General features: G+C 40.2%; 208 protein-coding genes, 7 tRNA genes and 2 riboswitches (2 of these 217 cut by a window edge). Of the genes, 36 read left to right on the top strand and 179 right to left on the bottom strand.

The features are described 5' to 3' along the window. The 15 genes from F0Q01_RS02190 to F0Q01_RS02120 all read right to left on the bottom strand — a co-directional run. A protein-coding gene (locus F0Q01_RS02190; RefSeq protein ID WP_090485765.1) for a thioesterase II family protein crosses the window boundary here: on the bottom strand, positions 1-549 show its 5' portion. It extends 186 nt beyond the left edge of the window; the window shows 549 of its 735 coding nt (coding positions 1-549); the start codon lies at positions 547-549; its stop codon lies beyond the left edge, outside the window. A 3-nt stretch (positions 550-552) separates the two neighbouring features. Beyond that, positions 553-2,271 (bottom strand): ABC transporter ATP-binding protein, encoded by a 1,719-nt coding sequence (locus F0Q01_RS02185; protein WP_090485762.1) that lies wholly within the window; start codon positions 2,269-2,271, stop codon positions 553-555. Beyond that, complete coding sequence (locus F0Q01_RS02180) at positions 2,265-4,076, bottom strand: ABC transporter ATP-binding protein (protein WP_090485760.1); 1,812 nt, start codon at positions 4,074-4,076, stop codon at positions 2,265-2,267. Before F0Q01_RS02180 ends, F0Q01_RS02185 begins: the two co-directional genes overlap by 7 nt. Before the next feature lie 16 nt (positions 4,077-4,092). Beyond that, entirely contained in the window at positions 4,093-4,695 is a 603-nt protein-coding gene (locus F0Q01_RS02175) for a TetR/AcrR family transcriptional regulator (protein WP_090485757.1), read from the bottom strand. 81 nt (positions 4,696-4,776) lie between these two features. Next, complete coding sequence (locus F0Q01_RS02170; protein WP_090151714.1) at positions 4,777-5,553, bottom strand: alpha/beta fold hydrolase; 777 nt, start codon at positions 5,551-5,553, stop codon at positions 4,777-4,779. Beyond that, positions 5,525-6,625 (bottom strand): NAD-dependent epimerase/dehydratase family protein, encoded by a 1,101-nt coding sequence (locus tag F0Q01_RS02165; protein ID WP_090485755.1) that lies wholly within the window; start codon positions 6,623-6,625, stop codon positions 5,525-5,527. Before F0Q01_RS02165 ends, F0Q01_RS02170 begins: the two co-directional genes overlap by 29 nt. A 13-nt stretch (positions 6,626-6,638) precedes the next feature. Then, positions 6,639-12,197 carry a non-ribosomal peptide synthetase gene (locus tag F0Q01_RS02160; RefSeq protein WP_090485753.1) on the bottom strand — a complete coding sequence of 1,853 codons (5,559 nt, stop codon included), beginning with the start codon at positions 12,195-12,197 and terminating at the stop codon, positions 6,639-6,641. Positions 12,198-12,239: 42 nt separating this feature from the next. After that, entirely contained in the window at positions 12,240-15,626 is a 3,387-nt protein-coding gene (locus F0Q01_RS02155; RefSeq protein WP_090485749.1) for a non-ribosomal peptide synthetase, read from the bottom strand. Next, positions 15,623-17,200: a (2,3-dihydroxybenzoyl)adenylate synthase gene (locus F0Q01_RS02150; protein WP_090485745.1), complete on the bottom strand. Its 1,578-nt coding sequence runs from the start codon at positions 17,198-17,200 to the stop codon at positions 15,623-15,625. Before F0Q01_RS02150 ends, F0Q01_RS02155 begins: the two co-directional genes overlap by 4 nt. An 88-nt stretch (positions 17,201-17,288) precedes the next feature. Then, positions 17,289-17,888 (bottom strand): MptD family putative ECF transporter S component, encoded by a 600-nt coding sequence (locus F0Q01_RS02145; protein WP_090485742.1) that lies wholly within the window; start codon positions 17,886-17,888, stop codon positions 17,289-17,291. A 1-nt stretch (position 17,889) separates the two neighbouring features. Continuing rightward, positions 17,890-19,302, bottom strand: a complete 1,413-nt coding sequence (locus F0Q01_RS02140; RefSeq protein WP_090485739.1) for an ABC transporter ATP-binding protein — start codon at positions 19,300-19,302, stop codon at positions 17,890-17,892. Further along, on the bottom strand, positions 19,284-19,964 hold the full coding sequence (locus tag F0Q01_RS02135) for an energy-coupling factor transporter transmembrane component T (protein WP_090485736.1): 681 nt from the start codon (positions 19,962-19,964) through the stop codon (positions 19,284-19,286). Before F0Q01_RS02135 ends, F0Q01_RS02140 begins: the two co-directional genes overlap by 19 nt. 208 nt (positions 19,965-20,172) lie before the next feature. After that, complete coding sequence (locus F0Q01_RS02130) at positions 20,173-21,903, bottom strand: ABC transporter ATP-binding protein (protein ID WP_090485733.1); 1,731 nt, start codon at positions 21,901-21,903, stop codon at positions 20,173-20,175. Continuing rightward, positions 21,897-23,639 (bottom strand): ABC transporter ATP-binding protein, encoded by a 1,743-nt coding sequence (locus F0Q01_RS02125; RefSeq protein WP_090485730.1) that lies wholly within the window; start codon positions 23,637-23,639, stop codon positions 21,897-21,899. The genes F0Q01_RS02130 and F0Q01_RS02125 overlap by 7 nt, the downstream gene beginning before the upstream one ends. A gap of 76 nt (positions 23,640-23,715) precedes the next feature. Further along, a complete protein-coding gene (locus tag F0Q01_RS02120; protein WP_090151744.1) occupies positions 23,716-24,330 on the bottom strand; it encodes a TetR/AcrR family transcriptional regulator in 615 nt (204 codons plus the stop codon). Positions 24,331-24,530: 200 nt separating this feature from the next. Between F0Q01_RS02120 and F0Q01_RS02115 the strand changes: the two genes are divergently transcribed. Then, on the top strand, positions 24,531-25,133 hold the full coding sequence (locus F0Q01_RS02115) for a 4'-phosphopantetheinyl transferase family protein (RefSeq protein WP_090485727.1): 603 nt from the start codon (positions 24,531-24,533) through the stop codon (positions 25,131-25,133). Positions 25,134-25,137: 4 nt separating this feature from the next. Here F0Q01_RS02115 and F0Q01_RS02110 read toward each other — a convergent pair whose 3' ends face one another. From F0Q01_RS02110 to nrdR, 22 genes are all read right to left on the bottom strand, one after another. Further along, positions 25,138-25,902, bottom strand: a complete 765-nt coding sequence (locus tag F0Q01_RS02110) for a class I SAM-dependent methyltransferase (protein ID WP_090485724.1) — start codon at positions 25,900-25,902, stop codon at positions 25,138-25,140. Positions 25,903-25,950: 48 nt separating this feature from the next. Continuing rightward, entirely contained in the window at positions 25,951-26,142 is a 192-nt protein-coding gene (locus F0Q01_RS02105; RefSeq protein WP_090485721.1) for a hypothetical protein, read from the bottom strand. Between the two features lie 157 nt (positions 26,143-26,299). Next, the gene (locus tag F0Q01_RS02100) at positions 26,300-28,870 is read right to left on the bottom strand and encodes a translation factor GTPase family protein (protein WP_090485719.1); all 2,571 of its coding nucleotides are present in this window, start codon (positions 28,868-28,870) and stop codon (positions 26,300-26,302) included. A 108-nt stretch (positions 28,871-28,978) separates the two neighbouring features. After that, the gene (locus F0Q01_RS02095; protein WP_090485716.1) at positions 28,979-29,437 is read right to left on the bottom strand and encodes a GNAT family N-acetyltransferase; all 459 of its coding nucleotides are present in this window, start codon (positions 29,435-29,437) and stop codon (positions 28,979-28,981) included. A gap of 138 nt (positions 29,438-29,575) precedes the next feature. Beyond that, positions 29,576-30,352, bottom strand: coding sequence for a DeoR/GlpR family DNA-binding transcription regulator (locus tag F0Q01_RS02090; RefSeq protein WP_090485713.1), 777 nt, complete (start codon positions 30,350-30,352; stop codon positions 29,576-29,578). Between the two features lie 53 nt (positions 30,353-30,405). Beyond that, positions 30,406-31,146, bottom strand: a complete 741-nt coding sequence (locus F0Q01_RS02085; RefSeq protein ID WP_090485710.1) for a class II aldolase/adducin family protein — start codon at positions 31,144-31,146, stop codon at positions 30,406-30,408. 255 nt (positions 31,147-31,401) lie between these two features. Then, a complete protein-coding gene (gene tsaA / locus F0Q01_RS02080; protein WP_177209267.1) occupies positions 31,402-32,082 on the bottom strand; it encodes a tRNA (N6-threonylcarbamoyladenosine(37)-N6)-methyltransferase TrmO in 681 nt (226 codons plus the stop codon). Positions 32,083-32,194: 112 nt separating this feature from the next. Further along, complete coding sequence (locus F0Q01_RS02075) at positions 32,195-32,719, bottom strand: adenine phosphoribosyltransferase (RefSeq protein ID WP_090151774.1); 525 nt, start codon at positions 32,717-32,719, stop codon at positions 32,195-32,197. A 243-nt stretch (positions 32,720-32,962) separates the two neighbouring features. Continuing rightward, positions 32,963-34,384 carry a flagellin gene (locus tag F0Q01_RS02070; RefSeq protein ID WP_090485699.1) on the bottom strand — a complete coding sequence of 474 codons (1,422 nt, stop codon included), beginning with the start codon at positions 34,382-34,384 and terminating at the stop codon, positions 32,963-32,965. 403 nt (positions 34,385-34,787) lie between these two features. Then, positions 34,788-36,137, bottom strand: coding sequence for an MATE family efflux transporter (locus tag F0Q01_RS02065; RefSeq protein ID WP_090485696.1), 1,350 nt, complete (start codon positions 36,135-36,137; stop codon positions 34,788-34,790). Between the two features lie 253 nt (positions 36,138-36,390). After that, positions 36,391-37,848, bottom strand: coding sequence for a flagellin (locus tag F0Q01_RS02060; protein WP_090485693.1), 1,458 nt, complete (start codon positions 37,846-37,848; stop codon positions 36,391-36,393). A 735-nt stretch (positions 37,849-38,583) separates the two neighbouring features. Beyond that, complete coding sequence (locus tag F0Q01_RS02055; RefSeq protein ID WP_090485690.1) at positions 38,584-39,387, bottom strand: metal ABC transporter permease; 804 nt, start codon at positions 39,385-39,387, stop codon at positions 38,584-38,586. Next, entirely contained in the window at positions 39,377-40,141 is a 765-nt protein-coding gene (locus F0Q01_RS02050) for a metal ABC transporter ATP-binding protein (RefSeq protein ID WP_090151788.1), read from the bottom strand. Before F0Q01_RS02050 ends, F0Q01_RS02055 begins: the two co-directional genes overlap by 11 nt. Before the next feature lie 187 nt (positions 40,142-40,328). Beyond that, positions 40,329-41,354: a metal ABC transporter substrate-binding protein gene (locus F0Q01_RS02045; RefSeq protein WP_090485687.1), complete on the bottom strand. Its 1,026-nt coding sequence runs from the start codon at positions 41,352-41,354 to the stop codon at positions 40,329-40,331. After that, entirely contained in the window at positions 41,354-41,974 is a 621-nt protein-coding gene (yihA, locus tag F0Q01_RS02040) for a ribosome biogenesis GTP-binding protein YihA/YsxC (RefSeq protein ID WP_090151795.1), read from the bottom strand. Before yihA ends, F0Q01_RS02045 begins: the two co-directional genes overlap by 1 nt. Then, the gene (clpX, locus tag F0Q01_RS02035) at positions 41,974-43,257 is read right to left on the bottom strand and encodes an ATP-dependent Clp protease ATP-binding subunit ClpX (protein WP_090485684.1); all 1,284 of its coding nucleotides are present in this window, start codon (positions 43,255-43,257) and stop codon (positions 41,974-41,976) included. Before clpX ends, yihA begins: the two co-directional genes overlap by 1 nt. Before the next feature lie 48 nt (positions 43,258-43,305). After that, positions 43,306-43,893, bottom strand: a complete 588-nt coding sequence (clpP, locus tag F0Q01_RS02030; protein ID WP_090151801.1) for an ATP-dependent Clp endopeptidase proteolytic subunit ClpP — start codon at positions 43,891-43,893, stop codon at positions 43,306-43,308. A 339-nt stretch (positions 43,894-44,232) separates the two neighbouring features. Continuing rightward, positions 44,233-45,648 carry a trigger factor gene (gene tig, locus F0Q01_RS02025; RefSeq protein ID WP_330388675.1) on the bottom strand — a complete coding sequence of 472 codons (1,416 nt, stop codon included), beginning with the start codon at positions 45,646-45,648 and terminating at the stop codon, positions 44,233-44,235. A gap of 97 nt (positions 45,649-45,745) precedes the next feature. Further along, positions 45,746-46,189, bottom strand: coding sequence for a ribose 5-phosphate isomerase B (rpiB, locus tag F0Q01_RS02020; protein WP_090485681.1), 444 nt, complete (start codon positions 46,187-46,189; stop codon positions 45,746-45,748). Between the two features lie 42 nt (positions 46,190-46,231). Further along, on the bottom strand, positions 46,232-46,771 hold the full coding sequence (locus F0Q01_RS02015; RefSeq protein ID WP_090487587.1) for a YqeG family HAD IIIA-type phosphatase: 540 nt from the start codon (positions 46,769-46,771) through the stop codon (positions 46,232-46,234). Between the two features lie 63 nt (positions 46,772-46,834). After that, the gene (locus F0Q01_RS02010; RefSeq protein ID WP_090151806.1) at positions 46,835-47,218 is read right to left on the bottom strand and encodes a hypothetical protein; all 384 of its coding nucleotides are present in this window, start codon (positions 47,216-47,218) and stop codon (positions 46,835-46,837) included. Positions 47,219-47,333: 115 nt separating this feature from the next. Beyond that, on the bottom strand, positions 47,334-47,786 hold the full coding sequence (nrdR, locus tag F0Q01_RS02005) for a transcriptional regulator NrdR (RefSeq protein ID WP_090151810.1): 453 nt from the start codon (positions 47,784-47,786) through the stop codon (positions 47,334-47,336). A 302-nt stretch (positions 47,787-48,088) separates the two neighbouring features. On the opposite strand from nrdR, the gene F0Q01_RS02000 reads away from it, so the two are divergent. Continuing rightward, positions 48,089-49,075, top strand: a complete 987-nt coding sequence (locus tag F0Q01_RS02000; protein WP_090485677.1) for a hypothetical protein — start codon at positions 48,089-48,091, stop codon at positions 49,073-49,075. A 98-nt stretch (positions 49,076-49,173) separates the two neighbouring features. On the opposite strand, the gene nifJ is transcribed toward F0Q01_RS02000, so the two are convergent. Then, positions 49,174-52,707, bottom strand: a complete 3,534-nt coding sequence (gene nifJ, locus F0Q01_RS01995; protein WP_090485674.1) for a pyruvate:ferredoxin (flavodoxin) oxidoreductase — start codon at positions 52,705-52,707, stop codon at positions 49,174-49,176. 415 nt (positions 52,708-53,122) lie between these two features. On the opposite strand from nifJ, the gene guaB reads away from it, so the two are divergent. Further along, positions 53,123-54,580 (top strand): IMP dehydrogenase, encoded by a 1,458-nt coding sequence (gene guaB / locus F0Q01_RS01990; protein WP_090485672.1) that lies wholly within the window; start codon positions 53,123-53,125, stop codon positions 54,578-54,580. 197 nt (positions 54,581-54,777) lie between these two features. Here the strand turns inward: guaB and F0Q01_RS01985 are convergent, their stop codons facing one another. The 4 genes from F0Q01_RS01985 to hypB all read right to left on the bottom strand — a co-directional run bounded on the left by F0Q01_RS01985 (position 54,778) and on the right by hypB (position 61,330). Then, positions 54,778-56,568, bottom strand: a complete 1,791-nt coding sequence (locus F0Q01_RS01985) for a methyl-accepting chemotaxis protein (protein WP_163927110.1) — start codon at positions 56,566-56,568, stop codon at positions 54,778-54,780. Between the two features lie 158 nt (positions 56,569-56,726). Continuing rightward, on the bottom strand, positions 56,727-57,716 hold the full coding sequence (locus tag F0Q01_RS01980) for an alpha/beta hydrolase (RefSeq protein ID WP_090151826.1): 990 nt from the start codon (positions 57,714-57,716) through the stop codon (positions 56,727-56,729). A 98-nt stretch (positions 57,717-57,814) separates the two neighbouring features. Beyond that, the gene (locus F0Q01_RS01975; RefSeq protein ID WP_177209266.1) at positions 57,815-60,601 is read right to left on the bottom strand and encodes an FAD-dependent oxidoreductase; all 2,787 of its coding nucleotides are present in this window, start codon (positions 60,599-60,601) and stop codon (positions 57,815-57,817) included. Between the two features lie 60 nt (positions 60,602-60,661). Further along, entirely contained in the window at positions 60,662-61,330 is a 669-nt protein-coding gene (gene hypB / locus F0Q01_RS01970) for a hydrogenase nickel incorporation protein HypB (RefSeq protein WP_090485668.1), read from the bottom strand. A gap of 519 nt (positions 61,331-61,849) precedes the next feature. Here hypB and F0Q01_RS01965 point away from each other — a divergent pair. Beyond that, positions 61,850-62,467: a transglutaminase domain-containing protein gene (locus F0Q01_RS01965; protein WP_163927109.1), complete on the top strand. Its 618-nt coding sequence runs from the start codon at positions 61,850-61,852 to the stop codon at positions 62,465-62,467. Positions 62,468-62,673: 206 nt separating this feature from the next. Here F0Q01_RS01965 and F0Q01_RS01960 read toward each other — a convergent pair whose 3' ends face one another. From F0Q01_RS01960 to F0Q01_RS01905, 12 genes are all read right to left on the bottom strand, one after another. After that, the gene (locus F0Q01_RS01960; RefSeq protein ID WP_090485663.1) at positions 62,674-63,255 is read right to left on the bottom strand and encodes a sortase; all 582 of its coding nucleotides are present in this window, start codon (positions 63,253-63,255) and stop codon (positions 62,674-62,676) included. After that, the gene (locus F0Q01_RS01955; protein ID WP_090485659.1) at positions 63,255-68,111 is read right to left on the bottom strand and encodes a SpaA isopeptide-forming pilin-related protein; all 4,857 of its coding nucleotides are present in this window, start codon (positions 68,109-68,111) and stop codon (positions 63,255-63,257) included. Before F0Q01_RS01955 ends, F0Q01_RS01960 begins: the two co-directional genes overlap by 1 nt. A gap of 107 nt (positions 68,112-68,218) precedes the next feature. Beyond that, positions 68,219-69,526, bottom strand: coding sequence for a phosphomethylpyrimidine synthase ThiC (gene thiC / locus F0Q01_RS01950; protein ID WP_090485655.1), 1,308 nt, complete (start codon positions 69,524-69,526; stop codon positions 68,219-68,221). 15 nt (positions 69,527-69,541) lie between these two features. Beyond that, complete coding sequence (gene thiH / locus F0Q01_RS01945) at positions 69,542-70,792, bottom strand: 2-iminoacetate synthase ThiH (protein ID WP_090151843.1); 1,251 nt, start codon at positions 70,790-70,792, stop codon at positions 69,542-69,544. A gap of 9 nt (positions 70,793-70,801) precedes the next feature. Beyond that, complete coding sequence (locus F0Q01_RS01940) at positions 70,802-71,569, bottom strand: thiazole synthase (protein ID WP_090151846.1); 768 nt, start codon at positions 71,567-71,569, stop codon at positions 70,802-70,804. A 47-nt stretch (positions 71,570-71,616) separates the two neighbouring features. Next, the gene (gene thiF / locus F0Q01_RS01935; RefSeq protein ID WP_090485652.1) at positions 71,617-72,252 is read right to left on the bottom strand and encodes a thiamine biosynthesis protein ThiF; all 636 of its coding nucleotides are present in this window, start codon (positions 72,250-72,252) and stop codon (positions 71,617-71,619) included. Continuing rightward, complete coding sequence (gene thiS / locus F0Q01_RS01930; RefSeq protein ID WP_090151851.1) at positions 72,252-72,446, bottom strand: sulfur carrier protein ThiS; 195 nt, start codon at positions 72,444-72,446, stop codon at positions 72,252-72,254. The genes thiF and thiS overlap by 1 nt, the downstream gene beginning before the upstream one ends. Next, entirely contained in the window at positions 72,406-73,245 is an 840-nt protein-coding gene (gene thiD, locus F0Q01_RS01925) for a bifunctional hydroxymethylpyrimidine kinase/phosphomethylpyrimidine kinase (protein WP_090485649.1), read from the bottom strand. The genes thiS and thiD overlap by 41 nt, the downstream gene beginning before the upstream one ends. Before the next feature lie 12 nt (positions 73,246-73,257). Continuing rightward, positions 73,258-73,890 (bottom strand): thiamine phosphate synthase, encoded by a 633-nt coding sequence (gene thiE / locus F0Q01_RS01920; RefSeq protein ID WP_090485646.1) that lies wholly within the window; start codon positions 73,888-73,890, stop codon positions 73,258-73,260. A 113-nt stretch (positions 73,891-74,003) separates the two neighbouring features. Beyond that, positions 74,004-74,107: riboswitch (TPP riboswitch) on the bottom strand. Positions 74,108-74,127: 20 nt separating this feature from the next. Then, positions 74,128-75,384, bottom strand: coding sequence for a serine hydroxymethyltransferase (glyA, locus tag F0Q01_RS01915; RefSeq protein ID WP_090151860.1), 1,257 nt, complete (start codon positions 75,382-75,384; stop codon positions 74,128-74,130). A gap of 67 nt (positions 75,385-75,451) precedes the next feature. After that, positions 75,452-78,088 carry a bifunctional diguanylate cyclase/phosphodiesterase gene (locus F0Q01_RS01910; RefSeq protein WP_090485643.1) on the bottom strand — a complete coding sequence of 879 codons (2,637 nt, stop codon included), beginning with the start codon at positions 78,086-78,088 and terminating at the stop codon, positions 75,452-75,454. Further along, positions 78,067-79,131 carry a branched-chain amino acid aminotransferase gene (locus F0Q01_RS01905; RefSeq protein ID WP_090151866.1) on the bottom strand — a complete coding sequence of 355 codons (1,065 nt, stop codon included), beginning with the start codon at positions 79,129-79,131 and terminating at the stop codon, positions 78,067-78,069. Before F0Q01_RS01905 ends, F0Q01_RS01910 begins: the two co-directional genes overlap by 22 nt. Positions 79,132-79,547: 416 nt before the next feature. Between F0Q01_RS01905 and F0Q01_RS13960 the strand changes: the two genes are divergently transcribed. Further along, complete coding sequence (locus F0Q01_RS13960) at positions 79,548-81,260, top strand: EAL domain-containing protein (protein ID WP_163927107.1); 1,713 nt, start codon at positions 79,548-79,550, stop codon at positions 81,258-81,260. Between the two features lie 15 nt (positions 81,261-81,275). Further along, complete coding sequence (locus F0Q01_RS01895; protein WP_090485637.1) at positions 81,276-81,800, top strand: flavin reductase; 525 nt, start codon at positions 81,276-81,278, stop codon at positions 81,798-81,800. Positions 81,801-81,898: 98 nt separating this feature from the next. Here the strand turns inward: F0Q01_RS01895 and F0Q01_RS01890 are convergent, their stop codons facing one another. The 5 genes from F0Q01_RS01890 to F0Q01_RS01870 form a co-directional block, all read right to left on the bottom strand. Beyond that, a complete protein-coding gene (locus F0Q01_RS01890) occupies positions 81,899-83,584 on the bottom strand; it encodes a methyl-accepting chemotaxis protein (RefSeq protein WP_163927105.1) in 1,686 nt (561 codons plus the stop codon). Positions 83,585-83,756: 172 nt separating this feature from the next. Beyond that, on the bottom strand, positions 83,757-85,016 hold the full coding sequence (gene hisS / locus F0Q01_RS01885) for a histidine--tRNA ligase (RefSeq protein ID WP_090485631.1): 1,260 nt from the start codon (positions 85,014-85,016) through the stop codon (positions 83,757-83,759). Further along, positions 85,007-86,446 carry a coproporphyrinogen dehydrogenase HemZ gene (gene hemZ, locus F0Q01_RS01880; RefSeq protein ID WP_090487581.1) on the bottom strand — a complete coding sequence of 480 codons (1,440 nt, stop codon included), beginning with the start codon at positions 86,444-86,446 and terminating at the stop codon, positions 85,007-85,009. The genes hisS and hemZ overlap by 10 nt, the downstream gene beginning before the upstream one ends. A gap of 133 nt (positions 86,447-86,579) precedes the next feature. Then, the gene (locus F0Q01_RS01875) at positions 86,580-87,203 is read right to left on the bottom strand and encodes an MBL fold metallo-hydrolase (RefSeq protein ID WP_090151880.1); all 624 of its coding nucleotides are present in this window, start codon (positions 87,201-87,203) and stop codon (positions 86,580-86,582) included. Between the two features lies 1 nt (position 87,204). Next, the gene (locus tag F0Q01_RS01870; RefSeq protein WP_090151883.1) at positions 87,205-89,508 is read right to left on the bottom strand and encodes a RelA/SpoT family protein; all 2,304 of its coding nucleotides are present in this window, start codon (positions 89,506-89,508) and stop codon (positions 87,205-87,207) included. 210 nt (positions 89,509-89,718) lie between these two features. Here F0Q01_RS01870 and F0Q01_RS01865 point away from each other — a divergent pair, with 210 nt between their 5' ends. After that, positions 89,719-91,359, top strand: a complete 1,641-nt coding sequence (locus F0Q01_RS01865; protein WP_090151886.1) for an ABC-F family ATP-binding cassette domain-containing protein — start codon at positions 89,719-89,721, stop codon at positions 91,357-91,359. Between the two features lie 99 nt (positions 91,360-91,458). Here the strand turns inward: F0Q01_RS01865 and F0Q01_RS01860 are convergent, their stop codons facing one another. The 20 genes from F0Q01_RS01860 to F0Q01_RS01760 all read right to left on the bottom strand — a co-directional run bounded on the left by F0Q01_RS01860 (position 91,459) and on the right by F0Q01_RS01760 (position 109,555). Next, positions 91,459-92,388, bottom strand: a complete 930-nt coding sequence (locus tag F0Q01_RS01860; RefSeq protein WP_090485628.1) for a hypothetical protein — start codon at positions 92,386-92,388, stop codon at positions 91,459-91,461. A gap of 181 nt (positions 92,389-92,569) precedes the next feature. Further along, on the bottom strand, positions 92,570-94,225 hold the full coding sequence (locus F0Q01_RS01855; RefSeq protein ID WP_090485624.1) for a GH25 family lysozyme: 1,656 nt from the start codon (positions 94,223-94,225) through the stop codon (positions 92,570-92,572). A 41-nt stretch (positions 94,226-94,266) separates the two neighbouring features. Further along, positions 94,267-94,467: a DUF6472 family protein gene (locus tag F0Q01_RS01850; protein ID WP_090151896.1), complete on the bottom strand. Its 201-nt coding sequence runs from the start codon at positions 94,465-94,467 to the stop codon at positions 94,267-94,269. Then, on the bottom strand, positions 94,446-94,631 hold the full coding sequence (locus F0Q01_RS01845) for a hypothetical protein (RefSeq protein WP_090151898.1): 186 nt from the start codon (positions 94,629-94,631) through the stop codon (positions 94,446-94,448). The genes F0Q01_RS01850 and F0Q01_RS01845 overlap by 22 nt, the downstream gene beginning before the upstream one ends. 16 nt (positions 94,632-94,647) lie before the next feature. Continuing rightward, on the bottom strand, positions 94,648-95,121 hold the full coding sequence (locus F0Q01_RS01840) for a COG2426 family protein (RefSeq protein ID WP_090485621.1): 474 nt from the start codon (positions 95,119-95,121) through the stop codon (positions 94,648-94,650). 38 nt (positions 95,122-95,159) lie between these two features. Beyond that, the gene (hisC, locus tag F0Q01_RS01835) at positions 95,160-96,215 is read right to left on the bottom strand and encodes a histidinol-phosphate transaminase (protein ID WP_090485618.1); all 1,056 of its coding nucleotides are present in this window, start codon (positions 96,213-96,215) and stop codon (positions 95,160-95,162) included. Positions 96,216-96,260: 45 nt separating this feature from the next. Next, positions 96,261-97,991, bottom strand: coding sequence for a L,D-transpeptidase family protein (locus F0Q01_RS01830; protein WP_090485615.1), 1,731 nt, complete (start codon positions 97,989-97,991; stop codon positions 96,261-96,263). A 107-nt stretch (positions 97,992-98,098) separates the two neighbouring features. Continuing rightward, positions 98,099-98,968 (bottom strand): Hsp33 family molecular chaperone HslO, encoded by an 870-nt coding sequence (hslO, locus tag F0Q01_RS01825; protein ID WP_090485612.1) that lies wholly within the window; start codon positions 98,966-98,968, stop codon positions 98,099-98,101. Positions 98,969-99,016: 48 nt separating this feature from the next. After that, on the bottom strand, positions 99,017-99,760 hold the full coding sequence (locus F0Q01_RS01820) for a class I SAM-dependent DNA methyltransferase (protein WP_090485609.1): 744 nt from the start codon (positions 99,758-99,760) through the stop codon (positions 99,017-99,019). A 2-nt stretch (positions 99,761-99,762) separates the two neighbouring features. Further along, positions 99,763-100,806, bottom strand: coding sequence for a DUF6709 family protein (locus tag F0Q01_RS01815; protein WP_090485607.1), 1,044 nt, complete (start codon positions 100,804-100,806; stop codon positions 99,763-99,765). A gap of 15 nt (positions 100,807-100,821) precedes the next feature. Further along, positions 100,822-101,766 carry an alpha/beta fold hydrolase gene (locus tag F0Q01_RS01810; RefSeq protein ID WP_090485604.1) on the bottom strand — a complete coding sequence of 315 codons (945 nt, stop codon included), beginning with the start codon at positions 101,764-101,766 and terminating at the stop codon, positions 100,822-100,824. A gap of 96 nt (positions 101,767-101,862) precedes the next feature. Next, a complete protein-coding gene (recJ, locus tag F0Q01_RS01805; protein ID WP_090485601.1) occupies positions 101,863-103,626 on the bottom strand; it encodes a single-stranded-DNA-specific exonuclease RecJ in 1,764 nt (587 codons plus the stop codon). Between the two features lie 265 nt (positions 103,627-103,891). Then, entirely contained in the window at positions 103,892-104,875 is a 984-nt protein-coding gene (pta, locus tag F0Q01_RS01800; protein ID WP_090151927.1) for a phosphate acetyltransferase, read from the bottom strand. A gap of 280 nt (positions 104,876-105,155) precedes the next feature. Then, on the bottom strand, positions 105,156-106,322 hold the full coding sequence (locus F0Q01_RS01795; RefSeq protein ID WP_090485598.1) for a CapA family protein: 1,167 nt from the start codon (positions 106,320-106,322) through the stop codon (positions 105,156-105,158). Positions 106,323-106,324: 2 nt separating this feature from the next. Next, positions 106,325-106,501, bottom strand: a complete 177-nt coding sequence (locus tag F0Q01_RS01790; protein WP_090485595.1) for a DUF4250 domain-containing protein — start codon at positions 106,499-106,501, stop codon at positions 106,325-106,327. A gap of 84 nt (positions 106,502-106,585) precedes the next feature. Then, a complete protein-coding gene (locus F0Q01_RS13955; protein WP_330388672.1) occupies positions 106,586-107,338 on the bottom strand; it encodes an anti-sigma factor antagonist in 753 nt (250 codons plus the stop codon). Positions 107,339-107,410: 72 nt separating this feature from the next. After that, positions 107,411-107,779: a hypothetical protein gene (locus F0Q01_RS01775; RefSeq protein ID WP_163927103.1), complete on the bottom strand. Its 369-nt coding sequence runs from the start codon at positions 107,777-107,779 to the stop codon at positions 107,411-107,413. Positions 107,780-107,852: 73 nt separating this feature from the next. After that, positions 107,853-108,482 (bottom strand): histidine phosphatase family protein, encoded by a 630-nt coding sequence (locus tag F0Q01_RS01770; protein WP_090485592.1) that lies wholly within the window; start codon positions 108,480-108,482, stop codon positions 107,853-107,855. Positions 108,483-108,506: 24 nt separating this feature from the next. Continuing rightward, positions 108,507-109,199, bottom strand: coding sequence for an LrgB family protein (locus F0Q01_RS01765; RefSeq protein ID WP_090485589.1), 693 nt, complete (start codon positions 109,197-109,199; stop codon positions 108,507-108,509). Then, entirely contained in the window at positions 109,199-109,555 is a 357-nt protein-coding gene (locus F0Q01_RS01760) for a CidA/LrgA family protein (RefSeq protein WP_090485586.1), read from the bottom strand. Before F0Q01_RS01760 ends, F0Q01_RS01765 begins: the two co-directional genes overlap by 1 nt. A 192-nt stretch (positions 109,556-109,747) precedes the next feature. Between F0Q01_RS01760 and F0Q01_RS01755 the strand changes: the two genes are divergently transcribed. Further along, positions 109,748-109,819 (top strand) — tRNA-Glu (locus tag F0Q01_RS01755). 96 nt (positions 109,820-109,915) lie between these two features. On the opposite strand, the gene F0Q01_RS01750 is transcribed toward F0Q01_RS01755, so the two are convergent. The 13 genes from F0Q01_RS01750 to F0Q01_RS01690 form a co-directional block, all read right to left on the bottom strand. After that, a complete protein-coding gene (locus F0Q01_RS01750) occupies positions 109,916-110,680 on the bottom strand; it encodes a hypothetical protein (RefSeq protein WP_090485583.1) in 765 nt (254 codons plus the stop codon). A 1-nt stretch (position 110,681) separates the two neighbouring features. After that, on the bottom strand, positions 110,682-111,386 hold the full coding sequence (locus F0Q01_RS01745; RefSeq protein WP_090485580.1) for an ABC transporter ATP-binding protein: 705 nt from the start codon (positions 111,384-111,386) through the stop codon (positions 110,682-110,684). Between the two features lie 13 nt (positions 111,387-111,399). Then, on the bottom strand, positions 111,400-111,765 hold the full coding sequence (locus F0Q01_RS01740) for a GntR family transcriptional regulator (RefSeq protein WP_090151957.1): 366 nt from the start codon (positions 111,763-111,765) through the stop codon (positions 111,400-111,402). 267 nt (positions 111,766-112,032) lie between these two features. Continuing rightward, on the bottom strand, positions 112,033-113,490 hold the full coding sequence (xylB, locus tag F0Q01_RS01735) for a xylulokinase (RefSeq protein WP_090485577.1): 1,458 nt from the start codon (positions 113,488-113,490) through the stop codon (positions 112,033-112,035). Between the two features lie 327 nt (positions 113,491-113,817). Next, on the bottom strand, positions 113,818-115,302 hold the full coding sequence (locus F0Q01_RS01730) for an L-fucose/L-arabinose isomerase family protein (protein WP_090485574.1): 1,485 nt from the start codon (positions 115,300-115,302) through the stop codon (positions 113,818-113,820). A gap of 233 nt (positions 115,303-115,535) precedes the next feature. Then, positions 115,536-116,000 (bottom strand): 6,7-dimethyl-8-ribityllumazine synthase, encoded by a 465-nt coding sequence (gene ribE / locus F0Q01_RS01725; protein ID WP_090485571.1) that lies wholly within the window; start codon positions 115,998-116,000, stop codon positions 115,536-115,538. Between the two features lie 17 nt (positions 116,001-116,017). Further along, complete coding sequence (locus F0Q01_RS01720; RefSeq protein ID WP_090487576.1) at positions 116,018-117,238, bottom strand: bifunctional 3,4-dihydroxy-2-butanone-4-phosphate synthase/GTP cyclohydrolase II; 1,221 nt, start codon at positions 117,236-117,238, stop codon at positions 116,018-116,020. Positions 117,239-117,260: 22 nt separating this feature from the next. After that, on the bottom strand, positions 117,261-117,926 hold the full coding sequence (ribE, locus tag F0Q01_RS01715) for a riboflavin synthase (RefSeq protein WP_090485567.1): 666 nt from the start codon (positions 117,924-117,926) through the stop codon (positions 117,261-117,263). Beyond that, positions 117,926-119,023 carry a bifunctional diaminohydroxyphosphoribosylaminopyrimidine deaminase/5-amino-6-(5-phosphoribosylamino)uracil reductase RibD gene (gene ribD, locus F0Q01_RS01710; RefSeq protein WP_090485564.1) on the bottom strand — a complete coding sequence of 366 codons (1,098 nt, stop codon included), beginning with the start codon at positions 119,021-119,023 and terminating at the stop codon, positions 117,926-117,928. The genes ribE (F0Q01_RS01715) and ribD overlap by 1 nt, the downstream gene beginning before the upstream one ends. Before the next feature lie 222 nt (positions 119,024-119,245). Further along, positions 119,246-119,360: riboswitch (FMN riboswitch) on the bottom strand. Between the two features lie 52 nt (positions 119,361-119,412). After that, entirely contained in the window at positions 119,413-120,240 is an 828-nt protein-coding gene (locus F0Q01_RS01705) for an AraC family transcriptional regulator (RefSeq protein ID WP_090151974.1), read from the bottom strand. 1 nt (position 120,241) lies between these two features. After that, the gene (locus tag F0Q01_RS01700) at positions 120,242-120,991 is read right to left on the bottom strand and encodes a GNAT family N-acetyltransferase (RefSeq protein WP_090151978.1); all 750 of its coding nucleotides are present in this window, start codon (positions 120,989-120,991) and stop codon (positions 120,242-120,244) included. 20 nt (positions 120,992-121,011) lie between these two features. After that, the gene (locus F0Q01_RS01695) at positions 121,012-121,728 is read right to left on the bottom strand and encodes a zinc metallopeptidase (protein ID WP_090485561.1); all 717 of its coding nucleotides are present in this window, start codon (positions 121,726-121,728) and stop codon (positions 121,012-121,014) included. 129 nt (positions 121,729-121,857) lie between these two features. Further along, entirely contained in the window at positions 121,858-123,204 is a 1,347-nt protein-coding gene (locus F0Q01_RS01690) for an Ig-like domain-containing protein (protein ID WP_090485559.1), read from the bottom strand. Positions 123,205-123,390: 186 nt separating this feature from the next. Between F0Q01_RS01690 and F0Q01_RS01685 the strand changes: the two genes are divergently transcribed. Next, complete coding sequence (locus F0Q01_RS01685; RefSeq protein WP_242941818.1) at positions 123,391-124,095, top strand: hypothetical protein; 705 nt, start codon at positions 123,391-123,393, stop codon at positions 124,093-124,095. 84 nt (positions 124,096-124,179) lie between these two features. Here F0Q01_RS01685 and F0Q01_RS01680 read toward each other — a convergent pair whose 3' ends face one another. The 4 genes from F0Q01_RS01680 to F0Q01_RS01665 all read right to left on the bottom strand — a co-directional run bounded on the left by F0Q01_RS01680 (position 124,180) and on the right by F0Q01_RS01665 (position 129,875). Beyond that, positions 124,180-124,674, bottom strand: coding sequence for a shikimate kinase (locus F0Q01_RS01680; RefSeq protein ID WP_090151987.1), 495 nt, complete (start codon positions 124,672-124,674; stop codon positions 124,180-124,182). Positions 124,675-124,815: 141 nt separating this feature from the next. Then, entirely contained in the window at positions 124,816-126,783 is a 1,968-nt protein-coding gene (locus tag F0Q01_RS01675; RefSeq protein WP_163927102.1) for a beta-galactosidase, read from the bottom strand. A 142-nt stretch (positions 126,784-126,925) separates the two neighbouring features. Next, the gene (nudC, locus tag F0Q01_RS01670; protein WP_090485553.1) at positions 126,926-127,771 is read right to left on the bottom strand and encodes an NAD(+) diphosphatase; all 846 of its coding nucleotides are present in this window, start codon (positions 127,769-127,771) and stop codon (positions 126,926-126,928) included. A gap of 133 nt (positions 127,772-127,904) precedes the next feature. Further along, positions 127,905-129,875, bottom strand: a complete 1,971-nt coding sequence (locus F0Q01_RS01665; RefSeq protein WP_090485550.1) for an FAD-dependent oxidoreductase — start codon at positions 129,873-129,875, stop codon at positions 127,905-127,907. A gap of 239 nt (positions 129,876-130,114) precedes the next feature. On the opposite strand from F0Q01_RS01665, the gene F0Q01_RS01660 reads away from it, so the two are divergent. Continuing rightward, positions 130,115-131,365 (top strand): PucR family transcriptional regulator, encoded by a 1,251-nt coding sequence (locus F0Q01_RS01660; protein ID WP_090485548.1) that lies wholly within the window; start codon positions 130,115-130,117, stop codon positions 131,363-131,365. 37 nt (positions 131,366-131,402) lie between these two features. Here F0Q01_RS01660 and F0Q01_RS01655 read toward each other — a convergent pair whose 3' ends face one another. The 19 genes from F0Q01_RS01655 to F0Q01_RS01565 form a co-directional block, all read right to left on the bottom strand. Next, on the bottom strand, positions 131,403-132,584 hold the full coding sequence (locus F0Q01_RS01655; protein WP_090485545.1) for an aldo/keto reductase: 1,182 nt from the start codon (positions 132,582-132,584) through the stop codon (positions 131,403-131,405). A gap of 333 nt (positions 132,585-132,917) precedes the next feature. After that, the gene (locus F0Q01_RS01650) at positions 132,918-133,220 is read right to left on the bottom strand and encodes a type II toxin-antitoxin system RelE/ParE family toxin (protein WP_090485542.1); all 303 of its coding nucleotides are present in this window, start codon (positions 133,218-133,220) and stop codon (positions 132,918-132,920) included. Then, the gene (locus F0Q01_RS01645; protein WP_028248491.1) at positions 133,213-133,476 is read right to left on the bottom strand and encodes a type II toxin-antitoxin system prevent-host-death family antitoxin; all 264 of its coding nucleotides are present in this window, start codon (positions 133,474-133,476) and stop codon (positions 133,213-133,215) included. The genes F0Q01_RS01650 and F0Q01_RS01645 overlap by 8 nt, the downstream gene beginning before the upstream one ends. Positions 133,477-133,781: 305 nt before the next feature. Beyond that, the gene (locus F0Q01_RS01640) at positions 133,782-134,072 is read right to left on the bottom strand and encodes a helix-turn-helix domain-containing protein (protein WP_090485539.1); all 291 of its coding nucleotides are present in this window, start codon (positions 134,070-134,072) and stop codon (positions 133,782-133,784) included. Next, positions 134,069-134,416, bottom strand: a complete 348-nt coding sequence (locus F0Q01_RS01635) for a type II toxin-antitoxin system RelE/ParE family toxin (RefSeq protein ID WP_090152012.1) — start codon at positions 134,414-134,416, stop codon at positions 134,069-134,071. Before F0Q01_RS01635 ends, F0Q01_RS01640 begins: the two co-directional genes overlap by 4 nt. A 165-nt stretch (positions 134,417-134,581) precedes the next feature. After that, a tRNA-Lys gene (locus F0Q01_RS01630) sits at positions 134,582-134,654 on the bottom strand. A gap of 53 nt (positions 134,655-134,707) precedes the next feature. Continuing rightward, positions 134,708-134,779: transfer RNA gene (locus tag F0Q01_RS01625), tRNA-Gln, on the bottom strand. 25 nt (positions 134,780-134,804) lie between these two features. Further along, positions 134,805-134,878 (bottom strand) — tRNA-His (locus F0Q01_RS01620). A 27-nt stretch (positions 134,879-134,905) separates the two neighbouring features. Then, positions 134,906-134,979 (bottom strand) — tRNA-Arg (locus F0Q01_RS01615). Between the two features lie 26 nt (positions 134,980-135,005). Continuing rightward, positions 135,006-135,076: transfer RNA gene (locus tag F0Q01_RS01610), tRNA-Gly, on the bottom strand. A gap of 21 nt (positions 135,077-135,097) precedes the next feature. Further along, positions 135,098-135,172, bottom strand: a tRNA-Pro gene (locus F0Q01_RS01605). Positions 135,173-135,318: 146 nt separating this feature from the next. Next, positions 135,319-135,675: an ArsR/SmtB family transcription factor gene (locus tag F0Q01_RS01600; RefSeq protein WP_090152015.1), complete on the bottom strand. Its 357-nt coding sequence runs from the start codon at positions 135,673-135,675 to the stop codon at positions 135,319-135,321. A 140-nt stretch (positions 135,676-135,815) separates the two neighbouring features. Beyond that, positions 135,816-137,690, bottom strand: coding sequence for a heavy metal translocating P-type ATPase (locus tag F0Q01_RS01595; protein WP_090485536.1), 1,875 nt, complete (start codon positions 137,688-137,690; stop codon positions 135,816-135,818). 25 nt (positions 137,691-137,715) lie between these two features. After that, positions 137,716-137,934, bottom strand: a complete 219-nt coding sequence (locus tag F0Q01_RS01590) for a cation transporter (RefSeq protein ID WP_090152021.1) — start codon at positions 137,932-137,934, stop codon at positions 137,716-137,718. A 121-nt stretch (positions 137,935-138,055) separates the two neighbouring features. Continuing rightward, entirely contained in the window at positions 138,056-138,769 is a 714-nt protein-coding gene (locus tag F0Q01_RS01585) for a GDSL-type esterase/lipase family protein (RefSeq protein ID WP_090485533.1), read from the bottom strand. Between the two features lie 21 nt (positions 138,770-138,790). Beyond that, the gene (locus F0Q01_RS01580) at positions 138,791-140,005 is read right to left on the bottom strand and encodes an LL-diaminopimelate aminotransferase (RefSeq protein ID WP_090485530.1); all 1,215 of its coding nucleotides are present in this window, start codon (positions 140,003-140,005) and stop codon (positions 138,791-138,793) included. A gap of 36 nt (positions 140,006-140,041) precedes the next feature. Then, positions 140,042-140,833, bottom strand: a complete 792-nt coding sequence (gene hisA, locus F0Q01_RS01575) for a phosphoribosylformimino-5-aminoimidazole carboxamide ribotide isomerase (protein ID WP_090485527.1) — start codon at positions 140,831-140,833, stop codon at positions 140,042-140,044. 45 nt (positions 140,834-140,878) lie between these two features. After that, positions 140,879-142,183, bottom strand: a complete 1,305-nt coding sequence (locus F0Q01_RS01570) for a M18 family aminopeptidase (RefSeq protein ID WP_090485524.1) — start codon at positions 142,181-142,183, stop codon at positions 140,879-140,881. Then, a complete protein-coding gene (locus F0Q01_RS01565; RefSeq protein WP_090152034.1) occupies positions 142,180-142,755 on the bottom strand; it encodes a flavin reductase family protein in 576 nt (191 codons plus the stop codon). The genes F0Q01_RS01570 and F0Q01_RS01565 overlap by 4 nt, the downstream gene beginning before the upstream one ends. A 135-nt stretch (positions 142,756-142,890) precedes the next feature. Between F0Q01_RS01565 and F0Q01_RS01560 the strand changes: the two genes are divergently transcribed. Next, on the top strand, positions 142,891-143,793 hold the full coding sequence (locus F0Q01_RS01560; RefSeq protein ID WP_090485522.1) for an exonuclease domain-containing protein: 903 nt from the start codon (positions 142,891-142,893) through the stop codon (positions 143,791-143,793). A 101-nt stretch (positions 143,794-143,894) separates the two neighbouring features. Here the strand turns inward: F0Q01_RS01560 and F0Q01_RS01555 are convergent, their stop codons facing one another. Continuing rightward, positions 143,895-144,536: a hypothetical protein gene (locus F0Q01_RS01555; protein WP_090485519.1), complete on the bottom strand. Its 642-nt coding sequence runs from the start codon at positions 144,534-144,536 to the stop codon at positions 143,895-143,897. Between the two features lie 385 nt (positions 144,537-144,921). On the opposite strand from F0Q01_RS01555, the gene pflB reads away from it, so the two are divergent. Both pflB and pflA read left to right on the top strand, forming a co-directional pair. After that, positions 144,922-147,180, top strand: a complete 2,259-nt coding sequence (gene pflB / locus F0Q01_RS01550) for a formate C-acetyltransferase (RefSeq protein ID WP_090485516.1) — start codon at positions 144,922-144,924, stop codon at positions 147,178-147,180. 364 nt (positions 147,181-147,544) lie between these two features. After that, positions 147,545-148,279: a pyruvate formate-lyase-activating protein gene (gene pflA / locus F0Q01_RS01545; protein WP_090152044.1), complete on the top strand. Its 735-nt coding sequence runs from the start codon at positions 147,545-147,547 to the stop codon at positions 148,277-148,279. A 68-nt stretch (positions 148,280-148,347) separates the two neighbouring features. Here pflA and queF read toward each other — a convergent pair whose 3' ends face one another. The 12 genes from queF to proC form a co-directional block, all read right to left on the bottom strand. Further along, a complete protein-coding gene (queF, locus tag F0Q01_RS01540; protein ID WP_090485513.1) occupies positions 148,348-148,839 on the bottom strand; it encodes a preQ(1) synthase in 492 nt (163 codons plus the stop codon). Between the two features lie 27 nt (positions 148,840-148,866). Then, positions 148,867-149,553 (bottom strand): 7-cyano-7-deazaguanine synthase QueC, encoded by a 687-nt coding sequence (gene queC, locus F0Q01_RS01535; RefSeq protein WP_090485510.1) that lies wholly within the window; start codon positions 149,551-149,553, stop codon positions 148,867-148,869. 29 nt (positions 149,554-149,582) lie between these two features. After that, positions 149,583-150,155, bottom strand: coding sequence for a GTP cyclohydrolase I FolE (gene folE / locus F0Q01_RS01530; RefSeq protein WP_090485507.1), 573 nt, complete (start codon positions 150,153-150,155; stop codon positions 149,583-149,585). Positions 150,156-150,166: 11 nt separating this feature from the next. After that, complete coding sequence (gene queE, locus F0Q01_RS01525; RefSeq protein ID WP_090485504.1) at positions 150,167-150,835, bottom strand: putative 7-carboxy-7-deazaguanine synthase QueE; 669 nt, start codon at positions 150,833-150,835, stop codon at positions 150,167-150,169. A gap of 2 nt (positions 150,836-150,837) precedes the next feature. Then, complete coding sequence (locus F0Q01_RS01520) at positions 150,838-151,260, bottom strand: 6-pyruvoyl trahydropterin synthase family protein (protein WP_090485500.1); 423 nt, start codon at positions 151,258-151,260, stop codon at positions 150,838-150,840. Positions 151,261-151,592: 332 nt separating this feature from the next. Continuing rightward, positions 151,593-152,708 (bottom strand): SLC13 family permease, encoded by a 1,116-nt coding sequence (locus F0Q01_RS01515; RefSeq protein ID WP_090485497.1) that lies wholly within the window; start codon positions 152,706-152,708, stop codon positions 151,593-151,595. Positions 152,709-152,789: 81 nt separating this feature from the next. Further along, the gene (locus tag F0Q01_RS01510) at positions 152,790-153,755 is read right to left on the bottom strand and encodes an alpha/beta fold hydrolase (RefSeq protein ID WP_090485495.1); all 966 of its coding nucleotides are present in this window, start codon (positions 153,753-153,755) and stop codon (positions 152,790-152,792) included. Positions 153,756-153,757: 2 nt separating this feature from the next. Then, a complete protein-coding gene (locus tag F0Q01_RS01505) occupies positions 153,758-154,573 on the bottom strand; it encodes a CPBP family intramembrane glutamic endopeptidase (protein ID WP_090485492.1) in 816 nt (271 codons plus the stop codon). Then, entirely contained in the window at positions 154,548-155,147 is a 600-nt protein-coding gene (locus tag F0Q01_RS01500; RefSeq protein ID WP_090485489.1) for a phosphatase PAP2 family protein, read from the bottom strand. The genes F0Q01_RS01505 and F0Q01_RS01500 overlap by 26 nt, the downstream gene beginning before the upstream one ends. Before the next feature lie 40 nt (positions 155,148-155,187). Further along, positions 155,188-155,952, bottom strand: a complete 765-nt coding sequence (locus F0Q01_RS01495) for a CPBP family intramembrane glutamic endopeptidase (RefSeq protein WP_163927100.1) — start codon at positions 155,950-155,952, stop codon at positions 155,188-155,190. A 62-nt stretch (positions 155,953-156,014) separates the two neighbouring features. Further along, a complete protein-coding gene (locus F0Q01_RS01490) occupies positions 156,015-156,935 on the bottom strand; it encodes a CPBP family intramembrane glutamic endopeptidase (protein ID WP_090485485.1) in 921 nt (306 codons plus the stop codon). A gap of 561 nt (positions 156,936-157,496) precedes the next feature. Continuing rightward, positions 157,497-158,291: a pyrroline-5-carboxylate reductase gene (proC, locus tag F0Q01_RS01485; RefSeq protein ID WP_090152075.1), complete on the bottom strand. Its 795-nt coding sequence runs from the start codon at positions 158,289-158,291 to the stop codon at positions 157,497-157,499. A 252-nt stretch (positions 158,292-158,543) separates the two neighbouring features. Here proC and F0Q01_RS01480 point away from each other — a divergent pair, with 252 nt between their 5' ends. Genes F0Q01_RS01480 through F0Q01_RS01460 form a run of 5 tightly spaced genes read left to right on the top strand, consistent with a single transcriptional unit; the run spans position 158,544 to position 164,120 of the window. Further along, positions 158,544-158,951, top strand: coding sequence for a Mov34/MPN/PAD-1 family protein (locus F0Q01_RS01480; RefSeq protein WP_090485482.1), 408 nt, complete (start codon positions 158,544-158,546; stop codon positions 158,949-158,951). A gap of 11 nt (positions 158,952-158,962) precedes the next feature. After that, on the top strand, positions 158,963-160,420 hold the full coding sequence (moeB, locus tag F0Q01_RS01475; protein WP_090485479.1) for a molybdopterin-synthase adenylyltransferase MoeB: 1,458 nt from the start codon (positions 158,963-158,965) through the stop codon (positions 160,418-160,420). Between the two features lie 58 nt (positions 160,421-160,478). Continuing rightward, complete coding sequence (locus F0Q01_RS01470) at positions 160,479-161,438, top strand: family 2A encapsulin nanocompartment shell protein (RefSeq protein ID WP_090152082.1); 960 nt, start codon at positions 160,479-160,481, stop codon at positions 161,436-161,438. Next, positions 161,425-163,146: a cysteine desulfurase gene (locus tag F0Q01_RS01465; protein ID WP_090485476.1), complete on the top strand. Its 1,722-nt coding sequence runs from the start codon at positions 161,425-161,427 to the stop codon at positions 163,144-163,146. The genes F0Q01_RS01470 and F0Q01_RS01465 overlap by 14 nt, the downstream gene beginning before the upstream one ends. A gap of 14 nt (positions 163,147-163,160) precedes the next feature. After that, positions 163,161-164,120 carry a serine O-acetyltransferase gene (locus F0Q01_RS01460; protein WP_090485473.1) on the top strand — a complete coding sequence of 320 codons (960 nt, stop codon included), beginning with the start codon at positions 163,161-163,163 and terminating at the stop codon, positions 164,118-164,120. 107 nt (positions 164,121-164,227) lie between these two features. On the opposite strand, the gene F0Q01_RS01455 is transcribed toward F0Q01_RS01460, so the two are convergent. The 6 genes from F0Q01_RS01455 to F0Q01_RS01430 form a co-directional block, all read right to left on the bottom strand. Further along, on the bottom strand, positions 164,228-165,097 hold the full coding sequence (locus F0Q01_RS01455) for a hypothetical protein (RefSeq protein WP_090485469.1): 870 nt from the start codon (positions 165,095-165,097) through the stop codon (positions 164,228-164,230). Between the two features lie 280 nt (positions 165,098-165,377). Next, complete coding sequence (locus F0Q01_RS01450; RefSeq protein ID WP_090485467.1) at positions 165,378-166,667, bottom strand: aminotransferase class I/II-fold pyridoxal phosphate-dependent enzyme; 1,290 nt, start codon at positions 166,665-166,667, stop codon at positions 165,378-165,380. A 23-nt stretch (positions 166,668-166,690) separates the two neighbouring features. Beyond that, the gene (locus F0Q01_RS01445; RefSeq protein ID WP_090152093.1) at positions 166,691-168,016 is read right to left on the bottom strand and encodes a replication-associated recombination protein A; all 1,326 of its coding nucleotides are present in this window, start codon (positions 168,014-168,016) and stop codon (positions 166,691-166,693) included. Between the two features lie 213 nt (positions 168,017-168,229). Next, the gene (clpB, locus tag F0Q01_RS01440) at positions 168,230-170,812 is read right to left on the bottom strand and encodes an ATP-dependent chaperone ClpB (protein ID WP_090152096.1); all 2,583 of its coding nucleotides are present in this window, start codon (positions 170,810-170,812) and stop codon (positions 168,230-168,232) included. Between the two features lie 143 nt (positions 170,813-170,955). After that, complete coding sequence (locus tag F0Q01_RS01435; protein ID WP_090485464.1) at positions 170,956-171,897, bottom strand: DUF1848 domain-containing protein; 942 nt, start codon at positions 171,895-171,897, stop codon at positions 170,956-170,958. After that, complete coding sequence (locus tag F0Q01_RS01430; protein ID WP_090485461.1) at positions 171,897-172,484, bottom strand: NUDIX hydrolase; 588 nt, start codon at positions 172,482-172,484, stop codon at positions 171,897-171,899. The genes F0Q01_RS01435 and F0Q01_RS01430 overlap by 1 nt, the downstream gene beginning before the upstream one ends. Positions 172,485-172,692: 208 nt before the next feature. Here F0Q01_RS01430 and F0Q01_RS01425 point away from each other — a divergent pair, with 208 nt between their 5' ends. The 3 genes from F0Q01_RS01425 to F0Q01_RS01415 all read left to right on the top strand — a co-directional run bounded on the left by F0Q01_RS01425 (position 172,693) and on the right by F0Q01_RS01415 (position 175,147). Continuing rightward, positions 172,693-173,463, top strand: a complete 771-nt coding sequence (locus F0Q01_RS01425; protein ID WP_090485458.1) for a YlmH/Sll1252 family protein — start codon at positions 172,693-172,695, stop codon at positions 173,461-173,463. 154 nt (positions 173,464-173,617) lie between these two features. Further along, positions 173,618-174,415 (top strand): hypothetical protein, encoded by a 798-nt coding sequence (locus F0Q01_RS01420; protein WP_143001124.1) that lies wholly within the window; start codon positions 173,618-173,620, stop codon positions 174,413-174,415. Positions 174,416-174,706: 291 nt separating this feature from the next. Then, positions 174,707-175,147: an Hsp20/alpha crystallin family protein gene (locus F0Q01_RS01415; protein WP_090485455.1), complete on the top strand. Its 441-nt coding sequence runs from the start codon at positions 174,707-174,709 to the stop codon at positions 175,145-175,147. A gap of 85 nt (positions 175,148-175,232) precedes the next feature. Here the strand turns inward: F0Q01_RS01415 and F0Q01_RS01410 are convergent, their stop codons facing one another. From F0Q01_RS01410 to F0Q01_RS01385, 6 genes are all read right to left on the bottom strand, one after another. Further along, positions 175,233-175,919 carry a DNA alkylation repair protein gene (locus F0Q01_RS01410; protein ID WP_090485452.1) on the bottom strand — a complete coding sequence of 229 codons (687 nt, stop codon included), beginning with the start codon at positions 175,917-175,919 and terminating at the stop codon, positions 175,233-175,235. An 8-nt stretch (positions 175,920-175,927) separates the two neighbouring features. Further along, positions 175,928-176,410 (bottom strand): GNAT family N-acetyltransferase, encoded by a 483-nt coding sequence (locus F0Q01_RS01405; protein ID WP_090152112.1) that lies wholly within the window; start codon positions 176,408-176,410, stop codon positions 175,928-175,930. An 80-nt stretch (positions 176,411-176,490) separates the two neighbouring features. Further along, positions 176,491-177,366 carry an aldose 1-epimerase family protein gene (locus tag F0Q01_RS01400; RefSeq protein ID WP_090485449.1) on the bottom strand — a complete coding sequence of 292 codons (876 nt, stop codon included), beginning with the start codon at positions 177,364-177,366 and terminating at the stop codon, positions 176,491-176,493. 94 nt (positions 177,367-177,460) lie between these two features. Continuing rightward, positions 177,461-178,339, bottom strand: a complete 879-nt coding sequence (locus F0Q01_RS01395; protein ID WP_330584255.1) for a GGDEF domain-containing protein — start codon at positions 178,337-178,339, stop codon at positions 177,461-177,463. Positions 178,340-178,764: 425 nt separating this feature from the next. After that, positions 178,765-179,598, bottom strand: a complete 834-nt coding sequence (locus tag F0Q01_RS01390; RefSeq protein ID WP_090485444.1) for a deoxyribonuclease IV — start codon at positions 179,596-179,598, stop codon at positions 178,765-178,767. Between the two features lie 70 nt (positions 179,599-179,668). Further along, positions 179,669-180,466, bottom strand: a complete 798-nt coding sequence (locus tag F0Q01_RS01385) for a hypothetical protein (protein WP_090485441.1) — start codon at positions 180,464-180,466, stop codon at positions 179,669-179,671. A gap of 672 nt (positions 180,467-181,138) precedes the next feature. On the opposite strand from F0Q01_RS01385, the gene F0Q01_RS13910 reads away from it, so the two are divergent. After that, a complete protein-coding gene (locus F0Q01_RS13910) occupies positions 181,139-181,267 on the top strand; it encodes a hypothetical protein (RefSeq protein WP_279279442.1) in 129 nt (42 codons plus the stop codon). On the opposite strand, the gene F0Q01_RS01380 is transcribed toward F0Q01_RS13910, so the two are convergent. Further along, positions 181,257-182,264: an HD domain-containing phosphohydrolase gene (locus F0Q01_RS01380; RefSeq protein ID WP_090485439.1), complete on the bottom strand. Its 1,008-nt coding sequence runs from the start codon at positions 182,262-182,264 to the stop codon at positions 181,257-181,259. The two genes, F0Q01_RS13910 and F0Q01_RS01380, sit on opposite strands and share 11 nt — an antisense overlap. A gap of 97 nt (positions 182,265-182,361) precedes the next feature. Between F0Q01_RS01380 and F0Q01_RS01375 the strand changes: the two genes are divergently transcribed. Further along, positions 182,362-182,943, top strand: coding sequence for an Hpt domain-containing protein (locus F0Q01_RS01375; RefSeq protein WP_090485436.1), 582 nt, complete (start codon positions 182,362-182,364; stop codon positions 182,941-182,943). 6 nt (positions 182,944-182,949) lie between these two features. On the opposite strand, the gene F0Q01_RS01370 is transcribed toward F0Q01_RS01375, so the two are convergent. The 3 genes from F0Q01_RS01370 to F0Q01_RS01360 form a co-directional block, all read right to left on the bottom strand. Next, complete coding sequence (locus F0Q01_RS01370; protein WP_090485433.1) at positions 182,950-184,305, bottom strand: ABC transporter substrate-binding protein; 1,356 nt, start codon at positions 184,303-184,305, stop codon at positions 182,950-182,952. Continuing rightward, positions 184,302-186,794, bottom strand: a complete 2,493-nt coding sequence (locus tag F0Q01_RS01365) for a response regulator (protein WP_090485429.1) — start codon at positions 186,792-186,794, stop codon at positions 184,302-184,304. Before F0Q01_RS01365 ends, F0Q01_RS01370 begins: the two co-directional genes overlap by 4 nt. 141 nt (positions 186,795-186,935) lie before the next feature. Further along, positions 186,936-187,487 (bottom strand): TetR/AcrR family transcriptional regulator, encoded by a 552-nt coding sequence (locus F0Q01_RS01360; RefSeq protein WP_090485426.1) that lies wholly within the window; start codon positions 187,485-187,487, stop codon positions 186,936-186,938. Between the two features lie 148 nt (positions 187,488-187,635). Here F0Q01_RS01360 and F0Q01_RS01355 point away from each other — a divergent pair, with 148 nt between their 5' ends. Beyond that, the gene (locus F0Q01_RS01355; RefSeq protein ID WP_090485423.1) at positions 187,636-188,172 is read left to right on the top strand and encodes a VanZ family protein; all 537 of its coding nucleotides are present in this window, start codon (positions 187,636-187,638) and stop codon (positions 188,170-188,172) included. A gap of 75 nt (positions 188,173-188,247) precedes the next feature. On the opposite strand, the gene F0Q01_RS01350 is transcribed toward F0Q01_RS01355, so the two are convergent. From F0Q01_RS01350 to guaA, 5 genes are all read right to left on the bottom strand, one after another. Then, positions 188,248-189,006 carry an aminoglycoside adenylyltransferase domain-containing protein gene (locus F0Q01_RS01350; protein WP_090485420.1) on the bottom strand — a complete coding sequence of 253 codons (759 nt, stop codon included), beginning with the start codon at positions 189,004-189,006 and terminating at the stop codon, positions 188,248-188,250. Between the two features lie 451 nt (positions 189,007-189,457). Next, positions 189,458-190,093 carry a GyrI-like domain-containing protein gene (locus F0Q01_RS01345; RefSeq protein WP_090485417.1) on the bottom strand — a complete coding sequence of 212 codons (636 nt, stop codon included), beginning with the start codon at positions 190,091-190,093 and terminating at the stop codon, positions 189,458-189,460. Positions 190,094-190,282: 189 nt separating this feature from the next. After that, positions 190,283-191,422 carry a PDDEXK nuclease domain-containing protein gene (locus F0Q01_RS01340; RefSeq protein WP_090485414.1) on the bottom strand — a complete coding sequence of 380 codons (1,140 nt, stop codon included), beginning with the start codon at positions 191,420-191,422 and terminating at the stop codon, positions 190,283-190,285. A gap of 55 nt (positions 191,423-191,477) precedes the next feature. Then, positions 191,478-191,699, bottom strand: a complete 222-nt coding sequence (locus F0Q01_RS01335; protein WP_090485411.1) for a helix-turn-helix domain-containing protein — start codon at positions 191,697-191,699, stop codon at positions 191,478-191,480. Positions 191,700-191,906: 207 nt separating this feature from the next. Beyond that, entirely contained in the window at positions 191,907-193,454 is a 1,548-nt protein-coding gene (gene guaA, locus F0Q01_RS01330; protein WP_090485408.1) for a glutamine-hydrolyzing GMP synthase, read from the bottom strand. Between the two features lie 126 nt (positions 193,455-193,580). Between guaA and F0Q01_RS01325 the strand changes: the two genes are divergently transcribed. The 6 genes from F0Q01_RS01325 to F0Q01_RS01300 all read left to right on the top strand — a co-directional run bounded on the left by F0Q01_RS01325 (position 193,581) and on the right by F0Q01_RS01300 (position 199,069). Continuing rightward, entirely contained in the window at positions 193,581-194,081 is a 501-nt protein-coding gene (locus tag F0Q01_RS01325) for a hypothetical protein (protein WP_090485404.1), read from the top strand. 95 nt (positions 194,082-194,176) lie between these two features. Then, positions 194,177-195,565 (top strand): Trk system potassium transporter TrkA, encoded by a 1,389-nt coding sequence (gene trkA / locus F0Q01_RS01320; protein ID WP_090485401.1) that lies wholly within the window; start codon positions 194,177-194,179, stop codon positions 195,563-195,565. Positions 195,566-195,571: 6 nt separating this feature from the next. Next, a complete protein-coding gene (locus tag F0Q01_RS01315) occupies positions 195,572-197,074 on the top strand; it encodes a TrkH family potassium uptake protein (protein WP_090485398.1) in 1,503 nt (500 codons plus the stop codon). Beyond that, positions 197,071-197,724: a hypothetical protein gene (locus F0Q01_RS01310; protein ID WP_090485395.1), complete on the top strand. Its 654-nt coding sequence runs from the start codon at positions 197,071-197,073 to the stop codon at positions 197,722-197,724. The genes F0Q01_RS01315 and F0Q01_RS01310 overlap by 4 nt, the downstream gene beginning before the upstream one ends. Before the next feature lie 36 nt (positions 197,725-197,760). Continuing rightward, positions 197,761-198,363 (top strand): AAA family ATPase, encoded by a 603-nt coding sequence (locus F0Q01_RS01305; RefSeq protein WP_090152159.1) that lies wholly within the window; start codon positions 197,761-197,763, stop codon positions 198,361-198,363. Between the two features lie 61 nt (positions 198,364-198,424). Continuing rightward, positions 198,425-199,069 (top strand): phosphoribosyltransferase, encoded by a 645-nt coding sequence (locus F0Q01_RS01300; protein WP_090485393.1) that lies wholly within the window; start codon positions 198,425-198,427, stop codon positions 199,067-199,069. Positions 199,070-199,119: 50 nt separating this feature from the next. Here the strand turns inward: F0Q01_RS01300 and F0Q01_RS01295 are convergent, their stop codons facing one another. The 9 genes from F0Q01_RS01295 to F0Q01_RS01255 form a co-directional block, all read right to left on the bottom strand. Next, complete coding sequence (locus F0Q01_RS01295; RefSeq protein ID WP_090485390.1) at positions 199,120-200,091, bottom strand: CPBP family intramembrane glutamic endopeptidase; 972 nt, start codon at positions 200,089-200,091, stop codon at positions 199,120-199,122. A 62-nt stretch (positions 200,092-200,153) separates the two neighbouring features. Further along, positions 200,154-201,419, bottom strand: a complete 1,266-nt coding sequence (gene purD, locus F0Q01_RS01290; RefSeq protein ID WP_090485387.1) for a phosphoribosylamine--glycine ligase — start codon at positions 201,417-201,419, stop codon at positions 200,154-200,156. 189 nt (positions 201,420-201,608) lie between these two features. Continuing rightward, entirely contained in the window at positions 201,609-202,232 is a 624-nt protein-coding gene (gene purN, locus F0Q01_RS01285) for a phosphoribosylglycinamide formyltransferase (protein WP_090485384.1), read from the bottom strand. 104 nt (positions 202,233-202,336) lie between these two features. Further along, positions 202,337-203,362 (bottom strand): phosphoribosylformylglycinamidine cyclo-ligase, encoded by a 1,026-nt coding sequence (gene purM / locus F0Q01_RS01280; protein WP_090485382.1) that lies wholly within the window; start codon positions 203,360-203,362, stop codon positions 202,337-202,339. Between the two features lie 218 nt (positions 203,363-203,580). Beyond that, positions 203,581-204,084 (bottom strand): 5-(carboxyamino)imidazole ribonucleotide mutase, encoded by a 504-nt coding sequence (gene purE, locus F0Q01_RS01275; RefSeq protein WP_090485379.1) that lies wholly within the window; start codon positions 204,082-204,084, stop codon positions 203,581-203,583. Positions 204,085-204,301: 217 nt separating this feature from the next. Continuing rightward, the gene (locus tag F0Q01_RS01270) at positions 204,302-206,362 is read right to left on the bottom strand and encodes an aminopeptidase (protein ID WP_090485377.1); all 2,061 of its coding nucleotides are present in this window, start codon (positions 206,360-206,362) and stop codon (positions 204,302-204,304) included. Positions 206,363-206,376: 14 nt separating this feature from the next. Beyond that, positions 206,377-206,709, bottom strand: coding sequence for a hypothetical protein (locus F0Q01_RS01265; RefSeq protein ID WP_090152183.1), 333 nt, complete (start codon positions 206,707-206,709; stop codon positions 206,377-206,379). After that, positions 206,709-207,395: an orotate phosphoribosyltransferase gene (pyrE, locus tag F0Q01_RS01260; protein WP_090152186.1), complete on the bottom strand. Its 687-nt coding sequence runs from the start codon at positions 207,393-207,395 to the stop codon at positions 206,709-206,711. Before pyrE ends, F0Q01_RS01265 begins: the two co-directional genes overlap by 1 nt. A gap of 121 nt (positions 207,396-207,516) precedes the next feature. Beyond that, positions 207,517-208,359, bottom strand: a complete 843-nt coding sequence (locus F0Q01_RS01255; RefSeq protein WP_090485374.1) for a formate/nitrite transporter family protein — start codon at positions 208,357-208,359, stop codon at positions 207,517-207,519. A 192-nt stretch (positions 208,360-208,551) separates the two neighbouring features. Between F0Q01_RS01255 and F0Q01_RS01250 the strand changes: the two genes are divergently transcribed. Beyond that, complete coding sequence (locus F0Q01_RS01250) at positions 208,552-209,184, top strand: endonuclease III domain-containing protein (protein ID WP_090485371.1); 633 nt, start codon at positions 208,552-208,554, stop codon at positions 209,182-209,184. A gap of 2 nt (positions 209,185-209,186) precedes the next feature. Here the strand turns inward: F0Q01_RS01250 and F0Q01_RS01245 are convergent, their stop codons facing one another. From F0Q01_RS01245 to F0Q01_RS01210, 8 genes are all read right to left on the bottom strand, one after another. Then, a complete protein-coding gene (locus tag F0Q01_RS01245; protein ID WP_242941817.1) occupies positions 209,187-209,861 on the bottom strand; it encodes a methyltransferase family protein in 675 nt (224 codons plus the stop codon). Between the two features lie 516 nt (positions 209,862-210,377). After that, positions 210,378-210,605, bottom strand: a complete 228-nt coding sequence (locus F0Q01_RS01240) for a purine biosynthesis protein PurH (protein ID WP_090152198.1) — start codon at positions 210,603-210,605, stop codon at positions 210,378-210,380. A 26-nt stretch (positions 210,606-210,631) separates the two neighbouring features. Next, on the bottom strand, positions 210,632-211,519 hold the full coding sequence (locus tag F0Q01_RS01235) for a DUF362 domain-containing protein (RefSeq protein ID WP_090485365.1): 888 nt from the start codon (positions 211,517-211,519) through the stop codon (positions 210,632-210,634). Between the two features lie 16 nt (positions 211,520-211,535). After that, positions 211,536-211,748, bottom strand: coding sequence for a hypothetical protein (locus F0Q01_RS01230; protein ID WP_090152204.1), 213 nt, complete (start codon positions 211,746-211,748; stop codon positions 211,536-211,538). Positions 211,749-211,772: 24 nt separating this feature from the next. Further along, positions 211,773-212,906 (bottom strand): AI-2E family transporter, encoded by a 1,134-nt coding sequence (locus F0Q01_RS01225; RefSeq protein WP_090485360.1) that lies wholly within the window; start codon positions 212,904-212,906, stop codon positions 211,773-211,775. A 210-nt stretch (positions 212,907-213,116) separates the two neighbouring features. Then, on the bottom strand, positions 213,117-214,880 hold the full coding sequence (aspS, locus tag F0Q01_RS01220) for an aspartate--tRNA ligase (RefSeq protein ID WP_090152210.1): 1,764 nt from the start codon (positions 214,878-214,880) through the stop codon (positions 213,117-213,119). Between the two features lie 202 nt (positions 214,881-215,082). Next, positions 215,083-215,553: a Fur family transcriptional regulator gene (locus F0Q01_RS01215; RefSeq protein ID WP_090485357.1), complete on the bottom strand. Its 471-nt coding sequence runs from the start codon at positions 215,551-215,553 to the stop codon at positions 215,083-215,085. Between the two features lie 57 nt (positions 215,554-215,610). Beyond that, positions 215,611-215,991, bottom strand: coding sequence for a metal-dependent transcriptional regulator (locus tag F0Q01_RS01210; RefSeq protein ID WP_090152216.1), 381 nt, complete (start codon positions 215,989-215,991; stop codon positions 215,611-215,613). Positions 215,992-216,270: 279 nt separating this feature from the next. Here F0Q01_RS01210 and F0Q01_RS01205 point away from each other — a divergent pair, with 279 nt between their 5' ends. The 3 genes from F0Q01_RS01205 to F0Q01_RS01195 are packed head-to-tail and all read left to right on the top strand — an operon-like array spanning position 216,271 to position 218,205. Next, the gene (locus F0Q01_RS01205) at positions 216,271-216,702 is read left to right on the top strand and encodes a zf-TFIIB domain-containing protein (RefSeq protein WP_090152217.1); all 432 of its coding nucleotides are present in this window, start codon (positions 216,271-216,273) and stop codon (positions 216,700-216,702) included. Between the two features lie 10 nt (positions 216,703-216,712). Beyond that, entirely contained in the window at positions 216,713-217,570 is an 858-nt protein-coding gene (locus tag F0Q01_RS01200) for a DUF5685 family protein (protein ID WP_090485354.1), read from the top strand. 2 nt (positions 217,571-217,572) lie between these two features. Next, entirely contained in the window at positions 217,573-218,205 is a 633-nt protein-coding gene (locus F0Q01_RS01195; RefSeq protein ID WP_090485351.1) for a J domain-containing protein, read from the top strand. Positions 218,206-218,337: 132 nt separating this feature from the next. Here F0Q01_RS01195 and F0Q01_RS01190 read toward each other — a convergent pair whose 3' ends face one another. The 12 genes from F0Q01_RS01190 to F0Q01_RS01135 form a co-directional block, all read right to left on the bottom strand. After that, positions 218,338-219,405 carry an acyltransferase family protein gene (locus F0Q01_RS01190; RefSeq protein WP_090485348.1) on the bottom strand — a complete coding sequence of 356 codons (1,068 nt, stop codon included), beginning with the start codon at positions 219,403-219,405 and terminating at the stop codon, positions 218,338-218,340. Positions 219,406-219,433: 28 nt separating this feature from the next. Further along, positions 219,434-219,778 carry a hydrogenase maturation nickel metallochaperone HypA gene (locus F0Q01_RS01185; RefSeq protein WP_090485345.1) on the bottom strand — a complete coding sequence of 115 codons (345 nt, stop codon included), beginning with the start codon at positions 219,776-219,778 and terminating at the stop codon, positions 219,434-219,436. Positions 219,779-219,815: 37 nt separating this feature from the next. Continuing rightward, positions 219,816-221,045, bottom strand: coding sequence for an acyltransferase (locus F0Q01_RS01180; RefSeq protein WP_143096630.1), 1,230 nt, complete (start codon positions 221,043-221,045; stop codon positions 219,816-219,818). A 65-nt stretch (positions 221,046-221,110) separates the two neighbouring features. Next, entirely contained in the window at positions 221,111-221,737 is a 627-nt protein-coding gene (udk, locus tag F0Q01_RS01175; RefSeq protein WP_090152232.1) for a uridine kinase, read from the bottom strand. Between the two features lie 22 nt (positions 221,738-221,759). After that, positions 221,760-222,626 carry a YitT family protein gene (locus F0Q01_RS01170; protein WP_090152234.1) on the bottom strand — a complete coding sequence of 289 codons (867 nt, stop codon included), beginning with the start codon at positions 222,624-222,626 and terminating at the stop codon, positions 221,760-221,762. Between the two features lie 173 nt (positions 222,627-222,799). Then, the gene (gene pepT, locus F0Q01_RS01165; protein ID WP_090485339.1) at positions 222,800-224,017 is read right to left on the bottom strand and encodes a peptidase T; all 1,218 of its coding nucleotides are present in this window, start codon (positions 224,015-224,017) and stop codon (positions 222,800-222,802) included. A gap of 81 nt (positions 224,018-224,098) precedes the next feature. Continuing rightward, positions 224,099-225,037 carry an AEC family transporter gene (locus F0Q01_RS01160; RefSeq protein ID WP_090485336.1) on the bottom strand — a complete coding sequence of 313 codons (939 nt, stop codon included), beginning with the start codon at positions 225,035-225,037 and terminating at the stop codon, positions 224,099-224,101. Positions 225,038-225,126: 89 nt separating this feature from the next. Then, positions 225,127-225,366, bottom strand: coding sequence for a polya polymerase (locus tag F0Q01_RS01155; protein ID WP_090152242.1), 240 nt, complete (start codon positions 225,364-225,366; stop codon positions 225,127-225,129). A 77-nt stretch (positions 225,367-225,443) separates the two neighbouring features. After that, positions 225,444-226,544 carry a redox-regulated ATPase YchF gene (gene ychF / locus F0Q01_RS01150; protein WP_090485333.1) on the bottom strand — a complete coding sequence of 367 codons (1,101 nt, stop codon included), beginning with the start codon at positions 226,542-226,544 and terminating at the stop codon, positions 225,444-225,446. Between the two features lie 251 nt (positions 226,545-226,795). Next, on the bottom strand, positions 226,796-227,359 hold the full coding sequence (locus F0Q01_RS01145; protein ID WP_090485330.1) for an HD domain-containing protein: 564 nt from the start codon (positions 227,357-227,359) through the stop codon (positions 226,796-226,798). A 45-nt stretch (positions 227,360-227,404) separates the two neighbouring features. Next, positions 227,405-228,334, bottom strand: coding sequence for a RhuM family protein (gene rhuM / locus F0Q01_RS01140; RefSeq protein ID WP_090485327.1), 930 nt, complete (start codon positions 228,332-228,334; stop codon positions 227,405-227,407). A 55-nt stretch (positions 228,335-228,389) separates the two neighbouring features. Continuing rightward, positions 228,390-228,581: a DUF7695 domain-containing protein gene (locus F0Q01_RS01135; protein WP_090485324.1), complete on the bottom strand. Its 192-nt coding sequence runs from the start codon at positions 228,579-228,581 to the stop codon at positions 228,390-228,392. A 208-nt stretch (positions 228,582-228,789) separates the two neighbouring features. Between F0Q01_RS01135 and F0Q01_RS01130 the strand changes: the two genes are divergently transcribed. After that, entirely contained in the window at positions 228,790-229,104 is a 315-nt protein-coding gene (locus F0Q01_RS01130) for a helix-turn-helix domain-containing protein (protein ID WP_090485321.1), read from the top strand. A gap of 79 nt (positions 229,105-229,183) precedes the next feature. Here the strand turns inward: F0Q01_RS01130 and F0Q01_RS01125 are convergent, their stop codons facing one another. After that, on the bottom strand, positions 229,184-230,080 hold the full coding sequence (locus F0Q01_RS01125; RefSeq protein WP_163927097.1) for a ketopantoate reductase family protein: 897 nt from the start codon (positions 230,078-230,080) through the stop codon (positions 229,184-229,186). 152 nt (positions 230,081-230,232) lie between these two features. Here F0Q01_RS01125 and F0Q01_RS01120 point away from each other — a divergent pair, with 152 nt between their 5' ends. Next, on the top strand, positions 230,233-230,686 hold the 5' portion of the coding sequence (locus F0Q01_RS01120; RefSeq protein WP_090485314.1) for a TetR/AcrR family transcriptional regulator. 83 nt of this gene lie beyond the right edge of the window; the window shows 454 of its 537 coding nt (coding positions 1-454); the start codon lies at positions 230,233-230,235; its stop codon lies off the right edge, out of view.

The raw sequence follows: 230,686 nt of genomic DNA, 5'->3' as shown, positions 1-230,686 counted from the left end.
TTTTATTGGGGTGTTGTCCTCACATACATAGTCTTCGCTAAGTCTAAAATCAGCTTTCAACATAGGAAGAAACATATCAAGCAGCTGCCTGTTCTCAAGTAGTACCTGAGGAATCCCATCGTAATTTAAAAGTGCCTCTATAAATCTGTCATCCGGAAGATGTGCGATTTTTTCTGACTCTAATCTATCTGGCGGCGGGCAGGCAGACACTACGGCAAGCTTTGCCATACGGCCCTTCTTTTCAAGTAATTTTTCTACCTCAAAAAGCATCTTTGTCCCCATGCTATGGCCAAACAAAATAAAATCATTTTCTAGAGTCATGAGAATATCCACTATTTCACTAGCAATTTCTGTCATTGACTCCATTGGCTTTTCAACGATTCTCTCCTCACGTCCTGGCAGCTGCACTGGGCAAATAACATATGGCTTTTTAAAATATTTGCTCCAGGAATTAAAGAATGATGCTCCGCCCCCCGCATGTGGGAGGCAGATAACAATAATGTCATTCTTTTCTATTTTCTCAAGCCCTTTTATTAATTTTGTTTCCATTAGTTACGCTTCTTTCTGAAGGGCTACCATGTGTGAATATAAGCCACCGCTTGTGATAAGCTGCTCTGGCTTGCCTGACTCTACGACCTTACCATCATCAAGAACTATAATCTGATCCGCATTTGCGATAGTTCTCATTCTGTGGGCAATTACAATTACAGTCTTATTCTTAAGAAGTACTGAAAGCGCATCCTGAACAAGGTTCTCACTCTCTGCATCCATTGATGCTGTAGCCTCGTCAAGGAGAATAATTGGAGCATTTTTAAGAAGTGCTCTAGCAATAGAAATTCTCTGGCGCTCACCACCTGAAAGTGTGCTTCCGTTTTCACCAATCACTGTGTTGTAACCTTCTGGAAGCTTATCTATAAATTCCTCGCAGCATGCAGCCTTAGCAGCAGCAATAACCTCTTCATCAGTAGCATCTTTTCTACCAAGTCTGATGTTTTCCATGACAGTGTCGTCGAAAAGAAGTACATCCTGGAAAACAACTGAGAAATTCTTAAGAAGTACTTCCTGGTCGATAGTAGAAACGTCTACGCCGCCAAGAGTAATCTTTCCCTTGTTGGCATCCCAGAATCTTGATGCAAGTCTTGATACAGTAGATTTTCCTGAACCAGATGGTCCAACAAGTGCTGTAACCTGACCCTGTTTAGCAACAAATGAAACGCCCTTTAAAACTTTCTCATCATTGTAAGCAAACTCAACATCCTTAAACTCGATGTCATAACCATTGTTCTGGCAATTACGGCTTCCTGACTGCTCTGGAATAGCTTCAATCTCTTTTGTGCGCTTGATACTAACCATTGCAGAAAAAATCTCTGCCATAAGCATGAAGCATGAGTTAAATGGATCGTAAATACGGCCTGCCATAATCAAGTACATAATGAAATATGGAATGCTAAGTGTGCCGTCTGACACAAGCTTTGCTCCTACTAAAAGCACAAGTACAAGACCAAATCTAAGAACAAACTGAGCTGTTGTTGTAGCAGCGCCAGGAGCTAATTCGTTTTTGAAAGATGCCTTAACTACATTTTCAAGCTTTGTATCAATCTTTCCTAAGTACTCATTTTCTCTAGAAGATGACTTGATTTCCTGAATAGTATCTAAGAATTCCTGAACTCCATCATAGGCTGTTCTCTTTGCATCCATATTTGCAGCCTCTGCCTTCTGCTGAGCCTTTCTTGCGTAAATAACAATAAGTGCTGCAACAGGAACAGGTGCTAAAATACAAAGTCCCATTCTCCAATCAATCACAATCAAGCAAACAGCTGATATTGCAAACATAGTAAGTGTTCCAAGCATAAGTGGAATAGCATTTGAAAATGTTCGCTCAAGAGCTGTACAATCTCCCATCATTGTGGTTGTTAAATCAGCAAGATTCTTCTCACCGAAAAATGAAAGTGGTAGCTTTCTAATTTTCTCAGCAAGAGTGAGACGTCTATTTGCGCTCTCCTCGTATGCAACTGTGTATGTCTTGTCATACTGAATCCACTGAGAGATAAAAATAATCACATACATTATCAGTGTAAGAGCAATAAATCCGCCTACACCAAAATCAGTTTTAAACACTCCTGTATCAATGCCTGTAAGCATTTCAAGTACAAGCATCATCATAATTCCAACTGGAACCATCAATAAAATATTATATATAGCTGTAGCTGCAATTCCCTTCTTTAAATCCTTTGCGCCACCATCACTAAGAGCAAATATTCTTTTTAACATGCCTGACCCTCACTTTCTGCATCTGATGTATTCTTAATATGCCAATTTGTAGTCTTCTGATAGTTAGACCACATCTTTGCATATTCACCATCTGCTGCCACCAGATTCTGGTGTGTACCCTGCTCTACTAAATGACCTTCATTCATAACTAAAATCTGGTCAGCATCAACAATAGTAGAAAGTCTGTGAGCAATCATAATAACTGTCTTGTTCTTTACAAGTTCCTTAAATGCAGCCTGAATCTGGCTTTCATTTTCTGGATCCGCATATGCGGTAGCCTCATCTAAAATTACAATTGGAGCATTCTTAAGGATAGCTCTTGCAATAGCAATTCGCTGAGTCTCACCACCTGAGAGATACACGCCCTGTGTACCCACAACAGTGTCAATTCCCTGTGGGAATTTTGCTAAAATGTCATCGCACTGTGCAAGATGTGCTGCCTCAAGCGCCTCTTCTCTTGTGGCACCAGGACGACCTGCGCAGATATTAGCAAGCAATGACTCCTTGAAAAGCTTTGGATTCTGGAAAACGAAAGAAACCTTCTCCATCAAATCCTTCTGGCTCATGTTTCTGATGTCCACTCCACCGATTAGGATGGCGCCATCATTAACATCATAGAATCTAGGAATAAGGCTTGCTGTTGTAGTCTTACCAGAACCAGAATGTCCTACAATAGCTGTGCTCTCTCCTGCATTTACCTTAAAGCTAAGATTCTCAACTGCATTCTTATTTGCTCCATCGTATGCAAATGTAACGTTCTTAAACTCAATATCAAATCCTTCTGATTTCTGAATTTCTCTAGTATCTTCCATAGGTGTAGCTGTAAGGATTGTATCGATACGACGCATTGCCTCCTCGGCCTGCATCTTGTAGCTAGTCATGTACATAATCTTGTTAAGCATTACTGAACAAGCTGGTGTGAAAATCAAGTAGAATAAGAACTTCTGAGTAAAGCCAAGCAAATCATTTGTATTAAGAGCTACCAATACACCTGCTGGAATTAACACCAAAAAGCTTGAATTAATAAGTGAAGAAAAAGCTACCATACCCTTTCTGCAGGAAAGTGTATATGCAAGAGCATTTTCCTTGTAGTCATTAATTGCCTTTGTAAACTTAGTAAATGACTCAACTGTCTGGCCAAATACCTTAACTACTGAAATACCGCGGACATACTCAACTGCCTCATGGTTCATAGTCTCCATGGCATCCTGATATGTCTTCATGAATTCCATGCTCTCCTTGCCCATAAGAGCTCCCTGAAGCACAAAACTAATTGCAAATAATACGAAAAGTGGAATACCGATTCTAAAGTCGAAAGCCACCATAACAACTAAACTTACAATCATTGTTACGTATGCTCCGACTAAATCAGGCAACTGATGTGCGATAAATGTCTCTGTCTGGAAACTGTTATCGTCAATGATTTTTCTGAGCATACCACTTGGATTTGCCTCGAAATAACCAAGTGGCATTTTTGAAAGATGACGAAGTGTTGCCATCTTAAGATTTTTTTCTGTTCTAAAGGCTACTACGTGTGAACAAAGCAAAGCAATGAAATAAAGTAATAACCCAATAAACTCAGCGACTACAGCTTTGATTCCCCAACCTACAAGTGCTGCACTGTTAAGTGTCTCACCTGCAAAAACTACAACCAACTCTTTTGCCGCAAAAAATACGCAAAGGAAAGGTGCCATAATAAATACTGCACTGATTCCTGATAAAACTTGCGCTACAGTAAGTAAACCTCTGCTATTGCCAGTAAAAGATAATAAACGCTTTAAACCATTATTCTTATCTTTTTTCATATTATCCTCCTAATTATTAGAGGAATTGGCTCCAACCTGCTTCATTAAATTTAATCAACTTATCAATATATTCCATGGCCTTATTCTTGTCATATCTATGCCTTACTATCTCAAAGTATCCATCGAAAAATGCCCTACTCATAAAATGAATAAAATCATAATCAATTTCCTTTGATTTAGGGGAAATAGTATTAATAAACTTGATGGTATGTTTTGCTTCAATAGAAGCCAATTCTTCTATAAAATTTTCAAATTCTGTTCCTTCTGAGCAACAGATTAAAAGGTAAAACTCATCAAAGTTTGCATATAAATAATCTGTCAGCTGGTATAAACAGTGTCTCGACTCGCCCTGTCTATTAGCTATCTGCACAGCAACAGGCCTTCCCGACATGCCATTTAAATATTCCTTAAATGTCATATAAAAATAGTCCATATGCTTACTGACAAAGAAGGCAAAAAGCTCTTCCTTGTTAGAAAATCTTGTATATATAGATCTAGGGCTAGTCTTTGCATTTGCTGCAATTGTTCTAAGAGATGCGTTTAAAAAACCACATTCCATAAACTCAGCTTTTGCAGCTTTTAAAATATTTTCAGTTGCCTCTTCTACCCAAAGTGCCATAATGTCCCTCCATTAAAACAGCGTTTTATTCACGACATAGTATATCGTTGTTCCACTTGCTTTTTCAAGGGGCCTTACTTTTTATAGGCAGTTTTTAATTACACCCATAATCTCCTCAGGTTTTTCTGATAAAGCCTGGGCGTGTCCACAATCTTCAATAGTTACTTCAAGTGGTGCGTTAATACAAATCGATGAAACAACTGGTGTAGATTGAGGTGCGTAAATTTCATTAGTGCCGTACATAATTACGACTGAACTATCTAACTTTTCAGTAGCATTTCTCACATCGTACTCATATACAGCCTTAAATGTGTTGTAAAGTGTCTCTCTTGAAATTCCTTCACCTAAAAGTGGCTGAAGCGCCTTTACATCCTCATTGTTCTCGTATCCCATACTTTCTTTTACAGGAGAGTTAAAATGTACTCCCTGCTCCAAAGCGATAAACGCATCAGCCATAAAGTTAGAATACTGATCTGTCATTTCTCCCATGGAAATGTACTGGCCACTGTCCAGAATCATCTTGTCAATCTTGACCTTTTTCTGCAGCCCAATTTCGCATACAATTGATGCTCCAAGGGAAATTCCATAAGCCACATCAATCTGATTGATGCCCACCTCTAATAGTTCATTAGAAATCAACTGAGCTGTGCCAGAAATTGATTTCATGTAGGATGGGTCCTCCTTGCTATGGCCCTCAAGTTCAGGAATTATCAAACAATAATTATCCTTGAACTCATCGATAAATGGTTTGAAACATGTTTCCCAGTAAAATCCTGCCCCATGCACAAGCAGGATTTTGGGAGCATTTTTGTCTCCCAAAATATGGACGTTATATAACGCCCTCTTCGTATTCTTCAAAGCTATCCTCCTTCCCTACTTCAAAAATCTGCTCTAAAGATTCTCTATGTTTATATTCAACATTTAAGTCTTCAAGCCTTGCGATAACATCTTCTGGCTTAAGTAAATCCATTGCATAATGAATTCCCGGGTCGACTTTATTCTTTAAAACAAACTCGGCAGTGCTTGCTGCAATAAGAGCGCTAAGCTCACTGCTGCAGCTACATTTCACACTAGACTTGCTTGAATATAACATACCGTTTTTTGTTCCCTGGCCTTCTACATAGATGTATGTATAGCCCTCTATATCTTTAAGCTTTTCTTCAAAAAGCTTTGGAACCTCTTTTATAGTTTCCTTGTATCTATCACTTCCCTGGCGGAATTCAATAATTGCCTGCTGCAATTTACCTATTATCTCCTCCCCAAAGGATGCGTTATACCAATTAGCCTTTTTAAGGTTAAATTCTCTTGCAATATGCTCAGCCTCCACAGATAGATAATTTGTAAGCTGATATGGCATATTTTGAATTATCTCCACAACTGGAGTGTCATCTCTTTTAATCTGGCCATCCTCGTAGTAGCTTCCTGTAACACCAAATCCAGAAAGGTTTGTGAGAATGAAATCCTCTATCGCTGATTGAGATGGAATCTCCTCACTTACGCTATAGCCACTGATTGATAATGGTTCATCAAAGCCCTCACAAGTATTTCGCATAAGCACTCCTGTAAGGCCTGGAAAATATCCACTAGATAAAACAAAAATATTGTCTTTCTTAAGTTCCTCCAGCTTGTCCTCCAAAAAGGTTTCCCCAGATGGATCTATATATGGAATCTTAAGTTCTCCAGCTATTTTTGATACCCTTTCGCCATTTAAGTAGGACGCCCCAGCGCAGTTAATAACTGCGCTAAGACCATCCATAAACTTTCTTAGGTCCTCTTCCTTAGAGACATCTACTCGCATGTATTCACAATCCTCTGTGGACTGTCTTTCATTACGTAAATACGAAGTTCTAAGTTTGTATTTTCCCTGCAAAAGTTTAAGAGTTCTACTTCCAATAGCTCCAGTGGCACCAAGAATTCCTATAGTATTCAAAGTGCACCTCCATTTAGTCCTCTAATTTAAAATCTAAAATTCTATCAATGTTTTTATTTAGATTTTCTCCTACGATACAATCAAAGTGCTGACCCTTGATAAGCTCAAATGTATGCTCGCCCTTGATGTACTGCTTCCAGGTCTCATAGTCTTCTCCGAAGAATTCCTGGTAGAAGCTTGCCCCTTGTATCTCGCAGGAGAAAATTCTAACGAATCCTGTGTACTCTCTTGGAACATGGAAAGCTACACAGCCAAAGTTTTGCGAGAAAATGTTAAAGAGGGTATTCAGTAACTTTCTCTCATGTTCCATAAGCTCAGAGTCAGAGCGTTCAATAGCAGAGTACAAATTATTTAATCTCTCAGAAAGAGGCTTACTTGCAAGTCGTCTAAACTCATCTCCAACTTCCTTGTATTCTCCATCTAATGCACAAAGTGTATCAGCAGAAACATTGGCATCTAATTCCTTAACGATGTACTGAATAACTTCCTGCATCTTTTCCTCAGAAATTGTATATCCAGCCTTTAGTTCATTTGCATTGATAAGCTTTGCAAATGTTCTCTCTAAAAGAAGCTCATTATCAAGACTTGTGCGAAGAGCCTTGTAGTAGATTTCATCGTTAAGTCCACCAAAGGCTGTCTGTGCCTTGTTCTTCTGAATTGTTGCACTGATAAGTGTTACATCAGAAACGCTAAGTCCGTTATCCTTAAGATACTGAGCTGACTCAAGTGCGATAAGTCCACCTACACAGTGGCCAATAAGCACGTAATTTTTATATCCTAGCTTTCTAAGAATCTCGCCATACTTCTTTCCAAGTACCTTAAATGTATCTGGAGTGTTGATTGAAACGTACTCTGCCTCATTACCAAATGAGAAACCAAGTACAGCTTCATCATCCTTGCTATCCTGCTCAAGTAAAGTCATGAATTCCGTATATGCGGATAATGTACCAGTACCAGCATGGAAAAGTACCTTTGCAACAGACTGGGCATTTTCCTTCTTGCTTTCCTTGATCTTGATAAGGGATGGATCTACGAATTCATCTCTTGAGCTTAAGAACTTCTCAATCTGAATAGAGATTTCTTTTACTGTTGGATGCTGCATCATCTCAGTAAGAAGTGAACTCCACTCCCAGTCCTTTGCCTCTTCGATTTCCTCTACCATCTTTCCTACAACCTGAGCAATTAAAAGTGAGTCACCACCAATGTCATAGAAATTATCATTTCTTCCCACATCAGATATTTTTAATTCTCTTGCCCAAACTGCAGCTACCTTTTTCTCAAGGTCTGTCTCTGGCATTTCCTTTGTAGCAAATGCATCATCTCCTGTGGCATCTACCACTTCAAGAAGACTCTTAATCTTCTTTGTATCCACCTTTTTGTTTGCAGTAAGTGGAAGCTCAGAAAGTACCAACAAGTTGCTTGGCATCATATAAGGAGACACCTTCTCAGAAAGTTCCTTAAGGACCTTTTTCTTATCAAGCTGCTCATACTCACTTTGATATCTGACTACATATACTGTCTGTCCTGTGATATCAAGCTTTGACTGTTTGCTTGGGAATTCAAATACAATATTTCCACCAGCACCAGCGAAATTGTTCTCCCACTGTGTTCTTGTAAAGAATGTCTGGTCTTCAATCGCACGCTCATCCTCAAATCCAGTAAGACCATCCTTGAACTCCATAGAAGTAAGAAGAATGTAGCTTACTCTAGTCTCCTCAAGGACTGTCATGATACCGCCATCAACAAGCATATTTTTAAGGTTATCAAGTACCCAGTGAATATTTTTTGCATTGTGAAGCACATTTGCACAAAGTATTACGTCAAATGAAAATGCATCGTATCCCTGCTCTGAGAAATCCTGATTAATATCAAAAATGCCATACTTAAGGAAGTCATAATCCTTAAAGTTGATCTTGGCGTTGTTTAAGAAGAATGTAGACAAATCAGTAAAGTGGTACTCTACATTGAGACCGTCTAACTCCGGAATCAAATCAAGTGTTGTTCCACCTACACCTGCTCCAACCTCTAAAATTCTAAATGTCTTTTCTGGATTCTCAGCATATGAACGCTTTGCCAGATTAATAATCTCAGTCTTTGCAATACCGTTTTGAACTCTATTAATTTTGTTGTCATGGTAAGATGCCATTGCAGGTCCCACATCTCCCTTAGGGAAGAGAATGTTAAGAGGATTCTCATCTCCTCTAATCATCTCTGGGAGCACATCACTAGACATCTTTAAGTACTTGAAGAACTCCTTGCTGTATTCAAAGTCTGCCTCTGCCTGAGCAAATTCTTCCCAAAGCTTTTTGCTGTCAAGCTCCACATTGTTTTCAATGAGATAGTACTGACCGTCCTCCTCAGCTAAAACGCCCTTTTCTACAAGTACGTTTAACCAACGCTTTGTAAGCTTATAAAGCTTTTCTGGTACTCCGATTGTATTTACTACATCATCAAAAGATGCCTTCTTTCCCAGCTCATCAAAAAGCTTGTAATATACAAATGTGTTATAGATATCACCTACAACCACTTCCTCAGACTTCTTTGTCCAAGCCTCAAGCAAGTCGCCATCGATAAACTCCTCACACTTTTTAGCGCATTCATTTGACCAGTTCTGCTCTGTCTCATCTACTTTGTACTCTGTAGCGGCTGCTTTTCTTCTAGGTGTGACTGCTGCTGCAATTTTCAGCTCCTCAGCCTTCTCACCTGTTGTGAATGTAACAGCGCTATCAACACCAGTACACTCTGTAAGTGCTGAACGAATCTCTGCAAGCTCAATTCTGTGTCCGTGAATCTTAACCTGCTCATCGCCTACCTCACGACCCATGAAAATAATATTTCCATCAGGTCTGTAGTAGCCTCTATCGCCTGTTCTATAGATTCTCTCACCAGTCTCTGGAAGTGACACAAATTTTGCATCGTTCATCTCTTTGTCATTTAAATATCCAGCTGAAAGACCAATACCTCCGATATAGAGATTTCCTGTTACATAGTCAGGACATGGCACTAAGCTTTCATTTAAAACAAAGAACTTTTGATTTGCCATCGGCTTGCCGTAAGGAACACTCTTTTCAAATGTCTCCCCTGGCTTGATGTCATAGTAGATAGACCAGATAGATGCCTCTGTGGCTCCACCCTTGCTCACTACTCTTACATTCTCAAAGAATTCGTATATACGTTTTGGAAGATTTACTGGAATCCAATCTCCCGACATAATTACAGTTCTAAGCCAGCTTGACTTCTTGATAGATTTAGCTGATTCAACATAGTTTACAATCATCTGAATCTGAGCTGGAACTGCATTTATGAAACTTACTCGTCTAAGAAGCATCAGGTCATATAAATATCCTGGGTCAGCAATCTTTGATGATGTAGGAAGCACAAGCATTCCTCCCACCTTGAAGCTGCTGAAAATATCAAACACTGATAAGTCAAATGAAAGATTTGCAAGTCCAAGATATACATCTTCCTCTCCAAGTTCGTATCTATCATTTACATCACAGATAGTATTCATAGCTGCTCTATGTGTGATACAAACGCCCTTTGGCTCACCTGTTGTACCAGATGTAAATATGATGTATGCCAAGCGGTCATAATCTGTAACCTGTCCGCTTACATCCAAATCATTCATTGAAAGTGTAAGATTCTTTACATTTACACTCTTACAATTCTCATATGTATCTGAATCAGAATCTGTAAGAACAACCTTGATATTTGCTGAATTGGTAATCTTATTTTTTCTAGCCTTTGGCTGTCTTACATCGATAGGCACGTACGTACCGTTGCAAATAAGTGTCGCAAGAACTGCAGCAACTTGATAATGGCTTTTGTCAATATCAATACCAATCTTATCGCCAGGTTGAATGCCATTTTCCTTTAACACCTCCGCTACAGTCTGTACATATCTAGAAAGCTCCTTGTATGAAAGGTGCGTCTCATCTGTACTGAGAGCTATCTTGTCAGGATGATTCTTAAGAGAATTTAAAAATCCATCTTGCATCATCTCTGGTGCATATTCCTTTACAAATGAGTTGGCCTCATTTCTTGCCTTAAGACTTTCTGCACTTAGTTCAATTGGCTCCTTCTTCTCAAGAAGGGCATCTGTGTTATCTACAAAATCAATCAAAATCTGCTTGAAGCTTTCAAACATCTGATCAATTAAGGCCTCGTCAAATACACCGTCTCTTACATCCCAGTTTACCTTTGCGCCGCCATTTTCATCACAGGCCTGGCAATCAATGTAAACCTGTGGAGTCTGACTAATCTTGTAAATGACATTTCGCTTTACAGTCGCGTCATCAGAGCTAGCAAGTCCAAGTGTACTTGTGAATACCACTGGGATAATGACATTTTTCTTTTTGTATTTTGTAAGTCGACGAAGAACCTCAACACCAGAAATCTGGTTGTGCTCCAAATCATCCCACAAATCATTTTGAATCTTCTGAACACGCTCTAAAAATGTCTTGCTGTGGTCAATGTCGATTGAAGTGATATTTACATCTGTAAAATCACCAACAACATCATTTACACCTTCCACCTCAAGTGGACGGGTAAACATAGTAGAGTTGATACAGAATTTATCATTTCCTGACCATCTAGCTACCACCTCAGAAAGGGCTGAAAGTACAAGCACAGATGCTGTAACCTGATTATCCTTTGCCACCTTGCAAAGCTTTTCCCATTTTTCTTTTTCAAAGAAAACTTTTTTCTGTGTAAAGCTGCTTGTTTCGATTCCAATCTTTTTAATAACTGGAATATCCGCTGCCTCTCCCATAGTAGGAAGCTTTGCTTCCCAATAATTTTCTGCTTCGCGCTTTGCAGGACTAGTTATCTTCTTTAATCTATCCTGATATAAAATCACATCTCGATATCTAATAGTCTTATCCATAGGAGCATCGATATCGCGATAGTATTTCTCTAGGTCATTAAGGATTAAGTTCATGCTTAAGAAATCAGCAATCAACATATCCAGTGAAAAGTAAACAATACTCTTCTTTCCCTCAAGGGATACTGCCAAATCACACATTGGCCATTTTCCAAGCTCGTACTGCTTGTCACAAAGCTCAGCTCTTAAGTCTTCAACTTCTGATTTATCTGCTCCATTATTTAAATCAATGCATTTAACATCCACATAAGGAACAGATTCCTGAATAATCTGATAACCTACATCAAATACAATTGCTCTTAGCATGTCGTGCTTTGCAATTACTTTGTTCCATGCACGCTCTAAAAGCTTTGGATCAATTTCTTCATCGAACTCTACTTCTAGGTATCCATGGCAGGCAACTCCACCTAACTCGTAGGTATTGCTACGTCCCATTACATATGAATTTTGAATATCATTAAGTGGGAACTTTTCATATCTTGCTCCCTCATCCTCTGAAAAAGTAAGAAGCTTATTATTGTTATTTAAAAATACAATGAAATCTTCTTTTCGATTAATCAAAAACTCTTTTATCTCTGGTGTAACTGCACCCTTTGGCGCTTTGAATTTCAATTGATTATCCTCACACCAAATATGGATATTCTTCAACTCTAGTTCTTTAATCTCTTTGGTTAAATCTAGCTTTTCCATTATTCACCTCATGTTGCAAATTAATAAGTGTCTACTAGATGCCTAAATAACATCCTCCTCCATTTCTTCCATGTTGGCCTCTACGATTTGGCCAAGTGCTTTGATTGTTGGAGATTTGTATAGCATATTGGTTGTCCACTTAATACTTGGGTCAACCTCTTTTTTCAATTTTGAAACTATGGAAACAGCTTTTAAGCTATCGCCACCAATTGAAAAATAATTGTCTTCTCGAGATATTTCTTTAATCTCAAGTACTTCAGACCAAACTTTATATATGGCCTTTTCGATATCTCCCTGTGGAGCCACAAAAGACTCTCCCACAAGTTCATCCTCAATAAGCTGTTTAATAGCTTTTCTATCTGGCTTTCCATTGGCTGTTACTGAAATCGAATCCATCAGCTTGAATATTTCTGGAACCATGTAATTTGGAATATAGTTTTCAATATCCGCCACCAGCTTTTCTTCATCAAAATCGCTTTTTGGCAACTGATTCTCATCTATAACCACTGCCGCTGCCAGTCTCTTTCTTTTTGTCTCATCAATTATGCAGACCACAGCGTTTTTGATGTAATCAATTCTGTTTATGCCGCTTTCTACCTCGCCAATCTCGATACGGTAGCCTTTGATTTTTACCTGATGGTCCTTGCGCCCTAAGAACTCAATGGTCTCATCATCCCAAATCAATCCCTGGTCACCTGTTCTGTACCAAGAAATCTCATCCTCTATAAATTTCTGGTTGGTAAGATTTTCATCGCCCTTATAGCCCTTTGCCACACCGTGACCGCCAATCCATAATTCGCCTGCCACATAAAATGGGCAAATTCTTCCCAGCTCATCTACCACTCGATAAGTCTGACCAGCAAGAGGTCTGCCATATGGAATGGACTTCCATTCATCAGGAATAGTATCTGGAACCAAAAGATAATTTGACCAAATAGCTGCCTCTGTAGCGCCACCCATAGCAATGACTTTTCCGTCGGAATTTAGCTTCCTAAATCTACTTGTTAAATCAAGTGGAATCCAGTCACCTGAAAGTAAAGCTGTATCCACACTAAGTGGCTCTCCTAAGCTTTCAAAATAAGTAACACACATATCAAAAGCCATTGGAGTTGAGTTCCATAGATTGACCCCGTAACTTTCTATGGCCTGAGCCCACTTTTCTGGATTCTTAGCATTCTCTTCATCTAATACAACTAGTGTGCCGCCTGCTCCAAGTATTCCAAACATGTCATAAACGGATAAATCAAAGTCAAAGGAAGCAACCGCCAAAGCAACAGAATTACTGTCCACATTTGCAAGTCTTGTAACCTCATCGATTGTATTCATGGCGCTTTTGTGAGAAATCTCAACGCATTTTGGAACACCGGTGCTACCTGATGTCATTATGATATAGGCGCTATCCTCGCCTGAGTTTATGTATGCATCAAGACTATTTTCTCTTGAATTAACCTGTGAGTAATCCTCAATCACAAAGGCTAAATCAATTTGGGATGAAAGCTGCTTGATTCGCTCCTTAGGCTGAGCCGCTCCTATAGGCACATAGCAGGCTCCCGCCATCAAAACACCCATGCAGCAATAAATCTGCTCTAGAGAACGTGGTATTCTCACGCCTACATAATCCCTTGGTTTAACACCATTTTCTTTTAGATAATTTGCCACCATAGAGGCATTTTCAAGCAGGCCTCTGTAGGTAACCTTTTTATCATCTATGGCATCAATAAGAGCAATGCTATCTGGCGCCTCAAGACATGCACTCATTACATCCGTAATTAAGCTCTTGTCTTTTGCAAGGTACGCTTTCACATTCTCGATTTCTTTTTCATAGAAACCAAGCTGATATTCTGGAAGAAGGTCGTGAACTTCCTTCCACTGACTTTCATCCGTTAGCTTTGTAAGAAGATTTACAAGAGCCTGTTGCATATCTTCAAGCATTGATTCTTCAAAAAGTCCCACTACAGAATCCCAGCATATTTGAAGCATGCCGTCTCTTTCATACATCTGAAAGTCAAGCCACACCTGAGGAGTCTGGGAAATCATATAGCTCATATCAGAAAAAACTCTTCTGGAATTTGCTGTCTCAATTGAAGCGTCGATATTGCAGGCAAAAACAACTGGTGCAACAATATTCATGTTTCCATTTTTCTTTTGCACCATTCGCTGGACCTCAACTCCTGAGCATGAATCATGGCTCATGTTCTCAAGGAATGTTTTCTTAATCCGTATAGACGTATCAAGAAATGTTTCCCCAGCTTTTCTGTGATAGTCAACAAGAAGTAGATTAGTGAAATCTGCCACCATTTTTTCTACATTCTCATCCTCCATTTTTCTATCAAACAAAGGAAGATTTACAAAAAAGGATTCCTGATTGCACCATCTTTCAATAACCAGACAGTATGCTGTTAGAAGCACCATTGATGGAGTAATTTCATATTTTGCGGCTATAGATTTGATTTTGCTCCAACAATCAGCCTGGATATCCTTTTGTTTTCTCTCAAATTTCTGAGTTTCAAGCTTTTCAGGCTCCACCTTAAGATGTAGGTTCGGAGTACATTCTGGCATGTTATCCACTTTGCCTTTCCAAAACTCTATATCCTCCTGGCGTTTTTGGCTGTCTATGTTTGCCTGGTCTGCCAAATAATTTTTGAAATTATAGCTTCCTAAAGGCGTATGCTTTCCTGATTCATAAGCCACGGCCAAATCATCTAAAATAATTCCTATACTGGCCACATCGGCAACTAGTAAATCTACATCTAAAATCATCTTTGATTTACCGTCAGGAAGTTTTATAAGGGCAAGTCCTGCCACCTGACCAAGGGCTACTTTTAGCTTTCTGTGACTTCTAGACTCTCGCAAGCTATTTATCTGCTTTTCAATCTCATCATCAGAGGCCCTAGTACAATCAACAACTGTTATCTCCCTTGAATAAGGAGCTTCCATAAACTGCTGCATGCCATCCTCTGAGAATTTTGCCCTAAGCATTGGATGTTTGTTTTGGACCATGTTCCATGCATCCTCAAGTCTTGCAGCATCAATATCCTGGCCATCAAATTCCATATATGCGTGGCAGGAAACTTTTCCAAGAGTTCTCTCCTCATCTCGACCAGCAAGATATGCATACTGGACATCTGTCAATCTAAATGGGCAGTTATCTGCCTCTACAGATTCCTCATTTTTGTCTCGTTTCTTAGTTTTTACTTCTGCAGATTCAATCAGCTTTATCCAGGCATCTACATTTGGAGTGGCAAAAAGCTTTGCAAATGGAATTCTCAATCCGTATTTACGTAGACGGCTGGAAATTTGCATTACCATAATTGAGCTAAGACCAAATTGAACAAGGTTATCAGAATCAGAAAATGAAGCGCCAGGCAACTGCTTAGCTAACTCTTGTCTTATAAACTCTATAGCCTCATTCTTTACATCTTTGCTCATATTATTTCTCCCATTTTCTTAAGTTCTTTGCGATTGATTTTGCCCACATTTGTAAGCGGCCAATCAGAAACATACTTGATTTGATCTGGAAGCTTAAAGGCCGCCACCTTATTAGATATCAAGAATTCTCTGATTTCATTTAGCTTTAACGACTCTTCATCATCCCTGATAAACACGCATATCTTTTCACCTAGATTGTCATCCTTGATTCCAACCACCTGCACATCCTCAATTTCCGGATGAGATACAAGCATGTCTTCGAGTTCTGTTGGGTCAATTTTTTCTCCAGCTCTGTTAATCATTTCCATAAGGCGACCAACCACCTGGATGTTTCCATCCTCGCAGAATCTAGCTCTGTCACCTGTAAGGAAATAGCACTGCTCATCTACACACTCTTTGGCACCCTTGAAATAGCTGTAAATAGTGTAAGGACCGCGAGTAATCAAATGCCCAAACTCTCCTGCCGGCAAATCTCTTCCCTCTTCATCTACAATTCGAGGCTCATCATAGCTGGATACCGGTGTGCCTTGCTTGTAAAATCTGGTTTCATCATCATCAAGTTTTGTTGTACAGATTAATCCTTCTGCAATTCCAAATACCTGCTGTAATGTACATTCAAAACTCTCCTCAATTCTCATAGCCAAGTTCGGATCAAGAACTGAGCCGCCGATTTGAACAACCTTAAGTGTGGATAAATCAAAATCATCGTACTCAAGTAAATCGATGCACATATTAGCAAGAACAGGAACAAGAGCTGTTATAGTAACTCCCTCATCTTCAATAAGACCAAGGATTTCATCTGGACTTGAAACAGTGGCAATTACAACTCGACCACCTGTCAAAAGGGTTCCGATAACTCCCGGGCATCCCCATGGGAAATTGTGCTCAACAGGCAGGGAAACAAGATACACGCTTTCTTCATCTAGCTCGCATCTTTTTGCCACCTGACTTGCCATGTAAAGGTAATCTCCGTGTCGTCTAGGAATAAGCTTTGGTATTCCTGTGGTTCCACCTGACAAAAGATACAGTGCCACGGAGCTAGAAGAAATATTCTCTACCAGCACGTCAGCGCTTTCTCTGTACAAATCCTCAGTGGAAAGAAATGTTTTACAGTCTCCTGAAACCAAAACTTTTCCCTCATAGCCCATCTCAATTACTTCATTTGCTAGGCTTAAATAGTCAAATCCCATAAATGAATCCGCTATTACGTATCCAGTAGCATCTGCATTTTTGAGAATTCCATATATCTCATTTTTTCTTTGGGCTGGAAGTGCGAAAATCGGAATTATTCCCGCCTTAAACATTCCAAAGACAAGGGCTATGAATTCGTAAGAATTTGGAAGTTGAACCACAATATGCTCTCCTGGCTTGAATCCCATTTTCAGCAATCCATTAGCAGCTCTACTTGCCTTTTCATTTAAGTCTTCGTAAGAATAATCCACTTGGTCAAATGTGACTGCTACCTTATCCTGGTATTTTTCAGCCCAATTTTCTAAGGCTTCTCCAAGGGTGGTATCTATCCACACTTCCTTTTCATAGCGAGCTTCCAGTTCTTGTTTAATAGATAAATTCATAACTATTCTCCATTGAAACACCGTTTCATTACTTTAAAAAATTTTAAAATTCCCCTAAAGAGCAACTATTCTCTTTAGGGGAAAACTTTTAAGCTGCCTGTAATTCCTTCTTAGCAAAATGCTTTTTAAGAATTGCGTGTCCTACAAAGATACCTGCAAAAGCAAGTACGAATACTACAACAACTGCAAGTACACCCATAACACCTGTTGCACACTTAATCATGGCGTCCATCTGTTCTGGAGTCTGGCCTCTTGCAATCCAGTCTTCCTTGTAGCTCTCCATAAAGAACATTGAAGGGATGATTGAGCCGAGAGCCTGTCCCACATGGAACACACCTGATGCAACAGCAAGCTTCCATACAGCTGGCTTTGCCTCGCGAGATGCAATTATATCAGCGATAACTGCAGCTACCATAGATGTGATAACCCATGGAATATATCCTGCACCCATGATGCTGAAAAGAATCATTACGATTGCCTGCATCAATGTAAACTGAAGGAACTTTCCAACCTTTCTGCTTACAAAATACATAACAACACCACATAACAATCCGCAAATTCCTGGACTAATAGCGTGACCAAAAGGTCCAAATACCATAGCAGCCATTCCACCAATGTTGTAAATAATGAAGTACAATGCTGTAAGTAATGCAACCATTACAACATCTTTGATTTTGAGCATTTTCATATTATTCTTCCTCCTGCATTTGCATAAAAATATTATTTAATTCAGACAAGGTACTCTCGTCCAAAATAAAATCTTTTTCAATCACACCGTCATTCAGGTATACGATTCTATTTGCCACGTGACGGATAAATTCATAGTCGTGGGATATTACAAGTATTCCAGCTTTTTCTTTTAGCTTTTTTATCTCTTTAGAAACATTGAGCATGGAGTATACGTCAAGTCCACTTGTAGGCTCATCAAAAACGATTAATTCTCTGTCACATAGCATGCCCATTCCAATCTGAAGTCTCTGTTTTTGTCCACCACTCAAATCAAATGGATGCTTGTATTTATATTTTGAAAGCCCTAAATACTCTAGAATTTCATCTATGGCCTTTGGGTCTTTTTTCACAAGCTCAAGCTCATTTTCCACCGATGTGCCAAACAGCTGGTAGTCAGGATCTTGCATGATAAAAAATGGAAGTCCATCTATATCAACCTTGCCACTGTCAGGCTTGATACTCTTACATAGAGTCTTTGCTATAGTTGTTTTGCCTGCCCCATTATTTCCTACTAGCACTGTAATCTCACCTTTGTTCAAGGAAAGATTTACGCCTTTTAAGATGTCTTTGTAGCAAACATTTTCTAGTCTTGCCACAGTTTTTTCTTGAGATGCATTCTCTGAAAAAGGTATGTTGATAGAAAAAATATCAAAGCTTCTTGTGTTGTATGAACCCTGCTTGAATTCATCCTCGCTGTTGCAAATCACAAGCTTTCCATCATCCATAAAAAGCACTTTGTCAATAACACCACTCAAATAATAAAATCTATGGTCTGCAACTATAACTGTATAGCCCTTGTCTCGAAGCTTTTTCAGAATTCTTCCAAGCTTCATGGCGTTACCGTAATCTAAATTCGCGGAAGGTTCGTCGAACAAAAGCACTTTTTGTTTCATGGTAACAGCAGAGGCAAGAGCTATAAGTTGTCTTTCTCCACTTGATAAAGAAAAAATATCTCTATCTAACAAATCATCCAAGCCAAATGTGTTTTTCAAGCTTTCAAGCCTTGCTCGCATATCTTCAGGGGAGAATCCATAATTCTCCATAGGAAAAACTAGTTCGGCCGTAGTATTGTCTGTAAAAAACTGAGAGCGAGGATTTTGGAATACAGAGCCAATCAATTGATTTAGCTGATGCATTTTTAAATCACTGTAATTTTCACCCTCAATAGAGAGAAGTCCCTTCATCTCTCCTTCTGTAACTGAAGGAATAAGACCGTTTAGACATTTTAAGAGTGTAGATTTACCGCTACCGCTATTGCCGGTTAATAGAACTATTTCTCCCTCGTCAATGGTAAAGCTAATATCGCTTATACCTTCTGATGATTCCTCATAACAAAAACTCAAATCATCTGCTTTTATAACATTTGCTTCCATACAAAACCTCCAGCTAGTCCTGCAGCGAATACTATAAGGACTAACGCATCAATAAATGTGACTTTTTCCTCGTAATAAGATGTTCTTCTCATAGGAGCATCTATACCTTTTACCAGGCCTGCCGCCGTAACTTCCTCTGCAAGAGCAGCGCATCGAAACAGCTGAGGAACTATAAAATACTGAAAACTTTTCACAGGCTGTTTCCATGTGAACCCAATTCCTCGAAGTCTCATTGATTCTGTTATGTATGAAAACTCTCTTCTAAATGTAGGAATATATTTAAGGGTGATAGTAACTGCCACCACCAAAACTCTCGGAATGTGCATTGTCTCAAGAGCCGAAAGCAGCTGAGCCGAATTGTACTTTGTCACTAAAATAGTAGCCAGCGCTATGCATGGAACCGATTGAACTATGACAATTATAAAAAGTCCTAAAAACTCTGTTCCTTTACTCTGCATTGTCAAATAGTAAAGTCCCATCATCAGAGCATATACAACCCAAAATCCTGCTAATCTTTTAAATCTTCCCATTAAGATAAACAACGCAGATGCAAATACCAAAAGGTAAATTTGCAAATACTTACCACTCATAAATATATACATGGATGGTGCTATTATATTTATGATGATTAAAACAATCGGGTTTATTTTTACAGCTTTCAAAATACTTACCGCCTATAGCCTTTTCTAATTTCTGTTAGCTTATACTAACCTCGTATAAAGTACACTAACTCACCTATTTTGTCAATAAATATACGCAATAAAAATTATCAATAAAAAAAAGATGGACCAGGGGGACGGGGTTAGTGGGCCATTTTCTGACAATTTCCTTGAAAATGACCCACTAACCCCGTCCCCCTGGTCCACTCCACTATGCTTGTAGTGAAACCATACGGGTGTATACTCCATCTTGTTGTATCAAAGAATCATGGTTTCCTCTTTCTATGATTTCACCATCAGATACAACAAGAATTTGATCTGCGTCCTTTATTGTCTTTAGTCTATGGGCTATAACAAGAAGTGTCTTATCCTTGCAAAGCTCTGATATTGCCTCTTGAATAGCTCTTTCATTATCTGCATCTACACTTGCTGTAGCCTCATCTAGAATTACTATTGGAGAATCCTTGAGAATACATCTTGCAATAGAAATTCTCTGCTTTTCTCCACCGGAAAGGGATGCTCCACCTTCACCAATTACTGTATCAAATCCCTCAGGTAGCTCCATTATAAAGTCATAGCATCTAGCCTTTTTTGCAGCCTCCATTACTTCCTCTTTTGTGGCGTCAGGTCTTCCTATCGCGATATTGTTATATACAGTATCCTGGAAAAGATAAACTCGCTGGAATACCATACTTATCTGATCCATCAGACTACCAAGAGACACATTTTTTATATCTTTGCCTCTAACAGAAATGCTTCCCTCCTTGATATCCCAGAATCTTGCAAGAAGAGATGCTATTGTTGACTTTCCTCCGCCGGATGGCCCAACCAAGGCTGTCATCTCACCCTTCTTTACTTTAAATGATACATTTTTGAGTACATCCTTTTGGGTATAGCCGAAGTTTACGCCCTTGTATTCTATCTCAGCTTCTTCATCCTGTACCTTAACCTTATCAGATAAAGTTTCCTTGCCGCTATCCTTAAGCTCTTCTGCCGCAAATACCTCTTCTATTCTATCAAGACTTGCATTTGTTACGGTAAGACGCGCCATCTGTCCATAGTAGCTTTTAATCGATACAAATAAATCGAAAAGGAACAAAACCATTCCTATCATATACAAAGATGATAGTTCTCCGCCTGAATATAAAATTCCTGATAAAACAAGCATCAGGGATGTTCCAATTCCAAATGTAAGATAAAGCATTCTCGCCCATGGTCCATATGCTATTTCAAAATGAATACTTTCTCTGCAGCTTTTTTCGAATTCATCTGAAAGTCGCTTAGACTTGTCACCAAGCATGTTGAAGGACTTAATAATTCCTATACCTTCTGCAAAATCAAGAACCTCCTCTGTAAGGGACTCTGCACCTTCTTGTTTGATAACAGAGTGCTTCAAAGTAGTTTTAAGCATTAAGTTTCCTACAACTATAAATGCCCCAACAATGAGCACTGATAGTAGACCAAGTCTGAAATCCATCACAAACATCATTACAATCATTATTCCCTGAGAAATAATAAATGAAACTAGTTCCGATAAAACACCCATACAATTTTCTTCAATGAAAACCATATCCGTTGCAAGAACAGCACTTATTTTTCCAATATTTCCTTCTGTGAAATATCCCATAGGAAGCTTTCTCAAATGGTCGCCGAGTCTCATTCTCATGTCCGCAAATACCATATAGCCTGTGGCAGATTGAAGCACATTTGTTATATGCTCAAATACCGCTTCAAGCACAATACTTGCAACAATTCCAATTCCCAGATACAAGCATTTACTCTTATCCATAGTGCCTTCCATGAAAAAGCTTATAGCAAAAAAGCTGAGAATAAGAGGTATTTTCATCATTACACCCTTGATAAATGATGTTATATATGAGGCTCTAATTCGACTGCTATAAATCCCTGTCATAGCAACTATTCTATGTAATATCTTTAACATGCCTTTTCCCCCTTAATCTTCCATGTACTTGCACTTACTGATGCATCCCAGAATTTTTTATACTCTGGACAACTTTCAAGAAGCTTGTCATGCTTATCAGCAGCTATACACTGACCTTCCTTCATAACACAAATCTTGTCTGCATTTTTTACTGTAGAAAGTCTGTGGGCAATAACAAGTACCGTTTTATCCTTTGTGATTTCATCGATGGCTGCATTTAATTTTTCCTCATTCTCTGGATCCATAAATGCAGTAGCTTCATCCAATACAATAATTGGTGCATCTTTAAGAATTGCTCTGGCCAAAGAAATACGCTGCCTCTCACCACCTGAAAGCTGCTTTCCACCATCTCCGGCAAGAGTTTCAATTCCATTTGGAAGTCTCTCTAAGAATTCATCACACTGCGCTCTTCTGGCTGCATCCAAAACTTCCTCCCGTGAGGCATTAGGTCTTCCAATCAAAATATTCTCATAGAGAGTTGTGTTAAAAAGGAATTGCTCCTGAGAAACGTAAGATACCTCATTGTTTAAGGCCTCAAGGGACATGTCTGTTATATCCTGCCCACCGATTGTTATACGTCCGCCATCTATGTCATAGTAATGGACCAGTAGCTTTGCCAGTGTAGACTTGCCGCTTCCCGATTCTCCAACAAGAGCCGTTGTAGTATTCTGTTTTAATTCAAGATTTACACCATGTAATACTTCTTTGTCTTCGTAAGAAAACTTAACATTTTCAAATACGATATTTCTGTCAGTTCCTTTAAAAGGTGCATTGCCCTCATTAAGAGGTGGTTTATCCATGAGATTTTCAAGCTCTGTAATCTTATAATCAAGCTGTGGAAACTTGCCAGCAAAATTGAGCGCCTTCAGCAAAGATGGTCCTACTGCAAATGACATACAAATAACTAGAATTAATTTATCAAGAGCAAGGCTTCCTGTAATAACCCATAATGCTCCAACAGGAAGAATTAAAAGCGTAAGACAAGGAAGAACGCTTGAATACATTGCCATCCATGGCCAGCAGGCCTTGTACCAGGCAATGGTGAAATCGCGATAATTTCTAACCACTTCCCCAAACTTCTTGTATGAATCTCCATCCTTATTGAATACCTTTACAACTTCCATACCATTTACGTATTCAATAATTGTGTTGTTCATCTTTGCCGCTGATTCGTAGTAGGCATTCATCTTTGAGTAACCTTGTTTCATCATCATGCTCATGGCAAACATGCCAACTACAAGTGGAACAAGTGATAAAAGTCCTAGCCTAAAATCACAGATAAACATAAGGATAATGATTAGAAGTGGCACAACAATATTTGCAATTCCCTCTGGAATAGCATGAGCAAGCAGTAGCTCTATCATATCGATGTCGTCTGTAAAGACCTTCTTAATACGACCTGTGCCCAAATTTTGGATATTACCAAGGGATTGTTTCTCCAGTTTCCCTTGAAGAGAAACTCTCAAATTTTTCAAAGTGTTATAGGCACTTATGTGAGAAAATGTAAGTCCCTGCACATACGAGAAAGAGTAGATAACCTCGCAAATAGCAACAGCCAATACCCTTAGCATTACAAATTGAAAACTAATACTCTCGCCCTTGGTAAGGGGTGAAATAATTTGATAAAGGAAATAATATGGCATTACGCTTGCCACAATACCAATACACATAGCTATAACAGCCCATATTGTGTATTTCTTGTACTCTCCTATATAAGGAGCCACTTTTTTAAACATTTTTTCTCCTTCCATGTTAGTTTTAACTAACCATAGTGTTTATTTTAAGCCGTCTTTCGACGGCCTAATTTCATTTTCATTTAAGTCCGATTGCATTTGCCCAATCAAAAAATCGACATAGAACTTTGCAATGACTCTCTATCTCCTTCCATGACATACCATGGATAAAAGGCTCATATATAGAATTCCAGAAGGATGTGCAAAGCACATGCATTTCCTGCTTGGTTATCTCAACATTTGCAAGACCTCTTTTTCTCGCTTCCTTGTAATATTTCATGTAAGCTTCTGTCATCTGAGAAGAAAAATCATGCCTGTAATCTTCATAGATTGTGCCTGCAGATTTTTCCAGCAGTAATGCAAATTCATCCCTGTAATCCCAAATCATCTTGAACACATCAAGTGTATATTTTTCATTCATAACCCAAGTATTTTTCACCTCGTCATCAGTCATGGCTGAAAAATCTAATCTTGAACGTTCTCCTATAAATTCTTTAAATGCAAGAACAGCCTCCTCCACAACTGCGCAAAAAAGCTCTTCCTTGCCCTTATATCTCTTGTATACGGCTCCTGTTGTAACCCCTGCATTATCACAAATGGTCTTAAGCTCGGCCTTTAAAAAGCCCCTTTTCATAAACTCGGCTTTTGCACTTTCAAGAAGCCGAGGATCTATACTTGTATCACGTACCGACATGATTTACATCCTTTCTCTCACTGATAATTCAATTATCGATAATAGGTTTATCACTATTCCCAATTTTTGTCAAGTGTAGATATGGACCAGGGGGACGGGGTTAGTGGGCCATTTTCTGACAATCCCCTTGAAAATGACCCACTAACCCCGTCCCCCTGGTCCACTTTTCTTCCATCCTAATTTGTATTATTATCAATACCATGAGTACAAAAGTTTATTTTCTTAAAGACAATACTGAAAACTGGGGACCGGTACATGATTATTTATCCGGTTTCGTTTCTGCTGAGCGCAGAGAAAAAATTAATAGATATAAATTTGAATCAGATAGAATGCTTTCCCTCTACGCTGCTATAATCACAAGGCTTGCCATTGTAAGGGAGACCGGTATCAAAAATGATGAGCTGGTATTTGACTGCCCCTATATGAAAAAGCCTACATTGTCTGCGCCAAGGACAGATACTCCTCTGGACTTTAATTTTTCTCATACCAAGGGAGCAGTTCTTATGGGGCTTTCTACAGATTCGACAATAGGCGTTGATGTGGAACGAATCCGCAAGGCACCATTTAACACCATGAAAATGGTCTGCCACCCTGCCGAGGCCGACTATATTAACAGCTCCTCTGATAAAGAAAAGGCATTCTTTGAAATTTGGACAAAAAAAGAGGCCTACACAAAGTGCATGGGAACCGGTCTTTCTGTTGACCTGAAATCCATAAACACTTTGGCTGCCCCTATATGTGAGAATATTGAAACATTTATACAAGATGGATATGTATGCTCTGTTTGCACACTAAATAAATAGAGCTTTACTTTTTTCCTATCAAAATTTTGGAACCTGAAAGCCCCATCCAAGTGGCTTCAGTTTTATTCATAAACATTCCACTTGTAGTATCGATTAGCTTGACCTCTTCATATCCCATATCTTTAAGCTGCTTAACGAACTCATCCATATTGCCATATTTGCTTTTTGACATTATGTCATGAATCACAAAAGTGCCGCCCTTCTTAAGAGTTCTAAAGGTCTCAAGAAGCAATTCATGTCTGTCTTTACTTGAAATATTATGGTATACGTAGTTGCTTGTTACAGCATCAAAACTCTCATCTTCAAATTCTAGCTTGCATGCATCTCCCTGCTCAAATACTATATTCGAAACTCCTTCTGCCAAGGCGTTCTTTTCACATAGTTCTTTGCTAAATGAAGAATATTCCTTCCCCCATCTATCAATTCCTAAGATTGCAGCATTTGGATTTTTCTTAGCACAAGCTATTGCAAGTGCTCCACTTCCACATCCCACATCAAGACACACTCCACCATCCGGGATTTTCACATAGGAAGATACCCCTTCTATTATCTGTCTAGACAGCTGTCTTGAGCCATTATAAGAAAAAGCCTTGTACATCAAATACATCCAAAGCACTGTAAATGCGCATAGTATGGTAACAATCAAAAGCACCTTTCCTATTATTGAATCAAGGCCTACTATGGCTGTAACAACGCCTACCACAGCCGTCGCCGCCAGAGTCCCATATATCATTTCCTTTGGCATCCAATTTTTATAATCAGCACTCATATAGCCTCCATAAGTTTATAAATTGACCCAAACTTTTTCCTAAAAAAATTACTTCTTGGCGATTACAGTAACCCAAGGTTTGCTTTCGTGACGATCTGTCTTTATCTTTGAAAAACCTGCCACTGAAAGTGCACTTTCGATTTCGTTGACAGTGTGACATTTCATTCCATCAAGCATCATTCCTCCAAGAAATCCTTGTGGCTTTCTTGTTTGATTCATTATCTTTTTAAAAAGTCCCATATTTCAATTCCTCCCTATTAGTTTTTTGCTGATTTCATATTACTACTTCCCGTTAGTCTTGTCTAACTCTTTTTGTTTAATCCTTCCCTATTGATTCATTTTCCCATGAAAGCATCAAAAAAGAGTGTGCTGCATACACAACACACTCTACGTCCCCCTAGTCCATTTCGATATCGTACATATTTCTCAGCTCTACAGCTTTTTTCTCCACTTCCTGGATAAATTCTCTGGAGGAAATAAGTCTTGCTCCTGCACCTCGGATAATGACCTGCTCCAGTCCATCTGAAGTGACAACAGTGATATCGTATTTTTTGCCATGTTCATGGGTAAAGCGCTCAATATAAGCATCTGCAGTCTGAGCCTCCGCAGTAAATACCTGATGGATGTTTAAATAGTCAGAAGCTGTGACCTCGTGCCCCTTTACTCTATAGGCATCAAATACCGCAATTACGTTATAATCCGTCATGGCCTTATAGTTGCTAAGAATATCAAGAAGCTTTCCTCTGGCTCCATCTAGATTCACATCCAAAACTTCCTTCAGCTCTGGCCATGCATAAATCAGATTGTATCCATCCACCAAAAGATATTTTTCCTTGGCCTTTATCTCCTTTGGCGCCTTGTAAACATAATCCGAGTCAACGCGGCGAACTCTATCTCCATCGCCATAATGCCAGCCTTTTTTAGGATTCTTGCCGTGATTACTGTGGGTTGCCATATGAAGAATCTTATCTATCTCATCTGGATCAAGCCACTCATCCACGCCGTGATTCATGCGCTTTGTTGGAATCTCGTCAAAATCCTGTGTGGCATTTTTATCAACCATACATGGCACATGACACTTTTCCTTTACCTCATACCAAGGCACAATATCTCCAGCACCATGGCTGCAAAAAACTGATGCAGCTGGATTATCTACATCTTCATCTGGATTATATCCGGACGCTTCGATTACCTCTGCCTCATTGTGACAAGCATCATAACCATCATAAATCAGGGATATTCTACCCTCCCCCTTTGTAAATGTTGCAAGCTGAACCTGATAATTTCTAATAGTGCTAGCTGGCGCGCGACCTACAAGAATAGAAACTCCATCAGCTTCATCGGGAGCATCAAATGTACCATTCATATTTTGTATATCTGTCATGACGCGGCCAATCATATTCCCTGGCACCGCGATCTCAAATTTGAAATAAGGCTCAAGCACCTTCGTTCCTGCCTCCATCAGCCCCTGCCTGATAGCACGATATGTGGCCTCTCTAAAATCGCCTCCCTCTGTATGTTTAATATGGGCTCTACCTCCAACAATTGTAAATTTTATATCCGTAATAGGAGCTCCAATGGCGACTCCCACATGTTCCTTTTCTAAAATATGAGTCTCTATAAGTCTCTGCCAATTAATGGCTAGCTCATCTGTTGACACATTGGCCTCCACCTGAATTCCACTACCCGGCTCAAGGGGCTCCATTAAAATGTGAGCCTCCGCGTAATGGCGAAGTGGCTCAAAATGACCTACTCCCTCAACAGCTGCTGCAATAGTCTCCTTATAAAGCACACCACATTCTACAAATTCCACTTTGTAAGAAAGCTCGTTTTCAATTCTTTGGGTCAAAATCTCAGTCTGAACCTGCCCCATCAAATTGATTTTAATCTGCTCTAAGCTTGCATCCCAGGTCACATTTAGTGATGGGTCCTCCTGGTTAAGATTCATAAGATTTGGAAACGCCACTCTTGGAATCGTATCATCTAAAAATGAAATCTGATACTGCAAAACCGGAGTAAGGCTAAGCTCTTCTCTGTCATTTTCCACGCCAAGTCCCTGGCCGGCAAATGTATCCTTTGGACCTACCAGTGCCACTATATCAAAAGCTTTTGCCTCATCCACCTGCTCATATTTATTGCCAGAATATACTCTAATCTGGTCTACCTTTTCTCCATTTGGTAATACATCTTTTACCTTAATAGAACCACTTGTGATTTTAGTAAATGTCAGTCTGCTATCTCTGCCTAGGCTTTCTATCTTGTAAACTCTAGCTCCAAAATCCTCTGATTCTCTGACCTTCATTCTATCCTGATTTTCACTGGCCATAAGAGACATAAATGAAAGCAGCTCATCAACTCCATCATTTTTTAGGGCCGAGCCAAACAATATAGGATAAATTTTTCTAGAATTAAATAGCTCTGCAACAGTGGCATCAGAAATACTTCCTGTCTCAAAGTACTCCTCCATGGCCGCTTCACTTTCAGATGCGATGGCTTCCTTGTCTGCAAGTTCTACACAGTTATCAGCCAACTCTGATTTTATATTTGCAATCAAACTATCAGCCCCGGCATTTTCCATATCCATTTTATTAACGAAAATGATTGTTGGAATCTGAAATTTTTTAAGAAGGGAAAACAGAGTCTTAGTATGTGGCTGCACACCATCTGTACCGCTTATAAGAAGGATTGCTCCATCTAGTGCCCAGAGAGCTCGCTCCGTCTCAGTTGCAAAATCCACATGCCCCGGAGTATCAAGAAGTGTCATCTCATTTGCGCCATAAGAAAAAACTGCAGGCTTTGAAAAAATAGTAATTCCCCTATTTTTCTCCTGCATATCTGTATCCAAAAAAGCGTCGCCATGGTCTACTCGACCTAGCGACGCAATAGCTTTCGCGTTAAACAAAATCGATTCTGAAAGAGTGGTCTTGCCCGCATCTACATGAGCAAGAATTCCCCAAGTAAAATTCATCCTAGCCTCCAACCACAGATAGTAAGCTTCATCTTAGCCTCCTGTGATTTAAATTTTCTATGAATCATTATAATCTAAATACTCGATTTCACCAACACTTATATAAAATTAAATTAGCTCCATCTCAGATGGCATATCCGTAAATCCGTATTTCTCATACAGAGGTCTTCCCATATCAGTAGCCTCGAGAGTTATTTCCTTAATTCCCCTCTTTTTTGCTTCATTTACTAGCATCTCAAGAGTCTTAATAGCTATGCCCTTTCTACGATAATCAGGGTTAGTATACATATTCATGATATATGCCTTCTTGCCTGTTGAATTGTGATATGTAGGCATCACGGTATAAAAGCTCACACCACCTGCGCCTACAAATTTATCATCATCCATTACTAAAATCGCAACATGGCTGTCGTCCGCCAGAGCCTTCTCATAATACACTCTAGACTCCCTCTCCACCTCAGTCATATCAACTGAATCATCAAGCTTATTGGCAGCCCTTAAAACCTCTATCCTAGATGTTGTTAATAAATCAATGTCCTTTAGTGTTGCAATTCTGTAGTCAATCATCTCTGTCCTCCTGTAATGGTGTAATTCTATAAGTTTCGGCTCCCAATTATTCCCTATAATTACATAATACTTTCAGCCGGATTTAACCACAATTTTACTACACATGTCCATAAGTATCAAAGTATAGTTTTTTAATTGTTAATTAGAATCCGGATATAAAAGGCTTACACCCTGTTCTTTAAAATACTCAATCCACTGGGCCGATGGCTGCTCGTCAGTAACTACTACATCAAAATCGGTAATCGGACATATCTTAGAAAATGCCACCTTGTCAAACTTACTATTATCTACAGCAAGCACCTTTTTGCTGGCACTTCCAAGCATCTTCTGCTTGACCTGGCTAAGCATTTGGTTAGAATCAGTGACGCCCTTTGCCAAATCAATTCCCTTGCAGCTGACAATTGCAACATCTGCGTGGAATGATTCAATAGCCTGTATACACTGTGGTCCAATCAGCGCCAGATATCCTGGTACCAATGCACCCCCAGTAGAAATTACATCACAGTCATCCCTATCAGATAGCTGCAAAAGAATTTCCACCGAATTAGTCAAAATCGTCAAGTTGCTTTTCCCCTCGCAGGCCTTGATGACAGACACTCCGGTAGAGCTTGGGTCAACAAAAATATGGTCCCCATCATTAATTAACTCTGCCACAAGCTGGGCTATCTTCTTTTTTCCTGACTTGTTGTTCTGCTGCCTCAATTTAAAAGGCATTTCACTGTCATTGTCTTCATTAAGGATAGCTCCGCCGTAGCTTTTGATGGCAAATCCTTCTTTTTCAAGCTTCTCAAGATCTCGGCGAATAGTCTCCTCTGATACTGAAAACTCCCTGGCCAGAGCCGATACTACCACCTTTTTTTCTCTGTTAAGCTTCTCTAGGATAATGTTTTTGCGTTCAATAGAAAGTGCTGCCATATTTTCTCCCCAATAATAAGTATTGATATAATCTATCTGCCAAACCATAAGTATTAATCGCTAAAATCATACTCATAGCCTGGCATCGTCCTATCTATATTAGCAGATGCAGCCTTGTCAAAGCAAACATCTGCAGGATGCTTGCCAGTCATTCCAAACTTTCCACGAATCCTATATAGCTTTTTGATATTCTCCACACTAAATTCCTGTGGGCCTCCAAGCATTGTGGACTTGTATAAAAGCTCTGCGTAGAACTCTAGCGACTCCATCTTCATGTACGCTGCATTCAAATCAGTTGACCATGTAAGGGCCCCATGATTTTCAAGAAGTACTGCGTCATAATAAGGTAAATATTTCTCCAAATTATCCGGAATCTCCATAGTTGATGGGGTGCCGTACTCTGCTATTGGCACACATCCAAGAGAAATAACTGCCTCTGGCATAATTGGCTGAGTAAGTGGAATCCCTGCAATGGCAAATGCTGTTCCATACATAGGATGGGCATGGACAACTGAACCCACATCAGGTCTCTTCTCATAGACTCTCATGTGCATCTTAATCTCAGAAGAAGGCTTGAACCCTTCATGGGCCTCAATTACATTTCCCTTCTCATCCACCTTGCAAATGTAATCCGGTGTCATAAATCCCTTAGACACACCAGTTGGAGTACATAAAAACTCATGGTCATTTAGCTTTACAGAGATATTGCCATCATTGGCTGCCACCATATTTCTGTTGTAAATACGCCTTCCGATCTCACAAATCTCTTCCTTGATTTTCATTTCATCTAACATAATAAATCCTCCCAACACATAAACAATTGATTACAATGGGTCCTTGAGAAAATGTGCAACCCCACACAAACCCAGATTGCAAAACCACACTATCCCACATCCACAACCTGAGTATATGTTGTATTATGTTGTTTGTCAAGAAGTAGCCCACCGAATCTCTCACAAATCCACACCATCTCCAGCAGCATTTTCCCCAAAAAAACACAAAAAAAGACCAGCGCCCCTGACTTCTTCTCAAAGGCTGCTGGCCAACTATTATTTATTAAATTCCACCACATCTGTCACAACTAGCTTGTCCTCCTCGGCGGTAAATACTATGTCGTATCCATGATATAAAAGTCTAAACTCTCGCTCCTTATTCCTGTCGTAGCCAGCTCTTGGATCCTGAGCCAAAACCTGAATGGCAGATTCTCTAATTACCACAGGAAGCTTATTTAGATGCTCCTCAGGAAATATTACCTGTATCTGCTGGCCCTTTGACAGGTCATCTGTAAATCCTCCCCTAGCCTTCTCGTGCACATCCGCATATGGAATATATGGCTTAATATCGTAAATAGGCGTGCCATCTAGCATATCAACACCACTTACCAAAAGTATAGGACCTAGCTTTTCATCCTGCTCCACTCTAAGAAGCCTTACAGATGAAAGGCCTATGTTATTAGGGCGAAATGGAGAACGGGTTGCAAATACACCCATGTGTTTCTGCCCTCCAAGTCTAGGGGGTCTAACTGTAGCTCCCTCTAAAGGCTTATTTTTGGAAAATCCCCAAATCAACCAGAGATAGTCGTAATCAGATATCCCCTCGATATAGTTTGGGTCTCTAAAGTCTGGCTCAAAAATAATCTGCCCCACTTCATCTACAAGTCCACTCTGTCTAGGTATTCCAAACTTTTGTGTAAAGCCAGTTTTTATATGGGCAATCTTTCTTAACTCCATTAACAAACACTCCTCTAATAGCAAAATAGAGTTTCTGCTCAAAACTCCACATATTTAATCCTGCAAAATAAAAAGGGCAGTACTAAAAAGCACTACCCTAAAAAATCTGTAATTATTTTCCCTCGTAAGTAACAACTGAAGCTACGTCATACTTTGCAAGCTTCTCACGTCCATTAAGACCAGCAAGCTCCATAAGGAATACGATCTTAGAAACCTCGCCGCCAAGCTCCTCGATAAGCTGGCATGCTGCCTCAATAGTACCACCTGTAGCGATAAGATCATCGACTACAACTACCTTCTGACCTGGCTTAATAGCATCCTTGTGCATCTCGATTGTAGCTGTACCATACTCCAAGTCATATGTCTTCTCGATTGTCTCACATGGAAGCTTGCCCTTCTTGCGAACAAGTACGAAAGGCTTGCCAAGTGCGTAAGCAAGAGGTGCACCAAAGATAAATCCGCGGCTCTCTGCTCCTGCTATAACATCACAATCAACTCCATCGAGAAGCTTAATCATCTCGTCGATAGCGAGCTTGAAGCCCTCTGCATCCTGAAGAATGCTTGTGACATCTCTAAACATAATGCCTGGTTCTGGAAAATCCGGAATAGTTCTTATGTAATCTTCTACTTTTTTCATTTAATAACTCCTTCTATATGCGACACCTGTATTTCCTCTGGGGATGGTGTCATCATCAGTCGGATAAAAAGATATTATCCTTATCAATTATACGGGTTTTCTTCTATTTAATCAAGTATATTACCCCTTCTAGCCCTACCTACTCCCGCTAAAAAAGGGTCCCCGAAGGGACCCAATTTTTGTGGATAGTACCAGATTTCATCATTGGAAATCTATTTGTACTAATGCGTTTGGCCACGCTAATTACTGAAGAATAGATAATACACCCTGAGTTGCCTGATTTGCCTGAGCGAGCATTGATTGGCCTGCCTGCATAAGAATATTATTCTTACTGTATGTAACCATCTCGTCAGCCATATCTGTATCACGGATACGTGATTCAGCTGCATTTGTATTCTCAACTACATTGTCGAGGTTGGCAATAGAGTGTTCTAGTCTGTTCTGAATAGCACCGAGTGCGGATCTCTGGGCAGATACCTTAGCTAAGGCATCTGAAATGGCATCAATAGCATAAGTTGCTGCCTTACCAGTATCGTCGGAAACATTCATTCCGTGAATTCCTAAGCTCTTTGCATCCATTGTGTCGATTTCAACACCAATCTTGTTTGTCATGTCAGCGTCTGAACCAACATGTAAGTTGAATACAAGAGTATTCTTAGAAATTACATCGCCACGTGTAATGGTGAAGTTAACATATGTTGCACCAATATCTGGGTCTCCATTAATTGCAGCTCTTGTATTTGTTGCACCAACAGATGATGCCGCAATGAGCTCTGTTTTAACTCTAAAGTAAGCTGCAGTTGCTGTAATAAGTGTCTTGTTATTTGGATCAACACCATTAACACCAGTACCTACATCTACAGAGAATACTGTAACGGCACGGCCGTTGAATTCAAGTGTAGAACCAGCTCCAGCAAGCTTATTAATCATTGTTGCCTTAATACGAGACTGTTCCATATCAGTCTCATTCTCATCGATAGTAAATGACTTACCATCAATTTTAATAACATCGCCTGTTTTAAGAGCTGTAATCTTATCATCAGATGAAGATGCTGCTGATGTAATCTTTAATGCTGTCATTGCCTCTTTAACAGTTTCAGCACCAATTTTATATGTTGTTCCACCAATTGTGTATGAGTCTCCAATTTCAAGCTTTCTCATCTGGAATGTTGCCTTAGTTGTGTTCTGGCTTAAGCTACCAACGAGACCTGCATCGTGTGCATAAACCCTTACGGTTCGATCTCCGTTGCCGCCCTTCAGCAAGTATGTCTCATTAAACTTCGTTGTCTCAGCAACACGATCGATTTCAGTTGTAAGCTGATTAATTTCGTCCTGAATTGAAGAACGATCAGACTCACTGTTTGTACCGTTCGCTGCCTGTACTGCAAGTTCATTCATACGTTGAAGCATTGAGTGTACTTCTGTAAGGGCACCCTCGGCGGTTTGTACTGCCGAAATACCATCTGACGCATTGGTTGAAGCCTGGTCAAGACCTCGAATCTGCTTTCTCATCTTCTCTGAGATTGAAAGCCCTGCTGCATCATCTGCTGCTCTGTTGATTTTAAATCCTGATGAAAGCTTTTCTGTTGACTTTGACTGATCCCCTGTTGTTATTCCTAACATTCTTGAAGCATTAGCTGCCTGCATATTGTGTTGTACTACCATAATTTCTACCTCCTTGTAGATACTCTTGTGATTCCATTCATAAGAGATGCGCTGTGCGCATAACATAATTTTAAAAAGTTACGATGATATGGAATGCTACATACTTTAGGCTTGCATCCGTATCTATATAACAAGTGGTGTGACCAACCACCACTAGCTATCAAGGTGGAAATTATGTAGTATACCTTATTAAATTGTAAAGGTACAAAAAACAGTTACTCTTCCGCGCGATTATATGAAAAATAACTGCCCAGTTGGACGACAAAAACATAGGTTTACTGTCTCCATCTAATTTAGTTATCGGAAAAGCCACAAAAATCTTTAGTTTCTTAATAAAAAAAATTTGAACCCTATTTATTAGACAATTTTTCTAACACATAGGATTCAATCATTCTCCATTTCATTAATATTGCAATGCTTGTTTCTTGTACCCCAAATATCTCAACCAGGCAGTCAAGCCACTAATGGACCAAACTATTCCAACGGACCACCATATTCCCCATAGTCCGATAGTAGCAAAGCCAGTCAACATTACAGGAACAATGAATCTGCCAATAACCTCCACTATTCCATTTAATAGTGCAAAAAATGCATCTCCTAGACCATTCAACACTCCTCGCACCACATAAATTACTCCAAGCATTATATAAAAGAGGCTTGTGATTTGAAGAGCAGTTGCTCCCATTGCTATTACATCTGCACTTTTAACGAAAATGCTTATAATTGCCGCGCCCAAGAATTGCATTATTGGAAGCATCAATAAAGAAAAAATAGCCATAAGCATAAGACTCTTTTTATAGCCAACTATAATCCTATCAGACTTACCTGCACCATAGTTCTGCCCAGTATATGTTGCCAATGCTGCACCAAGTGTCTGATATGGCAAATGAATAATCTGCTCTATTCTACTAGTTGCGGTAAATGCAGCCACGGCAACACTTCCAAATGAATTAACAACTCGCTGAAGTGCCATACAGGATATTGCAATCAAGGAAAACTGTAATGACAAGGGAAATCCTAATCTAATAATTTTATGGGAAATAAAACTATTAACCTTTAAATCTTCTTTTTTCATATGAAAATATTCATTCTTAGAAATTGCATAAATTAAACAACTCACCCCTGAAATTAGCTGAGAAATTACAGTTGCAACACCTGCTCCAAAAACTCCCATATGAAAAATGCACACAAAAATCCAATCTAAAATTGTATTGAGAATACATGAGAATATCAAAAAATAAAGTGGTGTTTTGGAATCACCAAGGGCTCTCAACATAGCCGACACATAATTATATAGGGAAACAAAAATTAACCCAACGCACATAATACTTAAATATGATCTGGAATCTGCCATAATCTCAGCAGGTGTATCAAGAATAATAAGCACAGGATCAATTAAAAAATATGCAATTATACCAACCACTAGCGGAAAAACGAACATGATATAGCCTGTGTTAGAAATGCTGATTCTAACTTCATCATCATCTCCCTTTCCAAAAGCCTGAGAGGTAATGATGCCCCCACCATTTCCAAATCCATTGCAAAGAGCAAAGAATAAAAATGTGACTGAACCTGTTACGCCAATAGCTGCCAAAGCCTGAGGCCCCACAAACTGACCTACTATAATTGAATCTACCAGATTATATAGCTGCTGAAAAAGATTACCAATGAGCATTGGAATAGAAAACTTTATTATCAAAGAAACCGGATTACCTTCGGTCATATTAAGCACTGAATAATTCTGTTCTTTCATCGTCCCACCCTAGAAAATACATTATATATTAGCAACACTATGCCTTATAAAATATATTATGAACCAATCATTTATATATATCAAGCTCAATTAAATTATGCACTAATAAATTTACAAATATGCTCTTCTATATCCTATTACACAAAAAAGGGACCCCCATCCCTGGGAGTCCCTAATTTACTAGTATTTAACTAGTCTGCGCGAAACAATTAATTTGGACTGTTAAGCTATGCTTAACTCAATCAATGTTTGATTATCCAAGAATTGATAATACGCCCTGTGTTGACTGGTTAGCCTGTGCAAGCATTGCCTGACCTGCCTGCTGAAGAATATTATTCTTGCTGTAGTTAACCATTTCATCAGCCATATCTGTATCACGGATACGAGATTCAGATGCATTTGTATTCTCAACTACGTTGTCTACGTTAGCGATTGTATGCTCTAATCTGTTCTGGATAGCACCAAGTGCAGATCTCTGTGCAGATACCTTAGAAACAGCGTCTGCGATAGCATCGATAGCGTATGTAGCTGCCTTACCTGTATCATCAGATACATTAAGTCCTGCAAGACCAAGGTTCTTAGAATCCATTGTCTCAATCTTAACACCAATCTTGTTTGTCATATCAGCATCAGAACCAACATGAAGGTTGAAGTTAAGGTCATTCTTTGTATTTACAGAACCACGTGTGATCTTGAAATCATAGAATGTCTGCTTATTTGTATCCTCACCAACTGTCTTCTTAACACCTGCTGCAACAGAAGCACGATCATCGATAGCACCGATTGATGAAGCTGCTGTAAGCTCTGTCTGAACCTTATTATAAGCTGCCTTTGTTGTGATAAGAGTCTTGTTGTTAGGATCTGTGTAATCAGTTTCCTGTGTCTTATCCTTCTCAGAGAATACTGTTACGCTCTTGCCGTTGAATTCAATTGTAGAACCCAAAGCTGCAAGCTGTGTAATCTTAGCTGCTGTAATCTTAGCCTGCTCCATATCTGTCTCAGTAGCGATCTCATAAGACTTACCATCGATCTTGATTACATCACCAGAGTTAAGCTTAGCCTGATATCCAGCCTCTCCAGCTGTACCAACTGCTGCATCACCTGTTGTAATCTTAAGAGCTTTAAGACCATCAGCCACATCCTTAGCACCGATTTCATACTTTGTACCACCGATTGTGTAAGTATCACCAACGTTAAGCTCTTTCATACGGAAAGTAGCTGTTGTTGTGTTCTGTGATAATGAACCAACAAGACCTGCATCATGAGCCTGTACGTAGTTCTTCTTTGTTCCGTTAGAACCCTTAAGTAAGTATGTCTCATTGAATTTTGTTGTCTCAGCAACACGATCGATTTCTGTTGTAAGCTGATTAATTTCGTCCTGGATTGAAGAACGATCAGACTCACTGTTTGTTCCGTTTGCTGCCTGTACTGCAAGCTCGTTCATTCTCTGAAGCATTGAGTGAACTTCTGTTAAAGCACCTTCAGCTGTCTGCACTGCAGATACACCATCCTGTGCGTTTGTAGAAGCCTGATCAAGACCTCTGATCTGCTTACGCATCTTCTCTGAAATTGAAAGACCAGCTGCATCATCTGCTGCACGGTTAATCTTGTAACCTGAAGCTAATTTCTCAGTTGACTTTGACTGATTTCCTGCTGTGATGTTGAGCATTCTTGAAGCATTGCTTGCTTGCATGTTGTGTTGTACTACCATAAATTCTACCTCCTTGTAGATACTCCCTAGAATCCTTTCTTGGGAGAAGTGCCTCTGCACTTAATTGTTAATAATTGCTAATTTATAATCAACACAGTACTCGCGCGACATACTGTAAATGATTATCACTTACTATGAGTGGCCCATTGCCAATGCAATCTGTATTGGTCATCTCTCCATGAATTGTTATTAAGTTAATTCTTCGCATGAAAAAATTCTATTGCGATTACAATAGATAAATAGAAAACAAATTTGATTATTCCGATCCTTAACATCCTTGTCCTGGTAACGAAACCTATATGATATTGTGATGTAACTTTCGAGATAATGAAATCCTTTTCATTTATCTAATGTGTATATCGGTCATCTGAGAAATTACTTAACCCCTTTTTAGAAATTTTTTTAAAAAATTTTATTTCACTCTAAACTGGGTTTAATTACCTCTCTTCTGCCCTTACAAAAAATATATCGGATGATCTCTTTTATAACTTAACCCCTTTTTTTAAAATATTTTTAAACCTTAAAATAGGGGCTAAACCAAGGTGTCATCCTTAAGTGTAGATGTATTATATCACGTTTTTTTCTCTGTGCACGTTTTTCACTAAAAAAACATAAATTGCATCCAATTATCTGATTTTTACACAATATTTACACTTTCGTATATTATCTGGCATCCATTTTCAAAAAATCCCCAGGCTCTAAATACAGAGTCTGGGGATTACTATTTGTTTTCAATTATCTATCCTTACCATATATATATGTAGCAAAATAAATAACGCTTGCTATGATTACAATCATAGGACCTGTAGCCATATCTGTAAAATAAGAAACAAACAATCCTACTATTCCAGAGAAGAGGCTAAATATAATAGAAAAATAAGTATACTCTCTAAAGTTCTCCGAGATATTTCTACTGCTGGCTGCAGGAAGAATTAAAAGTGCATTAATAAGGAGTATGCCCACCCACTTGATGGATAACATAACAAGAAGAGCTATCAATACAGCAAAAGCATCCTCCATCACTCTAACTGAAATACTGCGGCTCTTAGCAAGTGTGGCATGAATACTAATAGCTGTCAGCCTATTAATGCTAAAGCACCAGAAAACTAATATAACAGCAAATAACACAATAAGCTGAATAATCTCGCTTCCGGTGATTGATAAAATATCGCCCACTAATATAGCTGAGTAATTGCTGAAGCTACCGCCCCTTGATAATATTGCAAGACCAAGTGCTGTAGCACAGCTGGCAAATACAGAAATCAATGTATCTGAAGAGCTAAGTCCTTTTCTAGAAATATAATTAAGAAGCAAGGCAAAACAGATACCAAATATAATCATGGAAACTGTAGTGTTAGCTATTCCCATAATTACTCCAGCTGCAATACCAGTGAGGGCCGAATGTCCAAGGGCATCACTGAAATATGCCATCCTCTTTTGCACTATCATGGTACCAACTGTTCCAAAGAGCGGTGAAATCAAAAGAATAGCTATAGTAGCTCGAATCATGAAGGTATAACTAAACATCTCACTGAACATCTGTCTTCACCTCCACTTCTCCTACTGCGCCCTTACCAAATACTGATTTAAAGGCATCAGTCTCATACACAAGCTTTGGTCTGCCTGCTGCAGTCACAGTCTTATCAATAAGGATAACATTATCCGCATACTTATATACGTAGTCAAGATCATGGCTCACAAGAATAATAGCCAAATCATGTGTCTCCTTTAAGTACTGCATCTTTTCATAGAATGCATCCATACCATTTTTATCGATACCAGATACTGGCTCATCTAATAATAGAAGGTTTGGTGTATCATGGACAGCCATAGCAAGAAGAACTCTCTGTAGCTGTCCGCCAGAAAGAGTACCTACAGGCTGGTCTATAAGCTCTGCCACATCAAATTCTGCAAGAGCCTCTCTCACATGCTCGTGTTCCTTCTTATTAGAAAATAAAATAGGTAATTTCCCTGTAAATGACTGGAACAAATCATACACACTAAGTGGTGTAGTTCTATCTATATTAATAGTCTGTGGAACATAGCCTATCTTAAGTCCCTGCATGTTGTTGTTCATTTTATTCTTGAACTGAATCTCTCCTGTATATGGAACCTCTCCAAGGATAGCTCTTACAAGAGTAGATTTACCAGCACCATTGCGCCCAATGATAGCGGTCATCTGGCCACAATGAACATGGAGGTTGATGCCAGACAGCACCTGCTGGTCGCCAAAGGCAACGCCCAAGTCTATGAACTTAATACAGTGAAATCCACATGGAATAATTTTCTTCATACTATAATCTTTCTCATTATAATCCGTCGGTTTCGGTTGTTACACTCTCAAGCCTGAGATATTGCTTCGCTCAACTACATGTTTCGCTACGCAACACTCAGAGCTTGATAGTTACAACCTATTCGACTCATTTAATAAATTCAGAGCCTGGTGGCTTAACCCTAGCTGACTCTGAATAAAATATTCCCTATTCTACCACGTTGGAGATTCGGGCATAGTTTTCGTTCATGGTGGTTACGTAATCGTCGGCTCCATATGCGCCATGAACTAGAGTCTCTAGGTAAACCACCTTAGCATCTGTCTGTTCTGTAATTAGCTTGCCCATTGAATTGCCGTAGTCGTACTCTGCTAAAACAAGCTTAACATCATTTGCCTTGATTGTCTCGATAAAATCACTGACCTCGCCAGCACTAACCTGACGCTCCTCATCCAAATCCATCACAGCCACTACATTGGCATCAAGTGAACCTGCAGTATATATAAAGGCAGCATGTAAAACAGCAACATTTGCACCCTCAAGTGATTCTAAGCCTGATTTATCCACATATTTTGAAAGAACCCCTACATATTCTGAGGAATTTTCCTTATATATGTCTGCATGTGTCCCGTCTGCCTGGCTTAATCCCTCTGCGATAGCCTGAACCTGATAAGCAAAAAGCTTGCTATCCATCCAGATATGACTATTCTCCTCGTGGTGATGGTCCTCGTGCTCATCAGACTCTACCGTTCTATGAAAATCATTTGGAGTCTGGGATAATGACTTTTCCTGAGAATGCTCATCAGCGTCATGCTCATGTTCCTCTTCTTCTGGAAGCTCGACTCTATCCTCTACATATTCAAATGTATCTATAATGGTTAGCTCAGGATAAGCCTCCACCACATCATCAAGGTAGCCTTCCATACCACCGCCATTTACCACCAGCACATCTGCATTAGATAGATTCTTCATATCCTCTGTAGTAAGTGTGTAATCATGGAGACATCCTGTTGTTGGCTGGGATAGGTTGGAAACAGTCACCCCATCTGTATCACCTACAACATTTAATGTAGCAATATATACAGGATTGCAGCTAGTCATAATAACAAATTCATCATCAGCATTTGCAGCTACATTAGCATTATTAAATTTTACATAAAAAAAAGTGCCACAGGTGCACACCACACTAATAGAGATGAGCAGTAGTAGCACAAAAATATATTTGTTTTTCTTCATTAATCAAGATCCTCTACATCAGAAAGACTGGCTTCATTCTCGATAACCTGAGCCAAGAAATCCTGTATAGTGTCAAGTCCCTGCTTGGTCTGGGATGAAAATGGAACAATGATTGTGTCCTTTGTAGCTCCTAAACCCTCACGCAAAATCTTAATCTGCTTATCAAGCTGGCTTCGCTTGATCTTGTCAGCCTTAGTGGCGATGACAATTGGGTCGTAACCTACGTAGTCCATCCATTCAAACATCTGCTTGTCATTTGCCGATGGAGCATGTCTAATATCTACTAAAAGAAAGACAGCTCTAATCATATCTGATGTGTTCAGATATGTCTCTATCATCTTGCCCCAACGCTCACGTTCCTTTTCAGATGCCTTAGCAAAACCGTAGCCCGGCAAATCCACCACATAAATCTCATCATTAATATTGTAGAAATTGATGGTCTGTGTTTTACCAGGCTGGGCTGATACTCTAGCTAGAGACTTGCGGTTCATAACCGCATTTATGAGTGATGACTTGCCTACATTAGACTTGCCTGCAAATGCCACCTCTGGGAGGTCATTTTTAGGAAGTGTAGATGTAGGCCCGCACACTGTTTCAAGATTACATGATCTTATGACCATTATGCACTCTTTTCCTTTTTATCTTCGATTGATACTACGCTGTCTGAGTTCTTGTCGATAAGAAGAAGGTTGCTATCAACCATCTCCTTTGTAACTGTAATCTCAACAATCGACTCATCAGATGGTACATGATACATGTGATCCATCATAACGCTCTCTACGATAGCGCGAAGTCCACGAGCACCTGTTTTTCTCTCGATTGATTTCTTAGCAATCTCTCTAAGGGCATCCTCTTCGAACTCAAGCTTAACGCCATCCATCTTGAAGAGTGCCTGATACTGCTTTGTCAATGAATTCTTAGGCTCTCTAAGGATGCGAATCATATCATCCTCAGTAAGCTCGTTAAGGGATACATTGATTGGTACACGTCCAATAAACTCAGGAATCAAACCATACTTGATGAAATCCTGTGGAAGTACCTGCTGAAGTAAATCATCAATCTTTTGATTGTTCTTATCCTTAACATCAGCGCCGAAACCGATAGCTGAGCTATCTGTACGCTGTGAAATAATCTTTTCAAGACCCTCGAAAGCTCCACCACAGATAAAGAGAATGTTCTTTGTATCGATTGCGATAGTCTCCTGCTGTGGATGCTTACGTCCGCCCTGAGGTGGAACATTAGCAACTGTACCCTCGATAATCTTAAGTAATGCCTGCTGAACGCCCTCGCCAGAAACATCTCTTGTGATAGAAACGTTCTCAGACTTCTTAGTAATCTTATCAATCTCGTCGATGTAGATGATACCAATCTCAGCCTTTTTAATATCAAAATCAGCTGCCTGGATAAGCTTAAGAAGAATATTCTCAACATCCTCACCTACGTAACCTGCCTCAGTAAGAGTGGTAGCATCAGCAATAGCAAATGGAACACCAAGAACTCTTGCCAATGTCTGTGCCAAAAGTGTCTTACCAGAACCAGTAGGTCCAAGCATAAGCACATTACTCTTTTGAAGCTCTACATCGATGTCATCAGGATTAGCCATGATACGCTTGTAGTGATTGTACACAGCAACAGAGAGGACCTTCTTAGCCTCATCCTGACCAATAACATACTGGTCAAGGAACTTCTTCATGTCCTCTGGCTTCTGAAGATTAATCTCGATAGAATCTCCCTCAGTTGCTGGAGCAAAATCCTCGAGCTCTTCAACAATTATCTCCTGACAAATCTCAACGCACTCGTCACAGATAAAAGCACCATTCGGTCCTGCTATAAGCTTACGAACCTGATTTTGTGTTTTGCCGCAGAAAGAGCAGCGAACTCTGTCATCGTTTCTTGCCATAATAACCTCATTTAATAATCAAAACATAAACCACTATTATATATATCGGCTTTATTTTGCTTTCTTTGTAATAATTTCATCAATAAGACCATAATCAAGGGCTTCCTTAGCATCAAGCCAGTGATCACGCTCTGTGTCAAGGCATACCTGCTCGTATGGCTTACCTGTGTTCTCAGCCAACATACGGTTGAGCTTTTCTCTAGTCTTAAGAATATTCTTAGCTGCGATTTCGATTTCAGTAGCCTGACCCTTAGCTCCACCAAGTGGCTGGTGAATCATAATCTCTGAGTTAGGAAGAGCAAATCGCTTGCCCTTCTGTCCACCTGCAAGTAAGAAAGCTCCCATAGAAGCTGCCATACCAATACAGATAGTAGAAACATCACACTTGATATACTGCATTGTATCGTAGATAGCCATACCAGCTGTAACACTACCGCCTGGGCTATTGATGTAGAGGTGGATATCCTTGCTAGGATCCTCTGACTCAAGGAAAAGTAACTGAGCAACTGTAAGTGAAGCAGTAACCTCGTTAACCTCCTCACCTAAGAATACGATACGATCCTTTAATAATCGTGAATAAATATCATAAGAACGCTCCCCACGAGAATTCTGTTCAATGACATAAGGAATTGTTGCCATTTTAGTCCTCCTAATGATTAATAGATTTAGTCAATACTCTTCAGCACTCATTAGCAGGAACAATAGGTTAATTATTCCGCCAAAAAACCAAGCTGCTAAACAAGTATTATATATACACTAAGCCCGAGCATACGCTCAGGCCAGTGATTTAATTTCATTTTTAATTATATCTATTTTAGTAATCCGTGTCTCGATTTTTACAAATTTTTAATACTTTTTGGTTTTATTGCAGCCAATGAAAGCTGCAATAAAATCTGGCTTCGCCAGACTACTTTCTTGTATTTCATACAAGAAAGCATCCTATTACGGAATCAAATAAGCTTTATGCTTATTTAATTCCTACTCAGCGTCAGCAGCCTTCTTTGTTGTCTTCTTAGTAGTAGTCTTCTTAGCTGTTGTCTTCTTAGCTGGCTTCTTCTCTTCTGCTGCAGACTCCTCAGCATCAGCCTTCTTAGTAGTAGTCTTCTTCTTAGCAGCTTCCTTAACATTGTCCATGATGAGCTCAATTGCCTTCTCGATAGCAATATCCTTCTTCATTGACTCCTTCTCGCTGTCGCCAACAAGAGTCTTAAGCTGATCAAGCTCCATACCGTACTGCTTAGACATATCCTCAAGCTTAGCATCAACGTCAGCATCAGATGCCTCGATCTTCTCAGCCTTAGCAATTGCCTCAAGTACAAGTGAAGACTGTGTACGTGCAAGTGCGTCTGGACGAACCTGCTCACGGAATGAATCCATTGTCATACCTGTGAACTGCATGTACTGCTGGATTGAAAGACCCTGCTGAGCCATGTTGTTAGCGAAATCGTTAATCATGTTCTCAACCTGGTAGTCAAGCATAGCATCTGGAATCTCCATCTCAGAATCCTCAACGATCTTAGCGATAGCCTCGTCCTCCTGAGCGCGACGTCCCTCTGCCTTTTTATTGTTCTCAAGACGCTCCTTAACAGATGCCTTGTATTCCTCAACTGTCTCAAACTCTGTTGTGTCTGCTACATACTCATCATCAAGCTTAGGGATGTCCTTACCCTTAACCTCGTGGATGTGGCACTTAAATACTGCTGGCTTACCTGCAAGGTCCTCTGCCTGATATGTCTCAGGGAAAGTAACCTCAACCTCAACATCCTCGCCAGCCTTGTGGCCGATGAGCTGATCCTCAAAACCAGGAATGAATGAACCAGAGCCAAGCTCAAGGTCATAGTTCTCGCCCTTACCGCCTTCGAATGCTACACCATCGATGAAGCCCTCGAAATCGATAACTGCTGTATCGCCCTTAGCAGCCTTGCCTGTCTTAGTAACTGTACGAGCAGCTCTCTCAAGCTCAGCCTTGATTGTATTGTTAACTTCTGTAGCTGTAACCTTAGAATCGATCTTTGTAACAGAAACGCCCTTGTACTTGCCAAGCTTAACTTCTGGCTTAAGAGCAACTGTAGCTGTATAAACGAAGTCCTTACCCTTCTCAAGCTGTGTGATGTCGATCTGTGGCTGTGAAACGATATCAAGCTTAGACTCATCATATGCCTGTGGGTATGTCTCCTGCATAATAATATTAGCAGCGTCCTCGTAGAAAATCTCAGCACCATACATCTTCTCTACCATGTTCTGAGGAACTTTGCCCTTTCTAAAGCCTGGAACAGAGATGCTGTTCTTCTGCTTGTTATATGCCTTTGTAATAGCCTTGTCGAGCTCAGCTGCATCAACTGTAACTGTGATCTTTGCCATATTCTTTTCAAGATTTTCTACCTGTACGTTCATTTATTACAATTCCTCCTCTATAATATATATCAGGTATGCCTATACTAGGCTAATTTTTTACGTGAATCCTCACATAGACCAAAAAATTATATCAGAACTATTCTTCATTTTCAATAGCAGATATCATATCAATTCTCACCTGATGTCTACCACCTTCAAACTCTGTTTCAAGGAAAGACTTCACAATATCCTTTGCAAGCTCACTTCCTACTATACGAGCTCCAAAAGCAATCATATTTGCATTGTTGTGAGCACGAATAAGTCTTGCTGTAGCTGTATCAGAGCAAACTCCACAGCGGATTCCCTTTACCTTGTTAGCTGCAAGTGAAATACCTACGCCTGTTCCGCAAATAAGCACGCCCAAATCTGCAGAACCTGCTGCCACCATTCTCGCAGCCTTTGCACCATACTCTGGATAATTACAGCTGTCATGTGAATCTGTTCCTATATTAATAACCTCATGTCCAAGGCTCTCAATATACTCCTTAATCTCAAACTTAAGATCTGTTGCTGCATGGTCATTTGCAATTACAATTTTCATAATAAGATTCTCCTTTCGATTCCTCCCTGATGCATTTCTACATTATTTAAGAGGAACTTTATTTATGTTCTTTCCATATAATTTGTAAATTCTGTAGCCAAGTAAAATGAAAGCCTCAAGGAATCTCTTGAAGATAATCTGGATTTCTTCCTTCCATTTAAGTACTGGCTTAACCATGACTGAACGAATACCTGCACGATTGGCGCCCCACACGTCTGTGAGAATCTGGTCGCCTACAAAAATAGTGTTAGTCACGTCAGTGCCCATCTGCTCCATAGCTCTCTTGTAGCCAGATGCTGATGGCTTGTTTGCTTTATATATGTAGGTACAGTACTCAACAGCCTCCTTAAAGGTCTTAACTCTAGGCTCCTTATTGTTGGATAACAAAAGGGCTTGAAAGCCTAAATCGTGTAATTCCTTAAAAAGAGCCTTAGCTCTGTCGTCTGCTGGAGCGTTGTGTGGAACAAGCGTATTATCCACATCAAAAATAACTCCTCTGTAACCCTGTTCATAAAGCTTTTTAAAATCAATTGAATAGGTACTATCTACATAGTCTCTTGGATATAAATTTCTCTTACTCATAGGCTCGATTTTAACACAATAAAAGAAGCACATCAATTGATGTGCCTCTAAAAACGCATATTGTTATAATTTGAAATCCTCAACAACTGGCTTAACCTGCTGATCCTGAGGTGTCTTGTTCTGTACGAAGTACTGATAACGATGGATAAGTGAATCCTTCTGCATAGAAGATACTGCCTTTTCCACGTCAAGTGACTTAATATCACTATCAGCACCCTTTAAATCAAAGGACTCGCCTGGCTTGTACTGGCTGGCAAAATCATAAGCGCCAAATGTCTGTGCCTCTCTAGAAGCTGCAATCTCCTCATCGCTAATGCCACTAGTAGAATCCTCTACTGGAGTCTCTTCTACTGGCTCATCAACAGGTGCCATTCCAAGCTCTTGTCGTATTCTTATTGAATTGTAATCATAGAACCCTAAAGACGGGCGAATACCTGAAATATTCATTAAATATAACTCTCCATATTTGCTACCTGCACTTATTATATCGTACAAATAGTCAAATATTTAACCCCCATAAAACCTGTAACTACTTGTAAAAACTCTCCTAGCCCCCAAACAGCTATTTATCTAAGACTCTCTTGAGCTCATCCATAAAGGTGTTAACGTCCTTAAATTCGCGATAAACAGAAGCAAATCTAACATATGCAACCGGATCAACATTCTCAAGATGCTCCATTACTATCTCACCGATTTTAGTGCTAGGAATCTCCTTCTCTTCTAATGAGAAAATCTCTGTCTCGATCTCGTCAACTACCTTTGAAATCTGGGCAGCAGCAACCGGTCTCTTTCGACATGCAATAAGAACACCCTTTTCGATTTTAGTCCTGTCGTATGGCTCTCTATTGTTATCCTTTTTAATGACGATAAGCGGAATAGTCTCAACCTTTTCATAGGTAGTGAAACGCTTGCCGCACTCTGGGCAAGAACGACGACGTCTAATGCTTGTGTTGTCATCTGCAGGTCTTGAATCAATTACGCTAGTATCTTGGCTACCACAAAATGGACATTTCATTCAAAAAATCCTCCCAAAGCAATATTTCCTTACACTATATCTAGTAGTATTTTATCATTTTGACAACAAGTGTGCAACACCCCAAAACCGCAATAATATTGTATCTTTCAGCAACTTTCTTTATACTATAAATCAGCATATTTAGTAAGGAGGGGAAAATGTCACCAAGTCATCACTCATCGAGCAGTCATAGCTCACATTCTAGTAGCCACTCGCACCACAGTTCATCTAGATCACATAGCAGCTCTTCTAGAAGCAGAAGTCATCACAGTTCTAGTTCTCACTCTAGTTCCTTTTTAGGAATGGGAAGTTTATTTTCAAGGAATACTACACCAGTTTACAGAAACAGAACTAATCAACCAAAGAATTATTCTGGAGTCACTCCTAAAATTTATCGTTGCAAGTACCATGACTATGTTCATTACAATGAACCATGGACAGACGAATTAACAGGTGTGGAATATAAAGCGGGTTACTATGATGAAGACGGAAATTTTTATGAAGATGTTGTCTTTTCTAAACAGGGCGTAGTATCAGATTCTACTACTGCCGTATGTAAATGTGACTATTGCGGTATGGAGGATTCTCGCCCTTGGCCAGACCGTGAAAAGCCATGTATTCATTGCGGTGGAACAATGCATCTTGTATCCCAAATAGATGCTTTGGTAGATGGTGAGAATGATTCACCAGACAGCTATTCATATGATGATTCTTACTCAAGAGAAAAATCTTCAGCTTCCTCAGCCATATATCTTTTAATTGTAGGAATGCTGTTTTTCTCACTTTTTTCTGGCATCATTGATACTTATCATGAAAACCAAAGGGAGACCTATTACAGTCCATCAAATTTCCAGTCGAACTCCTTTGATTCCAAAGATTATAGTGATAATTATTCTGACAGCTATTCAAACAGCTATAATATTCCTACCTTAGTTGACTACATGTTCCTAAAGGAAGAAGGCAAGGGTTTTGTACTAACAGATGAAGCCGATTACAAAGATAATTTCGAAAATGGTGGATACAAACACTTATCCCTTGATTCTGATGGAAACTACTACGATGCCAGCACCGATATGTATGTCTGGTTGAATCAAGATATCGACCCTCCACAGTTTCAGTATTGGTTAGAAGGTTTATCTTCTGAATATGGCGATTATGGCTGGATGGAGTATGATTCAGTTGAAGAATGTTGGTACATAGAAACTAGCAACGAAAACTGGGAAAAATTGGATGATGCCACTTATGAAGAATTCCAAGACAGATTGTGGCACATTGAATATGAATTTTAATGCAGAAAGTCATATCTTTTGATAATTAATTTTATGAAGCAAGTATAAAAAATCCTCCGTGTAATGCACGGAGGATTTTGTTTGTAGTTAATTAAATCTTATGAATAAAGGTCAACTAACTTCTTAAGGTGAGCATATCTCTCCTCAGCTGCCTTCTGGTTCTCAGCGAAGAGTCTCTCAGCACGCTCTGGGAATGCCTTTGTAAGACGAGAGTAACGTGTCTCGTTTGCAAGGAAATCCTGATACTTGCTGTAGTCACCTTCCTTAGAAGTAAGAGTAAATGGATTCTTACCTTCCTTCTTAAGATCTGGGTTGAATGAGAAGAGGTTCCAGTAACCTGCTGTAACAGCTGCCTTCATCTCATCCTGGCAGTGGTTCATACCACCCTTAACACCGTGGAGCTCACATGGAGCGTATCCGATGATAAGTGAAGGTCCGTTGTAAGCCTCAGCCTCAGCGAGAACCTTAACTGCCTGTGCCATGTTAGCACCAAGTGCGATCTGAGCAACGTATACATAACCGTATGACATTGCGATCTCAGAAAGTGACTTCTTAGAAACTTCCTTACCTGATGCAGCGAACTGGCAAACCTCACCGATGTTAGAAGCCTTAGAAGCCTGTCCACCAGTGTTAGAGTACATCTCTGTATCGAATACCATTACGTTGACATTCTCGCCTGATGCAAGTACATGATCAAGACCGCCGAATCCGATATCGTATGCCCAACCGTCACCACCGAAGATCCATACAGACTTCTTAGCGAGGTAATCCTTGAGTTCAAGAGCTGCCTTAGCATCTGCTGAGCCGTCCTTCTCAAGTGCTGCGATAAGAGCGTCAGCTGCTGGGCCGTTCTCTCTTGTAGAATTAACTGTCTCCTCGAACTTAGCGAATGCAGCCTTAAGATCTGCTGAACCAGCCTCTGCTGCCTTCTTAGCTGAAGCGATAGCATGGTCACGTAAGTACTTCTGTCCTACTTCCATACCCATACCATGCTGAGCGTTGTCCTCGAAGAGTGAGTTACACCATGCTGGACCCTTCTTAGAATCCTTGTTAACTGTAAATGGTGATGTAGCTGCAGGACCACCCCAAATTGAAGAACATCCTGTAGCGTTTGAAATATACATATGCTCACCAAAGAGCTGTGTAATAAGTCTTGCGTATGAAGTCTCAGCACAACCTGCACATGATCCTGAGAACTCAAGGAGTGGCTGATTGAACTGTGAGCCCTTAACTGTAAGGTCAGAACCTGCTGCTTCCTTACGTCCAACATTAGCTACTAAGTAGTTGAATACTGGCTGCTCGTCTGCTTCTTCTGCCTGTGGAACCATTGTGATAGCACCAACTGGACAAACTGTTGTACACTCGCCGCATCCCATACAATCAAGTGGAGATACTGACATTGTGTACTTGTACTCAGAAGCCTTTGGCTTTGTATCAGCAAGCTTGATGTTTGCTGGAGCTGCCTTAACCTCGTCCTCAGAAAGCATGAATGGACGGATTGTAGCATGTGAACATACAAATGCACACTGGTTACACTGGATACACTTTGTCTCATCCCATGTAGGAACTGTTACAGCTGTACCACGCTTCTCGTATGCAGCTGCACCAAGCTCGAACTGTCCGTTAGGGTTCTCAACGAATGCTGAAACTGGAAGTGAATCACCATCCATCTTAGAGATAGGCTCAAGGAGATTCTTAACCATCTTAACCAACTCTGGACGACCCTCAAGTGCTGGCTTAGCAGGATCTGCTGCTGGGTTCTTCCATGAATCTGGAACATTTACCTTATGTACAGCATCTACACCAGCGTCGATAGCGTTGTAGTTCATCTGAACAACATCGTCACCCTTCTTGCCGTATGACTTCTTAGCTGCCTGTTTCATGTAATCTACAGCCTGATCGATAGGCATTACATCAGCGAGCTTGAAGAATGCTGACTGAAGAATTGTATTTGTACGCTTACCCATACCAATCTCGATAGCCTTATCGATAGCATTGATTGTGTAAAGCTGGATATTGTTATCAGCGATGTATTTCTTTGCCTCAGCGTTAAGGTGCTGCTCAAGCTCATCATCTGACCACTGGCAGTTAATCATAAATACTCCGCCTGGCTTAACGTCCTGCACCATCTTCATACCCTGTGTAACGTATGCTGGGTTGTGGCAAGCAACGAAGTCAGCCTGGTTGATATAGTAAGGAGACTTGATTGGGTTGTCACCAAATCTCAAGTGAGAAATTGTAACACCACCAGTCTTCTTAGAGTCATACTGGAAGTATGCCTGGATGTACTTGTCTGTGTGGTCACCGATGATCTTTGTAGAGTTCTTGTTAGCACCTACAGTACCATCACCACCAAGGCCCCAGAACTTGCACTCCTTAGTACCAGGAGCTGATGTAATAGGAGCTGGCTTAACCTCTGGAAGTGAAAGGTTAGTAACATCATCTACAATACCGATTGTAAATCTGCGCTTTGGCTCAGACTTCTCAAGTTCCTTATATACAGCAAATACTGATGAAGGAGGAGTATCCTTAGAACCAAGACCATATCTACCACCGCAGATTGTGATGTCGTTGAGACCTGCTTCACGAAGTGTTGTAGCAACATCAAGGTAAAGAGGATCTGCGAGAGCACCTGGTTCCTTTGTACGATCGAGGATAGCAATCTTCTTTGCTGTCTTTGGAAGTGCAGCAAGGAATGCCTCTGATGACCAAGGTCTGTAAAGACGAACCTTAAGTACACCAACCTTCTCGCCGTGTGCGTTGAGGTAATCAATAACCTCTTCTGCTACGTCGTTGATAGAACCCATAGCTACGATGATTCTATCTGCATCAGCAGCACCATAGTAATTGAAAAGCTTGTAATCTGTACCAAGCTTTGCATTTACCTTGTCCATGTACTTCTGAACAACTGCTGGGAAATTGTCGTAAGCTGTGTTGCAAGCTTCTCTATGCTGGAAGAAAACGTCTCCGTTTTCATGTGAACCACGCATTGTTGGGTGCTCTGGATTAAGAGCCTTAGCTCTGAACTCAGCGATAGCATCCATGTTAACCATCTCTTTGAGATCTGCATAATCCCACTTTTCAATTTTCTGAATCTCGTGTGATGTACGGAATCCGTCAAAGAAATTAAGTACAGGTACCTTACCCTCGATAGCTGCAAGATGAGCTACTGGAGAAAGATCCATTACTTCCTGTGGATTTGTCTCAGCCATCATTGCGAAACCTGTCTGACGACAAGCATATACATCGGAATGATCACCGAAGATGTTAAGTGACTGTGTAGCAACTGTACGAGCTGATACATCGAATACACAAGGGAGCTGCTCTGCAGCAATCTTGTACATATTAGGGATCATAAGAAGAAGACCCTGTGAAGCTGTAAATGTAGTAGTAAGTGCACCTGCACCAAGTGAACCATGAACGGCACCTGCCGCACCTGCCTCAGACTCCATTTCTACTACCTTTACCTGATTTCCGAAAATATTCTCAAGGCCTGCTGCTGACCACTGGTCAACGAAATCGGCCATTGGGCTGGATGGTGTAATAGGATAAATAGCGGCAACATCAGTAAACGCATAAGCGACATGTGCTGCAGCCTGGTTACCATCCATAGACTGTTTTGCTCTTGGCATTTCTAAATTCCTCCTTCAATTATATAAGCATTTATAGTATCACGAGTGAGTCAATAATTAACCGGAACCCCACCCCATAATGCCGTAATTTTATGATAGGACTATTGAGAAAATAAATCAATAAAAGAAAGCTGCAATTCTGTTCATTTTACAGTACAAAAATGTTAAATATTTTTGATTTGTTGTATAAAATTGCTAATTTTTTAACAATCTCCTTTCTCAGACACTGTCTGAAGTTGCCATTTTTATTTTAGAGACGGACAAATGTCTTTCTATTATGTACATGTCAAAAAAATCTAAAATAACACATAAAAAATCAGCATATTTGTTGGCAAACTTTCATTGACACAGACTACTTTGTTAAATATAATTTTAAAAAATTTACAGTCTTGCATACAGAAAGAGAGGAAAATTTATGGCATCGATTATTGGTGATGGCATTACTTTCGACGACGTCTTACTGGTTCCACAGTATTCGGAAGTAACTCCAAATCTTATTGATCTTCACACAAACTTAACTAGAAAAATCAGACTTAACATTCCTATGATGAGTGCCGCTATGGATACTGTTACAGAATCCCGCATGGCAATCGCCATGGCACGCCAGGGTGGTATCGGTATTATCCACAAGAACATGTCAATTGAAGCTCAGGCTGAAGAAGTTGACAAAGTAAAGCGTTCTGAGAACGGCGTTATCACTGACCCATTCTCTCTCGGTCCAGACAACACACTTGCTGAGGCAGACGAACTCATGGGCAAGTTCAGAATCTCTGGTGTACCTATTACTAAAGAAGACGGCACACTCATTGGTATCATCACTAATCGTGACCTTAAATTCGAAACAGATTTCACTAAGAAAATCAGCGAGTCAATGACTTCTGAGGGTCTTATCACTGCAAAGGAAGGCATCTCACTTGATGAGGCTAAGGCAATCCTTGCTAAGTCTCGTAAGGAAAAGCTTCCTATCGTAGACGATGAGTTCAAGCTCAAGGGACTTATCACAATCAAAGATATTGAAAAACAGATTAAATATCCTAACGCTGCTAAGGATGACCAGGGCAGACTTCTCTGCGGAGCTGGTGTTGGTATCACAGGCAACATGATGGAGCGTGTAGCTGCACTTGTAGAGGCTCAGGTGGACGTTATCGTTATGGATTCAGCTCATGGTCACTCTAAGAACATCATCGAGGCAGTTAAGAAAGTTAAGAATGCTTACCCAGATCTTCAGGTTATTGCTGGTAACATCGCTACAGGCGAGGCTACAAAGGCTCTTATCGAGGCTGGTGCAGATGCTGTCAAGGTCGGTATCGGACCTGGTTCTATCTGTACAACACGTGTTGTTGCAGGTATCGGTGTTCCTCAGATTTCAGCAATCATGGATTGCTATGCTGTAGCAAAAGAATACAATGTACCAATCATCGCCGACGGTGGTATCAAGTACTCAGGCGATATGACAAAGGCCCTTGCTGCTGGTGGTTCAGTATGTATGATGGGTTCAATGTTTGCAGGATGCGACGAGGCTCCTGGTTCATTCGAGCTCTTCCAAGGTCGTAAATACAAGGTATACCGTGGTATGGGTTCACTTGCAGCTATGGAGAATGGTTCTAAGGACCGTTACTTCCAGGAAGGTGCTAAGAAGCTTGTTCCAGAAGGTGTTGAAGGACGTGTTGCTTACAAGGGTTCTCTTGAGGACGTTATCTTCCAGCTCATCGGTGGTATCCGTTCAGGTATGGGTTACTGTGGTTGCCCTACTATCCCAGAGCTTCAGGAGCGCGGCAAGTTCGTGAAGATTTCCGCTGCTTCCCTCAAGGAGTCACATCCACATGACATCCACATCACAAAAGAAGCACCTAACTATTCTGTAGACGGTTAAATTCCGTATATCGTAAGGAGTGACACAGCTAAAATAATGCCTCCAGTAGCTATCAAGCTCTTAGTGTTGCGCAGCGAAACGTGTTAGTTGAGCGAAGCAATATCTAAGGCTTGAGAGCGTAACTGGAGGCTTTTTTATTTGCCAAATAATAAATGGCCAAGCTGCTTATGCAGCTTGGCCATTTATTTATTTTGTAATTATTCTTCTATCTCTTCTTCTACTTCTGCTACTTCTTCTGCATCCTCTGCTGTGCTAGAGAAGCGTGACACTTCATCCTGAAGTCTCTGAGAGATTTCACGGTTGCTCTCTGAGTCATCATGGATTGTTGTGATAGACTCAAGGATTCCTGTTGTGCTTTCTGTAGCATCAGATACACCCTGTGTACAGTCATTGATAACTCTAGAGATATGGTCAATCTCTGATGTCATCTCGCTGATTGTAGAATTAAGAACTACTGTATTGTCATTTACACTATCAAGTACTGCATTGATATCCTCAGCATCCTGATAGTACTGCTTAGCAACACCTTCGAAATCATCATAATCTGAAAGTACTGTCTCACTTACGTATGTAAGCATCTCGTTAGAGTTATCAGCAAGTGCCTCAACGGCTGAAATAACCTGATTACTGATTTCCTGAATCGAATTAGCTGTCTCCTTACTATGCTCAGCAAGCTGTCTGATTTCATCAGCAACTACTGCGAATCCCTTACCTGCCTCACCTGCACGAGCAGCCTCGATTGAAGCATTAAGTGCAAGAAGATTTGTCTGTGCTGCGATAGAAAGGATATCCTCTGTAAGAGTCTGAATCTGCTCAACATTCTTACTTTCTGCAATTGAGTTCTCAAGTGTATCTTTGATAGATGAAACCATCTCATTTGTAGAGGATTTCATCTTCTCTGTCTTCTCACGGATAACAGTAGCATGTTCCTTGATATCAGCCACTCTGTTAGTTCCCTCTGAAACCTGATTTGAAACCTGTCCTACTGCATCATTAACATCTCCTGCCTCCTCATTAAGAGAAAGAAGTGTGTTATTTGCAGTCTCCATGCTAGCTGTAAGCTCTTCCATAACTGCAGATACGTTACTTACATCATCCTTTGATGAATTAACGATACCAACAGTATTTTCTACTGAGCTATAAATATTTCCAGATTCACTCTTAATAGTAAAAATGATTTTTTCCAATGTCTCCAAGAAGTTGTTGATACCACCTACTAAGACACCAACCTCGTCCTTAGATTTATTTTTTAACCTATGAGCCAAGTTTGCATTTCCAGCATTCATCTCACTAATCATCTTATCAAGTTCCTTAGCAGAGCTTACAAGAGGATTAACTGATTTAATAACAATAATTATTGTTGATATTGATGCAATTACTAGTAATATCACACCTATTGCAATGGATTTTTGAACTTCCTTCTCAGCCTTTGCAAGTTTTTCATCGTTCAGTTTCACCAATTGCTCTAATCGTTCTTTCATGAGACCAACATTTTCTTCATAAACTGTTACCATCTCATGAGAGCCTGCAAAGTATCTAGTACTTGCACCAGCAAAATCATTATTATAATACAGCTTCTCTATTTCCTTGTATTCTGAAACAAAACCTAAAGCCGCTTCACTCATTACCTTATATTCTTCAGTAAACTCTTTATCGTTAATGGTATCCACATGAGTTTTCAAATCTGCAATAGCTTCCTCAACTGCGCCGTACTCATCTGCTCCAAGACCAATAATTTGATCTCTAACTTCAGTATTATCCCAATTGCCTCCATACATATAATTCATAGTCTGAAGAACAAAGAAACGCTTAACTAAGTTTTGCACATTAGTATTGGCGTTACCAAAGTCCTGCTCAACCATCAAATATGTATCTGACATAGTATTGGCAGATTTAACTGCTGTTCTAAAATTAACGGCAATGATTGATACACCTATAATCATCACCAAATCCAGAATTAAAATACATATCAATATCTTTGTCTTCATACTTTTTCTCATGTTAATCGCTCCTTTTTTGCAGCCCACAAAAAATCCTCGCAGGGAAATTACTATTGTAATTTTACCACGCGAGGAATTCTTAGTTATGAGCAAACTATTAATTTTTTATGAAAATTCTGTAGATTAATACTCAGATTTAAGATTTACTATCCCCAGTATTCTACAGCTCGCTCAAGCCATCCTTGAGCCTTAGTACGCTTTCCAAGACCTATACCGTGAGGTACACCGAAATATTTCTCATATTTATGTTCTACGCCAGCTCTTGTAAGTGCCTCGTCAAATACATCTGCGTGTCTGCTGGCTGGAACCAAAACATCCCAGCTACCTGAAAACATAAATGTCTTTGGATAATCAGCCTCGATATATTTTTGTACATCAAGCATCTGTCTACCCTTTTTTATATGTCTAAGACCAAACATGTGGTAACTACCACGATTAGAAAGCCATACTCCCAAAAGTCCAATCCAAATATTCCAATATGGATGACTAAGCCAGTCATTAACGCAAGTCCATGGATAGCCAAGGACTAAAATGCCTGGACGTGGAACCTGGTAATCCAAGTATCCAAACTTGTGGCTAGAAAAAATACCAGCCACATTTCCACCAGCTGAAAAGCCTATTAATCCATAATCATCCATAACTACGTCGAATTTATCTGTATTGTCCTGAATAAATCTAAGAGCGATGCCAAGGTCCTCCATTGGTCCAAATGGAGCGCAATCTCTGCCTGCTCTATATTCAAGAACAAATGCATTTATTCCCATTTTATTAAGCTCAGCTGCCACAGGATAGCCCTCATGACGAGTGCAAACTCTAGCGTATCCTCCACCAGGAAGAACTATAACAAATCGCTTGTCTCTAGGATTGTCCGCTGGAAAATATACCATACGCACATCTCTTTTATGCTTCTCCTTAGCCATCTCCTCCATAGAGTAAACAGGCATCTGCACAAAACGGCCTGCCTTGCGAAGCTGGCGCATTCTTTCCTTGCCACCCTTAACATCAGAGCCCACATGTGCGCACCAATACATTCTGGCTATAGAATATACAGTGAACATAAAAGTCAGAATCAAGTAAACTAATAAAATTGTCCTAAGGGCCTGGGCAAATCCCTCCGCAAATAGATAAAAATGCATATACTGCCTCCAGAATAATTAATGCCTGCCAGATAGCTATCCAGCAGGCATTATTGTACCACATTATTGCAATAAGATGCAGTATTTATATCTCGTTTTTATTTCTTATGTTTGAAAGCAACCTTAACGCGCTGCTTAAAGCCATAAGGAAGAACGTATTTAAGCTTGTCCTCAGATGGAGTCATCTTAGAGCACTCTGGATGCTCACGGTAAAGCTTGATAGCGTCGAATTCGCACTTGGTTGTACATACACCACAACCGATACACTTATTCTCATCAACTACTGAAGCACCACACTTCAAGCATCTAGCTGTCTCTACCTTGATTTGCTCCTCTGTAAATTCTACTGTCTTATCTCTGAATGAAAGCTCGCCATCAACTGTAGTCTTTGACACACCAGGAATCTGACGTGGGCTGTGATCATAATCGTCAATGCGAAGATCATCCTTATCAAGCTCGATGAAATCACGACGGTTACGTCCAATTGTAAGTGAGCTGTTTGGCTGAACAAATCTGTGAATAGAAATAGCACCCTCACGACCTGCTGCAATTGCATCAATTGCAAACTTAGGACCTGTGTACATATCACCACCTACAAAGATGTCCGGCTCATCAGTCTGGTATGTAAGAGCATCAGCCTTAGGGCCTCTGTCGATAACAACCTTTGAACCCTTAAAGAGGTCTCCGTATACGCTGCGCTGTCCCACTGAGAAAATAACATGCTTACACTCAACAGTGATTGTGTCATTCTCATCATACTCAGGAGCGAAACGTCCTGTCTCATCCTTGACACGAGTACACTTTTTAAGAACGATACCCTTAACGGCACCTGCCTCGTCTACAAGAACTTCCTTTGGACCCCAACCGCAGTTGAGCTCTACGCCCTCTGCCTCTACGATTTCGATTTCCTCTGGTGATGCTGGCATAATGTCTCTTGTCTCAAGACAGAACATAGAAACCTTTTCGTTGCCAACACGTCTAGCTGAACGGGCAACGTCGATGGCAACATTACCACCACCGATAACAACAAGGTCGCCCTTGATATCATAAGCCTCGTTCTCAGAAACCTCATGAAGGAAATCAACAGCTGTAGCTGTACCGATAGCATCATCTCCAGGAACTCCTGGCTTGTTACCACCCTGGCAACCGATTGCTACGTAGAATGCCTTGTAGCCCTGTGAACGTAACTCATCAAGTGAAATATCCTTGCCTACTTCTACGCCACACTTAATATCTACACCAAGTTCCTTGATAATATCGATTTCAGCATCGATAACATTGTTTTCAAGTACGAATGATGGAATACCATATCTAAGCATGCCACCTGGATACTTGCTCTTTTCAAAGATTGTTGGCTTGTAGCCCTTAAGTGCTAAGTAATATGCGCAAGAAAGACCTGCAGGACCTGCACCAATAATAGCAACCTTTTCTGTAAACTCACCCTTCTGAGAAGGAACAATTTTCTTTGGAATATATCTTGTCTCAGCCTTGAGATCCATCTCTGCAAGGAATCTCTTAACCTCGTCAATTGCAATAGCCTCATCTACTGTACCACGAGTACATGCTGCCTCACATCGTCTGTTACAAACACGTCCGCAAATAGCTGGAAGTGGATTATCCTGCTTAATAAGAGCAAGAGCCTCTTTGTAACGACCCTGAGCTGCCATGCGAAGATATCCCTGAATAGCAATATGTGCAGGACATGCTGTCTTACATGGGGCTGTACCTGTGTCATAGCAGTTGATTCTGTTAGTGTCACGATAATCATCATTCCACTCATCAGTAGACCATTTCTTCTCTGTAGGAAGTACCTGCTTAGGATATGTAACTTCGCTTCCGTCAGCCTTGCAAAGCTTCTGTCCAAGCTTAACAGCACCTGCTGGACAATTCTCAACACACTTACCACAGGCAACACAATCCTCAGCTGTAACATGTGCCACATAAGCAGAACGTGACATGTTTGGAGTATTGAAAAGCTGTGATGTACGAAGTGCGTAACATACATTTACATTACAGTTACAGATAGCAAAAATCTTGTTCTCGCCATCGATGTTAGTAATCTGGTGAACAAAACCGTTGTCCTCTGCCTGCTTGAAGATAGCAAGAGCCTCTTCCTTAGTGATGTACTCGCCGCCCTTATTTGTCTCAACAACATAGTCAGCCATATCACCAACAGCGATACACCAACCCTCAGGGTCATCTGCACATCCCTCGTTATATGTCTTTCTAGAAAGACGACATGAACAAGGAGATTTTGCATACTTGCCCTCGTACTTGTCCAGCCAGTAGGAAATCTTCTCAAGTCCGATTGCTTCCTGCTCCATAGAAATAGCTTCCTCAACAGGAATAACATGCATACCTATACCAGCGCCTCCTGGTGGTACCATGTGTGTAAGTCCCTCAAGTGGAAGACGACTCATTCTCTCGAAGAAACGTCCCATCTCAGGGTGCTCCTTTAAGAAGTCCTGATTCATGTTTGAAAACTCAGCTGAGCCAGGTACAAACATAGGAAGTACCCACTGCTTCTCATGAGCCTCGTTCTCATAGTTCCACTCTAAAAGACCTGTGTAGCTAGCCTGCTCTAATCTCTCATTAAGAGTCTTCTCATCAAGACCTGTAATAGCAAGAAGTTGCGAAAATGTCTTTGGCTTTCTGATGCCTCCCATAGAAAGGGCAAGCTCTGCAATCTCCTTTGTAGGTGCAAGATTAGCAACAGCCCAGTACTCAGGATCATACTTGGTAACTTTCTGCAATCCAAGCTTAATCTTAGCTCTGTCTGTAATCACCTTACCAAGCTTAAGAATCTCAGGACGAAGGTCCTCGTCCTTTAGGTCATTCACCCAATCAGGATAAAAATCTCCTAATCTGTCTGGTCCAATTCCCATACTAGTTATTTCCTCCTTTTACCGCTCATTAATATATACTTATACTCCACTCAAAAAGACTTAACTACGATAGTCGGCTACCTGGCCCCTCAACCATTGAATCCATTCATCAAATCCTTCGCCAGTCTTGGCAGAGATAAATATTACCTTTGCCTTTGGATTTAGTTCATGGATTCGCTCGACCACTCTGTCCTTTGAGAAATCTGTAAACACCTCTAGGGTGTCACATTTGTTGACAAGTATCACATCACACACCGAAAACATCAGTGGATACTTATATGGCTTGTCGTCTCCCTCTGGAACAGAGAGAATCATAACATTTGCAGTTGAACCGGTATCGAACTCTGCAGGACAAACCAAATTGCCAACATTTTCCAGGAAAACAAGTTCCAAATCACTAGTGCCAAGCTCATGTAATCCCTGACGGGTCATGTCTGCATCTAGGTGGCACATGCCTCCTGTATGTATCTGAATTGCACGGGCTCCAGCCTCTGTGACAGTAGCCGCGTCCACATCAGAATCAATATCTGCCTCCATTACACCTATTTTCATCTCGTCCTTAAGGCCCTTAATAGTACGGCATAATGTGGTAGTCTTTCCTGAGCCAGGTGAAGACATCAGATTAATAAGAAATGTGTTGTCTTCTTTTATCTCCTGTCTAAGTCGCTCAGCGTCAGCATCATTATCTTCAAAGATGCTTTGTTTAACTTCTATTATTTTGTAGTCCAACGTAAGCCCTCCAAAATCATTTATGAATTGTGGCTTAATACACATGTTAGTAAACTCTAACTCGCCACATTAGTTTCCTTCGCAAATATAATATACTCTAAATGATAAAAAATTGTCAAATATTCGCCCACCCTGAGGCAGTATAAAATCTAATACAAAGCATCTTTATGCCACAGGTGTGTATTTTCTCTGTGAAATGTTTGTGAAAAAATATTTTTTTCACATTTATTATTCATCTATTCCTTATAATCTATTACACGATAAGTTCTCATCGCAAATTAGGGGAGGCGAAGAGGCATGGAAAAAAATAAATCAATAAGGGTTTTAATCAAGAAAACCACTGCATTCGCTCTGTGTTTTGCACTATCACTGTCGCTATCAAATGTAATGATAGCACACGCAAGTGAAAAATCTATTAACCCAAGCTCTGTTTATAAAAATTTATTATCAGAGCCTGAAAGGAACGTCTACAACCAGGTCTATAATGCCTTAATCAGCTATGACGAATCTCTTTTTAGCATGATAGATCCTCTATCTGAAAAAGATTTAGAGGACACTATGAATGCGCTTTTCAACGATCACCCAGAAATATTCTGGGCTAATACCTCATACAAATACGCTGTAGATGCAAAGGGAATCGTCCATAAAATTAAATTAAGCTACGGCATCAATTCTTCGGACCTTGCTGCTGCAAAAGGTAACTTTGATAGAATCATCTCTGACCTTGTAGCTGGCGCCAGCCAATATTCCAATGATTTAGATAAGGAGCGATACATTTTCGATGCCATCTGCTCTATGAACACCTACAACGTGTCAAACTCATTGAATCAAAGTGCATATTCTGCACTTGCCACAGGCTCTTCTGTATGCGCTGGATACGCCAGAGCATTTCAGATGGTATGCCTTCAGGCTGGCATACCTTGCTACTACGTTACCGGCACCTCAAAGGGTGAAAATCACGCTTGGAATATCGTCCTAATAAATGGAGCCTACTACAATGTAGACCTTACCTGGGATGACTGCATCACAGAAGCCACAGGATTTTCATCTTACCACTATTTCAACAAAAATGACCTAGAGTTCTCATTCGATCACTCTAGGTCTCCGCTCTCGTCACAGCTGATGAGCTGTGTATAAAATTTCGCACTAAAAAAGTTCGTTACGCTCTCAAGCCTTGGATATTGCTTCGCTCAACTAACATGTTAAAGTCATGCTAAAAGTCAACTGTAAGGAAGACTTTTAGCATGTACACAAGCGAATGCTTGTGCTAAGAAGCTGCGCAACACCAAGAGCTTGATAGCTACGAACTTTTTTTATGTAAACTTTATACCGTAACGAATTTCTCACTGAACTCTTTCCGCCACGATTACCAAACGGTGGCTAGCCACATAAATTGGGGTGCATGTATACAGCGTCAGCTGTTCCTTATCGGTAGGGTCAAGAACTGATAGGTCATCAGGCTCTACTGTCTTTATTTCTGTGACAGCATAGGTATAAGTCTGGGTCGGCGTATCAACGTAAATCAAGTCATTAATCTGGACCTCGTCCAATCTGTTGAAAAACTTTCCGAAGGTATAATTCCTATGGCCTGCAATTACGCAGTTCCCCTTTTGTCCTGGAACCACAGTGGACATATCGTGTCCCAGAGAATCAGACAAGATACTCTTTTCAAGTCCCTGACGCACTGGGTTTTCAGATTCAATTGATGGAATGCGCAAAATGCAAAGCATTTCTCCCTCTGCAGGAACCTCAATATCTTCCTCTGAAAATCCCTCACCACTAGCTATATACTCTTTGAATTCTTTAATTGTTTTTTCCTTTGAAAAATATTGTCTTACATTTAGTCCAATGGAGCTAAGCAAAACGCCTAGCCCCACTGCAATCATAATAAGACCAATTAATTTCTTAATAAATCTCTTATTCATTATTTAACTCTTTTTTCTTTGCCAAAGACAAGTAATATACCAACAGCAATAAGCGCTATCGCTGCAAGATAACCTACTAATGTACCAATGAATCCACCTGTCTTAGCAAGTCTATTTCCTACTCCTGGAGCGTTATCAAGTGCCACTATATTGTTCTCTTTTATAACAAGTCCATCATCTGTAACCTCAGGGCCTGCCGCACCGCTGTATGCGCTTCCTGAGCCGTTTGTAGAGCCTCCACTGCTACTGCTGCTTCCGCCGCCTGATGAACCAGAGCCACCGCTATTTCCACCTGAATTGCTTCCAGAATCAGAAGGCTCAGTGCTAGGTCCACCATTTTCAGGGTCAGTGTTTTCATTTTCATCAGCAGGTTCTTCAACCTTAGGAGGTTCAGGTGTAAGCTTAGGCTCAAGCTTCTTTGCCAGCTCCTCCATTGAAGATTCCGTAAATACGGTAGAATCAAGTGACTTAACCTTAAGGCTATCTGCTATATTACCCTCTGAATCCTTAGTTCCAACCACTTTTACAGTAATTGGATCAACAGGGTCATATCCTTCTACCTCTTCATCGGATTTCAAAAGATATTCATCCTGATAATTAATGTCGTAAACTGCCTCGCCAGTCTCCTCGTCGTAGCTAACTGGCTCAACCTCAACTAATTTACCCTCTATTGGATCAAATCTGTAAAGAGTAAACTTCATAGCCTTGAATAAATCAGGGCTCATTCCAAACATGTCTGGTGAAATGCTAAATGTAGTAGTCTCATCTGGATTGTAGTCATCCACCATTGTAAGCTTGGCATCTTCAGCATCAACGAAGTCGCCCTCATCCTCATCATAAACCTGAAGAGCATACTCATCGGTGACTCTAAATCTGATGCTCTCTGCAACCTCAAATCCTGCTGGAGCAGAAATCTCATAGAGATAATATTCTCCGATTGGAAGAGCAAATTCCTTAGCTGATCCATCAGAAACCCAGCTCTTAATGTAATCATCTTTTGCCGCATCTACAGTATCATGCTCGCTGATTATAAGAGTCGCACCTTCAAGCTCATTACCCTGACCTGCCGATACCTTGCTCACATCAAATGAGCATGTATCAAGAGCTGCATCTGTCATCACAATAGAATCAACTGCTGCCCATGTATTGTCAGGATTTCTCTTGTATAACACATTATCTACAACCTTAAATACAATATTGTCAGCTGTATTATATCCGAATGGAGTATCCTTTTCTGTCAATGTGTATTCAACATCGTAGCTTGCATCAAAACTGTGATTGCTATCATCACTCTTCCAGCTATCTACCTTTTTGGTGCTGCCATCACTCATCTTTCTGGAAATTTCAAGATTTCCTCCATCAAGCATGTCTCCATCCTGATTAACAAGTGAAACATCAACTGTCTTACTCTTCTTTTTATCTTCGAATGTAAGATTTACTGCATTCTCAGCTCCACCCTTTGCTGCAGTGGTAAATGTCTTAACCTCTGTAGAAATCTCATATCCTTCTGGAGCCTCGATTTCCTCAATAGTATAGGTGGTATTTGGCTTAAGCTTTCCAACACTTCTGGCTACGCCGTTTGCCTTTGTGACTATTTTTGCCACAAGATTGTTATCTAAATCCTTTACCGCAAATGTGGCACCTGGTAATGCAACTGCTATATCCTCTGAATCTACTTTTGTAACAAGAAGATATGTAGGTTTTACAGTCCAACCGCCACCAAAGCTGCTATATGATAGATTAGAAACTGAATTATTTGTTCCTGTGCCTGAGTAGCCTACAAGCTGTACCTTGTTGCTGTAGTCTCCCCCTGATTTAATCTCAGTAGGAACAGCCACATAGGAAAGAACGTAAATATTTCTGTTGTCCTCCTCCTTTGGAAGGATAACCTCTAAGATAGTGCTATCCCCATCTGCTGACATCTCTACAGAATAGCCTGTCTCCTCTTCTCCTGTAGATGTAATCTCACCGGTACTTGGATCAATCTGGCCAAGATAAAGCTTAACCGATGTAGCATCAAGCTCAAGGCTTGTTCCAAGTGTATCCTTTACAATGAGGCTAGATGGAAGGGGCTGCTTATTTCCATTAAATGTAACTGTGTATGTAACTGCCTTTGAAGCAGTGTCAACTGCAGCTGATTTATCAATCACTGAGTTCTTCCAAGTATTTTTCTTGGTAACTACTACACCACCTGGATTGTCCTTGGTAGAAAGTGTAGCAGTATTTGAAACAGAAACATTGCCACCATTTACAGCAGTGAAAAAGTCTCCATCATCAACCTTTGCCGTAAATATAATAGCCTCGATTGCATTATCACTTCCCACATCAGTTATGTCTTCCAAATCGACAGTCAGTACTCCATCTGAGTAGCTGTAATGTGGCTTAGATGATGTGTCAGTAGTAAGTGTAGTAGACTGAGCGCTGCTTGTGCCATATCCATGAACCAATGTCACATCACTGCTTAGGGACATTCCAAGTGAGCCAATATCATCTGTAACTACTACATCTGACATAGCCATCTTATTTCTATCTACAGTAAGAGTATATGTAATCTCATGGGTCTCATAGTTGTAATCATTAGAAACCTTTTCAAATACTGTACTCTTATACTCACAGCTTGCATCATCCTTTATGTCCTTCTGCTGGTCTGAATCAAGCTCAACCTCGTTGTAGTATGTCTTTTTCTCATTTCCTGCCCATATACTAGCCTGAGTCTCATCTAACTCAGTAACTACTGTAAATGTAGCCTGAGCCTGCTTAAGGCTATCGCCAAAATTAATCTCAATCTCCTTGCCATTTACAGTGTATTTATCCTGTAAATCAAGAGTAGATTTAGTACCATCTTTTGCCGTAATATCAGCATTACTTATAGAGATAAACTTCTGTCCATCCTTTATATACTCTGTAACAAAAGAATTGGTAAGTCCCTGATAGTTCTTGTTAACTACAACCTTCCATGTAATCTGGTGAGTAGCAGGATTAAATGAAGTACAGCTCTTTTCAATGGCTGCCTTAGCTGTTACACCTTCACCCTTAACAGGGGTCTTATCTAGTGTAGGTCCTACAAGCCACTCCCAATCACCCACACCTGTCCTGTCATACTGATACTCTAAGAATGCATGGTTAGATGGCATCTTAGTGTGATTAGTACGAAGGAATGTGGTGTAGTCCTCTATCTGTGTCTTGTATTTGATTGTATATTTACGATTGCCAGAAATTGCATAGTCATCTGCAGATTTTCCAAATCGTACATACCATGAATATGCTTTCTTGCCCTTTTCAGATGTACCTGCAGTCTTTACCACCTCATAATCAGATGATGGTAAAGCCTCTCCAGTAGCAGTGTCTATTACCTGTACGGAATCCTGCACAAGTCCCATGGTTGTAGTGTCATCTGTCTCAATCACATCATAGACAGTCAGATACTTCATACCGTAGCCATTGGTGTTTACATTGATAGTCCAATCGGCTACACCTTCATCATCTAGCTTGCCACCTTCTTTTGTAAGCCAAGAAGATAATCCGTCTTTGCTGACAGAGTTGTCTACCTTTACCTCACCAAGAGGCTTGCCAGATGGGTTGCCTGCATCAAATATTTTTACATCGTTAGATGCATTTACACTAATTGAACTTTTATTTTGAGTAGAGCCTGCTGCAAGGAAATCCACATGAGTCTTGTAAGTAATAGTGGTAACACCACCAGCAGAATTATCTGTAAAATTATACTTAAGTGTTCTGCTTGCATCGTCATACTCTGGTGTAGCATCTACTCCCCCTACCTTGAAGCTGCCTGCCTTATATGACTGTCCCTTACCAAAGGTATCAACAAGCTGATATCCACTCTCGTAAGTGACTGGATTGTCAGCATTAGTTACCTTAACTGTCCATGTTATATCATCATTCTCATCCAAAGTACCAGCCGTCTTTTCGATAGTTGGTTCCTTAGGCTGATTCTCTGCAATGGAAATCTTTACAGTCTGGCCTGATGTACCTGGAATCTCAAATGAGAAATCCTGAAGATTATCTACCTTGTCGCCGTCCAAACCAAAGCTGAGCCTGATAAATACACCGCCAATGTCCTCAGGGTCTTTTCCCTCGTAGTCTACCTTTAACTTGATAGTTCCGTCATCACCTGCTGTTGCGGTACCGAAATTCTTTCCATCTACAACAACCGGAATGGAACCAATTTTAGACAAATCAAAATACTCACTTTTGATTGATGGAAGTGAGTAGGTATTACCATTAACAATAAATGGCTGTCCCTCAACATAGTCTTCCTCTGCATAATTAATATAAAGAGGATCCTTTAATTGATATTCAAGGGTAAATGTTGAATTCTTAGATACCTCAATATCTCCGGAAATATCCTTTCCATCAATAGTGAATTTCGCACTTTTGATAAGTGCATTCTCGTCTGACTCATCAGCTGGCGCAGCTGTAGCCATAAGGCTAGTGCCAAGCATAGTCGATAGAGCCAAATCCGAATCTAATAAATAATTATCCAAGTTGTCTAATACCAAATAATTATTTGACTCAATATTTTGTAAATCCTCTTGCCCTGAATTTGACAGACCATCCACCGCAGGATCAGTCTGTACATTCGGTTCTGCTGGCTGAACCACATCAGGATTTTGTGGATCCGCTGGATTCTCTGGATCAGCTGGATTGCCTCCATTTTCCTCTGTAGGTTCAACTACAGGTGGCTCTCCACCCTCCACTGGTTCTGCTGAATTATCAGGAACTACTTCCTGTGTTACAGCAGGGTCTGGATCATCTGCAAGAGACACAAAATTAGGAGCGAGTGTAAAAAATAACACAAACGCCCCCATAACTCCCGCCAACAACTTCTTTTTCATGTCATCATCCTTCCTTACATTAGTACCCTAGAAGTTTTCTCCCCCGTTGGCGTAACTTCCGCCTCATACTTAAAACATAGCAGATTAATAAACAATAGTAAATATTTTTAACCTAAAATATCAATATATTCGCCGGCTAGAGCCTTATTCATACTTCTCACTGCGCAGAATTTGCCACACATTGAGCATGTGTCGTCAAACTCAGGCGCTCTATCCTCTCTAATTGCCTTTGCAGTCTCAGGGTCAATAGCACAATCCCACTGCTTATCCCAGTCGAAACACTGTCTAGCATCTGCCATGGCATTGTCCTGATCAAGGGCATGTGGTATATGCTTTGCAATATCTGCAGCATGAGCAGCTATTTTGGATGCAATGATACCTTGCTTTACATCATCTACATTAGGAAGAGCAAGGTGCTCTGCTGGTGTTACATAGCATAAAAATGCTGCACCGTTTTGTGCTGCAATAGCACCACCGATTGCAGATGTAATGTGGTCATAGCCTGGTGCAATATCAGTAACAAGAGGTCCAAGTACATAAAATGGTGCTCCCATACAAATCTTCTGCTGAATCTTCATATTGGCAGCAATCTCATCCATAGGCATATGACCGGGGCCCTCTACCATTACCTGTACATCCTTTTCCCATGCTCTCTTAGTAAGCTCACCAAGTCGCACAAGCTCCTCAATCTGGCACACATCGCTAGCGTCTGCAAGACAGCCTGGACGACATGCATCACCGAGAGAAATTGTCACATCATACTCTCTACAGATATCAAGAATCTCATCATAGTACTCGTAGAATGGATTCTCCTCACCAGTCATGCTCATCCATGCAAACACAAGTGAGCCACCGCGGGATACGATATTCATCTTTCTTTTGTGTTTCTTAATCTGGTCGATTGTCTTTCTTGTAATTCCACAGTGGAGTGTCACAAAGTCAACTCCATCCTCAGCGTGAAGTCTTACCACATCAATAAAATCCTTGGCAGTAAGTGTAGCCAAATCTCTCTGATAGTGGATTACGCTGTCATAGATAGGAACTGTTCCAAGCATAGCTGGGCACTCTGCCACAAGCTTTTGTCTAAATGGCTGAGTATTGCCGTGGCTAGACAAATCCATAATAGCCTCTGCTCCCATATCTACAGCTGCCATTACCTTTTCCATTTCAATATTGTAATCCTTGCAATCTCTAGATACGCCCAGGTTTACATTAATTTTAGTGCGAAGCATGCTTCCCACACCCTCAGGATTAATACACTTGTGATTCTTGTTGGCTGGAATCGCTACCTGTCCCTTAGCAACAAGTTCTCTAATCTCCTCTGGTGTGCGGTACTCCTTAAGGGCTACCTGCTTCATCTCTGGTGTGATAATGCCTTTTCTAGCAGCATCCATCTGTGTTGTATATTCTCTCATAATAAAAATTCTCCTTTATACATATAAATAATCGTTAAAAACCGGCTGTAATCCTTCATTTGACATATCTATATACATAGTGCCAAGGCTTCTGCCATCTGAGATTTCAAACTGTTCATCTCCTGTATCGCTTTCCTGCTCGCCACTATATTTTTCCTCATGGTCTCCAATTCCTGTAGAGACACCTGCTGAGATTTTGGTAGCAGCAATTTTTGCTATACCATTTCTAAACTCTGCTGTCTCTCTAGATGAAACTGTAATTCCGCAGAATGGCAGGAAAATGCGGTAGGCACATAGCACCTGACAAAGCTGTCGTTCTCCCACATCAAGAGGATTGATTGTCTCGTTATTAATGATTGGGCGAAGTCTAGGACAAGAAAGGGACATTTCCGCATGTGGATATTTTCTCTGCAAATAGTACACGTGAAGGGCAGATGCTAGTGCATCCTTTCTAAAATCAGAAAGTCCAAGCAGTGCTGAAAAGCCAACACCTCTCATACCTCCCATAAGAGCACGCTCCTGGGAATCAAATCTGTATGGCCACACTCTCTTATTGCCCATGAGATGTAGCTTCTCGTATTTGTCAGTGTCATAGGTCTCCTGGAAGACAGTCACATAATCCACTCCACATTCATGAAGGTATTTGTAATCCTCCACATTTACAGGGTAGATTTCGATGCCTACCATCTTGAAATATTTTCTAGCTATCTTGCAGGCTTCCCCAATGTATTTCACATCAGATTTTGCAGGGCTCTCTCCTGTTAAAATCAGGATTTCCTCCATGCCACTTTCAGCTATTACCTTCATCTCATGCTCAATCTGCTCAGTATCAAGTCTCAGTCTTTTAATTTTGTTGTAGCAGTTAAAGCCGCAGTATACACAATAGTTTTCACAGTAATTAGCTATATAAAGTGGTGTAAAAAGATATACCGTATTTCCGAAGTGCTTTCCTGTCTCCTTCTGAGCACGCTCAGCCATCTGCTCAAGAAATGGCTCTGCTGCAGGAGAAAGTAGGGCCTTAAAATCCTCTATAGTACATCTCTCGCTAGTAAGTGCTCGTCTTACATCCTTTGCTGTATATTTGCTATAGTCATAGCTTTGAATCTGGGCCATTACCTTCGAGCATACGTCAGACTCAATCACATCCATCCCTGGCAAATATTTCATATGGTCTATACGACTGCTAGGGTCATTTTCCAGCTGATGTTTTCTCTTAAGTGCAGTCTCAGAAAGTAAATCTGAATCTACTAAAAAATTGTTTTCCATGACAGCCTCCTAATGTAAAAATCCTGTAAGTGGATCTGAGGCCTGTGCTCCTCTTGTTAACACACGTCCAAGACCTGCTAGATATGCTTTTCTTCCTGCCTCAATAGCCTGCTTAAATGCTGATGCCATCATAGTCAAATCACCTGCTGTAGCAAGGGCTGTATTGGCCATAATTGCAGCAGCACCCATTTCCATGGCCTCACAGGCCTGTGATGGCTTGCCGATTCCAGCATCCACAATAATAGGAAGGTCGATTTCATCGATGAGAATCTGAATAAATTCCTTTGTAGCAAGTCCCTTGTTAGAGCCTATTGGTGAGGCAAGTGGCATGATTGTGGCTGCACCCACATTCTGCAGTTCTCTTGCCACATTCAAGTCTGGATACATATATGGCATAACCACAAAGCCCTCTTTTGCAAGAATCTCTGTAGCCTTTATTGTCTCGTAATTATCTGGAAGAAGGTATTTAGAATCCTTCATAATCTCAATCTTTACAAAATCTCCACATCCAAGCTCTCTTGCAAGACGGGCAATTCTAACAGCCTCCTTGGCATCTCTAGCTCCGCTAGTATTAGGAAGCAATGTGACATTCTTTGGAATGTAATCCAAAATATTTTCCTCTTCCTTTGTATTAGTACGTCTTACTGCAAGTGTAATAATCTCAGCTCCTGCATCCTTTATAGCAGCCTCAATAAGCTTCATTGAGTACTTTCCTGAGCCGAGAATAAATCTTGAATCAAATTCTTTACCGCCAATTACCAGTTTGTCCTGTTCCATTTTTTGTCCTTTCCCTTTTACAATCAATTACTATAAAATCCAACTAGTTATGGATTCTTTTCTCCTATTAAAAGCCTTATAATCATGTGAGCCTCATGGCCTGCACAGGTCATAACTCGAGATGATACTAGTCCTATTCCATCACTTACATCGCTGACTCCATCTCCAGAAATATAAAAATGTGATGTGAGCTTTTTGGTGATAATGTCGTTGGCACTTTTAAATCCAGCCATACCTGAGGCAGATACCAAATATTTATCCTTAAAATTCGTAAATACGATATCTGCTAACATTGATTTACACTCTGGTCTGTCAAATGCCTCACAGACTATGTCTGCATCCTTTATCAAATCAAGGCTATTACTCTCATCCATTTTCACCCTATGAGTCTGTACTGTAATAAATGGATTAATCTCAAGAAGATTTTCTCTGAGGGCCTCTGTCTTTGCCATGCCTACCTGAGATATCTTGTACTGTTGCCTATGGAGATTAGTCACATCTACAAGGTCAAAATCTATAAGTATCAGCCGCCCAATTCCTACTCTAGCTAGACAGATAGCTACATTGGAACCAAGTCCTCCAAGGCCGCAAATAGCCACAGTAGCCTCATCAAATTTCCGCTGATTATCTATGCCATGGCGCTCTACTAAGGCTTGATAAAACTCATCCTTACTGACCATCATCAGCCTCCTCCCACAAAGCTAACTACCTCCACTACGTCCCCATCATTTAAAATTGTCTCCTCATAGAATTTCTTTGAAACAATCTCTTCGTTGATTTCCACAGCAATAGTTCTAAAATCATATTTCATCTCAGTCAAAACCGAAGCTAGATTCTTACCTGCCGCTGCATAATCTTTCCCGTTTATTGCTACCATCTGCATCCCCCTTTTCTCTAATTAATCCCACCATGTGATTTAGTGGCCCACTGCCCTTTCCTAAATCAAGACCGTCGGAAATTGTTGATGTTATATATTCCTTGGCATTTTTCACTGATTCTTTTAAATCAAATCCAAGAGCCAAATTGCTTGCTATGGCTGATGACAAAGTACATCCAGTACCATGGGTATTTGGATTGTCAATTTTAGTTGTCTCATACCAGCTGACCTGCCCCTTGTCAAAAAGCACATCGCAGGCATCCTCAATGGAATGCCCTCCCTTTATTAGCACACTGCAGCCGTATTCTTCTGATAAGGCCTTAGCAGCTTCTTCCATCTGATTTTTGTTTGCGATAGTCTTTCCAAGAAGTGCCTCTGCCTCTGGAATATTTGGAGTAATCACAGTGCTAATTGGAAATAATAAATTTGCCATAACAGAGGCTGTAGAATCCTTCATAAGTTTGCTACCTGATGTAGCTACCATAACTGGGTCCACTACCAGATTTCTCACCTTGTATTCCTTAAGCTTTTTTGCCACAACTTCCACCTGCTCTGCAGATGGAAGCATGCCGATTTTCACAGCATCAACAGGAATATCAGATAAACATGCATCAATTTGCTTCTCCAGAAATTCTGGTGTAGATTCCTGTATAGCAGTTACCCCAGTTGTATTTTGTGCTGTAAGTGCTGTAATAGCAGTCATTCCAAAAACACCGTGAACCGTCATAGTCTTAAGGTCCGCCTGAATACCAGCTCCACCACTGCTGTCGCTGCCAGCGATTGATAGTACCGCCTTCATTTCATCCCCTCCTTATTTGTTAAGCTCCAAAAAGCTTCTTTTTAGCTCCTCTGCCGCCTTCTTTGGCGAGTCAGCCTTCATAATTGCAGACACTGCACACACTCCGTCTATATCAATCCCCTTTAATACATGAAGATTTGTAGGATTCAATCCACCTATGGCATTTACCTTAATAGGTACTGCCTTGCAAATATCCGCAAGTGTGTCTGTTGAAGTGAGCACTGTTTTTACCTTTGTAGTTGTAGGATAGATTGCTCCTACTCCCAAATAATCAGCGCCATCTTCATAAGCGGCAACTGCCACAGGAACTTTTTTTGCTGTTGCCCCAAGTATCTTGTTTGGGCCAATTATTTTTCTAGCAAGGGCCACCGGCATATCCTCTGCCCCTACGTGGACACCCTCAGCATCTGCTGCAAGCATTACGTCCACACGGTCATCTATAATAAGTGGCACATTGTACTTTTTCGAAATCTCATGTACCGCCTGAGCCAGTTCAATGTACTCTCTTGTAGTGCGATTTTTCTCTCGCAATTGCATGAGGGTAACACCACCTTTTAGCGCCTCCTCTACCCTAAATAGAAATTCATCCTTTTCATAGTTACTGCTGTCAGTAATGAAATAAAGGGTACTGTCAAAATCCATCATTATCCTCCTTTTACATCAGGATGCCTGTACTAGCCATAATCATTACAACAAAAAAGGAGCACCCAAATTGGATGCTCCATAGTTCTCATTTCGTATTTACGAATCACATATTCCGACATGAAAAATCGGCGTCCCTACGTTGGCATTATCCAAATCAGGTTCTCGGTCGAAGGTCACACCTTCCTCTCAGCCTGTATACAAGCTCCCGTAAATATTTAATTAACAAACAAATATATTCTAGCAGAATCCCTCAGCACCTGGTAGTGGATATTTGTCTGTAAGAGTCTTAATAATTGCTCTAGCCTTCTCAACTCCTGCTTCCTGCTCCTTGATAACGATTGAGATTGCCTCTGCAACCTGATCGAAATCAGCTTCCTTGAGACCACGAGTTGTAGCAGCTGGTGTACCAAGACGGATACCAGATGTAACAAATGGTGACTTAGGATCGTTAGGAATTGTATTTTTATTAGCTGTGATATGAGCATCATCAAGAAGCTTCTCAACAACCTTGCCTGTAAGCTCAAATGGAGTCAAGTCAATAAGCATAAGGTGATTGTCTGTACCACCAGATACGATCTTGATTCCTCTGTCCTGAAGGCCCTTGCAAAGTGCCTGAGCGTTCTTAACAATCTGCTGTCCATATTCCTTGAATGAAGGATCAAGAGCCTCCTTGAAGCAGATAGCCTTGCCAGCTATAACATGCATAAGAGGACCACCCTGAATACCAGGGAATACAGCCTTGTTAAAGTTGTATTTCTCATTAGCCTCTGCTGTTGCCATAATCATACCACCACGTGGACCACGAAGTGTCTTGTGAGTAGTTGTAGTAACAATATCAGCATAAGGAACTGGGCTCTCATGTACACCTGCAGCAACAAGTCCTGCAATATGTGCCATATCAACAAAAAGCACTGCATCAACCTTATCACAGATTTCTCTAAAACGCTTGAAGTCAATCTTGCGGCAGTATGCTGAAGCACCAGCAATAATCATCTTTGGCTTGCACTCTAAAGCAATACGCTCTACCTCATCATAGTCAATAAATCCATCGTCATTTACTCCATAAGGAACGATGTTGAAGTATACTCCAGAGAAATTAGCTGGTGAACCATGAGTAAGGTGTCCGCCGTGATCAAGGTTCATTCCCATAACTGTGTCGCCTGGCTTAAGTACTGCAAACTGTACTGCCATGTTAGCCTGAGCTCCTGAGTGTGGCTGAACATTAACATACTCGCAGCCGAAAAGCTCCTTAGCTCTCTCTCTTGCAAGCTCCTCTACTACGTCAACCTCCTGGCATCCGCCATAATAACGCTTTCCTGGATAACCCTCTGCATATTTGTTAGTGAGGACTGAGCCCATAGCAGACATAACCGCTGGTGATACCCAGTTCTCAGAAGCAATAAGCTCGATGTGCTGTGACTGTCTGTTAAACTCCTTAACTATAGCCTCTGCAACTTCTGCATCAGTGTTTTTGATGTCGTTTAATGTGTACATTACTTTCCCTTTCCTAATTTCTTTCCATTATTAGTATCTATGACAAAACCTGTAAACAGGGTTTGACCTATAAGTATTTCTTTTCAAAATCCTCTTTTGTAAGCGGCTTATCAAAGAAAAATCCCTGAGCAAGATTGACTGAGAATTTACCAATCATATCAACCTGCTTATCAAACTCAACTCCCTCTACGCATACATCTACATCAAGAGAATCTGCCAATTCAGAAATTGTCTTAACGAATACTTCTGAAAAATGGTCAGAATTCATATCGGAAACAAATGCTCTGTCTATTTTAATTGTGTCCAGTGGCATGGTCCTGATGTAATTAAGTGATGAATAACCAGTACCAAAATCATCAAGTGCAACTCTGCATCCCTTGGCTCTGATTGCATCTAAAAGCTTAATCATCCTCTCCATGTCATTAATGGCAAGTGACTCTGTAACCTCAAGTGTAAGATTCTGTGGGTCAATAGCCGTCTGTTTAAGTACCATATCAAGCTTATCAAGGAAATCTGACTGAGTAAGCTGTACTACGGATAGATTAACATTGACCTTGTATTCTGGATGACCAAAGTCATTCCAGTGCTTGCAGCTCTTGGCAGCCTCTAAAAGTACGTGCTGACCAATTGAATTGATCAACTTAAGCTGCTCCGCCTGAGAGATAAACTGATCTGGAAGAACCAGTCCGTACTCAGGAGAATTCCATCTCACTAGAGCCTCAGCTCCGCAACATGTAGGAATTCCATTAACAAATTCCATAATAGGCTGATAGTAAACCTCAAATTCCTTGCAGTCATCCTCAACAGCCTTGCGCATAGCCTGCTCCATCTTAACCTTTTCAGCTACAACTGCATCTGAATTAGCATCATAGAACTCAAATCTGTTCTTACCCTTATTCTTGGCACCATGAAGTGCAATATTAAGTCGTGTAAGAATAGCTGAAGAATCAGTCACATCCGATGGGCCCTTAACACAACCCATGCTGACTGTACAGTAATATTCCTGACCATTTAAAATCCATGGATTAGCGAAGAGATTCATAATTCTCTTGATAACCATATCAAGATTGTCAATATTAGCATGGTCTACAATTACTGCGAACTCGTCGCCACCAACTCGGTAGCATTTATTTTTAATGTAGGAAATGTCATTGATGCTGTGAGCAATATACTCAAGCAAATCATCTCCCACCTGATAGCCAAGTCCCTCATTGACACTAGCGAAATCATCTAGGTCAAGCATAAGAACTGCAAATTCCTTGCCAAGCTTTGTAGCCACATGGAACTCCATGGCAATATCCTTTTCGCATGCCTGACGATTGTAAAGGCCTGTGAGGATATCTTCCTGTGCCTGCTTTTCCACCTTTTTCTGATAGATACGAAGGTCGGTGGTGTCATAGAATGTAAGAAGTCTAACCTGACGTCCATCTACCCACTCTATGCTGGCAATAGAAATATCAAACCACTTTCCTGAACCATTAGCCGAATAGCCGTTAATCTCAGAAAGTGTATAGCGCTTATCAAAGATAATCTCCTCGATAGCAAGTCTATCTACTTCGTTGCTGAACATCCTTATGAATGTATCATTATTGTATAAGAATTCTCTGGTAGCCAAATCGGCTACAACTACACCATAACCTGCATTCTGGAGAATAGCCTCCAAAGCAGAATATGAACTAGCCAAAGAATTGGTAGTTATCTTTTTAACTAAAACTGTACCGATGATTCTCTTGGTGTCATTGGCGAAGCGCAAATCCTCAACGCTCCACTTGCGCTCCTGACCCCTAGAAATAAAGCAAAGGTACATCTCTGCAGAATCATTAACATTGATAGGCAAGAAAATCGCTGCCTTGATTCCATATTTAATAAAGAAAACTTCAAAAAGCTCTGGTAGTACTGCATCAGATGAAATGGTGTATGGCTTGCCATTCATAAATGGCAGGCTAAGAATTGGAACCTTTTGGAAAATAGGCTGCAAAGGCTCTGCCCCCTCTGCACACCATTCGCAAATCATATCTGCATTAATACCATCTGAATTAATCTGTAAAATAGCTGTGTTGGTGCAGTCAACATAGTGGCCAGCCTCTACAAGAATGTCTGATGCCACTTCAAAGAAAGAATTGTCTGATTCCATAAGCCTTAAGATATCAGTCATAATCTCATTTTTCTTAAGGCGAGACTCTATCTCTGTCTCTGCTTGCCTCTCGTCGGAAAGCTTCACCTTCAGAGCGTGATTCTTGATCTTCTCTGCGAAATAATGCTTAGTAAGAGTCTCAATCAAAGCAATGGATTTATCAAAATCCTCTGTTGTGGTAGTCCTCATCTCAGAAGGAAGTATCTCTGTATCAGGAAGTCTATCTCTTGCAATACCAAAGCATAACCAAACGCCCTGACACTTGCCCTCTAGTCCTCTGATAGCAACTCCTCTGTATAATAAATAATCCTCTGTGCCGTAACGCTCCACAACATTTTCTACGTTACCATCCACAAAGGAATCTAGTATCTCCCTGCGCAACTCGCTAGAGAAATTACGGTCAACAAATTCCTCCTCTGGCTTAGTGCCAGAGAAGGAAGTGATTTGGCCTTGAGTTTTACCAACGCACATCACATAAATGTCATTGGCCTTGCAAAATGAGTCCTGCAAAGACTGCATAGCCTCATTATTGATTTCTAATTCTAAGTCTACTCTATAACCCTCGTCCATCCATACTTATCCTCGAGTCTTCCCCACTGGATACCTGTAAGAGTATCGTAAAGCTTCTGGGTAAGCTCGCCAGTTTTACCTCCATTTATTACAACAACATCATCCTTAAAACGGAGTTCACCGACTGGAGAGATAACTGCTGCTGTTCCTGTACCGAAGACCTCTTCAAGCTTGCCATCATGGCCAGCCTTCATAAGATCATCAATTGCAAGACGCTCCTCACGAACTGTATAGCCCCAATCACGGAGAAGGTGAATCATTGAGTCTCTTGTAACACCTGGAAGAACTGTACCTACTGTAGGTGCTGTCCAGATCTCACCGTCAATCTTGAACATGATGTTCATAGTACCAACTTCCTCAACGTACTTTCTCTCGTTACCATCGAGCCACAATACCTGTGAATAGCCAAGCTTCTCAGCCTTAACCTGACCTGCGATAGAACCTGCATAGTTACCACCACATTTAGTAAAGCCAGTACCACCTGCAACTGCTCGTACCAATTCATTTTCTACTAAAATCTTTACTGGGTCAAGTCCTGTTGCATAATATGCTCCAACTGGACAACAAAGTATCATAAACTTGTAAGATTTTGCCATATGAACGCCAAGAGCAGCCTCTGTTGCGAACATGAATGGTCTAATATAAAGTGATGTATCTTTCTCGGATGGCACCCATGCCTCCTCAGTCTTAACAAGAGCTGAAACTGCCTGTACAAAGTCCTCCACAGGGAAACCTGGCATGCAAAGTCTCTCGTTAGAATTAATCATTCTCTTTGCATTCATCTCTGGTCTGAAAAGCTGAATCTTTCCATCTTCTCTGCGGTATGCTTTGAGGCCCTCAAATGTCTCCTGGGCATAATGAAGGGTCATGCATGCTGGGTCCATTTCGATTGGTCCCTCTGGGACGATTCTGGCATCATGCCAGCCAATCTCTCTATCCCAATCACAAACAAACATGTAATCAGTCATGTACTTTCCAAAACCAAGGTTCTTCCAATCTGGCTTTTCCTTTAATTTTTCGCGTTTTTCAAATCTGATTTCCATAGTAGCCTCCGAACATCTCATAAACATTTTGTTAATAATCTTTTTCATTATCCATCTTTTCTTCCCTCACGTCAACACTTTAGTGTGCTAAATTATTAACGAATGGAAACCGGATTTTTGTGTCCTCTTTGGTAATATTTTGTGAACTCTTTCTATTGAATATACTATAAAGATTTTTAAATGGTATAATTCAGATAACTACACGAAATGAAGGCGATATTATGAATATTTACACTCAATTATGCGGATTGGCCATAATGGCCACTATCCTCTTTTTTTATAGACGCCAGCCCACCATGGGTCTTAGTTCCGAGCGTCATTTTCGGACAACTATATATTCAATTTTAGGATGTGTCCTTTTAGATATTGCATCCTGCTATTTTATTGTACATTCAAATCGATTCAGCGATACATTGGTGTATTTAATATGTAAGCTATATCTTCTATCCTTACAGGTAGTTTCATTTAGCGTCCTCTTTTACACCACTGCAGATGTATTTGAATACTATGGAAGCAAGCACGAGAAAATGCTGGGCACTCTCTATCAGGTAGTGTGTGTAATTGGAATGATTATCACCATGTATCTTCCTATCCAAATTTACTACGACGGAGTCAAGCTCTATTCCTATGGCCCAGCTACCATCGCTACCTATATATTTGTATCTTTTTATATTTTTACAACTGGCATTTCCACAGTAGTACTAAGGCATCATATCAAGCAAAAAAAGAGCAACATGCTTTTAATTTGGATGGCCATCTGGAGCGTTTCTGCTATTATCCAGTTTTTGGATCCAAAAGTTCTTATTGTAAGCTACGCCAGCTGTATAGGCGCACTTATAATGTATTTTGAGTTGGAGAATCCCCAAAGTTCTCTTTCTAGACGTACCGGACACTTTAGCTCAGCTGTTATCCGAGATTATTTTGATTACCTTTATCAATCCAGAAAAGGCTTTTCTGTTATGATGATTTCCTTTAGAACGGTGGCAGATTCAGCCAATGAAAACAAGCTGCTTCGCACCACTATTTCAAAGCTTTCAGAATTTCTCTTTACAGTTGATACAGCAAAAATTTTCGATACTGCAGAAGGATACTTCGTATTAGTTTTTGAAAATATGGATTTTGTTGAGAGCACCAAATTTAGAATCAACACATATTTTCAATCTATTCAGGACAATCCTGATGTCAGCAATGCCATCACACTTTTGAGTCCTTTTTATACCATTGTTCCAGACTCAAATATCTCAAGCAATGCTGATGAACTGATACTTCTTCTCACCGGCTTTATTCCAAACGATAGGAACAAGCTTACTGGAAATGAAGTCATTGTAAATGATGAAATCATGGCAACTGTAAGACATAGCAAGGCTGTTGAAAAAATGGTTGTGGAAGCCATGGAAAATGATCGAATAGAGGTTCATTACCAACCTATTTTCGATATAGCCAAAAACAAATATACAACCGCAGAAGCATTGGTTCGTATCCGGCTAGGGGACGACTCCTTGATTTATCCTGATGAGTTCATTCCTATTGTTGAAGCATCAGGTAGAATCATTCCTCTTTCAGATACAATCTACAGAAAGGCTCTCTCATTTTTAAAATCCTATCACATAGATAGACTTGGCGTAGAACATGTAGAGCTTAACCTTTCAGTGAAACAGGGGGAAAATCCTCTTTTCGTCAACAGATTTTTAGAAATGCTTAAAGAATACAACATTTCAGCGGAATTCATTAATTTAGAAATAACAGAGACCAACTCCATCCACAGTCAGGAGAATCTCTTTGCAAATATGAAAAAGCTTGAGGAAGAAGGTTTATCATTTTCTCTTGATGATTTTGGCTCCGGCTCCTCTAATCTTAACTACATCATCGATATGCCAGTTGTCATTGTTAAGCTAGATAAGCACCTAACCGACGAATATTTCATTAATCCAAAGGCAAAAGCCATTGTTAAAACAGTTATAGAAATGGCCCATTCAATGGGCATAAAAATCATAGCCGAAGGAATTGAGACTTCAGATTCCCTTGAAGAAATGAAAACACTTGGTGTTGATTACATCCAGGGATTCTATTTCTCAAGACCACTTCCTGAGCATGAATTTTTGAAATTCATTCAACAGCACAATCTATAGAAAAGGAGAGATTATATGCACACATTTCAACCTTATCCAATCGATATGCTAGAGTGGAACCCTATCAAGAAACTGGCCGAAGAAGGTATAGCTATTGTTGCAGAAGCAAACGGCAAAGTAAACGCAACCTCTTCTCACAACGGAGGGGTTGGTCACATTTGGGGTAAAAATGTTGTATACGCATTCTTGCGCAACACCCGCTACACCAAGCAGCTGATAGATGACAGTGAATATTTCTCTGCCTGCTTCTTTGATATGTCCGAAAAAAGCAATGTTCAGCTTATGAAAGTTTTAGATCAACTCAGCGGTCGAAACGAGGACAAGTTAGCCCAGTGCAAAGTAGAAATTGAGCACGCCATGAACGCTCCATATATTGACGGCGCCAACTTCATCATCCTTTGCAGAAAGATTGCCGCTGTGCCAATGACAGAAAACACTATCGTTGACCCAAAGATTCTAGATGAGCAATATACTGAACGGCACATGGATGATTTCCACACCATGTATATTGGAGAAATCCTTGATATCAGAGCAAGGTAAATATTTTATTAAGCTACAATAAAAGCGCCAGAGAAATTAATCTCTAGCGCTTTTATTTATACCCTTTGAACCTACTTCTTATTAGTTAAGCCCAGGCATTAGCCTTGTACTAATAACTGCTCCTGATATTGGAAAAATGCCATCTCATTATCAAGTACCTTAGCGATTTCATTAAGTCCATTAGCCTTGTTAGAAAGCACATCCATCGTATCTGATAATTCTTGCATAGAAGCTCTTGTCTCCTCGGAGCTTGCAGCATTTTCCTGAGAAATAGATGAAAGATTTGTAATTGTATCAGAGATAACCTGACTTGCTTTTTCTGATTTATCTACATTCTCTACAATCTCTCTTGTTAATCTAATTGAATCGTTGATATTTCCAATGAGTGCATCTACCTGCTCAATAGTCCTATGGATTGTAGAACGCTGTTTGCTAATTGTCTCCTGAACATTGCCAGCCTCTTCCATTGTCTTTGTGGAATCGGATGCCAGTCCCTTCATAGCCTCTTGAATATTTCCAGCAGCCTCTGCAGACTGGTCTGCAAGCTGTCTTATCTCATCTGCAACAACAGCAAATCCCTTGCCAGCCTCACCCGCTCTTGCCGCCTCAATGCTGGCATTTAATGAAAGCAGATTAGTCTGAGCTGCAATTGCATCAATTATTTTAACAGCTTCACTGATAGTAGTAACCGCTGAGTTAGTATTTCCAATCAGCTCAACTATACCATCAATAGCTGTAATACTTTCTCTTGTAGATGCCCTAAGCTCTGACAGCTTGTCCTGACTCGCCTTAGAATTTTCCTGCATAGAATCTGCAAGACCCTGCATCTGCTTAGTATTGTCAGTAATAAGCTCTATAGCTGTATTAATATCATTTACACTCTCCACAGCAGACTGCAAAGACTCAGCCTGGCTTGATGCTCCTGTTGCAACCTGTGCAACTGCAGTTGTTACATTGTCCGCTGTTTCAGTGATACTTTGTACCGTTGTGTATAAGTACTCTGCGGAATTATCCACTTCATCTGAGGACACCCTTGCATTTCCGATTACGCTTCTTATTTTGCCCGCCATATCAAATAGGGCCGATGACATTTCTCCCAGTTCATCCTTACGGTTTTTAACCTTATCCGTTAGTTTGATAGCCAAATCTCCTGTAGCCATCTGGCGAACTGCCTTAACATTTTCATCTATGGCTTTAACTATCTGCATTACATATATCATCATCAAAATAGTAAATGCAATGATAATCCCTCCAGCCAAAGTAATCATCCATTTTATTCTATCATTTATATAATTTGAGATAAGAATCTTTGGCTGGCCTACAAAAGCCATACCATAAACCTCACCTGTATTTTCATCTATCAAAGGTTCATAAGCCACGTAGAATTTTTCACCATTAATAACTACGTTAGACGCTGAATAACTCTGCTTATTCTTTAATACAGCCTCGATAACTGCGTCTGAAGCCTTTGTTCCTACTACTCCATCAATACTAGAACGTTCTCTAGTATCTCCTACAAAATATGTATAATCATAACCTGTCTGACTATACATATCCTCTTCTAGTGTGCTAGTTTCTGATACATCATCGTCTCTTGTGTACTGCAATACCATTGCATAAGATTTACAAGCTGCAGCCACACCTGTTTCAACCTCGTCCTCCATACCACGCCTTAGGTTAATAACACCAACAAGTGTTGCAGCAAAACCAACTAGTAATAATGCTAGTATAACCAAACCGATCAACATGACTTTAAGGGACATCGCTTTGCTTTTCTTTTCCATGAAAAACCCTCCGTTAATCATCTCCCTTCTATTGATCGAACAATATACCCCAACAAAGCTAGCGAGACCAACTGTCGTCATTATAAACTAAAATGTGGTCTATTCTGTGAATAAATAATGAAAAAGCAACTGCCCAATTCCTGACAGTTGCCTTATATTCATACATATATAATTATCTATTGAAGAACTCAACAAACTCTTCGTAACCTTCGTTTGTAAGCTGTTCCTTCTGGAACTTCTTGTTCTTGTTCATACGAACAACAAGAACTGTCTGCCCCTGCTCTCTTGCAGCCTTGGCCTGAGCCATAACCTCTGCAAGCTTCTCAGCTGGATAGCCCTTTTCTACAAGGTAAGCCACCTTTTTATTAGCACCTGGCACCTTAAATCCCTGCTCCATAAGAAGAAGGATAATACGCTCAAATCCGATTGAGAAACCACATGCTGGAGTATTCTGGCCTGTGAAATTGCCAATCATCTTGTCGTAGCGTCCGCCGCCACCACAGCTTCCTCCAAACTCTGGAATAGCAATCTCAAAAATAGTACCTGTATAATAGCTCATACCACGTACAAGTGTAGGATCAAATACAAGCTCAAACTGTGCTTCCTTTGTAGCGTTAACTGCTGTAGCAATCTCACGCATCCAATCTGCGACCTCTGTATCAAGGAACTCACCAAGCTTATCAAGGAGAACTTCCATGCCTGCTGCCACATCCTTAACACCCTCAAGTGCTGCAAAGAGGCCTACGTACTTGTCGATAGACTCTTTAGAGTAGCCTGCCTCAAGAAGCTCTGCTGAAACTCCATCGAGACCGATTTTATCCATCTTATCAAGAGTAATGAAGATAGAATCATAATCCTCCTCAGAAAAGCCAGCGTAAGCTGCCATAGCCTTGAGAATACGGCGCTCATTTATACGAATCTCAAAGTTCTTGAAACCGATACGACCAAGAGTAGTTGTTGTAGCAAGAATAAGCTCAATCTCTGCCAAATTACTAGGCTCACCAAGAATATCGATATCGCACTGAGTAAACTGACGATAACGGCCACGCTGTGGTCTGTCAGCTCTCCATACGGAACCAATCTGAAGAGCCTTAAATGGAGATGTAAGCTCATTAGCATGGTTAGAATAGAATCTACAAAGTGGAACTGTAAGGTCATATCTCATACCAAAGTCAACAACCTGCTCCTCTGTAGTAGCCTCAGCAATGTTGAGCTTCTCGCCTCTCTTCATTACCTTGAAGATAAGCTTTTCATTTTCTCCACCCTGCTTGTTTGATAAATTGCCAATTGACTCCATAGCTGGTGTCTCAATTGGTGTAAATCCAAAAGAACGATATGTATCCTTAATTATAGAAGTTACGTAATCGCGAACCTCCATCTCATAAGGGAGAATATCCTTCATTCCGTTAACTGGTTTCTTGTTTAAAGCCATTTCAAATCCTCTCTAAGTCTTTCTCTTTTTCTTTCTATCATCTCATCAATTCTGTCCATATATAGCTGAACGTCCTTGACATTTTCACATCTTGTAACTGTCTTGCCATGGTCTGTAACAAACTTGCAGGCCGTGCCGCAACCAAGAGCCATTATAGTTTGTTTTTCTTCCATTATCAAGATATTATAAAGGCCTTCTTTTCCTTCCTTAGCATATCCGATGTTTTCCAGATTGGCAGCCATGTTCTTTTGACGGTATAGATAGTATGGTTCCATATCCATCCGTCTAGCTGCCTCAAGGCATATATCCATATGCTTTTGAGAGTTCTCTACGAGGTAATCCTCGTAGGCTTCCTTGTCGTAGTTGAGCCTAGCTGAATGCTTAAGCGCAAGGGAATGAACTGTCAGATTATCTGGACTAAGTTTTTCTACCTCAGACAATGTATACTGAACATCCTCAATAGTCTCGCCAGGTAATCCTAAAATTAAATCCATATTTATATTTTCAAATCCAAGTTCCTTGGCCCAACCATAAACTCTATGAATGTCCTCCACCTTGTGGAATCGACCTATTAAGTCTAGAGTCTTTTGATTCATAGTCTGTGGGTTAATGGAAATTCTAGATACCGGGTGATTCTTCATCACCTGAAGCTTCTCATAGGTGATGGAATCAGGGCGTCCCGCCTCTATTGTATATTCCAGCAAAGACTTTGTATCAAAGTATTTATCTATGAGAGATAGTAATCTCTCTAAATGCTCTGCATCTAGTGAAGTAGGTGTCCCGCCTCCAATGTAAATCGTGGTTAAACTTTTACCCTTGCAAGCCTCAGCTGTAAATGCCATCTCTTTTTCTAGGGCATCAATATAATCATCAAGCTTTTTCATCCAAAGTCCTATTGGATATGAAGTGAATGAACAGTAAAGACATGTGCTAGGACAAAATGGAATTCCTATATATACTGAATATCCATTGTCATAATCAATTTTTGAAAGAAGCTCATGTTCCTTGTGGGAAACCTCAAGACTCAGATCAATCTTCTCCTGTGAGGTAAGATAAGTATCCTTCATGTATGAAGTAATCTCATCATCACTAGCCCCCTCCTCAATCATTCCAAGAGAAATTTTAGTAGGACGAATTCCCGTAAGAGTTCCCCAAGGTAGAGTCTTGCCAGTACGCTCACTGAGGCTCTTATATATAGCAAGCTTCAGGCGATTCTTGGTATCAGGTCGATTGGAATAGTCTATCTCCACTTCTTTCCCATCAAGGGTAAGCACATGGTCTGCGTATTTAACATCCATAGTGAAGCTTACATCCTCATCAACAGGAGCCTCATCTGTGCCAATCCTCACATCCTCCTTAGGATAGAAGGCCTTAACCAGAGAATATATGTCATATTCAAAATTGTCTTCGTTTAACTTGATATAAATCATAATTAATTCCTTATTTAATTTCTTGCAAAAAATATAATCCGCAGCTACCAATTTCTTTGTGATACTCATGCAAAGCTTTCTTGCCAAGCAGAGTATTACAAAAGCTTAATAGTGTAACGGATTATAGCATTTTCTACAGATATGGATTATATATTTTTTCATCTCCAATGGTAGTGGCGCTCTCATGACCTGGATAGCAGATTGTATCATCAGGTAGTACCATAAGCTTATTTTTTATACTATCAACAAGCTGGGCCATAGAACCGCCAGGGAAATCTGTACGTCCAACAGAACCACAGAAAAGTGTATCTCCTGTAAATACAAGACCTGCATCAGCAAAGTAGAAGCAGCATCCCCCAGGCGTATGTCCTGGTGTAGCAAGGCACTTAAACTTAAGTCCTGCAAGCTCTACCTCCTGCTCATCCTTAAGATATACATCTACATGATAAGCCTTTGGCTTGAAAATCATATCTGCGGACAAATTCACTGAAGGATTCTCAAGAGTCTCTCGCTCTCCCTCGTATGCGTATACCTTGATACCATATTCTCCTGCAATCTCCTCTGCCGCTCCCACATGATCAAAATGACCATGGGTAAGAATGATAGCAACCGGTCTAGCACCAGATGCCTCAACAGCTTTTTTTATTCGCTCTGGGGAAGAGCCTGGATCAACAATAATTGATTCTCCTGTCGCATCATTGATTGCCAAATAACAATTCATTGCGCAAACAGGAAGAAGTACATGTGCAACTTTCATTTTATCCTCTAGTTCTCTCAACATCGATGATTGATTCAACCTGCTTAATCTTCTCTACAAGAGCTCTAAGCTGCTCCTTGCTGTGGGTACCAAACTTTATGGTGATAGTAGCCACACCCTGCTTGCTAGTCTTAGAGTGAATTGAATCTATATCGATTTCTCTCTCTGTAAATATACGGGTAATATCAACAAGAAGTCCTGTACGATTGTTTCCATAAATATTAATCTCTGTAAGGTAAACTCCGCCCTTTTGTCCATCATCTTCAGCATCCTGAGCCCACTCGGCCTCAATGAGACGCTCCTTTTCAAAATCAGGAAGATTAATCATATTGATACAATCGGTACGATGGATGGAAACACCACGTCCTCTTGTGACAAAGCCAACAATCTCATCACCTGGCACTGGATTACAACACTTAGAGAAACGAACAGATACATCGTAAAGTCCGCTGACAGTAATGCCATTTTTAGACTTAGGACGAATCTTCTCTCCAGTTCCAGAATGCTCGGCAAGAACCTCTTCATCTGTAACCTTAACAGGATGATCCTTCTCCCATGCAGCATGCATGCGGTTAATAACATTACCTTCTTTGATGGCTCCCTGACCAATAGCTGCAAGTGTATCCTCCCAGCTATGGAATCCAAATTTATTCTTAATAAGCTCCTGATACTTTGGCTTATTAAGATCACCTAAATCAAAGCCCTTTTGCTTAGCAGAATTGATAAGAAGTTCCTTACCTTTTGCAATATTCTCGTCCTTGGATTGAGTTCTAAACCACTGGTTAATCTTATTCTTAGCCTGAGAAGACTTAACAATATTGAGCCAGTCACGGCTAGGTCCATTAGTATTCTGAGATGTGACAATCTCAATTCTGTCACCATTTTGAATCTCATAGTCTATTGGAACCAGCTTGCCATTGACCTTGGCACCAATCATCCTATTACCTACTGCCGAGTGAATAGCGTAGGCAAAATCGATAGGTGTAGAGCCGTTAGGCAAATTCTTAACATCTCCACTAGGAGTAAAACAGAATACTGTATCTGAGAATAAATTTAAATCTGATTTTAATAAAGACGAGAATTCCTTATTGTCGGAAATCTCCTGCTGCCACTCAAGAATCTCTCTAAGCCATGAAAGCTTCTCCTCTTCGCCTACAACTGATGAACCCTCACCGCTCTCCTTGTATTTCCAGTGAGCAGCGATACCGTATTCGCTAGTGCGGTGCATCTCGTATGTACGAATCTGAATCTCAAATGGTGCTCCATTAGGTCCGATGACTGTAGTATGCAAAGACTGATACATATTAGGCTTTGGCATAGCAATGTAGTCCTTAAAACGGCCTGGAATTGGGGTGTACATCTCATGTATAACGCCAAGAGCTGCATAACAGTCCTTGATAGAATCAACTATGATACGTACTGCAAATAAGTCATATATCTGATCGATGGTCTTGTTCTGATTCACCATCTTCTTATAGATACTAAAGAAATGCTTAGCTCGGCCATATACATCAGCCTGAATATCAGCTTCTTTGATGTGCTTAGCAACATCATCTACCAGTGAATTAATGTACTCAGTACGCTGATTTCTTCTAAGGGCTATCTTTTCAACAAGGTCATAATATGCCTCTGGCTCTAAATACTTAAGAGATAAGTCATCCAGCTCTATTTTTACCTTGCTGATACCAAGTCTCTGAGCCAAAGGAGCATATATCTCCATAGTCTCTCTGGCCTTTTCCTTTTGCTTCTCAGGCTTCATGTACTTGAGTGTACGCATGTTGTGAAGTCTATCTGCAAGCTTAATAAGGATAACTCTAATATCACGGGCCATGGCAAGAAACATCTTACGAAGATTCTCTGCCTGGATTTCTACCTTGTCGGCATCGTAGCTCAACTGGCCTAATTTGGTGACTCCATCTACAAGCTCTGCAACTTCCTCGGAAAACTCTTCAGCAATCTCCTCCTTGCTGAGGATTGTGTCCTCTACCACGTCATGAAGGATACCTGCTACAATAGTCTCTTTATCAAGCTCCAAGTCAGCCAAAATAATAGCTACGCAAAGTGGATGTATAATATAAGGCTCACCGGACTTGCGCATCTGTCCCTCATGGGCCTTGGACGCAATCTGATAAGCCTTCTCAATCATAGAAATGTCAGTATTTGGGTGGTACTTTTGCACACGCGCAATAAGCTCCTTGTAGAGCTCCTCAGGGTCTACAAAGTCAGCTGTTGCTATGACACCGCGATTTTCCACAGAAATCTTGCGTTCTAGTGTTTCTAATTCTGTCTTTGTCTTTTCTGCCACGGTATCACCACCTTCCCAAAAATTTTATTAAATATTATATAATTTAACATTGCAAAAAGCAACATTCACAATTCCCAAAAAGTTGCAATTTTCTAGACATTTTTGCATTTTTTTGGTATCATTACACAGGTTTTGATTTTATTAGTTGGACTTACTTTGGCATGCCTAGTTTTCCAACTTGTTTTTTTGTATAGAGAAAGGAAAGTAATAATGATTCAAGCAAATAATGTTACTCTTCGTTTTGGCAAAAAGGCCCTTTTCGAAGAAGTTAATATCAAATTTACTGAAGGTAACTGCTACGGTATCATCGGTGCTAACGGTGCTGGTAAGTCTACCTTCCTTAAGATTTTATCTGGCCAGTTGGAGCCTACAAGCGGCGAGATTACAATGAGCCCTGGCAACAGACTTTCATTCTTAGAGCAGGATCACTTCAAATATGATGAGTTTACAGCTCTTGATACTGTTATCATGGGTAACCAGCGTCTCTATGACATTATGAAGGAAAAGGACGCTATCTATATGAAGGAAGACTTCTCAGACGAGGATGGTATCCGCGCAGCTGAGCTTGAGACTGAGTTTGCAGAGATGGATGGTTGGAATGCAGAGTCTGATGCAGCTACACTTTTAAATGGTCTTGGTGTAGACACAGAGTTCCACTACACTCTCATGTCCGAGCTTCCTGGTGCCCTTAAGGTCAAGATTCTTCTTGCTCGTGCACTTTTTGGTTCACCTGATGTACTCCTTCTTGATGAGCCTACTAACCACCTTGATTTAGATGCTATCGGTTGGTTAGAGGAGTTCCTTATCAACTTTGAAAATACAGTTATCGTTGTATCCCATGACCGTTACTTCCTTAATAAGGTATGTACACATACAGCAGATATCGATTATGGCAAGATTCAGCTCTACGCTGGTAACTACGATTTCTGGTATCAGAGTTCACAGCTCATTATCCAGCAGCGTAAGGAAGCTAACAAGAAAAAGGAAGAGCAGATTAAGGAATTACAGGAGTTCATCCAGCGATTCTCTGCTAACGCTTCTAAATCTAAGCAGGCTACATCTCGTAAGCGTGCACTTGAAAAGATTCAGCTTGATGACATCCGTCCTTCAAGCCGTAAGTATCCATATATCGACTTTAGACCAGCTCGTGAGATTGGTAACGAGGTTCTTTCCGTTGAAAATCTTACTAAGACTATCGACGGTGAGCTTATCTTAGATCACCTTTCATTCAATGTTGGTCGTGAAGATAAGATTGCTTTCGTTGGTTCTAACGAAAAGGCTAAGACAGTATTGTTCCAGATTCTCGCTGGCGAGATGGAGCCAGATGAGGGAAGCTACAAGTGGGGCGTTACAACAAGCCAGTCTTACTTCCCTAAGGACAATACAGAAATCTTCAGCACTGACCTTTTAATCGTAGATTGGCTTACACAGTTCTCTGAGATTAAGGATGCCACTTATGTACGTGGTTTCCTTGGACGTATGCTTTTCGCTGGTGATGACGGTGCTAAGAAGATGAAGGTATTATCCGGTGGTGAAAAGGTACGTGTTCTTCTTTCACGTATGATGATTGAGAATTCTAACGTACTTATGCTTGATGAGCCTACTGACCACCTTGATATGGAAAGTATCACAGCACTCAATACTGGTCTCCAGAAGTTCTCAGGTGTTATCCTCTTCTCTTCTCGTGACCACGAAATCGTACAGACAACAGCTAATCGTATCATAGAGATTCTTCCTAACGGACAGATGATTGATAAGATGACTACATACGACGAGTATCTTGAATCTGATGAGATGGCTCGTAAGCGTGCAGTCCTTGAGCTTTCTGATGACGAGCTTAATGATGACTAATGCGGGAAAGCGCACATTGAAAATTGCCTTCGGCAATGGGTGCGCTGTGGCAAACAAAAATGACTAGCAGAATCTGCTAGTCATTTTAATTTGCTCTTATTACTGCATTTGATATACATCGTAAGCAACTCTTTTCTTTTTTAATGAGCTATAGATTGTAGGAATAGCACCAAGTGCTGTAAATGCATAAGATTCCATCAACGATATAATAAAATCTGTCTTAATCTCACCATCCCCAAGGAATGTTCCAAATATACTAAGACCATCAAAGAAATCTATTCCAATTTCTCTAGAAAAAACTATATTCCACTGCACAATCTCTGCCACAAATACCATTGCAATCATTACAAGTGCACTAATGGCAACTCCCTTACCAGAAAGCTTTTTTCCAAGTTTCTCATAACCATAGATTGTTGTTACGCCCATAACAATACCTGATAATACTGCCACATATCCAAGCTGGGCAACAATCACAATAACAATAGCGCCTACAATGCTACCGCAAAGTGCACCAAAAAATCCACCTAATACATTTTCTTCTGTATTTTCTTCATCAAACTGAGCTTCTTTAAGAGATTGATTAATCTTAGCATAGCAATCCTCACAGAGAAAACTAATCCCACCACTAATGTTATAAACATTAATCGAATCCATAGGCTTGCCACAGCACTCACAGACATCCTCATATCCATTTGCTCTAAAGTATTCTGTAGCACCATTTATAGCAGCTATCATATTTGCTATTACTTTATTTTTTGAAGCTCCAGCAATCCAGACGGCAATATTATTTCCTTGAATAGTAACTGATCGCACTCCCTCGATAGCCTTCCTAGCCTCTTTGGTAAATTCCTTATCAGGAAGACTTCCGTTTTTTCTAGCAGAAGCATACATTACATATACATTATCTTTCAAACCAATTGTAAGATGATATCCATTACAAACACCAATCAGTGTCTCCGTCCTCTCATCAATTGACAAGCCTGTAACTTCTGCTACCTCTTCATAAATAACATTAAGCGTCTTGTTCATAACTATTATCCTTTCCTAAGTTATTGATGATATAATAATAATTATTTTACTACTTGTCAATAGGTATTAGGCAAATACTTATAACTTTTTAAAATTTTACTTTTCTGATATAGAAACATCAAATAAAAAAGCCATCTGACAAGGATTTCTCCAAGCCAGATGGCAATAGTTTTTTATTAAATTATTTTGCTTTTGTTGTAATAGTAGCCTGTGGTGCAGGAGCAGCTGCAACTACAAGACCAGTCTCATCTGTCTGATATAATGTATTGCCAATCTGTACTACCTGATTAACAACCATCTTACCATCAGCTCCGAACAAGTACTGACCAGCACCAATCTGAACTGCCTGACCAATTACAAGCTTACCATCAGCGCCAGCGTAGTAAATACCGTCCTTTGTCTGGATAAAGCCTGTAGCCATAGCACCGTCAGCTCCGAAGAAGTATGTAGCATCTCCTACTGCCTGAATACCTGTCTGCATCTTACCGTCTGCGCCAAAGAAGTATGTAACACCGCCAACATTGACAGCACCTACCTGCATCTGACCTGTCTCATTGAAGTAGTAAACTGAACCATCGATTGATGTAAGGCCAGTCACTCTATGAGCATCTACTGCATCTAAGTAGTATGTACCTGTTGGGTCTGTCCACCATCCCTTGTACATCTTACCGTTGTCGTTAGGATTGAACATATATGTAGCACCCTGAACATCGATCCATCCTGTCTGAAGGAGACCCTGCTCATTGAAGAAGTACATATCCTTGCCAATTACAGAAAGACCTGTAAGCATGTGACCATCAGTTGTATCTAAGTAACGAGTACCAACCGCTGGATCTGACCACCAACCAGTGAAAAGCTTACCATTTTCTGCTGGGTTAAAGAAGAATGTAAATCCATCAAGCTCTAACCAACCTGTCTGAAGCTGTGCAGCCTCATTGAAGTAATAAATACCATTATCAATTGTATTAAGACCTACTGCTGCGTTAGCTGTGCCTGGTGTAAAGTAATATGAACCAGTCTCATCAGCAAACCAACCTGTAGTTACGATACCTGTTGTAGGATCTGTATGATACTTAACACCTGCAACATCTACCCAACCAAACTGTCTACGATAGTTGTTGAAGAAGTATACATTGCCAGCTCCCATATCAAGAAGACCTACTGCTGGGATAAATGCTGTATAATCCTTAGCTGCTGTATTCATATCTACACGGCCAGCGATTCCTGGAACTGATCCGCTTGAAGAATACTGCCAAATAGCCCAACCTGGTGTGTCGTTGTGATCTGCATACTGTGCAATCCACTTGTCATAAGCAAGACCTGATGTAAAGTGTGACTTGTAGAAGTTAGTGTATGTGTAAACGATTGGTGTGTAACCTGCCTGTGAAACAATGCTGCAGAATGTATTAGCAATAGCTGTACATGTACCAGCATCAAGTCCCTTTTGTACATTATCCTCAATATCAATAGCTACTGGGAAGTTGATATTGTATGGCTCAATCCACTGAAGAAGCAACTCTGCCTCTGCTGCTGCAGCCTCTGGAGTTGTAGCGTATGAATAAATATATACACCAGTACGAACACCAGCTGCCTGAGCACCCTGTACATTTGAAACAAAATATGGGTCCATTCCCTTATTTGTGCTTCCTGCCTTAATAAATGTAAAAGAAATACCAGAAGCAGCAACTGCTGACCAGTTAATAGCCCCCTGATATTTAGAAACATCGATACCTGCTGTAGCTGCCTTAGCAGTAACAGACACTGATAAAGTCACTGCAACCGCTATTGCAAATGACACTATTCTCTTAAATAATTTTTTCATTTTAAAATTCTCCATTTTTACCTCCTATACAAACTTACTCCTATAATAACACATAACTACATCTGGTGTCTAACTACCTTATATTCGTCTCCATTAACAAAATATGGACACTCGCTATAATGGCCAGTAACTAGGCGGACATAGTCATCTTCATCCATGTCCATCTCACAATAATACTGCTCATCCTCCTCGTCCCAGACGAAATTATTACAGTATTCACAAGCAGTCTGGCCCTTTACCTTACCACTAGTAGCCATCTTAAGACTCCTCCAATTAATGCGCCAGCAAGTACTGCACCAAGCATAATCAAATACTGATGGTGTGCATGCTTCTTGCCCCACTCAGACTTAATAACTCCAATATAAATAAACAAACCTGAAAAAATAGCTGTAACATTAACAATAAATTCTACTACATTCATCTAAAATCCTCTTATATTATACAAACAAACCAGCTAAAAACATAACAATCTTCATGCCAAGGCCCATAATTACACCAGCAAGAACAACACCGCAGATTATAGCTCTAACACTTCTCTTAAAATCCATATCAAGAATTGATGCTGCAAGTGTACCTGTCCATGCGCCAGTACCAGGAACTGGAATGCCTACAAATAAAAATAATGCAAAATACAAACCTTTGCCTGTCTTTTCCTTTAATTTAACACCACCTTTGTGGCCTTTTTCCAAACAAAAAGTAAAGAACTTACCTATTCCTTTTTTATCCTTGCCCCACTCCAAAACCTTTCTTGCATAAAAGAAAATAATAGGAACAGGAATCATATTACCAATAATACAAATGATATAACTTGGTATTACATCAAGATGATGGCCAAGAGCATAAGGAACAGCAATTCTAAGCTCAATCAAAGGTACCATAGAAATCAAAAAAGCAATTAAATAATGAATCATAAATAAACTCCTTAATATAAAATCACAATAAAACTGTGCTATTTAACTATTTTACTTAATTCAGCGATAAATGTGCGCATCTCCTCGTCTGTGCCAATAGATATACGCAAATAATCCGCTATGCGCTCTGGCTTAGAAAAGTGACGGACATATATGCCCCTCTTCTTAAGCTCCTCAAAAATATGTACTGCATCCACTGATTCATGCTTAGCAAAAATAAAATTGCTCTTTGAATCTGGGAAAGAAAATCCAAGTTCACTAAGCTGACCCTTGGTCCACTCTCTTGTAGCAATAACGTCCTGAACTCTTTCCTTGAAATACTCATCATCCTCGATAGATGCAACACCAGCTGCAAGAGTTATGGTGTCCATAGTATATGAGTTAAATGAGAACTTGCAATCTGAAAGATACTTGATAAGCTCCTTTGAACCCACGGCATAACCGATACGGTTGCCTGCCATGGCACGTGACTTAGAGAATGTACGAACAACAAGTACATTGTCGTATTTCCTAGTGAGCTCAATGCAAGACTGAGAGCCAAAATCAACATAAGCCTCATCAATAATAACTACACACTCAGGATGAGCCTTAATAATATCCTCGAAGAATGACACAGGCTCAGCTACGCCAGTTGGAGCATTTGGATTAGGAATCACAATACCTCCGCATGAGCCCTCATAGTCAGATGCTATGATTTTGAAATCATCATCAAGTGGCTTAACCACATATGGAATCCTAAACAACTCAGCCCAAACATCATAAAAAGAATATGTAATATCTGGGAATAAAACAGGCTCATTTGAATTAAAAAATGTGAGAAAGCCCATGGCTAACACATCATCAGAACCTACTCCAACAAATACGTTTTCCTTGTCAAATCCGTGATATTTAGCAATAGCAGATATCAAAATATCACAGGCTGGGTCTGGATACTTTCTAAAAGAATCCAAAGTAACACCGGAAATAGCATTACCCACCAAAGGACTTGGTGGGTATGGATTTTCATTGGTGTTAAGCTTAATTACTTTAGCTTTTGGCTGTTCTCCAGGTGTATAAGGTACTACTTTTCGAACATTGTCCTTCCAATTTTTCATTATTCTTCCTCATGTAATGCTAGTTAAAAGTGGTCAATATGTAATCTATTCTGCAGGAACAGGTGCTACTTCTGGAGCTACCTCTGGAGCAGGCTCCTGAGCCCCTGCATCTAATCCTGCCTGCTGCTTAAGTGTAATAAGCTGAAGCTCTGCATTGACAAGATCCTGGTAATTAGTAACCTCTGCCTTCTGCTCATCAGAAAGTGCATCGTACTGGATTCTTGCAGAAACAATCTGGGCCTCTGATTCAAGAGTAACTGCTTCAATTTCTGCAATAAGCTGCTGCACCTTGATCTGAGGATTTACAATCAAGTAATTATCTTGCTCAGTATTACCTGTATAGAATACGATAACAGGCCATCCTGCCTCTACTGTTTCGAATATCTCCTTAGCCTTGTCCTTTGGTAAGTTGATACATCCATGGCTACCACTAGTCTTGTAAATACTACCACCAAAGCTAGAGCGCCACTTAGCATCGTGAAGGCCCTCGCCCATATTAAATGGCATCCAATAATCAACAGGTGTAGCATAATTGTCGCCGCGAAGTGTAGCATCCTTTTCCTTGTAGGCAATAGGATATACGCCTGTGTGAGTGCCATTACCTGCAGAAATATTACCAGATACAAAATCTGAATCAATGACCATCTGGCCATCCTTATATACGTATGCATGCTGCTCAGAAAGATTAACCTCTACATAGGAATTACCATAGTCATGCTCTCCATGGCTGGTACCACGGTAAAGATATGTAAAGTCTCTAGTAACATCATCACCTGCAGTAAGGTCAGCTATAATCTGATCAATCTCACCATCGTATGCAATCTTCCAACCAAATGAACCTGCTGGAACTGAAATCTCCTCCCCAGATGTGGTTATAAATGGCTTAGCCTTGCCGTAGGTGTTGTATTTCTCACCCATGGAATTAACATACTCGCCTATTGCATCTCTATTAAATGTAACATTGAAATCATCATCCCATGTAAACCATGTAGCCTTAGTTGCTACAGGGATTTCCTCTGTGAGTCCCTCACCAAGGTCATAGTGGATAGCTGTATTCATATATCCGTTTAAAACATCAACTGCAGCATTGATATTATCATCCTCAGCAAGTACTGCTGGCTTGTGATAACATGTGCCATCAGAAATATTAATTTCTGTCTTGAGATTCTCGACAGCATCGATGATGGCTGCCTCTACGCCCTCTTCATCGATTCTGTCACCATATACCTCATCAACAACAACAAACTGGCTGCCATCAAAATCGATGTAAGCATCCTGAGACTCTGTAGTAGACTGCTGTCCGCTAAAATCAAGTGAAGAAGCAACTGATTTAACTTTTGTGGCATCATAAGAATTGCCTGTGGCTGTGTAATACTCAGCTGGAACAAATAATCTACCAACCCAGTTAAAACCTGTCTGGCTATCAAGAAGAAGCTGAACCTGATCTACCTGATAGTTAACTCCTACACCTAAATCTGCAGAGCTAACTTCATTAACTACATTGCCATCTCCATCTACAAATGTAATGTTGTAGTGGTCTGCGCTATTGATAATTTTGTCGTATGTGCCCTGAGCATCCTTAAAAGAAGCTCCAACACCATTAACTTTGCTTCGAATATAGAAATGGTCATTAAAATAAATACATCCAGCAAGATAAATAATCAGCAATGCTCCTGCTATAATGCCAGCCTTAAGCATAGCCGCCTTGCTAAAAGATTTCTTTTGACCCTTATCTTTTTTACTAGTGCTCATCATTTTACCTCTAAAAATAGACATAATAACTCCGAGAATCAGTTTACACGAAAAAAATCCATAAAACCATATAAACTTTTCAAAAAAAGCCCAGTTTTATTTGACGCAATGGATAGTTTTCCATCAAAATTTTAGTTTTTTCTAAAACCTTTAAGTTCATCGATAGAAAATTCATAGGCTTCATTGCAGAACTGACACTTTACCTCAACTGGCTTTCCATCTGCAATTATCTCGTCCATATCCTCCTTGCCAAGGGATGCAAGGCTCTTAATTACTCTCTCTCTTGAACAATCGCACTTATAACAAACAGGGTATGTTTCCATAAATTCCACATCAAGCCCAGCTAACACTGTCTGAAGCATCTCCTCTGGAGTCTTGCCAGCAGACAACATGTCTGTAACAGATGGAAGTGTCTTGAGATTCTCCTCAATCTGAGCAATAACTTCCTCTGGAGTAAATGGCATAAGCTGAACAATAAATCCGCCTGCACAATTGACTGTATTGTCCTTGTTCATAAGAACACCTAAGCCAACTGTAGAAGGAATCTGCTCTGAAACAGCATAATAATATGTCAAATCCTCAGCTATCTCACCTGTCTGAAGCTCTACTGTACCTACGTATGGGTCCTTAAGCCCCATGTCCTTGATAACACGCATAATACCAAGGTCGATTGCGCCGCCTACGTCAAGCTTGCCATTCTTTGGTGGCAAATCCACTACAGCCACGTTAGGAAAGCCCTTAACCTGACCCTTGCTATTGGCAGTAACTGTAATACCCTTCATTGGACCGCTGCCCTGAATCTGAAGAGTCACAAGGTCATCCTCGCCCTTTAACATAACGCCCATCATAGAACCTGCTGAAAGCATTCTTCCCAGGGCTGCTGTAACTATAGGCGAAGTATTATGTCTACTTCTGGCCTCCTCTACCATATCCTTACTTGTAATGGCAAATGCTCTGATTGCATCATTTGCCGCTGTAGCTCTAACTATATAATCACTCATCTAAATGTACTCCTCTCTAGATACTTATAATCAAATTAGCTGTAAATATTATTTAGTAATTTCTCTTGCTACAAAATATAATCTATCACTATCAGAAGAAGGCTCTCCCATAGTGTTTACATCACATACCTCAAGCAATTCAAGACCGCTTGATTTTATGGCATCTATAATCTCTTCCTGAGTAAACGCATGCTGAAGGTGTTCCTCTTCGTATCTGTCAAAGGTTCCATCTTCATTTTCCTCATAGATTGTCAAATAATAACTGTTATCGCCAGTTTCTGGGTCATATTCATTTTCCCAGATAAAGCTTCCTTCATCACGATTTTCTGCTATAGTCTTGCACCCAAGCTCTCTATAATAATGCTCAGTCTTAACATCAAAAATAAAAAGTCCCTTAGGGTCGAGATAATTGTTAACAAGCTTGCATACCTGCAAAAGCTCATCAGTGTCTCTCAAATAATTAATACTATCGCAAAGACTCACAACAGCACCAACAGTACCATAGAGCTCAAACTCACGCATGTCCTGACATAGATAAAGGATTCCATCGGAATCCTCTGAAGTCTGCGCCTCCATCAGCATGTCATAAGAAACATCTATTCCAATCATATCGTAACCCATAGCCTTAAGGCGTCTGGTCATCTGCCCAGTACCGCAGCCCAGGTCACAAACGATTTCCATCGGCATATTATATTTTTCAAATAAAGTCTTAATATTTGTAGCCCATGTGTCATAAGGCACGTTATCCATGTACCTATCGTAGACAGTGGCAAAGCCTGTATAAGCTTCCATCTTTAAACCCTCTTGGATAAAAAGCCAGTTATCTTTCTAATAATGTGAAAATCATTTTGGATCTCCTCGACCTTGAGACGATTCTCCTCAGAGAATCCCACCAAAATATTGTGATTAGCCTCGGCAAGGTAATCCATAATACCATCGATATCACTCTTAATATTCTTAGGGCACTTAATGTAATGACGCTTGCCCGCAGTAATATGCAAAGTGTATGTAATGGAAAAATGATGCCAAAGGAACTTGTGCATTGTAGAATACTTGTAAATCCAAATAATGGCATCAATAGGAACAATAGCCACACCATAGCTACTGGTCTCTATAAAATAATGCTCCGTAATAAACATATCCTCTGTTGCCAACTGTGGAAGTGTGGCAAGCTCTTCTTCTGCCTCAGCCAAAATCTCAGCAGGCTTTCCATAAGCTCTAGTCTTTTGAATTGGAAGAGAAAGAACCGGAAATGCTATATAAACCGAGAAAATAATTATACACGCTACACTGTAGATTGCAAAGAGTATATACAAAAACACAAACAGAGAAGACATAAGCCCTGTCGCATCTGGCTCTGAAATACTATAGGTGGAAACAGTAGATAAAATACCATCCTCATTCCAGTTCAAATCGTTAGCCAAGTTGCCAAGTAAAGTCCTGGTAGAATGAGAATCATAAATCACCTTGCCCTTAATGGTAATATTCTCGATAGTTGGCGAGCCCTGCTCACAAGTGTCTGGAGAAAGTAGCACTACCACACACTCCGAATTAATCATGGTGTAATAGTAATAGCCTCTAGTTCTATCAAGCCATTTGTTGGTGTAGCCTGTAAAATAAAGATTCTTGAGATTGAACTTACCGTAAAGCTCCTTTTGGTTGTACAACTGATAAAGGCTAATATCCTCCTCATCATATGTCCTTGGCGCTATCATATGACCTACAGGGAAAAATATTGCAAGTGCCAAAATAACAATCAAAAAGATAATAGGAGCATAAAGCCTATTTTTGTAATATGTCTTTATTGACCTTGTAATTAAATGCTCCAAAGAATCCATAACTACTCCATATCCTTAGCAGTGAGAATCCACCCACTGATAAATATCTTCATATACTTGTTGTCTATCAATTTCATTTAAAATCTCATGACGATCACCCTGGTAAAGCTTCAGGGTAACATCCTTAATCCCTGCCTTCTTAAGCTCCTGGTATGCAGCCTTAGTACCTGCTCCCAAGTTACCAACAGGGTCTGCCTCTCCAGATATCACAAGAAGTGGAATGTTCTTTCTCATCTTGTTAGCACACTCTTTTGAGCAGGCGTATTTAGTAGCCTCCACAAGTCCACGGTATGCATTAAGAGAAAATGTAAATGTACAATAAGGGTCGCTGTAATATTTCTCAACGCTCTTAATATTTTTAGTAAGCCAAGAATTGGCAAAATCCTTGCCATAGCAATCATACTGCTTGTAAGGAGCGCTATATGTCAAATCACGTATCAAAGTGCTGCGATAATTTTTCCCCTTAAATAGAGAAATAGCACCTATCATAAAAAGTCCAAAGTTACAGAATGCGCTCTTTTCAAATCCGGTGCCCATAATAATTGCACCACTAAGCTCCTCCAAATATGCGCTCTTACATGCCAAGAACTTTCTAAGCATATATGAACCCATTGAATGTCCCAAAATGAAATAAGGAATACCTGGATAGCTCTTCTTAGTAATAGAAAAATGAGTGAGAATATCCTCCACCATATCATCAGATGGATGAGCCCCTGTCATAATTCCAAGGTCCTCTTCCTTCTCAACTGAATGACCATGACCAATATGGTCATGACCAACTACGACAAAGCCCTTAGAAGTCAAAAATCTGGCAAACTCGTCGTATCTTTCTATATATTCAACCATACCATGAACTAGCTGAATCACACCAACTGGCTCTCTGTCTGGCAACCATTTAACACAATGAATAATTGAATGTCCATCACTGGATTCAAATGTATAATTCTCTAGCTTTTCCATCAGCAATTATCCTTCCGATTATCCCTTAAAATATTTATACATAATATAATTGATTTTAAATGATTTAACCCCTACATTCAACAAATGCCAGTCCCTCTATTTAAAATTTTCAACCATAATCTGTATACTTCTACTGCCTCTATACTCATTAATGGAAGGCTCATATATAATATCCATTTTTACATCAATTGTATTTCCCGAAAAAAGTCTCTGCAACGTATCCTCACCATATTTATCAGACACCGCCTGCTGAAACTCTAAAACATTTCTAAACATAAGGGCAGTCATGTTGCCACCATTTTCAGTCCCTACGTTTAATCTGAGGAACTGTCCTTCCTTTCCCATAAAGCTAGCACCTTTTATCTCCACATTTTTAAGGGCAAAAAGAGGCTTGGTATTTCCTGTGCCAAATGGAGCAAGCATATCTATGCTATCCACAAGAGATTCAGTCATATATGAAAGAGGCATATCGCAATCGATTTTTATAATCTCCTGCATGTCATCCTCTGTGAGTTTGCAATTGGAATTGAGCCTATCTCTAAGCTCGTCAATTTTGTCAGTAGGAAGGGAAACACCTGCAGCCATTGGATGTCCACCAAATTTAGTGAAGACATCTTTTACAGCCGTAAGCTCCTCGAACATATTATAGGCAGGAATAGAACGACCACTGCCCTTTGCTCCATCCTCCGCATCGGTAATTACAAGAACCGGCTTGTTGTAGGTCTCTCTAATTCTACCTGCCACAATGCCCGCCAAGCTCTCATGTAATTCGGGAATATAAACAACCAGTACCTTTTGATTTTTAATATCACTATTTTCAATAATGTCCCTAGCCTTATCGATGCCAATCTGGGTCATATTCTTTCGCTGAGAATTAAGCTCCACAAGCTCATTAGCACTGGCAAGAGCCTTTGCCGAATCCTCTTCAAATAAAAGCTCAATAGCCTTTGAAGCTGTATCAAGTCTACCGCTGGCATTAAGGCATGGCCCTATAATAAATCCAAGATGATAGCAGCTAAGAGGCTTCCCCTTAAGCTCATTTCTGGCAAGCAGGGCATTCAGGCCCACATTATCTGTATTTTCAATAGCCTTTAGACCATGGTAAACAGTAGCTCGATTCTCCCCCTTAAGCTCCATTACATCACACACAGTAGCAATGCTTGCAAACTGTAAATACTTATCCGCCATCTCCTTATCAAGTCCAACAAACTCAAACAGCACATCCACCAATTTCCATGCCACCTGAGCACCGCAAATTCCCTTAAAAGGATAGCCACAATCATTTCGCTTAGGATCCACAACCGCATCGGCATTAGGCAACTTTTGCACTACACTTCCATCCTCACCAGTCTCAAAAGGCACCTCATGGTGGTCAGTAACCACAAAAGTCATCCCAAGTTCCTTTGCCAAATCAACAGCAGGGGCTGCTGCAATACCATTATCGCAGGTAATAATAAAACGAACTCCCTCGTCAAAAGCCGCTTGCACCATCTCAGGATTAATACCATATCCATCTACCATTCTATGTGGAACAGCATAATCTACATCGCCTCCCACCTCTTTAATGGCACTAGTCAAAATATAGGTAGACATGATTCCATCCACGTCATAGTCTCCCACCACGCGAATCTTCACGCCCTCATCAATGGCATCCATCAAAAGGCCACAGGCCTCATCCATGTCCGCAAAAAGATGTGGGTCAGAAAAATTATCCAACGTAGGATGCAAATATTCCTCCATCTCTTCATATGTCGAAAGTCCGCGATTAACCATAAGACGCACAATCACCGGATCCACCTTAAGTTTCTCACTTAACCCCTTATAGTCCGCCGCTTTTCTCTGTAAAATCCACTTACTCATTCATATTCTCCGTAAATAATTAATCGTATCATTACTAAGCAATTCTAGCATAAATAAAGAGCAACCGACATATTATCAGCTGCATTTAAGCTATTATAGTATAAAAAAAGAACAGCCAGTATACATATGTTATCTCCTGACCTTAAAGCCCCATCCCTACTTAGAAGGCTCTGTAAGAGGCTTCTTACGTAGGGTAATGAGGGCGACAAGAGCGAAAGCGTGTCAGAGATACATATGTATATTGACTGTTCTGGTAGATTCTAGACTAAGCAAGTGCAGCTGTAATGATAGCCATTGAGTATACTTCCTGTGCATTGCATCCACGAGATAAATCGTTGATTGGTGCATTAAGTCCAAGAAGGATTGGGCCGTATGCATCAAAGCCGCCAAGACGCTGAGCAATCTTGTAGCCGATGTTACCTGCATTGATGTCAGGGAAGATAAATGTGTTAGCATGACCAGCTACTGAAGAGTCTGGGCACTTTGTCTTAGCAACACGTGGAGAAACTGCTGCATCAAACTGAAGCTCTCCCTCGATATCAAGCTCAGGGTAACGCTCCTTAGCCTTTGCTGTAGCCTCACGCATCTTGTCAACATCCTCGCCCTTACCAGAGCCAAGTGTTGAGTATGAAAGCATAGCAATCTTTGGATCAATTCCGAAAATCTTAGCGCATGCTGCTGTCTCGCCTGCAATCTCAGCAAGCTCATCAGCTGATGGCTTAATGTTGATAGCGCAGTCACCCATTGCAAGTACTTCTCTATCACCTGTAGCTGAGTTACGTACCATGATGAAGCATGAAGATACGATGCTGTTGCCTGGCTTTGTCTTAATAACCTGAAGCGCTGGACGAACTGTATCTGCTGTAGAGTATGTAGCACCACCAAGAAGTGCATCAGCAACGCCCATCTTTACAAGCATTGTTCCAAAGTAATTAGCCTGCTTACATGTAGCAGCTGCCTGCTCCATTGTAACGCCCTTAGACTTTCTAAGCTCACAGAAAAGCTCGCACATCTCGTCAAATCTATCGTAGTTGTCTGGGTCAATAATAACTGCTCCGCGGATGTTAAATCCTGCATCCTCTGCAGCTTCCTTAACCTCTGACTCCTTACCAATGAGAATTGGCTGAAGGAAATCAGAACCGAGAAGACGGCTAGATGCCTCAATAATTCTGTGATCTGTACCCTCTGTAAAAACAATTTTCTTAGGATCCTTTTTTAGGATGTCAATTAATGCTCCAAATCCTGCCATTTTTTTATTCCTCTTATCTTTCTTTAATTAATCAACTATTTAGAGTTGGTTATGTGTTAGTTTTTTGAAACCAATAGTTATCTTACTACTTTTATGTGAAAAATGAATGGCAAATTTAATTGTTCTTGATTTTGTACCTATTCAGAGCAAAATAGCTATCAACTAAAGTTTGAAAGCTGGCTTTCAGAATTTTGTTGATAGCTATTTTGTGAGATACATACATGAGCATAAGCAAAGCAGCGTTAGCTGTGATTATGCGAATGTATTCTGAATAGGTACATTATTTAGGACTTATAATTCCATTTTCATCCACAGCAACATTAGTAGAAATACTCTCTACATAGCTGTATCCTTCTGGGTCAACTGAAGTGCATGCATCAGATGCAAAAATGGGTACAATTCGATAGGTGACAGCATCATTTTCGTCCACTGTAAACTCTACTGCTCCACCGCAGCCTGACTTGATTGTTGGGTTGAAAATAAAGTTACCAAGGCTGTAAAAAATTGGCTTGCCATTGTAATACTCAACTGGCTGTAGACAATGGCTGTGCATTCCTATAACTGCCTCTGCTCCTGCATCTATCATCTTGTGACCGTCATTTATCTGATAATCAGTCAACTCAGTAGTATGCTCCGTACCCCAGTGAACCATTACAAATAAATAATCCACCTGTGAATCTGCTGCCTCAACCGCCTTAATTAGGTCAGTTTCATCGTAAAAGCAAAACTCACCTGGCTGCGAGTCCAAAACATTCCAGCTAGCAACTGGAATAACATGGCTACATGCCAAAAATCCATAGGTGCGCCCCTTGGCATCTGTTTTAACAATAAGCCGACTAGCCTCCTCAAGGCTGTTACCTGCACCTGTATAATCAATACCTGCGTCTTTTAATGTGGTAAATGTATCTGTCAAAGCGTCATGACCGTAGTCTAAAACATGATTGTTGGCAAGGCCTGCAATGTCCACACCTAAATCATTAAGAATGCTGACATAGCTTGGATTTACTCTAAATGTGTACTCCTTATCTGGAGCCTGCTGTCCTCGCTCTGAAAAACAAAACTCATTGTTAATCATTGTGAAGTCCGCATTCTGCATAAGTCCCTGAATATCTGGTGAAGCCACTCCCGAAATACCGCCGGCGTCATACTTTGACTGAACGTGCTCGCTAAGCTCCACATCACCTGTAAAAACAATGCTAGTTGTCAAATCCTCTGGAGAAAGCTCCTCTTCCTCTGGCTGCTCTTCAACAGTAGGCTCTACCTCAGGCTCAGCTGATGCATTTATATCGTTTTCCTTTACTCCACCAAGCTTGTCCTGCAACATTGCATAAAGCTGCTGCCCTTGATCATAAAATGGGCCATCAGAACCAAAGGCATACCATCCAGCTGCCAAAATAAGTACCAATATTAAAACTGTTTTAATTAATACTGCGAAAAACTTTTTCATAATTATTTGAACCTATTCTGAGATGAATCATAATGGTAATCTATGCTGGCTAATCGAGCTATTATATCATCTCCATCCACTTCATTATCCTCTACCAACGCATCAAAACTCTTATAATAATCCCTAAGTGCTGTGTTCACCACAGAAAGTAACATCACTGGGTCTTTTGGAAAATTCATAATGTCTCCTAACTATATTTCATAATAACGAGGACATTATAACACAAAAGAGGCGGTTTTTGCCGCCTCTCAATTCACATACATTTATTGAATGATAAATATGTCTGAAAACCCAGTAACCTCAAAAATCTCTTGAACCTCCTCAGAAGCATTTTTAACAATCATCTTGCCCTGATTGTTCATAGTCTTCTGTGCTGATAAAAGAATCCTAAGTCCTGCACTGGAAATATAATCCAAATTCTTCAAATCAAAAGTAAGTTCCTTCACTCCATCAATTTCAGAATTCAATTTTTCCTCTAACTGTGAAGCTGTTGTAGTATCTAATCTACCTTCTAGCTGGATTAGTAAATTCTCCCCATTTTTTCCACCCCTAATGTTTAACATACTCACACCTCCATTTACTCCAATCCTCTTTTCAAGGGTAAGAATATTTCTCCCATCCCTGTACTCATATCTCATATTGTCCATGGATTTTTTCGCCATAAAAATCCCAAGTCCACCTATTTGCCTGTCATCCACATCTGCTGAAATATCCGGGTCCTCCTTTTCAAGAGGATTATAAGGGACTCCAATATCCTCAAAAATCAAAGTGACCAATCCATTATCCCCCCACATTGAAAGGCTCATAGGACCACTTCCCGAATCCGGGACAACTCCTCCTGCGCCATCGGATTTTCCATAGGCATAGTGAGCAATATTCACATAAATCTCTTCCGCCGCCAAAGTAATTTGCATCAGTTGCTTCTTGCCACAACCTAGACTTTCAAGCTCATCTTCCACAAAAGATGTCACTTTATCCAAATTACTAATCAGGGCTTCACATTCTATTTTTTTCATACCTTCTCCTGAATTTATATTGGCATGTTCCTGATTTGTTCCGCTCTAGATAATATTTTCTCCTTCCACTCATCATCCTGTGCCTCTAGCTGATAGGTGTTGTATCCGTACTGCCGCCCATCTATGATGGCCATTTAAAATCATATAACCATCAGGATGCATCCGCTCCACAACAATAGGATCAATGCCCATTACGCAAAAATCACTTGGACATCCATAGTGTAAAAATTTCTTTTCATAATCGGAAATAATCCTGTAGCTAGGACCAATCTCCGGCCTAGAAAATTCATCGTTAGGATTAGGATGAAGTCTTTTGCATCCCACCCTCGTCACTAGTAATCTTCTAAGCATTCCCGTCTTTAAAGGCATGGAAACGCCGTTGTACTTTTGAATTTCCTCAGAAATATACTTATCAAATTCCGAATTACCCAAATTAATCATATAACCACCCCATCATCACAATAGAATGATTATAAATGATTAATGTGTCCAATCAGTTAATACTGCGGCATTTTTACCAATTCTTTTCAAATCCATTGGAGATAAATGTGTAGTCATCCTCTGACCTGTCCACTCCAATGGTAAGCTTCGCAATAGCACAATTATTGAAATCCACATCCCAGTATGCTGCTCGTGGTGTCTTTTTTATGTACTCAAACATGCCATGGCTAAGAGCACCATGACTTACAAGGAGAATCACATCATCCTCGGCAAATTCCTTATGAGAAATCTTTTTCCTAAGCATCTCAACCACAGCTCCTGCACGAGCTACAACTTCATCATAGCACTCACCATTTGCAGGTGGCTCATATGTCTCTGGATGGTCAAAGCATCTACCTAAAAACTCAGGATCCACTGTCTCCATATTTTGCTGCTCATATATACCAAAGGACATCTCAATGAGATTTTGTTCCGTGCCAATCTCATCCATCCCAATTCCTGTAGCAAGATGACCTGTTTCAATTGCTCTTTCCAATGGGCTTGCAATGATTTTTGTAACCTTTATGCCCTTTTTTTCAAATAGCTTTCTAGTCTCTGATGCCTGAAAGCGTCCCCTGTCATTAAGTGGAATATCAGAAGAACCCTGCAGTCTCTTCTGTACATTTAAATCTGTCTGACCATGTCTCATCAAGTAAATATCCATGTCCGCCCCAACTTCCTAACTAATTTATAATAAGCCTGCAAAAATTGTTGCAAATAAAACTGTAAGAATACCTGCCACAGCAATTGAAAGGCTACTCATAGCACCCTCAATCTCTCCAATCTCCATGGCCTTGGCTGTACCAATAGCGTGGCTTGCAGTTCCAAGTGCCAATCCCTTTGAAATAGGCTCCTTAATTCTAAAAAGCTTACAAATAAACTCACCTAAAATATTTCCAATAACGCCTGTGATTACAATAACTGCAACTGTAATTGTCACATAGCCACCAAGCTCCTCAGACACACCCATACCAATAGCTGTGGTGATTGACTTTGGAAGAAGTGTCACATACTCCTCGTGTGTAAGTCCAAGGGCCATGGACAAAAGAAGCACTGTAAGAAGGCTTGTAATAACACCTGCTGTAATGCCTGCCATAACTGCCTTAGCATTATTTTTAAGAAGCTCCCACTGCTCATAAAGAGGAATAGCTAGACTGACAGTAGCCGGTGTCAAAAGCCATGTTAAAAACTTGGCTCCTTCATTATATGTCTCATAGGTAATCCCTGTTCCAAACAAGAATAAAATGGTGCAAACAATCGATACAAGAAGTGGGTTAAGTAAACCTGTCTTAAATCTATTTTTGAGCCAGCTTCCCACGCCGTAACTAACAAGGCTCACTGCAACTGCCAAATAAGAAGACTGCTGTAAAAACTCTTTCATTACTGCACCTCCTTATCTTTTTTAATCATCATCTGAGACACAAGACCTGTAGCTGCCATAACTGTAAAAATAGTTACAACTGTGATGATGCTCACTGGAACTAAAATTGGCTGCAACACGCCCCATGATGTAACAAGCCCAACACCAGCCGGAATAAACATAACCGGCATAATCTCTATTAAAAATTTTCCTGCATCCCTTACATCTTCAAGCTTTATTAATTTTGTAAGAAGACAAACAAAAAGAATAATCATTCCATAAATGCTAGCTGGAACTGGAAAAGGAATAATCGCCTTTAAGAACTCTCCCAATAAGGAAATCAACAAGATAATTAGAAACTGTTTCAAATACTTCATTAGAATACCTACCTTCAAATATGCTTGCAAAAATATTTGTAAATATTCCCCCGCATTAAACGCCTAAATTGTAGCACTAACCAGGGTCATTAACAACATAGTCCACATATCTTTCACTTAATTGCATTTTTTTGTTGACGAATGGATAAATTCATAGTATTATTATCTTCGTTGCACGGCAACACAATATATGGTTCCTTGGTCAAGCGGTTAAGACGTCGCCCTCTCACGGCGAAAACAGCGGTTCGATTCCGCTAGGAACTGCTTAAAGCACCGATTGTTTCGGTGCTTTTTTCTTGTCTAAATTTCTATTTGCAATGCAAAAAAACAGCGCCGAAGCGCTGCCCTTTCGACGAGAGTCTATACTGAAAGAGAATTATCCATTATCCATGCTGTGATAACATACATAACAGCTGATAATACTAGGTATACTACTGCTGTTAAAATGTTGTGAGTTGAATTAATTATAATACTTGATCCCGAAAAAGATGCCCCTCCCAAAATAGTAGCTAAAAGTATATTAACTACAATAACAATTCCTATGAAAACAGCAATTGAGGCAAATGAATTCCATTTTTTTCCATTGAAGAATGTAGCTGAAAGCACAATAGCAAAAAATGCAACTGCAATAATGTATAACCAATGTGATACCGAAACAAATACATATGAAGCAACAAGAGGTAATGTGATCTCTTCCCAGCTATTTACTGCAAATATGGCATTTATAATATCAAGCATATCTGACAATCTACCATATTTACCCACAATCATGGTCATATTAATAGTTGCTAAAATTAAATAAAAAGCTCCTGCCAAGAAAATAGATACTCCATTTTCGATTACCTTAGCACCAAGAATCTTGTAGCTGTTATTAGGTGTCATAAAAAGCATATATGCCTGTTTTGTATTCAAATCATTTTTTAAAAGCCTCATGCTATGAACACCAATTATAACTGTTGCAACGAAAGCCATCAAAAATAAGAAAAAGGCTGATGCTGCGAAAATATTATCATTTTCTCCATAAAGTCCAATTAAGAAGAAAAACTCAATAAGTGCTGTGATGCAAAGTATGATTACCTTAACAGCAAGTGACTTTCTAAATTCATATTTAAATAGTTTTAACATATTATGCCTCCCTTACTCCGCTGTATACTTCGCGGTACTTATCTGCCAGTGAAATACTCTCCATAACTCTAAGTTGCTCTACATCATACATTCCAGCAAAATGTCCATCCTGAATGAAGATTGCTCGGTCAACTAAGGCCTCAAGCTCCTCAACCAGGTGACTAGAAATAATCATAATATTGTCTTCTGATGCAGAGGTGAGAACCATTCTCATAACCTCATCTCTTGCAATCAAATCGATTCCATTAAGTGGCTCATCAAGCATATAAACATCTGCATTTCTACCCATGGTAACTGCAATCTTAAGCTTTGCCATCATACCTGATGAAAGAGTCTTGATCTTAAGCTTCTTATCAAGATTCATTCCTGCAAGGAGCTCATCATATTTCTCCATTGAGAAATCATCAAAGAAATCCTGATAGTACTTCCCAACATCCCCTACTGTCATCCAATCGTAAAAGTATGGCTCAGTAGACATGTAAGCTATCTTTTTGCGGCTGTCTGTGTTAACTGCCACATCGTTAAATTTAACCTCGCCTGATGTTGCCTTGATAAGACCTGCAACTGTCTTCATCCATGTTGTCTTACCACTTCCATTAGGTCCAAGTAAGGCGTATATGTGTCCTGGCTCTAAAGTCATCGAAATATTTTCAATGGCAACTTTTCCAGGAAATTTCTTTGTAACATTAATACTTTCTAGTTTCATAAAAAATACCTCCCTATAAGATGCATATATCATTTGCCTGGTTAATCATATCGATTGCTTCTTCTTTTGAAATACCAAGCTGTTTCAAACTAACAAGGAACTTATTAAGTGTCTCATTAGCCATCTCGTCGCGGCATGCTTTTATCCGCTTCAAGTCTTCTGTCGCGTAGGTGCCCATTCCTCTTTTTGTGTAACAAATACCCTGGGCTTCAAGCTCGGTATAAACTCGAGCTGAAGTATTTGGATTGATAGTGTACAACACAGCCAAATCCCTTCCTGATGGTAATTTCTCACCTGGGCTTATCTTCCCATTAATAATATCTAGCTTGATGGCATCCACCACTTGTAGATAGATGGGAGCATTTGTATCGTACTTCATAGCTCACTCCTTTTTCTAATGTATTAGTGTACTATAGGAATAGTACACTAGTATAATATATCTGTCAACCACTTTTTTAAAAAAAATTAAAAAAGCTCCGTTGCCATCTTTACTCTCCCAACAAAGTCGGTCACGACTACAAGCCTTAGGTTCCTCCGCTCATCTAACATGATTCGCTTGAGCAACCTAAGAGCTTGACGTCTACCGCCTTCAAAAGAAGAATATGAAAGCAACGAAGCTCCGTTTTTTACGCGCTATATAATTATTCTAAAAGAGCGATTTTACTGTTGGGTAAAGCTTCTTGAACTCCTGATAACGCTCTTCGTATTTACGAATAAGCTCTGGATCTGGCTCAACTGTAGTCTTTACCTTAACAAGCTTGTCGCAAGCCTCCTCAACTGATGCATATTCTCCACAACCAACAGCTGCAAGAATAGCACCACCAAGACCTGGGCCTTCCTCATTCTCTAAAATATCAAGCTTAAGGTTCATAACTGAAGCGATAATCTGCTGCCAAAGTGGAGACTTAGCACCACCACCGCAAATCTTAGAACGCTCGATTTTAATACCTTGGCTTCTAGCTACCTCAAGTGAATCGCGAAGTCCAAATGCAACACCCTCAAGAACAGCCTGTGTCATATCCTCTCTTGTTGTATCCATTGACATGCCTATAAACATAGCGCGTGCATCTGGATTGTTGTGAGGGCTACGCTCTCCCATAAGATATGGAAGATAGAATACTCTGTTCTCACCAAGGTTCTTAATACCTGCCTGCTCTGCTGGATAGTCCTTTGTCTTAAGAATCTCATCCATCCACCACTTATTGCAAGATGCTGCAGAAAGCATACATCCCATAAGATGATAACCACCATCAGCATGGTCAAATGAATGAAGAGCATTTGCAGGGTCTACTGTAAAGTTCTTGCTAGAGATGAAAATTGTGCCTGAAGTACCAATAGAAAGATTGCACTTGCCCTCTCCTACTGTACCAGTACCAACAGCTGCTGCTGCATTGTCGCCTGCACCTGCGATAATCTTTACATCATTTGTAAAGCCAAGCTCTGAAGCAACCTCTGGCTTAATTGTGCCAACTACCTCATAGCTCTCATATAACTTAGGAAGCTGTGCCTCTGAGACATGGCAAATATCCATCATCTCCTTGCTCCAGCATCTATTTTTTACATCAAGAAGAAGCATTCCACTGGCATCTGAATAATCTGTACAGAATGATCCGGAAAGCTTGTATGCAATATAGTCCTTTGGAAGCATAATCTTTGCAACCTTAGCCCAAAGCTCTGGCTCATTCTCCTGCATCCAAAGAATCTTTGGAGCTGTAAATCCAGCAAAGGCAATATTTGCTGTGTATGCAGAAAGCTTATCCTTTCCAATTACTGTATTGAGATAATCTGTCTCTTTTCCTGTACGTCCATCATTCCAAAGAATTGCTGGGCGAATAACATTGTCATTTGCATCAAGTGTTACAAGTCCGTGCATCTGGCCACCAAATGAAATACCAGCAACCTGCGACTTATCAACCTCTGAAGTAAGCTCCTTGATACCAGCGACTACCTGAGTCCACCAATCTTCTGGCTTCTGCTCAGACCAACCTGGATGTGGGAAGCTGAGGTCATATTCCTTTGAAACGATTTTCTTGATATCTCCGTTGCCTTCCATAAGAAGGAGCTTAACTGCGGATGTACCAAGATCAACACCAATGTAATACATAATTCCATTCTCCTTTTCTACACCTTAACTAGCCTTGTATGCTATATTTTCTCTAATGAAATAGATTGATTATAACCAACCTATTTCATTAGAAAAAACAAAAAGTGACTGACTCAAAGTCTAAGCAGCGCTAGCAGGAAGGCTCCATGCCGGTCAAGGGAGGGACCTACACCGGGCGGGAAAGGAGTAATAGTTTCCAAGCTCTGCGTCGGAAACTATTGCTCTAGTAAGCGAAGCTTACATATCCGGAGGAGGGTTCCCTTGACCGAGTATGGAAGGTGGCCTGCGGGAGCACGCTAACCTTCAAGTCAGTCACTCACTATTTTATTATCTCCAAGGATTCTCTGTAGGATATCTTACGCCTGCAGGCTGGTTGTATCCGATTTCGTCAACAGACACTCCGATGTACTTAAATACTTCGAAGAGTGACTTTCCATAGTGACCGAATGCAACAGCACCGTGATGTGGGAATCCCTTTTCGATTAACCAATGACGATAGAATCTGCCCATCTCAGGGATAGCAAATACACCGATTGAACCAAATGACTTAGTACGTACATCAAGAACCTCGCCCTGTGCAATGTAAGCACGAAGCTTGTTGTCTGCTGTAGACTGAAGTCTGTAGAATGTAATCTCACCTGGAGCGATATCTCCCTCGAGTGTTCCGTTTGTAACCTCTACAGGAAGTGCGCGTGCCATAATCTTCTGGTTTCTCATCTCGCAGAATGCAAGCTTCTTAGAGCATGTATTTCCGCAGTGGAATCCCATGAATGTATCCTCAAGTGTGTAATTTGTCTTACCCTTGATTTCCTCATTGTACATATCCTTTGGTACTGAGTTGTTGATATCAAGAAGTGTAACAATATCCTCTGATACAACTGTACCGATAAACTCTGAAAGACATCCATAGATATCAACCTCACATGATACAGGGATTCCTTCACCTGTAAGACGAGAGTTAACATAGCAAGGAACGAAACCAAACTGTGTCTGGAATGCAGGCCAGCACTTGCCAGCGATTGCTACGTATTTACGATATCCCTTGTGGTCTCTTACCCAATCCTTAAGTGTAAGCTCATACTGAGCAAGCTTCTCAAGAACCTCTGGCTTCTTGTTACCAGCGCCAAGCTCCTTCTCCATATCAGCAACAACTTCTGGAATACGGCTGTCACCAGCATGCTTGTTGAATGCTTCGAAAAGATCAAGCTCTGAGTTCTCCTCGATTTCAACACCAAGGTTGTAAAGCTGCTTGATTGGTGCATTACAAGCAAGGAAGTTCATTGGACGTGGACCAAAGCTGATAATCTTAAGATCAGAAAGTGCGATTACTGCACGAGCGATTGGCTCAAAGTCATGAATCATATCAGCGCAATCCTCAGCATCACCTACTGGATACTCTGGGATATAAGCCTTAACATTTCTAAGCTGAAGGTTGTAAGAAGCATTAAGCATACCGCAGTAAGCATCTCCTCTACCATCTAAAAGGCTGTTGCCTGACTCCTCAGCTGCTGCACAGAACATCTTAGGACCATCAAAGTGCTTAGCAAGAAGTGTCTCTGAAATCTCAGGACCGAAGTTACCAAGATATACGCAAAGTGCATTACATCCAGCTTTCTTGATATCCTCAAGAGCCTGAACCATATGGATCTCGCTCTCTACTATACATACAGGACACTCATAGATGTGCTCGCTACCATACTTCTTTGTATAAGCTGCAATAAGTGCCTTTCTTCTGTCTACTGATAAGCTCTCTGGGAAGCAGTCACGTGATACTGCTACTACACCAATTTTTACATTTGGCATGTTTGTCATTTTAATTACCCTCCTTTTACTAGCCTTCCCTTTGTCTCATAAATAGGAAAAGCCTCCAATACGTTTGATAATAAGCTCGCCATTTTTGTTACTTTATGCCAGTAAATGGCGAACTTTCAGCATTTCTTACAAAATACTGTCATTTGTTATACAAATATTATCAAAATTAACGTATTAGAGACTTTTAAAAATTTACTACGTGATGTAAGTTTTTTGACTTTTATTAATTTTTGCTATTTCATCTCACGGATAAGATTAACCATCTCGATTGCACCCTGAGCACATTCAAATCCCTTATTACCTGCCTTTGTACCTGCGCGCTCCACAGCCTGCTCAATCGTATCTGTTGTGAGAATTCCAAACATTACTGGAATATCAGCATTCATAGACACCTGTGCAACACCCTTTGATACCTCAGCACAAACATAGTCATAGTGTGATGTTGCGCCTCTGATTACTGCACCGAGACAGATAACAGCGTCATATTTTTTACTTTCAGCCATCTTTTTAGCAATAAGTGGAATCTCAAATGCACCTGGAACCCAAGCCACATCAATATCATCCTCTTTTACATTCTCTCTTTTCAAGCCATCAATGGCACCACCTAAAAGCTTTGATGTAATAAACTCATTAAATCTTGCTACTACAATACCTACCTTTACGCCTTCTGATACAAGCTTTCCTTCATAAACTTTCATATTATATTCTCCTTTAATTAAATAATTTCCTGTTTAACATCTTCCACTTCTAAAATATGTCCCATGCGAGCTTTCTTTGTTTTTAAATAGAAAACATCATATTTGTTTGCCTCTATTTCAATAGGAACTCTTTTAGAAATTTCCATTCCATAGTCGGATAATTGATATACTTTGTCTGGATTGTTAGTGAGAAGCTCAAGTGAATGAATTCCTAAATCCCTAAGAATCTGAGCTCCTGTGTAGTACTCTCTCAAATCTCCTGGAAATCCTAGTGCTATATTTGCATCCAAAGTATCCATACCTTCATCCTGAAGCTTGTAGGCCTTCAATTTATTCACAAGACCAATTCCCCTGCCCTCTTGTCTCATATATAAAAGAACTCCTCGGCCCTCTTTTGCGATAGCTTTCATAGCAGCATCAAACTGCTGACCACAATCACATCTCATAGAGCCAAAGACATCCCCTGTCAGGCACTCCGAATGAACGCGGCAAAGAATATTTTCTCCATCACTAATATCGCCCTTAACTAAAGCCACATGGTGTTCCCCATTTATTTTATTAATGTAGCAATGTGCCATAAACTCACCGTATCTTGTAGGCATCTTGGCAATGGCTACGCACTCTACAAGCTTGTCGTAAACCTTGCGATATTCCACAAGCTGAGGAATTGTAATAAATGTTATCCCCAAATCCTCAGCAAGTTTCTTAAGGCTCTCACCTCTCATCATCGAGCCGTCCTCTGCCATGATTTCGCAGCAAAGCCCACATTCCTTAAGACCTGCTAGCTTCATCAAATCAACTGTGGCCTCTGTATGGCCAGCTCGCTCTATCACGCCGCCCTCTTTTGCCACCAGTGGAAACATGTGACCTGGTCGTCTGAAATCAAGAGGACTTACATCATCTTTAACACAGCTTCTAGCAGTAATTCCTCGTTCTGCTGCTGATATTCCTGTTGTAGTAGATACATGATCAATGGATATCGTAAATGCGGTTTCGTGATTATCGGTGTTGTGAGTAACCATGGGTGGCAGCGCCAATTTCGTCGCCAATCTTTCACTCATTGGCATACAGATAAGCCCCTTGCCTACAGATGCCATTAAATTAACATTTTCAGTGGTAGCAAACTCCGCGGCACAGATGAAATCACCTTCGTTTTCTCTGTCCTCGTCGTCCATAACCATAATCACTTTGCCCGTCTGCAAATCCTTGATAGCTTTCTCAATTAATTCTCTTTCCATCATTTACCCTTTCCTAAAAGACCTAAAATCCGTTTGCCATTAAAAACTCTTTTGTCAAACTTTTTGTCTCTTTTCTATCATCAGAAGTCTCTGTATTTGCAAAGCTTGCCAAAAATTTCTTAACATATTTCCCCACAACATCATTTTCCAAATTCACTACATCCCCGATTTGCTTCTGACTCAAAACCGTTTCCTTTAATGTGTGTGGGATGATTGATACTTTGAAGCTGCTACTATCTACTGTTGCAACCGTAAGGCTAATTCCATCAATTGCTATAGAGCCCTTTTCAACAATCCCACCAATTATTTCTCCACCGGCCTTTATTTCAAACCAAACAGCATTTCCATCCTTTTTGATGCTTTGGATGGTTCCTGTGCCATCAATGTGACCGCTTACTATGTGACCTCCAAATCTTCCATCGGCGCTCATAGCCCTCTCAAGATTTACAGGCTTTGTAGCATTAAGGCTCCCCAAGCTAGAACGAGCCATTGTCTCATTCATAACATCAGCAGAAAAAGAGGAGCCATCATAATCCACCACTGTCAGGCACACGCCATTTACAGCAATGCTGTCTCCCAGGTGGATATCCTCCAAAATCTTTTTACATGCAATAGTAATCCGCTGTTCCTTAGGGCCTTTAACAATTCTCCTAACACTGCCCAGCTCTTCAACTATTCCCGTAAACATCAGTAAATCACCTCATTTTCTATAACCAAATCTTCACCAAGCCAGCTGGTATTAATTGGATTTAGCCTTATTGCATCGTTGATGCTTTCTATGCCTGCCCCTTCTACTGGTGATTTGCTGCTTCCTCCAAAAATCTTTGGAGCCATGTGGATATGTATCTCATCCACTATTTTTGACTTGAGGGCACTATAATTAATAGTTCCTCCTCCCTCAATCAGCACGCTATCAATTCCTCTATTGGAAAGCTCCACCATCAGAGCATTTAAATCGATTCCCTGCTCAGTTTTCGGTAATCTCAAAACCAAGCAGCCCCTTTTTTCTAACTCAGCGACCTTAGCCTCATCTTTCGATGTGGTTGCAATGATAGTTTTTATGCTATCTGCTGTTTGAACGATCTTTGATTCAATTGGAGTTCGTAAATGGGAATCGCAGATAATTCTTATTGGATTAACAGCCGGCTCATCTAATCGACAATCCAACATTGGATCATCCATAATTACCGTAGATACGCCAACCATAATTCCCGACAATCTATTTCTTAGTCTATGAACATTTTTCCTTGCCTCAGCTCCAGTTATCCACTTTGACTCACCTGTTTTTGTGGCTATCTTGCCATCAGCAGTCATTGCGTATTTCATAACAACATATGGCTTTCCTGTTGCCATGTATTTATTAAAAATTCTATTGAGATTCTTGCATTCTTTTCCTAGAAGTCCTACTTCAACTTTGATGCCACTGGACCTTAAAATTTCGGCTCCTTTTCCAGCAACCACAGGATTCACATCAAGTGTTCCAATCACCACTCTTTTGATTCCATTCTCAATAATAGCTTCTGTACATGGAGGTGTTTTCCCGTAGTGGCAACATGGCTCTAAGGTTACATACATTGTTGCTCCTTTTGCTGAGTTTCCTCTTTTTTTACAATCCTTAAAGGCATTTCTCTCAGCGTGAAGCTGTCCATATTTTTCATGGTAGCCCTCGCCTATAATCACACCATCTTTGACTATTACTGCTCCCACCATAGGATTCGGATTTACGAATCCCTCACCTCGCCTGGCAAGCTCAATTGCTCGTTGCATATAAATTTTATCTTCCATAATTCCTCCTATTTTTAAGATTCTATTCAGCCCCCCATTCCCAAAATCGCAGTTCCACTGCTTTGCTCATGTGATATCTCACAAATAGAATCAAAAAAGCCTTGGATTTCTCCAAGGCTAAATACGTAGCTTCTGTTTCAAACTTTTGCAAGAAACATCTACCCTTATAAATTAAAAAGCTCTGAGACATAAAATCTCAGAGCCATAAATTCAAAAGTAAACTACCATCTTCTTTCATCCAGACTATACTGTCGGCTTCGGAATCTCACCGAATCATGCCAAAAGGCTCGTGGGCTATACCACCGGTAGGGAATCACACCCTGCCCTGAAGACATCTATTCAATTGAAATGATTGTAACCAAACAATATATCAAAGTCAACAGCTATGATTATTTATTCTTGCGATATTCGCTAGGTAACACACCATATTTGTCTCTAAAAGCATTGGAAAATGCCTTTGAATTAGGGAAGCCATTGCCTAGAGCAATATCTACTATCTGGCCTCCTGTCTCCTCTAATTCTCTAACTGCATGCTCAAGTCTGATACCAAGAAGATAATCCTTGAAATTGATGCCCGCATGCTTTTGGAACATTCTCGATAGATATGATGGTGAATAACTAAACTGCTCTGCCATCATCTCAAGAGAAAGAGGCTCAGCATAATGATCCTTCATATATCTAGTAATATTTGAAAGCTTCTTAAGCTGCTTGTTGCTCTTTAAAATGTCTTCATTTACATTGAACTTTCTGTATTTGGTAACGAGTATATACAAAAGCTCATAGTAAAGACTGAGGACCTGAAGGCGATACCCCTCCTCCCCTTTTGTATTGATAAGATACATCTCCTGAAGAAGAGTAAACACTCTGTGGTCAGTCTCTCTATCTCCATGGGAGAACCAAATGAACTGATCATCTGTAAAATAATCCGCAAATGTGTCCTGTGGAATCTGTAGAACCACTGTCCTATTAGGGTTTGGGGCTGCAATGCTATGCACCTCATTACTATTTACAATAACAAATTCGCCTGCGCTAAGAGGGAACTTCTTCTCGTGAAGAGTAAAGTCAAGCTTGCCCTCCCATACTGCAAAAATCTCTATCGAACGGTGCCAATGCTTATCTCTTGTATAATTACCATTTGCTCCTTCAAATGAAAAAAGTTTGAAAGGTAATCCCGCATCTGTAACAACCACCTCGTGCTGATAAGCTTTTAAATCCATACTATCCTATCTCCCTAAAATATCTACAATCTCCATCCAGCTCGAAGCCAATATGTGAAAACCCCAACTTTTTCAATAATCCCCTGCTTGCCACATTATCAGGGTCGCATCTAGCCACAAGACTCGTCAGGGAAAATCTATCCCTTGCCAGTCTAATGATCTCAGAGCACACCTCAAAGGCAAGCCCCTGTTTCCATCTATCAGGGGAGATACAAAAACCAAGCTCCGCCTGATTCTCTCTGTCACAGGATTCTCTAACTTCAATACCTGCTCTACCAACTAGTTTGCCAGTAGCTTTATCAAAAATCAACCACATTCCAAATCCATATAATTTATAGATATATTGAATGTAATTCTCCTCGTATTGCCGCTCCTCTTCGTACTCAAAAAGAGGCTCCATATATTCTACAATTCCAGGATTATCATATAGCTCAAACAAGCTATCTAAATCATCCATGGAAAACTCTCTAATAATAGTCCTGTCAGTCTCGGATATAAAAAGCGGAAGTCCTACGCATCTACGATATATATCCTCATAGTCCTGATCATCAACCTCGTCTGGATCAATTAAAATATGGTCACACTTAAGCATGGTAACACCATCATGTTCAAATGCCACCACCGGCTGCTTTTTCTCATTACAAGCATCTATAACAGCCTGATTATCTGTTAAAACCAAAGTCCCCTCTGGATAATCAAAATGAAGGGACTCTATATCTGTCACTTTAACTACATCATGCAAATACTTCAAATTAATCTCCTAATAAATGACTAATCATCTCTGCTTCTGCCGTTTACTAATAGCACTAGTCTAAGAAGCTGCATAATAGTTGTAAACAACGCTGCAACATATGTCATAGCTGCTGCCTTCAGCACCTTTGTAGCACCTCTATGCTCCTCACCCTCAAGGATTCTGTCCTGCTCTAAAATCCTAAGTGCTCTTGCGCTGGCATCAAACTCAACTGGCAAAGTAATAAGCTGAAACAACACTACAAATGTAAACAAGAAAATGCCAACCTGTGCAATAGGTGTTGATCCAAGAAGAAGTCCAATTACAATAACAGGCCATGAAACCCATGAACCGATACTTGCAAGTGGCACTGATGCCGAACGCATTCTAAGGGGAGCATAATCCTCCTGGTGCTGAATAGCATGTCCACACTCGTGTGCCGCTACACCAATAGCTGCCACGCTTGTGCGGCCATATACTGCGTCTGATAAGCGAAGCACCTTTTCCTTTGGAGAATAGTGGTCAGTTAAGTTTCCTCTGACTCTCTCGATTCTAACATCATAAATGCCTGCTGCATGTAAAATATGCTCAGCAACCTGATTAGATGTCAATCCTCTATAATTACCAACTCTACTATATTTACTGTAAGTCCTATTTACATTGATTGACGCAATACCACTGACAAGAGCTCCTATTAAAACCAGGATTATTGTCCAATCAAAATGATATCCCATTCCATAACCATATCCGTAATACATTTCTAACCTCCTACGAATCCTAAGTTTTCTATATCTTAGTATAAATGTTATCGCAGGATTTTACTAATAAAAAATCTATAAAAAATTCCTAAAGCATTGCATAAAAAAAGCTCTCGCTTTTGCGAGAGCTTAGGTTACATCTATTCGACAACTCATGCTATATACCTTGCCGTTTGACTTCTTCATTCTAACACTTAAGGTGCCAGTTCCTCGTCCAACTCCTGTAATTAAACCATTTGAGTCAACGGTGAAAATACTGCCATCAGAAGAAGTGTAGGTGATGGTATATTGCTTGTCCGTGCTATTTAAATAATCCATATTCAAGGCAACCTGTGCGGTGCTACCTGCAGACAATGTATAGCTTGCATCATCTGGCAAAGTAATATTGCCTATATTGGTTCCATTATTTGCATACTTTCTTGAGTTTGTAGCACTAGGTTTTGATGCTTCTTGTCCGCCTGCATTAGAACTGCTATTGGCATTATTTGCCGCTGCATTAGCATTATTTGAATTGGCAGCTGATTGATTACCAGATGCGCTAGTATTAGTTGCTTTAGTGTTGTTGGCATTGGAATTAGATGCTGTTGAAGCGGCTGCATCCGTTTTGCTTGCATCGGTATTGCTAGCATTTGCCTGATTATTATTTGATGCTGAATTAGTATTTGTTGTAGTTGCACTCTTGTTACCTGAGGTATCTGTCTCCTCTGCTGGCTTTGGTGCAGTTAGCTGAATATACATTGCAGGTCTAATTCCTGTACCATTGTAATAGCCCCACTTTTCTACAAGCTTTGAAGTGTCATTTACAAACAGGCCAAACACAGGATCATCAAAGGAATTGGTTCTAAGTGGCCAAGTACCTGCGGTCTCATATTTCATGCTGTCTTTATGGGCAGTATATTCATCAGTAGACAGGAAGAAAACATAATCTGTAGTAGTCATCTGACTGTTGTAAATACTCAGATTCAAGGAGTTCTTTTCTCCTGTCTTTACATAGAAATCATCAAGTGTTGTATCCTTATAGAAATTCATAAGGCTTGTCTGGCTGGCAGCTGCAGTAAGCTCAGTAGGCTTAATCATTGCTCGCTCTGCATCACTAAAAGCATTAACATAAAATACCTGATTTAGCCAACCTCTCCAATAATTATTTGCCCATGGTACATAGCCAGTGTTGCCACCTTGCTGCTGGATAACCTGCATATTTACTGAGCTTCTATAATCTGAAATAGAATATGAATTAAGCGTCTTTCTAGATACCACAAAAGCAACACCTGTATTCTCATCATATGACAGAATCGTCCAGTTAATAATATTGCCATCCAAGGAGCCAAATGCTATATTGTCTCCTTCTGAATAGGTAGCTGATGATGATTTCTTTTTTGCATCTGCAATCATAGAAATACCAAGCAAAGCTACTACCACAAACACTATTAAAGATAAGGACATAAAGCCTTTTAATTTTCTAATTGATTTATTCATAAAAACCACCTCTTAAAAAAGGGCGCAACTCACCTCTTATCATCATAGTATATCTCGGCAATTCTCAAGTCAAATTTATAGCTAATTATTAACAAAAATATCACGTTTTCAGCAGATTGGTAATTGTATCTTTTCATTTGCCTTGATATACTGAAATGCAGTTTTTCATTATTTAAGGAGTAACACATGACTAAAAAAGATATGCTAAAAATGTTGCACGATGAAGAACCGGTTTTACGTGCAGAGATTACCGCTCTTTACTCAGTTCTTGACCACAAGTTAGGTCTACGAGGAGCGGAGGTACCTATTACTTTTGGAATGGACGAAAAGGTACTTGGCTCTTATCTTCCTCCATCTTATGATGACGAGGAACAATTTCAATTTTCATTATTTTTCATTGGTTTTTGCATGAATGGGCAAATATCTAAAAACGACAGAATCAACCTCTACAAGCATGAATATGCCCACTACATGACTCGCCATATAAACATCCCTGATAGATACAATTGGCAGCCTGGCGTTCACGGCAGTGCATGGAAATACTGCTGCTCACTTATCGGCGCCATCCCAGCAGATTATTATATAGAAGAATCTAGCATCAAAAAAATAGACTACGAATCAGTTCTCGAGCGACCAAGCGTTGACCACAAGCAGGTACAGCTTCTTGATACATACCGCACACAGCGTGCCATCAAGAACATGGAAAACGCCAAAATTAAATACGAAATTGGCGACACAGTCACACACCCTAAATTCGGTGAGGGCACTGTGCAGGACATTGAAAAGCAGCCATCATCTGTGAGACTTCATATCCTCTTTGGCGATGAGCTGAAAGTCATCGACCAAAAGTGGCTAGTTAAAACAGAATACAAAAAGGTTTCTGAGCGATAAAAGAAAAGGAGTTGCAGCTAATTAAGCTTCAACTCCTTTTATAATAATAGGCATTGCCCACGATTTCCATTAGCTAGCGCAGTATTATAACTGCTCTAATACCGCCTCAAGTGTAGCCTCAAGATCAAGTCCACCCTCATCTACGATAACATCTGCGTATTTCTCATAAAGTGGAACTCTCTCTTCATAGAGAGCTCTAAGGTCTTGGCCATCCTTTAAAACTACGCCTCTTCCCTTTAAGCTACCAAGTCTTCCATCAAGAGTATCATAGTCAAGCTTCAAATAAACTACTGTACCAATCTCCTGAAGATGAGCCATAGCCTCCTTACCATAGATAACGCTACCGCCTGTTGCAATAACTGTCTTTGATGTCTCGATGCTTGCATTAACATCGTTTTCAATCTGCATAAAGCCTTCTACGCCTTCATCAGCAATTATCTCTTTCAAAAGACGATTCTCACGCTTTTGAATCAACAAATCTGCATCTACAAATTCGTATCCCAACTGCTTTGCTAAAACAACACCAAGAGTACTCTTTCCCACTCCAGGCATACCAATTAAAACGATGTTCTCTTTCATGACACTACCTCTTTTATTGCATTTTGAAATGTATTATGCCACAAGAATCCTAGGAATTCTACTGCAATCTCCCTGCCTATTACAGGCTTACATCGTCATAATTACTATAATAAATCTTCTATATAAATAAAGCCTTACTCACTAGCAATTATCATAGTCTCGGTATACATTTACATCATCATAATCACTGTAAACGATATATGCATCTCTTCCATATATAAGGGATGCACTTACCTGCCATGGCACCCCAATATAAAAACTATCTGCTACTAGTTTTCCATCCACATATAGTTGAGCAACATCATATTTTTCTTTGATTTCAACCAGGCCTTCTGGCGATTGAGCAATTATCTTCTTATAGGTTATATTTCGAGAGCCATTTCCTAGCGCAAACATCTCCGGATATGATAAAGCAAATGGAGTGTCGATATCCTCTAAAACATACTCTGATACAGTCATAACAGCCTCATCAAAGTAAATCTCTCCATCTACTTTTCTAAGGTCAAAAGCCCTCTCCCATGACAATGTGATGATACTGATATCACCTACTTTAAGCTCGGTATCATCTGCAGTCATGTCAACCTCATAGACTATTCCATCAATTGAATACTTTGGCGCGTTGCCTGGAACTGCCGCAAAATAAAAAGTACTGCCATCCTGACATAAGAGCTGAGCTGTAGCGTAGTCTAGCAATCTGTCTCCAAGCCTTATATTAAATGGAAGAATGCATGCCACCTGCCCTGTAAAATTCATAGAAGGAAATGTTACTTTGCCTGTATCAATGCTGGCATCAACAACATCCTTTAGAATCATCCCTCTTTGATGATGATTGACAAATACAAATCCACTTTCACCGTCGGTTCTCATACAGTATCTAAGGTCTGCATCGTCATCCGCATTTACGAATTGTTCTGCTGGAACATGTTCCATTGGTGCAAGAATATCTCCAAAATCATTTAAGAATAAATGAATTAGATTAAGCAGCTTGTACTGGTCTCTTATCTGTCCGTACTCACCAATACAAGTCTGAAAATCATAGTTTAAAATCGCATAATCATTAGGATATCCAGTAGCCTTGCTCTCATGCAAAGTAGATAGCTTACCTATTTTGTTGGTTCCACCATGATACATGTAGTAACCTACCAGATTGTTACCACAGCCTAGCTTTACAAGGCTAAGTGCATATGCATCCATTGGGCTGACAAATGGTCTACGTATATACGAAGCGGGAAGTCCACTTCCCAGTTCACATGTAGCAAATGGATAGTCCTCATAAGGAAGTATCCATCCATCGTCATCTACATCTTTTATCAAATCCATGCCTATAGCAGCATCATTTCTACAGGTATCAAATGTATAATGCTTTGAAGGTGGCAATGTATCAGTGTGGTCAAGCCAAGGTGCATCCACATAGGCCCCAAACACCGGTAAAAACTCCTTTAGTGGAAACTTTGCACCGTAGATGCTATTCCACCCAGTAACCGTCCAAATAGGTGCATCAAAGCCAATTCTTAGAGCTATCTTTTTCAGCTCACCTAAATGCTCAGCATTATCAGTCAGCTCATTTTCTATTTGGATGCCCATAATAGGACCACCATCTTTGAAAAATAATCCCTCGACCTGTTCAAATATTTTTCTATACCAGACCTCTACAAGGTTGAGATATTCAGGGTCATTTTCTCTGAGCTTGCAGCCCTTTTTCAAAAGCCAATCTGGAAAGCCTCCATTTCTCACTTCGCCATGACACCATGGTCCAATTCGAAGTACAAATGAAAGTCCAAGCTTTTGACATAGCTCAACAAATTCTCTTAGATTTCTATCACCAGTGAAATCATATTCTCCCTCAATTTCCTCGTGATAAATCCAAAATACATAGGAAGCAACTGTGTTGATTCCACCAGCTTTCATTTTGCGAAGTTCTTCTTCCCAATTTTCACGAGAGTCTCTCACATAGTGATACTCTCCCATGACCCCAATCCAAGGTCTGCCATCCTTTTCAATGTAGCGGCTATTTACCTGAAAGCTTGCCCCATCTTCTCTAGTCTGGCCTAGATTAAGATGATTTCTTTTTATTTCAACTTTTTTGTAATCCTCAAATTTATAAATCATCATTCCTCCCAAGAGTAATTTCATATACTAATATTTTGGGATATCCCCTTACTCCTAGATTATATAATAATGACTCTTTGCAAAATCACTCAAATTGAAATCAAAAACTGGCAAATCCACGCTTTTGCAAAAGTATTTATAGTCAAACTTTTGATTCTTTAAACATTTTCATCATCTCATTGGTAAGACTATATTCAAGTGGCTGCAACTCTATTTCTTCTCTTGGAACCCACTGGGCGTATTTCAGCTCAGATTCATCCATCTTTATGGTGTCATCCCCATCTACATCACAGTAAAAGCCCATCAAAATATCACTGGCAATTCCCCATGGCTGTGATTTATAATAGCGGATATTTTTTACCTTAAGTCCTGTTTCCTCCATGACTTCTCGCTCTACGGTCTCTTCTAGTGTCTCACCTATTTCCGTAAAGCCAGCTACTAAAGCATTATTTGAGTATCCAACCCTATACTTAGTCAGCAAGAGCCTATCACCATTAGTCACCCCCACTATAACAGCAGGATTTATACGCGGATAAACAACTTTCCCACAATTTGGGCATACCTTTGCTCGCTCTGTCTCAGAGTGATTTGTCCTAGTGCCACACTTTCCGCAGTATACTGTCCCCACATACCATTCTGCCAACTGTACCGCTGTAAAAGCAGCAAAAACATAATGCTTTGGAAAAAGATATTCTCGCCTAAACTGCTTCATATCATATAACTCAAAACCTGTAGGGAAATCTGCCTCTGATATTCCATCTGTCTCGTATGCCAAAAAGAATTTCTCATCATCTATAGAAAAAAGAAATACTGTAGACAATTCAACGCCAAAATCTTTTAACTTAGGATAGATAATAGTCTTTTCTTTCTCATCTATCCTAGCCAAGAATCTTCCATTATCATGAAAAAGAATGATGCTATCTGCATCAGCTTTTTCCCCTACTCTATATGCGTTTACTAATTTCTTTGGCTGTATTTCCTGTAGCATAGTTACCTCCTTAATTAAAGTTATCGTAGCATACTTACGCTACATTTTGCAGGTTTTTATTTAACAACGGGAGTACGGTAAAAGAGCCTCCAGATTAATCTGAAGGCTCCAATAACATCTATTATACTAAGGTTTATAATTCTGCTGCTGCAAGATATCCTGTCTTAATTGCTGCTGCAATTCTGCCTGTTGAAAGTGCATCTCCAAGGAATCTTACATTATCAAATGCTGCTGCAATTTCTTCATTTGCAGCTTTATTTGCAGCTACACCAAGTGAAACAACCACTTCATCAAACTCAAAACTTACAGCTTCCTTTGTATCTGTAGTCTCAAATGCCACCTTGTTGCCATCAATTTCCACAAGTCTGTGCTTTGGATACATGGCCACATTCTTTGGTGTGATTCTAGACATTACATCCACAAGGTTCTGGAAGAAAAGACCTGGTCCGATATCATCAGCCATCTCAAATACTGTTACATCATTGCCCTGCTCGCTTAAAAGCTCAGCTGTTTCAATACCAGTCATACCTGAACCTACTACACAAACCTTCTTATTCGAAAGCTTAACTGTACCATCAAGAATCTCAACTGGTGTATGAACATTTTTACCATCTAATCCCTTTATAGACTTTGGCATTACTGGTGTTGAACCTGTAGCTACAAAAACAGCGTAAGGCTTCAATTCCTTAATAGTCTCCACTGTAGCCTCAGTGTTTAATCTAATTTCTACTCCAAGCTTTTCTAACTGGCCCTTTTCGTAGTCAATTAACCAAGCTGTCTTTTCCTTCTTTGGTGGCTTGCTTGCAAGATATACCTGTCCGCCTAAGCGTGACTGCTTTTCAAATACAACTGGCTTAAATCCTCTGATTGCAAGAATTCTAGCTGCCTCAAGACCTGCAGGACCTGCGCCGATTACTGCAACAGTTCTCCCCGCACCATTCTTTGGAAGTTCCTCAGCCTGATACTGATTTTCCTTACCAGCCTCAAAATTTACTGAGCAGCCCATTGGTGTTTCAGCGTTAGCAGACATAAGTGATTCCATGCAATATAAGCAAGAAATACATTTTCTGATGTCACAGGCCTTACCACACTTAGCTTTGTTAGCCCACTCTGGATCAGCATAAAATGCTCTAGCGCTTCCTACGAAATCAAGCTTGCCATCTTTTAATAATTCTTCTGCATACTCAGGATCTCTGATTACAGCAACACCGATTACTGGGATATTTACAGCAGCCTTTACTGATGCAGGTCCCTCAATTTTCCATCCCTGGTCAAATCCAACTGGCTCCCATGCTGTATTCATTGTCTCATAAATACCAGAACTTACATCAAGTGCGTCTACACCCTTAGCTTCAAGGTATTTTCCAATCTCAACACCGTCTGCAAGGTGAAGTCCCTCATCAGGCTGACCTACATATTCCATGTGCTCATCAACAGAGAAACGTGCAATAACTGGGAAATCAGCACCAACTTCAGCTCTAACAGCATCGATAATTTCTCCGAAGAATCTCATTCTATTTTCAAAGTTTCCACCGTACTCATCTGTTCTCTTGTTTGTATATGGACTTGAGAACTGACCAATCAAATAGCCATGAGCGCCGTGAATCTCTACAGCATCGACTCCTGCTTCCTTAATACGTCTAGCTGCAGATGCAAACTTACCCACCATTTCCTTGATCTCATCCTTAGTCATCTCGTGTGTAGGCTGGTGAACAATCTGACACTCTGTAGCACTAGCAGATTTCATTGACTCTACTCCATTTACTACAGCAATTCCCTGTCTACCTGGATGATAAATCTGAACACAAAGCTTTGAACCATACTTATGTACTTCATCTGCAAGCTTTTTAAGTCTAGGAATGTACTTGTCGTCATCTACAACGATTTCTCTATCGTTTCCCAATCCAGACTTTGAATCCACTGCTGTACATTCAGTAATAACAAGACCTGTACCGCCCTTTGCTCTTGCACCATAAAAAGCAATGTCCTTTTCAGAAACATATCCGCCCTCATCAGCAAGATAATTTCCCATAGCTGTCATTACAGTTCTGTTTGGTACAGTCATAGTACCGATGTTCTTACTTGAAAATAAATTCTCGTACATATTAAACTCCTTTTCATTTGCCAGTTAAACCGTTACAAAATTAACAATCTAGTAATTTAATTTTAGCATCGAGAAATATTAAGTTCTTCGTTTCCTATAGTTAAATAATACTGCCTCCAGACTTCTTTGTCACAAAATCTTTTTGTCTTTTTGATGTCTATTGTGAAGATTTTTTGTTGTCTACTGACAAAGCTTTTCCCCCTTGTTACAATATAATTGATGTAGAAAGGAAGGATTCCATGGAGTTTAAGAATAAAACAGAGGAAGAACTTTATATTGCAAACTGCACTTCTACTTTTATAAAAGAAATGAATGAAAGCAATGACATCCAAAATCTTTTGGATGTGGGACACCGAATACTGGGTCAGCCCCTTATGCTTGTAGATATTTCCATGTGCTTTATCGCCCAGTCCGGCGGCGAATCAGTAAAGGATGAGCCGTTCTGGGACTGGATTCTCACTAATGGATATGTAAAAGAGGAATACACTAATCTCATTATGGAGGATGATATTTCCACCGAGGAAAAATTCGTCTGGGAATATGGCATGGAAAATCACCGTCAGCTTGTGGCCAAAATCATCCAGGGCCGCACCACTTTAGGCTACTTAAAACTCCTTGAATACAACCATAAAATCACTGACATAGAAAAGGAAATACTTGGCAACCTGAGTAATCTCATTGCCATTTTAATGTCCACCAGCAGCATAAAATATAAATTTTCAAATTCAAAAGTTGAAGCATTTTTAGAATCATTAGTAGAAAGAAAGACCACTGATGCCAGCGATATCAGTGATCGCTTTTCGGCTTTGAATATCAGATTGCTTGAGAGATTATTTATCATAGCCATAGAGCCTGTTTCTAAGACAGAGCTTGCTGTAGAGCAATTGTATCTTTTAAAAAGAAAGCTCCACAATCTCCTTAACAGGCCAACTGTATTTATCCATCAAAATCGCTTGATTGTGCTTTTTGACACATCAGCTACTAGCTTTGAAGAGGACTACAACTACGCTCCTCTTATGGCGCTTTTAAAAGAGTATAAGCTTCAGGCTGGTATCAGCACCCAGTTTACAGAGCTTTCACTTGTGGCTGATGAATATCTAAATGCACTTTCTGCCCTCACTCTGGGAAAAAGACTTGGCCTAAAGGATACTTTTATTTTCTTTTCAAAGCATATCCTGGACCAGCTAATCCTTACCTACGCTGATAGTCACAATATCAATTATCTTATCCATCCTGCCATCACTGCACTGGACAAGATAGATAAAGAAAAAAATAGTGAATATGTCATTTCCCTATTAACGTATATACGGTTTGGACAAAACCTCACCAACACTGCTAGGGAATTACATATTCACCACAACACACTAAAATACAGAATTGCAAAAATAATAGAACTGGCAAACATCGATTTAACAGACTACGACCTTTGCTACCACCTATATCTTTCCGGAAGAACGTGGGAACTACAAAACAGCATAAAAAATACATAAGAAAGATCCCAGAACTAGCCTTCTGGGATCTAATTTATTACTTCTTTAAGAAAAATTTTCTTACTATATTAATTCCTATTTTATATGGCCATGGGCGAACCACCCTGTCAGCCTCTTTCAGCATCCTTCTGATTGGAATATTTTGCGGACAATGCTGCTCGCACTTTCCGCACTCAATACACTGAGTTGCAAATGCTGGCTCACTTTTCAATCCTACAGTCTGAGCATATTCAAATCTAGCATGAGACTTGCCCTCAAGAGATGTCATATTGTAGCTTCTAAACAAGGCAGGAATATCCACACCCTTTGGACATGGCATACAGTAGCGACAGCCTGTACAGCCCACTTTCTCTGTCTCACGTATAGCTTCCTTTACTTTTTCAATTAATGCAAAATCAGCCTCATCAAAAGAGCCAGCCTCTGCATCAGATGCAATCCTGCAATTCTCCGCTACCATCTCAGGAGAATTCATACCTGAAAGCACACAGGTAACCTCCGGCTGATTCCACAGCCATCTAAGTCCAAGCTCTGCATTAGTATATCCCTTAGGTGATTCAGCAATTTCCTTTTTCGCCTTTTCTGGCAAAAGATTTACAAGCTTACCGCCTCTAAGTGGCTCCATAATAACTACAGGGATTCCCTTTTCAGCTGCATGCCTAAGTCCCTTTAATCCCGCCTGAGTATGCTCATCCACATAGTTGTACTGAATCTGGCAAAAATCCCAATCGTATGAATCTAATATGCCAATGAAATCCTCTGTATTTCCATGATAAGAAAAACCAATATTTCTAATCTGACCAGATTCTTTTTTCTCTTTTATCCAATCTCTTATGCCTACCTGCTCCAGCTTATCCCACTGATTAATAGCAGTCATGTGATGCATAAGATAATAATCTATGTAATCTGTCTTAAGACGCTTTAATTCCTCATCAAAATACTTATCAAGTGACTCTCTATTTTTCACCAGATACTGAGGAAGCTTTGTTGCTATGTTAATCTTCTCACGTATATTGTTGCGCTCTAGAATAACACCTAATGCAGCTTCACTACCAGGATACACATAGGCTGTGTCATAGTAATTAACTCCAGCCTCATAAGCTGCCATAATTTCCTTCTCAGCCTTATCAATGTCAATCGAACCAGCCTTAGTAGTAAATCGCATACAGCCATATCCTAAAATGGATATAGGATTTCCATACCTATCGTTCCTATATAGCATTTATACTGTCCCTCATTAAAACTTAATTTATATTTCCATTACTGCAATTATATACCCTTTTCAGTCGGTGACAAATTGTCACCAACTGGTTACAATTTGTAACCAGTTGCGCACGATTTAATTATACCCTAAGATGTGATATGTTGTCACGAGTAAAACCATCTGATAAAACCGGATAGTTGATAAAATAAAAAAACACGTAAGCAATTGCTTACGTGTCTAAGTTCCGAGGCTGAGGAGGCTCGAACTCATCTCGGTCTCAATAAATATTGAAAGAAAGGCATTTGTTGCCTCTGCATTTTTAAGTTAAACCACAGGTTAAACCTACTATCACTATATATCTCTTCCCTGATACTGCACAGTAACAACCAAAACTCTACCATTACCTTCATCAATTCTAAATATAGCAATATAGTTATCAATAATTAATAGTTTATATCCTTTACCTGCATATCTACCAGTTATTCTATCTTGATGAGATTCAGGCAATGTATCGAGTCCGAGTATAGCTTCCTTTATTCTGTCAATCTGCCCCTTTGCATTTTCAGGAGACAACTTTTCATAAGCAATATACGCATATATTTCTTCTATATCCCTATATGCTCTTGGCATTAATTCTACACTATACTTATTCAAAATACTTTTTCTCCAATTCTGCAAAAGCATCCTTTGCATCTATTGTCTTACCAGTTTCAGCAAACTCCTGCTCCGCCTCAAAAATAGCCTGATCAATGCGATTTTCCCTTGCAAACTTCTCGTATAATTCTGCACTCATAACCACAAGATCACTATATCCATTTTTAGTAATAAAAATAGGTTCCTTTTGTCTATGTGCAATTTCTGATATTTCACTTGTATTTCTTAAATCTCTAATAGGCATAATTGTTGGCATAATAAACACCTCCTTATTTGTCTTTATTGTAGCATAATTATGCTACACTGTATATGTTTTTAATTTCTTAGTTGGTTACAACCTGTAACCAACTCGTGACAAATTGTCACACTTTGAACTATCCGGATTTTCCGGATAGTTCATAAAATAAAAAGCACGTAAGCCAATGCTTACGTGCTTTCCTTTGCTGAGGCTGAGGAGGCTCGAACAGATTCTTAGCCCCACAAAATACTAAAAGAAAGGGATTTGTAGCATCTGTATTTCTTGGTTAAACCATAGGTTAAACCTAATTTTCAAAACAAAAATCATTGTTTTGCTGTTCGTGGTACAAGTTCTAACTTCAACTGCATACCCAACCCTTCTGCAAGTCTTTTTACCATAGCAAGGCTAGGGTTACGTGTTCCATTCTCAATACGGCTAATATCAGCTTGTGTAATACCTGTTTTAGCTGAAAGATCCTTCTGAGTCATATGCTGATTAATTCGAGCATCAATCATTGCCTGAATTATATCGTACTCTGCTTCAAGTGAATCATACTCCGACTTTACTTCAGGATCTTTTAATGCTTTTTCTTTATATTCTCTATAACTGCTCATTTACAATTCCTCCGTTCATAGTCAGCTTTATATTTCTTCGCCAGTTCAATCTCTGCTTTTGGTGTCTTTTGAGTCTTCTTCACAAATCCATTAGTAAGAACTGCTTTTTGACCAACAAAGAAAAAATAGAACACTCTTGTTATATTAGAGCCTTGCTTTGTCCTAAGCTCAAATATTCCATCTCCTATCGGTCCAGAGTGTGGTTCCCTAAGCTGTGGACCATTTGCCTCTAATAAATCAATAGTTCTAAGTGCTTTCGCATGCATTTTGGGTTCCAATGAATCCAAGAATTCTTGCACAGGACATCTTCCATCCTCCATATCGTACAGCTCAATCTCGTACATTAATATAAGTCCTTCCTATAGTTATAATATGTCGTATAGAACATATTGTCAAGTTATCCACTTTGCAATTGTCCTTACAAATATAATTATAAGATACAGTTGTGTCCGTTTATATGTACATGCGAAAAAGACCCTGAAGCAAAAGCTTCAAGGTCTTTCCTTTGCTGAGGCTGAGGAGGCTCGAACTCCCGACAACCTGATTAAAAGTCAGGTGCTCTACCAACTGAGCTACAACCCCATATTCAATTACTAAGCGGTATCTAGCTAAAAGAAAAAGGCATAGATCCGAAACTGGGCTAGCTGGATTCGAACCAGCGAATGCCAGAATCAAAATCTGGTGCCTTACCGCTTGGCGATAGCCCAACGTGCGATGTTGCTACCGCAACAGGGTGGGTAGAGGGGTTCGAACCCTCGACCTTCGGAACCACAATCCGACGCGCTAACCAGCTGTGCCACACCCACCATACTGATAAATATAAACCGTATCAATGTGCCAGAAGGGATTCGAACCCCCGACCCACGGCTTAGAAGGCCGTTGCTCTATCCAGCTGAGCTACTGACACGTATTAATATATCTTAGAAAATAAAAAGCGGGTGATGGGAATCGAACCCACGTATTCAGCTTGGAAGGCTGATGTTCTACCATTGAACCACACCCGCATATTAATATTTATTTCTAAGTCGGGGTGACAGGATTCGAACCTGCGACCCCCTGGTCCCAAACCAGGTGCTCTAGCCAAACTGAGCCACACCCCGATATTTGTTGCTCGCTTTTCTTTCGTATCTCTCTCGCGAACAATAAGGAGTATATATGAGAACAAGGGCTTTGTCAACGATTTTTTTAAAATTTAATTGTTAGAATTTAGCATGAAGTTTCTGATATTCCGACAATTTATAAACGCCTACTCTAATATGTGGCTCAAGCCCTGTGCAATGATGGTTACAACGTGCTCATCAGCTAGGCTATAATACATCTGCTTGCCCTCTCTACGGCTCTTTACTAGCTTATTTGTACGGAGAATCTGAAGCTGGTGTGACACTGCAGACTGAGTCATATCAAGACTCTCTGAAATATCACAGACGCAAAGCTCTGATTCAAACAGCGCAAATAATATTCTCACGCGAGTACTATCACCAAAAACCTTGAATAACTCGGCAAGATCATATAAAGCATCCTCGTCTGGAAGATCCTTTAAAACCTTATTAACTAAATTTGTGTGTACGCAATGCTCTTCACAGCACTCTGCATGCTTTCCCATCTCTTATCTACCTTTCAAAAATAATTACAGTTATTACTTTACACCTGCCGCTACGCTTTTTCAATCGAAGTGTAGCACAGGGCATTCTGTCACCCACAACAGAACGCCCTACATCTTTCACTCTTTCAAACCCAATTCTTCTATTTATATTTCTTTACAGATAATGCTCGTATAGCATTGAGCACTGCAAGAACCATTACTCCTACATCTGCAAAAATCGCTATCCACATATTCGCAATACCAACTGCACCAAGAATAAGACATGCAACCTTTATGCCGATGGCAAAATAAATATTCTCGTATACGATTCTCATGCACTTCTTTGAGATGCCAATTGCCTTCACAATGCTACTTGGGTCATCATCCATGAGAACTACATCTGCCGCCTCTATGGCTGCATCACTTCCCAATGCACCCATTGCAACACCGATATCAGCTCTAGAAAGAACAGGAGCATCGTTGATTCCATCGCCTACAAATATAAGCTTCTCCTTGTCTGTTTTTGTGGCCAAAAGCTCCTCTACCTTTGACACCTTGTCTCCAGGTAAAAGTTCCGCACATACTTCGTCTAATCCCAAGTCTGCAGCAACTAAATCAGCCACTTTCTTGCTGTCACCGGTAAGCATAACTGTCTTGCTGATTCCAGCCCTTTTAAGGCCTATAATGGCTTCTTTAGAATGTTCCTTCAGCATATCAGAAATCAGGATATAACCATGATATTTGCCATCTATTGCCACATGAATTACAGTGCCAGGTTCAACGATATCTTCAACCTGAACTCCAATTGAATTCATAAGCTTTTCGTTGCCGACCTGAACTACCTTGCCAGAAACATTTGCCTTTACTCCGTGTCCTGAAATTTCTTCCACATCACTGACAAGGGATGTATCTATAGGCTTACCATAAGCTTCCTTAAGGCTGCGAGAAATTGGATGATTAGAAAATGCCTCAGCCATAGCAGTCATCTCAAGAAGCTCTTCCTCAGAAATATCTACAGCCTGTACTTTTGTAACTTCAAATACACCCTTTGTAAGTGTACCAGTCTTGTCCATTACAACAATTTTAGAACGTGAAAGCGCATCTAAATAGTTGGAACCCTTTACCAATACACCTGCTCGGCTGGCTCCGCCAATGCCTGCAAAAAATGTAAGTGGAATACTGATAACAAGCGCACATGGACAGCTGATTACAAGGAATGTAAGGGCTCTATATACCCACTGTGTCCAAAGTGGATCAATGCCCATTATCAATCTGACAACTGGTGGAATTACAGCAAGCGCAAGGGCTGAATAGCATACAACTGGTGTATAAATTCTCGCAAATTTTGAGATAAAGTTTTCTGGCTTAGATTTCTTAGATGATGCATTTTCAACCAAGTCCAGAATCTTTGATGCTGTAGACTCACCAAATTCCTTAGTGGTTCTAATAGTCAAAACACCTGACATATTGATACAGCCAGAGATGACCTCATCGCCATTTTTAGCTGTGCGAGGTACGCTCTCGCCTGTAAGTGCTGCTGTATCAAGAGTAGCGTTGCCATCGATTACAACACCGTCGATAGGTATCTTCTCACCTGGCTGAACCACAATCTCGCTGCCGATTTCAACATCATCTGGATCAACCTGCTCTAGCACTCCGTCAACCATGACATTGGCAAAATCCGGTCTTATGTCCATAAGCTGGGAAATATTCCTGCGGCTCTTACCTACAGCGTATGACTGGAAAAGTTCTCCAATCTGGTAGAAAAGCATAACCGCAACACCCTCTGTATACTCACCAAGGGCGATGGCACCTACTGTTGCAATTGCCATAAGGAAATTCTCATCAAACACCTGCTTGTTTTTGATTCCCTTAAATGCCTTTAGCAAAATATCGTAGCCCACAGTAAAATATGGAACCATAAATAATATGAAACGCACCAATGGATAATCCTCAAGTGGCAGTAAGACCAAAATTACCATCAACACTGATGCTATTATTATTCTTGTTAAGACCTTCTTTTGCTTCTTGTTCATAGCTAACTCCAATCAAAATAACTAATTAAAGGAAAATCTCGCAATCATCCTCTACCTTTTTGCAGTTCTTAAGAACCTCTTCCATAACTGACTTTGTGTCTGCTCCATCTTCAAATTCAACAGACATCTTCAATGCCATAAAATTAACTACTGCATTAGCAACACCTGCTGTGTTGTTAGCAGCCTCCTCCATCTTGTTAGCGCAGTTTGCGCAATCAACATCAATCTTGTAAGTCTTCTTCATATCTTTTTTCCTCCATAGAATTTATATTTTCATCTGAACGTATGAATAATTGTTCATGTGTTGATATAAATATAAACCCGTTAACATAATCTGTCAACGGGTTTCATAATTATTTAACATTTTATTTAATTACATTATAGATTGTATTGGAAATGAGCTGATATCCATCCTTGTTAAAATGAATACCATCCGATGTATATAAGTCGGTCTTACCATCAGTAACCCGATACATATCGATATATTCTAAGGAATACTCCGAAGCCACTTCCTGAGCTATCTGGCCCAATTCATCAGCCACAACAGCTGGCTGTATGCCGTACTCAGCCAATTCTCCGCCCTCAACTGAAAAACAATAAGGACTACGAACTAGGTAAACCTTAGGCTGTGTTTTCAAATCTAAATAGGAAGCTACAATCTCTGAAAGCCCCTCTTTGTATTCATCAGCATCCCAATTAATAATCTTCGTATCATTGGTACCCAACATAAGAACAACTATATCAGGCTTTGATTTGAGAGAATCTGCATACTCTCCCGAATTGATATAAGGCAAATTTCCTGTAACGGAAGCTGTACCATTTCTAAGTCCGAAATTGGATACCAAATAAGATGGACCAAGCTTTGTCTGAAGCTGTGCTGGATAGCTATTAATCTCTCGAGTTTTAAGCACACCACTACCGTATGTCAAACTATCGCCCACACAGGTCACTCTTATTCTCTTGTCCTCTCCGCCTAAAAAGCCAGAATGGTACAAAAGCCCTGCAACAAACAGAATTGCAAATGTTACTACAACCGCTTTTCTTTTGAAAAATCCCTTACCGTATTTTGCCCAAAACATCTATCGATGCCTCTCTTAATATTAAATGTTTTTAATTCTCTCGATAGCTCTGAGTGTGTTCTCAGCAGAACCGAAAGCTGTAAGTCTAAAGTAGCCCTCGCCTGAAGGTCCAAAACCAGCACCTGGTGTACCAACAATCTGAACCTTCTCTAATAAGTAATCAAAGAAATCCCATGATGTCATCTTATCAGGAGTCTTAAGCCAAATATAAGGTGCATTTACACCACCGTATACTTCGAAGCCAGCGTCCTTGAGACCTGTGTAAATTGTCTTGGCATTGTTCATGTAATATCCAACCTGCTCCTTAATCTGGGCCTTGCCCTCTGGAGAATAAACAGCCTCGCCAGCCTTCTGGATAATATATGGAGCACCGTTGAACTTTGTGCCATGACGACGAGCCCACATTCCGTGAAGAGCAACACCGTCAAATACTAAATCCTTAGGTACTACAGTGTATCCAAGACGTACGCCTGTAAATCCCGCATTCTTAGAGAATGAGTGAATCTCGATTGCGCAAGTTCTTGCACCAGTACACTCATAGATTGAATGAGGAACATCATCCTCTGAAATATAAGCCTCATAAGCTGCATCAAAAATAATGAGGCTGCCATTTTTATTAGCATAATCAACCCAAAGCTGAAGCTGGCTCTTTGTAAGAGTAGTTCCAGTAGGATTGTTTGGAAGGCAAAGATAAATTACGTCTGGAGTCTCCTTAGGGAACTCTGGCACGAAATGATTCTCAGCTGTAGTAGGCATATAGATAATATCTGACCACTTGCCAGACTTTTCATCATAAGTGCCACAACGACCAGCCATTACATTTGAATCAACATAAACTGGATAAACAGGATCACAAACTGCAATGCGAGCATCTGCAGAGAAAAGCTCCTGAATATCAGCTGAATCAGACTTTGCTCCATCAGAAACAAAAATCTCATCTGCGGAAATATCACAACCTCTTGCCTGGTAATCATTCTTAGCGATTGCCTCGCGAAGGAATGGATAACCTAAATCAGGTGCATATCCGTGGAAAGTCTTGGCGTCGCCCATCTCGTCTACTGCGCTGTGAAGAGCAGAAATCATAGCTGGTGCGATTGGCTGAGTAACATCGCCAATACCAAGTCTGATAATGTCAGCATTTGGATTAGCCTCGCTATAAGCAGCCACTTTCTTGGCTATTGTTGAGAAAAGATAGCTACCTGGTAGCTTTTGAAAATTAGTGTTTACCTTAAACATCGTTGCCTCCTATTTCTAATAATTATGAAATGTATTTTATTCTCTAGTAGAAATCTGCTTAATTATTCTCTCGTAGGAAAGCTTTCCGCCGAACAAATCAAGACATGAACCTACAGTGAAATCCATATTGTTATCAGAAAGATAGCTGATGGTTTCAATATCACTATAATCGTGAACACCGCCAGCATATGTAATAGGCACCCTCTTGTAGCCAGATAAAAATCCTACTAAATCTCTATCTATGCCACTTCCTCTCCCCTCAACATCTGCTGCATGAACCAAAAATTCATCGCAGTAGAATGCCAATTTATCTAAAAAATTGTATGTAATAATCTCTTTTGAAATCTTTTGCCAACGATCTGTGACAATGTAGTATTTGTCATCAACTCTAGTGCATGACAAATCAAGAACTAAATGCTCTCTACCCACAATTCCAGAAAGCTTTCTAAGAGCCTCAAAATCAACTCGGCCATTATTGAAAACATACGAAGTAACTATGACATGACTAGCCCCTGCATCAATAAATTCTTTTGCATTGGAATCATCCACACCACCGCCATACTGAATGCCACCTGGAAATGTAGATAACGCCTTCATAGCCTCTGCCTTAGAAGCCTCATATTCTGGTGTATTTTTCTTATTAAGATTGATAATGTGGCCTCCACGAAGTCCATCTTTTTTGTATAAATCAGCGTAATAAGCAGCATCCTTATCCGCCACAAAATTCTCCTGTGGATGTCCATTTTCCTTTCCAAGGTCAGATAATGTAGAACCAACTATCTGTTTTACTTTGCCATTGTGAATGTCGATGCATGGTCTAAATAACATCTCAAGCCCCCATATTTGCCTGTTTAATCGTACTTTTTATAAAAATCACTTCACAGTATAAGCAAGGCCTGATTGATTTTCAATAACAGTTTCGTAAAAAGTTTTCGTTAATTTTACTAAATATTCTGTATCTTTTGCACCAGCCGTCTCATATGGCGAATGCATGGCCAATTGAGCCAATCCGATGTCCACTCCGTTGATGGAAACATGGGCGTTGGAAATGTTGCCAAGTGTAGAGCCTCCAGCCACGTCAGAACGGTTTACAAATGTCTGGTATGGCACCTTTGCCTTTTTGCAAATTTCAGTGAAAATTCCAAATGCCAGCCCATCTGTCATGTATTTTTGATTAGCGTTGAACTTGATAACAATACCCTCGTTCATGTACACCTTGTTTGTAGGGTCGCTCTTTTCAGAATAATTAGGATGAAGAGCGTGAGCATTGTCTGCAGATACCATAAATGAATTTGCGATAGCAGATAAAAGTCTTGAATTATTGCCACCAACAGATTCGTTTATACGTACTAAAGTGTCATATAAAAATGTAGAATCAGCACCCTGCTTTGTTCCACTTCCTACTTCTTCATTGTCAAATGTAGCGTGAAGCTGTACCGCCGTCTCTGAATTTTTAGCAGCGAGAATACCTTCCATAGAACTGTAAGAACACTGCAAATCATCAAGTCTTCTGCAGGAAATAAACTCATCCTCTGCTCCCCAGACTTTGCCCTCTTCTCTATTATATAAGAACAAATCAGAGCCAATGATATCCTCAGGCTTTACATCTAGGTGCTTAGCCACAAGCTCCTTTAGGTTGAACCTTTCATTCATTGAAACAAGTGGAAGCATATCCTTTTGCGCGTTGTATTTGTAACCATCATTGGCCTCTCGATTCATGTGGATAGCAAGAGAAGGAAGCATGCACAAATCCTTATCCAAATCCACAAGCTTTACCTGAAGCTCATTTTTCCCCTTAACGAGAGCACGACCTGCAATGGAAAGAGGTCTGTCAAACCAAGGAGCCATAAGCATTCCACCATATTTTTCTGTGTTGAGCTTTACATAGTGGCCCTCCTTCATCTCTGGCATTTCCTTGATTCTAAATGTAGGAGAATCGCTGTGAGAAGCGATAATCATAAAGCTCTCATATTCTTTTTTAGGCATTCTAAAAGCAATGATCGAAGAACCATTTCTTGTGACAAAATAGTTCTTGCCCGCCTTAAGCTTCCATGATTTTGACTCGGAAAGCTCCTGAAAACCAGCTGCCAAAAATGCCTGACGCTCAGTCTCTACCACATGAAACTGAGATGGTCCCTTGCCTATAAAATCAAATAACCCCTTTATTGTCTTATTCATTTTTTCTTTTTTCCTTTCTTTACAGAATATCCAAAAGTCCCCTTCGGACTAGTCAATCCAAAATATGTGCCGTGAGAGTATGCGAGGGGATTTGATTTTTCAAGCTCAAATCTACCCGACTCATTCATGTATTTCTCATCTGCATGTACGCAAATGACATCTGCCACAAACATGGTATGGCTGCCATATTCATGGGCCTCACGGACTCTACACTCTATGTTTACAGGCGACTCAACAAGCATTGGGACATTCACCTCGTCTGCCTCCTCCTTGTGAAGACCGCAGCGCTGAAACTTGTCCACATCTCTTCCACTGGTGACGCCACAATAATCTGTGGCCTTAGCCATCTCCTCAGTGGTGAGATTAATCACAAATTCACCTGTCTCTTTAATCATGTTATAAGAATATCTGCTAGGTCGTACGGAAATATATGCCATAGGCGGATTGGTGCAGACTGTGCCAGTCCAAGCCACTGTAAAAACATTATCCTCACCTGATTTGCTTCTGCAGGTAACAAGCACTGCCGGAAGAGGATAAATCATATTTCCCGCTTTCCATTTTTCCTTAGCCATACTGACCTCCCGTTAATTTCTTACGCTTTTTACTATACCTTAAATCTTCTATAAATAACAGGGTGTTCATTTTACATTTAAGAGGTTTACATGGTACAATGAATCATCAAATATGTTTTATAAATGGAGATAATTTTGGACAAGCAAAACTCGAATAAATCACAATCGAAAAAAGTTAAAGGTCCTAGCCAGACTGCACCTGCAGGTTTCAAGGGCAAGAATCAGGCCTTTTTGGACGCCGAGTATTTAAGCGCCCGATATAAAAAGAGTTCTATCGAAGATGTCATTTCAGTTGGCGTTATTATCACCAACCCAGAGCACAAGGAGCTTGATAGATTCTATTCTACTGTTCAGCTTCGCCCTGGTCATAAGCTCCCACCACTTATCACAGAGCTTACAGGTCTTACCAATGAGGAGCTGGAGTTTGCCCCTACCTATGAGGAGGTAATGACGGAGCTCATCAATCGCATAAAGGCATATCAGGTTGGAAAAATATGCGTCTGGGGTGGAGACAAAAATAGCTTCCAGCGAGACTTCGAGTCTCGAGTTCTTGAGAAGCCACTAAAAAGAAGTGTTGCTAAGTTCATCAGCACTTTTGAAAACATCCAAAAGGAAGTCAGCCTCGATATTACAGGTGGATTAGACGCCAATCTTTCCCTTGCAGATATGAAGACTATCTGCGGTCTAGGCGGACTTGTTGAGCACAACGCCCTATCCGATGCTGAGGACATGCTCAAATGCATCCGCATCATCGAGCAGGACCAGATGGTTTACGATGGTGTCAAGGCTGCTGAATACAAGAAATTCCGTGGCGAATACGTCAAAAATCGAAGCTTCAATGATGAAATCGAAGACAAGGATTACATCATCAAGTCAAAGCTTGGGGAGCAGTTCTTAAAAGAAATCAAGTCCAAGGGCTTTGAGGAGGATCCTAAGACAAAGGCCTTCATGGACGACCTGGAATTTTTACTTGGCAAAGGAAATGTTTACATGGGAACATTCTCCGAGAAAATTGAAGAAGAAAATAAAAAAGCATAATAAAACCGTGGGTGTAATATCTAAAAATACATCCACGGTTTTTATTTTATTTCAGAAAGCCCTTCATAATGCGTATTATTAAGCACTTAATAATTGATTATCTACTTCTGTAACTCAAAAACAACGTCAACAGACTTATCGTCATCGCCTTCAATAGTGATTGAAATAGTGCCATCATCATTTATAGTGCCCTTTTTCAAGCTTGTGTCATCACCATCTTCTACAACAAATACTACAGAATCCTTGGAAACTTTATATGTTCCAGTAACTGTATCCTCTTCTACTTCTTTTTCTAAATCGTCTAACCCTTCCTCAATATAAGGAACCATTTGATTAGAAAAATCATCAAATAAAGCCTGTGCAGAATCATATCCATACATCTGTGCCATTTCATCTGTCAATTGATCTCTTGAAATACCAGCTGCTTCCAATGATGCGTCGATAAGACCATCCATACTATTCTCAAGTGTATCTGATAAATCATCCTTAAATGCTTTACCATCATATGAGAGTGTAAAATCTCCTTCTTCTGTAAGATCAAGATTAATTTTGACCTCTATACCAGAAAAATCAAGACCATATTCAGCAAACTCGTCCATCTCTTTGATCTCATCATCACTAAGCATTTCTGAAAAGCCTACCTTTGCCTCATACTTTCCATGTACATCCTTCTCTCCACAACCTGTGAAAAGACCTGCAACAGTTGTGATTGTTGCTAGCATTAAAGCTAATTTCTTTTTCATATTTCTACTCCTTAAATAAATTATTTTTTAGTATCAATTTTTAGCACAGGGATAATGTATCATAAAAAATCATATTAGTAAAGTATTAATTTAATACTTTTTAAAAAATTTATCTCCCCATTTAATATATAATATAGTAGTTAAAATCCGCCTAGTTCATATGGAATATTCCCCACCAACTATTGTTTATTGCCTATATTTTTTTGTATTTAGATAAATACATTTTTATTATGTATTTATTCAAATACATTGTGAAATTTTTATCAGAGTTATGTTATAGTGAATATGAGCTAAGGTGTTAGTTTTATCTAACTTGATTGATAAAATTTTAACACAACCCCACTAGCTCACAACTATAAACCTTAAACAATGAAAGGATAATAAAATGGCAAATCACGATTTCGCACAATGGAACGGATTCGTAGGTCGCGTTTGGAAAGATAACGTAGACGTACGTGATTTCATCCAGAACAACTACACTCCATATGATGGAGACGAGTCATTCTTAGCAGGTCCTACAGACGCTACTAACACTCTCTGGGGCAAGCTCCAGGAGCTTCAGGCAGCTGAGCGTGCTAAGGGCGGCGTACTTGACATGGAGACAGAGATTGTTTCATCTCTTACTTCTTATGGCCCAGGTTACATCGCAGAGGAGACAAAGGATCTCGAGCAGATCGTAGGTCTTCAGACAGATAAGCCACTTAAGAGAGCATTCATGCCTTACGGTGGTATCAAGATGGCTGAGCAGTCTTGCAAGATGTATGGCTATGAGCCAAGCGAGAAGCTTCACGAAATCTTTACAGTATATCATAAGACACATAACCAGGGTGTATTCGATATCTACACACCTGAGATCATGAAGGCACGTCACAACAAGATCCTTACAGGTCTTCCAGATACATACGGTCGTGGACGTATCGTCGGCGATTACAGAAGAGTTGCTCTTTACGGTATTGATTACCTTATCGAGAAGAAGCAGATCGACTTCGCTAACACAAACCGTCAGGGTATGAGACGTTATGACTTCCAGCTTCGTGAGGAGATCACAGACCAGATCAACGCTCTTAAGGGCATGAAGGAAATGGCTGCTTCTTACGGCTTCGATATTTCTAAGCCAGCTGCTAACGCTAAGGAAGCTGCTCAGTGGTTATACTTCGGTTACCTTGCAGCTATCAAGACTCAGAACGGTGCTGCTATGTCAGTAGGTCGTGTTTCTACATTCCTTGATATCTACTTTACACGTGACCTTGCTAACGGCGTTATCACAGAGGCTGAGGCTCAGGAGATCATCGATCACTTCACAATGAAGTGCCGTATGGTTAAGTTCGCTCGTATCGAGTCTTACAACCAGTTATTCTCAGGTGACCCAGTATGGGCTACTCTTGAGGTTGGTGGTATCGGTCTTGATGGTCGTCACCAGGTTACAAAGACATGTTATAGATTCCTTCACACACTTGAGAACATGGGACCTTCACCAGAGCCAAACCTTACAGTTATGTACTCTAGCCGTCTTCCTGAGTCATTCAAGAAGTACGCTGCTAAGATCTCAGTTAACACATCTTCTATCCAGTACGAGAACGATGATGTTATGAGAGTTACATGGGGCGATGATTACTCAATCTGCTGCTGTGTATCTGCTACAGAGACAGGTAAGGAGCTTCAGTTCTTCGGTGCTCGTGCTAACCTTGCTAAGTGTCTTCTTTACGCTATCAATGGTGGTATCGATGAGAAGTCTGGCGATCAGGTTGGACCAGAGTACACACCTATCACATCTGAGTACCTTGACTATGATGAGGTTATGCACAAGTTCGATCAGATGATGGATTGGTTAGCTCACATGTATGTTGGAGCACTTAACATGATCCACTACATGCATGATAAGTATTACTATGAAGTATGCCAGATGGCACTTATTGATACACACGTACGCCGTTCATTTGCTACAGGTATCGCTGGATTCTCACACTGTGTAGATTCACTTTCAGCTATCAAGTACGCAAAGGTTAAGGCTATCCGTGGCGAGAATGGTGTTACTACAGATTTCGAAATCGAAGGTGACTTCCCACGTTACGGTAACGATGATGACAGAGCTGATGAGATTGCTGTATGGCTTCTCCGCACATTCATGAGCAAGCTTCGTCACATCCACACATATAGAGATTCAGAGCCTACTACATCTATCCTTACAATTACTTCAAACGTAGTATACGGTAAGGCTACAGGTGCTCTTCCAGACGGAAGACCAGCAGGCGAGCCACTTTCACCAGGTGCTAACCCAGCATACGGTGCTGAGAAGAGCGGTCTTATCGCTTCTCTTAACTCTGTTGCTAAGCTTCCATACGAAGAGGCACTTGATGGTATCTCTAATACACAGACAATCAACCCAGGTGCACTTGGTCACTCTGAGGAAGAGCGCGTAAACAACCTTGTTAACGTTCTTGATGGTTACTTCGATCAGGGTGCTCATCACCTTAACGTTAACGTATTTGGTAAGGAAAAGCTCATCGACGCTATGGAGCATCCAGAGAAGCCTGAGTACGCTAACTTCACAATCCGTGTATCAGGATACGCTGTTAAGTTCATCGACTTAACAAAGACTCAGCAGCTTGACGTTATCGCACGTACATGCCACGAGGCTCTTTAATATAACACCACTGCTTTGTGGCTAACCTATAAAGCCCTACGTATATAAAGAGCACATTCGCTGACACGCTTTCGCTCTTGTCGCGCTACTCACGTTACATAAGAATCCGCTCTGCGGATTCAAGTAACGAGTGCGCTTTAAGGTCAGCTTAATGTACTCATTTATATACTTGGGCTTTTATTTTTAACTAAGACTCAAGTGAATAAATATATAAGCAACTATAAGGCCTTTATGAGCCCTCGTTACTTAGATGGTGCGCTAGCAGCATCTTATGTAACGTAAGGAGCGAATAAGAGCGCAAGCGTATCTATAGTGCTTATATATTTACTCACGACGAGTCGTGGATTTTAGAATGAGGTACGATATGAGTGAAATTATAGGATACATTAATAAGTTTGAGAGCTTTGGTGCCGTTGATGGACCAGGCGTTAGATATTTGATTTTCTTAAATGGCTGCAAGATGAGATGTGCTTTTTGTCACAATCCAGAGACATGGGCTGAGCACCAGGGTGAGCAGTATACTGCTGATCAGGTACTTGAGAAGGCTATGCGCTTCAAGCCATATTGGAAAAAGGACGGCGGTATCACTGTCAGCGGTGGCGAGCCACTTCTTCAGATTGATTTTGTATTGGATTTATTTAAGAAAGCCAAGGCAAAAGGAATCACAACTTGCATCGATACTGCAGGTCAGCCTTTCACTCACGAAGAGCCATTTTATAGCAAATGGAAAGAGCTTATGAGTGTTACTGATACAGTAATGCTTGATATTAAAAATATCGATCCTGAGGAGCACAAGAAGCTTACTGGTGTTGACAATGCCAATATTCTTCAGATGGCTCAGGAAATCTCAGATATGGGTATTCGTATTTGGATTCGCCACGTACTTGTGCCAGGAGGCAGTGACAATGATGAGCTTTTACATCGCACACGCGAGTTTATTGATACTCTTAAGACTGTAGAGCGTGTTGAGGTTCTTCCTTACCACAGTCTCGGTGTTCCAAAATACGCTGAGCTTGGCATTCCATACCGTCTCGAGGGTGTTGAGTCTCCTACTCCTGAGCGAATTGCCAATGCCAAGGAAATACTTGGTGCATTTTAATCATTTTAATAATTAAACAAAACCCCTTATTGACCTAAACTCAATAAGGGGTTTCTTAATGCAATAAGTTATCTATTATCTACTTTTTCTGGATACATATCATGATTTGCCATACGGTTAAATGCTACTTCTTCCCATTTAGTTCCTGGCTTACCAAAATTGCAATATGGGTCGATTGAAATACCACCTCTTGGAGTGAATTTGCCCCATACTTCAATGTACTTAGGGTCCATAAGCTTGATTAAATCCTTCATTATTATATTTACGCAATCCTCATGGAAATCTCCATGGTTTCTGAAGCTGAATAAATATAGCTTGAGAGATTTGCTCTCTACCATCTTCTCACCTGGAACATATGAAATGATAATATTAGCAAAATCAGGCTGCCCTGTAATAGGACAAAGTGATGTAAATTCTGGACAATTGAATTTTACAAAATAATCATTCTCTGGATGCTTGTTTAAAAAGGTCTGAAGCATCTCAGGTGCATAGTTGTCTGGGTATACATTGTTTTTGTTTCCAAGAAGGGTAAGTGTTCCCTCTGCTGCTCTATCTGCCATAATTGATTCCTTTCGTATTTACGATAATTAATTTTCATATTCTATAGGGTCTTTTACCCCGTTTAACTCAAATGCTGCCTTTCTGTCGATGCATGTACCACATTTTCCGCAAGCTTTCTCATGGCCCTCATAGCAGCTCCATGTAAGCTCATAAGGTACGCCAATCTCAAGGCCCTTCTTTACAACCTGTGATTTGTTAAGACTGATAAATGGTGCTACAATTTCAAGCTGCTTGCCACTGCCCTCGTAAATAGCTGTGTTCATAGCCTTGTTAAATGCCTCTGAACAATCTGGATAAGCATTGCCAGCTGCATCATCACTGTGAGCCCCATAATAGATTTTTGAGCATCCCTTAGAAAGTGCAATTGCACTGGCACTAGAAAGGAAAAGTCCATTTCTAAATGGTACGTAAGTGCTTACTGGCTTGCCATCTGTCTTTGATAACTGCTCTGCGTATGACTCTTCTGGAATCTCACCGTCAGAATGCTGAAGCAATGTGCAGTCGCTAAACTGAAACATTGTAGATAAATCAAGTGTAATATGCTCTACCTTATAAAAATCGCACACAGCATCTGCTGCCTTTATCTCCTTATCATGGCGCTGTCCATAAAAAATAGATAGGCCAACAACATTTTCATGGCCATATTCCTTTACAGCCATTCCAAGGCAAGTAGTGCTATCCACTCCACCGCTAACTAAAACTAAAGCTTTCATTATTTATATAAATCCTCCTAATACCGCGATTAATGTAATCTAGCAAGTAAATCACTGTCGGTTTTAAATCGACCTCTTAAGGTCTGAGTATGAGTGCGGGCTCCCGCATTTTTGATGCCACGGGCTGTCATGCACGAATGGCTTGCTTCAATAAATACAGCCACATCCTCTGAGCCTGTCACCATTTGCAGAATCTCTGCTATATCATTTCCGATACGCTCCTGAAGCTGAAGGCGCTTTGCCGCCATGTCAGCAATTCTTGCGATTTTGCTAAGTCCAATTACTTTTCCATTTGGAATGTATGCCACGCTTACCTTCATATCATACATAAGGGCAAGGTGATGCTCGCAGTAGCTAAACACCTCTATATCCTTAACAAACACCAAATCCTGACTATCCTCATCATAGTAGTCCTCGTCAAATGTTTTGTTAAACATATCTGCTATCTCAGCATTGCTGTAATTCATTCCCTCAAAGACTTCCTCGTACATACGAGCCACACGGTCCGGTGTCTCTAAAAGTCCTGCTCTATCAGGGTCATCTCCCAGCGCAATTATGATATTTCTAATGCTTTCCTTTATTAATTCCTTATTAATTGCCATATTTTACCTTCCTATACTCCTCGCTTATTTGGGTCCCAAATAAACTTGTGAAGTTGTAGCTGCAATCTTATATCGTTACGTTTGTGTTTTATTAAATAGTCCACCATATCTGCCGGCTCGATTCTACCAAACACAGGGCTAATTAACACTGTACATTTCTCTGACAGTGAAAACTCATCCACTATTTCACAGACCTTATCAAGCTCTGACACATTAGAGCAGACAAATTTCACCGTATCCTTCTTTTGCAAATACTTGAAATTACTAAGATCCATCTTATCTTCCATGCCAGAACCAGCAAGCTTATAGTCCAAAGTAAAGGCTGGAGGGTTATCTATTTTTGCAAAATCCCCTACGAAAACACTACCGTTGGTTTCTATTTCAACTAGGAAATTTTTCTCACTAGAAAAGGCTTCTAAAAGCACTCCAATATCCTCTGCCAGCAAGGGTTCTCCACCTGTCAGGGTAACTCTTCTCACTCCCGTCGACTTAACATATGAGATGATTTCGTCCTCACTCATCGCCTCAGCATCAGCTTCATCAGTGCAGGCCCATCTAGTATCACAATAGCTACATGAGAGATTACATCCACGGAGCCTTATGAATACCGCAAGCTCGCCAGCATGCTGCCCTTCGCCATTTATACTTACGAATTTTTCTACTACATTAAAAACAGCCACAATTAATCCTCCCTGTAGCTAGCGCAGTTATTAGGAGTCTCGTAAACTGTCACCTCTGCCACCTTAAATCCGTATGAAGTAAACTTCTCATAAAAATACTTGGAAAAATTCTCGGCTGTTGGTCTAAAAGGCACTACTCTCATAAGGAAATTCTCGTCCTTAAGAGCGGCAACTGTTGTATCCTTAAGAGAACCTTCTTCATATATAAAGGTGTGATCAAAGTAATCAGTCTCTTTTTTAAGAGCACTTTTTACATCGCCGAAATCTACAACCATTCCTCGTTGCTGGCCCTCAGCCTGCAACTTTTCAGACTTTATATTTAAAATTACTCTCCAGCGATGACCGTGCAAATTTGAGCATTTGCCCTCATAGCCAGCTAGAAAGTGTGCTCCATCAAATGAAGCTTCTGCAGTTAAATAGTACATTGAAAATCTCCTTGAAACAGGACTAGAAAAAACTGGATATGATTAGGATGGAAAACTAAAGATAAACAATAAAAAAAGAAGAGTGCACCCCTTCTTTACCAACTAATCATAATCGATTCAAATAAACCCAAACATACTGAGTCATCTAAATTACTTTTTAGTCCTGGTTTTGTTTATGGACAGGATGGTACAAACGAACTGTCCCTCGCCCGTAGGCGAATTTCTCTTTTAAATTGCTTGACTATAATACTCCCTAAGCAAGAAAAAATCAAGTCAATACTTAACATTTCTATCTACCGCCAATTTATTAATCATAAAGCAGCTTACAACTCTTACATTAATAAATACAGTGCACACATTACTGCTAAAAAGATAATATTAAAAGCGGTGAACACTATCATATATTTTTTAGAATCTGAACCATCAATATAGCTGTACTGTTTGAATGAAATGAGACTTGCCATAGAAGCTATAAGTGTTCCCAGACCTCCAAGATTGGTTCCAATGATAAGCTTGTCAATCTGGTCTGTAAATCCAGAGCATAAAATTGCTGCAGGCACATTGCTAATCACCTGGCTAAGTCCAATAGACACTCCCACCTCATTTACCTTAACAAGCTGACTAAGGGCTCCACTAAGTTCAGGAATCCTCTTAATATTTCCTATAAATATAAATAAGAAGATAAAGGTAAATAAAAGAGAATAGTCTGGCTTTCTGAGAACTCTCCTATCAAAGATAAATGCAAGCAACGCAACTATTAAAAGTCCAATTCGATAATCAAGCACTCTGGCAACCACTAGAATAGAAACCAAAAACGTAAATACGTACATGGCAATTAGCTTCTTATCCCGAGCTTTACGCTCATATACGCTCTTTTCTGTAAGAACAACAGGAGCGCTCTTCACTCTGATAACGGTTGCAATCACAAGCATTGCAAGAGCTACCACACTATATGGAAGCATTAATTTTATAAATGCCCCAAGGCTCATTCCAGCAATCGAGTATAGATATAAATTCTGTGGATTGCCTAGTGGAGTCAGCATACTTCCAAGGTTTGCAGCTATTGTCTCTAGCACTATCACTATTATGTAGAGATCTTTTCTTCCAGAAATAGATAAGGTTACAATCGAAAATGGCACAAATGTAAGAAGGGCCACATCATTTGTAATAAACATAGCAGAGAAAAAGCAAAGGGCAATGAGAATAAGAGTAACTCCTCTTATCGAGCTCATCTTTGCAACCAAAAGCTCTCCTATCTGTCTAAAAACATGAAGTCTCTGAAGCCCTGCCATTGTAATCATAAGTGCCAGCAAAATACTAAGGGTTCTATAATCAATGTAAGCAAAATAGCTTTTGTCTGGGTGAATCACAAATGCTGATATCACCGCCAAAACAAAAGCTACGCAAAGTACTATTTCATTTCTAATAAATCTCTTAACTGCATCCATAATCTATAATCATTCATCCTCTTAATTTGCTGAATTCATTATAGTCAGATGCTTTATTCTTTTCAATAAATAGTTTAAATCTTAATCTAACTCAGCGATAAAATTCTTAACAATATTCCCACATTCCTTTGACTTTTCAAAGTAAATAGAATGACTACCATAAAGAGGGACAATATCGCAATTACCCATCTTCTCAGCATATGGTATCCAATAATCCTTTTCAAAATCAGAATTGTTAGCAACCTGATAGCTGGCATCAATAAAAATCTTTGGTACATCATTAGGCTTTAGACTATTCCATACTGCCTGGGCATTATCGTAAACTAGATTCACCTCTGATATAGTTGCATGACTTCCTGTAGTCTTTGAAAACAAATACAAATGAAAGTCTGCTTCTCTATCTGATACATTATCCAGAAGATTCTTATAGTATAATTTTTTCATTACTAGTGGTTCAAGCCCAACTTTTTCAGCTATAGAGAGAAATCTCCACTGTTTTACAGCCGCTGTTTTTTCCTCTTCATCAACCAAATTGCAAAGGGTTCCATCCATGATTATCAGCCCTTCCACTTCCTCTGGATACTTGCTCTGCCAGTAAGATGTGTACATTCCTCCAATAGAGTGGCCCATCAAAATATAAGGACCTTCCTCACCCAGATTTTTGAGAACAGTTCGATAATCCTCTACTATCTGATCTACGGTTCTATCTTCCTTGGTGTCCTCACTAAGACCATAGCCGGCACGGTCTATAAACAACAGCTCATTATCTTTTTCAATATATTTTGTCATGTTACGCCAAGAAATATTCATAGTGCCATCATTTAATCCAGAACAACATACAATTTTATGTTTTCCATCTCTATTGCCAATTCTAGCAACATTTAACTCATATTCTCCAGCAGAAACCAAACACCTACATGGTTCTAGGGTGTTCATTATCTTATGAAGCTTTACTCTATATACAATCGATGTAGTTACTAGTAAAACGATTATCAAGCAAAGTGAAACTATAAAAAATCTGCGTGTATATTTTAAAAATTTTTTCATACTTATTCTGCCTCAGCGATTTCCTTGAATTTGTCGCCTCTAATAAGGTAAAGACCAATAACAACTGACACCACCGAAATAAGAATTGACTTGAGGATTATTCCTGAGCCAAGCCACTCTCCGATGAGCACATCCATATCGCTCCTATTTCCGTAAATCATAGGCTTAACCATAAGGCTAATATCAAAAAGGAAGTGAAGTACCATATTTCCCCAGAGATTTCCTGTTCTAAAATAAAGGGCTGCAAGGAAAAATCCGATTCCAATAGCATAGATTATCTGTGCGTAAATTGGTGTAGGGTCAACTGCTCCATCAAGATTTGTAATATGAATAGCACCAAAAAGAATCGAAGATAAAGACATTGCCACTATATATGATGCCTTGCTGTTACCAAAAGCTTTTCTAAAGAATGTAAGCCATACACCTCTGGTAAGAAGCTCTTCTCTGATACCAGCGCCCAGAAAATTTAATAATAGAAATAACACTATAGTCTTACCATCCATAAGTGGTGTGCCATACTCTTTAATTGCCGTGTAGATATTTGTCACCAAATAAAAAGCTGTAATAGCTGTCATAACACCACCAATTACAAAGGTATCTTTGAAACTTTTAAGTGAAAACGCAAATACTTTTTTCTCACCAAATACAATTACTGTTACAGCAAGAATCCCGATAATTACTAATAAATAAACGCTTACCATAACATAATAATTAGTAATATTTATATATGAAAGTACCAAACTCGGTATAAAAGTCATTAAAATAAATGATAAAACAATTGCTCCTAAATACTTAATTAATCTCAAACTTGTTTTCATATTTTTTCTCCTTAATTCTTTTCTTTATTCTCCCAAACAATTTACTTAATGCTTCGATGGCCATATATCCAATTATTGCACTAACAATTCCTGTAACAATTCCACCTAATACATCTGTTGGCCAATGAACAAACAAATATAATCGACTGAATGCAATAAGAGACGCTGTTGCTAGACATGGAATTCCGATTTTCTTATTCCTTAAAAATACTGCTGTTGCCATGGCAAAAAAGGCATTTGTATGTCCCGATGGGAATGAAAAACTATGAGGTGCATTTACAAGTAGCTTTACGCTGGGCTCAAGCCAGCATGGCCTGCATCTTGTTATAAATGGTTTCATTCCAACGTTTACTATTAAAAAACAAACAATTGTTGCCACTAAAAGTGTCCCACCTATTTTTCTGCTCCTGGGAAAAACTGTTAATCCTATAAAAATTAACAGCAATATTAGAACATAATCTTCCAGATTTGTTGCAGTAATCATTATTTTATCCAGTATTGGATTATGAATCCCCTGCAACCAATGAAGAAAATCAAGCTCCCAAGAGAAATAAAATATATCTCCATTTACCATTTGAAAATATCCTCCCTGTCATTTAAATTACTGTTGATTCTTACCCCTGAAGCACTGGCTGTAATTTCTTTTCTCTCATAAGATAGAAAGCTACTGCAATAGTTACAATTGAATAAATTAAAGTAGACATGGATTCACCTACTAAATTACCTTTTACCCCTAGAACTTCCTCCATATTTACATGGGCAAAATCAAAGAAAAAGTGAACTGCTATATTGGCCCAAATATTTTTTGTCCTAAAATAAACCGCTGCAAAGAATATTCCAATGGCACTTGCATATACCACCTGACATAATGTTGAAAGCAAATCCTGTCCAAAGAAATAATTTGAAAAATGCAAAATTCCAAAAAGGAGTGCTGAAATAACTGAAGCTTTAATAACCATCGGACGACTAAGTTCACCTGTAGCTTTAATGAAATTAAAAGCAATTCCTCTAAATAGTAATTCCTCGCGCATTCCAGCTGTAAGAAAAAGAATTAACGCGGAACCAATGGTATTAGCATAAAAATCTGGGCCTCCATTTCCAAGCAACCAATCAACAAGATGATAGATAAAAAATGGAACCGCATAGGCAAGCACATAAGCATTTAACTTAATGCCCTCAATGAAACTGCCTACTGAAAACCCTAATTCTCTCTTTTGACCAAAAGCAATTATTATTCCAAGCAAACCTGCCACATCAATAGCTTCCAATATCACTTGAGCAATTGTATTCTCTGGGAATAAATTATATGCAACCATGGATATTCCAAAGGAAAAAATCATTGCTAAAATTATTCCTATCACACATTTTTTCTTACTCATCTTCCTATTCCTTTCATTTCCAATTTCCATAACACAATACCAAATAAATTCTTAAAGAATCTTTAAAGATACACATCTGTAGGCTGCTTTTTCTTTGTTATCGCATATACGATAAGTCCACAATCTATTACTAGCAGCATGATGCATACAAACACTGTTCCTTCCACACCAAAGTCTACATTGTATGCAAAGCTATTTGTTGCTGATGCCATGTCATACTTTAATAATGAGAAAGCTGATGCATTTCCACTATTTGGTAGACCAAAGATAATGCTTTGAGAATAATTCCAGCCAAGGTGTGCAGCTATTGCCATCCAAATACTGTCAAAGCAATACATAAGAAGTCCAAGCCAAAGTCCAGCAAGAACTACATTAATAATTGCAAGGGGTGATACTCCCGGATTTAATAAATGTAGAAATCCAAAAAGTGTTGAGGCAATAAACATAGCAACAGCTGGTCTTTTAAATATCTTGTTAAAACGATGATATAAGAAGCATCTGCAGAGAATCTCTTCATTGCTCGCCTGAAAAAGTACAGCTATGAATAACAGAATAAATAAAAGCAGGCTGCCTCCAGCAAAATGCAGCTTCACATCCTTATGTAAGGCTGCCACCAAAATTGCAGAACCATTCATAACCAAACCAACAACAAGACCTATAAATGCCATCTTTATATTGTTGCCGGAGATACTAGTTCCCATTGTCTTAAGCATTGGACGGTGAGGCTTTACAACCCACATATAAATCAGCTGAGCTATAACAGTTCCAGCTGTTGAAAAATAGGCCGCTAAAAATCTAATAGAATCAATGTTTTGCTCATTTGCAAATGGTCTAAATAAATTAGAAACACCTCTGCCTAGAAAATTACCTATTATTCCAATAATGGCAATCTCAATAAGTGGTACTAGTGGAAAATCTAATATTTTCTGCCATATAGTCTTCTTTACTTTTCCACTATTACACTTAGTTACTGTTGTATCCATAATATTTCCTCCGCTATATTACTATGTCTGTCATACTATTAGTGTCGTACTACGTCTGCCGTAGTACTCTATCTATCGCAGTACTATACTACGACAGCTGAAGTATGTCAACATGAAATTTTAAAAATTCTACTGCCTATATTTATTTTTCGATTTTAGGCTGTAGCCTTCTTTTGATTTCTACTGCTTATTTCTATTTTTCTCATCCAGGCAGTACCCTTTTTCAAAATCGCTACTGCTTATTCTCATTTTTCTCATCTAGGCAGTACCATTCTCCAAAATCGCTACTGCTTATTTCCATTTTTCTCATCTAGGCAGTAACATTCTCAAAAATCGCTACTGCTTATTCTCATTTTTCTCATCTAGGCAGTAACATTCTCCAAAATCGCTACTGCTTATTTCCATTTTCCCTATCTAGGCAGTAGCCGACCTCAGATTCGCCACTGAAATAAACAAAAAATCTCCCCACGTGGGATATGATTACTTATCCCGCATGGAGAGATCCAATTATTAATCAATATTAAAACCTAGAAGCCTGCCAACGCTACAGCCCCGTCAATCCTACAAATCTCTAGACTTCTCAACGCAAACGCGCTCTGCTTCAATAACTGCATTTCTGAATCCAAGAGCCTCAAGTGTAGCAACTGCCTCTATTGTAGTGCCACCTGGTGAGCATACAGCATCCTTAAGTACGCCAGGGTGCTCACCTGTTTCAAGGACCATCTTGGCAGAGCCAAGTACAGCCTGGGCTGCAAACTTGTATGCCTGCGCTCTTGGCATGCCCTCTGCAACTGCTCCGTCTGCAAGTGCCTCAATAAACATATATACATAAGCTGGAGAAGAACCGCTGATACCAACTACAGCATCCTGCAATTTCTCAGGGACGATCTCGGCCTTGCCAAATGACTCAAATAAATGAAGCACGATGTCAGCCTCATCCTCTGAAACAAGCTCGTTAGGACTAAGTGCACTCATAGCCTCTCCAACAAGTGCTGGAGTATTAGGCATAACACGGATGAGCTTGAGCTGCTTGCCAAAAAGCTCAGTAAGCTTTTCAATAGACTGACCTGCTGCAATGCTGACTACAATCTTATCTGTAAAATCCATATCCTTGATTCCGTCAATAGCTCCAGCTAAGTACTGAGGCTTAACAGCCAAGAATACAATATCTGCAAAATCTACAACATCACGATTATTAGTGCTTGTTGCAATATTTAACTGGTCGCTAATTCTATCAAGTGCAGCCTGGAAAATATCGCTAGCCATAACATTAGATGCAGCCACGATTCCCGATGAAACCATACCGCCCATCATTGCGCTGCCCATGTTTCCAGTTCCAATAAAACCGATTTTCATTTCATTTCCTCCACATATCCTTTTGCTTTAAACAACAACCTAAGTGTAGCATTTTCCGCGTTCTTTGTACATTTTTTGTTGTTTTTTCACTGCTATTTTCCCATAAAAAAACCTGTCTCATCTGCTATCAAAATTATTGATAGTTAGCTATAGGATTTCTGTGGAACTAGACATATTGTGAATTTTGGTGGTTTTTGATATTATCCTACTAACCTACTGGTTTAGTAGTTAATAGGTGTGGGGAGGTGATTTATGTTGCAGATTAATAAAGAAGCATTCTTTAAGCTGACATCAATCTCTGAGGCTCAGTATCCAAATGAGGCCTGCGGTGTATTGCTTGGCAACAGTGACTTAAATCAAGTAAACGATGTGTGTAATCTACCGAATTTGGTAGCAGAAACTGACAGTTTCAGAATCGACTCATTGGACTATCTGATGATAGAAAAATGGGCCCAGCACCACCATCTAGATGTTATTGGATTCTTCCATTCTCACCCAGATGCTGCAGCTATTTTATCTGAGGAAGATAAAACCTATATGATTCCCAAACTTAACTACTGTATCACCTCTGTTGCCAGTGATGGCACCAAGCAAGTAAAAGCTTATTTTCGCCAGAATATCTGGGAAGGCATAGAAGAATTGGAAATAAACGTGAAATAAGGAGTGGAGAAATGAGCGTATATATATCAGCAACATTGCGAGGATTCTTTGGAAAAAATCATAAATTCGATATCCCCGCTGAGAATATCCGAGGAATACTTGACTGGCTTACAGATGAATACCCAGATTCTAAGGAAATACTATTCGATGAGGACAAGCATCTTCGGAGCTTTATCCAAATATATGTAGGGGACATAAATAAATCAGATGAGTCTACTTGGAGTGATGCATTAATACCAGGTCGAGATGTTTATCTGCTTCCTGCTATTGCTGGCGGCAGCCCTAAAAACAGCATTATATCTGACGAGCGAGCAAAGGCAGTTTCCTTTGACGATTCAGAAGTTGAACGCTTCGGGAAGCACTTGATGCTTAGAGACATCGGTGTTAAGGGCCAAAAGAGAATAAAGGCAGCAAAGGTGGTAGTTATCGGCGCAGGAGCCCTTGGTTCACCAGTCATCCAGTACTTAGCTGCTGCAGGGGTTGGCACTATAAAGGTAGTAGATTTCGATGTGGTTGCCCTTGATAATTTGCAGAATCAGGTGCTCCACTCTTCTCGCGATTTAAAACGACCAAAGGTAGCATCTGCTAGAGACAAGGTTAAAAACATTAATAAAAACATTGTCTTTGAGCCTGAAAATGTGAAATTAGATGCGGACAATATAGTAGAAATAATCGACGGTTACGATCTTGTAATCGATTGTACTGACAACTACAAGGCTAGATATTTGATAAATGACGCTTGCGCTCTCATTGGAATCCCACTTGTATTCGGAGCCATTTATCAGTACGAGGGCCAGGTGGGCATATTTAATTTAAATGGTGGGCCATGCTATCGCTGTGTATTTCCAGCTCCACCACCAGCAGGACTTGTTCCTACATGCTCAGAAGGTGGCGCTATCAGCCCACTTCCTGGAATTGTGGGAAGCATTCAGGCCAACGAGGCTCTAAAGCTAATTATAGGTATCGGTGAGAATCTTTCAGGCAAGCTGCTTACAGTAGATAGCCTCTACCTTCGCTCTAACCTGCTCACCGTAACCAAAAGCCATAAGTGCCCAATTTGCGGCGATAATCCATCCATTATCAAGGTGGAAAATTTTGATTATGACGATTTCTGCGGATTGAAAGAAGCTGAGGAAGAAATCCCAGTTGAAGGATTCACAGCTGAAGAATTCGCAAGCAAGATAGAAAACGACGAGGCTCTTACCATCGTAGATGTTAGAGAACCTCACGAGCGAGCAATTCTCCGCTTCCCTAATGCGGTAGTAATTCCAATTGGTCAGCTTGCTCGTAGAAAGGGGGAACTTAATCCGGAAATCCCAACTGTCTTCCTATGCAAGGAGGGCAAGCGCAGTATCCTAGCCATCAACACTCTTCGTGAGGCAGGCTATGATGGACCAATGTACAACCTAAAAGGAGGTATTGATTCCCTTAAGGATATTATGTTCTCACATGAGGGAGCTTGGCTGTAAAAAAGGCATATAGTCATAAGACTTTATATATGCAAAACATTCAAAGGAGGATAACAAAATGTCAAAGGAAAATGTTGAGACAAAGGAAGGCATTAATGCACTTGGCGCAAAAGCCGCATATAACCTTGCCAATGTCACAAAGACAAAGCCACAGTACGGTGCTCTCACACCAAAGTGGCTCACAAAGCTTCTTGAGTTCAAGGGACTTGAGACAGGAATTTTTAGAGTAAACAAGGTTGTAGAGGGGGAGACACCTCTCGATGTACTTTGCAGCCAGACTAAAAAGTCCGACATCATCCCTGATGGTTATGTAGAGTATGAGACTGAGCCAAGAGAATACAGACTCAACTCTATTTCTACAATCATCAATGTCAACACTGCAATTGAGGATGTTTACAGCGCTCCTTATGATCAGGTTCAGGAACAGCTTGGTCTTGCAATTGAATCATTACGCGAGAGACAGGAAAGCCAGCTCATCAACAATGATGACTATGGTCTTCTTAAGAATATCGCTGATTCACAGAGAATCCAGACAAGAAACGGCGCACCTACTCCAGACGATTTAGATGAGCTTATTTCAAAGGTTTGGAAAGAGCCTTCATTCTTCTTGGCTCACCCTCGTGCAATCGCTGCATTCGAGAGAGAATGTACAAAGAGAGGCGTTCCACCTGTTACTGTTAACATTGCAGGAGGCACTTTCTTAGCTTGGAGAGGAATCCCAATCATTCCTACAGACAAGTTACTTGTAGACGGATTAAAGAATCCACAGTCTGAAGGTGGAAAGACAAATATCTTACTTATCAGAACTGGTGAGGCAAAGCGCGGTGTAATCGGTCTTTTCCAGGCTGGTTTAAAGAACGAGCACTCAAGAGGTCTTTCTGTAAGATTTAGAGGTATTGATGATAAAGGAGTTGCTTCTTATCTTCTCTCTCTATACTGCTCTGCTGCAATTTTAGCTGATGATGCTATTGCTGTTTTAGAGGATGTAGAGGTAGGTGAGTACTATGACTACGATTGAGAATTTGGCTGGAATTCCCAGCGCTAAGGAGCTGACTCTTTTAGCAAATGAGCTTTTTCCAGACTTAGTTGGAGACACAGCTGCATCTACTACAGCTGTCCCTTCTGCTCCAACTACACTTGATACTCCAGATGCCGTAACAAATGCTGCCGGAGGCAGTGAGGTGGTAAGTAGCATCCCTCAAGGTGATAATGTAAACTACGCTTCTTCCGAATTTGACTGGGAGCATCCTTTTGCTTACGGTGGAGCATCTTCTGAACCTTGGTTAAACTCTGTTCAGGTAGCTGAAAATCCATACTCTGAATTTTTACCTGATGAAAAAGATTTGCCAAATGAGAATCCTGCATCAGTCTCATATTCACCTGTAGTTTTATCTAAAACACAGGCTCTGGAAAATGAAAGAAAAATCGATGCACCTACATCTCTTGGTGGTGACAGAGTCACAAATCAAAGCAATATTGAGTTGCCTTATTCATCTAGAGATGAGTCTATTAGAATTGGCTCAAAAACACTTGCGCAGATTAGAAGCGATTTCCCTATTCTTTCAGAAAAGATAAATGGAAATCCACTAGTTTGGCTTGATAATGGTGCCACAACCCAGAGACCAAAGGCCGTAATCGACCGTTTGTCTTACTACTATGAGCATGAAAATTCAAATGTTCATAGAGGTGCCCATACCTTGGCTGCACGCTCTACTGACGCTTATGAAAATGCAAGAAATATTGTCCGCGACTTTATTGGCGCATCAAGCTCAGAAGAGATTGTATTTGTAAGAGGTACAACAGAGGCTATCAACTTAGTTGCAAACGCCTATGTTAAGCCTACTTTGGAGCCAGGTGATGAAATTATCGTATCTATCTTAGAGCATCACGCAAATATCGTTCCATGGCAACTTATCGCCCAGGAAACAGGTGCTGTAATCAAGGTAATTCCTTGTGATGAGACAGGCCAGCTTATTTTGCATGAATATGAAAAGCTCTTTACTAAGAGAACAAAATTCGTAGCAGTTACCCACGTTTCTAACGTACTTGGAACTGTTACTCCTGTTGAGGAACTTGTAGCTATCGCTCACCGTCACGGAGTTAGAATTCTCGTTGATGGTGCACAGTCTATAGCTCATATTCCTGTTAATGTAACAGCCCTAGATACAGATTTCTTTGTATTCTCAGGCCACAAGATTTTTGCTCCAACAGGTATTGGCGTTGTATATGGTAAAAAAGAACTCCTTGAAAGTGCAAGACCATATCACGGCGGCGGCAATATGATTGCTGACGTTACTTTTGAACGTACTATATACAATGCTATTCCTAATAAATTTGAGGCAGGAACAGGAAGTATCGCAGATGCTGTTGGCTTAGGTGCAGCACTTACATATCTTTCAGAAATCGGCATGCCATGCGTGTTTAGATGGGAGCATGAATTGCTTCAGTATGCCCTCAAAGAAATGAAGTCAGTAAAGGGAATCACACTAGTTGGCACAGCTTTAAACAAGGCATCTGCTCTAGCCTTTAAGCTTGATGGATACTCAGATGAAGAAGTTGGTAAACGTCTTGATGCTTATGGCATTGCAGTTAGAACAGGCCACCACTGTGCTCAGCCAGTTTTGAGACACTTTGGATATGAAAGTGTAGTCAGACCTACTCTTGCGATTTACAATTCGCCAGACGATATTGATGCACTAGTTAAAGCACTGAAAACATTTGCATAACAAGTGAGGTTAATATGAACGGGATTATAGTAGAAGCTGAAATCGAGAACATCGTTGATACTGTCATTTCAGATTTTGATGGAGATAAAACTATCGACGCAGTTAATATCTTCAACAAGCCTGATAAGGCTGAAGTTACGATTTTAGTTGAGAATTTGCTTAGGATTATATATCCAGGATACTTCAGAGACCGTACTTACAAGATATATAATCCAAATAATAGCTTTGCAATTACAATTGAAGATATTTTTTATCACCTGAATAAGCAGGTTACACTTGCTCTTGATTTCTGTAAAAGACGAGGTACATTGACAGAGGAAAGCCGTGCTGAGGAAAGCTACAGAATCTGTAAAGAATTCTTCTCCCAGATTCCAAAGGTCAGAGAGTTTATCGAGACTGATGTGCTAGCCGCTTTCGACGGAGACCCTGCTGCAGGATGTTTTGAAGAAATCATCCTTGCTTATCCTGGTCTATTTGCCACTACGGTGTACAGAATAGCCCATGAGCTATACAAGCTTCAGGTTCCCGTTCTTCCTCGTTTGATGACTGAATATGCCCATTCTCAGACAGGTATCGATATTCATCCAGGAGCTACCATCGACAAGTTCTTTTTCATTGACCATGGAACAGGAATTGTAATTGGAGAAACTGCTGTGATTGGTAAAAATGTGAAGGTATATCAGGGAGTCACAATCGGCGCCCTCTCCACAAGAGGCGGCCAAAAGCTTTCGGGCAAAAAAAGACACCCTACTATCTGCGACAACGTAACAATCTACGCAGGTGCTTCTATTCTAGGTGGAGATACTGTTATCGGTGAAAACACCGTAATCGGCGGCAACACATTTATCACTAGATCAATTGGGGCAAACACTGTTGTCAGCATGAAGAACCTGGAAATGGAATACCGTACCAACAACAATGAGCTAAAAACAGAAGAAGTTGTTCAAAGCGATGAATGGTACTACATAATCTAACCCAAAATGGCCCTAGGGGACGGGGTTAGTGGTCCAAAATAAACTTCAACAAAAGAGCTACGTCCTAGGACGTAGCTCGTACTTTTTTTAGATATGTTTATTTTTGATTAGTTAAGGACAGAATAAGCTCCTCCATCCTCTGCAATTAAATGATATGTTACATCAGCTGCAAAATCGTTATCCTCGTTATATGCTCCAATTGTAAAATTGATAGTCTTATCATCGTTGATAACAATATCATAAACAAGTGTATACTCAGCATCAGTACCATCATTTTCACCGTACTCTGCATAGTAGTCATATCCACCTCCCTGGAACATATCACCAGTTTCATAGAATACTTCTGTTGCAGAAGTTGTGCTTTCAATGTTTCCTTTCAATGCACCATTGATGAAATCAGTATATAAGAAGTTAACATACTGCTTGTTCTGGTCGAGCTCAGGTCCCTGCTTAATAGTCTCATCATAAGAAAGACCCTCATATCTTGCATCCTTTAATCTATCACCTACACACTGGAAGGCACCAAACTCACCGCCCATGTGGACTGCACTGATATCTTCATTTCCATCAGAAGAATAAATTAATTCCATATCTTCAGGATTTTTGATTCTAGTATCATAATATGCGTCACCATCAGCTGATTCCTGAGCATCAATCTTTTCTGTCTCGATTATATCTTTTTCCTGGTATAAGTTAATACCACCGGTCTTAGTCTCAACTAGCAATAAGAATTGCTGGTCATCCACATTAGATACTTCCTCGAATGCTGTATATCCCTTGCATTTATCCATAATTGAAGCAGTTGCCTCATCTGAAGTTGCGTCTGACTGCTCATCAACATTTTGCTCAACAGTTGTATTATGACGATGATGGCAATGTCTATGACCTCTGGCCTCTACTGTTGTGTGAGATGCAAGTAATACTCCCGCAGAAAATGCCATTGTAAGTGATAATGCAATAACTTTTCTTCTATTCATGTAAAAATCCTCTCTTTCTTATTGTTGCCATAAGAAACATATTATACACACTTTTGTCGCGACGTGGATATTGTCCCATACTACACATCTTTTTGCAATATAGTTAAGACTTTATTAATAATTTATTAAAATAATTTTACATAAATATTTTTAACAATATTGCCTTAAAACAAACAAATAAAGAGCCACGACAACTGTCATAGCTCTTTATAATATGCTCACCCCTAAGGTGCATTTTTAATAATATTTTAATTAATTGTCCTGCTAGCAGATTATCATCCTACTCTGCTTTTGCGTGAATAAGCTTTTCAAGATATGCAATACGTGCACATACTGTAAATACCTCAGCAGCCTGCTCAAGCTCTTCGATTGGTGGAAGAGATGGAGCAAAACGGATAACTGAATCGTTAGGGTCCATGTGATATGGGAATGGAGCGCCTGCTGGTGTAAGCTTAACACCTGCCTCTGCTGCCAAATCTACGATACGAGTAGCTGTGCCCTTTGGAGCATCAAATGTGATGAAGTAACCACCCTTTGGTGAAATCCAAGAACCACATCCTGCCTCTGCAAGGTCTCTCTCAAGTGTCTTGATAACAAGCTCAAACTTAGGACGTAAGATTTTAGCATGCTTTTCCATGTGCTTTGAAACAGACTCAACATCTGAAAAATATCTAGCATGACGGAGCATGTTAATCTTGTCGAAGCCGATTGTCTGAACTGTAAGTGTCTTCTTAATCTCCTCACGGTTCTTGTGGTTACATGCGATTGCAGCAATACCGCCACCTGCAAATGTAATCTTTGATGTAGAAGCAAACTCAAATACAAGATTTGGATTGTCTGCTTCCTCACACTCGTGAAGAATGTTTAAGATCTTGCTCTTCTCTTTGTATAAATGATGTACCGCATATGCATTATCCCAGAATACTCTGAAGTCCTTAGCTGCTGGCTTGAGGTTAGCAATTCTGCGAACAACCTCATCAGAATATACAATACCCTGTGGATTAGAGTACTTAGGCACACACCACATACCCTTGATTGTATCATCTGCTGCAACAAGTCCCTCTACAACATCCATATCTGGACCATCCTCATTCATAGGGATGTTAATCATTTCAAAACCAAAATGCTGTGTAATAGCAAAATGTCTGTCGTAACCAGGAACTGGGCAAAGCCACTTCACACGGTCAAGCTTGCACCATGGTGTACAACCATCGAAACCAAACATGTAACCACGTGATACTGCATCAAACATCATGTTAAGTGAAGAGTTGCCGCCTACGATAACCTGCTCTGGCTGGCAATCCATAATCTCTGCGAAAAGATGCTGAGCCTCAACAATACCCTCCAACTGGCCGTAGTTTCTAGTCTCTACTCCGTTCATGCACTTCATAAGTGACTTACCATCGAGAATATCGAAAAGTGGCATAGAAAGATCAAGCTGCTCAACTGATGGCTTACCGCGGCTCATATCAAGCTTGAGGCCTTTTGACTGCCATTTTTTATACTGGGCAGTGAGCTGCTCCTTCTCTGAATTTAGTTCCTCTAGTGACATTTCACTGTACTTTTTCATTTTGGGGTTTCCTTCCTTATTGCTTATTTATCTGAGCGTATCTTATTAAGATACTCATTGATAACTTTTTCATATCCCAACTCTCCTGGTCGATAGAAATCTCCTATCTCCAGCCCATCAGGAAGGTATCTCTGATGAGAAAAATGATTTGGGAAATCGTGGGCATATTCATAACCTATGCCATGGCCCAACTTACTTGCTGATTTGTAGTGGGCATCCTGCAGGTGTGTTGGAATCTGTCGCGTGGTATTATTTCGTACCTCCTGCATGGCCAAATCGATAGCTCCGTAGGCTGAATTAGATTTTGGCGCACATGCTACATAGGTAGCTGCATGAGATAAAATAATTCTAGATTCAGGCATTCCAATTCGCTCAACAGCTAAAAATGCTGAAGTAGCAACTACTAAAGCCTGTGGATCAGCATTGCCCACATCCTCTGATGCGCAGATGCAAATACGTCTTGCGATGAATTTAGGATCCTCGCCTGCATATAGCATCCTAGCCAGATAGTAAACTGCCGCATCTGGGTCAGAACCTCTCATACTCTTAATAAAAGCAGAGATGGTGTCATAATGATTATCGCCATCCTTGTCGTATTTAATAACACGGCGCTGGATACATTCGCTGGCAACATCGATAGTAATATGGATCTTGCCGTCGGATTCGTCCCTGTCTGTGGTCAACACACCCAGCTCAATAGCTGTAAGTGCCGCTCTGGCATCACCATTAGCTATATCAGCTAAAAACTCTAGGGCGTCATCATCGATAACTGCTCCATAGCTGCCAAGTCCCTTTTCCTCATCTGTCAAAGCCCTATTGATAAGTGTCTTGATATCCTCTGTATCAAGTGGCTTCAGCTCAAAGATAATAGAACGGGAAAGAAGCGCTCCGTTGACCTCGAAGTAAGGATTCTCAGTGGTGGCTCCTATTAAAATAATGGTGCCATCCTCCACAAATGGAAGTAGATAATCCTGCTGTCCCTTATTGAATCTATGAATCTCGTCTATAAATAGGATTGTCTTTTTACCATAGGCACCAAGTGTCTGCTTAGCTCCCTCAACAACTGCCTCCATGTCCTTCTTACCAGAAGTGGTTGCGTTGATGGATGTAAACTCCGCTGAAGTAGTATGGGCAATTACCTGGGCAAGAGTGGTCTTGCCGGTCCCTGGTGGACCATAAAATATAATAGAAGAAAGCTTGTCAGCCTTGATGGCTCTGTAGAGGAGCTTGTCCTTGCCAATGATGTGCTGCTGCCCAACTACCTCATCCAAAGTGGTAGGTCGAAGACGCGCTGCAAGAGGTGACTCCTTTTTCTTAGCTTCCTGCCTCATGTAATCGAATAAATCCATTTATATCCTTCCTTTTGAATACTCATTTTTTCGCAATTTAATTATATCATAACGTAAAAAAAAGTATCAAAGGCTTGTACTTTAACTAACTAAAGCATTTACCTTTGATACTATACACTAATTATATTCTAAAAACAACAATTATTTTGCCTACAGCGGACATTTGTCCGTCTGAGAAAGTTTTTTATTATGTACAATCTGCTCTAAAGCCCTTTATTTAGCCAAAAGTTGACTTCCGTCTGAATCGATTGTAATAACAGTACCCTCGCTAATATCTCCTGCGAGAATGATTTTAGCCGCCATTGTCTCCACATTTTTCTGGATGTATCTGCGAAGTGGTCTAGCGCCATAAACTGGGTCATAGCCCTGGTCTATAACAAACTGCTTTGCAGCATCTGTAAGGTGAATGCGAAGCTGTCTGTCAGCAAGTCTGCCATTAAGCTCTTCTATAATAAGATCTACGATTCCGCCAATGTTGTCCTTTGTAAGTGGCTTGAACATAATAATCTCATCAAGACGATTTAAAAACTCTGGTCTAAATGAATTTCTTAAGTCATTCATTACAAGGTCATTTGTTTCCTTTGTAATCTCACCTGTCACACCATCGATTCCCTCAAGAAGATACTGGGAACCAATGTTACTTGTAAGGATAATGATTGTATTCTTGAAATCCACTGTTCTACCCTGAGAATCAGTGATACGACCATCATCAAGAACCTGAAGCAGTACGTTAAATACATCAGGATGGGCCTTCTCAACCTCATCAAAAAGTACTACCGAATATGGCTTACGTCTAACTGCCTCTGTAAGCTGACCGCCCTCATCGTATCCTACATATCCTGGAGGCGCTCCGATAAGTCGGCTCACGCTGAACTTCTCCATGTACTCAGACATATCAAGTCGCACCATTGCGTTCTCATCATCGAAAAGTGCCTGAGCAAGTGTCTTTGCAAGCTCTGTCTTACCAACACCTGTAGGTCCTAAGAATAAGAATGAACCGATTGGCTTGCTAGGGTCTTTGATACCAGCCTTTGAACGAATAATCGCCTCTGAAACAAGCTTTACTGCATCGTCCTGACCCATTACTCTCTTGTGAAGCTCCTCATCCAGATGAAGTGTCTTGCTTCGCTCTGTCTCATTTAATTTAGCAACAGGAATACCTGTCCATCGAGAAATGATTCGAGCAATTTCCTCTTCAGAAACATTTTCATGAACAAGGCTTTCATTTCTGCTCTTAAGCTTCTCCTCAGCTTCTGCAAGCTGTGCCTGTAGTTCTGGAAGTCTGCCGTACTGAAGCTTGGCAGCCTCCTCCAAGTCGTATTTTTGCTGAGCAATCTTTATCTGACCCTGAACATCATCAAGCTCTTCCTTGGCCTTTGCCACATCCTCAACCAGCTTTTTCTCATTGTCCCAAGCAGCCTTCTTTGTATTGTACTCGTCTCTAAGCTCTGAAAGCTCCTTTTGAATATCTGCCAGTCTATCCTGAGAAAGCTTGTCCTTTTCCTTCTTAAGAGCTGCCTCCTCAATCTCAAGCTGCATAACTCGACGATTCATCTCATCAAGCTCAGCTGGCATAGAGTCAAGCTCTGTCTTAATAAGAGCACAGGCCTCATCCACAAGGTCAATTGCCTTATCAGGAAGGAATCTATCTGATATATATCTATTAGAAAGTGTTGCTGCACTTACAAGTGCGCCATCTGTAATTTTTACGCCGTGGAAAACCTCGTATCTTTCCTTAAGGCCACGGAGAATAGAAATAGTATCCTCTACAGTTGGCTCATCAACCATTACAGGCTGGAAACGTCTCTCAAGAGCTGCATCCTTTTCAATGTACTCTCTGTACTCATCAAGTGTTGTGGCACCGATACAATGAAGCTCACCACGTGCAAGCATTGGCTTTAACATATTGCCTGCATCCAATCCGCCGCTTCCATTTTTACCTGCACCAATAATTGTGTGAAGCTCATCTATGAAAAGAATAATCTCTCCGTCAGAATTCTTGATTTCATCAAGGACTGCCTTTAATCTTTCCTCGAACTCACCCTGATATTTTGCACCGGCAATCATAGAGCCGATTTCAAGTGAGAATACCTTTTTATTTTTAAGGCCATCTGGCACATCTCCTCTGACGATTCGCTGAGCCAATCCCTCTACTACTGCAGTCTTGCCAACACCAGGCTCACCGATAAGTACTGGATTGTTCTTAGTCTTACGGCTTAAGATTCTGATTACATTTCTAATCTCTTCATCACGACCAATTACTGGATCAAGCTTGTTCTCTCTAGCTCGCTCCACCAAATCATAGCCGTATTTTTCAAGAGTGTCATATGTAGCCTCTGGATTATCCGTATTTACGGTTTGATTTCCTCTAACTGTCGCAAGTACAGCAAGAAATGTATCTCTATTGATTCCAAACTGCTTGAAAATATTTTTCACTGGAGTACTAGGCTTTTTAATCATGGCAAGCATGAGATGCTCTACAGAAACGTAGCTATCTCGCATTGCCTTTGCCTCGTCCTCAGCATAAGTAAGTGTGTAATTAAGGTGCTGGCCGACTCTCAAGTCGCCTCCTTGAACCTTCACTCTAGCCTGAAGAGCTGCATCCACAGCACTCTCAAACTGGCCCACATCTATATTCATCTTGCTAATCAATGAAGGAATCAATCCATTCTCCTGACGCAACAGCGCCATCAAAAGATGCTCCTGCTCCAGCTCCTGATTCCCATAATCCATTGCTATCTTTTCACAGGCATTGATTGCCTCAATTGATTTCTGCGTAAATTTCTGAATGTTCATATTCTCACCTCCTAAACCCTTGGTGTTCTTCCTGTAAATTACTATCACAAATTTTCTAATTATGTTTTAACATAAAAATTAGCACTCATCAAGAGAGAGTGCTAATAATTTATAATTATTTAATAATTCCGGCAAGCTAGACCTTATATAAACTGAAAAATATTCATCTGATTATCCACCCAGCTGCGCTGCTCAGCCTCGGTCAGGATGTCATCTGGTCCTAAGTTTCCTATTAGAAGAGGAGAATTCACATCGTGGAGTCCTCTGTTGATTCTGACTTGATTTATATCATTGTTTGCGTAGCAGTATTTACAGAAATGGGCACAGGTGTCGTAGGCTCCTATGTCTGCAGTGATGTAGCAGGAGCAATTTTCTCTGGCTGGCTTGTTCTTGGATTTTGGAACTACAAGGCTTTTGCCAATTGCTTTTTCATAGTCAGCTATAGTCATGCAGCCTCCACAGTCAGCTCCGTATTTTGCCAGAAAATCACCTTCTGCACATGGCTTTACCACCATGTCATGGGCTGCTGCTATCTCCACCATTTTCTGTCCCAGGTACACCTTTTCTTCGGCAGTAACACCCTTGGCCTCTGGGAAATTGCGTTTTACCTTTTCATATATATCTATGAAGCTGATAACCACTCGATTGGTGTACCCCTCTAGATTGGCGGCCATCTCCTGAAATCTTTGCAAATGATAGTCTACAGTGTATTTTTCATCCACAAAAATTGGGTCGTAGCGCCATCCCACAGAATTAATCCCGACTCTTTTAGAAAGCCACTTAAAATCCTCCATGACCTTCTCCTTGTCCGGCACCCCAGGCTCTATGTCCTTGCCATAGCCAGTTATAGTCACATACCAAAACTGCCCATAGCCATCCAGCAAATCCATGTATTTAAAAAATGGCCCCGGATTCTTGCTGCAAAATCCAATGGCATCCACCACTTCTCTATCCAACCTATATCGACTCACCTGCAGAGGGTTGTATGGATTTCTCACCATGACAAATCCCTCCCTTAATCTGTTGGCAAACCACTCAGGATAAAATGCAGGAATATCAGTCCTCTGTCCTGTATTTATTATCATTAATTCTTCTCCGCCAAAAGAAGGGCCATCACATGAGATACCTGTGGGAAATCTCCCGCCTCAATCAGTGCATCAATCTCTTCTTTTGTATATAGGTCAACGTTTAAAAACTCTGTGTCATCCAGATTCTGGCCACTTACCTTGTGACAATTTTTTGCCAAGAAAATATTGGCATAGTTGTCTGCTATGGTAGGATTGGATGGAATTGACAATAAGAATTTCCAGTCATCTGACTCATATCCTGTCTCCTCCATAAGCTCTCTTTTAGCTGCATCAAGTGCCGACTCAGCCTTTCCTGCATCTCCACGGTCTCCGTATTCCTTGCCGTCCTCACGCTCAAGGCCGCCAGCGCAAAACTCAACTGTCACTCTCTTGATTCCATGGCGGAACTGCTTAACACAGATGTACTTTCCATCCTCATCAATAGCCACAATAACCACATAATCCCTGCGGCTATAACTATAATATGGGCCGAAAACTGTACCATCAGGAAGCAAGTAATCGCTTCTTCTGAAATCTATGTACTCATCCTGAACAATGTGCTGGCATTTTACTTCTTTCCATTCTAAGTTCTTATCTTCTATCATCTCATTATCCTCGTATGGTTTTATTCTCTTATTCTCCCTAACAAAAGTTCCTTTATATAAGAAGAAAAAATGTTTCTCAAAAAATATTTTGACATTTTCCAATAGTTTTTTAAAGCCTATTTTGCAATAACAGGGGATATTATTATATAATCCCTACAGTAACGGCTAGTTACACATTTTATATATGAAACTATTTCACGAGGTAACCATGAACGAGCAGGATCAAATCCTTTACAATAGAATAATTGAGCTTTCAAACAGGGCTTACAAAAATAACATTTACGTGTTTTCCGACTTTTTGAGTCTCAGCCAGCAGGACCTATTTTTCCAGGCTACTAGGGATAAATCATTTGCCCCTATCGCCTACGATTTGTTTGGTGGCTATGAAAATTGCGAGAGAAAAATGGCGCGCTTTGGCAGCGAAAAAGACTTTGGCTATAAAGTAGATTTTCCTATTAAATGTATCAAGATTGAGCCACTTGCCAAGAAATTTGCCAAGGCTTACACCCACCGTGACTACCTAGGCAGCCTTATGAGCCTTGGAATAGATAGGAAAAAATTTGGCGACATCTTCGTCGATGGCATGGACGCCTACATGTACGCAGACGAATCCACCGCAGATTACCTTTTGGAAAACTTTGTCTCAGTGGGCCGCAACTCAGTAAAATGTTCTTTTTCTGAACTGCCAGAGTCCTACAAGCAGGCCAATCTCAAGGAATCCACTATCCAGGTGGCATCTCCTAGGGCTGATGCAATCATCGCACGAGTTTACAACCTAAGCCGCAAGGATACTATCCCTTATTTCACCGAAAAAAAGGTATCTGTTAACGGCCACATCGTAGAGAATAACGATAAAATCCTAGCCGCTGGGGACTCTGTTTCAGTACGTGGATTTGGAAAATTCAACATTGTCTCTGAGGGAGGACTTTCAAAAAAGGGCAAATTAAACCTTACAGTTGAGGTATTTGGGGCCAAATAGAGCCAAATAACGCCAAATCGTTATATTATATCACTAATTCCCCACCCTCCATTTTAGTATATTTACACAAAGTTTATTCTACATATAGTGTCATACTACCCCACTGGTACAAAATATGGTATTATACTTATAAGTGGGAGGGTGTCATATGGTTATGAATGACATATTATTCAAGACTCATCTGAATTATCAGATTGAGACAAATAATGACAACGAAATAGAAGTCCCGTTATCTATGGACGACCTACGGGATATTGATTTACACAGATGTCGCTTCACTGAATTTCAAAAAGCCATTTCTTACATTCGAGACAACAACAACGACCTGCTCTTTAGCGACTCTAGTATCGATGCCATTAAGCCTGCAGATTTTTCCGACGACAAAATTTACAACTTTATAGAGCTCATTGAATTTGCCCGCCATACTGCTATCACTATTGGAAACATGGGTCTTTTTAGCGAGCTTCAAAAGATTTCCACTGCTGCAGATAAATTTACTTATCAATCTAGACAGACCGAAGGAAGGAAAACTGAGCCAGTGCTTTCTTTCCAGGATTATGATAATTATGAGGTAAAGGATGCCAACTACGCCATTACTTCAGAAGAGATCGGCAGCTATGTTCTCAGCGGAGGAATGGACGAGGCTGTACGTGTAACCGCTTTTTTCCATGACAGTTCTACGCCTGTTTGTCCGATTATATTGGTCCGCTTTTTCTCACTTAGCACGAGCACATATTTACCAAATGAAGACATCATAAATCTTGATACCATTTTTAAGCCTAACGCCTCTATCATAGAGACTTTCGCTTACTTAAGTTATCAGGACTATATGAAAAATACATTCAACCAAACTTTTGACAAGTTGATGTTCAGTGGTGCCATTGATGTAAATACCCTAGACGATATGTACTCAAAACACTACGACTTAACTTTATATGACCACCTAAACTAATTAGGATGTGTTCCCCTTTATCCCTTTGGCCTGGCCAAGGGGATTTTTCTTTGGTGGTTTTTCTTATCGCAGTTCACCACCCCAGGCTCATTATCTGACAATTTATAAAATAATTCTTAAATAATTATAAATTATTAGCACTCTCTATTGACGAGTGCTAATTCAGGGTGTATAACATAGTTACAACAAGGGAACAAATAAAAACAAAATGTTCCTGAACCAACTTGACTGACCCATCAGTCACCTAACGGGATTATTACAATATCATATATATTTAAGGAGGTAGTAATTATGTTAATGCCTAGTATTTTTTCAAATGATTTTATGGATGATTTCTTCTCAGTACCACGTGTAACAGGTTTTGGTCACTCATATGACAATGACTTCTCACGTATGATGACAACTGATGTAAAAGAAAATGAAAATGGATATCAAGTTGATATGAATCTTCCTGGATTTGCAAAAGAAGATATTAAAGCAGAGCTTAAGGATGGCTATCTCACAATCAAAGCCGAGACTAATCAGAACAATGATGAAAAAGATGATGACGGCAAATACATCCGCCGCGAGCGTTACACAGGTTCTTGCAGCCGTAGCTTCTACGTAGGCGATGCAGTTACTCAGGAAGATATTCACGCAGCCTTTAAGGACGGTGTACTTAGCTTGAATATTCCTAAGAAAGAAGCAATCCCTCAGAATGATGAGACAAAATACATAGCCATTGAAGGCTAACCATTTTTCCCCCTTTTTATACAGGATTTTTCCTAAATGCCAAATCCCCAGCAAGTAAAATTGCTGGGGATTATTTTTGTTTAAACTATTTTATTTTTAAAGTTCGTAAATACGTTTTTTGCTCTGGAGTGATTCTAAAACTTTCTACAGCCTTTTGAATAGTCTTGTTGTGAGTCCACTTTTCAAGCTTTTTTTCAGTAATAAATGGCAAAATGCTATGGTACTGCTTGGCTAGTGCCGTAGCAAAATACCAGGCAATCATCATATTTACGTAGTACTCCTCAGAGCGCACCTTAGCTACCATCTTGGCATACTTAATGTCAAAATCCTCATCTAAAAAATGCTCCATCAGCATCTTAATGGCAAATCGAATTGTATACGTCTCATCGGACTTTATCCAGGTATAAATCTCCTGTAGCAATTCTTTTTTATGCTTCTTAAAAATCTTTGGAGACATCTGGTCGCATGTGGCCCAGTTATTTACATAAGGTAAAAATTGATTGAGCCTCTCCATACATTTTCCGTAGTCTTTCATATCTGAAATAATAAATGCATGAAGTTGATTTTCATCAAACAGCTGGTGTGGCAACTGATCTAAAAACTCTGACACATCATCTCTTTTGCCAAGTTCCTTGGCATATTTTCTAAGTTCAGGTGTCCTGACTCCCACAAAATAATCAATGCCCACATTTGGAATCAGGTTTGACTGAAAATCTCTATACTCCACATCCTGGCGGGCATTCAGCCCTTCTTTGATTTCCTCTGCAATCATATCTCCCCCTAAAGCTTCATCTCATAGCAAAACATAGGCTGGTCGTAAAGCTCACATTCTCCCACCTTGTTAAAACCAAAGGCTGCATAGCTCTTCATAGCCTTTAAGTTATGGCGATTCACAAGAAAATGAAGGCTTTTGAAATCTCTTTCCTTCAGTGTCTTCATACCATAGTTAATCATTTCCTTGGCAATGCCTTGACTCTGAAATTCTGGGTCCACCGCAAGGCGAGAAAGCTCCCCACCTGGCTGCAATTCATTTGTCCAATGTGGCAATTCATTTACCAGCTCATCATCATCAATAGAGATGGCGGCAATAATTTTCTCCCCCTCTCTCATAATAAAAAGAGAGTCACGACCTAAATCAAAATCGATTTCATCCATGGTGGGATATTCTTCTGTCCATGGGCAGTACTGCCTTCCCAGCTGAGTCCTATAAAGAGCTAATATTTCCTCTGCATCTGCTCTGGTTGCATGCTCTATTTTTCTCATTTTATTCTCCATGTAGCTGCTTAAAAATTCTATAAAACCCCTAAGCCATTCTATACATCTTAGGGGTTCTATTAGGCTGTTTATTTACAAATAATATCGTAGGAAGTCTTGAATACTTCGCCTGCCTCAAGGGTATTTCCGTATTCTCTCTCCTCAAGCTTTTGATTAAATCCCACTCTGTCGCAACGTCCATACCATGGCTCGATACATACAAATGGTGCATGCTTGCCAACTGGCGACCACACTCCAAAAAGTGGTGCATCAAATTTTACCGATAACTGGTCCACACCATCTGGATTTACAAGAGTAACCTGATCTGACTGGCGGTCTTCGATAATGAGAGCGTCTCTGCTAAAAAGCTCATCAGACATATGAAGAATGCCATTATCAAGGGCAAGTTTCTCCTTCTCATCTCCTAGGCATCCGCTGCCATCTGAGGAAATGATAAATGCTGTAACTGTATCATTTACCTTTCCTGCTTTTTCAAATCTAAGAGTCCATGTATCTAAATCGCAGTTAAATGCTGGATGTCCGCCGATTGAAAAATACATCTTGGAATCATTTGGATTTTCAACCTGCCAACCTACATTTACAGTACCATCTGTAATCTTATAGCTAAGAGTAAGGATGAAAGAAAATGGGTATTTCTCCTTTGTCTCCTCATTATCTTTTAATGTAAAAACAAGCTCATCTGCGCTCTGAGATACAAGGGTAAAATCCATATCTCTAGCAAATCCATGCTGACCCATCTCATATGTCTTGCCAGCATAAATTGATTTCTTTCCATAATAATTGCCTACAAGTGGGAAAAGTACTGGAGAAGTACGTGCCCAAAATGCGCCGTCGGCCTGCCACATAAGCTCTCTTCCATCAGCTTTTCTAATAAGAGACTTAATCTCTGCGCCGTGGTCGGCAACTGTTAATTTTATCTTTTCATTTTCAATAGTGTATAACACAAGAAAACCTCCCTATCCTCTAGTTTCATAGATTAACTATACTAGAATCAAGGGAGGTTGAAAACACTAAATTCTATGTGTAGTGGAATTATCTTTAAGCGTCCACCAATTGCTCCATATTTTTATGGTGCTCTTCTTTTTCATTGTACATAAGAGCATCTAATATCTCAGCGAATTCTTCTCTAGCCATATTGCTGGTTGAAACGTAAATAGAATATCCACAGCTTATGTCAACATTTTTGTCCCATCCACGCTTGTCCCTAATGTGGGCAAGCTTTTCTCTAACTTCATTGATAATCATATCAAGCTCAATTTTAGATACATTATCCGTAATTACGAAGAACTCATCTCCTCCGAATCGGCCAATTGATGCATCTTCATCAAAGGAATTGGTCAAAATATCGGCCATCTGTTTTATGGCTTTGTCGCCTTCTTCATGACCAAAGGTATCATTGATGGTTTTGAAATTATCAAGATCCATCATAATAGCCGCAAAATTTTTGCCTGAGGACTGACTATTTTTTATCATCTCATCCAGCTTGATATCGATACCACGTCGATTCAGCACACCAGATAAATAATCGATATTAACGTCATTGCTCTGGAAGAAGAAAAACAGCACCAAACATCCTAGTGATATTCCTGCATAAGTGGTATCCATGTTATAAAAGAACACTTGGCATATTGCACCTAATAGTGAAAAGAGTGGGAGAACCAAAATCATATTTTTGTATTCACTCATGAAATCTTTTCTAAACACCACTGTGTATACTAAAAGCAAAATGATAAACAGCATCACAAGCAGTGCTCTTATTATGTACAAACTGCCTCTGTAATATAATCCATCTTCAAAGTAGAAAAACCATCTAAGTCTAAAAAATGATGATAGGGTAACAAACACACCGTTTGCGATTGCAAATGCTCTAAAGGCATTTTTGAATCTCTTGCGCGGCCTGCTATTTTCGTTATCCATCCAGCAATCTACGTAGTTAACCGCAAATAAAATATCCACCGGATCTAATATGAAAATCAAAAAATATCCGATTCTAGCCAAGAATAAGAGATTGTCAGGATTGTATTCTCCTACTCTTCCTATTGATTCTGAAATTAGTAAAATAAGCGTACAAGTAAGAATTGCAGAGTATTTACGACCTTTCTGCAACCTGGAAGTTTTGTTCTGAAACACCAAAAGAAGAATCAGAAGGAACGATGTGAAAAAATTTAGTACCAGCCAACTAGGTATTTCAACCATTTTATGCCTCGCTAAAATAAACAATTATCCATTGCTATCTTTTGATTGTACCATCATATGTTTATAAAATTGTGTCTTTTCTACAGTTTCTCTAGGTTCATTTTATTGCAACTACCGCATATTTTGCAACAAAACTTGCTCTAAAATTAATCATTCATCCATGAATTGACCAAGGCGATTTCCTCGATGTATCCCTGGTCATCATTTGGAGTCTCTAGGATAAATGGAAGATTCTGAAGAGCAGGATGAAGTGCAATCCTCTTCATTGCCTCCATTCCAATACACCCCTGGCCCAGCTTCTCATGACGGTCCTTTGCTGCACCACATTCATTTTTACTATCATTGAAATGGATAGCCTTAAGACGATCTAGACCTATAACCTTGTCAAACTTTGTAAGGACTCCATCCAAATCATTTACAATATCGTATCCCCCATCCCAGATATGGCATGTATCAAGGCACACGCCTAGCTTTTCATTAAGGGTAGTTCTATCGATAATTTCTCTGAGCTCCTCAAATGTCTTTCCAACCTCAGAGCCCTTGCCTGCCATAGTCTCAAGCAAGACTGTAGTCTTCATCTCAGGCCAAAGAGACTCATTCAGTCCATCTGCTATCTGCTGTATCCCAACCTCCGGTCCCTGACCTGTGTGAGAACCTGGATGAAAATTGTAGAGCTGATTAGGCACCTGCTCCATACGCTTTAGATCCTGCTTAAGCATATCTAGTCCATTGGCTCTAGTCTCTTCCTTGGCAGAGCATAAATTCATTGTATAGCTAGCATGAGCAACCAGTTTGCCAAACTTCTCCTTCTCAAGAATAGCCTGAAGCTTTTTAACGTCTGCACCATCGATTTCTTTGGCCTTCCCGCCTCTTGGATTTCTCGTAAACCAAGCAAAGGTATTGCCTCCGAATTCCGTCATCTGACGTCCCATTGCCTCATAACCATTTGTCACCGATAAGTGACATCCTATGTATATCATGCTTATGTCTCCGTTCTTTTTGTCTTATATTATAACTTATGTATTATAGTATAATCCATCTTGAAGCAGACTACAGCAAAAACTCTTTAATCTTTTGTTCTACATTTTTTACCTCTAAAGGCATGTCCACTGACTCCATCGTACATATCAAGTCTCTTCCCACCATGTATCCATTCTTCTCATATTGCTGAATCTTCATAAAATTCTTTGATGCATATTCTAAATCAGATACGATACCTAGGTGCTCCCAATACATGGTCTGACGTTTTCTCACATTTAAGGTAATAAAATCCGGATATACGGTACTATGACCTAGTTCTAGCATTGGTTCATACTGATATGGCACATTATATTTATCTAATGCATCCGCGATAATTTTTTCCGATTTAGATCTAACCAATTCTCCCCTATTTGTTAAGAAAACACCATCATCTGGAAATGGATTTTGCATCCCTGGATTCTCCTCATACCATGATTGGATATAATTCTCACTAGTTTCAATAAATGGCGTTACAAGTATCTTTCTGCCAGAATTCATATCAACAAAAATACGTTCAATCGAATCCACATCATATCCTTTTAGGAATCTTTGTAGCTTGTTTTGCATATCCTTTAGTCTTTTGTTAATAGCAAGCTCATAGTCCCTTTGCATTATGCGCTTAATCAGCTTAATCTCTTTTCCACTAATATACTTTTTAGTATTCAATGTCCTATCCACGTAATAGTACTGGTACACACCATTGCTCTTGGATACATGTATATGCCCCTTTGGTAAATCAGAGAATTTCAATAAGCTTTTATTCGATTTCTTAACTAATGCACTTATCTCCTTAAGCTGTTCCTCTAGTTTTTCATTTAAATTTTCCATAACTACTCCTTTTTTAGACCGCTTGTCTCTTTTGGCTCTTAAATTCAGGGCCAGAATCGAAAACCTACGGGTTTATTTGCAAAATTGCATTTTGCACCGTAGGATTTCTCCCTGCAAATTTTTCGATTACGGTTTTTTTCTATTTTTTTAGAAAATCCCCGTAGTCCACTTTCTATTCATCTTCTTACTTTACGGTGAAAATAAAGAACTTTAAATATTTACCGTAGCAGTGCAAAAAAGGCTACGGTACATTTTCAGAAAATCGAAAAATACCCGTAGGTTTTCGATTCCAGAAATTTTTGAAATTGCCCACTTACGGGTATTTTAGGCTTTCATAAAATAAACCCGTAAATCGGCTCAAGATAATCCACAAAATGTAAAAATGTCGTGAAATAAGTTATGTATTCGCTAAAAAATGGAGAACAAACCTAGCATAGCTGTATCGCCATGCTAAGCTTCTCCTATACCTATTTCAAAACCAAACTTCTCATAAAGCTCCCGCATGTCATATAACTAGTAAAAATTTGGAAAGTCGTGACGACATGTCACAAAAAGTGATAAAAAATAGATATAAATCATAACTCGCAGATAAATATAACGTCTTGAATATATTTTGTCAACAGATTTTTTCTTATTACACAAATTGTTCACTGTTCCACATAATAACCTTAAATGTCATATAAAATAGAGTTTTGCCATGCAAAGCACTGCAAGCAATTAACTTCATCTGCTGGCGAGCCACACCCTTCAAAGGTAGCTTGTTCATATATTACGGAGGAAAGACCTGATTTTATAAAATAATAGTGGTCACACTGCCATCATCAATCATTTCAAGCATAATATCTGCAAACTTCGGGTCAAACTGGTTTCCTTTACCCTTTTCTATTTCGCCGCGAACTATTTCTAGAGGCAGGGCGCCTCTGTAGCTTCGGTTGCTGGTCATGGCATCGTATGCATCAGCCACAGCAATAATTCTGGCTTCCTCTGGGATTTCGTCTCCTGCAATTCCCTCTGGATATCCTTTTCCATCGTACCTTTCATGATGCCATTTTGCCCCTGCTGCAAGCTCTGGCATTTCCTTTATATTGCCTAGAATCTTGCCGCCAATGCCAGGGTGCTTTTTTATAGCGGCAAACTCCTCATCCGTAAGCCTTCCCGGCTTGTTAATCACTTCATCGGGAACTCCAATCTTGCCAACATCATGAAGAAGTCCCATCATGAAAATATTCTCCTGTCGCTTTTCGTCATAGCCGTATCTTCTTGCGATTTCCTTGGAATAGGCTGCCACTCTTCCGGAATGGCCTTTAGTATAATTGTCCTTGGCATCAATGGCGTCTGCAAGACTCTCCACAACGTGCAAGAAAAGATTTTCATTTTCCTTTGTCTTCTCGTCTACCACACTTTCAAGATTTCTTTGCAGTCTTATGAGCTCCACTGCGTGCTTAACCCTAAGCACAAGGACACTGGCAACAAATGGCTTTCTAATAAAATCCATGGCTCCTAGAGAAAGTCCCTTCGTCTCTGTATCCTCATCCTCATTTCCTGTCAGAAAAATCACTGGGGTATCTCTCCAAGCAGCCTCGCTCTTTTTAAGGGCCTTGACCGTTTCGAATCCATCCATTTCAGGCATACTAATATCCATCAAAATAAGGTCTGGAGCAGAATTGTCTTTAATATACTCCAAAAGTGCTTTGCCGGATTTTAGTGCCACTACCTTGAGACCAGCACTTGTGAGAGTGTTCCAGGCTCTTTTTAAAATTATAGGATCATCATCAATAACTACAATCTGCGGAATCATTTCTACCTCCTATAAGATATGCCTTCCAATGGTGATATTTTCCATGGGTTTATACCCTAATTCAATAGTGGTATACTCAAATCATGGAGGGGCATTTATGAACATTAATATTCCTGGTATTGATATAACAAAAGCTATCCAAAACTCTGGCTCTGAGGAGCTCTTTACAGAGCTTCTCGGCGATGTATATAAACTAATGGATGATAAAATCAATCTGGTAGAATCCTACCTAATGCAAGGGGACATCCAAAACTTTACTGTCCAGGTCCATTCCCTAAAAACCACCTGCCGCATGATTGGGGCCATGGATTTAGGTGAAGATTTCTTTACCCTAGAAAAGCTAGGTAAGGACAACAATGTACCTGAAATCCAAAAGCTTACACCAGGGATTCTTGACTCGCTTAGAGCGCTAAAGCCTTATCTTCAGCCATTTGCTTCAAATGATAATACCGGTCAAAAAAGCTTTGACAAAAATGCCCTGTCAAATATCTTGAACACCCTTATTAAAGCAGTTGATGATTTTGATCTTGGCGCTGCTGAAGAGGCTACAAAACAGCTCTTTTCTTATGACTGCCATGAAGAACTTTCAGAAAAAATTACTGCTCTTGATAAGCTTGTTTCCAATCTTGATTACGACGAAGCAAAAGAGCTAGCTAAACAAATCCTAAGTTCTCTCTAATCTGTGTTAATCAGTAGGTATTGTTCCGTAGCTTGCCACTGCTTCATCAACGGTCATCTCTCCATTAACAACTGCGTAAGCCGCTGCTCTGAACTGCTTTACCGCCGTGTCGAGAATTTCTGTATCCCTAAAGTTTACGGTCCGCTCCTCAGGAAAATCCCCCAGGGAAGCATAGACTTCGTCAAGAGAATAATCTTTGGTAGGTGTAATAAGTCTTTTTTCTAGGGCCATGCGTCCAAGTTCATCATCACTAGTTAGGAATCTGATAAATTCATTGGTCATATCAAGGGTTGCGCTGTTTTTGTTTACGCAGAATAATATGGAAATTGAATCCATAAAGTATCCGCCCTCGTCTCCAGAAGGTGCTACATAAAAATCATATCTAAAAGGCTTAGCAGAAAATGCTTCTGACTTACTCTCTCTCTTTTTAGTTCCAGAAACAACGTCCCCAGAGCAAAGCATCATCGGAACATCTCCCTCAAAAAATCTCATAATAACTGCATTGTAATCATCTTCAATTTCAGCTGTACATTTATCTACATCTATGCAACCTAAATCCACAAGCTCCTTTAATCTAGTAAGGGACTCTCTCATGACTTCACCTGCAGAAGGTACCAGATTATTAAGGTCATCCTCGACGCTTCTATCATCTTTTACAGTTTTTGCAAACATAGGATATGCAAAAGCGTAGCCGATACCTGGAGTTGTTGAAGTGTTTGCCCCCATGACAGGAGAAGCATAGCCTGCATCTTTTAGCTTTTCACATACTACTTTTAGTTCATCAAATGTCTCTGGAATCTCAAGGCCTTCTTTTTCAAAAATATCCATATTCACAAGCATTCCATAGGATGTGGCAAATACTGGAAGAGCCACTATTTGACCATTATCCATCTCCCACTTAACACTTGGACGTATGCAATCTAGGTTGATTTCAAGCTCCGGAGCAGAGAGCACTTCTGCATCGTCAAATAGTGATGTAAATAGTGGATTTCCATACATCCAAGGCTGCACCACATAGATATCTGGTGGCTCCTGTCCAGCCAGGGCAGGCCCTATTGTATTTCTGTAGTCATCCAAAAATGTGTAGGTAATCTCCCCATTTGGATAATATTCGTAGAACCTATCGATAGTGCTCTCGAGGGATTCAAAGTTAGAATATGTTCCAACAACGGAAAGCTTGTACTCAGTGTCAGATGAGTATTTTGGAGAAAAGCCCTCGCTAGCTTCTTCATGCTGTTCACTTTGCTCTGAACTTTGATCTTGGCTCTGATTCTGCCCCTGATCCTGACCACAGCTGGCCAAGTTAAATCCCATCATTGCCACAAGGGTCATAGATAATATTGTCTTAATTCCTCTATTCATGCCTTCTCCTTTCCACTATCATCAACCTTAGAAAAATAATCATCTGCCAAGGAAGCCACTTCTTCCACATTCATTTCTTCGAAATGGGCCCCTATGATTTTTCCCTCATCAACATCAGTCAATTTTGGCATCTGGTAATCCACCAGTAATAAATCCACTTCATGCGTCTTTAAATATCCCTGGGCCTGCTCTGTAGATTTTGCAACTGCCACCTCATAAATATCTGATAGCTTTGCCATAACCCCTCGCAAAAAGTCGATATTCTCACCCACTACAAGAATCTTTTTCTTCTTTTCATCCACTTCCTTGATTAAATCAGCGGACAAATATGTAAGCAGCATGCCTTCTAGCTTTTTCGTATCAATTGGTTTTGTCAGATAGTCATCAAAACCGGCATTTATATACATTTCTCGCATGCCTGATACCGCATTTGCGGTAAGACAAATAATAGGTGTCTTACTGTTTGGCGTGTCGGTATAGGCCTTCATTTCTCTAATGGTCTCTATGCCATCCTTGTTAGGCATCATGTGATCCAGGAAAATCACGTCATAAAAATTACGCTTAAAAAGAGCAATACATGCATCTCCACTTTCTGCCGTATCTATCTGCATCTTGGTCTGCCTAAGAAGATTTACAAACACCTTTAGGTTGATTTCATTATCATCAACCACCAATATTCTTGCATCAGGTGCCACAAAGGAAACTTTGTATTTCTCCCGCTCCTTAAGAAAGCTCTTGAAAGCAGCATCAAACTCACCCAGTGGCTCCCATTTCACCACCTTTTGTCTCAAGTCAAATGAAAATACAGAGCCTTTTCCGTACTGGCTTTCCACCTGGATTTTGCTATCCATCATATTAAGAAAACTCTGGGCAATTGCCATTCCAAGGCCAGTGCCTTCTATATTTCGATTCTTCTTTTCCTCAATTCTCTCAAAGGCTTCAAATAGCTTATCAAGGTCTTCTTCCCTTATTCCAATTCCAGTATCCGCCACGCTGACATGGAGATTTACATAATCAGGATTGTCCTCACATTTGCTACTATCAATTGAAAAAGTCACGCTGCCTTCCCTTGTATATTTGACGGCGTTTGAAAGAATATTAGTGATGACCTGCTTAATCCTTATTTCATCGCCATGGAGACATCTCGGTATGTTTTTGTCCACCTCAAGCTTGAAATTAAGCTGCTTTTCATCAGCCTTTCGCTGCACCATATTTACAATATCATTTAAAAGTGAAGCAAAATTGTAGTCCACATCAATGATTTCCATTTTTCCAGCCTCAATTTTGGAAAAATCAAGGATATCATTGATAATGCCAAGCAGGGTATTTCCCGCTGCTCTAATATTTTCTGAGTACATAAGTACATCATTATCCCGGCTGTCTCTTAAAATCATTTCATTCATGCCAATTATGGCATTCATTGGTGTCCTGATATCATGGGACATGGTAGAAAGAAAATATGATTTCGCCTCATTAGCCTGATTTGCCGCCTCTGCTGCAACAGCCAGCTTTCGATTGTAGTTGCGGAGAATCACTAGATTAAAATGAAGAAGAATCATAAGTCCCAAAGCGACAATTCCTAGAATCATCCAATCAATTGACCTGCTTACCGTCAGTTCATTGGCAGGAATATAGGCCACCAGAAACCATGAATCTAAATTGCTTAAAGGAGCGTAGGCAATCACACTGTCCTCATTTTTAGAATTGCGAATGTGCATGGAGCCTATATCTGTGCGGATTGTCTCCACCACATTCTCATATTCCTGGGCGGACATAGGATTGTATGATTTAAAGTATTCGAAGAAATTGCTATTTTTAAGTGATTTACCATGAATCATGTAGTCGCCATCCCAATCGATAAGGGATATTTCAACATTTTCATACTCACCCTTCAAGAAAACCAGCTTCTGCTCAAGGCGGCTCACCGGTACCACGCGAATAATAAGTGCATCTCGCATATTACCTGTTTCCCCGTCCACCACCTGTATGTTATTCAAAAAGGCGATTGACTGGACGCCATTTAAAGGGTTGGTATAGGCCCTTGTTAAATTAACAACACCATCTACGTTGCTAATCTCTAGATTTTCAAAAATATTAATATGGGAATACTTTACGGAGAAATTGGACGGGTCTGTAGAACTAGCCGTTGTAGAAATACCTGCCATAGAGCCGTCGTCAATATAAATAAGATGTCCTGAGATCTCAGGAGAAATTTTTGCTTTTCTAATATATGAAATGGCCTCATCAACAGTCATAGGAGTCCCTGCCTCCGCTGACCTATTGATGTAATTAGCCCAAATATCACACAGATGCTGCTCGTCCTCCAAATAGTTGGCCACGATCTGCTCTGTTGTAGTAGTCATTTTCTCAAAAGACGCAATTGAAGCCTGGTTTGATTCTGTCGCCCTGTCGTTAGCGTACTTTACAATAATGAAAAGAATCAAACCTACTATCAAAATATTAATGATAACAATGTATCTTTTCTTCAATCTGCATCCTCTGTAATAATACACAATTTACGTTTATGATACAGATTAATTATAACATCTAACCTATAGCGATTTTGTTAAAAAACTTTTAATTCGCTATGGAGCCGGTTCTAAAACGCTGTCCGGTCTGCTGTCAACTTTCTAAAACCTCGGTGACGTGTAACCTCTCTTTAACAGTTCAATTAATTTGTCCGAAGGCTCATCCATGTCATTATCAACCCACTTGATCAACATGCAAAACATTCCGCCCACACTATAGGCCAAAAGATAAGGTACCTCCTTTTCCATGCTCTGTGTCTTTTCCTTAGTATGAACATACTCCATAACCTGAAGCGATTTTTGATACATATGATCAAAGAAAGAGTTTAAGATATTTTGTTGTTTTAAAAGAAAAAGCAATGATTTTCGTTCTTCACAAAACTCAAAATAACATTTAACCACATCCCAATAATGATGAATGTCTCTTTCCTTTACCTGTAAAAAAAATTCCTGAAACCATGATTCAAACAGAAAAACAAGTAGTTCTTCCTTGCTTGAGAAAAGCCTGTAAAAGGTTCGCCGAGACAACTTTGCCTCCTGGGCTATCTGTGTAACAGTAATTTCTCCAAAATCATATAGATTCATGCACTTAAGCAGCGCCTTCCCCATTTCTTCTTTTGATTTTTCTGCTATTTTTCCGTTAGTTCTGTTCATAAATCTCACTCCCAATGGTATATTTGTATAAAGTGTTACACTATTGTAAATATGTGACACATTAGCAATTCCCGTTGACTTCTAATTATTTTATAATATAGTATATTCATATTTGACACAAGTGTGACACATTAGAAGGAGAATAAACATGCTAGTAATAAATATTTATATGATTGTTGGATTCATCACTTTATGCTGGATTATCACCAGATTAGTAGTCTTTCTTTTAACAAAAAAATTAAATATCTTAAGAGAGCTACAGCTCATCCTTGTCTATATCTGTATTGTAGTTATTTCAAGAATGGTACTGCTCCCTTTACATCTTGTAAATGGACACCTAGGAACCATAGTTTTTGATGCTTCAAGGATTTTGCCCTTCTGGATGAACCTTAAGCCTTTTACATTTGTAAATGATTTTTATGATGGTTGGAAGACAAACGTAATCGGAAATATCGCAATGTTTATTCCTGTGGGAATCGTGTGGCCATTTTGCTTTAAAAAGCTTAATACCATAGGAAAATCAATTCTGGCAGGCGGAGGCTTTTCACTTTCTATCGAAATTTTTCAGCTGCTCTTCTTTGACCACTGCAGCGATGTGGATGACTTAATCTTGAACACAACCGGTGTAGTAATCGGAAGCCTCATATATTTCGGAATAAAAAAAGCCTCACAGAAGAAGAACTAAAAAAAGTGCCTTTGAATGCAAGCATTCAAAGGCACTTTTATAAATGTTATCAATGGAGTGTTATCACACTTGCCTTCATTTGTTTTTTTCGCTTGCAATTTCTCCCACCATATATTTGGCATAATCCTTTGCAAGATTCGTATCATAAGATATATTTCTGTCCTCTTCATATTCTATCAGTGCATCTTGTATCAGACTATGATATCTTTCATGAACATTCTTCAATGCCCATTCGCCGCCCTCTTTCTTAGAAAGGACAATCCCGTCCTTAATATATGCAAGCACTCTTGCCAGATTCAATATAATATATATTGGATTATCTGTGATTTCCTCTTCCGCTTCAGCGATATCATTCCAGATAGAGTCAATGTAATACTGCACCGGTACGTCAGCAAAAATATCTTTGATAGAAGCGCCACATAGACACTTGCCCCTATGGTTTATGATTGTAAAATGCGCAGCAAGGTCTTTATCCTCGCCCTTCATTTTCGAAACATAATCATCAGGATTCTTTCCATACCAATCCAGATGCGCAACTGAAAAATGTAGTTCAAAGGGAGTAGGGTAAACAAACGACTCGCAAACACTTTGCTTTACAATACTCATTTCAATTCCTTTAGCCGGTCCCTTACTGTTTAATTCCACCACCATATCCATAAAGGATTTTTTTACTTTATCCTCTATAGAATTCTTCACTACTACAATCAGATCTATATCACTCTTAGCAGGATTATAACATCCCATAACAGCAGAGCCATGTAGATATACTCCTACCAAATTATCTTGCAAGATTTCTTTTGACTTTTCTACAAAACTATTTGTAACTGTATCCATTTCTCCCCTCATCCCAACATTCTGTGCTATCAAATTCACCTATTTTTATCAACATGTATAATCCACATCTCCACTATTTGACAGTAGTAATACTTCTTTACTGCTCTTTTGATTTTAAGTACTTTTTTAAAGTTGAAACATGCATAGGATAAAAAGACTCTTCATCTCTCAACATATCCCTCAAATCATTTAGTGATTGTTACCTTTACATCTCTCTTGTATAAGGACAAACACTTCTCCATCAACAATTTTTTCTATTATTCCTCCCGCAGCAGGTTTAGAAAATAGCTCTGTCAAATTGTACATCTCCGCTTAAATTACTTTTATTCTTAAATCTATTATTTCTTTATCTACAATAAGCGCTCTTGAGGAGTTAACGACTGAATTTTAAAATCTACTACATATCTTTTTCCATTAACTTTTTGAGCCTTAACATCATCCCTCAAGCCACTTATAATTCCTTCCTTATTGGATGTCTAATTACAGTCTTCCACTTTTCTGGAGCAACCTTCCTCGCATCAGACATATAAATCTCATGATGAAGTCTTGTATCAGTAAGATCATTAATATATCCATTTTCGGCTAAATAGGCATCCATGAGAGCAACCGTTGCAAGCTCATCATCAAATGGACCTAAATGCATAATCTGAACACACAAGCCCTCATTAATTGTCAAAAACTCTGCAGATGAACAATCCAATTTTTTCTTCTTAGTTGCAGTCTCAACAGCCCAAGTGAAGTCTTTTTCTGTAACAAAATCAGGTAATCTAATAACCGATATCCAATTGAAAGACGATTTATCTGTATAATCAACTCCATCTACATTATCCTGCCACCAGAAGCCTTCAAGCGGCGGAACAACATATTCAAAGAAGCCTTCGATTTTATAATCAGTTTTATAGCTCATTTTTAACGTATATGCGATAGCATACAGTACACTAATTGCCTTTTGATAGTCTCCATCCTCTTCATTAGGATTGCCTTTGCCTCTAACCGCTATGTAATTTGCCTTAGGTACATTAACAATCTCCGGTTTATTTTTAGGCATATAAAACTCTTTATATTCTTTTTTGAAATCAAATGCCATAATTATCCCCCTAACTTATTCTAGTTTCATTCACTTTACACTTGAGAAACATTCTAACAAATAGCATGAGTCTAAACAACAAAAACAGTAAATCTGTCGCGTATAAAGCACCTTGCACTCTATTACTTCTCCTCTGACTATGAAATAACGGAAGCGTGACACGCTCCCGTTAAACACAATCAAAAAAGCTTATTCATTTTCTGTATCAAGTAATCTCTTTAATTCTTCTATATCAGGAAGGGCTTTTCTAAGTTCCTCTGACATATCTCTAGATGTTTTATATGTTGCAACACCCATTGGCTTTGAATAATCTTGGATTACATAATCAACAAATGACTTATTCATATCCTTACACAAAATCAGTCCAATAGCAGGATTCTCATGTGGCTTTTTTTCATATCCATCTAGTACACTTAAATAACCTTGTAACTGTCCTAGATAAGAAGGTTTAAACTTTCCTCGCTTGAGTTCGACCGCAACCAGACAATTTAATTCCCTGTTAAAGAAGAGTAAATCGATGTATTGATCTTCTCCAAATGCATCTAAGTGATATTGGTTACTTATAAACGCAAAGTCTTTTCCAAATGTTAAAATAAAATTCTTAACATTATTTACTATTGCATTTTCTACAACTTTTTCGTCTATATCAGCTGAATCACGAATATCAATTTCTTCCACATTTATATAATCTAGAAGGTACTCATCTTTGAATGTACTAATAGCCTTAAGTGCTTGTACACCTGTCAGCATTGTATCACCAAAATTATTTGGTAATTTACCCTGGTGCTTAAAGTCTTCAGCTACAATACTAGCTGTTAATTGTTCTCTACTTAGTTTTTCATTCGCGCATTTCATTATATAGAATATGCGCTCATCATACTCTTTGCATTTACTTAATATAGTCCTATGATGCGAAAAGCCTATCGCACAAAATTGTTCAACTGGAAATTCTTCTATATTTGGCACCTGCTGGTTCCATATTTCAATTTCCAATTTGGCACCAGCGGGTGCCAAATTAGAATTGTTATCTTCAATAGTATTTGTACTAGACGAATCTAGCATTCGCCATTCTTCATAAAAGGTTCTCATATATCTTAAATTTCTTGCTGAAAATCCTCTTAACCCAGGCAATTCTCTTTCTAGCTGTTCACTAATAGTATCAATAGCTCCCTGACCCCAAAATCCATTTCTTGAATTAAGTGATATATATTTTCCAATGCCAAAGTAAAGCATTAACTGTTTTTCATTTACAGATTTAGCAGCTTCATATTGGCTTTGAAGAATTGCCGTTTTAATAAGCTGTACTGCATCTCTATATTTCTGATCCATATCAGACCTCCACCATATAAATATTTCGCTATCCTGTCCTCTGTTCCATAGTCAATCATGCTTCTTCTGCGGCTTCTTCGCCTTCAATTGACCCCATTCGATTTTCCTCAAGCAACAAAATATACGCCATCATTCTAAGCAAATATTCCGGAGGAGCGCTTATTCCTTGTTCCCATTGTTGAAGAGTCCTCACCGGAATCCCAAATTTTGCAGAGAACTTACTTTGCGATAATCCCGTTTTCTTTCGTAATTCCTTTATTCTGGCTGAAACATCCATATCATCACCTCCGCAACACCTCTATACTTTATTAAAGTATAGAGAAAAACATATACGTTGTCAACGTATATGTTTTTTGTACCAAACCATGCTCTGTTATTGACTCACTATGCTCATCAATAACCATCCTATAGTCAGCAAATTAAAAAAGTGCCCTTGAATGCAAGCATTCAAAGGCACTTTTTTATTCATTAACTACTGGGCTTATTACTCCATCTCTACTGTTCCTGGTGGCTTAGATGTGAGGTCGTACATTACGCGGTTAACGCCCTTGACCTCGTTGATGATGCGGCTCATAACGCGCTGAAGCACATCAAATGGAATCTCTGTAGCCTCGGCTGTCATAAAGTCGATTGTCTCTACAGCACGGAGAACTACTGCGTAGTCGTATGTACGCTCGTCGCCCATAACGCCAACTGAGCGCATATTAGAAAGTGCTGCGAAATACTGATCAGGAAGCTTCTTAAGTCCTGCCTCAGCAAGCTCTGTTCTATAGATGTAGTCAGCATCCTGTACGATGCGGACCTTTTCTTCTGTAACCTCTCCGATGATACGAATACCAAGACCTGGGCCTGGGAATGGCTGACGGAATACAAGGTACTCTGGAAGACCAAGCTCAAGACCTACCTGACGTACCTCATCCTTGAAAAGGTTGCGAAGTGGCTCGATGATTTCCTTAAAATCAACATAATCTGGAAGACCGCCAACGTTGTGGTGAGACTTGATAACTACTGACTCGCCTCCAAGTCCAGACTCAACAACGTCTGGGTAGATAGTTCCCTGTGCTAAGAAGTCAACAGTGCCAATTTTCTTGGCCTCTTCCTCAAATACACGGATGAACTCCTCTCCGATAATCTTACGCTTGCGCTCTGGCTCCTCAACACCAGCAAGCTTAGCATAATAGCGGGAAGCTGCATTTACACGTACAAAATTAATATCGAAGGAACCCTCTGGTCCAAATACGCCCTCAACCTCGTCGCCCTCGTTCTTACGGAGAAGACCGTGGTCAACGAATACACATGTGAGCTGCTTGCCGATGGCCTTAGCAAGAAGGGCTGCAAGTACAGATGAATCAACACCACCTGAAAGTGCAAGTAATACTTTGCCTGAGCCTACGCGCTCTCTAATCTCGCCGATAGTCTGCTCAACAAAGGAATCCATTCTCCAGCTTCCAGCTGTGTTGCAGATATTGCGAACAAAGTTAAATAAGATTTCCTTACCCTGTACTGTGTGAAGTACCTCAGGGTGGAACTGAATAGCATAAAGCTTTTTAGCCTCTAAAGCTGCTGCTGCAACTGGGCAATCAGCAGTGTGGGCAATTATGTCAAAACCAGGTGCCACCTTGCTAATATAATCAAAATGGCTCATCCAAACGATTGTAGACTTTTCAACACCTGCAAAAAGTGTATCTGTACAACCATCTATAAATGTCTCAGTCTTACCGTACTCACGAACTGGTGCCTTCTCTACCTTGCCACCGAGAACATGCATCATAAGCTGTGCTCCATAGCAAAGTCCAAGTACAGGAATACCAAGCTCAAAAAGCTCCTTGGTGTATGTAGGGGCTCCATCCTCATAACATGAATTAGGACCACCTGTAAGGATAATTCCCTTTGGATTCATTTCTTTAATCTGCTCGATTGGGGTACGATAAGAATAAATTTCGCAATAGACGTTACATTCTCTGACACGACGGGCAACTAGCTGATTATATTGACCGCCAAAGTCGATAACAATGACTTTTTCCTGGTTCATCTGACACTCCTTCTTATTAATATGAAATTAAATTTCCTATAGTATAGGAGAATTCGCCATAATCTTCAACCATCAAAGTAAATAAAAATTAATTACTTCCGATATAAGAACTAGGAGGATTTTAGTATGAGTATGAACGTTTCCAACTCACTTAGCTTAAGAATATATTACAACAACTATTCAAAAGTAGTTACAGGTGCAACCCGCAAAAGTGCAACTTGCGGTACTTTGTCATTTGCGGACTCTTCAGCTCTTAAGAATGCTATTCGCAACCTACAGGACTACAACTTTGAAGAGGCCTCTGACCAGCAGACTCAAGAAAAAATAAGAGCCTTTGCCGATACGTTAAATAACACTCTTCAGTCGGCTGGAAAATATGCACCAAATAGCTCTTCAGTAAAACATGCTCTTACTAATATTAAAAACCTCAATAGCCAGTACGCTGATGAACTGAAAAAAATCGGAATTACTGTTGATAAGGATGGCAGCCTTTCAGTATACGAATCAGCTGGTAAAAACTATAAGAAAACAAAGTTTGATAACTTTTTCGATAAAGACTCAGAATACCTAAATGCCTTATATAAAGAGGCTAAAAAGATTAACCGCCGGGTAGATGTCAGAATTTGACTTGCACTTTTGCCTCTTTTAGACTACATTATGATATGGATGATTATGTAATTAAGAATTGTCCATATTTTTACAGTTATCTTGGAGGCAATTAAATGGCTTTTAGTAACTCCTCAAAAAGAGGACTTAAAATAATAATCGTAGGATGCGGTAAAGTTGGTCGTACCCTTGTTGACCGTCTTTCAAAAGAAGGTCATGACATTGTGGTCATCGATGAGAATCAGGACCGTATCGATAATCTTACAAATCTCTACGACATAATGGGAATTCAAGGCAATGGCGCCAGCTACAGCACCCAAGTTGAGGCTGGTATCAACGACGCCGATCTCATTATAGCCGTTACCAACTCTGACGAGCTCAACCTCCTTTGCTGTACTATTGCAAAGCAAATGGGTGATTGTGCTTCTATCGCTAGAGTTAGAAACCCAGACTACTCAAAAGAAATTTCATACTTACAGGAAAAGCTTGGTCTTGTTATGATTATCAACCCTGAGTTAGAGGCAGCCAGAGAGATTTCTTCTATTCTCTCTCTTCCATCCACACTTGAGGTTTCTTCATTTGCCCATGGCCAGGCAGAAATGGTTGAGTTTAAAATCGAGGAAGGCAATGTTCTTGACGGACTCGCCATAAAGGATTTACATAGAACAATCTCAAGCAAGGTGCTTATCACAGCTGTTAAGCGCGGCTCTGAAGTTATCATCCCAACTGGTGATTTTGTACTCCAGACAAATGATATCGTATGTGCGGTAGGTGCTAGACGATTTGCCCGTACATTCCTTAGCGAAATCGGATTCAAGACACGTCAGGTTAAAAACTGTCTTATCGTTGGCGGTGGTAAGGCTTCTTATTACCTTGCCAAGCTTCTACTTCAGGCTCGTATTGATGTTAGCATCATCGAAAGAAGCAAGGAGCGCTGCGAGGAGCTTTCAATCGCACTTCCAAAAGCTACTATTATAAATGGCGACGGCGGCGACGAGTCCCTTCTTAGAGAAGAAGGCATCGAATATATCGAGAGTTTCGTTCCTCTTACAGGAATCGACGAGGAAAATATTATCCTTACTCTCTATGCAAACCAGGTCAGCAATGCCAAGGTTGTTACCAAGGTTAACCGTATCAACTTTGACAATGTACTTTCACAGTTAAATCTTGGCTCTGTTGTATATCCACGTCACATAACAGCCGAGTCAATTATCGCATATGTACGTGCTAAGAGTGCTTCTGGCGACGGCAATGATATCCTCACTCTTTACCATCTCTTTGATCAAAAGGTAGAGGCTATCGAGTTCAATATCAACGAGAAATCTGCTGCTGTTGGCGTGCCATTCTCTGTTCTTAAATTTAAGGACAATGTACTTATCGCTTTCATCAACCGCAACGGAACTATCATTATTCCAAGCGGTTCTGACACAATAGAAGTTGGCGACACCGTCATGGTTGTTACCACTCATACCGGATTCGGTAATATTAAGGATACTTTGAGGTAATCGGACATGAATAATTCCGTGATTCGCTTCATATTAGGATATGTAGTAGGCTTCATGGGCCTATTTCTAATGCTTCCTATTATTGTTGCATTTATCTATCATGAAGATGTTTGGCTTGAATATGCAATCGTAGCTTTCCCTTGCCTAGTGCTAGGTGTTATCAATAGCTACTTCAGACCTAAGAAATTCTTCTTTTTCCTAAAAGAAGGTTTCTTCTGCACAGGTGCTTCTTGGGTAGTTTTATCAGTTATTGGCGCCATTCCTCTCTGGCTTACCGGAGAGATTCCAAGCTACGTAGACGCTTTATTCGAGGCAGTTTCAGGCTTTACTACAACTGGTGCTTCTATTTTGCCAAATGTTGAGGCTCTTTCTCATGCCTCTCTTTTCTGGCGAAGCTTTACTCACTTGGTTGGTGGTATGGGAGTTCTAGTATTTCTCCTTACAGTTATTCCACTTGCCGGTGGTGACGGCTCCCAGTTCAACCTTATGAAGGCTGAATCACCTGGACCATCTGTTGGCAAGCTAGTTCCAAAGCTTAAAAATACAGCACAGATGCTTTACCTGATTTACCTTGGACTATGCGCACTTGAGATAATACTTCTTCTCATTGCAGGCATGACTCCATTTGAGGCAATCAACACAAGTATCGCCACTGCAGGTACTGGTGGTTTCGGTATCTACTCAAGCAGTATCGGTGGCTTCAATGTTGCCTGCCAATGGATTGTTGCCGCATTTATGTTCATTTTCGGTATCAATTTTAACTTTTACTATTACATACTCTTCCGCCACGCTCGCGCAGCATTTCGAATGGAAGAGGTTAGAATGTATTCATTCCTTACAGTTGCTTCTATCGGTATCATCACAGTAAATACTCTTAGCTGCAGCTCAGGACTTTTTGATGCATTGACTAAGGCAGCCTTCCAGGTTACTTCTATTCAATCATCAACTGGTTTCTCCACAGCAGACTTTGCTGTTTGGCCACAGACTAGCCGATGCGTTTTAGTACTGCTCATGTTCATCGGTGCCTGCGCCGGTTCAACAGGTGGTGGTATCAAAGTTTCCCGTTTCGTACTTATGGGAAAGGCCGTACACAAGGAGCTCATTAGCTACATACATCCACGTTGTGTCCGCAAGACAATCATGGATGGCAAGCCAGTTAACCACGAGACAATCCGCTCTAACAACGTATTCTTCGGCACATTTATGCTGGTATTCTTTGTGAGCGTAATTTTGTTATCATTTGAAAACCTTGATTTTTCAACTGTATTTACATCCGTAATTGCCACAATGAGCAATATTGGACCTGGTATGAGTCTAGTAGGACCTACTGGAAACTTTGCATTCTTCTCTAACTTCTCAAAGATTGTACTTATCTTTGATATGTTGGCTGGACGTCTAGAGCTTTTCCCAATACTTATGCTCTTCCACCCAACAATTTGGAAGGACTTATTCACAACATACCATGCCAAAGAGCCTAAAAATGCTGGCAAGGTAATGAAAGAATCATGAAAACAATTATTATAAAAATGACTGATGCATACGACTATCAGTCATTCTATGAGACAATTGAAAATTGTACTATGATTGATTGCAGAGATTTAGAGGGTACACGCTGCTATCTGGATGACTCTGCCAAATCAATTCTTGTAGATCGATTAAATGAATACTCTGCAGAGGGTATTCATTTTATTGATTCTGGAAACTATCACTATCTCAGTCTTCTATGGCTTCAGAAAATCACCACACCATTTAACCTAGTTTTATTTGATCATCACCCTGACAATCAGACTCCTAGCTTTGGAGAAATTACTTCTTGCGGCGGATGGGTTCTTGAAGCAACTGAAACCCTTCCAAATCTAAAAAACGTATTTACGTATGGCGTTGGGGACGAGACTCCTATAGAAAATATCCCGACTGATTTGCCAATTTATATTTCAATCGACAAGGATGCCCTGTCAACAGAATTTGCTATCACAGATTGGGACCAGGGAAACATGACATTAGATGAGCTTCTAAAGGACCTTGAATTCCTTTACTCAAGCCATCAAATTATAGGCGTAGACATCTGTGGGGATTCAGGAGAAAATGCCGAAAACGGTGGAAAAGTCAATAATCAGACAAATCACTCTCTTTTTGACTTTTTGTCAAAAAAATTTTAAACTATAGGTAAGAAAAATGTATTGGAGGGAACCACTATGTATCCTGTAATTACCATTAGTAGAGAATTTGGCAGCGGTGGTCATAGCATTGGAGAAGCTGTGGCAAAACAGTTGAACATCCCATTTTACGACGGAGAAATTGTTAACCGCGTGGCCATCGAAAGCGGTTATGCAAAAGAGTTAATAGAGACACAAGGTGAGTATACAAGCTCAACAGCCATGTGGTTTGATATTTCAGCTGCTGGCACAATGTATTTCCAGAGTCCTCAGGACGAAATTTTCATTGCACAGAAAAAAGTCATTTTAGAATGTGCAAAAAAGGGACCTTGCGTAATCGTAGGTCGCTGCGCTGACTACATTCTCAGAAAGGAAGGCATCCGCTGCATGAATGTTATGATTCACGCAGATATGGAGCATCGTAAAAAGAGAGTTCTCGAAAGATACGAGAATATTGAAAATGTCAGCATAGAAAAGAGACTTGCTAAAAAGGATAAGCAACGCAAGACTTACTACAAGTATTACACCGATAAAAACTGGGGCGATTTCCGTGAATACGATGTCATTCTTGACAGTGGATCACTTGGAGAGGCCATGTGTGTTAAGACTATCTGCCAGCTAGCAGAGAATTTCCCTGAATAAAAATTAAGTAATATCGTTTTGGAATAGTTACGTTAATCATTAATAGCATGGGGGGCTTTTTATGTTAAAAGAGTACACTAAGATTCCAGCACCACTTAATTCTGAAGTAGCACTTAAAATTATTCCTGGTCATTTTGCCACCAATCACTCTCACATTACTAACTACATGGAGATTGGCACAATGAAAACACGATGCAACGAGGCACAGGGCGTGGCACAGCTTCTTGCAATGCACTACTCAGTTCAAACACCTGTTGATACCATTGTTTGCGCTGATGACATGGAAGTTGTTGGTACATTTTTAGCTCAAGAGCTTACAAAGGCCGGCGTTGCCAATTACAACCAGCACAAGACAATTTATGTTACATCTCCAGAACTCACATCTAGCGGCCAGAGCATTTTCCGTGACAATATGCAGCTTACAGTTAGAGATAAAAATGTATTGTTGCTATTTGGCTCACTTTCTACAGGACGTACTGTTGAGAGCTTAGCTGAATGTGTTAAATATTATGGAGCAAAAATTAGTGGCGCATGCGCTATCTTCTCAGCTGTTAGAGAAGTAGGTGGCATTCCTATTACGGCAGTCTTCCACGATGAGGATATTCCAAACTATCAGTCTTATCCTCTTCATGATTGCCCACTTTGCAAGCAGGGAGTTCCTATTGATGCTATAGTAAATTCATTTGGATATTCTGAATTACGATAAATGACAATAAAAAACTCGAGCTACCATTTGGTAACTCGAGTTTTATTTTTTTAACCTACAAATCCATTTGCTATGCTAAGAACAAATTCAAATGCGCAAATGAGTAAGAATAAAATCATACCTACGTTCAAACAAACTGTAGCAACTTTGCCCTCTTCAGGAAGCTCGAGTCTCTCTTGACTGTAGCTTCTCTTTTTAAATCCAATAATAAGACATATAAGACCAGCGATCGCCAAACCATACAGTATAAATACATATATTATAATACCAGCAACACCAGCCATCGCATCAGGCGATGCTAACAATGCCTCGATATCGCTCGTATCTACACCATTAAGCTTATTAAGGAAATAAACAGAAACTACACTACCTCCAAAATTAACTAACATATGCATGATAATTGTGTAGATGACTTTACCTGTCTTATAGTAAACATAGCCCCATACAAGTCCCATTAAAAATGTGTAGAACACCTGAGAAAAATTACCATGGAATAATGCAAACATCGCTGCACTAGTTACTACTGCAACCTTACCACCATAAACATGTATGCGGTCAATCAAAAACTTACGGAATATGAATTCCTCCACAATTGGTGCAAGTATTGCCAGTACAATCGGTGCCAACGCACTATTTGTTGAAGTCAGAGTCTCCATAGTTACATTTGTATTAATACTGAAGTTTTCAAATATTTTTCCTACAAATGATGCTATCAAAGCACCTGCTACCATTCCAAAAGTAGTCAATGTAAAAAATCTAAGCCAATTTGGAAAATTCAATGTCTTAGTCTCAACAAATGGCTCTGCCGGAACACGCTTAATCAATAAGATAAAAATTGGAAAAGCAATACAATACATTGGCACAAAGCTTGAAACCCACATTGCCCATGATGGCGGATTATTAACATCCACCAATGAATATACTACAGTAGAAAAAATCATCTGTAGCACAAATGATACTGCAATGTAGATAAAAAATGCTAACCCCACTGCTGAAAATGTTTGTTTTGCCGTTCTCTCCATAACAACCTCCTCTTTTATGCCAGTTTACGTTACATTGCCCCCCTCACACGTATAAATTCTATTTACAAAATAGCATTAGCTATATCGTGTCTCATATACTTGTTTTCAAACTGAATCCACTCTGTTGCCTCGTAAGCCTTAGCACGAGCCTCTTTCAAATCCTTGCCAAGAGCTGTGATACCAAGAACACGTCCACCATTTGTTACTATCTCACCCTTGTCATTTTTAGCTGTTCCAGCGTGGAAGCAGTAGTAATCCTTGTTGTTGAACTTCTCAAAGCCTGTAATAGGGAATCCCTTTTCATAAGAAACTGGATAGCCATCAGATGCTAAAACAACACATACGCATGCCTCATCTGAGAACTTCAAATCAATCTTATCAAGTGTGCCATCGATACAAGCATTAAATACATCGATGATATCATTCTCAAGACGTGGTAAAACAACCTGTGCCTCTGGATCACCAAATCTTGCATTATACTCAAGAACCTTTGGACCATCCTCTGTAAGCATAAGACCGAAGAAGATAACACCCTTAAAGTCTCTTCCCTCTGCCTTCATAGCATCAACAGTTGCCTGGAAAATGTTCTTCTGGCAGTACTCCTCGATTTCCTTTGTAAAGAATGGAGATGGGGAGAAATTGCCCATTCCGCCTGTGTTGAGTCCTGTATCACCATCCCCTGCACGCTTGTGATCCTGAGCAGATGACATGATTTTTACAGTGTTACCATCTACAAATGAAAGAACAGATACCTCACGGCCTGTCATAAACTCCTCGATAACCATAGTGTTGCCTGCATCACCAAACTTCTTGTCAGTCATAATCTCTGCAACACCTGCTACAGCCTGATCATGATTCTCACAAATAAGAACACCCTTACCAAGAGCAAGACCGTCAGCCTTGAGAACGATTGGATACTTTGCTGTCTCAAGATACTTAAGAGCAGCCTCTGGATCTGTAAAGTTCTCATAACCTGCTGTAGGAATATTATATTTCTTCATCAAATCCTTTGAGAATGCCTTAGAACCCTCGATGATTGCAGCATTCTTTCTAGGACCGAAGCAACGAAGACCTGCCTCCTCAAACTTATCAACTACACCGCCAACAAGTGGATCATCCATACCGATTACAGTAAGGTCAATCTCCTTTTCCTTGGCAAAAGCTACAAGCTTATCAAACTCCATAGCCTTGATATCTACGCACTCTGCAAGCTCTGCAATACCAGCATTGCCTGGTGCGCAATAAATCTTATCAACCTGTGGGCTGCGAGAAACTGCAAGAGCAATTGCATGCTCGCGGCCGCCGCTACCTACTATCAAAACCTTCATAAAAATATCCTCCTAGTCCGCTTGACTATCGCAAGTCTTTCATGCTCCCGTAGGGCACCCTCCGCACCTTCGCATGGGAACCCTCCCGCCGGCGTAGGTCCCTCCCATGCTCGGCACGGTATCCCCTACTCGCGCTTGCCTAGATTACGAAGTCAAGCTCACTTAAAAAATTTACACAACAACTCTTACCTATTCCTCTATACGTACCTTGCCCGACTCGACGGTTACGCAACCACGAGCGATTAGGTCGATGGCGCGAGGCATGATTTCCCACTCAGCCTGCTCCATTACACGTCTCTGAAGCACCTCTGGTGTGTCGTCTTCTTTTACCTCAACAGCCTTCTGTAGGATGATTGGGCCTGTGTCTGTGCCTTCATCCACAAAGTGGCATGTTGCACCAGTGACTTTTACACCGCGTGAAAGCACGCCCTCGTGTACCTTCAGCCCATAATATCCTGTACCGCAGAAGCTTGGGATAAGTGATGGGTGAATGTTAATAATTCTATTTCTGTAATTGCGAATCATCTCTGGTGGAATTACCACTAAAAATCCTGCCAATACAACTAAATCAACATTGTATGAATCAAGCTTTTCAAGGAACGCCTTGTTGAAAGATTCACGGTCAGCAAAATCCTTTGGTGAAATGCATACGCCCTCGATACCAGCTTTTGCTGCACGCTCTAAAGCAAATGCATTTTTATTATTTGAAATTACAACTGCAATCTCAGTATTGTGGATCTCACCGGAATTAATTTTATCAATAATCGCCTGAAGATTAGTACCACCTCCAGACACACATACTGCTATTTTCATTCTTACCTCCGCTTCTTACATTAACAATCCTTAGATACTCTTTGTCTGACTATATGTCCTTGCAAAGTGCAATAAGCGATTGTTAACTAGAAGCTTATTTAAAATTAAACTAAATCTACACCCTTCTCGCCGTCGATAATCTTACCTACAACGTAAGGTGTATCACCAGCAGAGCGCATAGCTTCCATTGTCTTATCAACATCAGCAGGATCAACTGCAACGATCATACCAAGACCCATGTTGTATGTGTTGTACATCATCTGCTCAGAAACATTACCCTTCTTAGCCATGAGCTTGAAGATTGCAGGAATGTCATAAGAATTCTTTTCAACTACAGCACGCTTGCCTTCTGGAAGCATACGAGGAATATTCTCGTAGAAACCGCCACCTGTAATATGTGAGCAAGCCTTTACGCGAACGCCTGCATCCTTAACTGCCTTAAGAGCCTTAACGTAGATACGTGTTGGAGCGATAAGAGCCTCTCCAAGAGTTGTACCAAGCTCATCATAATATGTATCAAGACTTTCCTTTGTCATCTCGAAAATCTTACGAACAAGAGAGAAACCATTTGAGTGAACACCTGTTGAAGCCATACCGATTAGCACATCACCATCTTTAAGCTCCTGACCTGTAATGATATCTTTTTTATCTACGATACCAACTGCAAATCCAGCAAGATCGTACTCTTCCTCAGGCATAAGACCTGGATGCTCAGCTGTCTCGCCACCTACAAGGGCACATCCTGACTGCTTACATCCCTCTGCAACACCACTTACGATTGTTGCAATCTTCTCAGGGATATTCTTGCCGCAAGCAATATAGTCAAGGAAGAATAAAGGCTCTCCACCTGCACAAGCTACATCGTTAACGCACATAGCAACAGCATCAATACCGATTGTGTCATGCTTGTCCATTAAGAATGCCAACTTAACCTTTGTTCCGCAGCCATCTGTACCAGATAAGAGTACTGGCTCATCCATGTTCTTAATAGCGCTAAGGTCAAATGCACCTGAAAATCCGCCAAGTCCGCCGAGGACCTCTGGACGCATAGTGCCCTTAACAAATTTCTTCATGAGCTCCACTGACTCATATCCTGCCTCAATATCAACTCCTGAACTCTTGTAATCCATGTTTCTCTCCTTTTAACTGTAACTTTTGTACGCCTGTATATACTCTTTCTCACGCTGGTTACGTCTACAAGCCTTAGCGTCTATTCTCTCGGCTAACATGCCTCGTTCATAGACCTAAGAGCTTGATGCCTACCAGCTATCGCTAATATTACTACAGGCTCATATAAAATATATAAATAAAAGGAAACCCTTAATTAACAAGAGTTTCCTTATTTACCCTATAGAAAGGCCTTATATCCCTCATTCTGTAAGCGCGCGTCCTTAGACTCCACCTGTTCCTTTTGGTCTACGATGAAATCATGAAGCTTTGCCGCTAATGCAGCATCAGCCATAGCAAGCATCTTAACCGCGAGAATACCTGCATTTGCGCCACCATTAATAGCCACAGTTGCAACTGGTACACCTGTAGGCATCTGCACAATTGAGTATAATGAATCAACACCACCAAGGTCGCTAGTCTTCATAGGGATTCCAATAACTGGCCCCTCAAAAATAGCAGCACACATACCAGGTAAATGAGCCGCCTTACCAGCGCCTGCAATAATTACCTGCACGCCTCTATCCTTAGCAGTTTTAGCATAGTCTACGAAAATATCTGGCTCACGATGAGCAGAGATAATTCTAATCTCGTAGTCCACTCCAAACTTTTCAAGAATCTCCACAGCCTTTGCCATAATAGGTATATCGCTGTCGCTTCCCATAACAACTGAAACCTTAGCCATCTCATTATCCTCCGTTTATTCTCTCGCTTGTAGCTAGCCTACAATTACTGGCTCGCAAGTTACGTCTACAAGCCTTAGTGTCTATTCTCTCGGCTAACATGCCTCGTTCATAGACCTAAGAGCTTGATGCCTACTTGCTACTTCTATCTATTTGATAGCTACAAGCTATTTATAACTTTTTGATTATCAATACCTGCGCCCTCATGTAGGCGCCAGCTTAGCCGCGGTAAGCGTCTAGTACTTCATTGAGCACCTCGGTGCCTGGCACTACGAAGCGGCCCTGCTTGATTACAGGTAGCTCCTGACCATCGGCGGTGATTACTGTGATATCACCGAGCTCATAATAAGGTATTGTAATATCTGTATGGCAATTAAAATATGCCTTAGAAAAATCGGTTTTGCGAAGTAGCGAACATGAATTGTCGCGGGCAATACACTCCTTGCCGTCTGGATTGTACATTGCTACATCCTCTGCATGTGAATAGCAAGTATCACCTACTGCAAAATGTGGACCAGTCTTTTCTGCGATGAGAATTGGAAGCTTGTCGGCGATACCATATTTCTGGCCCATGACAAAAGCTCTAGTATTAGTACCGATGGCGAACTCACCAATTGGTAATGTCTCATGCTTGAAAAGCACATTATCAAAAATATATTTTTTATTTTCTTCTTCAGTGTCAAAATTGCTGCATGTATATGAAACAATCTTGCCGTCTTCAAACTTCATCTCAAGATTGCGATAGCCAAGCTCATTAAGATATACCTGTGTAACATGAAGCACTCCATTTGTGCCCTCAAGCTCAGGTGAAGTAAACACCTCACCAACAGGAATATTCACATCAGCTACGCAGTTCTCAAAATTAGTCTGCTTAGCAGGGTCATCCAAATGATGAAGCTTAACAGTGATGTCTGTGTGATTGTCACCGCGACCTGTCACATGAACTCTGTCGCCCTGGTCTAACACATCGATGATGTGCTGCTGAATATTCTTATAAAGCTCATAATCCATAGTGTTGACAGCAACAGTCTCGTTGAAAATCTCGTTGAAATCCTTGCCGATTTCAGGAATAGGATAAGCAATAATAGTAAAGCTGCGCTCCTCGCCCTTAACGTACTGATTAGTAATCTGTCCACTCTGGCTAGCAAAATATACATTTAACTCATCCTGCTTTTCTGTGTACTTTGAATTAGCCTCAAAGTTAGCAGGCTCGAATGGTACCTCGCCAAATGTCTCAATAACAGCTGGGCCACCAAATACAGCAGCCAAATCCTTGTGCTTCTCGTATGTATTCTTGAGAACCTCAAGCATCCTGTCTGCAAGACCCTTGTCCCAAATGTAGGCCTTGTCATTCTTATGGTCATACTCGCACTGCTTGTTAGGAACAGTGGAGAAAAGATTTCTGCCTGTAGTACCACCGTAGCGGACTGTAACAGCAAGACCTGCCTCGTTAAATAGGCGAATAGCCTCGCGAGTCATAAGCTCAAAACCAACTGGGGCATGAACTTCAACAGTCTCCTTCTTGGAAATGTCCTTGCCGGTCACCTCAAATCCCTTGATGTAACCCTCTACATAGGTACGAGCCATAGCAACCACATCCTCATGTGGAAGACTGCGCAAATGAACCGCAATACCACGCTCATTAGGACCAATGTACGTACCGTAGCGATACATATATCTATCATCAGATAAATCCGCATTTACGATAATATCTGTATAAAAATCATATTCTGGATCTATCATAGAGATAGTGCTCTCAGAAATGAATATCTGGCAATAGTCGTGCTGGAATGAGTATACTGCACTCTCCACGCCCTCTCTGCGATACTTGTCCTCAGACTCCATCTGGCACTCGCCATAAACCTGAAGGAAAAGCTCCATGTAAATAGTAAACAAATCAAGTCTACCAGCAAAAGCTACACGAATGATACTAGTGAGCTTGTAGAAGACATGAGAAAGAATACCACCAAGCTCCTGTCCAAGATGCTCCACTGAATATGTAGGGCAAAGGAAGCTATTAGAATAGCGTTCTGCAGAATAAATAGCGAAAATTGAATCTGCATCCTGCTGGCATTCCTCTAAAGATCTATTAGCAAGCTCGCCTGCAATCGCCTTGTTCATAACAGGTACAACAGTCAAAATAAAATCTGCAACCTGGTTGAAAAAGCCCTGAAGATTATCAGGCAAGTCCTTATCTTCTTTTATTGTAGAGATACGCTCACAAGCAAGCTCGTAGCGCTCGATGATATCATCTGTCTCTTTATAAAATGTGTTGCTCATCTACCAAATTCCTTTTAATTAATCATCCCTAAAACAATAGTAGCAGTCCACACAATCATGGCTAATGTGCTGACACCAAGGCAGATGATTCTGTATTTAAACTCTGTCTTGGTCTTCATCTGACCGATGTTGTAAATGAACGCTCCCAGTGCTATACAAAAGCACAATGTAGCAGAGCCTCCCAACCACTTAGGAGTCTCTCCCGACATGTAAACTGAGCCAGCAATAATGGCTCCATATAAAATTAATGAAAAGACAGAAACGCCAGCGGCATACATAGCCTCAATAGGCAAAGCCTTCAGCTGATTGCCGGATCTGTTGCGTCTGTGTTTGTAAATCTTAGTCATTAATTTACTCCGTACTGCTTGTAATACTCGTCAATACGTGCCTTCATAGCATCGTCGATAACGACCTTGCCCTGACACTCTCTGTTCCAAAGATGCTCAACAACCTCGTCCATTGAAACGATAGCTCCAGTAGCAAATCCATAAGTCTCTGCCACCTCATCAAGAGCTGTCTTGGATTTGTCACCTGAAAGTCCAACTTCCTGACGGTTAAGTGAAACCATAAGTCCCACAATAGTAACATCTCCCTGAGCTCTAACGATAGGAACTGTCTCCTCCATGCTCTTACCAGAAGTAGTAACATCCTCAATCATAACCACTCTGTCACCATCCTGAATCTTGTATCCAAGAAGTGAGCCCATATCTGCGCCGTGGTCCTTTTCCTCTTTACGATTGCTGCAGTACTTAATCTCCTTGCCGTAGAGCTTGTAGAAAGCCTCAGCAGTAATAACAGCAAGAGGAATACCCTTGTAAGCAGGTCCAAATAAAACATCGAAATCGTCGCCATATTTGTCATGAATAGCCTTAGCGTAATACTCGCCAAGACGCATGAGCTGGCTACCTGTAACGTATGCTCCTGCATTCATAAAAAAAGGAGACTTCCGCCCGCTCTTCAATGTAAAATCACCGAATTTGAGGACATCAGACTCCACCATAAACTCTATAAATTCTGACTTGTAGTTCTCCATAAAAAATTCTCCTATAGAACAACCAAATTGATTACCAAAACCTCTCCGATTGTACCATAGAACCATTTTCTTTTCAATCAAAACGCCAATGCCAAAATGTTAGAAATTAAACTTAATTTTACTATTTATTGTTGCACTTTTTACAGTGAGCCAAGAAACATGGCAAACCAACAAACACCATTCCGCCCAGAATATTTCCGATAGTTACAGGAATCTGGTTAGTAATAAAGCCTGCCAAGCTAAGATTAGACAACTGGTCAGCTGTAATGCCATAGGCCTCAGCAGCCTTAGCAATATAGGCATCGTTGTGAGCTGCAAAAATGCCCATTGGAATGTAGAACATATTTGCAACGCAGTGCTCGAATCCGCCTACAACAAAAGCCATGATTGGGAAGAAAATAGCCCAAACCTTGCCGCCGATGTCCTTTGCTGCTGCACCCATTAAAATAGCTGCGCAAACTAAAATATTGCAAAGAATACCAGAAGTAATGCCCTTAATTGGAGAAATAGTCGCCTTGCCAAGTGCCACCTTGATAGAATATGCACCAAGCAATCCGCCTGAATAATCAAGATTTCCAGAAAAATATGTAAGTGCCACAATAATAAGTGCACCGATTAAATTAGAAACCCAGATAATTGCAAGGTCTCTTGCTACCTTGCCCCATGAAAATCTGTGGTCCATAGCACCCATTGAAGTAAGGCAGTTACCTGTAAAAAGCTCGCCTCCAATAAATGTAATAAGCATAAGACCAACTGGAAAAATAGCGCCTGCTACGAAACGAGAAACGCCAACATTTGTAATAGCATGAGCTGCTGTAGAACTAGTCGCTCCACCAAGAGCAATAAATGCTCCAGCCATAATGCCGAGTAAAATCATCTTAGAAAGTGGCAAATTAACTTTTTTCTCTCCGCCACAAATATTTCCTTCAATCACCTCTGCTGGTGAGTTAAATAAGTTATCCATTTTTTGCTCCTTGTTAAAAAATTCACTAACTATTATAACAAACTCTTTTCTAGTTGAACACCCTGTTTATACAGATGCTTTGCAAGTTTTTTCCTTGAATTATCAGTTAATTAGCATATTGCAAAAACCATTAAAACCCTCTATCCTATTTCTTAATAAATGAAGAAAATCTTTTAAATCACAGGTGATAAAATGCGAAAAAAAGAACTGGCTTTAATAGTAATAGATCGATTAAAAAATGAATACCCATACAGCGACTGCACTCTGGATTACGACCAGGCATGGAAGCTACTGGTATCGGTACGTCTTGCTGCTCAGTGCACAGACGAGCGTGTCAACCAGATTGTCCCTTCCTTATATGAAAAGTTCCCAACCATAGATGCCCTTGCGGATGCAGAGGTAAGCGATGTTGAGGCTATCGTTCGCCCTTGCGGCCTTGGCAAATCAAAGGCCAAGGACATCGTTGCCTGCATGAGAATGCTCCGAGACGTCTACAAAAGCCAGGTCCCTGACACCATGGAAGAACTTCTGGCCTTACCAGGCGTAGGGCGCAAATCAGCCAATCTCATTCTTGGTGATGTCTTCGACAAGCCAGCCATCGTCACTGACACCCACGCTATCCGTCTATCCAACCGCATCGGACTTGTAGACAATATAAAAGAGCCAACCAAAGTAGAGATGGCTCTTAGAAAAATCATACCCCCTGAGGAAGGCAACGAACTGTGCCACAGACTGGTAGACCACGGCCGTGCTGTTTGCACCGCCCGCACTACACCTCACTGCGACCAGTGCTGCCTCGAGGATGTATGTAAGAAAAATATTTAGTTTCACCACACATGTGGAATCAGCCTGCTTCTCACCTTTCTCATATAATCTCTGTAGCCAGGCAGGCCCTCTGCTAGAACTTTCTCTTCATTCTTGATTCTTAAGACTATTATCGGAATGTATAGTAGCGTTATGACTAGCGAAATTATAGAACCTAAAACTACTGGCATGGCCAGAAACATAACTAGCGTCACCATGTACATAGGGTGTCTAACCGCCCCGTAGAGTCCTGTATCAACTACCCTCTGATTCCCCTGAATTTCAATGGTTCTCGATAGATATTCATTCTCTCGAAGGACTTCTCCATAGAGTGTATAGGCGATTAAAAATATAATCGCTGCTGCAATGCAAATCCAGTCTGAAAGCACCATCCATTTAAATCTAAAATTCAATCCAGCTACGGCAAAAGCTGTAATAAACATAATACCACTGAGGGCCACCACCAGCTTTTGCTCCTTCTGCTCCTCTTTCATATTAAGCCTCTTCCTAAGAAGCTCAGGTGCTTTGTACATAAGAACAAATCCTGCTACAATCATCGGAACAAATAATATTCCAAGAAGCAACCACCCCTGCCAATAGACTAAGGTCCCTGCCGGTATAAATATCAGTGCTGCCATTATCACTATTCCTGCTAACACCCTTGTCAGTGCTGTGGTCAAAAGCTTTTTATCCATCATTTCCCTCCACCTACAAATTATGCCTACCTCTTTCCTACTTCACCTCTCCATTTTACCACTTCCCCCTTCAATCTCCCAGCAATCAACACTACATCCTACTGCCTATTTTCGTTTTTCCATTTTAGGCAGTAGCCTTTTTCCAAATCACTACTGCCTAATTGCCATTTTCCCATATAGGCAGTAGCCAAATTCCAAATCACTACTGCTTAATTTCCATTTTCCCATACAGGCAGTAACCAATTCCAAAATCATTACTGCCTAATTGCCTTTTTTCCATCCAGGCAGTAGCCTTTTTCCAAATCACTACTGCCTAAACACAATTTCCCAATCTAGGCAGTAACCAACTCCAAAATCGCTACTGCTTAATTGCCATTTTCCCATACAGGCAGTAGCAAAATTCCAAATCGCTACTGCCTATATTCATTTCTCCGAAACAGGCAGTAGCCCCAATAATCCCGCTAACAAAAAAGTGAAGGGCTATCCCTTCACTTTTTTAACCACTATAGAAACTACTGCCTACATGACGCAGCTGGTGCCGCGGCCTTCCATGTCCTCGCCCTTTACGTATCTGGCGTTGAATTCCATGTTAATGTCGCGAAGCTCCTTTTTGCCGTCGATGTAGTCCTCGTACATCTCTGCAAGGCCTGCCATGCAACCATCGCAGTTGGCCTCGATATTGCCCAGAGATTCCTTGACGATTCTCTCTCGCTCTTCTTTCGTGGTATCTTTGATTAAATAAGACATCTAAAAAACTGCTCCTTCTATAAATCCTACAGCTCAATCAATTCGTACTGGAGGCTACCTACCCCCAACTTTGCTGCTGTGTCTACGGTGTACTCACCGTTTCTTGATGTGACACGCTCAAGGAAATGGTCACGACCCACATCCTTTGAAGCATAGACTAAATCAAGACATGCTCTGTCGATAGCAACTGGATCTAAGCTGGCTAAAATACCGATGTCCTTGAGACATGGGTCCTCAGCAACTGCACAACAATCGCAGTCTACAGACATGTTGGCCATTACATTTATAAATGCAATGTTTTTACCGAAATGATCAACTACAGCCGATGCTGCCTCAGCCATGCTCTCAAGAAATGCATTCTGCTCTGGCAAATCTGTCCACACTACATCCTGCTCACTGGCCTTGTCGTATTTGCCAGCTGAGTGGATTTTGACCTTTCCGGCACATGAGGCGCAACCGATTGAAAGCTGCTTAAGTGCTCCGCCGTAGCCACCCATAGGATGACCCTTAAAATGAGAAAGCACTAACATAGAATCATAGTTAAGGAAATTCTTACCCATGATATCCGTCTTAAGATGGGTACCATTTTTAACAGGTATCTCAATATCGGGTCCCTCAGCATCCATAAGGTCCACATCGAAATAATCATTCCAACCATGCTTTTTCAATAATTTGATATGCTTGTCGGTGTAATTTCTCTCTCCCTCATAGGCTGTGTTGCACTCTACGATAGTACCATTAACATGTTCTACCATAGGCTTCCAGAAAGCCGGCTTCAGATAGTTTTGATTGCCAGCCTCGCCTGAGTGAACTTTTACAGCTACCTTTCCAGGCAATGTGATGCCCAGCATGTTGTACATTTTAACTACAGCCTCAGCTGTAACATCCTTGATAAAATATACTTTTGATGCCATGGTCCCCTCCTTTATCCTACTTAAATAATCCTCCGGCGATATTCTTGATATCGTTTAAATCTAATTTGCCATCAGATAATGCAGCCTTGACTGCCTTGGCGTCAGACTCATCAACCTTAAGTCCAGCCTTGTCTAAAAGGCCCTTCACCTGCTTTGGGTCAGCTTTCTTAATCTGCTCAACCAAATCCTTGTTACCTGAAACCTTTGCGATAATGTCCTTTACATCCATGATAAAACCTCCCTTTATATAAAATTAATTGTTCCCATCAGCACTGTCCTCAGATGTGCCACCCTTTTCCAACCAAGGAAGCAGAAAATCTGAGTACAACATATCTAAAATAGCAACAGCTGGAATGCAAAGCAAAATACCAACTATGCCAAACATCTTGCCACCTACAATTACGCCAATAAGCACCCAAAGTCCAGAGACTCCAACAGAATCGCCTACAAGCTTTGGCTTTAAAATGTATCCATCCACCATCTGTAAAATGAGGGTGAAAATGATAAATACTACAGCATACCATGGCTTTACAAGTAAAAGTAAAAATGCACCAATGGCTCCGCCAATAATAGGACCAAATGTAGGGATAAGATTCATAACCGCAACCACCATAGATACAAGTCCTATGTATGGAAGTCCCACAATCGCCATGAATATCGCATTTACGATACCTACTACAATAGCATCTAAAATATTGAAAACGATATATCTGCTCAAAATGTAATCGCTCTTTTTAATTACATATTTTACATCATCATATTTGTCCTTGCAAAGCGCCTTGAGAAATCTTTTGCCGCCTTTTACAAGTTTGTCCTTCTCTGCAAGAAAGTACATAGAAAGCAAAAATGCAATGAAAATAGTACCAAGAGTCTTACCTAAACTAGCTGTAGCTGACAGCACTGTTGAAATGTTATCTGATAGCAATTTGGTGACTGTATTAATCAAATCTGATGATGAGCTAACAAACTCATTTAAATCAATAATATTGCTTGAAACACCAAATGCCACAAGGGTCTTTTGCAGTCCTGCTGCATAGCCATCTAAATTGCTGGCAAAAAGCTTGATGCTCTCAATCATCTGTGGCACAACAGTAAGTCCAAAAATAACTAAGAAAATGATTACTGTCACAAATGCAAGCATATTGCCAAGGGCTGTCTTTACACCCTCTTTTTTTAGTTTGCAAAACAATTTGTCCCTATATAACTTGCCAAGAGGATTGATTATGTAGGCAATAACCGCCCCTAGAAATACAGTGGAAAAGAATCCTATAAATGTTGCTATGCCATCAAAAATGCTTCCAATTCGAATAAGCACTACAAACAAAATAACACCTATACAAATGGAAACCGCAAGTGAATACCATGGTCTGTCTCTAAATTTTTTCATTATATCCTCCGTCTCCTTTTGACGATTAGTCTGCGCCGTCCAATAAAAAAATGCTGCCTAAAGAAAATTAATACACCTCTATAATATAATAGCCACCTTGTAACTATCAAGCTCTGAGTGTTGTTACCAGGAGACGTTTTAGTCGACTGGAACAATATCTCAGGCTTGATAGTGTAACAAGGTGGCTATGAATTCATAATTAAAATGTAATTAATCTTCTTTAGGCATTACGATTGCGATGTGTACATCGTCAAGCTGCTTCTGATCTACAGTTGCAGGAGCATCCATCATAATATCCTGTGCGTTCTTATTCATTGGGAATGGAATAATCTCACGGATTGATTCCTCACCAGCGATAAGCATAATCATACGGTCAACACCAGGAGCAATACCGCCGTGTGGTGGTGCACCATAAGTAAATGCATTGTACATAGCTGGGAACTTAGCCTTAACATCATCCTCGCCAAGACCAACAAGCTTGAATGCCTCAATCATAATCTCTGGATCATGATTTCTGATAGCACCTGATGAAAGCTCAACACCATTACATACTAAGTCGTACTGGTAAGCTAAGATATCAAGTGGCTTTTGATTCTTGAGAGCATCCATACCGCCCTGTGGCATTGAGAATGGGTTGTGGCAGAACTCAAGCTCTCCTGACTCCTCGCCAATTTCGTACATTGGGAAATCAACGATCCAGCAGAACTCGTATGTATCCTTTCTCATGTGGCCCTCAGCTGCAGCTCCAAGAAGCTTTCTGAATACACCAGCTGTCTTTTGAGCAACAAGAAGTGGACCTGCTGCAAGACCAACGAAATCACCAGGCTTAAGGCCAAGTGCATCGATGACTGCCTGCTTTCTCTCCTGAAGGAACTTTGCGATACCACCAACGATCTCACCGTTCTCATCAAGCTTGAACCAATATGTCTTCTGAGCTGTAGCAACCTCTACCTCAGCGATCATAGCATCAATCTGCTTACGTGTAGCTGTAAGATTATCAACAACGATAGCCTTAACAACATTGCCCTCGAATGGACCGAATCCGCAGTCAGCCATAACATCTGTAGCATCCTGAAGAACTAAATCGATACGAAGATCTGGCTTGTCTGAACCGTACTTGTCCATTGCCTCAAGGTATGGAATACGTACAAATGGTGCTGTAGAAGCACTCTTGTATACGCCGTACTTAGCAAAAATAGGTGGAAGCACATCCTCAACTACTGCGAAGACATCTTCCTGTGATGCAAATGCCATCTCCATATCAAGCTGGTAGAACTCTCCTGGAGAACGATCAGCTCTGGCATCCTCATCTCTGAAACATGGTGCAATCTGGAAATATCTATCAAAACCCGATGCCATGAGAATCTGCTTGAACTGCTGTGGTGCCTGTGGAAGTGCATAGAACTTGCCAGGGTGATTACGTGCTGGAACAAGGTAATCACGTGCTCCCTCAGGTGATGAGCATGTAAGGATTGGAGTAGTAATCTCCATGAAATCGTGAGCAATCATGGCGCTGCGAAGCTCTGCCACGATCTTGCTACGAAGGATAATCTTGCTCTTAACGTCTGGATTACGAAGATCAAGATAACGATATTTAAGACGTGTATTCTCGTCAGCTTCCTTTGAACGATTAATCTCGAATGGAAGCTCATTGTGAGTACACTTTCCAAGAATCTCAATTGATGTAGGAACAACCTCAATCTCACCTGTAGGAAGCTCAGAGTTCTTAGATGAACGCTCACGAACCTCACCAGTAACAGAGATTGTAGACTCCTTATTTACAGAATCGATAACAGCCATCATCTCTTCTGTTTCAATAACTATCTGTGTAGTGCCGTAAAAATCACGAAGAATAACGAAACCGAGATTCTTAGACACCTTTCTAATGTTTTCGAACCAACCAACTAATGTAACCTGCTTGCCAGCATCTGAAAGGCGAAGCTCATTACAGTTGTGTGTACGTGACTGAGTCATGTTTCTCTCCTCTTTTCTAATACAAACATAGGGCCGTCTAGCTAACGCTAAACAGCCCTTTAATAATACATCAGATAACGTATTTATTCAATATATATAAAATTTCCGCTAGTTACGCTTACAAGCCTGAGATGTTACTTCGAGTTACTAACATGTAACTCTAAAGCAACACTCAGAGCTTGTCAGCTACTAGCTTATTTATCTACATAGCCAACCTAACAATTTTCTTAGAATCCTTAACCCGGCCGGTGGCGTGTAAGCCTGCCTCAAGCAATTCCTTAACCTGAGTTCTGTTGAGAACTAGCTTAGTATCATCATCGAGGGTCACCACCACGTTGGTCTCGCAGGCAGTGCATGCTCCGCCAGGACAATCGGTATCACAGTCCTCATCAATGCAGTGCTGCTCGCAAACAGAGCAGTCTACCTGATACATATTCTTGCGGTTCAAAACCCCAATCTCCTCCAGAGTGTTTACCATACGATAAACAGTGGCGCTACCTATATTTTTATCTACCTTGATGGCCTCGCGGTAGATTTCCTTAACACAGGATGGGTCCCCATTTAAAATAATATCAAGAACAACAAGACGCTGCTTAGTGATACGACAACCTGCCTCTCTAAGCTGCTGCACTATTAAATCTCTTTGTTCTACACTGTTTTCTGCAATATCCATAACTTCACCTTCATATTATAAAAATCCAGCCCTTAGAACTGGGCTGGGATAATCAATCTATTTAAGAATCTTGTCCTTGGCATAATCTCTAACAGCCTTGAAGCTCTCCTTGCTGATGACATGCTCTATTCTGCAAGCATCCTCTGCTGCAATCTCCTCATCAACTCCAAGCTTAACCAAAATCTCTGTAATGAGCTCATGTCTCTCATAAATCATCTCAGCGATTTCCTTGCCTGCGTCTGTTAAGTAAATATATCCAGCATCAGTAACTGTAATGTGATTCTTCTCACGAAGATTCTTCATAGCAATACTAACTGATGATTTTTTAAAATTAAGTTCATTAGCAATATCAACAGAACGAACAACTGGAAGCTTCTTACTAAGTAGAAGAATGGTCTCTAGATAATTCTCTGCTGACTCATTAACATAAGTTCTCACAATCTCTTCCTCCTAAACAACAGGTTACATAATAAAGAAATCCCTCTATAGAATATTCCTCAAAATATTAATTGCACACAACTCATTATGTAATGAATGTTATCATATTTCTTACTTCAGTGCAACTTATTAAACTATAGTTAGTTTAACCTAACCCTTATATTTTATCAAGTATTATTAATCATTTCTTAAACGTTTATTAAATATCCCCCGAAACTGTTGACTCTCACTTTTACAAAGTTTAATCTGCAACTATGAACTTCGGCAAGGAGGAACGCCATGAACAATTTCAGATATAGGATGGCTCAGTTTTTCGCAGGTCGTACTGGTGTAGATTCACTTGGTAGATTTATTACTTTTCTATCATTGATATTTATGATTCTCACCATGATCACACATTCTAATATCGTTTACCTAATTGCAGTGGCATGCCTTGCGTATAGTATTTGGCGAATGTTCTCCAAAAACTATCAGAAGCGATACAGTGAGAACCAATGGTTTTTAACCAAGACAGCTAAAATAAGATACAAGTTCAACCCACGCGACATAAGAAATAAAATCGAGAGGGCAAAATACAACGCTTCACAGCGAAAGATGTATGCAATTTTTAAATGCCCTAATTGCAAGCAAAAACTCCGTGCTCCTAGAGGACGCGGTAAAATACAAGTAACATGCAGCAAATGCCGTACACAGTTTATTAAGAAAGTATAAGGTAAAAGAGTTGTTTGGATATATTAATGCAGATTTAAGACAACTTTCCGATGAGGACAGAAAAACTTACCAAAGTTTCTATTGTGGACTCTGCCGTCAACTAGGCAAGAAGGCCAGTTTCAAAGGGCAGATGCTATTAAACTATGACCTTTGCTTTTTAAGTATTTTGCTACAGAGCCTTTATGAGCCAGAGCTTGATTGCAATGATTTCCATTGCTTGATTCATCCACTTAAGACAAAACATGGATATACAAGCAAGGCAATTGAATACGCAGCAGATATGGACATCATCCTCTCCTATCACAGTTTGTTGGACAACTTCAAGGATGACCATTCCAAAATCTCAGGTATGGCTGCTAGTCTTCTAAAAAAGGATTACGACAGAATAAAAGTTAACTACCCGAGGCAGACTGCTGCAATCGAAAGCTATATTGCAAAGCTTTACGTGGCCGAGGCCAAAAAAGAGACCAACATCGATGTAGTCTCAAGCTACACCGGAGAAATGCTTGGTGAATTATTTAACTGGCAAGATGATACCTGGTCCAAGACCCTACATTGTATGGGGTACTACATGGGCAAGTTCATATATATAATTGATGCTTATGATGACTTGAAAAAGGATGAGAAAACTGGAAGCTACAATCCGCTTCTACCTTTGAAAAAGGAATCACCTAAGGAGTTTGAGACCTTTGTTAGGATTAATCTCACCTCCCTCATGGCAGAATGTGCCAAGTCATTTGAGCGACTTCCTATTGTTGAGAATGCTGAGATTCTCAGAAATATTATCTATTCAGGTGTTTGGACTAGATACGAATACCTGCAACTTAAGGAAAAGAAAAAAGATAATACTCCTAAGGAGAACAGATAGTAATGATTGATCCTTATAGGGTTTTAGGAGTAAGCCAGAGTGCCTCAGAAGAGGAAATCAAAAAGGCCTACCGCACCCTCAGTCGAAAGTACCATCCTGATGCCAATGTTAACAATCCAAACAGGGCTCAGGCTGAGGAAAAATTTAAAGAAATACAAGCAGCTTACAATCAGATAATGGACGAGCGCCAAAATGGTGGTTCCTCTTTCGGAGGTAGCTCCTATGGTTACTCAGGCAGCAGCTACAACAGTTACAGCTATAGCTACTCACAGGCATCTGTGGAGATGCAGGCTGCAGCCAATTATATTAACGCAAGACAGTTTGCCGCTGCGCTTAATGTACTTTCATCTATCCCAGATGAGCAGCGCAATGGCCAATGGTATTTCTTCGCATCAGTAGCTTCCCAGGGAATGGGCAATCTCAATGATGCTAGAGAGTTTATTAGACGTGCCATCGCCTTAGAGCCTGGCAACTTTAGATATAGACAGTTTCAACAGAGTATAGATTGGAGTCGGAGCTGGTACGAAACCAGAGGCGCAAGCTACGGTTATGCCAGACCATATGCCGGATTTGCACGTTGGTGCATCAGCATGGCTTTCCTCAATCTGTTATGCAATCTTTGTTGTTTCTTTTAATTAGTTTGTTACAAGGTCATTCGGACCATTCATATATTTTCTCCCTACTTTGCATATTCATTCCGGGGATATGCAAAACCGTAAAGAACCTCGGGCTTCAGCCACCCGAGGTTCTTTTCCTGTAAAAATATATTATTTTCTAAACCATTTCTTGGAAGCCGCCATAATAGGCTTCTCCACATAATTGTAAAGCATAAGTGCCATTGCAATACTAAGCACTCCCACCACCAAAAGTCTGCTGTATACAGAAAGCTCAGCAAAATATCCAATCAAGAAGAAATGAATCAAATACAAGCTAAAGGATGCATTGCCAAGTGCTGTAAATGCGCTGTTGCCAAGGAATCTGTTGACCAGACTGCTCTTAGGAAGAAGTGCCAGTGTCACCATCACAGCTGCTGCCAGGTAGGCACATATTATCTGATGCTCCCATCCAACATAAAAGCCTGCGTATTTAGCATCTATTCCAGAGAGAATCTCCTCCGATGTAACAATGGTAAGAATGAGGCATGCAACTACAAACATGGAGCCTACCACTGAAAAAAGAGATGCAATGCTCTTTGATGCTCTAATATCGGATCTCAACACCTTATACAAGTAGGCAAATGACATACCAATAAGGAAAAGCCAAAGCATCGGCACTGTAGCTGCTCCGTTGCCCTTAAGCAAAATTCCAGTCATTGGCACATACTTGTAGGAAAGGAAAACACATACTGTAAGCAGTATGAAAATCACAAGATTCAGCGCGCCCTTTTTAATAACAACTGAAAGAATCTTTTTCACAAGCCCTATAATAAGAATCATAAATGGGGCCAAGATGTAAAAGAATACTTCCTGCTGCAAGAACCACAGGTGTCCCTTGCTGTTAAGGAAAAGCATGTTTAAAAGCAAGCTGTTTTCTGTGGTAAAATCCCTGAAATCAAGGTACCGAAGCCCCCATGCTGCAAATGCCATCACAAGCCAGGCCACAGGCATGATTCTAAGGATACGCTTAATATAATATTTTATGAAATTAGCTGGGCTAAAATATCCATATTCATAATCATCATCTGCAAATGGCTGGCATGCAAAAAAGCCGCTCATTGCAAAGAATATGCAATTGCCCAGGCCTCCCTGTGATAAAAATCCGCAGTGGGAAGCTACAATTAATCCTATCGCCCAAAATCGCAATCCTTGTATGGAATTACTTTTTGATTGATTCATTTATTATTCTCCTAAACTAGTAAGTCAATTAATCCGCAATAACTTCCTTGAGTATTACTTCATTTCCAGTAACGAGATATGTGTTTTCACTGCCGCAGTGTGGACATGTCTTGCCGTGGGCAACAGTCTCGTACTCCTGCTTGCAATCCTCGCAAAATGTCACCGCCTTGATAGTCTCGCAAGTAAGCTTGCTTCCATCTAAAAGAGGATATTTTTTCGCATTCCATCCCCAACAGTCAATGAGATAGTCTGGAATAACTGTTGAAACCTCTCCTACTGAAAGCACTACCTCGTCGATGTGCTTTGCCTTGTTCTCAGCAGCCACAGCCTCTACCTGCTTTGCCACGTGAAATACAATACCTAATTCATGCATTTTAAATTACCCTTTCTAAAATAAATACTCCCTTTGTTTATTTTATCTTTTTTATTCTATCAATCAAAGATGAAAAAACTGAGACAATCAGATTGTCGATTAAATATGCTGCTATAAATGAAAGCACCAAAGTTACAACAACTGAAATGACAGCTCCAAATCCCTTGTACATTACAGAGCCGATGCCGCAGATTTTTCTTAAAACATTTCCAATAATCCAGTAGTGAATCAGCATTATTGAAAATCCGTATTTACTAACAAGTCGAATTACACAAAAATCTCTTAAACCGTTTTTAAACTTAAAGAAAATGGCAAACAATCCAAGTCCTACTACCACTCTATATGGTGATAAATTCCAAAGTGTGTTGCTGTAATAAATGTCATATTTAAATACTAGCCACATGGCAACACTTGCAACAATGCCAAGTATTATAAGCCAGTTGTCGTATTTTCTACTGTCATCTTTTGAGCACCAGTAGCCTGCTATTGCAACACCACACCAGCCAAGATAGCTGACATCAAAGCCAGTCTTCAGTGGCAAGTATGTTGCGTAAGTTAAAATGATAACAGTAACTGCCACAAGCCCTGTAAGGTGCTGATATGATAAATCCCTTAACATCATTCGCAAAAATGGAACCACAATATAGATGGCGATAATCACATATAAAAGCCAGAAGTGATATGCTCCAACGCTCTTAATATCAGCAGTGAGAATCCCAAGGACTATCTCAAGTGGAGAATCCAGGGTGCCCTCTGTTCTCTGACCGAAAAATGTGTAGTACCACATGTAATAGACAACTAGTGGTATCACGATTTTTGTAAGTCTCTTACCATAAAACGATAAGACAGGCTCCTGCTTGTATGGCAGCAAAAGTGCTCCCGAAAGCATTACAAATAGCACGTTGCAATTCAGTGCCCACCATCTGGTAAAATCCAGTCCGGCAAAAATTGGTGTGCCTGCCATATCAACCGCTATGTCCAAATCCACGCCGATGACATGGACAACGATTACCAAAATAACAGCTACAAATCGTATGTAATCATAAACAGGAACTCGTCCTGCAGTGGTCTTTAAAGCAAAACTATCTCCAATGAATCCATCATTTTTATATGACTTAACTATTGAAACTATGAAGCCAACTGCAGCTATCGCTACCACAACACTATTAATGGACCCGGTGGAATAATCAAGAGTCCAAATGCCAGCAGCAAGCACCGCCGCCCAGAACAAAACAATATGTAATTTAATCTTTTTAATTGATGCCATAATCTCTCCAGTTATTTTTAAATTAAGAGGCACATCAGGTGCCTCTTATAAATTATCATATTCTATTATAGTTCTGCATGCAATTTCTTAGTCATATATGTGATGAGCATGTCGAGACCTGCCGCATTCTCACCACCGCGAGGAATGATAATGTCAGCGTATTTTTTCGATGGCTCAACAAACTCCTCATGCATAGGCTTAACAGTCTGTGAATACTGGTCGATGATTGACTCAATGCTACGTCCTCTTTCAATCATGTCTCTCTTGATTCGACGCATAAGTCTCTCATCTGCATCCGTATCTACGAATATTTTAATATCCATAAGATCACGGAGCTCCTTGTTCTCAAGAATAAGAATGCCCTCCATGACAATCACAGTCTTAGGCTCGATGCGAACTGTCTCCTCTGAACGATTGTGAACCACATAATCATAAACTGGCATATCAATTGCGTAGCCCTTAATGAGCTTTCTAACATCCTCTGCCATTCTGTCAGACTCAAATGAATCTGGATGGTCGTAGTTCAAATGGCTTCGCTCTTCAAGAGTCATATCTGGATGAGCCTTGTAGTAAGCATCGTGGCTGATTACCGCAATGTCCTCCCCAAAATAATCCTGTAATTTGTTGATGATTGTAGTCTTGCCTGAAGCAGATCCGCCTGCAACACCAAGAACGCATATCTTCTCTGACATAAAATACCTCGTCTATATCTTTCTATCCTTTGAATCGTTTGAACCCCTCGCCATACACTGCCTTTGATTCCATTATAACAATAAATGCGTCAACATCTATCTTTTTTGCAACACGATTTACCTGGTACATCTGCTTGTCTGAGCAAGCACACATAAGCACCTGTCTCTCGTCGCCCTTGTAGCCACCCTTTGCGGTAAAAATGGTGGTACCTCTCTCCACCGCCTTGTCGATGGCATCGGCGATTGCCTCGGCCTTGTTGGTGACAATCATACACATCATACCAGAGTCGGCAGAAATCATTACCTTATCAACTACGATTGAACCGATGTAGCTGATGACAAAACCATAGCAGAGGGCCTCAAATGAATGAGCGTAAGCGATGGTATCAATCACAATAATCACCACATCCACGATGAAAAAGATTCTTCCAAGTGTCATATGTGGATGCTTGGCCTTGATAAGCATCATGATGAAATCAGCGCCGCCAGTGGATGAATTGCGCATGTAAACAAGGGCGTAGCCCAAGCCTGTAAACACACCGACTATCATGGCATTCAAAAGCGGATTGGCTATATTTGCCTTTGGAATGTAAGGCGCCACAAAATCCATGAACACAGTGCCAATGGCCATAGTCTTAAGGCTCTTAAGCAAAAACTTTTTACCAAGCACCTTGTAGCAAATAAATATCAGCGGTATGTTCATAACCAAAGTAAGCATACCAATATTCCATCTGAAATACTGGTAAAAAATCATGGCGATACCGGTAAAACCTGTCAGTGGAAATTTTGCATCGGCAGCAAAATTATAAAGAGCAATACCTATGCACAAGCCTGACAGAGCATCCATGATAACATCTATTAATATCTCTTTTCTCTTCTCTGAAGACATTATATTACCCCTATTAACTATCCTTATTATTTTATGAGATAAAGCTCTTACGCTAACAAGCATTAGTAATTGTTCCGATGACTACATGTCATCTTCACAATTCTAATAGCTTGTTATCTACAGCTTTATCATTAAATCTATTGGCTGAATATGTGTCATATAATGTTGCCACGTTATTCGACGAATTGGCGGGCGATGCCGTGAAGTACCTTAACTACAGTGTCCATGCCCTCCGCAGTAATGTGTTCCATTGGGCCGTGGAAGTTGTAGCCGCCTGTGCCAAGGTTTGGACAAGGAAGTCCCATAAATGAAAGTCTGGCACCGTCTGTGCCGCCTCGGATTGCAACAGCCTTTGGATTCTCCCCAGCATCCTCAAGTGCCTTAAATGCATAATCGATAAGAAACATGTGTGGCTTGATTTTCTCAAGCATGTTCTGGTACTGGTCCTTTATCTCAAGTACGCAAGTGCCCTCGCCATATTTCTGATTGATGATGTTGGCTGCGTGCTCCATCACCTTCTTTTTATCTGCAAACTTTTTCTCGTCATGGTCACGAATAATATAAGAAAGCTTTGCAGTAGAGACCTCGCCTGACATATCTGTCAAATGGAAGAATCCCTCATATCCACTAGTCTTGCTAGGCACCTCAGTAGGTGGAAGCATGGCATTGAATTCCATTGCAACTAGGGCTGCATTTACCATGATATCCTTGGCATCACCAGGGTGAATGTTGACACCGTTGAACTTAACAGTGGCACCTGCTGCATTGAAGTTCTCGTACTCAACTGCATTTTCCTCGCCGCCGTCTACCGTATATGCGAAGTCAGCGCCAAATGTCTTAACATCAAAATGATCTGCGCCAGCACCAATCTCCTCATCTGGAGTAAAGCCAATGCAAATCTTGCCGTGTGGCTCATTGCTATTTAAAAGCTCCTCCACAAATGTCATAATCTCGGCAATACCTGATTTGTCATCAGCGCCAAGAAGTGTAGTGCCATCTGTGTGGATGAGGGTGCGACCCTTAAGGGACTTAAGATGTGGAAAATCAGCCACTGAAATCACGCGACCTGATGTGCCAAGCACCACATCCTCACCGTCGTAGTTCTCCTCCACGATAGGATTAACATTCTCGCCTGTAAAATCAGGTGCAGTATCCATGTGGGCAATGAAACCGAGGGACTTTTTGTCCTCGTAGCCAGCTGTAGCTGGAATAGTGCCGTAGACATAGCACTTGTCATCTACTCTGGCATCAGTCACACCAAGTGACTGAAGTTCCTCTACAAGGATCTTAGCCAAGTCAAACTGACGGGCTGTAGAAGGCACAGTGGTGCTCTCCTCGTCACTTGTAGTGTATATTTTTACATAGTTCAACAATCTTTCGTATGCTCGCATACTTTTATACTCTCCTCATATCTACTACTCTCAATTTAAAATGCAGCCGATAAAAGCTGCATTTAAATGATTTATTAAATCTTATATTAACCCAAGAGTTCTAAGAATGTAAAGCCATAGGGTCAAAGTAAATGCCGACAAAATAGTGGTGAGCATGACCGTGCCAGCTGATACCGTGCCATCATATCCCATTGATTTGGCCATTACAAAGGAACTAACTGTTGTAGGTGAACCTGTCATAATAAGAATGGCTACCAATCTGTCGTGGGTATATCCCATTCCTATTGCAACTGGAATCCAAAGCCCGCAGAATACGATGAGCTTGAAAAATGTAGCAAGTAGTGTTGGTGCCACCTTTTTTATAGCCTCATCAAATTTGAAACTAGCTCCAAGGGCCATAAGTCCTAGTGGTGTAGCCAAGTCACTGACATAATTAAGTGTCTTAGGAAGTATAATTGAAGCAGGAATCAACGAGCGCAGCAATCCTAGTGTAATACCGATAATAATAGGATTTGTAAGCACTCCGATAAATGTCTTCTTCATAAGGGCTGGAGTGATTTTCCCTTCATTGGTACCTGTAGTCAAAAGGATGACAGCAGCCACATTGTAAAGTGGAACGGCGCCAATAATCATAAGTGGTGTCATACCTGCGCTGCCGTATAGATTAGTGGCAATGCCTACTCCTAAGAGGGCTGCACTGCTTCGATATGTTCCCTGAATAAACTCTGTTCTGACCAGCTTGTCCTTGAAAATAAATGATACTGCCCAACCAATGAGAATGGATGCCATTGTGGCCACAAAGCAAAAGATGATGAATCCACCATCCCAAAGTGCCTCCACCTCAGATGTGGCAAGCTCCTTATAAACAAGAACCGGTAGTGCAATTTTAAAGACGAAAGCATTAATACCTTTTGTAAGACTCTCATTAAAAATCTTTAAAACCTTAAATAAGTATCCCAGCACCATCAAAAGAAAAATAGGTACCGTAGCGTTCAAGCAAAAAATCAAATTGTCTAGCATATCTATACTCCTCAGTCGTAAAAATTTTGCACATTAGTAAAGGGTCCTTAGTAGTAACCCACCAAGAACCCCATTGTCTTTAAATATTATTACTGGCTAATCATGAACTCGAGAAGTCTCTTTGAATCCTCTGGCTCGTAAGCGATAAGCTCAAGCTCAGGAATGATTGTATCGTCAGCCTTAAAAATACTTGAAAGTGATACGAACTGTGAAAGCTTTGACTTAAGATTTAATCTGTCGCCCTCGCCTGTAACTAATTCAACCTTGCCTTCGCAGCTATCAATAACTTTAAAAAATGCTTCTGTGTCTTTAATGTTAGTAATCTTCATAATTTCCTCCTTTAGAGTCTCAACTATAGTCTTTAGTTATCCTAATAATAGTACAACTATAAGTGGATGTCTATATTTTATACGTTGAATCTAAATGTGATTACATCACCGTCAGCTACAACATATTCCTTGCCTTCCATACGAACAAGACCCTTTTCCTTGGCAGCTGTCATAGAACCGTTTGCCATAAGGTCATCGTAGCTTACAACCTCAGCCTTGATGAAGCCACGCTCGAAGTCTGTGTGGATCTTACCAGCAGCCTGTGGAGCCTTTGTTCCCTTCTTGATTGTCCAAGCACGTGTCTCATCCTCACCAGATGTAAGATAAGAAATAAGACCAAGAAGTCTGTATGAAGCAGTGATAAGCTTATCAAGACCTGACTCCTCAAGTCCCATAGCCTCAAGGAACTCCTGCTTTTCTTCCTCAGACTCAAGCTCTGAAATCTCCTGCTCAATCTGAGCTGAGATAACGAATACCTCTGAGCCTTCCTTAGCAGCGTACTCGCGAACTGCCTGTACGTTTTTATTGTTAGCACCGTCATCTGCAAGATCCTCGTCCTCTACATTAGCAGCGTAGATAACTGGCTTTGCAGTAAGGAGATTGTACTCCTTGAAGTAGCCCTCTTCGTCCTCATCTTTAAGCTCGAAAGTCTTAGCCATGTTGCCAGCTTCCATGTGATCAAGAAGTCTCTTCTGCATAGCTGCTTCCTTCTGAAGAGTCTTATCCATACGAGCTGAGCGCTCTGTCTTAGAGTAACGACGCTCCATAACCTCCATATCAGAGAAAAGAAGCTCTAAGTTGATTGTCTCAATATCTCTAAGTGAATCAATGCTTCCATCAACGTGAACAACATTAGCATCCTCGAAGCAACGTACAACGTGAACGATTGCATCTACCTCACGGATGTTTGCAAGGAACTGGTTACCAAGTCCCTCACCCTTTGATGCACCCTTAACAAGACCAGCGATATCAACGAACTCGATTGTAGCTGGAACTGTCTTCTTAGAGTTGTACATCTTAGTAAGCTCATCAAGACGCTTGTCTGGAACTGAAACCACGCCCACATTAGGGTCGATTGTAGCAAATGGATAGTTGGCAGCAAGTGCGCCAGCCTTTGTAAGTGAATTAAAAAGTGTTGACTTTCCAACGTTAGGAAGCCCGACGATTCCCAATTTCATGGTAATTTATCTCCTTCTAAAAAGTAATGATTTACTTTGTTTTTCAATATTTATGACACTTTTGGTCATAGCCTTCTGTATATTACCACATTTCTATTTATTTCTCTACCCTGCATAAAAATAGGCTAGTACGAGTCTGGGCTTACCCAGTGATAAGCACCTAGAATCCTGGACACACATTAATGGACCACTAACCCCGTCCCCTAGTCCTTATGTTCAATATTCAATTAGATCGACAAACTTGAAGTTGTTTAACTCTCCGATTCTATCTTTTTCATAGTGTCTTCTAAAATTACCTCTCGCAATTCTGTAAGCCAAGAGGAAAACGCTACTGTATCGAATGCGTAGGTCTTGTTGAGTTCAAACTCATTTTCAGACCAAGTATCAAGTGGCGATTCATTATGCTGAATCAAGGCTTCTAGTTTATCTAGTGATTTATAAAGCTTGGCTTCCTTAGTTTCTTGCGCATCCATTTCTTTATAAAGTGCTGCCATATCTTCAGATAATTCAGTAGGCAGAGTTTTTACCCATTGATTTAATAATGAATCTTCAACTTCTCTATCTGAATCCGTCTTTATAAATGTCGGAATATCGCCTGTAAAGCACTCGCCAAGATCATGTATAAGGCACATATCAACTACCTTATTTATGTCTAAATCTTTGAATTCATGTCTTAGTAAAAAGGCCATAAGCGAAATTCGCCAGCTATGTTCAGCTACACTTTCTGTCCTACGTTTTGTTGTCGTGCAATGCCTTGGTGTATCTTTTAGTCTTTCCGCAACATGCAATATTTCCAAGTACTCTCTCGCGTCCATAGTATCCTCCCATTCGTTGAGCCTGCACTAAAAGTTGCGCTTTACCTACATCTTTAATAAATTCATAACCAATGTTGTCATGATATCTTTTTCTTCTGGGTTTGATTCTGCAATCATAAGTGTAATAGCAACCAATGCTCCATCACTAATGACTTTCTGCCCATCTCTTATTAATGCATCGTTTTTATCTAAGAACTCTAAAAAAAGAGATGCTGCTATTCTCTTACAACCGTCCGCAAATGGGTGATCCTTTATCATAAAGTACAAAAGATTTGCAGCCTTTTCTTCTAATGATGGATATACCTCACCGCCAAATACATCTTGATATACTGCTGCAAGAATCCCCTCTACTTTTCCTGCCTCTTTTTCAACGCCAAATACATCTGAACTAAAACTATCTTCCATATGATTAATCATATTTCTACAATCTTTATATGTGATTCGATAAACAGGCTTATTTCCTTTTGGTTTGCTCAGCGACTGATGGTCATACTGATCTAAAAGAACTAGCGCATCAGTATAAAGACTAACTGCTCGAAGAACTTCTGCCTCTTCAATTTCCAACGTATTTGCAATAATCTTTGATTGAATCTCAACTGTCTTTTTTAAAGCTGCAAGTCTCTTTTCATTGATTGCATAGCCCTTCATGATATATTGCTTAAGGACATTGTTTGCCCATCGCCTAAAAGCAATACCTTTTTGCGAATTAACTCTATATCCAACAGATAGTATCATGTCCAAATTATAAATCTTCGGTTTTCTACCTCCAGAACTTTTATCGGAAATTCCGATAGAAGTATCATCAAGTTCTCCTTCAGAAAGAATATTATTAATATGCTCACTTATAGTAGCTTGCCTTACATCAAATAATTCTTCCATTTGTTTCTGTGTAAGCCACACTGTTTCCTTATCTGGACTTACTTGAACTTCAATATTCTTTTCACCATCTGTAAATAAAACAATTTCAGTTTTCATAGCATCGGCTCCTCTTATATCTATCTTTTATTCTATCGTTTTACATCTAGAAACTCTACTTCGAATTATCTTTCTTTACTACACTTAAATCCTCGTAATCTTCTGGATAACCGCATCGTCTCAGATAATCCTTTCCTCCATCTACATATACTGCCCCACAAGAACAGCCTTTAAAATCATGTCTTGTTACTGATTCAATAACCTCACCACATTTAAGGCATTTTATGCAATTTTTAACAATTCTCATTCTTCTTATCTCCCAAAAAAATCAATACGCCCTTGTCGATATCGCTTACATTCGCGGTATCAATCCAATGATTAACTCCGCTCATCACTTATCCTCTACTTATATCATCTATATACTTCTAGAATATATAATATACTAATCAAATACTTCTTTATAGTCAATACCAATAGTATAATTAACTATATTATTAATAAATGAGGTTGAATTGATGAATGATAATTACGGAGAGCAAATAAAAAACTATCGCATTAATCTAGGGATGACACAAAACCAAGTGGCAACCGAACTTGATGTAACACCAGGCTATATCAGCAATGTTGAAAACGGGCGTACTGCCATGTCCCTTAAACTCCTTATTTACTATTCTAAACTTATGGGAATAACTCTGGATGAGCTTGTTGGAAAACTTGAGCCAGAATATCAGAAGTCTGCTATCGACAACGCCCTTTGGGATGCAATAAAAACTCTTGATGATGAACAAAAAGAAAAGCTCTTGGCTACAATTAAAATATGGCAAAAATAAAGGACAGCTATCTCTCTTGAAATAACTGTCCTTTATAATCCATAATGGTCCACTAACCCCGTCCCCTAGGGCCTTTCCTCTATAAAATATTCATGCCCAGTCTCTTGGCATCCGCCTGGATTTCCCGAACAGCATAGCCTACCTGGTACTGATTGTATGCGACTGCATCGTACGCTGGGCTTCCCGGCTTGTAGATGGTCTTTCGCATGAGGCCCGCTAACAGCCTTGCCGGAAGAATGCTCATCATCACAATAGCCATATCTGGGCGCACTCCCTTGGCCTTCAAATAGGGAATCATCTTTTTGACATTTTCCATCATAGATGTCAGTCCATCCTCAGATTGAACCACCTTTTCAAAGCTGCCTCTTTTTAATACTTCCATCTCCATAGCGGCATTGAGGACGTAGTGATTCACAAGCCATCCATCAATATCCCTGTGCAATGACACCTTAAATCCTGCTGACTCAAATAGATTTTTCACTGCCTGTTCTCTTTTATTTAGCTTCTTTTCGCTTACCCCCAGCTGGATTATTCCATGTAAAATTCCATGAAGCACATTGTCGGTAATTCCGCCCCCTGCTCCAGGAAATCCTATAACAAACTGCTCCGCAGACAATCCTGAAAGGTTCTTAAGCCTAGATAAAGGATTTCCCATGGTATTGCCCATGAGAAGCACTGTGGCGTCTCCTGCCACAGGCGCAATTGTTTCTATCGCCCCAGCGATCTGCTCTGGATTTACACTGACGATAACAAGATCATAGACTTCCTCAGTAGGTATGTCATAGCGCAAATTAATTGGCCACACCTCATCCACCGACCTCTTTTTACGCCCATCGTATGAGTGCAGCTCTAAAGTATCTGCATAATTGCGGCTGCCGCCCTTTCTCACTAAAAAATCAACCTGGGCTCCGGCCTGCTCCAAAGCCCAGCCGTACTGGGCTCCGATAACACCTCTTCCTAATATCAATATTCTCATATGAAACTCCTTTACTGAACAAATGTTGATTAATGAACAACTGTATGTTATCGTCATCATATAGGATGAAGTTATTTACTTCAATGATTAGTATTCGCGCATATGTTGAGTACTCAACATATCAGATGTATTTGTTCAGAAAGTAGGGAATTATGGATCGAAGAGTTGCAAAAACAAGAAAGCAGATTGTAGCTGCATTTTTTGAACTGTTAAAGAAAAAAAGCTTTGAAAAAATCACAATCCAAGATATTGCTGACAAGGCGGACATCAACCGCGGCACTGTATACCTGCACTTTGCAGACAAATATGCCCTCATGGACTACTGCATCGACAGCTATGTAGATGAGCTCATCAGTCAATGCGGCGAGAATGAAGAAATCCGCCTTCAGCGGGAGGCTTTCCAGCGCCTGTTTGACTATCTAGGCAACCATCTAGAGACTTACCAACTGCTACTAGCTAATGACCGCAACAATACCTTCAACAAAAAACTAACAGCCACCGTAGAACAACAGGTGGCTGTGGCTATTACACATATGTCAAAAAAACAGGGCCCTTCTCAGGAGATGCTCATTCGTTTCCTAGTGTCCGGGCTCTTAGGCGTCATCG

Source organism: Pseudobutyrivibrio xylanivorans (assembly GCF_010906925.1).
GTDB lineage: Bacteria > Bacillota > Clostridia > Lachnospirales > Lachnospiraceae > Pseudobutyrivibrio.
Note: the sequence above shows the minus strand (reverse complement) of the source record. Positions and strands in the feature narration are given on the sequence as shown.

Coding starts and splice junctions, on each gene's coding strand:
- nudC (WP_090485553.1), bottom strand. CDS start 127,771: ATGCTACAGGAAATACAGCCAAAGAAATTAGTAAACGCATATAGAGTA.
- F0Q01_RS01205 (WP_090152217.1), top strand. CDS start 216,271: ATGAACAATTTCAGATATAGGATGGCTCAGTTTTTCGCAGGTCGTACT.
- F0Q01_RS01705 (WP_090151974.1), bottom strand. CDS start 120,240: ATGGATTTAAAAGCTTATCAGCACGAGGTGGTTGTTACAGATGCGGGA.
- aspS (WP_090152210.1), bottom strand. CDS start 214,880: ATGACTCAGTCACGTACACACAACTGTAATGAGCTTCGCCTTTCAGAT.
- glyA (WP_090151860.1), bottom strand. CDS start 75,384: ATGTACACATTAAACGACATCAAAAACACTGATGCAGAAGTTGCAGAG.
- F0Q01_RS01555 (WP_090485519.1), bottom strand. CDS start 144,536: ATGAAAAAGAAATTAGCTTTAATGCTAGCAACAATCACAACTGTTGCA.
- F0Q01_RS01420 (WP_143001124.1), top strand. CDS start 173,618: ATGAATGACATATTATTCAAGACTCATCTGAATTATCAGATTGAGACA.
- F0Q01_RS01955 (WP_090485659.1), bottom strand. CDS start 68,111: ATGAAAAAGAAGTTGTTGGCGGGAGTTATGGGGGCGTTTGTGTTATTT.
- thiD (WP_090485649.1), bottom strand. CDS start 73,245: ATGAAGGCGGTACTATCAATCGCTGGCAGCGACAGCAGTGGTGGAGCT.
- F0Q01_RS01385 (WP_090485441.1), bottom strand. CDS start 180,466: ATGGAAAATTTAAATGAAAAACTAGAGGAACAGCTTAAGGAGATAAGT.
- F0Q01_RS01215 (WP_090485357.1), bottom strand. CDS start 215,553: ATGGATATTGCAGAAAACAGTGTAGAACAAAGAGATTTAATAGTGCAG.
- F0Q01_RS01790 (WP_090485595.1), bottom strand. CDS start 106,501: ATGAATTTTCCAAAAGACCCAGTGATGTTACTTTCTGTGGTGAACACA.
- F0Q01_RS02120 (WP_090151744.1), bottom strand. CDS start 24,330: ATGTCGGTACGTGATACAAGTATAGATCCTCGGCTTCTTGAAAGTGCA.
- F0Q01_RS02140 (WP_090485739.1), bottom strand. CDS start 19,302: ATGGAAGCAAATGTTATAAAAGCAGATGATTTGAGTTTTTGTTATGAG.
- F0Q01_RS01305 (WP_090152159.1), top strand. CDS start 197,761: ATGTATCCTGTAATTACCATTAGTAGAGAATTTGGCAGCGGTGGTCAT.
- F0Q01_RS02000 (WP_090485677.1), top strand. CDS start 48,089: ATGGGAAGTTTATTTTCAAGGAATACTACACCAGTTTACAGAAACAGA.
- F0Q01_RS01270 (WP_090485377.1), bottom strand. CDS start 206,362: ATGAGCAACACATTTTATAAAGAGACAGATGATATCATCGAGCGCTAC.
- F0Q01_RS01975 (WP_177209266.1), bottom strand. CDS start 60,601: ATGGGAATTGGACCAGACAGATTAGGAGATTTTTATCCTGATTGGGTG.
- F0Q01_RS01170 (WP_090152234.1), bottom strand. CDS start 222,626: ATGTCTTCAGAGAAGAGAAAAGAGATATTAATAGATGTTATCATGGAT.
- F0Q01_RS01505 (WP_090485492.1), bottom strand. CDS start 154,573: ATGAAAACAAGTTTGAGATTAATTAAGTATTTAGGAGCAATTGTTTTA.
- F0Q01_RS01230 (WP_090152204.1), bottom strand. CDS start 211,748: ATGGATGTAAAGGACATTATCGCAAAGGTTTCAGGTAACAAGGATTTG.
- F0Q01_RS01750 (WP_090485583.1), bottom strand. CDS start 110,680: ATGTTAAAACTATTTAAATATGAATTTAGAAAGTCACTTGCTGTTAAG.
- hisS (WP_090485631.1), bottom strand. CDS start 85,016: ATGGCTTTAAACAAGAAACCAGTTAACGGAATGAAGGATATTCTCCCT.
- F0Q01_RS02160 (WP_090485753.1), bottom strand. CDS start 12,197: ATGGAAAAGCTAGATTTAACCAAAGAGATTAAAGAACTAGAGTTGAAG.
- F0Q01_RS01160 (WP_090485336.1), bottom strand. CDS start 225,037: ATGCTAGACAATTTGATTTTTTGCTTGAACGCTACGGTACCTATTTTT.
- F0Q01_RS01520 (WP_090485500.1), bottom strand. CDS start 151,260: ATGTACTATTTAACTGCAGAAGCTTCATTTGATGGAGCACACTTTCTA.
- F0Q01_RS02055 (WP_090485690.1), bottom strand. CDS start 39,387: ATGTTCAGTGAGATGTTTAGTTATACCTTCATGATTCGAGCTACTATA.
- tig (WP_330388675.1), bottom strand. CDS start 45,648: ATGAACGTACAGGTAGAAAATCTTGAAAAGAATATGGCAAAGATCACA.
- F0Q01_RS01890 (WP_163927105.1), bottom strand. CDS start 83,584: ATGGAAAAGAAAAGCAAAGCGATGTCCCTTAAAGTCATGTTGATCGGT.
- F0Q01_RS01775 (WP_163927103.1), bottom strand. CDS start 107,779: ATGATTAATTTGGGTAATTCGGAATTTGATAAGTATATTTCTGAGGAA.
- thiE (WP_090485646.1), bottom strand. CDS start 73,890: ATGATGGATTTTGACAGTACCCTTTATTTCATTACTGACAGCAGTAAC.
- guaA (WP_090485408.1), bottom strand. CDS start 193,454: ATGAACCAGGAAAAAGTCATTGTTATCGACTTTGGCGGTCAATATAAT.
- F0Q01_RS01840 (WP_090485621.1), bottom strand. CDS start 95,121: ATGATTCATTATTTAATTGCTTTTTTGATTTCTATGGTACCTTTGATT.
- F0Q01_RS01250 (WP_090485371.1), top strand. CDS start 208,552: ATGCGAAAAAAAGAACTGGCTTTAATAGTAATAGATCGATTAAAAAAT.
- F0Q01_RS01495 (WP_163927100.1), bottom strand. CDS start 155,952: ATGAGTAAGAAAAAATGTGTGATAGGAATAATTTTAGCAATGATTTTT.
- F0Q01_RS02130 (WP_090485733.1), bottom strand. CDS start 21,903: ATGTTAAAGATATTACATAGAATAGTTGCTATGACAGGGATTTATAGC.
- F0Q01_RS01965 (WP_163927109.1), top strand. CDS start 61,850: ATGATAGATCCTCTATCTGAAAAAGATTTAGAGGACACTATGAATGCG.
- hisC (WP_090485618.1), bottom strand. CDS start 96,215: ATGAAAAATTGGAAGGACAATGTTCGAAAAGTAGTACCTTATACACCT.
- tsaA (WP_177209267.1), bottom strand. CDS start 32,082: ATGGAGTTAAGAAAGATTGCCCATATAAAAACTGGCTTTACACAAAAG.
- rpiB (WP_090485681.1), bottom strand. CDS start 46,189: ATGAAAATTGTAATTGCAAATGACCATGCAGCAACAGATCTTAAGTTT.
- ychF (WP_090485333.1), bottom strand. CDS start 226,544: ATGAAATTGGGAATCGTCGGGCTTCCTAACGTTGGAAAGTCAACACTT.
- F0Q01_RS01665 (WP_090485550.1), bottom strand. CDS start 129,875: ATGTACGAGAATTTATTTTCAAGTAAGAACATCGGTACTATGACTGTA.
- F0Q01_RS02095 (WP_090485716.1), bottom strand. CDS start 29,437: ATGATTGACTACAGAATTGCAACACTAAAGGACATTGATTTATTAACA.
- F0Q01_RS01340 (WP_090485414.1), bottom strand. CDS start 191,422: ATGGATCAGAAATATAGAGATGCAGTACAGCTTATTAAAACGGCAATT.
- thiS (WP_090151851.1), bottom strand. CDS start 72,446: ATGGTAGCAATAAACGGGAAAGATTATGCAGCGGCAGGTAAGAATCTA.
- F0Q01_RS01455 (WP_090485469.1), bottom strand. CDS start 165,097: ATGAATAGAAGAAAAGTTATTGCATTATCACTTACAATGGCATTTTCT.
- trkA (WP_090485401.1), top strand. CDS start 194,177: ATGGCTTTTAGTAACTCCTCAAAAAGAGGACTTAAAATAATAATCGTA.
- xylB (WP_090485577.1), bottom strand. CDS start 113,490: ATGTATTACATTGGTGTTGATCTTGGTACATCCGCAGTTAAGCTCCTT.
- guaB (WP_090485672.1), top strand. CDS start 53,123: ATGGCATCGATTATTGGTGATGGCATTACTTTCGACGACGTCTTACTG.
- F0Q01_RS13910 (WP_279279442.1), top strand. CDS start 181,139: ATGTCATATAAAATAGAGTTTTGCCATGCAAAGCACTGCAAGCAATTA.
- F0Q01_RS01680 (WP_090151987.1), bottom strand. CDS start 124,674: ATGAAAGAGAACATCGTTTTAATTGGTATGCCTGGAGTGGGAAAGAGT.
- F0Q01_RS01640 (WP_090485539.1), bottom strand. CDS start 134,072: ATGAGCAGTTATAGAGAATATAAAGAAAAAGCATTAAAAGATCCTGAA.
- F0Q01_RS01390 (WP_090485444.1), bottom strand. CDS start 179,598: ATGATATACATAGGATGTCACTTATCGGTGACAAATGGTTATGAGGCA.
- purM (WP_090485382.1), bottom strand. CDS start 203,362: ATGGATTACAAGAGTTCAGGAGTTGATATTGAGGCAGGATATGAGTCA.
- F0Q01_RS01450 (WP_090485467.1), bottom strand. CDS start 166,667: ATGAAAAAGTACAGTGAAATGTCACTAGAGGAACTAAATTCAGAGAAG.
- F0Q01_RS02105 (WP_090485721.1), bottom strand. CDS start 26,142: ATGGGACTTTTTAAAAAGATAATGAATCAAACAAGAAAGCCACAAGGA.
- F0Q01_RS01370 (WP_090485433.1), bottom strand. CDS start 184,305: ATGAATAGAGGAATTAAGACAATATTATCTATGACCCTTGTGGCAATG.
- ribE (WP_090485571.1), bottom strand. CDS start 116,000: ATGAAAGTTTATGAAGGAAAGCTTGTATCAGAAGGCGTAAAGGTAGGT.
- F0Q01_RS01910 (WP_090485643.1), bottom strand. CDS start 78,088: ATGGACGAGGGTTATAGAGTAGACTTAGAATTAGAAATCAATAATGAG.
- hisA (WP_090485527.1), bottom strand. CDS start 140,833: ATGTTATTTAGACCATGCATCGACATTCACAATGGCAAAGTAAAACAG.
- F0Q01_RS01635 (WP_090152012.1), bottom strand. CDS start 134,416: ATGTACGAGATTGAGCTGTACGATATGGAGGATGGAAGATGTCCTGTG.
- F0Q01_RS02090 (WP_090485713.1), bottom strand. CDS start 30,352: ATGGCAGCACTTTCTATTGAACGCAAAAACATTATCCTAGAGAAGCTT.
- F0Q01_RS01310 (WP_090485395.1), top strand. CDS start 197,071: ATGAAAACAATTATTATAAAAATGACTGATGCATACGACTATCAGTCA.
- F0Q01_RS01325 (WP_090485404.1), top strand. CDS start 193,581: ATGAGTATGAACGTTTCCAACTCACTTAGCTTAAGAATATATTACAAC.
- moeB (WP_090485479.1), top strand. CDS start 158,963: ATGAGCGTATATATATCAGCAACATTGCGAGGATTCTTTGGAAAAAAT.
- yihA (WP_090151795.1), bottom strand. CDS start 41,974: ATGGTCATAAGATCATGTAATCTTGAAACAGTGTGCGGGCCTACATCT.
- F0Q01_RS01810 (WP_090485604.1), bottom strand. CDS start 101,766: ATGGAAAAGCTAGAGAATTATACATTTGAATCCAGTGATGGACATTCA.
- F0Q01_RS01410 (WP_090485452.1), bottom strand. CDS start 175,919: ATGATTGCAGAGGAAATCAAAGAAGGGCTGAATGCCCGCCAGGATGTG.
- F0Q01_RS01345 (WP_090485417.1), bottom strand. CDS start 190,093: ATGGCATTTGATTTCAAAAAAGAATATAAAGAGTTTTATATGCCTAAA.
- F0Q01_RS02115 (WP_090485727.1), top strand. CDS start 24,531: ATGAGTACAAAAGTTTATTTTCTTAAAGACAATACTGAAAACTGGGGA.
- pta (WP_090151927.1), bottom strand. CDS start 104,875: ATGGCAGGATTTGGAGCATTAATTGACATCCTAAAAAAGGATCCTAAG.
- F0Q01_RS01875 (WP_090151880.1), bottom strand. CDS start 87,203: ATGAAAGTTGCACATGTACTTCTTCCTGTTTGCGCAATGAATTGTTAT.
- F0Q01_RS01135 (WP_090485324.1), bottom strand. CDS start 228,581: ATGAGAATTGTTAAAAATTGCATAAAATGCCTTAAATGTGGTGAGGTT.
- F0Q01_RS01145 (WP_090485330.1), bottom strand. CDS start 227,359: ATGGACGCGAGAGAGTACTTGGAAATATTGCATGTTGCGGAAAGACTA.
- F0Q01_RS02085 (WP_090485710.1), bottom strand. CDS start 31,146: ATGTTAGATGAAATGAAAATCAAGGAAGAGATTTGTGAGATCGGAAGG.
- F0Q01_RS01350 (WP_090485420.1), bottom strand. CDS start 189,006: ATGGATACAGTTACAAATAGTTTTGTAGAAAAGTCAAAAGAAATCTTG.
- F0Q01_RS02075 (WP_090151774.1), bottom strand. CDS start 32,719: ATGAAAAAAGTAGAAGATTACATAAGAACTATTCCGGATTTTCCAGAA.
- F0Q01_RS01580 (WP_090485530.1), bottom strand. CDS start 140,005: ATGTTTAAGGTAAACACTAATTTTCAAAAGCTACCAGGTAGCTATCTT.
- pepT (WP_090485339.1), bottom strand. CDS start 224,017: ATGCGAGCATACGAAAGATTGTTGAACTATGTAAAAATATACACTACA.
- F0Q01_RS02145 (WP_090485742.1), bottom strand. CDS start 17,888: ATGAAAATGCTCAAAATCAAAGATGTTGTAATGGTTGCATTACTTACA.
- F0Q01_RS02065 (WP_090485696.1), bottom strand. CDS start 36,137: ATGAAAGAACAGAATTATTCAGTGCTTAATATGACCGAAGGTAATCCG.
- F0Q01_RS01720 (WP_090487576.1), bottom strand. CDS start 117,238: ATGGAAAGAGAATTAATTGAGAAAGCTATCAAGGATTTGCAGACGGGC.
- ribE (WP_090485567.1), bottom strand. CDS start 117,926: ATGTTTACGGGAATAGTTGAAGAGCTGGGCAGTGTTAGGAGAATTGTT.
- F0Q01_RS01235 (WP_090485365.1), bottom strand. CDS start 211,519: ATGGCATCAAAAGTATATTTTATCAAGGATGTTACAGCTGAGGCTGTA.
- F0Q01_RS01480 (WP_090485482.1), top strand. CDS start 158,544: ATGTTGCAGATTAATAAAGAAGCATTCTTTAAGCTGACATCAATCTCT.
- F0Q01_RS01660 (WP_090485548.1), top strand. CDS start 130,115: ATGGAGTTTAAGAATAAAACAGAGGAAGAACTTTATATTGCAAACTGC.
- ribD (WP_090485564.1), bottom strand. CDS start 119,023: ATGGAAGATAAAATTTATATGCAACGAGCAATTGAGCTTGCCAGGCGA.
- queC (WP_090485510.1), bottom strand. CDS start 149,553: ATGAAAGCTTTAGTTTTAGTTAGCGGTGGAGTGGATAGCACTACTTGC.
- F0Q01_RS01430 (WP_090485461.1), bottom strand. CDS start 172,484: ATGATAGAAGATAAGAACTTAGAATGGAAAGAAGTAAAATGCCAGCAC.
- F0Q01_RS01380 (WP_090485439.1), bottom strand. CDS start 182,264: ATGATTCCGCAGATTGTAGTTATTGATGATGATCCTATAATTTTAAAA.
- pflA (WP_090152044.1), top strand. CDS start 147,545: ATGAGTGAAATTATAGGATACATTAATAAGTTTGAGAGCTTTGGTGCC.
- F0Q01_RS01405 (WP_090152112.1), bottom strand. CDS start 176,410: ATGAGAAAAATAGAGCATGCAACCAGAGCAGATGCAGAGGAAATATTA.
- F0Q01_RS01395 (WP_330584255.1), bottom strand. CDS start 178,339: ATGGATAACGAAAATAGCAGGCCGCGCAAGAGATTCAAAAATGCCTTT.
- proC (WP_090152075.1), bottom strand. CDS start 158,291: ATGAAAATCGGTTTTATTGGAACTGGAAACATGGGCAGCGCAATGATG.
- F0Q01_RS01985 (WP_163927110.1), bottom strand. CDS start 56,568: ATGAAGACAAAGATATTGATATGTATTTTAATTCTGGATTTGGTGATG.
- queF (WP_090485513.1), bottom strand. CDS start 148,839: ATGGCAGATAGAGCAGCAGAGGGAACACTTACCCTTCTTGGAAACAAA.
- F0Q01_RS02155 (WP_090485749.1), bottom strand. CDS start 15,626: ATGAGCAAAGATGTAAAGAATGAGGCTATAGAGTTTATAAGACAAGAG.
- F0Q01_RS01180 (WP_143096630.1), bottom strand. CDS start 221,045: ATGGCATCAATTAAAAAGATTAAATTACATATTGTTTTGTTCTGGGCG.
- nrdR (WP_090151810.1), bottom strand. CDS start 47,786: ATGAAATGTCCATTTTGTGGTAGCCAAGATACTAGCGTAATTGATTCA.
- F0Q01_RS01130 (WP_090485321.1), top strand. CDS start 228,790: ATGAATGATAATTACGGAGAGCAAATAAAAAACTATCGCATTAATCTA.
- pyrE (WP_090152186.1), bottom strand. CDS start 207,395: ATGGAGAACTACAAGTCAGAATTTATAGAGTTTATGGTGGAGTCTGAT.
- pflB (WP_090485516.1), top strand. CDS start 144,922: ATGGCAAATCACGATTTCGCACAATGGAACGGATTCGTAGGTCGCGTT.
- F0Q01_RS01255 (WP_090485374.1), bottom strand. CDS start 208,359: ATGGATAACTTATTTAACTCACCAGCAGAGGTGATTGAAGGAAATATT.
- F0Q01_RS01360 (WP_090485426.1), bottom strand. CDS start 187,487: ATGAACAGAACTAACGGAAAAATAGCAGAAAAATCAAAAGAAGAAATG.
- F0Q01_RS02010 (WP_090151806.1), bottom strand. CDS start 47,218: ATGAATATTTCAGGTATTCGCCCGTCTTTAGGGTTCTATGATTACAAT.
- F0Q01_RS01595 (WP_090485536.1), bottom strand. CDS start 137,690: ATGAACAAGAAGCAAAAGAAGGTCTTAACAAGAATAATAATAGCATCA.
- F0Q01_RS01185 (WP_090485345.1), bottom strand. CDS start 219,778: ATGCATGAATTAGGTATTGTATTTCACGTGGCAAAGCAGGTAGAGGCT.
- F0Q01_RS01865 (WP_090151886.1), top strand. CDS start 89,719: ATGATTCAAGCAAATAATGTTACTCTTCGTTTTGGCAAAAAGGCCCTT.
- clpB (WP_090152096.1), bottom strand. CDS start 170,812: ATGAACATTCAGAAATTTACGCAGAAATCAATTGAGGCAATCAATGCC.
- F0Q01_RS01695 (WP_090485561.1), bottom strand. CDS start 121,728: ATGTATTACGGATATGGTTATGGAATGGGATATCATTTTGATTGGACA.
- F0Q01_RS02100 (WP_090485719.1), bottom strand. CDS start 28,870: ATGAATTTTACTTGGGGAATTCTTGCTCATGTAGATGCGGGCAAGACC.
- purD (WP_090485387.1), bottom strand. CDS start 201,419: ATGAAGGTTTTGATAGTAGGTAGCGGCGGCCGCGAGCATGCAATTGCT.
- F0Q01_RS01460 (WP_090485473.1), top strand. CDS start 163,161: ATGAACGGGATTATAGTAGAAGCTGAAATCGAGAACATCGTTGATACT.
- F0Q01_RS01655 (WP_090485545.1), bottom strand. CDS start 132,584: ATGCTATATAGGAACGATAGGTATGGAAATCCTATATCCATTTTAGGA.
- F0Q01_RS01740 (WP_090151957.1), bottom strand. CDS start 111,765: ATGAAGTACGATACAAATGCTCCCATCTATCTACAAGTGGTGGATGCC.
- F0Q01_RS01980 (WP_090151826.1), bottom strand. CDS start 57,716: ATGCATTTTTATCTATTTGCGGAGGGATTTGCCCAGGCCCTTAGGACA.
- F0Q01_RS01355 (WP_090485423.1), top strand. CDS start 187,636: ATGCTAGTAATAAATATTTATATGATTGTTGGATTCATCACTTTATGC.
- F0Q01_RS01425 (WP_090485458.1), top strand. CDS start 172,693: ATGAACGAGCAGGATCAAATCCTTTACAATAGAATAATTGAGCTTTCA.
- nifJ (WP_090485674.1), bottom strand. CDS start 52,707: ATGCCAAGAGCAAAACAGTCTATGGATGGTAACCAGGCTGCAGCACAT.
- F0Q01_RS01335 (WP_090485411.1), bottom strand. CDS start 191,699: ATGGATGTTTCAGCCAGAATAAAGGAATTACGAAAGAAAACGGGATTA.
- F0Q01_RS01730 (WP_090485574.1), bottom strand. CDS start 115,302: ATGACAAACATGCCAAATGTAAAAATTGGTGTAGTAGCAGTATCACGT.
- F0Q01_RS01770 (WP_090485592.1), bottom strand. CDS start 108,482: ATGGATATTTACTTGATGAGACATGGTCAGACAGATTTAAATGTACAG.
- F0Q01_RS01895 (WP_090485637.1), top strand. CDS start 81,276: ATGCACACATTTCAACCTTATCCAATCGATATGCTAGAGTGGAACCCT.
- F0Q01_RS01600 (WP_090152015.1), bottom strand. CDS start 135,675: ATGGGAAAGCATGCAGAGTGCTGTGAAGAGCATTGCGTACACACAAAT.
- F0Q01_RS01240 (WP_090152198.1), bottom strand. CDS start 210,605: ATGTCTTATTTAATCAAAGATACCACGAAAGAAGAGCGAGAGAGAATC.
- F0Q01_RS01225 (WP_090485360.1), bottom strand. CDS start 212,906: ATGAAAAAATTTAGAGACAGACCATGGTATTCACTTGCGGTTTCCATT.
- F0Q01_RS01585 (WP_090485533.1), bottom strand. CDS start 138,769: ATGTTTTGGGCAAAATACGGTAAGGGATTTTTCAAAAGAAAAGCGGTT.
- F0Q01_RS02110 (WP_090485724.1), bottom strand. CDS start 25,902: ATGAGTGCTGATTATAAAAATTGGATGCCAAAGGAAATGATATATGGG.
- F0Q01_RS01860 (WP_090485628.1), bottom strand. CDS start 92,388: ATGAACAAGACGCTTAATGTTATTTATGAAGAGGTAGCAGAAGTTACA.
- F0Q01_RS01590 (WP_090152021.1), bottom strand. CDS start 137,934: ATGAAGAAGACTTACAAGATTGATGTTGATTGCGCAAACTGCGCTAAC.
- F0Q01_RS01690 (WP_090485559.1), bottom strand. CDS start 123,204: ATGAATAAATCAATTAGAAAATTAAAAGGCTTTATGTCCTTATCTTTA.
- F0Q01_RS01515 (WP_090485497.1), bottom strand. CDS start 152,708: ATGGATGCAGTTAAGAGATTTATTAGAAATGAAATAGTACTTTGCGTA.
- F0Q01_RS01765 (WP_090485589.1), bottom strand. CDS start 109,199: ATGAAAGAGTTTTTACAGCAGTCTTCTTATTTGGCAGTTGCAGTGAGC.
- thiC (WP_090485655.1), bottom strand. CDS start 69,526: ATGAGAGAATATACAACACAGATGGATGCTGCTAGAAAAGGCATTATC.
- F0Q01_RS01195 (WP_090485351.1), top strand. CDS start 217,573: ATGATTGATCCTTATAGGGTTTTAGGAGTAAGCCAGAGTGCCTCAGAA.
- F0Q01_RS01510 (WP_090485495.1), bottom strand. CDS start 153,755: ATGAAAAAATTTTTAAAATATACACGCAGATTTTTTATAGTTTCACTT.
- F0Q01_RS01125 (WP_163927097.1), bottom strand. CDS start 230,080: ATGAGAATATTGATATTAGGAAGAGGTGTTATCGGAGCCCAGTACGGC.
- F0Q01_RS01415 (WP_090485455.1), top strand. CDS start 174,707: ATGTTAATGCCTAGTATTTTTTCAAATGATTTTATGGATGATTTCTTC.
- F0Q01_RS01645 (WP_028248491.1), bottom strand. CDS start 133,476: ATGCCAACAATTATGCCTATTAGAGATTTAAGAAATACAAGTGAAATA.
- F0Q01_RS01845 (WP_090151898.1), bottom strand. CDS start 94,631: ATGAATGTAGTAGAATTTATTGTTAATGTTACAGCTATTTTTTCAGGT.
- F0Q01_RS02125 (WP_090485730.1), bottom strand. CDS start 23,639: ATGTTTAAAAAAGTGGCTCCTTATATAGGAGAGTACAAGAAATACACA.
- F0Q01_RS02045 (WP_090485687.1), bottom strand. CDS start 41,354: ATGAAGAAAAACAAATATATTTTTGTGCTACTACTGCTCATCTCTATT.
- F0Q01_RS01760 (WP_090485586.1), bottom strand. CDS start 109,555: ATGAAGTATTTGAAACAGTTTCTAATTATCTTGTTGATTTCCTTATTG.
- F0Q01_RS01300 (WP_090485393.1), top strand. CDS start 198,425: ATGTTAAAAGAGTACACTAAGATTCCAGCACCACTTAATTCTGAAGTA.
- thiH (WP_090151843.1), bottom strand. CDS start 70,792: ATGGAAAACAATTTTTTAGTAGATTCAGATTTACTTTCTGAGACTGCA.
- F0Q01_RS01960 (WP_090485663.1), bottom strand. CDS start 63,255: ATGAATAAGAGATTTATTAAGAAATTAATTGGTCTTATTATGATTGCA.
- purE (WP_090485379.1), bottom strand. CDS start 204,084: ATGGCTAAGGTTTCAGTTGTTATGGGAAGCGACAGCGATATACCTATT.
- F0Q01_RS01245 (WP_242941817.1), bottom strand. CDS start 209,861: ATGATGGATAAAAAGCTTTTGACCACAGCACTGACAAGGGTGTTAGCA.
- F0Q01_RS01295 (WP_090485390.1), bottom strand. CDS start 200,091: ATGGAGAGAACGGCAAAACAAACATTTTCAGCAGTGGGGTTAGCATTT.
- F0Q01_RS01500 (WP_090485489.1), bottom strand. CDS start 155,147: ATGGTAAATGGAGATATATTTTATTTCTCTTGGGAGCTTGATTTTCTT.
- F0Q01_RS02185 (WP_090485762.1), bottom strand. CDS start 2,271: ATGTTAAAAAGAATATTTGCTCTTAGTGATGGTGGCGCAAAGGATTTA.
- F0Q01_RS02070 (WP_090485699.1), bottom strand. CDS start 34,384: ATGGTAGTACAACACAATATGCAGGCAGCTAATGCTTCAAGAATGTTA.
- F0Q01_RS01850 (WP_090151896.1), bottom strand. CDS start 94,467: ATGGCTACTAGTGGTAAGGTAAAGGGCCAGACTGCTTGTGAATACTGT.
- clpP (WP_090151801.1), bottom strand. CDS start 43,893: ATGGCAACAATTCCTTATGTCATTGAACAGAATTCTCGTGGGGAGCGT.
- F0Q01_RS01570 (WP_090485524.1), bottom strand. CDS start 142,183: ATGAATAAGACAATAAAGGGGTTATTTGATTTTATAGGCAAGGGACCA.
- F0Q01_RS02150 (WP_090485745.1), bottom strand. CDS start 17,200: ATGAATTTATCTATTAAACAAGAACTGGAAGCTCGCTATGAAAAGGAA.
- F0Q01_RS01190 (WP_090485348.1), bottom strand. CDS start 219,405: ATGAATCAATCAAAAAGTAATTCCATACAAGGATTGCGATTTTGGGCG.
- recJ (WP_090485601.1), bottom strand. CDS start 103,626: ATGAGTAAGTGGATTTTACAGAGAAAAGCGGCGGACTATAAGGGGTTA.
- F0Q01_RS01795 (WP_090485598.1), bottom strand. CDS start 106,322: ATGAAAAAGTTTTTCGCAGTATTAATTAAAACAGTTTTAATATTGGTA.
- purN (WP_090485384.1), bottom strand. CDS start 202,232: ATGAAAATAGCAGTATGTGTGTCTGGAGGTGGTACTAATCTTCAGGCG.
- F0Q01_RS01940 (WP_090151846.1), bottom strand. CDS start 71,569: ATGGAACAGGACAAACTGGTAATTGGCGGTAAAGAATTTGATTCAAGA.
- F0Q01_RS01155 (WP_090152242.1), bottom strand. CDS start 225,366: ATGAAGATTACTAACATTAAAGACACAGAAGCATTTTTTAAAGTTATT.
- F0Q01_RS01565 (WP_090152034.1), bottom strand. CDS start 142,755: ATGGCTAAGGAAAAATGGAAAGCGGGAAATATGATTTATCCTCTTCCG.
- hslO (WP_090485612.1), bottom strand. CDS start 98,968: ATGAGTGATTATATAGTTAGAGCTACAGCGGCAAATGATGCAATCAGA.
- F0Q01_RS01315 (WP_090485398.1), top strand. CDS start 195,572: ATGAATAATTCCGTGATTCGCTTCATATTAGGATATGTAGTAGGCTTC.
- F0Q01_RS02175 (WP_090485757.1), bottom strand. CDS start 4,695: ATGGCACTTTGGGTAGAAGAGGCAACTGAAAATATTTTAAAAGCTGCA.
- F0Q01_RS01815 (WP_090485607.1), bottom strand. CDS start 100,806: ATGGATTCTTTGGAGCATTTAATTACAAGGTCAATAAAGACATATTAC.
- F0Q01_RS01745 (WP_090485580.1), bottom strand. CDS start 111,386: ATGAAACTAGAAAGTATTAATGTTACAAAGAAATTTCCTGGAAAAGTT.
- F0Q01_RS01820 (WP_090485609.1), bottom strand. CDS start 99,760: ATGGAAGCTTATACAGGCTTTGCCACTGTCTACGATAGGTACATGGAT.
- F0Q01_RS13955 (WP_330388672.1), bottom strand. CDS start 107,338: ATGAAAAAAATAGAATGTGAAGCCCTGATTAGTAATTTGGATAAAGTG.
- rhuM (WP_090485327.1), bottom strand. CDS start 228,334: ATGAAAACTGAAATTGTTTTATTTACAGATGGTGAAAAGAATATTGAA.
- F0Q01_RS01445 (WP_090152093.1), bottom strand. CDS start 168,016: ATGGATTTATTCGATTACATGAGGCAGGAAGCTAAGAAAAAGGAGTCA.
- thiF (WP_090485652.1), bottom strand. CDS start 72,252: ATGATGGTCAGTAAGGATGAGTTTTATCAAGCCTTAGTAGAGCGCCAT.
- F0Q01_RS02180 (WP_090485760.1), bottom strand. CDS start 4,076: ATGAAAAAAGATAAGAATAATGGTTTAAAGCGTTTATTATCTTTTACT.
- F0Q01_RS02015 (WP_090487587.1), bottom strand. CDS start 46,771: ATGAGTAAGAGAAATTTATATCCAAGAGACTATGTAGATAGTACCTAT.
- F0Q01_RS01265 (WP_090152183.1), bottom strand. CDS start 206,709: ATGACTAAGATTTACAAACACAGACGCAACAGATCCGGCAATCAGCTG.
- F0Q01_RS01855 (WP_090485624.1), bottom strand. CDS start 94,225: ATGGAGAATTTTAAAATGAAAAAATTATTTAAGAGAATAGTGTCATTT.
- udk (WP_090152232.1), bottom strand. CDS start 221,737: ATGTCAGAGAAGATATGCGTTCTTGGTGTTGCAGGCGGATCTGCTTCA.
- F0Q01_RS01685 (WP_242941818.1), top strand. CDS start 123,391: ATGACTAAAAAAGATATGCTAAAAATGTTGCACGATGAAGAACCGGTT.
- F0Q01_RS02050 (WP_090151788.1), bottom strand. CDS start 40,141: ATGAAGAAAATTATTCCATGTGGATTTCACTGTATTAAGTTCATAGAC.
- F0Q01_RS01375 (WP_090485436.1), top strand. CDS start 182,362: ATGAACATTAATATTCCTGGTATTGATATAACAAAAGCTATCCAAAAC.
- F0Q01_RS01490 (WP_090485485.1), bottom strand. CDS start 156,935: ATGGATACAACAGTAACTAAGTGTAATAGTGGAAAAGTAAAGAAGACT.
- folE (WP_090485507.1), bottom strand. CDS start 150,155: ATGGCAATTAATAAGGAATTAATAAAGGAAAGCATTAGAAATATCATA.
- F0Q01_RS01675 (WP_163927102.1), bottom strand. CDS start 126,783: ATGATTTATAAATTTGAGGATTACAAAAAAGTTGAAATAAAAAGAAAT.
- F0Q01_RS01905 (WP_090151866.1), bottom strand. CDS start 79,131: ATGGAAATCAGATTTGAAAAACGCGAAAAATTAAAGGAAAAGCCAGAT.
- F0Q01_RS02060 (WP_090485693.1), bottom strand. CDS start 37,848: ATGGTAGTACAACACAACATGCAAGCAAGCAATGCTTCAAGAATGCTC.
- F0Q01_RS01465 (WP_090485476.1), top strand. CDS start 161,425: ATGACTACGATTGAGAATTTGGCTGGAATTCCCAGCGCTAAGGAGCTG.
- F0Q01_RS01830 (WP_090485615.1), bottom strand. CDS start 97,991: ATGTCTATTTTTAGAGGTAAAATGATGAGCACTAGTAAAAAAGATAAG.
- F0Q01_RS01435 (WP_090485464.1), bottom strand. CDS start 171,897: ATGATAATAAATACAGGACAGAGGACTGATATTCCTGCATTTTATCCT.
- F0Q01_RS01470 (WP_090152082.1), top strand. CDS start 160,479: ATGTCAAAGGAAAATGTTGAGACAAAGGAAGGCATTAATGCACTTGGC.
- hemZ (WP_090487581.1), bottom strand. CDS start 86,446: ATGATTTATATCAAGTTAAACGAAGACAATTTTGAATATGACATATAT.